Here is a 184,786-nt window from a genome sequence, read left to right as displayed (position 1 = left end):
CACGCCCGCAGTCACCGACCACAGCCCAGCACCATCAGGCTGCGAAGGGAATCCTCACAGTCAGTCCAGACGACGTCGGGCGCCGAGCGCGTGAGCTGGGAGGCCGAGCGGGCGAAGTGCCCGGTCAGCTGACGTCGTACGCGCGCGCCAACAACTCACCCCACGCAGCCGTCGAGAGCGGTGCGGAGGTCGTCCCAGAGGTCCTCCACGTCCTCGACGCCGACGGAGAGGCGGACCAGGCCGTCGGGGATGGTGGCGGCCTCGGCCTTCCATCGGCGTCGCCGCTCGAGGGTCGACTCCACGCCACCGAGCGAGGTGGCGTGCACCCAGAGGCGCGTCTTGCGGCTGAGCAGGTCGGCGGCCATCTCGCCCTGGGAGAGCACGATGCTGACGATGCCACCGAAACCCGGGTAGCGGACCTCCGACAGCGCGGGGTGCTCGGCAAGGCGGCGTACGAGCTCCTGCGCGTTGGCCTGGGCGCGCTCGACACGGAGGTGGAGGGTGCGCAGGCCGCGCAGCGTCAGCCAGGCCTCGAACGGACCGGGGATCGCGCCGACGAGGTCACGACGGCCCTTGAGCACGCCGTAGAGCTCGTCGTCGCGGGTGACGATCGCCCCCATCTGTACGTCGGAGTGGCCGGCGAGGTACTTCGTCGCGGAGTGCACGACGAGGTCGACCCCGTGCTCCAGCGGGCGTTGGAGCAGGGGAGTGGCGAAGGTGTTGTCGACGACGACGTAGGCCCCGGCCTCGTGCGCGGCGGCGGTGATCGCGGGGATGTCGGCGAGCTCGAGGGCAGGGTTGGTCGGCGACTCGATCCACACCAGCGCGGCGTCGGCGCACGCGGCGACGACCGCGGCGGTGTCGGTGATGTCCACGAGCTCGGCACGCAGCCGGCCGCGGGCCTCGAGGTCGGCGAGCTGCATGATCGTGCCGGTGTAGGCGTGCTTCGGCACGACGACGGTGCCGTCGGCGCCGACCAGGTCGAGGACCGTCGCAGCTGCAGCGAGCCCGGACGCGAACGTCAGGCAGCGGCCGCCCTCCAGCGCGCCCAGCGCGTCCTCGAGCGCGGTCCACGTCGGGTTGCCGTAGCGGCCGTACTCCACGTCGCCGCCCGCGACGTAGGTCGCGGCCATCGTGATCGGCTCGTTGAGCGGGGCGTCGGGCGTCTTGTCGGGCCGGCCGGCCGTGACGGCCAGTGTGGAGAGTGCCGGCGTCCCGGGCCTGAGCGGAGAGTCTGCAGCCATGCGCGCCAGCGTAGGTGGATAGGGTCGAGCTGATGAACCACACCTCCCCTGACAAGACCCCAGGCCCGACCGCGCGCAAGCCGCGCGTCGCCGTCGTCTTCGGCGGCCGCTCGTCCGAGCACGGCATCTCGTGCGTCACCGCGGGCAGCGTGCTGGCCGCGATCGACCGCGACGTCTACGACGTCGTGCCGGTCGGCATCGCCACCGACGGCCGGTGGGTGCTGGAGGCCGACGAGCCCGGCCGCCTGGCGATCAGGGGCAGCGAGCTCCCCGCCGTCGACGCCGAGAGGTCGCCAGTCGCCCTGATGGGCGCGACGACCGGCACCGACCTCGTGGTCACCGAGCCGGCGAGCGTGCCGTCGGTGATCGGCGAGGTCGACGTCGTCTTCCCGCTGCTGCACGGCCCGTGGGGCGAGGACGGCACCCTGCAGGGGATGCTCGAGATGGCCGGCGTCCGCTACGTCGGCTCGGGCGTGCTGGCCTCGGCCGTCGGCATGGACAAGGCCTACATGAAGGTCGTCCTGCAGTCGGCCGGACTCCCGGTGACCCCCGGCATCGTCGTCACCCGATCGGAGCTCGAGCACGACCCCGTCGGCGTCCGCGCACGGATCGAGGAGCTCGGCTTCCCGTCGTTCGCCAAGCCCGCGCGGGCCGGGTCGAGCATGGGCATCAGCAAGATCCACGACGTCTCGGAGGTGGAGGAGGCGCTGGAGGAGGCCTTCCGCCACGACCCGAAGGTCCTCGTCGAGCAGTCGATGGAGGGCGCGCGCGAGGTCGAGTGCGGCGTGCTCGGCACCCTGGAGGGCCCGCCCGAGACGTCCCGTCCCGGTGAGGTCCGCACGGGCGGCGACCACGAGTTCTACGACTTCGAGGCCAAGTACCTCGCCGACCAGCACACCGAGATCGACATCCCGGCCGACATCCCGGCCGAGACCGAGCAGCAGCTGCGGGCGATGGCGGTCCGCGCGTTCGAGGCGTTGTCGTGCGAGGGCCTGGCCCGCGTCGACTTCTTCGTGCTGCCCGACGGCTCGCTGGTGATCAACGAGCTCAACACGATGCCCGGGTTCACACCCACGTCGATGTACCCGCAGCTCTGGGCCGCCACCGGGATGGCCTACGCCGAGCTGGTCGACCGGCTCGTGCAGCTCGCCCTGCGGCGCGACACCGGCCTGCGCTGACCGATCAGAGGCAGGACAGGCCCTCCGCGAGGTGCTTCTTCAGCACCGGGGCCAGCTCGGCGAGCGCGCGGTCGATGCCCTCGGTGCGGTGCTCGCCGGGCACCAGCACCTCGACGTAGGGCGTACGGCTGAGGGCGATCGCCCTCGCCTCCTCGGACGGGTCCGAGAGCTGGTCGTCGGGGACGTACCAGCCGACGCCCTTGACGACGCTGCACTCGGCGGTCGGCTCGTAGTCGGAGGGAGCGGGGACCCCGCACGTGAGGACGTACGCCGGATCGCCCCAGGCCGCGCCGAGGGCGTCGTCCGGGTCGACCGAGCGGCGCGGCTCACCGGCGAGGGTGTCGGGCAGGTCGTCGACCAGTGCCTCGCAGGTCGCCCGGTCGGCGCTCGAGAGGTCGTGGTCCTCGATCGAGATGCGGCCGGGCGAACACCCTCCGAGCAGGCCGGCGAGCGCGAGAGCTCCGGCCAGGGCCGCGGGCACGACGACGCCCCGGCCCCGTGGGGGGCCGAGGCGTCGTCGCAGGTGCACGTGTCAGGTGTGGACGATCAGATCCGGAACAGCAGATCTGACGATCAGATGTGGACGACGGGGCAGGTCAGCGTGCGGGTGATGCCGTCGAGGTTCTGCACCTTCGACACCACGAGCTTGCCCAGCTCGTCGACGTTCTTGGCCTCGGCGCGCACGATCACGTCGTAGGGACCGGTGACGTCCTCGGCGAGCGTGACGCCGCTGACCTGGGCGATCTCTCGGGCAACTTCGGCAGCCTTGCCGACGTCGGTCTGGATCAGGATGTAGGCCTGGACGACCATCGTGGACTCCTCGGTCTCGTTCAGCGGGGTCGGACCGGGCCAACCTACCGCGCGACGCGGGCGACCCGACAGGGGCCGGGTGACTGTGGTCACCGGGTCGGTCTGGTGGGATGGACCCATGGCTCTCCCCCCGGACGCAACCCTCGGCGACGCTGGCGAGTTCGGCCTGATCTCGGAGCTCGTGGAGATCTTCGAGGGCGACGAGCACGTGCTCGTCGGACCGGGTGACGACGCTGCCGTGCTGCGGATCAAGCACGGCCACGTGGTCGTCTCCACCGACCTGATGGTCGAGGGCCGCCACTTCCGCCGTGACTGGGCCAGCGCGTCCGACGTGGGCCACCGTGCGGCCGCCCAGAACCTCTCCGACATCAACGCGATGGGCGGCACCGCCCGCCACCTCACCATCGGCCTGGCCGCTCCTGCCGACCTGCCGGTCGCATGGGCGCTCGACTTCGCCCGCGGCTTCGCCGAGGAGTGCGCGAGCGTCGGGGCGAGCGTGGTCGGCGGCGACGTCACGCGGGCCGACGAGGTGATGATCGCGGTGACCGTGCTCGGCCAGTGCTTCCAGTCACCGGTGCTGCGCTCGGGCGCGCGCCCCGGCGACGTGCTCGCGCTCACCGGTCGGCAGGGCTGGGCCGCCGGCGGGCTGGCCGTCCTCGGCCGCGGCTTCCGCTCGCCGCGGGTGCTCGTCGAGGCCTACCGCCGCCCCGAGCCGCCCTACGGCGCCGGCAAGGTGGCTGCCGAGGCCGGCGCCACGTCCCTGATCGACATCTCCGACGGCCTCCTCGCCGAGACCGCTCACCTCGCGGAGGCGAGCGGGGTCGCCATCGACGTACGCACGGGCGCCTTCGACGTGCCCGAGCCGCTGCAGGCCGTCGGTGCGGCGCTCGGGGCGGACCCGCTGCAGTTCATCCTCACCGGCGGTGACGACCACGCCCTGCTCGCCACCTTCCCCGACACCGCCTCGGTCCCGCCCGGCTGGCAGGTGGTCGGCGAGGTGCGTGAGGGGGAGGGCGTCACCGTCGACGGCAGCGCGTACGACGGCCCCACCGGTTGGACCCACTTCTGACGACTCCCGCCCGACCCGGCGTAGTCCCCTACGTTCTGGACGCCGAACCCGCGTAGTCCCCTACGTTCTGGACGTCAGGTGTAGCAGAACGTAGGGGACTACCCCCGCACGGGAAGCGACCCCGAGGACGACGAAGCCCCCGCCGCAGAGCGACGGGGGCTTCGATGAAGATCTGGTCAGGTCAGCGCGAGACCTTGCCGGCCTTGAGGCAGCCGGTGCAGACGTTCAGGCGCTTGGGCGTTCCGTTGACGGTCGCCCGGACGCGCTGGATGTTGGGGTTGAAACGACGCTTGGTGATCTTGCGCGACCAGGGACGGTTGTTTCCGAAGCCCGGCTTCTTGGCGCAGATGTCGCAGACGGCAGCCACCGTGCACTCCGATCCGTTCGAGGGTGATAGATGTTCGAGGTCCTGGCACCACCGGGGCGGCATCAGGCAACCGGGCAACAGTAGCCGAGGACCCGCGGCGAGATGAAATCGCAGTGGCGTCGGATCCGGGCACTACCCTGTGGCGCGCACCACAGTACGGGCGCGACACCCCTCATCCTGCCGCAGATCCCGCCCCGATCCACACCGCCAGCCACCCCCCAACTACCGGGAGCACACCGACTCGATGGAGCCAGTCACCCACGGCATCACCCTGGACGGGGTGGCCCGGTTCGTCGACATCGCGACCGACGCCCTGTCCTCGGCGCGTGAGGAGATCGACGCCCTCAACGTCTACCCGGTCCCCGACGGCGACACCGGCACCAACATGTTCCTCACCGTCTCCGCGGCCCGCGACGAGCTGCGCGCGGCACGAGCGGCCGACCCCGCGCTCGGGCTGGGGGAGGGCATGGCCGTCCTGGCCCGTGCGGCGCTGCTGGGGGCGCGTGGCAACTCCGGGGTGATCCTGAGCCAGATGTTCCGCGCCTACGTACGCCACCTCGCCGGCGCCGCGCTGCAGGACCAGCCGGCGCAGACGATCGCCGCTGCGATGGCCGAGGCCACCGACGCCAGCTACGCCGCGGTCGGCACGCCCGTCGAGGGCACCATCCTCACCGTCTCGCGGGCCGCGTCGGACGCCGCGCGCGTCGCGGCGCAGCAGCCCGGCGCCCGCACCCGCGACGTCTTCACCGCCGCCGCGGTGGCCGCCCGGGCGGCGCTCGCGAAGACCCCGGAGCAGCTGCCCGTGCTGGCCCAGGCCGGTGTCGTGGATGCGGGCGGCCGCGGGCTCTGCGTGGTCCTCGACGCGGTGGAGACCGCCTCGACCGGGCGCCGTCCGATGCCATGGACCCCACCGATCGGCACCCACCACATCCCCGTGGTGACCCATGGCGCCGCTCCCGGCCAGGACCTCACCGAGGACGGCCCGGCCTACGAGGTGATGTACCTCCTCGACGCAGACGACACCGCGGTCCACGAGCTCCGGCAGACCCTGGCCGGGCTCGGCGACAGCCTCGTGGTCGTCGGCGGCGACGGGCTGTGGAACGTCCACGTCCACGTCGACGACGTCGGAGCGGCGATCGAGGCCGGCATCACGGCCGGCCGCCCGCACCGCATCCGGGTCACCCACTTCGCCGAGCAGGTCGCCGCGGTCCGGCACCGGGGATCGACCCGCACCGGTCGCCGCGTCGTCGCGGTCGCCGCCGGTCCCGGGCTCGCCGAGCTCTTCGAGTCCGCCGGTGCGGTCGTCGTCGCTGGTGGTCCCGGCCAGCGACCCTCGACCGGCCAGCTGCTCGAGGCCGTCACCGCGTGCGGCGCTGCCGAGGTGGTGGTGCTGCCCAACGACGCCGACACCGTCCGAGCCGCCGAGATCGCCGCGCGGACCGCCGAGGCCGAGCTCGACGTCACGGTCGAGGTGATCCCGACCCAGGCACAGGTGCAGGGGCTGGCCGCGATCTCCGTCCACGAGCCCGGCCGCACCTTCGACGCCGACGTGCGCGAGATGACCGCGACCGCTCGCCACGTCCGCCACGGTGCGGTGACGATCGCCGCGCGCCAGGCCATCACCATGGCCGGGCCCTGCGAGCCCGGCGACGCCCTCGGCGTCATCGCCGGCGACTTCGCGGTGGTGGGCTCCGACCTCGAGGAGGTCGCCCGCGACGTCCTCGAGCGGCTGCTCGCCGGTGGTGGCGAGCTGGTCACCATCGTGTCCGGAGAGGGGGGCGTCGAGCTCGCCGACCGGGTCGCGGCCCACGTCGAGGAGCGCCACCCGACCGTTGACGTCTCGGTCCACGAGGGCGGCCAGCCGCGTTACCCGCTGCTGGTCAGCGTCGAGTGACCGGCAGGGATCGGCTAGGAATCAGTCATGGTCGCGATCACGCCGGACAGCCCGATCGGAGCGGTCTTCGGCAACCACCACAAGAAGCGCAAGCTCGCCGAGGAGGGCCTCGGCCTCACGACCGTCGGTGACCTGCTGCGCCACTTCCCGCGCCGCTACGTCGCCGCCACGGAGCTCTCCGAGGTGGCCACGCCGGTCGTCGGCGAGCAGCTGACGATCGTCGGCGAGGTCCGGTCCTGCGAGAGCGCGCCGTTCTTCGCCGGCAACCGCCGCCAGTTCCGTACGACGGTCCGGCTGCGCACCGACGGTCCCGACTTCTCCGTGACCCTGTTCAGCCCCTACCAGGGTCAGGCCGACCGCCACGAGGCCGAGTTCCGGCCGGGCAGCCGGGTGGTCTTCACCGGCAAGGCCAAGCAGTTCCGCGGCTCCTGGCAGCTCGACCAGCCCCACGGCTTCGCGATGGACGGCCCCGAGGGCGCGACGTTGAGCAAGCTCATGCCGGTCTACCCGCTCACCGCCAAGCTCTACACGTGGGACCTGCAGAAGGTCATCTCCACTGCGCTCGACCTCGTCACCGGCGTGCCCGACGTGTTCACCCCCGAGATGCGGGAGCGCTACGAGGTGCTGAGCGTCATGCAGGCGCTGCGCTGGATCCACGCGCCCGACGAGTGGAGCGAGCTCGGCGCCGCGCAGAAGCGCTTCCGTTTCGAGGAGGCCCTCGTCCTCCAGCTCGTGCTGGCCCGCCGCCGCGCCGCCCACCGCGCCCTCGGCGCCAGGTCCCGACCCGCGCGCACCGACGGGCTCCTCGCCGCCTTCGACGCCCGGCTGCCGTTCGAGCTCACCCAGGGACAGCGCGACATCGGCGACCTCGTCGCCGAGGAGCTCGCTCGCGACCACCCGATGAACCGCCTGCTGCAGGGCGAGGTCGGGTCCGGCAAGACGCTGGTCGCGCTGCGGGCGATGCTCCAGGTCGTCGACGCCGGGGGACAGGCGGCGCTGCTGGCCCCCACCGAGGTGCTGGCCCAGCAGCACCACCGCTCGATCAGCGCGATGCTCGGCGACCTCGCCCAGGGCGGGATGCTCGGTGGCGCCGCCGAGGCGACCACCGTGGTGCTGCTCACCGGGTCGATGGGGCGGGCGGCTCGCCAGGAGGCCATGCTCCGGATCGTCACCGGCGAGGCCGGCATCGTCATCGGCACGCACGCCCTCCTGGAGGACAAGGTCGAGTTCGCCGACCTCGGCCTGGTCGTGGTCGACGAGCAGCACCGCTTCGGCGTCGAGCAGCGCGCCGCACTCACCGGCAAGGCCGGTGCCCCTCCGCACGTGCTGGTCATGACCGCCACCCCCATCCCGCGCACGGTCGCGATGACGGTCTTCGGCGACCTGGAGACCTCGGTGCTCGCCGAGCTCCCCGCCGGCCGGGCACCGATCCAGACAAACGTCGTCCCGCTGGCCGAGCAGCCGGCCTGGATCGAGCGGGTCTGGCAGCGCGTGCGCGAGGAGGTGGAGAAGGGCCACCAGGTCTACGTCGTGTGTCCGCGCATCTCCGGCGACTCCGGCGAGGAGGGGGAGGCCGACCAGGTCGACCTCGATGACGAGGGTGCCGAGATCCCGCCGAAGCGGGCGCTGGCGGCCGTCGAGGAGGTCCACGCCGAGCTCGCGGCAGGCCCGCTCGCGGGACTGCGCACCGCGATCCTGCACGGCAGGCTCGCGCCGGACGAGAAGGACCGCACGATGCGCGCCTTCGCCGCCGGTGACGTCGACGTGCTCGTGTCCACGACGGTGATCGAGGTCGGTGTCGACGTCCACAACGCGACCACCATGGTCCTCCTCGACGCCGACCGGTTCGGTGTCTCCCAGCTGCACCAGCTGCGCGGTCGCGTCGGTCGCGGCGGCCTGCCGGGCCTGTGCCTGTTGGTCTCCCACGCCGAGGCCGGCTCCCCGGCCCGCGAGCGCCTCGATGCCGTCGCGGCGACGACCGACGGCTTCGAGCTCAGCCGCGTCGACCTCGAGCAGCGGCGTGAGGGCGACGTCCTGGGCGCCAACCAGTCCGGGTTCCGGTCCAGCCTTGTCTCACTTCGGGTATTGCGCGACGAGAAGACCATCGTCCGTGCCCGCGACGCCGCGGAGGCGCTACTCTCCGAGGACCCCGGGCTGACGCAGGCGCCCGACCTCGCCGCGGCGGTCGCCGAGGTCGAACGTTCTGCGGCCTCGGGATTCATGGAGAAGGGCTGAGCGCGACGACATGACTCGGATCATCGGGGGAACGGCGGGGGGTCGCCGCCTGGAGACGCCGCGCGGGCAGACCACGCGGCCCACCAGCGACCGGGTGCGCGAGGCGCTCTTCTCCGCGGTCGAGTCCCGCACCGGCTCCCTCGACGGACTGCGCTTCCTCGACCTCTACGCCGGCTCCGGCGCGGTCGGCCTCGAGGCGTGGTCGCGCGGTGCCGGCGTGGTCACGATGGTCGAGCAGGACCGGCGCACCGCGGCACTGATCTCCCGCAACGCAGTGACCCTGGGGTTCGCGCGGGCCAAGGTCGTCGCCGTACCCGTCTCCACGTTCCTCCAGGCGACACCCACGGCCCCCTACGACGTCGTCTTCTCCGACCCGCCCTACCCGATGTCCGATGCCGACGTCTCCGGCGACCTCGGCGCCCTCGTGGCCCACGGCTGGCTCGTCCCCGGCGCCCTCGTGGTCGTCGAGCGCGCCGCCAAGCGCAGCTCGGTCACCTGGCCGGAGGGGATCGAGGAGGACCGCACGAAGCGCTACGGCGAGACCGCCCTTTGGTACGGTCACGCCACCGCGGCACCCTGACCCAGCAGGCGCCCAGCCCCTCACCTCAGCACGAAGGGAGACCCGCGTGCGTCGCGCTGTCTGCCCCGGTTCGTTCGACCCGGTGACCAACGGCCACCTCGACATCGTCGGTCGCGCCGCCAAGCTCTTCGACGAGGTCGTGGTCGCGATCGGCGTCAACATGAGCAAGAACCGGCTCTTCACCCCCGACGAGCGCATCGCGATGCTCGAGGAGGCCACGGCCGACATCCCCAACGTGCGGGTGTCGGGCTTCGAGGGCCTCATCGTCGACTTCTGCCGCGAGATCGACGCCGTCGCGATCGTGAAGGGGCTGCGCGGGGCGGGCGACTACGAGTACGAGCTCCCGATGGCGCAGATGAACTCCCACCTCACCGACGTGGAGACGGTCTTCCTGCCCGGCGCGGTGGGCAACGCGTTCGTCTCCTCCAGCCTGATCAAGGAGGTCGCCGGCCTCGGTGGTGACGTCCGCGGGCTGGTGCCCGAGGCCGTCCGGGAGACGCTCGTACGCCGCCTCGCGGAGCGTCGGACGTGACCCACCCGTCACTCCGGACGCCACTCGTTTTGCCCCGCCGCCCAGCCGACGGATACGATTCCGAGGTTGTGTTGGTGTCCAGATGTGGGAGTTCGACGTGAGCAGCCTGGACCCGAGGGCGCCGCTCGTGCTTGACACGCGCGAGCTCGGGCGCCGCCCGGGGTCCCAGCGTTCGCTCGAGCTCTCAGTTCCGGCACCAGCAGAACTTGGTATCGAAGTCCTCACTGTCCCCGAAGGATCGCCGGTCGAGCTCGACCTGCGGCTGGAAGCGGTCATGGAGGGCGTGCTGCTCACGGGCACGGCCACGGCCGGGCTCGAGGGGGAGTGCGTACGGTGCCTGGAGCCGATCGAGGACGAGATCCACGCGACGCTGCAGGAGCTCTACGTCTACCCCGACCAGCACGACAGGGCCACGGAGCACGACGACCGTGACCTCGACGACGAGACCAGCCGCCTCGAGGACGACCTGATCGACCTCGAGCCCCTGCTGCGGGACGCGGTGGTGCTCGCACTGCCGTTCCAGCCGCTGTGCATGGACGATTGCCCGGGATTGTGCACCGAGTGTGGTGCGCGGCTCGCGGACGACCCGGACCACGCGCACGACGCACCGATCGACCCGCGCTGGGCAGGACTCGCAGAAATCCAGCAGGATCCCCAGGACTGACCGATTCACCGGGACAACCCCCGGCTGAAGCAAGCAACAGGAGACAACCATGGCTGTTCCGAAGCGGAAGATGTCGCGCAGCAACACGCGCCACCGCCGTTCGCAGTGGAAGGCCGTCGCGCCGACCCTCGTGACGTGCGCCAACCCCGCCTGCGGTGCCAAGCACCTCCCGCACCGTGCGTGCGGTCAGTGCGGCCAGTACGGCGCCCGGGCCGACCGTCGCCAGGTCCTCTGACCACCGACGAGCTCCGCGCAGCGCTCGGTGATCCGGTCCTGGATCCCGAGCTGCTGCAGCGTGCGCTGACCCACCGCTCGTTCGCCTACGAGAACGGGCAGATCCCGACCAACGAGCGCCTCGAGTTCCTCGGCGACTCGGTGCTCGGGGTCGTGGTGACCGAGACGCTCTACCGCACCCACCCGGACTTCTCGGAGGGGCGCCTGGCCAAGCTGCGCGCCGCGGTCGTCAACGCGCGTGCGCTGGCCGAGGTGGCGCGCACCATCGACCTCGGCCGGCACATCATGCTCGGCCGTGGTGAGGAGACCACCGGCGGTCGCGAGAAGGCATCGATCCTGTCCGACACCGTCGAGGCGGTCATCGGTGCCATCCACCTCAGCGGCGGCATGAGCGAGGCCGCCCAGGTGATCCACCGGCTCTTCGACCCGGTGATGGAGGCCGCGGCCTCCATGGGCGCGGGCCTCGACTGGAAGACCTCCCTCCAGGAGCTGTCGGCCGAGAAGGGCCTCGGTGTCCCCGAGTACCTCATCGAGGACGACGGTCCCGACCACATGAAGACCTTCGTCGCGCGCGTCCGCGTCGGTGAGCTGGTCCTCGGCAACGGCACCGGCCGCTCCAAGAAGGAGGCCGAGCAGGGCGCCGCCGAGACGGCCTACCGTGAGATCCGGGCCATGCAGGGCACGCCCGCCGAGGCCGTCGACCCGGCGGAGACTGCCGCACCCGTCGACGCCGACGCCTGAGCCGTGCCGGAGCTCCCCGAGGTCGAGGTCGTCCGCGCCGGCCTCGAGCGCCACGTGCTCGGCAGCACGATCGAGGCCGTCGAGGTGCTCCACCCCCGGCCCGTACGCCGCGACCACCGCGGCTCGACCGGCTTCGTCGCCGCCCTGGTCGGCCAGCGCATCGACGCCGTCCGTCGCCGGGGCAAGTACTTCTGGCTCGCGCTGGCCCCCGTCCCGGGCCACGACCGCGGCGACGCGCTGCTGGGTCACCTCGGCATGAGCGGCCAGATGCTGCTGCACGAGCCCGGCGCGCCCGACGAACGGCACCTGCGGGTCCGCTTCACGCTCGCGCGGCCCGACGCTCGCCCGCTCGAGATGCGCTTCGTGGACCAGCGGATGTTCGGCGGGCTCGCCGTCTCGGCCGGTGGCGCCGAGCTGCCGACCGAGATCGTGCACATCGCGCGCGACCCGATCGACCCGGAGTTCGACGACGCCGACTTCGTGCGCCGCGCCCGGCGCCGTACGTCCGCGGTCAAGCGTCTCCTGCTCGACCAGGGGCTGATCTCGGGCGTCGGCAACATCTACGCCGACGAGGCGCTGTGGCGCTCCCGGCTGCACGGCGAGCGGCCCGGCGACCGGCTGAGCGGCCCGGCGCTGCGCGGCCTCCTCGGCCACGTGCGCGAGGTGATGGGCGAGGCGCTGGCGCAGGGCGGCACCTCCTTCGACGCGCTCTACGTCAACGTCAACGGGGAGTCGGGCTACTTCGACCGCTCGCTCGACGCCTACGGGCGCGAGGGCGAGCCGTGCCGGCGCTGCGGCACGCCGATCCGGCGGGTGGCCTTCATGAACCGGTCGTCCTACTTCTGCCCGCGCTGCCAGCGCCCGCCGCGCACCCGCTGACCCCGTCCCCGGCCCCGTCGCCGGCATTGACCGGACCCGAGCAGGGTGCGACTCTTGGAGACGGCCGCCTCGCGGCCCCGAACCCCCTTTTGCGGAAAGGCACCCCATGGCCAAAGCGCTGATGGGTCACGTGAACCACGACGCACGAACGGCCTCGCTGGCCGTCGAGAACAGCCGGCTCCGGCGCCGGGTCGGCGACCTGGAGGCCCTCGTCCTCCGCCTGCAGGCCGAGAACGACCGGCTCGCCGCCGCGGCCCGCGACGAGCTCACGGTCGAGGACCTGCAGCTCGCCTGAAATCCCGGTGCGACCGGTGAGGTCGCACCGTAGGCTCACCTCCTTGTGAGCCCCTTGGTCGAGACCGTCTTCCCGAGGCGGCTCGGCACCGGCTTCCGCTGGCTCGTCGCCAGCTCGTGGGCCAGCAACCTCGGTGACGGCTTGATGATGGCCGCCGCGCCGCTCCTGGTGGCCTCCCAGACCCGCAACCCGGTCCTCGTCGCGACGGCCGCGATGGCCTCGCAGCTGCCCTGGCTGCTGTTCGGGCTGCTCGCGGGTGCGCTCGCCGACCGGCTGGACCGCCGCGTGGTCATCATGACGATGAACGTGGTGCGGGCGCTCGTCCTGGTCGTGCTCACCACGTTCGTGTGGACCGGCCACGTGAACATCTGGCTCGTGCTCGTCGCGCTCTTCGCGCTGGGCACGGCCGAGGTGTTCGCCGACACCACCTCGTCCACGCTGGTCCCGATGCTCGTGCCGAAGCCCGACCTCGGGATCGCCAACGCGCGCATCATGGCGGGCTTCCTCACCCTCAACCAGCTCGCCGGTCCCGCCCTCGGTGCGCTCCTGTTCGCGGTAGGCATGGCCGTGCCGTTCACCGTCCAGGCGGTCTGCATCGCCCTGAGCGTGCTGCTGGTGGCCCGGATCGGGACGCCGCGCGGTGCCGTGCGCGAGGACCTCGACTCCCACATCCGCCAGGACATCGCGGAGGGCATGCGCTGGCTGGTCGGCAACCGCGCGGTGCGCACCCTGGCCCTCGTCATCGTCACCTTCAACGTCACGTGGGCCGCCCCCTGGTCGGTCCTGGTGCTGTGGGCCCAGGAGCGCGTCGGCGTCGACGCGGCCGGCTTCGGGCTGCTCACCACCGCAAGCGCGGTCGGCGGCCTGGTCGCGACCGTGTCCTACGGCCGGTTGGAGAAGCGGGTCCCGCTCGCCTCGCTGATGCGCGCCGCGCTGCTGTGCGAGGTGCTGTTCCACCTGGCGATGGCCCTCACCACGACGTACGTCGTCGCGTTCGGGCTCATGGTCTTCTTCGGTGCGTACGCCTTCGTGTGGGGCACGCTGTCCAGCGCCGTGCGGCAGCGGGCCGTGCCGACCGAGCTGCAGGGCCGCGTCGCCTCGGTCTACATGATCTGCGTGATGGGCGGGATGCTGCTCGGCTCCTTCCTCGGCGGCCTGATCGCGCACCAGTGGGGGCTGACCGCGCCCTGGTGGTTCGCCTTCGCGGGCGCCGGCATCACCCTCGCCCTGGTGTGGCGCGAGCTCGGCCACATCGCCCACGCCGACGAGGCCGCGACCGTCGACGCCTGATCGCACCCGCCCGACGCGCCGTCTGGTTCGATGGGCGGATGGATGCCCTCGCCGAGCTCGTCGGGTCCCTGCCCGGCGGGGTCGTGTCCACCGACGCGGCCACTCTGGAGAACTACCGGTTCGACTGGTCCAGGGACACCGGTGCCGGCACACCCGTCGCGGTCGTCCGGGCCGAGGACGCCGGCCAGGTGCAGACCGCGGTCCGCTGGGCCGCGGCCCACGGCGTGCCCGTGGTCCCGCGGGGAGCCGGGTCCGGACTGTCCGGTGGGTCCAGCGCCGTGGACGGCGGCATCGTGCTGAGCCTCGAGCGGATGCGTGCGATCGAGGTCGACGGCGACTGCCAGGTGGCCGTCGTCGAGCCCGGCGCCTTCAACGCCGAGGTCAAGACCGCCGCCCGCGAGCACGGCCTCTGGTACCCGCCGGACCCGTCGTCGTACGAGATCTGCTCCATCGGCGGCAACGTGGCCACCAACGCCGGCGGCCTGTGCTGCGTGAAGTACGGCGTGACCACTGACTACGTCCTCGGCCTCGACGTGGTGCTCGCCGACGGCCGCTTGATCACCCTCGGCGGCAAGCGCATCAAGGACGTCGCCGGGCTGTCGCTGCTCAAGCTCTTCGTGGGCTCAGAGGGCACCCTCGGCATCGTGACGCGGGCGATCCTGCGGCTCGTCCCGCTGCCGCTCCCGCCGGCGACGCTGGTCGCCTCGTTCCCGAGCGTGGGTGCCGCGGCGCAGGCCGTCGTCGCCGTACGACGGACCATGCGGCCCTCGATGATGGAGCTGATGGACCAGGCTTCCATCAACGCGGTGGAGGACCACGCGCCACGGGGCCTCGACCGCTCCGCCGGCGCCCTCCTCGTCGTGCAGTCCGACGCGCCGGGGGAGGCGCGGGTCGCCGAGATCACCACCGTCCAGGCGGCCTGCGAGGCCGCCGGCGCGACCGAGGTCGTGGTCACGGACGACCCGGAGGAGGGGGAGATGTTCGTGTCGGCCCGCCGCGCGGCGTTCCCGGCGGTGGAGGCCCGCGGGTCCCTGCTGCTCGAGGACGTCGGCGCGCCGGTTCCGCTGCTGCCCGACCTGCTGGCCGCCGTCGCCGAGATCGGCCTGCGGCACGACGTCGAGATCCCGACCGTCGCCCACGCCGGCGACGGCAACACCCACCCGATCATCGTCTACGACGCGGCCGATCCCGCCTCCGAGGCGCGGGCTCGCGCCGCCTTCGACGACATCCTGCAGGCGGCGATCCGGCTCGGCGGCACCATCACCGGTGAGCACGGCGTGGGTCGTACGAAGAAGTCCGCGCTGCCCGACCAGCTCGGTGAGGACGTGATGGAGCTGTCGCGCCGGATCAAGGACGCCCTCGACCCCGCGGGGATCCTCAACCCGGGCGCCGTGCTCTGATCGCCCACGTTCGTTACGGTCAGGACATGATCCGCGAGCGCCACCTCTTCGGTCCCGGTCCGTCGAACCCCTACCCGGAGGCCACCCGCGCGCTGGCCGAGCCGCTGCTGGGCCACCTCGACCCGGAGTTCCTCCGGATCATGGACGAGACCTGCGAGATGCTGCGCACCGCGTGGGGCACCACCAACGCCCGCACGCTGCCGCTCAGCGCGACCGGATCGGCCGGCATGGAGGCAGCCTTCGTCAACACCGTCCACCCCGGCGACGTCGTCGTGGTCGCGGTGAACGGGCTGTTCGGCCAGCGGATGACCGACGTCGCCGCGCGCTGCGGCGCCGAGGTGGTCGCGGTCGAGCACGAGTGGGGCGAGCCGATCGACGTCGACCGCGTCCTCTCGGCCCACCCGAGCCCCGCCATCGTCGCCGCGGTCCACGCCGAGACCTCGACCGGCGTGCGCTCCGACATCGCCGCGCTCGGCGCCGCACTCCGCTCGCAGGGCGGAGACGCGCTGCTGCTCGTCGACGCGGTCACCTCGATCGCGGGGATCGAGCTGCGCGCCGACGACTGGGGCGTCGACCTCGGCTACGCCGGCACCCAGAAGTGCCTCGGCGTCGCACCAGGACTGGCGCCGTTCACCATCAACGACCGCGCGTTCGAGCGCCGTGTCGAGAAGCCGCGCTCCTGGTACCTCGACCTCGGCATGCTCGGCGGCTACGTCGGCGAGGCAGGGGTCAAGGACGGCGGCAAGGGCCAGCGGACCTACCACCACACCGCGCCGACCGCGATGGTCGCCAGCCTGCACGCCGGGCTGACCCGGATCCTCGAGGAGGGCCTCGAGGCCGTCTGGGCACGCCACCAGGCTGCCGGCGACGCGTTGCAGGCCGGGCTCCAGGACCTCGGGCTGGAGCTCTTCGCCGCCGAGGGCCACCGGCTGCCCGAGCTGACCACGGTCAAGGTCCCCGACGGCGTCGACTCGGCTGCGGTGCGCAAGCAGCTGCTGGAGCAGTACGACATCGAGATCGGCGCCGGCGCCGGACCGTACGCCGCCTCGGTGTGGCGCATCGGCCTGATGGGCCGCAACGCCCGCCCCGACGCCGTGCTGCTGGTCCTCTCCGCGCTGCGCGAGGTCCTCGGGCGCTGAGGGGCGCCGATCAGCCGAGGCGCTCCACGGCGAGGGCGCCCAGGGCCAGCAGGTCTGCCTTGGGTGGGCGGACCTCGGTGAAGCTCACGTCGAGCACGGAGACGGTGCGGCCGACGCGCGTGACGAGCACGCGCCGCCAGGTCGTGGCGCCACCCTGCACCCAGCCGATCAGCACCCCGGAGGACTCGTCGCCCACCCGGGGCGGGATCCAGGCGCGGTTCTTGAGCAGGACCTTGCCGCCCTCGCCGTCGTCGGTGTGCACGTCGCCCACGCAGCGCTTGGTGAAGAACCGGTAGCGCTGGACGAGGAGGCGCGCGGCCCGCTTGGAGGGGAAGCGGACGACGTTCTGGTCGATCAGCGCCACGGAGCGGCGGCGGCTCGCGGGGGAGACGCTGCCCAGGATGCGGCTGCTGCCGCGCACGACCTGCTCCTGGTCGTCGCACCCCCGTGGTGCGAAGAGGGGGGAGCGCATCACGATCCGGATCGGGTCGTCCATGTCGGGGTAGACCGTGGCGTAGTCGGCGAGCGTCAGCAGGTGCTCGCGGCCGACCGGCGCGGGAGCCGCCGCCGCCGGCCCTGCCGCCACGCCGAGCAGGACCACCACGAGCGTCACCAGCGAGATCGTCGTCCTGCGCATGCCGACCAGCATGGCGGCGAGGCACGCCGGTGTGCAACGGGTGCGGGCCACGCCGGTGTCGTAGGGTGAGCCGCGCTGAGCTTCCCCAGTTTTCAGTGCCCGATCCTGACGGCGAGGAGCCCGCGTTGTACCTGAAGAGCCTGACCCTCAAGGGGTTCAAGTCCTTCGCGTCCTCGACGACCATGCAGCTCGAGCCGGGCATCACCTGCATCGTCGGGCCCAACGGCTCCGGCAAGTCCAACGTCGTGGACGCCCTGGCATGGGTGATGGGCGAGCAGGGTGCCAAGAGCCTGCGCGGCGGCAAGATGGAGGACGTCATCTTCGCCGGCACGTCCGGGCGCCCGCCGCTGGGCCGCGCCGAGGTGCAGCTGACCATCGACAACTCCGACGGTGCGCTGCCGATCGACTACGCCGAGGTCACGATCAGCCGCACGATGTTCCGCAACGGCGGCTCGGAGTACGCCATCAACGGCAACGGCTGCCGCCTGCTCGACGTGCAGGAGCTGCTCAGCGACTCCGGCATCGGCCGCGAGATGCACGTGATCGTCGGGCAGGGCCAGCTCGACTCGATCCTGCACGCGACCCCCGAGGACCGCCGCGGCTTCATCGAGGAGGCCGCGGGCGTCCTCAAGCACCGCAAGCGCAAGGAGAAGGCGCTCCGCAAGCTCGACGCCACCGACGGCAACCTGACCCGGCTCGCGGACCTGCTCTCCGAGATCCGTCGCCAGCTCAAGCCCCTCGGTCGCCAGGCCGAGGTCGCCCGCCAGGCCCAGACCGTGCAGGCCGACGTGCGCGACGCCCGCGCGAGGCTGCTGGCCGACGACCTGGTCACCGCGCGCACCGCGCTGGACCAGGAGATGGCCGACGAGACGCTGCTCAAGGAGCGGCGCGAGCAGGTCGAGGCCGAGATCGCGGCGGGCCGCGAGAGGGAGGCGCGCCTCGAGGCGACGCTCCGCGACGACCTGCCCCGCCTCGCCGCCGCGCAGGAGACGTGGTTCGCGCTGTCCGGCCTCAAGGAGCGGCTGCGCGGCACCGCCTCGCTGGCCGACGAGCGCATCCGCAACGCCGCCGGCGCCGCCGAGGGCGACACCGTCGACTCCGGGCGCGACCCCGACGAGCTCGAGGCCCAGGCCGAGCGCGTCCGCCGGCAGGAGACCGAGATCGGGGAGCAGGTCGAGCAGCACCGCGCCGCGCTCGACGCCGCTGTGGTCGCCAAGCGCGCTGCGGAGGAGGCCGCCGCCGAGGAGGACAAGCGGATCGCGGGCCTCCAGCGCGCCGCCGCCGACCGCCGCGAGGGGCTGGCCCGCCTCACCGGCCAGGTCAACGCGTTGAAGTCCCGGGCGGAGGCCGCCGACGCCGAGATCCAGCGCCTGACCGACGCGCGCGAGGACGCCGCGGCACGTGCCGAGCGCGCCCAGCGCGACTTCACCGCCCTCGAGACCAAGGTCGCGGGGCTCGACGCGGGTGAGGAGGGCCTCGACTCCGAGCACGAGCAGGCCGTCGCGGCCCTCGACGAGGTCGAGGAGCAGCTGGCGCGCGCCCGCGAGGACGCCCAGCAGGCCGACCGCGACCGGGCCGGGCTGACCGCGCGCCGTGACGCGCTCGAGATCGGCCTCAACCGCAAGGACGGCGCCGGCGCGCTGCTCGCCGCGACCGACAAGGTCGACGGCCTGCTCGGCTCGGTCGCCGCCCTGCTCGACGTGGACCACGGCTACGAGGCCGCGGTCGCCGCGGCCCTCGGCACCGCCGCCGACGCCGTGGTGGTCGCCGACGCCCACGCCGCCCTGGCGGCCATCGGCCACCTCAAGGACGACGACCTCGGCCGGGCCGGACTGCTGCTCGGTGGCGCACCCCTCGACGACCGCGACTGGCCCGGCCTCCCCGACGGCGCGACCTACGCCGTCGACGTCGTGGCCGCCCCCGACGACGTACGCCCCGCGCTGGTGCGGCTGCTGCACAAGGTGGCTGTGGTCGAGGACCTCGCCGCGGCGCGCAGCCTGGTGGACGCCGTCCCCGACGTCGTCGCGGTGACCCGCGAGGGCGACCTCCTCGGCGCGCACTTCGCGGCCGGCGGCTCCGGCCGCCAGCCGAGCCTGATCGAGGTGCAGGCCGCGGTCGACGACGCCACCGCCAAGCTGGCCGAGGCCACCGCCACGGCCGAGCGCCTCGGTTTCGAGATCTCGCGCCTCGAGGCCACGCGCCACGACACCCTCAAGCGCGTCGACGTCGCGCTGGCCAAGCTGCACGAGTCCGACGCCACCCTCGCCGCGGTCGCCGAGGAGCTCGGCCAGTACGGCTCGCAGGCCCGCGCGGCCAAGGGTGAGGCCGAGCGGCTCGAGCGCGCCATCACCACGGCCCGTGAGGCCCGCGAGGCCGACCTCGCCGGGCTCGTCGAGCTCGAGGCCCGCCTGGCCGCCGCGCACGACGTCACCGACGAGGAGCCCGACACCTCCGAGCGCGAGAAGCTGGCGGAGGCCGCCCGTGAGGCCCGCCAGGGCGAGATGGATGCCCGGCTCGCGCTCCGCACCGCCGAGGAGCGTGCCCGCGCGCTGCACGGGCGCGCCGACTCGCTGCTCCGCGCCGCCCAGGCCGAGCGCGAGTCCCGCGCCCGCGCTGCCGAGCGCCGCGAGCGGCTGATCCGCGAGGGCCGGGCGGCGCAGGCGGTGTCCGTCGCCGTCCGCATCGTGCTCCACCAGCTGGAGCGCTCCGTGATGGACGCCGCGGACGAGCGCGCCGCCGTGGAGGAGTCGCGCCAGGGCAGCGAGCAGCAGCTGATGGCCGTCCGCACCCGGCTGCGCGACCTCGGCCGGGAGCACGACGAGCTGGTCAACTCCGTGCACCGCGACGAGATGGCCCGCACCCAGCAGAGGATGCGCATCGAGCAGCTCGAGGAGCGTGCGCTCGAGGAGCTCGGCCTCGACCCCGACGGACTCGTCAACGACTACGGACCCACCACGCTCGTCCCCTTCAGCGGCCAGGTGCCGGAGGGGGAGGAGCCGCCGGAGCCCACGCCGTTCGTCCGCGAGGAACAGGTCAAGCGGCTGCGCTCGGCCGAGCGCGCGCTGTCCATGCTGGGGCGGGTGAACCCGCTGGCGCTGGAGGAGTTCTCCGCCATGGAGGAGCGCCACAAGTTCCTCACCGAGCAGCTCGAGGACCTCAAGCGCACCCGCAAGGACCTCCTCGACATCGTCCGCGAGGTCGACGCCCGCGTGGAGCAGGTCTTCACCGAGGCCTACGCCGACGTGGAGAAGGCCTTCGACCAGACCTTCGCCCGGCTGTTCCCCGGTGGTGAGGGCCGGCTGGTGCTCACCAACCCGTCCGACATGCTCACCACCGGCGTCGAGGTCGAGGCCCGACCTCCGGGCAAGAAGGTCAAGCGGCTCTCCCTGCTCTCCGGCGGCGAGCGGTCGCTGGTGGCCGTGGCGTTCCTCGTCGCGCTGTTCAAGGCGCGTCCCTCGCCGTTCTACATCCTCGACGAGGTCGAGGCGGCGCTCGACGACACCAACCTCGGGCGCCTGCTGCAGATCTACGAGGAGCTGCGCGAGACCTCCCAGCTGCTCGTCATCACCCACCAGAAGCGGACCATGGAGGTCGGTGACGCGCTCTACGGCGTCACCATGCGCGGCGACGGCGTCTCCGCAGTGATCAGCCAGCGCCTCCGTGACGCGGAGAGCGCGTAGTGGAGCCCGCTGCGAAGAGCGACCGAACGGCGAGGCCGACCCGCGACGACTACGTCGCCTGGCGCACCGCGACGACCCGGTGGCGCGACGACGACGCCTACGGCCACCTCAACAACGCGACCTACTACGAGCTCTTCGACACCGCGGTCAACGCCTACCTCTACGACGCGACCGGCCTCGACGTGCGCTCGCTTCCGCAGATCGGTGTCGTCGCGGAGACCGGATGCCGCTACTTCCGCGAGATCGGCTTCCCCGAGCCGATCGAGATGGGCCTGGTCGTCGACAAGGTCGGCACGAGCTCGATCGTCTACCGGATCGGGCTCTTCCAGGGAGAGTCCGACGAGGCGGCGGCCGAGGGCCGCTTCGTGCACGTCTACGTCGACAACTCCCGCGGTGCGGGCGCCCGGCCGGTGACGCCGATGCCCGACGCCGTGCGCGAGGCCGTCGTACGCCTCATCCGCTGACCGGGCACTTCCTCCCCGTCCCGACACGGCGGTCGGAGATGCGGGGTGACGTCCGGCCCTGTGCGATGGTGGGGAGGAACCGACCGGACCACCTCGGAGGGATCCCCCGTGCTCGCGATCATCCTGATGATGACCCTCGGCGTGCTCGTCGCCGCTGCCGTCGGTGTCTACGTCGCCTACCCCCACCGCGGCGCGAAGATGCCCGTCGCGCCCCAGCTCGGCACCGCCATGCGCAAGGGCGTCGACGCGCTGCCCACGCTGGAGGACTCCGAGTCGCGGGTCTGACCGCCGCGGATCGCTGAAGGCCCGGCGCGGCGCTCCCCACCGCGCCCGGGGCGGACTAGCGTGCCGGACGTGAGCGGTGCACGCCGGGATGCAGCGAAGGGCTACTGCGCGGCCTGCGGGTCGACCGTGGGCCGGCCGTTCCGGCCCGGGCCCGACGGGCGGCCGGACGCCGTGTGCCCCCGGTGCGGGAGCCTCGAGCGACACCGCTTCCTGTCCCTGCTCCTCGGCGTCCTCGCGCCGGAGCTGCGTGACCTCGACACCGTCGTGGAGATCGCCCCGTCGCGCCAGTCGACGGCGCTGCTCGACCGTGTGGAGGCGCGCCGCCGGGTCACCCTCGACGCCGGCTACGACCACCGTGCGGTCGACGCCCTCGCCAGCGTGACCGCCCTGCCCCTGCGGGACGGCTCGGTCGACCTGCTCGTCTGCTACCACGTGCTCGAGCACGTGCCCGACGACTGCGCGGCGATGCGCGAGATCGCCCGCGTGCTCAGCCCACGGGGCATCGCCCTGCTGGAGGTGCCGATCAAGGGCGGCGTGGCCACCGAGGAGGACCCGTCCGCGACCCCGGAGGAGCGCGTGCGGCGGTTCGGGCAGAGGGACCACGTGCGGTGGTACGGCGACGACTTCGACTCACGGCTGTGCGACGCCGGACTGGCGTCGGTGCGGGTCACGCCGCCGGCCCTGGTCGGGGAGTCCGCGGTCCAGTGGTTCCGGCTGATGCCCCACGAGGTCGTCTGGGTCGTCCACCCCGGCCGCGAGGCGTCGTCGCCGATGCTGGCCGACGGCACGGGGTCCGGCCTCACCGCCGCCTTCGACGCCGTGCTCGGCGACCTCGCCCGTGCGCAGGAGCGGCTCGAGCGCAGCCGCGCGCGTGCCGACCGGCTGGCCGCCGAGCGCGACGCCCTGCGCGCCCGGCTCTCCGAGGCCTCCGCCCAGCAGCGGGCACGCGAGCGTGGGGTGCTCACCCGGCTTCGCCGCGTTGCGCGCCTCTGATTGGATTGGCCCATGGGTGACTGGCTGTATCTGATCATCGGCATCGCCGTCGTCGGCGTGCTCACGCTCGCCGGGCTGCTGACCTCCGGGCGCCGGCGCAAGGCCGTCCCACCGACGGGTGGCACCGACGTCATCGTCCCGCCCCCGACCGAGGGCGAGGCGGCCACCGCGGCCCCGCCGGAGCCGCCGCTCGTCACTGACGAGCCGCTCGCCCCGACGCTCGACAAGCCGGAGCGCTCCGGCACCCGCATGCAGCGGCTGCGCGAGCGCCTGTCGCGCTCGCAGGGCGGTCTGGGCAAGGGCCTCCTTGCCCTCCTGAGCCGTGACCGGCTCGACGAGGACACGTGGGAGGCGATCGAGGACACGCTGCTCACCGCCGACATCGGGGTCGCGCCGACGCAGGCGCTGGTCGAGCGGCTGCGCACGCGGCTGCGGGTCGAGGGCGGACAGGTCCCCGATGCCCGCACCGTCCTGCGCGAGGAGCTCATCGAGCTCCTCGGCACCGACCTGGACCGCCGGGTCCAGGTGAGCGGCGCCGACGGCACGCCCGGCGTGGTGCTCGTGGTCGGCGTCAACGGGGCCGGCAAGACCACCACGGTCGGCAAGATCGCCCGCATCCTGGTCGCGGAGGACCTCACCGTCACGCTCGGCGCGGCCGACACGTTCCGCGCCGCGGCCGTGGACCAGCTCGCCACCTGGGGCGAGCGCGTCGGCGTCGAGGTGGTCCGCGGGCCCGAGGGCGGCGACCCCGCCAGCGTGGCGTTCGAGGCCGTCAAGCACGGCATGGACAACGGCGTGGACACCGTGCTCGTCGACACCGCCGGCCGCCTGCAGAACAAGGCCGGCCTGATGGACGAGCTCGGCAAGGTCAAGCGCGTCATCGAGAAGCAGGCCCCGGTCACCGAGGTGCTGCTCGTCCTCGACGCCACCACCGGCCAGAACGGCCTGATCCAGGCCCGCGTCTTCAGCGAGATCGTCGACGTCACCGGCATCGTGCTGACCAAGCTCGACGGCTCCGCCAAGGGCGGCATCGTGGTGCAGGTCCAGCGCGAGCTCGGCGTCCCGGTCAAGCTCGTCGGTCTCGGGGAGGGCCCCGACGACATGGCGCCGTTCGACCCCGCCGCGTTCGTCGACGCGCTGCTCGGCTGACGTCTGCGCCGTTCAGCGAGAGCCTGACAAGTCCGGGTCGCTACCGGCGGTGATAGCGGGCTCTCAGCCGCGGGCGAGGATCCGGCGCACGGCGTCGTCGATCAACGTCTCGGCACGCTTGTCGAAGCTGTGCTCGGCGATGATCCGGGTGGCGATGCTGCGTCGGGTCTCGTCGTCCGGGAACGCGTCGTACGGCGGCGCGATGAGGCGGGCGAGCTCGTGCTCGTTGTCGAAGGGCAGCACCAGGCCGGAGAAGATCTCCTCCAGGCCGTCGATCCGGTCGCTGAGGATGCGGGCGCCGCAGGCGGCGGCGTCGAAGAGCCGGTTGGACGCGAAGCTGTCGCGCCGCATGTCGAGATGGTGGTCGTTGAGGACCACGCCGGCCGAGGCGTAGAGCGCGCCGACCTCCTCGTTGGCCACGCCGCCGGAGGCGATCTGTTCGCGGTCGACGAACTCGGTCCAGTCGTTGCCGTGCAGCGTCAGGTCGGCGCCGATCGCCAGCGCGCTGCGGACGGCGTAGCGGTAGACGCCGCGGGAGTTGCCGACGAACAGCACCGCCGGACCCGTGTCAGGCTCGGCGCGGTCGGGGTGGAACCAGCGCGTGTCGGTGCACTGCAGCAGCGGCTCGATGGGGGTGCCCCACTCGCGGGTCATCCGCGAGGACCAGCTCGTGCTGGCGGCGTAGACCAGGTCGTAGCCCGCGACCTCCTCGGGCGAGATCATGTCGGGGTGGCTGATGATCCACTCGACGTTGAGCAGGCCGGGGCGGGGGGTGACCCGGTCGAGCCCGCGCAGCACCAGGAGCACGTCGTCGTGGTCGCGCGAGTCGCGTTCGCGCGCGTCACGCCGGTCGATCGCCACGTGCTGGCCGCGCCGCTCGAGGGCGTCGGCCAGGGAGCGGGCGAAGTAGGTGTCGCCCCAGCGGTCGCCCCGGTTGGCGGCCGGGGCGGCGATGTCGATCGCCCAGCGCAGCCGCGGCGGCGACTCGTGGATGCCGCTCACCGGCCGGAGCACGAGCTCGGGGACCAGCACGGCGGGTGACTGGCGGTCGTCGGGGTCGGCGCAGACCCGCCGGTTGCGCCGGTCGGTCACCTCCAGGCCGGCCTCGCGCAGCAGCGCGGGCGCCACGTCGGGCGGGGGCGTGGCTCCGCTGACCCGCAGCGACGCCATCGCCCCGATGAGCTCCTCGGGGCGCGCGTAGTCGGTGCGGGAGGTGATCACGGCGTCCGGGACGACGACCGAGTCGCCGAGCCCCGCGTGCCGGGCCCGCAGCCCGAGGTCGGTCTCGGCGAGGACCGAGTGGAAGCGGCCGCTGAGGCCGCGCAGCGCCACCGCCGTGTCGGTCCGCAGCGCCACCAGCGGTGTGGCGGGCGCGGCCACCGTGCACTGCCCGATGCGGACCGCGTCGCTGGTCGGCAGGCCCGCCAGGAACAGCTCGGGGTTGGGGTTGTCGTCGTCGAACCGCGCGCCCGCGCTCAGCACGACGCCGTCGAGGTCGACGACCAGCGGCTGCGCGAGGGCGACGCCCGGCTGGCGTACGACGTCGGCCAGCTTCTCGGCGATCGGCTGGCGGGGCGGCATGGCCTCGGGTCGGATCAGCAGCAGGGTGCTGCCGTCGGCGTGGGCGATGCCGATGTTGGTCGCCGCCGAGGTGGAGAGCGCGGTCGGCACCGAGACGAACCGGGCGCCGGAGATGATCGAGGCGATCGAGGCTGCCAGCACGTGGTGGGCGCGACGCAGCCGCACGCCCACGAGGATCAGCTCGGAGCCCTCGCGCGGCAGGGAGCTGAGCCACTCGACGGTGCGGCGCGGCTCCGGACCCACGGGGAGGACGTGGCTGACGAGACCCTCCGACCGTGGGCGGGCGGCGACCTGGTCCCAGTCGACGAGCTGGCGCTCCAGCACCACGGAGTCCCAGTCGTCGCCGAAGCCGGCGGTGCCGACGTCGGGCCGCTTCAGGACGGGTACGTCGACCGGGACGGGCTCGTGGTCGCGCGTGAGCCGCAGGAGCAGGTCGTGCTCGGCCGAGCCCCCGAGCGACTCGTCGAAGCCGCCGACGTCCTTGATGGCCGTGCGCCGCAGCAGGGAGGTGGTGAGGTCGACCGGCCGACCGCCGACCAGCTCCAGGCGGGACCGCGCGACGGCGCCGGCGCCGGCCACCACGGCGGCGGCCCCGGACCCGTGGGCGTGGGCCAGCAGCTGGGCCAGCATCTCGGGCAGCCACTCGCGGCCCGGCGGCAGGAAGGCGACGTGCTCGGCGGTGCTGTGCTCGAGGGCGGTGTTGAGCGCCCGGGCGTGCCCGCAGCGCGACTCGCGGACCAGGGTGATCCGGTCGTCGAACGCGGCCATGCCCTGCAGCACCCAGGCGGTGTCGTCCAGCGATCCCCGGTCGACCGCGACCAGGTGCCAGTCGGCGAAGGTCTGGGCCTGCAGCGAGGCGACGGTCTCCCGCACGAGCGGACCGCAGTCCTGGGCGGCCATCACGACCGTGACGGCGGGTGACGTGGCCAGCCGCGCCGGCAGGTCGGGGGAGTGGCCCAACAGCTCGGGCCGCTCGAGGACGACCTCGTCGCGCCAGGCCGTCGCGGCCTCGATGGCGGCCGCGCGGTAGGTCCCCCAGGAGACCTTCTTGGGCAGGATCCGGGTCGGCAGCGCGGTGCCGGGCCCGGAGACCGAGAGCCAGTAGGAGAGCGCGCCGTAGGGATGGTGGCGGGCCTCGGGCATGGACGCGAAGATGATCCGCGGGTCGACCAGCGGGTGGGGGGCGATCCGGTTGCGGCGGCGGCGCTCGGAGACGTACCAGATCACCGGGTGCTGGCCCGAGCGCTGCCAGGACCGACGGCGACCGATCCACTGGGCCTCGAAGAGGGGGTGCGGCGACACCTCGCCGGCCTGCACGACCGCGCGAGCGGCGTCGTAGTGCGAGCCGAACCGGGTGCCGAGCTGCGCAGCGACGAAGTCGACGTCGACGAGGCCGGAGTCCACGAGGACCTCCGCCGGGTCGTCGAGCCTCACCTGGTGCTGCCGGCGCTCACCGCGCATCGGAGTACCTCACGCGCGGGAACAGCGGCTCCAGCGCGAGCGGGGTCGGCAGCAGCCGCTCGGTGTCGCGCAGCGGGTAGTACTGCGCGGTGTCGGCGAGGAACTGGCGTACGCCGTCGAAGCGCTGCGGGAAGCGGCGCTCGCACAGCTCGAGCAGCCGGTCGGCGTCGAGGTTGTAGGGGTCGTAGCGGAGGGTGTCGATCTTGACGTAGGGGAGCCGGGCGTTGTCGAGCACCCGGTCGGCGAGGCTGCGGGCCGGGTTCCAGGGCTCGTTGGCGCGCTCGCGCCACTCGCGCACTTCCGCGCGCGTGCGGGGGAAGGAGGAGCGGTGCGCCGCCCACCACCGCATCCGCTCCCGCGCGATCCTCCGGTCCTCCGGGGTCTCCACGAAGTAGGTGTCGGAGGAGAAGCCGGCCTCGTAGAGGCGGCGCGACATGCCGATCTCGTAGCGGCGGATGACCTGGCGGCGCTTGGAGATCGGCTCCATCTCCTCCCAGAACGCCGTGAAGGCGTGCGAGGCGACCACCCACGGCCGGAAGGCCACGAAGAACGACTGGATGTGCGGGGCGAGGCGCTCCGCGGCCGTCAGGCCCCAGAAGTCGCACGGCCGGGAGGCCATCTCCTCGAAGATCGGCGTGTAGGAGTCGAGCGCGAAGACATAGGTGTCGTTGCAGACCATCACCTCGTCGTAGGCCGTCAGGTCGCCCGCGGCGTCGAGACCGACCTTGTAGCTGAAGAAGTCGTAGCCGTAGTTGGCCCGCTCGACGACCTCGGCGCGCTCGTTGAGCCACGCCCGCGCGGAGTCCTGGAGGTGGGCGGTCGTGCAGACGAGCAGCTTGTCCACCGACGCGGCCAGCGCCTCGACCTGACCACGGACGTGCGGCCGAAGATCTCCGGCGACGTCGTAGTGCGCCATCACGGCCAGTCGGGACACGGCCGAACCCTAACAAGGCGGGTCCGGAGGCCGTCCCGTTCACGCACCTGTAACACGAGCGCGCATTCCGTTGCCTGCGCGCAACATGTGCCGCGACCAGCCGTCATGTCCTCCGCACAGGCTTCGGTCGAACGCGTGGACCCCTGCATGACACCGGCGTCATGACCCCGGCGGGCCACTCCCCATACGTTTCCTGCCCGATCCCTGGAGGTTCTGTGGACGGCTATTACGCCTTCATGCTGGTGGCGACCGCCTTCGTCCTGATGATGACGGTGCCCGCGCTGGCCCTGTTCTACGGCGGCATGTCCCGGTCGAAGTCCGTGCTCAACATGATGATGATGTCGTTCGTCGCGGCAGCGATCGTCGGCATCCTCTACGTCGCCGTCGGCTGGTCGATGGGCTTCGGTGGCGACGGCACGCTCTTCGCCAACCCGTTCGAGCTGCTGTGGCTCGACGGCGTCACCACCGACAACTACATCTACGTGATGTTCCAGATGACGTTCGCGATCATCACCGCCGCGCTCATCAGCGGCGCGGTCGCCGACCGGCTCAAGTTCTCGGCGTGGGTGGTCTTCCTGCCGCTGTGGGCGCTCATCGTCTACTTCCCGCTGGCCCACATGGTCTTCAGCTGCACCGACGACTCGCTGATCTGCGGCCGCATCGGCGCGCAGGACTACGCCGGTGGCACCGCGGTGCACATCAACGCCGGTGTCGCGGCCCTCGTCCTGGTGCTGCTGCTGGGCAAGCGGATCGGCTGGCCGCGTGAGCAGATGCGTCCGCACAACCTGACGCTGACGATGCTCGGCGCCGGCATGCTGTGGCTCGGCTGGTACGGCTTCAACGTCGGCTCGATCGTCTTCGGCACCACCTTCGACGAGGACCCGGACGCCTTCCTCTCGCAGTTCTACTCCGAGACCGGGCGCACCTTCGCCAACACCACCCTCGCGACCTTCGCCGCGATCCTCGGCTGGCTGCTGATCGAGCGCCTGCTGCACGGCAAGGCCACCTCCCTCGGTGCCGCGTCCGGCATCGTGGCCGGCCTCGTCGCCATCACCCCGGCCGCGGGTGCGGTCGACATCGGTGGAGCCGTCGCGATCGGCGCCGTGGCCGGCGCGGTCTGCGCCTGGGCCGTCGGCCTCAAGTACAAGCTGGGCTACGACGACTCGCTCGACGTGGTCGGCGTGCACCTCGTCGGTGGCATCATCGGCACGGTGCTGATCGGGGTGTTCTCCACCGCCGACGGCGCCGGTGGCGTCGACGGGCTGATCCACGGCGGCGGGTTCGGCTCGCTGGGCGACCAGACCCTCGGTGTCCTCGTCGCGGTCGTCTACTCCGGCGTCCTCACCACCGTCATCGCCCTCGCCATCAAGTACACGATCGGGCTGCGCCTCGACGAGGAGGACGAGGTCAACGGCATCGACCTCGCCGCCCACGGCGAGTCGGCGTACGACCTGCACAGCGGCACCAGCGGCGGCTCCTCGAGCGTCCTCGCCGCCAGCACCGCCACCCGCACGGAAGGAGTCAACGCATGAAGCTCGTGACCGCGGTCATCAAGCCGCACAAGTGGGAGGACGTCCGCGAGGCCCTCGAGACCTTCGGCGTCGCCGGGATGACGGTCTCCGAGGTCAGTGGCTACGGCCGCCAGAAGGGCCACACCGAGGTCTACCGCGGCGCGGAGTACGACATCGCGCTCGTGCCCAAGATCCGCCTCGAGATCGTCGTGGACGACGCGGACGCCGACGACATCGTGGGCATCATCGTCAAGACGGCGCAGACCGGTCGCATCGGCGACGGCAAGGTCTGGGTCAGCCCGGTCGAGACCGTCGTACGGGTCCGGACCGGCGAGCAGGACGCGTCCGCGCTCTGATGGTCGACGTCCTCTCGGGCCTCCTGACATGACCGCAGCACAACGCCAGACCAGGGCCACCTCGGCCGACGAGCTCTGCCGGCAGGCGTACGCCGCCTGCGACGGGCCCGTCGCCGGGGTGGCCCTGGTCGCGGTCGGGGGCTACGGGCGCGGCGAGCTCGCGCCCCACTCCGACCTCGACGTGGTGCTCGTCCACGACGACGGCACCGACCTGGGCGAGCTCGGCGGCTCGCTCTGGTACCCCCTCTGGGACTCGGGCAGGCGGCTCGACCACTCGGTCCGCTCGATGAGCCAGGTGCTCGAGGCAGCCGGCGACCTCCGGGTCGCGCTCGGCCTGCTCGACGCCCGCCACCTGGCCGGCGACCCGGGCCTCAGCCTGCGGCTGCGGACCACGATGCTCGCCGACTGGCGACGCCAGGCGCGCTCGCGGCTGCCGGAGCTCAAGGCGCTCACGCACAAGCGTCACGAGGTGACCGGCGAGCTGGCCCACGCCTCGGTGCCCGACGTCAAGGAGGCCGAGGGCGGGCTGCGCGACGCCGGCGTGCTCAAGGCCATCGAGGCCAGCTGGCTCGTCGACGCATCGACACCGGCGCTGGAGGCGGCCCGGCTGCTGCTCCTCGACGTGCGCGACGAGGTGCAGGACCTGGCGGGGCGACCCGTCGACCGGATCGCGCCTGAGATGTGGGCACCGCTCGCCGAGCGCCTCGACCTCCCCGATGCCGAGGCGGCGCAGCGCCACGTGCGCTCGCTAGGGCGCCGGATCACGCACCTGTCGCGCCTGGCCTGGCGGCGTACCGACGCGGTGCTGGCGCGGACGACGGGGGAGAAGGGCCGTCGCACCCCGGCCCTCGAGCGGATCGCGCCGGGCATCGCGCTGTCCCGTGGCGAGGTGGTGCTCGACGCGGGGACGAAGCCTGGGGACGACCCGACGCTGCTGCTGCGCGCGGCGGCCGAGGCGGCGAGCCGCGACGCCGTGCTCGCACCGACCACCGCCGCTCGCCTGGTCCGCGAGGGTGCCGAGCTGCCCACGCCGTGGCCGGCGTCGGCCCGTGACGCCCTCGTGCGCCTGCTCGCCAGCGGTCCCGGCCTGCTGCCTGTGTGGGAGACGCTGGACGAGGTCGACGGCATCGAGACGTTCCTGCCGGAGTGGGAGCAGATCCGGCTGCTGCCGCACGCCTCGGCCATCCACCGCTTCACCGTCGACCGGCACGTCGTGGAGACCTGCGCCGAGGCCGGCTCCCTCATCCGGGGCGTGCGGCGCCCCGACCTGCTGCTGGTGGCCGCCCTGCTGCACGACATCGGCAAGGGCTCGCTCCACGACCACGCGGTGGCCGGCGAGCCGCTGGCCCGCAAGATCGTCACGCGGATGGGCTTCACCGACCTCGACGCCGAGGTGGTGGCCTCGCTCGTGCGGTGGCACCTGCTGCTCGCCGGCCTCGGCACCACCCGCGACCCCGACGACCCCGCGACCACCGCCGAGCTGCTGACCCACGTCCCCGATGCGGCGAGCCTGGAGCTGCTGCGGGCGCTCACCGAGGCGGACGCGCGGGCCACCTCCTCGGCGGCCTGGACCTCGTGGCGCGAGTCGCTCATCGACCGGCTCGTCTCCCGCGCCGGCCAGGCGCTCGGTGCCGAGCTGGTGCCGTCCGCCCCCGTCGAGCCGCTGCCGGTCCCCGACGTCGTACGCCGTGACGCGGACGCGGTGTGGGTCGACGTCGCCCCGCACGAGGTCGGCGCCACCGTCACCGTCATCGCCGCTGACCGGGTGGGCCTGCTCGCCGACGTCGCGGGTGGGCTCGCGGCCCTGCGGGTGCCGGTGAAGGCGGCCCGTGCCTGGGCCCAGGTCGACACCGACGGCGAGTGGGGCGTGAGCGCGTGGGAGGTGCCGGACGCCTACCTCGACGCGACCGTGGTCCGCGAGCGGATCCGGCGCGTCGTCGAGGGCAGCCAGCGTCTGCCGGACCTGGCCGCCCGCCCGGAGGGCGAGCTGCCGCCGATCGTGGAGGTGCGTCCGGACGCCTCGCGCGCCTCGCTGGTGCTGGAGATCCGCACCTCCGACCGACCGGGCGTGGTGCACCGGGTGCTGACGACGCTCGCCGGGCTCGGCCTGACCGTCGCCTCGGCCCACGTGTCGACGCTCGGCCCGCAGGCGGTGGACGTGTTCTACGTCCAGGAGGTCGGCGGCGTACGTCCCACGGAGGAGCGGGCCGCGGCGGCGGCCCACGCCGTACGCACCGCGCTCGGCGGCTGATGGCCCGGAGTTCCCCGTCGAGGCGGGGCGGACGGGGTCGCCCGGCTAGGCTGGAGCGTCGTACCACCCCCTGATCCGCCCTGATCCACCACCGATGCGAGGGATTGACCCACACCGTGTTCGCCACACTCTCCGACCGCCTTGCCGACACCTTCAAGAACCTGCGTGGCAAGGGCCGGCTCTCCGAGGCCGACATCGACGCCACCGCGCGCGAGATCCGCATCGCGCTGCTCGAGGCCGACGTCGCGCTGCCGGTCGTCAAGGAGTTCGTCGGTGCCGTGAAGGAGCGCGCACGCGGCGAGGAGGTCAGCGGCGCCCTCAACCCGGCCCAGCAGATCATCAAGATCGTGCACGAGGAGCTCGTCACGATCCTCGGCGGCGAGACCCGCCGCCTTCGCTATGCGAAGAGCGGACCGACCGTCATCATGCTCGCCGGCCTGCAGGGCGCCGGCAAGACGACGCTGGCGGCCAAGCTCGCGCTGTGGCTCAAGGACCAGGACAAGACGCCCATGCTGGTCGCGGCGGACCTCCAGCGACCCAACGCGGTGCAGCAGCTGCAGGTCAACGGTGAGCGCGTCGGCGTGCCCGTCTTCGCCCCCGAGCCCGGCAACGGCACCGGCAACCCCGTCGACGTCGCGCGCGCCTCCATCGAGGAGGCGAAGCGCAAGCTGCACGACGTCGTCATCATCGACACCGCCGGTCGCCTCGGCGTCGACGAGACGCTGATGCAGCAGGCCGCCGACATCCGCGACGCCGTCCAGCCCGACGAGGTGCTCTTCGTCGTCGACGCGATGATCGGCCAGGACGCGGTGACGACCGCCCAGGCCTTCCTCGACGGTGTCGGCTACGACGGCGTCGTGCTCACCAAGCTCGACGGCGACGCCCGCGGTGGTGCGGCCCTCTCGATCCGCTCGATCACCGGCAAGCCGGTCATGTTCGCCTCCAGCGGCGAGAAGATGACCGACTTCGACCTGTTCCACCCCGACCGGATGGCTTCGCGCATCCTCGACATGGGCGACATGCTCACCCTCATCGAGCAGGCCGAGAAGGCCTTCGACTCCGAGCAGTCGATGAGGGCCGCCGAGAAGCTCGCCACCAAGGGCGGCTTCACGCTGGAGGACTTCCTCCAGCAGATGATGCAGATCCGCAAGCTGGGCTCGATGACCAAGATCATGGGCATGCTGCCCGGGATGGGTCAGTTCCGCGACCAGCTCGAGAACTTCGACGAGCGCGAGATCGACCGCATCCAGGCCATCATCCAGTCGATGACCCCCGCCGAGCGGGCCGACCCGAAGATCATCGACGGCTCGCGCCGCGCCCGGATCGCCAAGGGTTCGGGCCGCCAGGTCTCCGACGTCAACCAGCTCGTCGACCGCTTCTTCGAGGCGCGCAAGATGATGGAGCAGATGGCGCGCGGCGGCGGCATGCCCGGCATGCCCGGGATGCCCGGGATGCCCGGGATGGGCGGCGGCAAGCGCGCCGGTGCCCGCCAGCAGCCGCAGAAGGGCAAGAAGGGCAAGAAGCGCGTCTCCGGCAACCCCGCGAAGGCCGCGCAGCAGAAGGCCGCCGAGAAGGCCGCCGCGGCCGAGAAGGCCGGCAACCCCTTCGGCAACCCCGACGGCGCGGAGGTCGACTACGAGAAGGCCGCCGAGCAGCTCAACCTCCCCAAGGACTTCTCCCAGTTCCTGAAGTGAGACGAGCAGCCGGGATCGAGCGGAGCGAGATCCCGGCGTGGGCTCGGCCAGGTCGAGCGCGTCGAAACCCCTCGCGGAGGTATGGCTGTCGGTGGCCGTCGGGTGGTTGGGTGGTCAGCCACGCCACATCAAGGGGAGAGAATGACCGAGCCGTTCGACCACCTGCTCGAGAAGTACGCCCGTCTCGTCGTACGTGTGGGGGTGAACGTCCAGCCGGGGCAGGAGGTCGTGGTCAACGCACTGCCCGAGCAGGCCGACGCGGCCCGGGCCATCGCCGACGAGGCCTACCGGGTGGGCGCGTCGCGGGTGCGCATCGACTACGGCGACCCGCACGTCAAGCGTGCCGCGGTCGAGCTCGGCCCCGAGGACCAGCTCGGCGTCTCGCAGGAGCACGAGCTCGCCCAGGTACGGGCGTGGCACGACAGCAAGCCGGCGCTGATCAGCCTCACCGGCAACCCGCACCCGACCCTCATGGAGGGTCTGGACCCGGCGCGCCTGGCGAAGTCGACGCCGATCGACCTCATCCAGCAGGTCATGCCGCTGATCCTGTCCAACAAGGTCGCCTGGACCGTCATCGGCGCCCCGACGAAGGGCTGGGCGGACAGCGTCGGCGTCGCCGACCTCGCTCAGCTCTGGGACGCCGTTGCCGTGGCCATGCGCCTCGACCAGGCCGACCCGGTCGCCGCGTGGCAGGCCCACGTCGCGAAGCTGCGCACGCGGGCCGCGATCCTCAACGGCCACCGCTTCGACCGGATCCGCTACCGCGGTCCGGGCACGGACCTCACGCTCGGCATGGCCCCCGGCTCGACGTGGGTCGGCGGGGCGCTGGAGAACGAGGACGGCGTCGAGTTCGTGCCCAACATGCCGACCGAGGAGGTCTTCATCTCCCCGGACTGGCGCCGCGCGGAGGGGCACGTCCGGACGTCCGCACCGTTCTTCCTGGCGTCGATGGGGACGCTCGTGGAGGACCTCGCCCTCGAGATCAACGACGGCACCATCACCGGCGCCACGGCCGCCCACGGCGAGGACGAGGTCCGCGCACAGTTCGACCTGATCCCGCGCTCGAAGCACTTCGGCGAGGTGGCCATCGTCGACTCCGACTCGGCGGTCGCGGCCACCGGGCTCGTCTACAAGGACATGCTCTTCGACGAGAACGTCGGGTCCCACGTGGCGTGGGGCATGGGCTACACGACCGCCATGGACGGGACCCTCCCGCTCTCACCGGACCAGCGGGTCGACCAGGGCCTCAACCAGTCCGACACCCACGTCGACATCGTGATCGGCAGCCCGGAGGTGCAGGTCGACGGCATCCACGCCGACGGCACGGTCGTGCCGGTCACCCGCGGCGACGAGTTCGTGCTGCGCGACTGACACACTCACGGGGTGGGCTCTGTTCTCGTCGTCGACGGCGCCAACGTCGTCGGCTCGGTGCCCGACGGCTGGTGGAAGGACCGCGCGGGTGCGGCCCGCCGGCTCCACGAGCGGCTCCTCGTCGCCGACACGCCGTACGACGAGATCGTGCTGGTGCTCGAGGGCCAGGCCAAGTCGGGCGTCCGGGCAGGCCGCGACGGCCACGTGACGACCGTCCACGCCTCCCGCGACGGCGACAGCGAGATCCGCGCGCAGGCCCGTCGCGCCGCCGACGCCGGTGGCACCGTCCTCGTCGTGACCGCCGACCGGATGCTGGCCGCCAACGTCGCACCGGCGCAGGTGCTCAGCCCCTCCTGGCTGCTCGACCGCCTGTAACGTCGCCGCCATGCCCCACCAGAGTGCCCAGCGCTTCCGCGGCCCGGTTCTTCCCGACGGGGAGCCCCGCGACCTCTACGTCGTCGAGGGCCGGATCACCTTCGAGCCGCAGGCAGGTGCCGACACGGTCGCCGAGGGTTGGATCGTCCCCGGTCTCGTCGACGCGCACTGCCACCTCGGTCTCGACGACTTCGGGGCGACCGACGACGAGGCCACCGAGCAGCAGGCGATCGACGACCGCGACGGGGGCGCCCTGCTGATCCGTGACGCCGGGTCGGCCGCTGACACGCGATGGATCCACGACCGCGACGACCTGCCGCGGCTGATCCGCTGCGGGCGGCACATCGCCGCGACGAAGCGCTACATCCGCAACTACGCCCACGAGGTCGAGCCGTCCGAGCTCGCCGCCGTGGCCGCGCAGGAGGCGCGCAACGGCGACGGCTGGATCAAGCTGGTCGGCGACTGGATCTCGCGCGACGAGGGCGACCTGGCCCCATCGTTCCCGGCCGAGGCGTTCGCGGCCGCGATCGACGCAGCGCACGCCCACGGCGCGAAGGTGACGGCGCACTGCTTCGGCCACGGCGTGCTGCCGGGCCTGATCGACGCCGGCATCGACTGCATCGAGCACGGCACCGGCCTGACGGAGGACCTCATCGACGCGATGGTCGCCCACGGCACGCGGCTGGTGCCCACCGTCATGCAGCTCGACAAGTTCCCGGAGCACGCGGCTGCGGGGCAGGAGCGGTTCCCCGCCTACGCCGCGACGATGACCGACCTCTACGACCGCATGCCCGCCACGATCATGGCTGCCCACGAGGCCGGCGTGCCGATCTACGCCGGCTCCGACGGCGGCGGCATCAGCCGCCACGGCAACATCGCCGGGGAGATCGAGGCACTGGTGCGGATCGGGATGCCCGCGCACGACGCGCTCGGCGCTGCCAGCTGGCGCGCCCGCGAGTGGCTCGGCGTCGACGGCCTCACCGAGGGCGCGTCGGCCGACTTCGTGGTCTACGACCGCAACCCGGTCGAGGACCTCTCGGTCCTCCGCACGCCGTCCGCGGTCGTGCTGCGCGGGGCGCTGGTCAGCCCAGGTCGATGACCTGCACGTCCGGGCCGGGCTCGTAGACCACCAGGGCGCAGTTGCTCTTCACCAGCTCCTCGCCGACCTGGTCGCCGGTGCGCCGGTCGAGGACCCGTCGCCACACCTCGTTGCGCCGGAACACCTGGCCGCCGCGGCGCAGGAACTGCTCCCCGCGCGCCTCGACCCGGTAGGAGTGCGGAGGCCGCTCGTCGGCTCGCAGCTGGCCGTGCAGGTAGCGCTCGCCGACCCACGTCCGGAGCTGGAAGGTGTACGCCGTGTCGTTGCGCACGACGAGGTCGACGTAGTTGTAGACGATCGAGCAGCCCACGCCCCACGGCAGCACCCGCCCGCGGTCGGGGAACGGGTCGAAGGAGTGCTCTGAGCGCTCCACGACGGTCAGCGGCGAGTGCAGCACCATCCAGTGCACGAGGTTGGCGAGCTGGCAGATCCCGCCTCCGACGCCTGCCTCGGCCGTGCCGTTCGACAGCCTCATCCCCTCGACGTACCCCTTGCGGCGGGTGCAGTTGCCCACGACCCGGTTGAACGACACGCTCTCACCGGGCCGGATGACCAGGCCGTCCATCCGCTCGGTCGCGAGCCGCAGGTTGGTCACCTTGTTGTGCTGCAGGTGCATCTGGTCGGGGTCGAGCTCGCGCAGCAGCAGCGATCCGTGCTGCTTGAGCCGCACGGGCAGGTCGACGGCGTCGCGCGAGCGCGCCCACACGACCCGGCCCGACCACGCGTCCCGGACCCAGCGCGTACGACGCCGGGCGCGGTGCACGGCCATCGCCGCGGGCAGCAGCCAGGGGTGGCGCTGCGTCAGGCGCGGGGGAGCGGTCAGCCGCGCGGGGAGGTCGAGCGGCTCCGGCGGCTGCAGCCCGGCGTGCGCGGTGGTCATGCCAGGTAGACGCGGCGGCGGGCGAGGAGGTTGCCGGGGAACCGGTGTGTGGCCGCCGCGCTCGCTCGGGGAGGATCGACCCATGACGACCGCAGTCGACCTCTACCCGCCCTTCGGCCTGCGCGTGGCCGCCGGCCCGCTGGAGCTGCGCGGGCTCACCGACGAGCTCATCGTCGAGCTGTGCGTGCTCGCCGAGGGAGGGATCCACGACCCGGACGAGATGCCGTTCTACTTCCCGTGGACCGCCGCGCCCGCGGGGCAGCTCGGGCGCAACACCGCGGCGTACCACTGGGGCAAGCGCTCGACGTTCTCGCCCGACGACTTCTGTCTGGACCTCGCGGTGCTGCTCGACGGTCGCGTGATCGGCTGCCAGGGCGTCGCCGCCAAGCACTTCCCGGTCACCCGGACCGGTGAGACCGGGTCATGGCTGGGACGCGAGTTCCAGGGGCGCGGGCTCGGCACGGAGATGCGTCGCGCGATGTGCGCGCTGCTCTTCGACCACCTGGGCTTCGAGGAGATCACCTCCGCGGCGTTCCTCGACAACCCAGCCTCCCTCGCGGTGTCGCGGAAGGTCGGCTACCAGCCGACGGTCGTCAGCCGGATCAAGCGGCGCGAGGGCGAGCTGGCGCTCAACCAGGGGCTCGTCCTCACGCCGGACACGTTCGTGCGCGGCGACGTGCCGGTCGAGGTGAGCGGCGCGGAGGCGGTCCGGGCCTTCATCGGTCTCGACGCGCCGGCCCGGCCCGCGGGCTGAGCGGGGCCGGATTGGTCGCGCGCGGCGTACGTCTGGCAGAATCTTTCCTCGTGTCCTGTGCGTCCGGGCCCTCTCACCCGGGCGACGCAGCGCCCATCGAACGACCTGACCCGGTGCCCCCACCTGGAGAGGGTCGCTCACCCACGACAATTTCTGAGGAGACACCACAAACGTGGCCGTCAAGATTCGTTTGAAGCGCCTGGGCAAGATCCGGGTGCCGCAGTACCGCATCGTCGTCGTCGACTCCCGCAAGAAGCGCGACGGCCGGGTCCTCGAGGAGATCGGCAAGTACCACCCCAAGGAGGAGCCGTCGCTCATCGACGTCGTCTCCGACCGGGCGCAGTACTGGCTCGGCGTGGGCGCCCAGCCCTCCGAGGCCGTCGAGGCCCTGCTCAAGGTGACCGGTGACTGGCAGAAGTTCAAGGGTCTGCCCGGCACCGAGGGCACCCTGAAGGTCAAGGAGCCCAAGCGCGCCAAGATCGACATCTTCAACGAGGCCCTCAAGGAGGCCGCCTCCGAGCCCAAGGGCTCCGCGGTGACCACCAAGAAGAAGGCCGAGAAGGCGGAGAAGGTCGAGGAGCCGGCTGCTGCCGAGGCTCCCGCCGAGGTCCCCGCGTCGGAGACCCCCGAGGGTGCCGCTGACGCCAACGCCGACCTGGAGAACGTGTCGGCCGAGGACGCCGGCAAGAACACCTCCGGCGTCGACGCGGACAAGCAGGCCTGATCGTGCTGGCCGAGGCGCTCGAGCACCTGGTGCGTGGCATCGTCGACCACCCCGACGACGTCACCGTCCGCGACAAGCAGCTGCGTCGTGGCGCGGTCCTCGAGGTCCGGGTCCACCCCGACGACCTCGGCAAGGTGATCGGCCGCAACGGCCGCACCGCGACGGCCTTCCGCACCGTCGTCTCGGCCCTCGCCGGCCGCGGCGGTGCACGCGTCGACTTCGTCGACACGGACCGGCGTCGCTGACCGACCGCACAGCCAGCACGACGGGCGCCACCCCTTCCGGGGGTGGCGCCCGTCGCCGCATTTCCGGGCCACTGGGAGCTGAGTCGCTGGGAGACTCATCGGCCAGTCCCGGGCGTGTCGGGAGCTGAGTCGCTGGGAGACTCAACGCCGAGCCCCTCTAGTCTTGGCCGCGTGAGCACAGAGGAACCGGGCGACATCGAGGTCGTGGTCGGGCGCATCGGCAAGCCCCACGGCATCCGCGGCGAGGTCACCCTCGACGTACGCACCGACGAGCCCGAGCGGCGCTTCGCCCCCGGCAGCGTGCTGCGCGCCGAGGCACCCGCGGGGGCGGACCGGCGCCCGGCCGCGCTCACCGTCGCTCGTGCCCGGTGGCACCAGAGCACGCTGCTCGTGACGTTCGAGGAGCTGGCCGACCGCAACGCCGCCGAGGCTGCCCGCGGGACGGTCCTGCACGCGACCCTTGCCCACGACGAGGTCCCCGAGGACCCGGACGAGTACTACGACCACCAGCTGGAGGGTCTCGACGTCGTCGACCTCGACGGCGTCCACCTCGGCACCGTCGCGGGACTCGTGCACGGCTCCGCGCAGGACCTGCTGACCGTGCGGACCACCGACGGTCGCGACGCGCTCGTGCCCTTCGTCAGCGCCCTCGTGCCGGAGGTCGACCTGGCCGGCCGACGCGTGGTCGTGGCGGACCGCCCCGGCCTGGTCTCACCGTTCCCCGACGATCAGCCCCAGGACAAGGGCGTGGACGCGGGATGAGGATCGACGTCGTCACGATCTTCCCCGACTACCTCGCACCGCTGACGCTGAGCCTGCCCGGCAAGGCTCGCGACAAGGGGCTGCTCGACGTGCACGTCCACGACCTGCGCGACTGGACGAGCGACCGGCACCGCACCGTCGACGACACCCCCTACGGCGGCGGCGCCGGGATGGTGATGAAGCCCGAGCCGTGGGGCCGGGCGCTCGACGCCGTGGCGACCGGCGCCACCATCGTGTTCACCACGCCGAGCGGCGAGCCCTTCACGCAGCAGCTGGCCGAGGAGCTCAGCGGGCACGAGCACCTCGTCTTCGCCTGCGGCCGCTACGAAGGCATCGACCAACGCGTGACCGAGCATGCCGCGACGGTCGGCACGGTCCGCGAGATCAGCCTCGGCGACTACGTCCTCAACGGCGGCGAGGTGGCCGCGCTGGCGATCACCGAGGCCGTCGTCCGGCTGCTGCCCGGCTTCATGGGCAACGCCGAGTCGCTCGTCGAGGAGTCGCACGCCGACGGCCTGTTGGAGTACCCCGTCTACACCAAGCCCGCCACCTGGGAGGGCCGCGAGGTGCCCGAGGTGCTGCTCTCCGGCGACCACGCCCGGATCGCCGCATGGCGGCGCGAGCAGGCGCAGCGCCGCACCGCGGAGCGCCGGCCCGACCTGCTGCCCGCCACGGGAGCGGTGGGCGCGCTCGCCGACCTCGACGTACGCCCTGCCGTCCCGGCCGACGCCGGCGAGCTCTACACCCTCCAGCGCGCCTGCTGGCTCCAGGAGCTGGAGGCCAACCCCGGCGTGGAGATCCCGGCGCTGCGCGAGTCGCTCGACGACGTACGCCGTGGCCTGGGGGAGTGGACCGTCATGGTGGCACGCGAGCCGTCCTCGGGACGCCTGGTGGGGGCCGTACGAGGTCGCCTCGACCGGCACGGGGAGTGGGACATCGGCCGCATCATGGTCGCCCCGGACCTCCAGGGCAGAGGCCTGGGGCGCGCGCTGCTCGAGCTCGTCGAGGGCCTGGCGCCCGCTGAGGTCGAGACCTTCGTGCTGTTCACCGGCGCCGGGTCGAGCGACAACATCCGGATGTACAAGAAGGCCGGCTTCCGGCTCCGGCCGGACCGGACTGCGCCGCCGGGTGCCGTGGTGCTGACCAAGCGCCCGGGCAAGCGGGCCGGGCAGCGGATTTCACGCTGACGTCACGCTCTGGCAGACTGCTCCACTGGTCACTCGAGGCCAGGGTCGCCCGGACGCATCCACCCGATGCACCACCCCGGGGTCCCGCCGGTCCGCACCTGCCACAGGGGGCGCCCCGGCTCGGCCAGCTCGAGCACGACCGACACCATCAGCACCTTCTGATACCGCGGCTGACCTGTGGCACTCGCGAGGAGCATGATATGAGCAACGTGATCGCCGATCTCGGCAGCACCTTCAAGCGCGACGACGTCCCGGCCTTCCGCGCCGGCGACACCATCAAGGTCCACGTCAAGGTCATCGAGGGCAGCCGCTCGCGTGTCCAGGTCTTCCAGGGCGTCGTCATCCGCGTCCACGGCTCGGGCATCGGCCGCACCTTCACCGTCCGCAAGGTCTCCTTCGGCGTGGGCGTCGAGCGCACCTTCCCCCTGAACTCCCCGATCTTCGAGAAGATCGAGATCGTGACCCGCGGTGACGTGCGTCGCGCCAAGCTCTACTACCTGCGCAACCTGCGCGGCAAGGCCGCCAAGATCAAGGAGCGCCGCGAGGCGTGATCCCCCGAGCTGCGCGCCGCGAGGCGTGAGTTCGACCAGTCTCTGGTTAGTCTCTGCGCGTGACTTCTGACGACCGCGGTTCCACGTCCCTCTCGGCGGACGAGGAACCGCGGTCGTCGCGTTCCGGGGACGGTCGGCCGCACAAGTTCGGCAAGCCCCGGCGCAAGCAGCTGCCGCTGTGGCAGGAGACGATCCTGCTGCTCGGAGTGGCGCTCATCCTGGCCATCGTCATCAAGACGTTCTTCGTCCAGGCCTTCTACATCCCGTCCGAGTCGATGGAGCCGGGGCTGATCCTCAACGACCGGATCCTGGTCGAGAAGCCGTCCTACTGGGGCGACAACGGTCCCGAGCGCGGCGACGTCGTGGTGTTCAAGGACCCGGGCGGCTGGCTGCCGCCGACGGAGGCCGCAGGCCCGACCAGCCCCGTCGCCAAGGCGATGGCCAAGATCGGGCTCTACCCGACCGGCGGCCACCTCGTGAAGCGGGTCATCGGGGTCGCCGGCGACACCATCACGTGCTGCGACGACAAGGGGCGCCTGCAGGTCAACGGCCACCCCCTCGACGAGGGCGACTACGTCAAGCGCAGCGGCGCCACGTGCAACGGACCGATGCCCACCAAGTGCGCCTCCGAGTGGCAGGTCGGCCCCATCCCCGAGGGCCACGTCTTCGTCATGGGCGACAACCGTGCCCGCTCCGCGGACTCGTCCTTCCACATGTGCCAGTCCGACGAGACCGAGTGCGTGCCGGGCGACGAGTTCGTCCCGGTCGACCTGGTCGTCGGCAAGGTCTTCGTGCTGCTCTGGCCGGCCGACCGGTTCCGCTGGAACCACCGCCCGGACAGCTTCGAGGACGTGCCCGACCCGACCTCGTGAGGTCCGCGGTGAGCCAGCCCTCCCACCTGTCCGTCCCCGTCCCGGCGCCGTCGTCGGGATCCATGACCGTGCGGCGTGACGCCGGCATCTACGGCTACGAGCGCGCCCTGCGGCGAGCCGGCCTCGAGCCGATCGCCGGCGTCGACGAGGCCGGCCGCGGCGCCTGCGCCGGCCCGCTCGTCGCCGGCGCCGTCGTGCTGCCGCCGGGCAAGGCCGGGATCGTGCCCGGCCTCGCCGACTCCAAGCTGCTGACCGAGGCCGCCCGCGAGCGGGTCTACGCCCAGCTCGTGCGCCGGGCGCTGGCGTGGTCGGTCGTGGTCATCGACTCCGAGGAGTGCGACCGCCTGGGCATGCACGTGGCCAACGTCGAGGCGCTGCGCCGGGCGGTGGCCCGCCTGGGGACCCGGCCCTCCTACGTCCTCACCGACGGCTTCCCGGTCGACGGTCTGGGCGTGCCTGGGCTGGCGGTGTGGAAGGGCGACCGGGTCGCCGCGTGCATCGCCGCTGCCTCGGTGATCGCCAAGGTCACCCGCGACCGGCTGATGGTCGACCTCGACGGGGAGTGGCCGTCGTACGACTTCAAGACGCACAAGGGCTACTGCACGTCCGAGCACGACGCCGCGCTCATGGAGCACGGGCCGTCGCCGGTGCACCGGATGCGCTTCGTCAACGTCCGGCGCGCCGCCGGACTCGAGCCGATCCCCGGACCCGACGTGGATCCGGCGACTAGTGTCGGTCCGGACGGGCTGGGGCGGTGGCGGACCGCCGCGCCGGAGCCCGGGCCCGTCCCGACGGAGGAGGATCGATGAGCGCCGAGGATCTCGAGAAGTACGAGACCGAGATGGAGCTCACCCTCTATCGCGAGTACCGCGACGTGGTGGGCATCTTCAAGTACGTCGTGGAGACCGACCGTCGCTTCTACCTCTGCAACCAGGTCGACGTGAAGGCCCGCTCGGAGAGCGGCGACGTGTTCTTCGAGGTCTCGATGAGCGACGCGTGGGTCTGGGACATGTACCGCCCCGCCCGCTTCGCGAAGAACGTCAAGGTGCTGACCTTCAAGGACGTCAACGTCGAGGAGCTCGCACCCCAGGAGATCGACCCGCCCAAGGACTGACCTCCTCCGGGGCCACCAACCGTCCACAGCCCCACCCGCAGGCGCCTCCTCCACAGGTGTCCGGCCGCACCCGCCGGCACCGTCGGTACGTCGCGGTGTGCTGGTTCCTCCGAACTGGCCCACCCCGGAAGGCACCCCGATGGCCCGACCTGCTGCCGCCTCACCCTTCGCGCCCGATCCTCTTGCCGAGCACAACAGGCTCCTCGGCGAGCGCGGCGAGACCATCGCGGCGCGTCACCTCGCCGGGCTGGGCATGGTCCTGCTCGACCGCAACTGGCGGTGCGACGCGGGCGAGATCGACCTGGTGCTGCTCGACGGCACCGTCCTGGTGATCTGCGAGGTGAAGACGCGCACCTCGACCGACTACGGCGACCCCCTCGAGGCGATCGACCAGCGCAAGGCCGACCGCCTCAGGCGGCTGGGGGCGCGGTGGCTGCGCGTCCACGACTGCCACCCAGACGACGTCCGGATCGACATGGTGGGTGTCCTGGTGCCGCCCGGACGTCCGGTCGAGGTCGAGCACGTCGAGGGGATCGGCTGATGGCCTTCGCAACGGCCCGTTCGCTCGCCCTGAAGGGGGCCGACGGACATGTGATCGACGTGCAGGTCGACGTCTCCCCGGGCCTGGTCAACACCACGATCGTGGGTCGCGTCGACAAGAGCCTGTCCGAGGCGCGCGACCGGGTGCGGATGGCGATCAACAACGACTGCGGACGCTGGCCGGCCACCAAGAGGGTCACGATCCTGCTCGCACCCGCGGACCTCCCCAAGAGCGGCACCCACTACGACCTCGCCATCGCGATCGCAGTGATGGCAGCCGACAAGAAGCACGAGGAGCTGAGCCCCGAGCAGCTCGACGGCTGGGCGTTCATCGGGGAGCTCTCCGTCTCGGGCGCGCTGCGGCCCGTGCCGGGGGTGCTGCCCATGGTGATCGCGGCCGCCTCCCACGGCATCACCCGGGTCTTCGTGCCGGAGCCGCAGGCGGCCGAGGCGGCGCTGGTGCCCGGGATGACCGTGTTCGGGGTGCGTTCGCTCGCGCAGGTGTCGGCGGTGCTGCGCGACGCTGAGGTCCCCGAGGCGGATCCGGTGGTCGGCCCGTCGGCCAGTCCTCTCGCGACGTGGCGCGGCGACGACCGGCTGGCCGACCTCGACCTGCTCGACCTCGACGGCCTCGAGGACGTCCGCTACGCCGTCGAGGTCGCGGCGGCGGGTGGCCATCCGATGATGCTGATCGGCCCGCGCGGCACGGGGAAGACCTCGATCGCCGAGCGGATCCCCAGCATCCTTCCCGACCTCACCACCGAGCAGGCGTTGGAGGTGACGGCGCTCCACTCCGTCGCCGGCACCCTGCCGGAGGGGAGCGGCCTGCTGCGCCGCCCGCCCTGGTTCGCGCCGCACCACTCGGCGACGGCGGCCAGCGTGCTGGGCGGCGGCACCGGGCGGGTCCGGCCGGGCCAGGTGAGCCTGGCGCACCACGGGGTCCTGTTCCTCGACGAGTTCCCGCACTTCCGCGCCGACGTGATCGAGGCGATGCGCCAGCCGCTCGAGTCGGGAGAGGTGACGATCGCGCGGGGCGAGGAGGCGGCCACCTATCCGGCGCGGTCGCTGGTCGTGCTCGCGGCCAACCCGTGCCCGTGCGGCAACTTCCACGGCCTCTCCGGCGGGTCCTGCGACTGCACCGAGGTGCAGCGCACCCACTACCGCCGCAAGCTCACCGGGCCGATCCTCGACCGCGTCGACATCTGGATGGAGGTGCGTCCCCAGGGCCGGAGGGCAGGGTCGTGGGGCGCGGCCCCGGAGTCGTCGGCGGACGTGCGTGCCCGGGTCACCGAGGCGCGCCAGCGCCAGGCCCGCCGCTTCCGCGACCGTTCGTGGCAGCTCAACGCTTCGTGCCCCGGGCCCGCGCTGACCGAGCACTGGCCGCTCGAGCCCGAGGGGCAGCGCCTCATCGACCAGGAGCTGTCCGCGGGACGGCTCACCCGACGCGGCCTCACCCGCGTCCAGCGGCTCGCGTGGAGCGTCGCGGACTGCGCAGGCGTGGGCCGCCCGGGCGAGCGGGAGGCGGAGATCGCGCTGGCGCTGCGGTCGGACGATCCCGCACGGAGCCTTCCTGCGCGCGCCGTCCGGGTGGCGTCGTGAACCCCGCGCAGCTTCGTGCGGAGCCCACGGAGACGCCATCGTCGGTTCCTCGCCGCGCTGTTCCGGCGCCGGTCAAGCCGGTCCCCGAGGCCGACCGCCTGGCCCGGGTGACGCTGAGCTGCGGGGTGGAGCCCGGCGACGGCGCGACCTCCTCGCTCGTGCGGCAGATGGGTGCCGTGCGCGCCCTCGAGCAGTCCCTCACGTCGACGAGCGACACGGGAGTCGCCGAGCGACTGGCCGAGCGACTGGCCGGGGTCGACCCGCTTCGCCAGCTCGACCAGGCCGACAGGTGCGGCATCCGGTTCGTGGTCCCGGGCGACCCCGAGTGGCCACCAGGCCTCGACCAGCTCGACCACGTCCTCGCCGAGGAGAGCTTCGGCGGCACTCCGCCCGGCCTGTGGGTCAGGGGGCCGATGCCACTCACCGAGATCGCGACGTCGGTGGCCGTGGTCGGCTCGCGGGCCGCCTCGGTCTACGGCGTCGAGATGACGCGAGCCATCTGCGACCACCTGGCACTGGCGGGGGTGCCCGTGGTGTCCGGCGGCGCCCTGGGGATCGACTTCGAGGCCCACGACGCCACGCTGGTCTCCGGCGGCGCTACGGCGGCGATCCTGGCCTGCGGGGTCGACCGCGTCTATCCCGCCGCCAACAGGCGCCTCCTGCAGCACCTCGCCGCCGAGTTCGCCGTGGTCTCCGAGCAGCCGCCCGGGTCGGCTCCGACGCGTCCGCGGTTCCTGGCCCGCAACCGGCTCATCGCCGCCGTCACGACCGGCACCGTCGTCGTCGAGGCGGCGCTGCGCAGCGGGGCGCTCAACACGGCCGGCTGGGCCGAGCAGATGAACCGGCACGTGATGTGCGTGCCGGGGCCGGTCACCAGCTACACCTCCCAGGGCGTCAACAACTTCCTCCGTGAAGGGCGCGGCACCGTCGTCACCCGCGGGGCCGAGGTCTTGGAGCTCCTCGGCTCGGCGGGGGAGCACCTGGTCGACGCACCGCGCGGCGAGGAGCGCGCCCGCGACAGGCTCACTCCCATCGAGCGGCGGGTGGCGGAGTGGGTGCCGGTGAGCGAGCCCGCCGAGGTCGACTCGATCTCGCGGTTGTGCGGTCTCCACATCCGCACCACCGAGGGTGCCCTGCGCCGCCTCGAGTCCAAGGGCTTCGTCCGGCTCACCGACAGCGGCTGGCGGCTCGCGCCTGACGCATGAGGGCGCCCCGCACGCCTAGGCTCGAGACGTGAGCGAGGTGGAGGTGACCGGCGAGACGGACGGTCGCGCCGCTCGACAGGCCGGGGAGGGTGCAGCCGACGAGCCCGGACTGCCCGAGACGATGGTGCGCCTGCTCGGCGACTACGAGCGCCACCTCGTCTCCGAGCGCGACCTGACGCCGCACACCGTCCGCGCCTACCTCGGCGACGTGTCCAGCCTGCTCGACCACTGCCTGCGCCTCGGTCTCGACGACGTGGCCGAGCTCGACCTGCGCGCGCTGCGCAGCTGGCTGGCCCGGCTCCAGACCACCGGCCGCAGCCGGACGACGATCGCCCGCCGAGCCACCGCGGCCCGGGTCTTCACCGCCTGGCTGCACCGCACCGGCCGGCTGCCCACCGACCCGGGCGCCGCACTCGGGTCACCGAAGAAGCACAAGACCCTTCCCCCCGTCCTGCGCGCCGACGAGGCCGAGGCGCTGATCCGCTCCGCCGCCGAGCTCGCCGACGACGGCACCCCGGTCGGGGTCCGCGACGTGGCGATGCTGGAGCTCCTCTACGCGACCGCGGTCCGGGTGGGTGAGCTCGTCGGCCTCGACATCGACGACGTCGACGACGAGCGCCGCGTGGTGCGGGTCCTGGGCAAGGGGCGCAAGGAGCGCTCGGTGCCCTACGGCACCCCCGCTGCCCGTGCGCTCGACCGCTGGCTCTCCGTCGGCCGACCCGCGCTGCGCGTGGAGGGCTCCGGTCCGGCCCTGTTCCTCGGTGTGCGCGGCAGGCGGATCGACCAGCGAGCGGTCCGCGAGCTGGTGCACCGTCGGATCGCCGACGTGCCCGGAGCTCCCGACATCGGCCCGCACGGCCTGCGGCACACCGCGGCCACCCACCTCCTCGAGGGCGGCGCCGACCTGCGCTCGGTCCAGGAGCTGCTCGGCCACGCGTCCCTCGCGACGACCCAGCTCTACACCCACGTCACCACCGACCGGCTGCGTCGCGCCTACCAGCAGGCACACCCGCGCGCCTGAGCCCCCGCTCCCGCAAGATCCGTCATCCCGAGCCGAACGGATGGGCTCGGGTTCGTATGACGGACCGACCCGCACCGGCCGGGCGGCGGGTTGGGAAGGCGGGCTCAGGCGAGCCAGTCCACCGGGCGGCGCCAGCGCTCCAGTGGGGGAGTCCACGGCACCCGTCGGGTCGCCGGCTCGTCGCGCCACAGCGGCAGCAGCCGCACCGGACCCGACCCGACGAGGGTGAGCGGGTCGAGGTACTCCTGGCCGTCGCCGGTGCCGCGGATGAGCCCCCAGTGCAGGCAGGCCGCGGGGAAGCAGTGGCTGTCGGTCGCGGTGAGCCGCCCGAGCACGTCGCCTGCCGCCACCGTCCGCCCGCGGACGACCGACGCCACGACCGGCTCGTACGTCGTGCGCCGACCGCCGTGCAGCACCGTGACCACCGGCTTGCCGCCGATCGAGCCGACGAAGCCGACCGTGCCGGGCAGGGCCGCGCGCACCGCCTGTCCGGGGCGCCCCGCCATGTCCACGCCGCGATGCCCCGCCGCCCACGGGCCGGGCGGTGGCTCGAACCCCCGAACGACCTCCGGCTCGGGGTCCAGTGGCCACGCCCCGACGGGCTCCACCCGGGCTCCGTGCGCGGGCCCGGGCAGCCCGACCAGCAGCACGAGGACGACGACTCCGAGGACGGCTCTCATCCCTCGATGCTGCGCGGGACCGCGTCGTCGTACGACCGGGCCGGGAGCCCCCTGTGGACCGTCGCCCGGCCGGAGGCGCTGGGGACGGTTCCCGGCCCGCGACCAGCACCTGTGACCCGCCCGATCCACGCCCATCCGGAGCGTGCGCAGCGATTCGCGCCGGGGGGATCGCTGGCCTACGATGTGCGGAGCAGTCCTCACGGACTGACTTCGCACGCTCGCAGACCGCGGCGGAATGCTCCTCGGTTCCGCACCACCCGTGGGCGTCGGCCCTCAGTTCCCACCAGCTCCAGGTCCATCGGAGTTGGGTGCGGATCGGACCGGCGTGTGGGCGTCAGGGCTCCCGGCACCCGTCGGGCGCAACAACTGAGAACAACAGGAGTCACGCTCCCGGCACGGCCTGGTTCAAGGTCGGGCACAGCGGTGAGCGCCTCCGCGACAACAGGAGAACCCATGGCAGTCGTCACCATGCGCCAGCTGCTCGAGAGCGGCGTCCACTTCGGTCACCAGACCCGTCGTTGGAACCCCAAGATGAAGCGCTTCATCATGACCGAGCGCAACGGCATCTACATCATCGACCTGCAGCAGTCGCTCGCCTACATCGACCGCTCCTACGCCTTCGTCAAGGAGACCGTCGCCAAGGGCGGCGTCATCATGTTCGTCGGCACGAAGAAGCAGGCCCAGGAGGCGATCGCCGAGCAGGCGACCCGCGTCGGCATGCCCTACGTCAACCAGCGCTGGCTGGGCGGCATGCTCACCAACTTCCAGACGGTGCACCAGCGGATCAACCGCCTCAAGGAGCTCGACGAGATCGACTTCGACGACGTCGCGGGCTCCAACCGCACGAAGAAGGAGCTGCTCCAGATGCGCCGCGAGCGCACCAAGCTCGACAAGACCCTCGGCGGCATCCGCGACATGACCAAGGTCCCGTCGGCCGTGTGGATCGTCGACACCAACAAGGAGCACCTCGCCGTCGAGGAGGCCCGCAAGCTGCGGATCCCGATCATCGGCATCCTCGACTCCAACTGCGACCCCGACGTCGTCGACTTCCCGATCCCGGGCAACGACGACGCCATCCGCGCCGTCGGCCTGCTGACCCGCGTGGTCGCCGACGCCGTCGCCGAGGGCCTCATCGCCCGCTCGGGTGCCAAGGCCGGCGATGCTGGCGAGGCCGTGGGCGCCGAGGAGCCCCTGGCCGAGTGGGAGCGTGAGCTCCTGCAGGGTGACGCCGACAAGGCTGCCGCTGCCGCCACCGGCGACGCCGCCGCCGAGACCCCGGCCTCCGAGGCCACCGGTGCCGCGTCCGAGGCGCCGCAGGCCGAGGCCGCCGCCGACGCTGCGACCGACGCCCCCGCCGCGGAGGCCCCCGCCGCCGAGGCGGACGCGCCCGCCGAGGCCCCCGCTGCCGAGGCCCCCGCTGCTGAGGCCGACGCCCCGGCCGCCGACGCGGACGCCCCGGCCGAGGCCGAGCAGAAGCAGGACTGATCGCCTACGCCGGTCGCCCGCCACGGCGGGCGACCGGCGCACGCGTCACGTCCACCCCCACCCTGGCTCAGCCGAGCCAGCCCCCTGAGTCAAGGAAGAAGGACCATGGCCAACTTCACCGCCGCCGACGTCAAGAAGCTCCGTGAGCTCACCCAGGCCGGGATGATGGACTGCAAGAAGGCGCTGACCGAGACGGACGGCGACTTCGACAAGGCCGTCGAGCTGCTCCGCGTCAAGGGTGCCGCCAAGGCCGCCGCCCGCGGCGCCGAGCGCGAGACCGCCGCTGGCCTCGTCGCCACCGCCGGCAACGCGCTGGTCGAGCTGAAGAGCGAGACCGACTTCGTCGCCAAGAACGAGGACTTCATCGCCAAGGCGCAGCAGATCGCCGAGGTCGCCAACTCCGTCAAGGCCGCCGACACCGCCGCCCTCAAGGCCGCCGAGCTCGATGGCAAGACCGTCGGCGAGGTCGTCGAGGACCTCGCCATCACCATCGGCGAGAAGATCGAGCTGGGCGATGTCGCCTACTTCGAGGGCACCACCGTCACCTACATGCACAAGCGTGCCGCCGACCTGCCGCCCGCCGTGGGCGTGCTCGTCGAGTTCGAGGGTGACGAGGCCGCTGCCCGTGCCGCAGCGATGCAGATCGCCGCGATGAAGGCGCAGTACCTCACCCGCGAGGAGGTCCCGGCCGACCTGGTCGAGTCCGAGCGCTCCATCGCGGAGCAGAAGACGCGCGAGGAGGGCAAGCCCGAGCAGGCGATCGCGAAGATCGTCGAGGGTCGCCTCGGCGGCTTCTACAAGGAGATCGTCCTGCTCGAGCAGGAGTCGGTCACCGAGTCCAAGAAGTCGGTCAAGGCCGTCCTGGACGCGGCCGGCACCACCGTGAAGCGGTTCGCCCGCTTCGAGGTCGGCGCCTGAGCCACGCTCCACCCGAGCACCCGGACGGGGCCCGTACGCACTGGCGTACGGGCCCCGTCCGCTTGTCCGGACGTCCGCCGGTCCGCGAGCGTCTCGGCGGGTTCGTCGCGACCGGCTCGTTCCGGTAGGTTTCTCGGGACCCACCAAGCCGTGTGAAGGGATCCCAGTGACGGCCTACAACCGTGTCCTGCTCAAGCTCTCGGGTGAAGTGTTCGGTGGGGGTGAGGTCGGGCTGGACCTCGACGTCATCAACGGGCTGGCCGGCGAGGTCGCCGAGGTCGCGAAGTCGGGCGTGCAGATCGCCATCGTGGTCGGTGGCGGCAACTTCTTCCGCGGCGCCGAGCTGCAGCAGCGCGGCATGGAGCGCGCCCGCGCCGACTACATGGGCATGCTCGGCACGGTGATGAACTGCCTGGCGCTCCAGGACCTCATCGAGAAGCACGGGGTCGAGACGCGCGTGCAGACCGCGATCACCATGGGCCAGGTCGCCGAGCCCTACATCCCGCGCCGCGCGATCCGGCACATGGAGAAGGGCCGCGTCGTGATCTTCGGCGCCGGCGCCGGCATGCCGTTCTTCTCCACCGACACCGTCGCGGCCCAGCGCGCGCTGGAGACCCGCTGTGAGGTCATCCTGATGGGCAAGCAGGGTGTGGACGGGGTCTACGACTCCGACCCCAAGACCAACCCCGACGCGGTGAAGTTCGACCACCTCACCTACGACGAGTACCTCGCCCGCGACCTCAAGGTGGCCGACGCCACCGGCATCGCGATGGCGCGCGACAACCGCATGGACATGGTCTTCTTCAACCTCTCGACCCCGGGCACGATCGGCCGCGCCGTGCGGGGTGAGAGGATTGGCACGCTGGTGAGCAGCTCGGCCTGATCGGCCCGTCCGATCGCCCGGCGACCACCACACCCCGACGTACGACGAGAGAGAGCAACCGTGATCAACGACGTCATGAACGATGCCGACGCCAAGATGAGCAAGTCCGTCGAGGCGACCCGCGAGGACTTCGCCACGATCCGGGCAGGCCGTGCCAACCCGGCCATGTTCGCCAAGATCACGGCCGACTACTACGGCACCCAGACCCCGCTGCAGCAGCTGGCGAGCTTCACCTCGCAGGACGCGCGCACCATCCTCATCCAGCCGTTCGACATCGGCGCGATGGGCAACATCGAGCGGGCCATCCGCGACTCCGACCTCGGCGTGAACCCGGCCAACGACGGCAAGGTGCTGCGCTGCGTGTTCCCCGAGCTGACCGAGGAGCGTCGCAAGGAGTACATCAAGCTCGCCAAGGCCAAGGCCGAGGACGGCCGGGTCTCGGTGCGCAACGTGCGCCGTGCGGCCAAGCAGGCCCTCGAGAAGCTCGAGAAGGACGGTGAGGTCGGCAAGGACGACGTCACCGGTGCCGAGAAGCGCCTCGACGCGGTCACCAAGACCCACACCGACAAGATCGACGAGCTGCTCAAGCACAAGGAAGCCGAGCTGCTCGAGGTCTGAGCGCCCCTTCCATGACGACCCCTGACAGTTCGGCGGCTCCCCAGCCGGTGCCGAAGGACCACGGCCGCGCCGGCCGTGACCTCCCTGCGGCGATCACTTCGGCCGTGGTCCTCGTCGCGGCGATCCTGCTGTCGCTGTTCTTCTGGAAGACCGCGTTCATGGGGATCGTCGCCGTCGCTGTCGCGGTCGCGGTGTGGGAGCTGCACCGCGGGCTGTCGGCCAAGGACATCGACATCCCGGAGCAGCCGCTGATGCTGGGCGGCGTCGTCATGGTCGTCGTCGCCTACTTCTGGGGCGCACCGGCGCTGGTCACCGCCACCGCCGTCACCGCACTCGTGATCATGCTGTGGCTGCTGCGCCGCGGGGTGGCCGGCTACGTCAAGAACGCCACCGCGTCGGTCTTCACGCTCGTCTACGTCCCGTTCCTCGCCTCATTCGTCGCCCTCCTGCTGGGCGAGGGTGGCACCACCCCGGCGTTCGGCCTCGACCTCGACGACCACGGCGTACGGGGCGTCATCACGTTCATCGCCATCACGGTTGCCTCCGACACCGGTGGCTACATCGCGGGCGTGCTCTTCGGCAAGCACCCGATGGCGCCGGTGATCTCGCCCAAGAAGTCGTGGGAGGGCTTCGCCGGGTCCGTGGTCGCCACCACGGCGGTCGGGGTGTGGCTGGTCACCTCCTTCCTCGGCGGCGACTGGTGGGTGGGTGCCGTCCTCGGCGTCATCACGGCCGTCATGGCCACCCTGGGTGACCTGTGCGAGTCGGTCATCAAGCGCGACCTCGGCATCAAGGACATGAGCCAGGTCATCCCCGGCCACGGCGGCCTGATGGACCGGCTCGACTCGCTCCTCGCCACGGTCGCGCCGATCTGGCTGGTCCTCTACTACCTCGTCTTCTGATGCGGCTGCTCGTCACGGGTGGCCGCACCGGCTACCTCGGCCGGCACGTGGTGGCGGCGGCCACCGGGCACGACGTGGTCGCGGTCGGCTCGGCCGACTGCGACGTCCGCGACCGGGTCGCCGTCGAGGCGCTGCTGACGGCGCACCGGCCCGACGCCGTCGTCCACACGGCCTACGTCCAGTCCGACTGGGACGTCACCGCCACCGGTACGGCACACGTGGCGATCGCGGCGCGCGCGCACGGCGCCCGACTGGTGCTGGTGTCCAGCGACGTCGTCTTCTCCGGCGCCGACATCCACTACGACGAGACCGCTCGGCCCGACCCGATCACCGCCTACGGCGCGGCCAAGGCGGCTGCGGAGACGACCGCGCTCTCGGTCTGCGACGACGTGGTCGTGGCGCGCACCTCGCTCATCCTCGGTGACGGGTCCTCCCAGCACGAACGCCTCGTGCACGCCCTCGCCGCGGGGGCGGAGGGTGCGCTGTTCGACGACGAGGGGCGGTGCCCGGTGCATGTCGGCGACCTCGCCGCGGCGCTGGTCGAGCTCGCCACCGGCACGCACCAGGGCGTGCTGCACGTCGCCGGCGCCGACGCGGTGAGCCGGCTCGAGCTCGGCCGCCTCATCGCGCGCCGCGACGGCCTGGAGCCCGACGTGCTGCGTGGCACCAGTCGCGCCTCGTTGCCCGGCCCGGTCGACGTACGCCTGGACTCCTCGCGGGCGGCGCGTCTGCTCACCACCCGTCTCCGCGGGGCGCGGGAGTTCCTCGCCCCATGACCCTCCACCTCGTGCGGCACGGGCGCCCGCTGGTCGTGGTCGGCGCCCCGGCCGCCACCTGGGACCTCGACCCGGCGACGTACGACGACGTGTGGGCGCTGCGCTCCCGCCTGCCCGCGCGGGCGACGTGGTTCACCTCGCCGGAGCCCAAGGCCGTGCAGACCGCGCAGCTGCTGACCGACGGCGACGTCGGTGTCGTCGACGACCTGCGCGAGCACCAGCGCTCGGGGGAGTGGGCCGAGGACTTCGCGGGAGCGGTGCGGCGCGCCTTCGAGCGTCCGGACCTGCCTGCCGTGGAGGGCTGGGAGCCGCTCCGGGACTGCCGGGAGCGGGTGGTCGCCGCGGTGCGGCGGGTGCGGGAGGTGCACGCCGGGGAGGACGTCGTGCTGGTGGGGCACGGCACCGCCTGGACCCTGGTGGTGGCCGACCTGACCGGTCAGCCGCCCGACCTCGCGAGGTGGGCCGCGCTCGGGATGCCCGACCTCATCACCGTCGACTGACCGCGATCCCCGTGTACCGTGGGCGGAAATGCCGGCGACAGCGTGCCCACCGCCAGGTCGTCGGTCCGACCGCCTAGGCTGGGAACGTGGAGACGGGACAGGTCGACGAGGTCGAGGACCGGAGCGGCGAGTCGCTCGGGTGGTGGCACCACAGCCACCCGACGTTCGCGGGGATCACCGGCTTCTTCGCCGGCATGCTCTACGTCACCGCCGTGCCCGGCGCCTTCGTGGGCATCCTGCGGCTGCTCTTCAGCTACGAGACGGCCGAGAAGCTCTTCCCGTTCGTCCTGCTCGCCCTGGTGCTCCCGATCGCGCTGCTGGTCAAGCGCAAGACCCGGCGCTTCGCCCAGTTCATGTTCGTCGGGATGATCGTCACCGCGATGGTCGTCCTCGGGGTGGCGTCGCTGGTGCTCTACTTCATGGTCGACGCCTGATCCGCTGAATCGCCCTGCGACCGCGGGGGTGGGACAATCGTCAGCGATGTCCGAGACCGTTGAGCCCATCAAGACCCTGCCCCTCGTCTTCAACGAGCCGCGCGGGCGCAAGAAGCCGCCGCGCCACCTCGCCGACCTCGACGAGCCCGGCCGCAAGGCGCTGCTCGAGGAGATGGGGCTGCCCGGCTTCCGTGCCAAGCAGCTCTCCACCCACTACTTCTCCCGCCTGGTTGACGACCCGACGGAGATGACCGACCTGCCTGCCGGCCAGCGCGACGAGCTGGTCTCCGCGCTGCTGCCCGACCTGATGACCCCGCTGCGGACCATGGAGGCCGACAAGGGCACCACCCGCAAGACGCTGTGGAAGCTCTTCGACGGCGCGTTGGTCGAGTCGGTGCTGATGCGCTACCCCGACCGCGCCACGATGTGCGTCTCGAGCCAAGCCGGCTGCGGCATGGCCTGCCCGTTCTGCGCGACCGGCATGGGAGGCCTCCAGCGCAACATGTCGACCGCCGAGATCGTCGAGCAGGTCGTCGCAGGCGCCCGCTCGCTCGCCCGTGGCGAGGTCCCCGGGGGACCGGGCCGCGTCTCCAACGTGGTCTTCATGGGGATGGGTGAGCCCCTGGCCAACTACAAGGCCGTCCTGGGCGCCGTACGCCGCCTCACCGACCCGTCGCCGGCCGGCCTCGGGATGAGCGCGCGCGGCATCACCGTCTCCACCGTCGGCCTCGTCCCGCGGATCAACCAGCTCGCCGACGAGGGCATCCCGGTGACCCTGGCCCTGAGCCTGCACGCGCCGGACGACGAGCTGCGCAACGAGCTGGTGCCGATCAACACCCGCTTCTCGGTCGCCGAGACCGTCGAGGCCGCGTGGAACTACGCGGCGAAGACCAAGCGCCGCGTCTCGATCGAGTACGCCATGATGCGCGGCATCAACGACCAGGCGCACCGCGCCGACCTGCTCGGCGACGTGCTCAACTCCTACGGCGACTGGGGCTGGGTCCACGTCAACCTGATCCCGCTGAACCCGGTCGAGGGCTCGAAGTGGACCGCCTCCGACCCCGCCGACGAGCGCGAGTTCGTCCGGCGGCTCGAGGCCAAGGGCATCCCCACCACCGTGCGCGACACCCGCGGCCGCGAGATCGACGGCGCCTGCGGCCAGCTCGCCGCCAAGGAGTAGCCCAGCGCGCAGCCCGGGTGCGAGGCACCCGCGCACCCGAGCGTCGAGGAGCGTTCACGTGACGTCCCCCCGGGGCGGGGCGTGCGTTGCGGAGCGCTTCCTAGCGTCCGGGGCATGGACCTGCTCGAGAGGCGGCGTCGCAGCCGCACCGTTCCGGCAACAGTCGTCACCCTCCCCGTCGTCCCCTCCGCGCGCGGCCTGCGCGTGCTGGTCGTCAGCGAGTCGTTCCTGCCCCAGGTCAACGGGGTGACCAACTCCGTGCGGCGCGTGCTCGAGCACCTGGCCGCCGAGGGGCACCAGGCCGAGCTCGTCGCACCGACCGGGCCGGCGTCGTACGCCGGCTTCCCGGTCACGCTCGCCCGCGGTGCGAGCCTGCCGTTCTACTCCGAGTTCCGCATCGGCCTGGAGACCCGGCGCCGGCTGCGCGCCACGATGGAGCGCTTCCGCCCCGACGTGGTCCACATCGCCTCACCCGCCACCCTCGGCTACCAGGCCGCGCGGGCGGCCCGGTCGCTCGGCATCCCGACGGTCGCGATCTACCAGACCGACCTCGTCGGATTCGCCGACCGCTACGGCGTGCCGGGCGGGGCGCGCGCCATGGAGTCGCTGACCCGCCGGATCCACCTCGGCGTGGACCGGACGCTGGCGCCGTCGAGCGCGAGCATCGACCAGCTCGGCCGTCTCGGGATCACCGACGTCGCCCGCTGGCCCAGGGGAGTGGACCAGGTCCTCTTCGACCCCGCGAAGCGCGACGAGACCCTCCACGCGATGCTCGCCCCCCGCGGCGAGCTCCTCGTCGGGTACGTCGGCCGCCTCGCGCCGGAGAAGGAGCTCGAGCTCCTGGTCCACGTCCACCGGCTGCCCGGCGTGCGCGTGGTGCTGGTGGGTGGGGGACCGGAGGAGGCGCGGCTCAGGGCCCTGCTGCCGGACGCGGCGTTCCTGGGCGTGCTGCACGGCGAGGAGCTCGCGCGTGCCTACGCGACCCTGGACGTCTTCGTGCACACCGGCCGCCACGAGACCTACTGCCAGTCGGCCCAGGAGGCGCTGGCCAGCGGCGTTCCCGTGGTCGCGCCCCGTGCCGGCGGCCCGATCGACGTCGTGGACGACACGGTCGCCGGCTACCTCTACGAGCCCGGCGACGGCGCCGAGCTGGTGTCCCACGTGGAGCGGCTGGCCACGCAACCGGTGCTGCGACGCCGGATGGCGTACGCCGCCCGGCCCAGCGTGCGGACCCGGACCTGGCAGGCCGTCAACGACGTCCTGGTCGGTCACTACCTCGACGTGAGCGCGCCGGCAGTCAGTCGGCGGCGCGCCGGCTGACCACCTCCCTCTCGACCTCGAGCACCACGTCCACGGCCTCGTCGATGCTGTCGACGAGGTGCACGTGGGGCTCCATCGGGCGCTCGCGGGCCAGTGCTTCGAGCAGCGGCCAGGCCGGCAGCTCCTCGGTCCAGTACGTCCGGCCCACGAGCACCATCGGCGCGACCGCGGTCTCGTCGGCGTAGTAGTTCTCGCAGGCGTCCTGGAAGACCTCCTGCACGGTGCCGCCGGCACCGGGCAGGAAGACGATGCCCGCGTCGCACACCTCGAGCAGCACCGCCTCGCGGGGCGCGTTGCGGAAGAATTTGGCGATCGCGGTGGCGAAGACGTTGGGCGGCTCGTGCCCGTAGTGCCAGGTCGGGATGCCGAGCGACTCGCGGCCCGCGCGGACGCTGTCGACGACCTCGAACCCGGCGCTCGCCCAGGCGCCGACGTCGGGGCGGAATGACGGCACCTGCGCGACCATCGCCAGCGCAGCATCCAGGTCGTCGGGGACGAAGGCGCCGAGGTTGGCCGCCTCCATCGCGCCGGGCCCGCCGCCCGTCGCGACGGTGACGCGGGCGCCCAGGGCGTGGCCGAGCCGGGCCGCGTCGGCGTACGCCTCGGTGCCCCGCTCGAGGGCGTGCCCGCCCATCACTCCGACGATCGCGCGGCCCGAGACCCACGCCTCCAGCGCCTCGTCGACGTGGTGGTCGTGCAGCGCCTGGGCGAGGGCGTCCTCGTGGTCGGTGCCGCGGCGCGACCAGGCGTACGCCCGCGCGTCGAGGCTGTCGGCGTAGCCCGGGGTGTCGTAGAGGTCGCGAGGCGAGTAGAGCGTCGAGCGGTAGGGGTCGACCGGGATGCCCGGGATCTCGTGCAGCACGACGCCGCCGGCGCGGCGCACGGCATCGTCGTCACCGTCGTCGAACTCGCAGCCCAGGAACAGCGATCCCGCCAGGGAGCGCTCGAGCAACGCCGGACCGCGCGCGGACAGGTCGAGCCCGAGGACCCGCCAGCCCGCGAGAGAACGGGCGCCCGCCGCGAGCCTGCGATCGAGGTCGGCCAGCGTGGTGATGTCGAGGACGCGTCCGCGGGAGTGCTTCACACGGCCAACCTAGAGGGCCCGAAGAGGTCGCCGAACGTCCGCAACCGTTCCTAGGCTGCGGGCATGAGCCACATCATCGACGGCCACGAGGTCGTGCCGCTCACCCCGGAGACGTGGCACCTCTTCGAGGAGCTGGCCGGGCACAAGGGTCTCTTCGGAAGCTGCTGGTGCGTCCACTTCCACTGCCACCCCGACCCGCCGGAGCGGGAGGCGATGGGCAACCAGGCGTTCAAGCAGAAGCTGGTGGAGGACGGGGTGGCACACGCCGCCCTGGTGCTCGAGGACGGACACGCGGTCGCCTGGGCGGAGTACGGCACCGTGGCGGAGCTGCCGAACATCCACCACCGCAAGCAGTGGGAGGCCGAGACCGTGCAGCCGCCGGACCACCGGATCACCTGCCTGTTCGTGGAGAAGGGGCACCGCCGCAGCGGGTTGGCCGAGGTCGCCGTCAAGGGCGCGCTCGCACTGATCGCCGACGCCGGCGGGGGCCGTGTGGAGTCCTACCCGCACGACCTCCCGCCGGAGAAGAAGACGTCCTCCTCGTTCCTCTACAACGCCACGCGGACGATGTACGAGCGGATCGGCTTCACCTACGTCCGTCCCAAGGGGCAGGGCAACTGCGTGATGGTGCTGGACGTGCCGCCCGCCTAGAACGCGTGGGCCATCAGGTCACCGAACAGCTCCTGCTCGTCGACCTCCAGCCCGCGCGAGCGGAACCAGGCGCACATGTTGGCGCAGTCGCGCAGGAGGAAGTCCATCCCCTGCGGGTTGCCCACCAGGTCGACCATCTGCGGCAGGTCGATGATCACCAGCCGCTCACCGGCCGCGAGGGTGTTGTAGGGCGACAGGTCGCCGTGCACCAGGCCGGCCTGGACGAGCGTGGTCAGCGCGTCGCGGAGCTGCTCGTAGAAGCCCTCGACGACGGCCCGTTCGGGCCGGACCTGGGCCACGCGCGGCGCGGTCTCGGTCTCCCCGTCGACGGACACCGTGATCCACTCCATCATGATCTCGGTCTCGTCGATCTGGACCGGGTAGGGGACCGGCAGGCCGAGCTCGAAGCAGCGGCGCAGCGCGTTCCACTCCGAGACCGCCCACTCGCCGGCGGCGACCTGGCGACCCCAGGTCGACTTCCGCTTGAGGGCACGCTCGTCGCGCGAGCGCTTCATCGAGCGGCCCTCGGTGTAGGCGGCCGCCCGGTGGAAGGTGCGGTGGTCGGTGTCGCGGTAGCGCTTGGCGGCCATCACGACGGCGGTCTCGGGCCGGTGCGGGTCCTCGCGCTCGACGAGGAAGACGTCGGCCTCCTTGCCGGTCTTGAGGACGCCGAGCTCGGTGTCGACGGCGCCACTGGACGTGACGACCCAGTCAGGCCGCGGCTCGGGCCCCCGCATGAGGGCCTCGAGGTCCTCCCAGCGGGACCATCGTTGACCCGCGCCGAGCTCGTCGGCGTAGGTGTCGTAGGTGAAGACGAACGACTCGTCGATCCCGTCGAGGGGTGAACGGTCGTCAGGCCGGAGGAAGTCCTCCGGGAAGGTGTGCGTCAAGGTCGGTGCTCCGTGTGTGCGAAAGGTGGTCGGCGGGCAGGCCGAGGACAGCGATGGACATGTCACGGCTCCTTTCGGACGGGGCACCACGGTGCGGGCAGCACGTGGTCGGGCGGAACGCCGCGACCATCGTCGGGCACGGCACGTGCCGGCCGCAACGGAATAAGCCGGCCCGGACGCGCTAGGTTCGGACGGTGACCACGCGTGCCGTCTCCCACCCCCTCCTCTCCGCCGCCGTCTGCGCGTCCCTGGCCGTCGCGCTGACCAGCGCCACGGCGATGGGACCGGCGACCGGAACGGCGACTGCCGAGGTGGCTGTGGCCGCTGGCGACGGCGCCGCCGGCATCGGAGACGTCTACTGGCCGCTCGACGGCAACGGCGGGATCGACGTGGCCCGCTACGAGATCGCCAACCGCTACGACTTCGACTCCAAGCGCCTCGCAGGGCGCACCGCGGTCGTGCTGACCGCCACGACCGACCTGACCAGCTTCTCCCTCGACTTCCTGCTCGACGTCGACAAGGTCACCGTCGACGGCGCCAGGGCGGGGTTCACGAAGTCCGACGGCGACCACGAGCTGCGGATCACGCCGTCCGCACCGCTCGCCGCGGGCAGCAGGCACACCGTCGTGGTGACGTACGCCGACAAGCCCGGGAAGCACGCCTACGCCGGCGAGCGCAACTGGCTCGCCGACTCCCACGAGGTCGTCACCATGAACGAGCCGCACATGGCGCCGTGGTGGTTCCCCGCCAACGACCACCCCCTCGACAAGGCCGTCGTCGACGTCCGGGTGACGGTGCCCAACGGGCGCGAGGTGATCTCCAACGGCAAGCTGCGCGGACGCAAGGTCGGCACGAGCGCCACCACGTGGCACTGGCGTGCCGACGAGCCCATGGCGCCCTACCTCGCGTTCTTCGCCGCGGGCGACTTCGACATCGCCCGGGGCAAGCACCGCGGCCTGCCCTGGCTGGTTGCGGTGTCCCAGCGGCTCGGCGGCAACGACCGCGAGGCGAGCATGCGGCTGATGAAGCGGACGCCCGACGTGATCGCGGGTCTCGAGAAGGACCTCGGGGACTACCCGTTCTCCGTCGTCGGCGGACTGACGACCTCCCTCGACCCGGGCTTCGCGCTGGAGAACCAGACCCGCCCCACCTATCCCGCGGTCGGCGGCACCTACACCAGCCTCGTCGTCCACGAGCTCGCCCACCAGTGGTTCGGCGATGACATCGCTGTGCAGCAGTGGCGCGACATCTGGCTCAACGAGGGCTTCGCGAGCTTCATGGAGTGGCGCTGGAACGAGACGCACGGCAAGCGCACGGCCAAGGCCACGCTGACGTCCTACTACGACTCCATGGCGGCGCAGTCGGAGTTCTGGAAGGTGACCGTGGCCGACCCCGGCGCCGACAAGGTGTTCGACGGTGCGGTCTACGGACGTGGTGCCATGACGCTGCAGGCCCTGCGCAACCGGGTCGGCGACGCGGTGTTCTGGCAGGTCCTGCGCACCTGGATCGACGAGCAGCGCGGCGGCAACGGCGCGAGCGAGGAGTTCGAGGAGGTCGCGGCCCGCGTCAGCGGCCAGGACCTCGGCGCGTTCTTCACCGCCTGGCTGCGGACACCGTCCAAGCCCGCCGCGACGGCGGACAACGGCCTGGCCTGATGGTGCGGCCCTGATGTCTGACATCACCTGGTTCCGGGCGCCGAGCGGCGACGACCCGGGCACCCTCAACGCCTGCTACAACGCCCTCGACATCCAGGTGATCCGTGGGCGGGCCGACGACCACGCGGTCGCGGTCGGGGGCACCGCGCGCTCCTACGCCTGGTTGCTGACCGAGGTGGCGGCGTGCGCGGGCGTGCTCCGGGCGTTCGGGGTCGGCGTGGGGGACCGCGTGGTCCTCGGGTCGCTCCCGGCCGAGGCGGGTGTCATCGCGGTGCTCGCGGTGGCCCGCATCGGTGCCGTGGCGGCGTACGACGACTCGGCCGGCGCGGACGGCCCCGTGCAGGTCCGCGGCGTCGACGGCGCGGTCGTGTTCACCGCCGACGGTGAGGACCTCCCGTGGGACGTCGCGATGCGTGCCGGGCGCACCGACCCGGCGCCGACCGCCGACGTGCCGGGTGACGCGATCCTGTCCCGCCACCGCGACGACGAGCTGCCGGTGCTGGCCGCCCTCGGCGCGTCGGACGACCAGAAGCTCCCGGTGCCCGAGGGCGCGAGCGTGGTCGAGGTCGGTGGCGTGCGGTTGTGGTCGTTCGACACGCCGTAGGGCCCGACCCGGCACCTGACACACTGGCGCCGTGACTGCGCGCGACATCGTCATCCTCGGCTCGACCGGCTCCATCGGCACCCAGGCCCTCGACCTCGTCCGCGCCAACCCCGACCGGTTCCGGGTGGTCGCCCTCACCGCCGGCGGCTCGAACCCCGAGCTCTTCGAGGCGCAGGTCGCCGAGCTCGCGCCGGCGTACTCGGGGCTGGGCGAGGAGGCCTCGACCGAGGCGGCGGGCCTCGACTGCGACGTCGTGCTCAACGGCATCACCGGCGCGGTCGGGCTCCGGCCCACCCTGGCCGCCCTCGACGCCGGCAACACGCTCGCGCTGGCCAACAAGGAGTCGCTGATCATCGGCGGGCCGCTGGTCAAGGAGCGCGCGCAGCCGGGTCAGATCGTGCCGGTCGACTCCGAGCACAGCGCCATCGCGCAGAGCCTGCGCGCCGGCTCCGCCGGTGAGGTACGCCGGCTCGTGCTGACCGCGTCGGGCGGCCCGTTCCGCGGGCGGAGCGCGGTGGAGCTGGCCGGCGTCACCCCCGAGCAGGCCCTGGCCCACCCGAACTTCGCGATGGGCCGCGTCATCACCACGAACTCCGCGACCCTGGTCAACAAGGGCCTCGAGGTGATCGAGGCGCACCTGCTCTTCGACATCCCCTTCGACCGCATCGACGTCGTCGTGCACCCCCAGCAGCTGATCCACTCGATGGTGGAGTTCGTCGACGGCGCCGTCGTCGCCCAGCTCGGCCTGCCGACCATGCTGGTGCCGATCGCGCTGGGCATGGGCTGGCCGGACCGGGTGCCCGATGCCGAGACCCCGATCGACTGGACCAGGGCCGCCGACTGGCGCTTCGAGCCGCTGGACGACGAGGTCTTCCCCGCCGTCACCCTCGCCCGGGCCGCGGGGGAGCGGGGCGGCACGGCCCCGGCGGTCTACAACGCGGCCAACGAGGTCGCGGTCGACGCCTTCCACGACGGCCGGCTGGGATTCCCCGACATCGTGACCACGATCTCCCGGGTCCTGGACCTCCACGACGTACCATCGAGGGAGCACTTCACCGTGGACGACGTCCTCGCAGCCGACGCCTGGGCGCGCGCGGAGGCGTCGGCCCTCATCTGACGCCCCACCCGAGAAGGATCCCCCTGCATGACCGCCCTGCTCTACACCCTGGGCGTCGTCACGTTCGTCGTGGCGATCCTGGCGTCGATCGGCCTCCACGAGTTCGGCCACCTCATCCCGGCCAAGAAGTTCGGGGCCAAGGTGCCGCAGTGGTTCATCGGCTTCGGCCCCACGGTCTGGAGCAGGCAGATCGGCGACACCGAGTACGGCATCAAGGCGATCCCGCTCGGCGGCTACGTCAAGATCGTCGGCATGCTGCCCCCGGGCGCCGAGGACCTCGTCGAGGAGACGACCTACGACGAGGACGGCGAGCCGGTCCACCGGGTCCGCCGCTCCAACACGGGCATGTTCACGCAGCTGATCTCGGACGCTCGCGCCGCCGAGTGGGAGTACGTCAAGCAGCACGACACCGACCGGCTCTTCTACCGCCTTGCGTGGTGGAAGAAGGTGATCGTGATGGCCGGTGGCCCGATGGTCAACATCGCCATCGCGTTCTCCCTGTTCGTGATCCTGTTCGCCACCTACGGCAACCCGCGCGACGAGGTCGTCGAGCCGACGGTCGCCGCGGTGCCCGAGTGCGTGATCCCGGTCGCCGAGGAGCGCACCGCCTGCAAGGCGACCGACCCCGAGACCCCGGCGCTGAAGGCCGGGATCCAGCCGGGCGACGAGATCGTCAGCTTCAACGGCACGCCGTTCCGGGACTGGGAGTCCTTCCAGACCCTCATCCGGGGCAACGCCGACGGCGACGCCGTCATCGAGGTGCGGCGCGACGGCGAGCTGCTGACGCTGGAGACCAACACCACGGTCACGCTGCGACAGACCTCGCTCGAGGACCAGACCCTCACCGAGGTCGGCTTCCTCGGCGTGCAGCCGGAGACCCACCTCGCGACCGGCGGCCCGATCTACACCGTGACCCAGATGGGGACGATGACCGTCGAGACGGTCAAGGCGCTCGGCCAGCTGCCGCTCAAGGTCTACGAGGTCGGCCGCGCGATCGTCGGCCTCCAGGAGCGCGACCCCGAGAGCCCGGTGTCCATCGTCGGCGGCGGGCGCTTCGCGGGCGAGGCCGCGTCCTCTCCCGACTTCCCGCTCGCCGACAAGCTCGTCACGTTGCTCTTCCTGATCGCGAGCTTCAACTTCTTCATCGGCATGTTCAACTTCGTGCCGCTGCTCCCGCTCGACGGCGGCCACATCGCCGGCGCGCTCTACGAGGGCCTCAAGCGCGGCATCGCCCGCCTGCGCGGCCGCCCGGACCCCGGTCACGTCGACGTCGCCAAGCTGCTCCCGGTGGCCTACGTCGTGGGGCTGGCGATGCTGGTGATGGGTGTCGTGCTGATCGTGGCCGACCTCGTCGTGCCGCTGCACATCAGCTGAGGACCAGCTGAGGCCGGGCTCACGTCCGTCGACTCGGGTCGGCGGGGTCCGGCCTCCTAGACTGTGGCCATGACTTCTGTCGGCCTGGGCATGCCCGCGCTCCCGCCCCCCGTCCTGGCGCCCCGCCGCACGACCCGCCAGATCAAGGTCGGCTCGGTCGGGGTCGGCAGCGACTCCCCGATCTCGGTCCAGTCGATGACCACCACCCTGACCTCCGACGTCAACGCCACGCTCCAGCAGATCGCCGAGCTCACCGCCACCGGCTGCGACATCGTCCGCGTCGCGTGCCCGAGCCAGGACGACGCCGACGCGCTGCCCGAGATCGCGCAGCACTCGCAGATCCCGGTCATCGCCGACATCCACTTCCAGCCGAAGTACGTCTTCGCCGCCATCGACGCCGGCTGCGCGGCCGTCCGGGTCAACCCCGGCAACATCCGCAAGTTCGACGACCAGGTCAAGGAGATCGCCAAGGCCGCCAAGGACCGCGGCACCTCGATCCGGATCGGCGTCAACGCCGGGTCGCTCGACAAGCGGATCATGGACAAGTACGGCAAGGCCACGCCCGAGGCGCTCGTCGAGTCCGCCGTGTGGGAGGCGAGCCTCTTCGAGGAGCACGACTTCCACGACTTCAAGATCTCTGTCAAGCACAACGACCCGGTCGTGATGGTCCGCGCCTACGAGCTCCTCGCGGAAGCCGGCGACTGGCCGCTGCACCTCGGCGTCACCGAGGCCGGCCCCGCCTTCCAGGGCACGATCAAGTCCTCGGTCGCCTTCGGTGCGCTCCTGTCGAAGGGCATCGGCGACACCATCCGCGTCTCGCTCTCCGCGCCGCCGGTCGAGGAGGTCAAGGTCGGCCTGCAGATCCTCGAGTCGCTCAACCTGCGCCCGCGCCGCCTCGAGATCGTCTCGTGCCCGTCCTGCGGCCGCGCCCAGGTCGACGTCTACAAGCTCGCCGAGGAGGTCACCGCCGGCCTCGACGGGCTCGAGGTGCCGCTGCGCGTCGCCGTCATGGGCTGTGTCGTCAACGGCCCCGGCGAGGCCCGCGAGGCCGACCTCGGTGTCGCCTCCGGCAACGGCAAGGGCCAGATCTTCGTCAAGGGCGAGGTCGTCAAGACCGTCCCGGAGTCGCAGATCGTGGAGACCCTCATCGAGGAGGCCATGCGGATCGCGGAAGGTATGGAGGCCGTCGAGGGCTCGGAGGCGACCGTCTCGGTCTCCTGACGTCCTGTCCGACGCGCCGCGGCCCCGGCGCCGACGTGGGTAGGCTCCCCTCGTGCTGAGGACTCGCGAGCAGGTGCGCGTGCTGGGCCCGGCCGACCGGGACCGGTTCATCGCGCTCGCCGAGCAGGACCCCGTCGTCAACGTCTTCGCCGACTACCGGGCACGCCTCACCAACCTCGACGAGCGCTGGCTCGGAGGACAGGTGTGGGGCCGCTTCGTGGGCGAGGAGCTCGTCGCCGGCTGCCACCTCGGCGCCAACCTCGTGCCCGTGCAGTGCACGCCCGGCGACGTGGCCGCCTTCGCCGACGTCGCGCTGCGCCGCCGCAGCACCGTCGGCACCATCGTCGGGCCCCACGACGTCGTCGCATCGCTGTGGGAGGCCATCGAGCCATCGTGGCAGCGACCGCGGGAGTTCCGCGCGCGGCAGCCGCACCTGCAGACGGACCGGATCCCCGATGTGCCCGGCGACCCCGACGTACGCGTCACCACCCAGCAGGACCTCGAGCGGCTCTACCCGGCCTGCGTGGCGATGTACACCGAGGAGGTCGGCGTCTCGCCCGAGAGCGACGCGGGCGGCGGCGACCTCTACCGCGCGCGGGTCCAGCAGCTCATCGGGCGGGGCTGGTCGATGGCGAGCTTCGACGAAGCGGGCGTGGTGTTCAAGGCCGAGGTCGCCTGCCTGACGCCGTACGCCGCCCAGGTGCAGGGCGTGTGGGTCCGACCGGACCGCAGGGGTCGGGGCCTCGCCGCCGCCGGGATGGCAGCCGTGGTCTCCCACGTGATCGGCTCGGGGATGGCGCCCGTGGTCTCGCTCTACGTCAACGAGTGGAACGCGCCGGCCCGCGCGACGTACGCCCGGGTGGGCTTCGAGCAGACCGCCACCTTCGCGACGTTGATGTTCTGACGCTGCGCGAAAGCGCGAAAAAGATTTCGCGCCGGACGTATCAGCATGGCGCTCGCTCCTACCTGAGAGGACATGGGGACAATGGTCACCATGTCGGATCACCGAAGAGCTGAGGGGGAGCTCGAACAGTCACCGTGGGAAACAGCCAGTGGGGCGTTCACGGCGTGGCGGGCAGGGGACGCCGCAGCCGTGGATGATCTGGTCACCGCGATGACGCCGGTGCTCTGGCACGTGGTGAGGGCCTACGGGCACGACCGTCAGTCGGCGGAGGACGTCGTCGCGACGACGTGGCTCGGCTTCGTGCGTCTGCACCACACCATCCAGGACCCCAGGGCCGTCGCGGCCTGGCTGATCACCTCAGCCAGGCGCGGCGCCGCCGAACACGCCAGGAAGGCACGCCGTGCCTCCCCGGTGGAGGACGAGAAGCTCGCCGCAGTGCTCCCCGACGAGGAGTCGGCGGAGGCCCTCGCCGTGCTCGACGACGACGCCGCCCGGTTGTGGCGGGCCGTCGCCAGCGTGGACGAGAGGTGCCGCAAGCTGCTGCGTGTCATCGCCTTCATGGAACGACCCGACTACCAGTCGCTGAGCCAGGAGCTCGACATGCCCGTGGGCAGCATCGGACCCACCCGGGCCCGCTGCCTGGCCAAGGTGAGGACCGCACTGACGAACGAAGGAGGGGGACGATGAAGGACGACAGCCTGCTCGACGACCTGCGCGAGATGTGGCTCCTGGCCGACCCGCCTCCTCCGGGACTGGCGGCCGGCATGATCGCGACCGTCGCCGCCGCCGACCTCGACAGCGAGTGGGAGCTCCTCGTCCTGGTCCGCGACTCCGCCGACGAGCCAGCCGCGCAGGTGCGCGGCCTCGCCTCGGCCCGCATCCTCTACTTCACCGCCGCCGAGGGCTGGTCCCTCGACGCCGAGATCGACGGCGACCAGGTGCGGGGTCAGCTGCTGGACTTCGACGGGGACATGGGGTCCGTCGAGGTCGCGGTGGAGGCCCGCGACGGTGAGAGCGTGACGTCCGGCCTCGACGAGGTCGGCTTCTTCGCGATCACCGCCGAGGTGAGTGGCGAGATCCGCTTCACCGTCAGCAACGGCACCGGGAGCGCCAGCAGCCGCTGGATCGAGGTCTGAGCCTCACGCGTGCGGGTGCCGCAGCTCCATGTGGGGGCCGACGGTGGGGTCGGAGTCGTAGACCGCGCGGGCGAGCACGTGGTCCCGCGCGTCGGCTGCGGGGATCCCGTGCTCGGCGATCTCCCGGGCGATCAGACCGGCCACGATCGGTGCGGCGAACGACGTACCGCTCCAACGGGCCATGCCGGTGCGGAACTCCCGGATGTCGCCCTTGTCGGGTGTCTCCCGGCACTTGTAGCTGCCGTCGGGGAACGCGTTCACGTGGTTGCGGCCGAGGGCGTAGACGTCGGCCGACACCCCGTAGTTGGAGAAGTCCGAGATCCGGCCGTTGCGGTCGAGGGACCCGACACCGACGGCCCAGTCGAAGGCGGCCGGCCAGAACGGCGCTGCGGTTGAGTCGTTCCCGGCGGCGGCCACGAGCACGCAGTCCCTGCCCTCGAGGTGCTCGTCGTAGAAGGTCTGGAAGGCAACGGACGGGTAGTCCATGCGGGTGCGGCAGCCCGCCGAGAGGTTGATGACCTGGGGGTCGCGCTTCATCGCCTCCTCGAGCTGGTCGACCATGTCGGACTCGAGGATGCCTCCCCCTCCGACGCCGCCGATGCAGAAGCCGTCGACGTGGACCGTGGCGTGGGGGACGAGGCACCGGATGACGCCGGCGATGAACGTCCCGTGGCCGGCGTACCTGCGCAGCCTGGCGCCGTTCTGCTCGTCGTCGCCGGTGACACCGTCGAGCCAGGGGGTGCGGCCGTCCGTCGCCGAGGTCGGGTTCCACCCGGTGTCGACGACCACGACGCGGACGTCGTGGCGCTTGTCGGTGGTGTCCGGGGCTTGGGGCGGCCACGGCTCCTTGAGCCCCGTCTCCTGCGGCTCGATCGCGGGGCAGAGGCTGCCACCCGGTCCGCCGGGGGACACGTGCACCCAGTGGTCGGGTGTCGCGCGGCCGCGGGTGAGTCCCGCCGCCTCGAGCTGGTCGAGCACCTCGGGCACCGACTCGCCGCTGGTTCGCTCCGGTAGCAGGTAACGCACGAGCGCGCCGCCGAGGAGGGTCGTCTCGTCGCGCTGCGGCTGACCCTTCAGCAGGCGGTCCCCGACCTGGCGGGCGGTCTCCTCGAACTCGTCGACGTCCGCACGGCGGACCAGCACCCGATCGGGGTGGTACAGGTAGGTGAAGTCGGCCGGTGCCTCGGTGTTCCAGGCGACCTGCTCCGGGTTGGCCCTCCGGAACGCGCGGAGCTGGTCGGTGGTGCGTCGCCGCCGGTCGTCGCCGATCATCCAGTCGCTCATGGTCCGACGCTAGTGCCGCCAAGACGACCCTGACGAGAGTTTTCGTGACATCTTGACCCGCCGATCCGCGAGGATGGCCGGACCATGATGACCAGGGGCGAGGCCGAGGAGCTGCTGCGCACGCTCTTCGGCGACCTCGATCTGGCGCGCAAGCGCGCGGAGGACGAGCTCATCCACGACCCCGACCCCGCCCTGGCCTCGATCGGGCACCAGATCATCGGGATCGCACTGCGCGAGCTCGGGCAGACCGATGCCGCGCTGGCGGAGCTGCGTACGGCGCTACGCCTGGCCCGCCGGTCGGGCGACGACGAGCGACGCGGTGACGCGCTCGCGACCCTGGGCTCCACACTGTGCATCGCCGGCTGGCTGCCGGAGGGCATGCGACGGCTGGACCAGGCGGCGGCCCTGCTGACCGGCGTACCCCTCGGGCGCGCGCTGGTGCGCCGTGCGTACGTGACCGGACACCTGCTCGCGCTGTTCGAGGAGAGCGCGGCCGACCTCAAGGAGGCCAGACGGCTCTTCGCCGGCGCCGGCGACCACGTCTGGGAGCGTCGTGCGCTCAACCTCGAGGGCCTGGCCGACGTCGGGCTGGGGGACCTCGACGCGGCTGCCACGGCGTTCGCCTCCTACCGCGACCTCGCCGCCGCGCAGGGCGACGAGTTCGAGGTCGGGCTCGCCCAGCACAACACCGGCTGGCTCGGCTACGTGCGCGGCGACCTGCCACTGGCCCTGAGGCTCTACGCCGATGCGAACGCGCGCTACGACGCGATGAACCTAACCAACGTGGACCTCGTCTACGACCGGTGCCTGGCCTACCTCGCCGCTGGTCTGGCGACCGATGCGCTCGAGGTCGTGGAGCGAGCACTGGTCGTGCGGCCGCTGCTCCCGCGCGAAGAGGCCGACCTTCTGCTGGCCGTCGCCGAGGCAGCGCTCGCGGCAGGGGACTGGGCGCGCGCCACGACCGCGGCGGACGATGCCAGCCGACTGCTGCGGCGCCAGTCGCGGCACATCCCGCGTCTGCAGGCCGACCTCCTGGCGCTCACCGCCCGCACCGAGGCCGGCCTGCCGGCGGCGCCACTGCTGAGGCGGACCGAGCGCCTCGTCGCCCGCACCTGCGAGGTGCAGGCCACGGAGCTCCCGCAGGCCCTGTTGCTCGGGGCGCGCCTGGCGGGGGAGGTCCGCTCACCCCGCGCCGCCGCGCTCCAGGCCGCCTGGCTCGACGAGGCGGCCACCTTCCGCAGGGCCACCAACGGACGGATCCGCGTGCTGGGCTGGCTCGCGCTCGCGCAGCGCCGGGCACTCGAGGACGACCTCCGCGGCGTCCTGCGCGCCTGCGACGCTGGCCTGAAGGCGCTCGACGAGCACCGCGCCACCCTGGGCAGCCAGGAGCTGCGTGCCGTCTCGTCCGGCCATGGCGCACGGCTCGCCGAGCTCGGGACCCGCACCGCCCTCGAGTCGGGGGACCCGCGCCAGCTGCTGCGCTGGTCCGAGCGGTGGCGTGCCAACTCGCTGACGATCCCGCCGGCCTACGACCAGCGCGACCCGGAGACCACCGCCGACCTGGCCGCGCTGCGCGCCCAGCACCGGCGCATCGCCGACGCCCGCGCCGAGGGGGCTCCGACCGACCGGCTCCAGGCGCGCGCCGCCCGGCTCGAGCAGTCCGTCCGTCAGCGGATGTTCCACCTGCGCGGCTCCGGGGTCGCGCCGCAGTCGCTCGACGTGGCCGCGCTGCTGGACGCCCTCGCCGAGGACGGGACCGTGCTCGTCGAGCTCACCGAGATCGACCGCCACCTCCACGCCCTCGTGGTGGGGCACGGCCGCGTACGACGCCTCGACGTCGGGGCGGCGGACGCTGCTTCAGCTGCAGTGGACTTTGCACTCTTCGCCCTGCGCGGGGCGGCGCGCGGGCGCCGGTCCCAGCTCGGCCTGGCCGGCGACCGGCTCCAGCGGGCGCTGCTCGGGTCCGCGCTCGACCACGTGGGGGAGTCCCGCGTGGTCGTGTCGGGGACCAGCGCGCTCCAGGGTGTCCCGTGGGGCCTCGTCCCCGGGCTCGCCGGCCGTCCCGTCACCAGCGTCCCGTCCGCGCGGCTGTGGCTCCGGGCGCGGCAGGCGTCCGCCGCCGAGCCCGACCGGCGGGTCATGCTCGTCGGCCCCGGGCTCGACAGCGGCGGTGCCGAGGTGCCGGCCGTCGTGGCCCACGACCCGTCCGCCGTGGTGCTCGACGGGGACGACGCGACCGTCGATGCCTCGCTGGCCGCGCTGGACGGCGCCGCCCTCGCGCACGTCGCGGCCCACGGCCACTTCCGCGAGGACAGCCCGCTCTTCTCCTCGCTCGTGATGGCCGACGGGCCGCTGCTCGTGCACGACCTCCAGCAGCTCACGCGGCCGCCGCACCGCGTCGTGCTGTCGGCGTGCGAGTCGGGGGGCCTCGCCCCGGTCGGGGCCCAGGAGCTGCTCGGCCTCTCCGCCGCCCTCCTGTCGATGGGCACCGCCGGCATCGTCTCCAGCCTCGGCGAGGTCGACGACGCCGCGACGGTCCAGGTGATGGTCGCCCTCCACGCCGCCCTGCGCCGCGGGCACGGGCTCGGCGAGGCCATGCTCGCCGCCCGTGAGGTGGCCGCCGGCGACCAGGTCCTCGCGGCCACCGCGGCGTCGTTCACCGTGCTGGGGATATGACCGTCGCCGTGTTGTTGGCGCTCGCTCCTCAGTCCAGACGACGTCGGGCGCCGAGCGCGGTGGCTGAGGGAGATGGGGCGATCTGAGCCTCAGGGAGTCGCGGCCCTCACCGGGTCGGTGGCGTTCTCGCAGGCGTCGAGCGTGCAGCGGACAGTGGACGACTTGACGGTGCCGTTGACGTCGAGCAGCAGCGTGCCCGGCGACTCCCAGCCCCAGCCGCTGAACCAGCTGGTCCGGTAGGTCGCGAGCCTCGTGCCGTCGAGGGTGCGGAGGCGGATGTCGCCCGGGCCGACGCCGTCGGTGAGCTTGTGGAAGGTGAGCACCTGGGTCCCGTCGGGGGAGACCGCGGCCACGCGGTCGCGGCACGACGTCCAGTGCTTCATCCGGGGTGCGCTCAGCCGGACCAGCTTCGTGCAGCCGCCGCGGTAGGGGCCCTTGGTCCAGATGGTCAGCAGGTCGTGCTCGATGTCCGCCATCCCGCCGTGCTTCCGCACGATCGTCCTGGTGCGACCGCTGCGGATCCGCCACTGGAGGACGCGGCTGTCGTTGCTCAGCACCACCCGGTCGGCGTCCACGTCGAGCAGGTCGACGTACCGGCCCGGCCCCCTGCTGCCGAGCAGCGTGCCGTCGGTCGCCGAGGCGGCGTACGTCGTGACCTTGCGTCCGCGGCCGGTGAAGCCCTGCCACGCGAGCGTGCTGCCGTCGGCGCTGAGGACCACCGTGGAGGGGTCGATGTTGCGCAGCACGTCGACGACCTCCCGGTCCGCCTCGACGCGTACGACGCGCCGGTTGCGCTTGACGTCGATGTTGTTGGTGCCGACCAGCCACGCGTCGCCGGACCGACCGATGACCCGCGCGACCGTGCCGGGCAGCTCGACCCGGCGCGCGCCGTCGACGAAGTCGCCGTCCTCGATGTGGGGGACCGCGACGTCGGCGCCGCGGGCCAGGCGCTGCGGCTGGAGCTCGACGATCTGTGCGGCCGCCTGCGCCGGTGCCGCGAGCGTGAGCGCGGTGGTGATGGTGGCCAGCACGAGGCCGGCAGTGCGTGCGTGACGCATCGTGTTCCCCCTGGAGTGTGCGGTGTCGTCAGGGAGACGTCGTGGGGCGTGGCGAGGTTGCCTGCGACCGGCGGGCAATCTGGTTCGCGGTGGCCGAAGGCCCGCACCTATCCTTGCGCCCATGACTGGCCGCCTCCTCCGCATGTCGACCCTGTTCGTGCGCACCTTGCGCGACGACCCCAACGACGCCGAGGTGCCGAGCCACAGGCTCCTGGTCCGTGCGGGCTACATCCGCCGCAACGCGCCGGGCATCTACACCTGGCTGCCCCTCGGCCTGAAGGTGCTCCGCAAGATCGAGGCCATCATCCGCGAGGAGATGGACGACATCGGCGCGCAGGAGCTGGTGTTCCCGGCGCTGCTGCCCAAGGAGCCCTACGAGGCGACCCACCGGTGGACCGACTACGGCGACAACATCTTCCGGCTCCAGGACCGCAAGGGCGCCGACTACCTGCTCGGCCCCACCCACGAGGAGATGTTCACCCTCGTGGTGAAGGACCTCTACTCCTCCTACAAGGACCTGCCGCTCTCGATCTACCAGATCCAGAACAAGTACCGCGACGAGGCGCGCCCGCGTGCCGGCCTCCTGCGCGGTCGTGAGTTCGTCATGAAGGACTCCTACTCCTTCGACATCGACGACGCCGGGCTCGCGGAGTCCTACCAGAAGCACCGCGACGCCTATATCCGGATCTTCGACCGGCTCGGCTTCGAGTACGTCATCGTCAAGGCCACCTCCGGCGCGATGGGCGGCTCGGCCAGCGAGGAGTTCCTCGCCAAGGCCTCGGTCGGTGAGGACACCTACGTCCGCTGCACCCACTGCGACTACGCCGCCAACGTCGAGGCCGTCGCCGTCCGTGCGCCTGCCCCCGTGTCGTACGACGGCGTGCCCGCCGCGCACGCCGAGGACACCCCCGACACGCCGACCATCGACACCCTGGTCGACCACCTCAACGCGACCTTCCCCCGTGACGACCGTCCCTGGGCGGCCGGTGACACGCTCAAGAACGTGCTCGTCGTGCTGAAGCACCCCGACGGCACCCGCGAGCCCCTCGCCATCGGCGTCCCCGGCGACCGCGAGGTCGACCAGAAGCGGCTCGAGGGCCAGCTCGAGCCGATCGAGGTCGAGCCCATGGACGAGGCCGAGATGGCCAAGCACCCCGCGCTCGTGAAGGGCTACATCGGCCCGGAGGTCCTGGGGGAGGAGTCGAAGTCCGGGATCCGGTTCGTCGTCGACCCCCGCATCTCCGAGGGCACGCGCTGGGTGACCGGTGCCAACGTGCACGGCTCCCACGTCGTCGACATGGTCGTCGGACGCGACTTCACGCCCGACGGCACGATCGAGGCCGCCGACGTGCGCGACGGCGATGCCTGCCCCAACTGCGAGGAGGGCAGCCTCGAGTCCGCCCGCGGCATCGAGATGGGTCACATCTTCCAGCTCGGCCGCAGCTATGCCGAGGCGCTCGGGCTGCAGGTGCTCGACGAGAACGGCAAGCTGGTCACCGTCACGATGGGCTCCTACGGCATCGGTCCGTCGCGCGCCGTGGCGGCCATCGCCGAAGGCACCCTCGACGAGATCGGGCTCTGCTGGCCGCGCAACGTCGCGCCCGCCGACGTCCACGTGGTCGCGGCCGGCAAGGACGAGGCGATCCTGGCCGCAGCAGAGCAGCTCTCCCGCGACCTCAAGGAGGCCGGCCTCGAGGTGCTCCTCGACGACCGCGTCGGCAAGGTGAGCCCCGGAGTGAAGTTCAAGGACGCCGAGCTCATCGGTGTGCCGACGATCGTGACCGTCGGCCGCGGCCTGGTCGACGGCACGGTCGAGGTCCGTGACCGCAGGTCCGGGGAGCGCGAGGAGGTCGCGGTCGAGCGCGCCGCCACGCACATCGTCGACATCGTCCGCAGCTGATCGACCCGGTCAGCAGCTGATCGTGGAGCCGCCGAGCCACTGGGTGGCTCGGGGGCTCCACGCTGTCGCGCCGATAGGTTCGCGCCCATGAGCATCGAGGCAGTGATCTTCGACTGGGGCGGCACCCTGACCCGCTGGCACGACATCGACTTCCACGCCGAGTCGCTGGCGCTCGCCGAGGCCGTACGTCGTACGCCGACCCCCGAGGACGACCACCACGCGCACGCCGCGCGCCTCCACCGCGCCGGTGACGTGATCTGGGGTCGTAGCCGCGACCGCCAGCAGAGCGCCACGATCGCCGACCTGTTCGCCGAGGCCGGTCTGGACCACGACCCCGACCTGCTTCAGGCCTACTACGACTTCTGGGAGCCCCACACCCTCACCGACCCCGAGGTGCGGCCGATGTTCGAGGAGCTGCGTGCCGCCGGGCTGAAGGTGGGTGTCCTGTCCAACACCATCTGGCCTCGCGCCTGGCATGTCGGGTTCTTCGAGCGCGACGGCGTGCACGACCTCATCGACGGCGACGTCTACTCCAGCGAGATCCCGTGGACGAAGCCGTCCGAGCGTGCGTTCGCCGCCGCGATGGAGGCGGTCGGCGTCGCGGACCCCGCTGCGTGCGTCTACGTGGGGGACCGCCTGTTCGACGACGTCTGGGGCGCCCGCAACGCCGGTCTCCACGCGATCCACGTCCCCCACAGCAACATCCCTCCGTCGCAGGTGGGGCACACCGAGGGTGAGCCCGACGCGACGGTCCGCTCCCTGGCGGAGGTCCCCGCCGCGGTGCGCGCGCTCGACGCCCGCTGAAGGCTGCCGCGCGGCCGCCGCCCGGGTTTCCCCGGTTGTGGCCCGGGTGTGGATCACCTGCAACTTTGTGCGTTGCACGAACATGCAACGGCCTTATCGTTTCACTCCACCCCGATCGAATGCATGATTGTGCATGTGGTTCCACCACCCCCACAGGAGGGGCCACAACGGGTGATGCTGACCAACCCCACAAGGCGGTCCGCGTCCTCGGCCATTGGGAAGGATCTCGGGACTTTCCCAATGGTTGAGGCCGCGGGCCGTTCTTTTTGCGCTCGCTCCGCTCGCGCGTGCTCGGCGCCCCTGAAGACGTCGTCTTCCCTCCTCGCTCCCGAGCTGCGCTCGTCGCACTCGCTCGCTCGACGCTCCTATGGATCGTCAAGCCGTCGTGTGTTGGTGTTCGAGTAGCCGGAAGAGGTCTCGGGCGATGTACCGCTTGAGGCAGCGTTTGATCTCGCGGGTGGTTTTGCCTTCGGTGGTTCTGCGGGCCACATAGGTCTGGGTGGCTTGGTCGTAGCGGATCCGTGACAGCACGATGGTGTGCAGGGCGCGGTTGAGTTGGCGGTCGCCGTAGCGATTCAGTCGATGGCGGTTGGTCACTTGGCCGCTGCTGGCCGGGATCGGTGCGGCACCGGCGAGCATCGCGAATGCTGCCTCGGAGTGGACCCGGCCCGGGTGGGACCACGCGCACAGCACCGTGGCGGCCACGATCGGCCCGATGCCGGGTTGGGCGAGGAGGTCAGGTCGCCAGGCCCGCACGATGACCCGTATGGCCTTCTCGTGCTGGGCTGCTTCCTCAGCGAGCATGCGGGCACGGCGGGCGAGGGAACGCAGCACTACGACGGTCGTGGTGGTTTCGGTGTCCCACGCCGAGTTCAGGCGCATGCTCGCGGCGGTGCGGATCATCACGGGGAGCTTCTGACCGCGGAACCGCTCACGGATCGGCTCTGGTGCGGCGATGACGAGACTGAACACCTGTCGCTGAGCGTCGGTCGAGGCGTTGACGGCCGAACGGCGCGCTGCGAGCAGCACTGACAGTGCTTGTCGGTCACCACTGCCTCGCGGGCTGCCGAACTTCGCGCGGGACAGGGCCTCGCGTGCAGCACGGATCGCGTCGAGTGGGTCGGACTTGGCGCCGTTGCGCCGCCTGGGCCGCTGGGGACGGTCGAGCTCCACGACGACCTCCTCGCGGCGTGCCAGGTGCCGGGTCAGGCCGGCGCCGTGACCGCCGGTGCCCTCAATCGCCCATGCCCGCAGCGCTGCGTGCTCGTTGGCGAACTCCACCAGCCGGGCGTAGCCATCGGCGCTTGCTTCGACGGTGATCTCGTCGAGCACACCGCCAGTGCGTGCGTCGACCGCAGCGGCGGAGTGGGTGTGGACGTGGGTGTCGACGCCGATGACCACATCGACCACCTCGCGTAGATCGGTCACACTTGTCATGCGTTCTCTCCTTGCCTGGGAGCGGATGTGGTTCCGGTCCGGGCGGAGAATCGGCAGGACTGTGATGGGACACGGCCGGTGCGCTAACACCGGTCGGTCAAGCTCCTGATCAGGCCAGCTGCTCCGGCCGGGCCGGGCCAGCAACCACGAGTGGACAAGTCGAGCGAAAGGCACGAAGCCAGTCAGTCCAAGGGTCACGCCCGCAGTCACTGGTCACAGCCCAGCACCATCAGGCTGCGAAGGGAATCCTCACAGTCAGTCCAGACGACGTCGGGCGCCGAGCGCGGTGGCTGAGGCGGCCGCGCAGCTCGACCCGCGTTGGTTGAGGAGGTCGCGCAGCTCGACCCCCGTTGGTCGAGGAGGTCGCGCAGCTCGACCGCCGTTGGTCGAGGAGGTCGCGCAGCGACCGTCACGAACCCTTCAGTACAGCTCGGGTGCTCCCGGCCAGGTCTCCGGCTCGCCGCCGAGCTCGAGCTGCCAGGTGGCCGACCAGACCACCTCGGTGAGCGCCCACGCGCGCACGCTGCCCGACGACTGCGCCACCAGCGCGGTGAGCGTCTCCGTGCCGTCGACCTCGAGCGCCAGGGCGGCTGTGCGGATCCGGTCGTCGCCCTGCACGGGCAGCTCGACGTCGTACGCCGCCGCCGCCGCGACCGGCTGCCCGCCCGCCTCGGCCACCATGGTCCGGAGCTGGTCGCGCCGTGACCGGTGCCGGCGGTAGGCCGTGGTCAGGGCGTCGTAGAGCAGCGGCGCGGACGCCTGGGAGGTGCGCGCACCCAGCACGCCGTAGGCGTAGAGCGCGGCGTGCTCGTCGGCGAGCGTCGTCTGGAGGGCGTCGAGGACGGTCATGCCGCGCCCCCGGCGCCGAGGCGTGCGTTGTGCTGGGACGTGGACGCGGCCATGCTCGCCAGCACCCGGGCCAGGTCGCCGCTCGCGGCGCCCAGGCAGCCGTCGCGCAGGACGCGCAGCAGCTGCTGCTCCGAGCGGCGGACCGCACGCAGGGCCGGCTCGGCCCGGGCCGGGACTGTAGCGGGCGTGGCGGTCGGCAGCCCGGCGTCCGGCACCGCGCCCGCGAGGAGCTCCTGGTGAGCGGTGTGGGCGGCGACCAGCGGCTCGAGCTGGGCGTCGAGCGCGGGCACCGCTGCGGTCGCGGCGGCCAGCACCGCGCCCGCGTCGACGAGCGCTGCGACGACCGTGGCCACGAGCTCGGAGTCCTCGGGCGGAGCCGGTGCCGACGCGGGGGAGCCGGTCTTGTCGGAGGGCGGATCGATGTCGCAGGCGGCCAGGACGAGCGGGGCGGCGAGCGCCGAGCCCAGCGTCGTACGACGGGAGAGCGGGCGTCCGGGCACGCCCGAACCCTACCCATCGGCGTCGCCGGTACGGACCGGTCGGCGCTGGCGCACGGGGTCGCTAGGCGGCCCGGTAGGGTGTTCCTTCGACAACAGCACAAGGAGGTCGCATCCTCATGAGTACCCCCCACCAGGACGCCACCCGGGACCGCATCGAAGCGGAGCTGGTCGACCCCTTGAGCGCGATGGGCCTCGACGTCGAGGCCGTCGAGGTCACCCCCGCCGGCAAGCGGCGCGTGCTGCGCGTCGCGGTCGACAAGGACGGCGGCGTGACGCTCGACGACGTGGCCGACGCGACGCGCGAGGTCTCCCGCGTGCTCGACGAGTCGGACGTGATGGGCGAGATGCCCTACACGCTCGAAGTGACCTCCCGTGGCGTCGACCGGCCGCTGACCCTCCCGCGCCACTGGCGCCGCAACGAGGACCGTCTCGTCAAGGCCACGCTGGCCGACGGGTCCGCCGTCACCGGCCGCGTCCTCGCCTCGACCGAGGAGTCGGTCACCCTCGACGTCGACGGCACGCAGCGTGAGGTCGCCTACGCCGACGTGGCGAAGGCCCTCGTGCAGATCGAGTTCAACCGCAAGAGCGACAAGCACGAGAAGAAGGACGACTGATGGACATCGATCTGAGCATCCTGCGGATGCTGGAGCGCGAGAAGGAGATCTCCTTCGAGGTGCTGGCCGAGGCCATCGAGCAGGCCCTGCTGACGGCCTACCAGCGGGCCACCGAGTCGCACCACCGCCCCGCGCGTGTCGAGCTCGACCGCAAGACCGGCCACGTGACCGTGTGGGCCCGCGAGGTCGAGGAGGACGGCTCCGCCGGCCCGGAGTACGACGACACCCCCGAGGGCTTCGGCCGCATCGCCGCCACCACCGCCAAGCAGGTCATGCTGCAGCGGCTGCGCGACGCCGAGGACGAGAAGACGTTCGGTGAGTTCTCCGGCAAGGAGGGCGACATCATCTCGGGCATCATCCAGCAGGGCCGCAACCCCGACGACGTGATGGTCGACCTCGGCAAGCTCGAGGCGATCCTGCCGATCAGCGAGCGGGTGCCGGGGGAGAAGTACGTCCACGGCGAGCGCATCAAGTGCCTGGTGACCTCGGTCCGCAAGGGCATGCGCGGTCCGCAGATCACCCTGTCGCGCTCGCATCCCACGCTGGTCAAGAAGCTCTTCGCGCTCGAGGTCCCCGAGATCGCCGACGGCACCGTCGAGGTGGCCGCGATCGCCCGCGAGGCCGGTCACCGCACCAAGGTCGCCGTGCACTCCACCGTGCCCGGCGTCAACGCCAAGGGCGCCTGCATCGGCCCGCTCGGCCAGCGCGTGCGCAACGTGATGAGCGAGCTGCACGGCGAGAAGATCGACATCGTCGACTGGGCCGAGGACCCCGCCGAGCTCGTCGCCCACGCCCTCTCGCCGGCCCGGGTCACCTCCGTGGAGATCGTCGACCTCGCCACGCGGTCGTGCCGCGTCGTCGTGCCCGACTTCCAGCTCTCCCTGGCGATCGGCAAGGAGGGCCAGAACGCCCGCCTCGCCGCCCGGCTCACCGGGTGGCGGATCGACATCCGCTCCGACGAGGCGCCGGCGCCCGAGGACTGACCGTCGACGGGCTCTCTCGAGCGGACCTACGGCCGCTCGACGCCCAGCATGCCGTGCGTCCAGCGTCCATGGCGGTCGACCGGTCCCGTGCCGCCGACCGGCCTAGGTCCGGTCGACGCCGTCGACGGCCCGGGCGATCGCGTCCCACGTCTCGTCCGCAGCGATGACGTCCGCGTGGTCGCGCTCGGGAAGATCCACGACCCGGGCGCCCGGCGGGAGCAGCCGCACCAGCCGGTCGGTCGACGCCGGCGGGACGACCACGTCACGCCCGGCGCGCACGACCGTCACCGGGGCGGTGACCGCGCCGACGTGGAGGTCGGAGCGGAAGTGGTCGCCGAGGAGCACGTCCAAGGGCAGCCCGCGGGCGTGGTGCCGCACGATGCTCCGCACGGAGTCGAACGGCGTCACCAGGACCAGGGCGTCGACCAGGTCGCGCGTGGCCGGGTCGCCGCTGAGCCGGCTCGCGACCTGCACGGCCACGCCGCTGCCGAGGCTCCGGCCGACGACCGCCACCCGGGGGTGCCTCGTGGCCACCTCGCGGACCAGGGCCAGGCCGTCGGCGACCAGTGCGCGCTCGGACGGGAGGCCGTCGGAGGCGCCGTACCCGCGGTAGGCCACGAGGTAGGACGTCCGGCCTGGGAGCGTCGACGCCAGCCGTTCCGCCCGGGCGCCCACGTCCTCGGCGTTGCCGCCGAACCAGACCAGCGCGTCGGGGCCGGATCCCGCGGTCCGACCGCGGAGCGTCACCGCGCCCCGGCGCAGGGCGTACGTCGTCGATGCGGACGAGTGCCGCGTCGCGGCACCGGGGTAGTAGAGACGCCGGGTGAGCGGGGCGAGCAGGTGCACAGGCGCAGGGTGCCCCCTGCGCCGGTTCGCAAACCACTGGCCCCACGCAGTAGAGTGGTGAGCAGTGGCCATCACGTCTGACACCCCTGCGCCCGGACCTGTCCGGACCTGTGTGGGTTGCCGGACCAGGGCCGCTGCGAGCGAGCTGCTCCGGGTGGTTGCAGGCTCGGACGCCTTGGGCCGACCGGCCCTGGTGCCCGATCCGGACCGCCGGGCACCCGGCCGTGGGGCGCACGTCCACCCCACGCTGGAGTGTTGGCAGCTCGCCGTGCGACGCCGAGCGTTTCCCCGGGCCCTCCGCTCGGGCGACACCCTCAGCGGCGCGGCGGTGGAGGAACACCTCGCCGCGCACCAGTCCGATTCACAGCAGCACCGACCAGAAACTGGAGCACGCAGCTCATGAGCACTCGATGAGTAACTCGTAATGAGTGTGCACACCCACTAGCTGTTCCGTTTCCCCTCCTTCTGGGGTCACGGACCAGAAGGAGAAGTAACCAACCGTGGCAAAGACCCGAGTCCACGAACTCGCCAAGGAGTTCGGAGTCGAGAGCAAGTTCGTTCTCGAGAAGCTCAAGGAGATGGGGGAGTTCGTCAAGTCGGCATCGTCGACTGTCGAGCCTCCCGTCGAGATGCGCTTCAAGAAGCAGTACGGCGACGAGCTGAAGGCCGCTGCGGCCGCCGCTCCCGCCGCCGAGGCGCCGGCCGAGAAGCCGGCCGCCAAGAAGGCCGGCCCCAAGCCCGGCCCCAAGCCCGCGCCCGTCGCCGAGGTCCCGGCCGAGACGCCGACCGAGGCGCCCGTCGAGGCTCCCGCCCAGGCAGCCGTCGAGGCAGCCGCTGAGGCTCCGGCCGCAGCGCCCGCCGAGGCTGCTCCGGCCGCCCGCCCCGGCCCCAGGCCGGGTCCGAAGGCCCCTGCCGCCGAGCCCGAGGCACCGGCAGCCGAGCCCGAGGCGCCGGCCGCCCCGGCGGCCAAGTCCGCGGCGCCCGCGCCGCGTCCCGTGGGTCGTCCCGGCGCACCGCGCCCCGGCAACAACCCGTTCGCGCCGAGCCAGGGCATGGGCCAGCGCCCGGCGCCCCGCACGCCCGGCGACGACACCCGTCCGCCGCGCCCGCCCGCCGGCGGCGGCGACGCCCGTCCCGGCATGCCGCGCCCGAACCCGGCGATGATGCCGAAGTCCCCGGCCGCGTTCGGCGCCGGTCCCGGCGGCCGTCCGGCCCGCGGTGGTCCCGGTGGCGGTCCCGGTCGTCCGGGTGCCCCCGGCCGCGGCGGTGCTCCGGGTCGTCCCGGCGCCGGTGCCGGTGCTCCGGGCGGTGCCCCGGGTCGTCCCGGAGGCTTCGGACCGTCCGGTGGCGGTCGCCCCGGTGGCGGTCGTCCCGGCCAGCGCGGCCAGACCCAAGGTGCCTTCGGTCGCCCCGGTGGTCCGTCGCGTCGTGGACGCAAGAGCAAGCGCGCCCGTCGCCAGGAGTTCGAGGCCATGGATGCCCCGACCCTGGGTGGCGTGCGCGTCCGCAAGGGCAACGGCGAGACCGTCCGTCTCCCGCGTGGCGCCTCGCTGACCGACTTCGCCGAGCGCATCAACGTGGACGCAGCTGCCCTCGTGCAGATGCTGTTCTCGCTCGGCGAGATGGTCACCTCGACCCAGTCCGTGGGTGACGAGACGTTCGAGCTGCTCGCCGAGGAGCTCAACTACGTCGTGCAGATCGTCTCTCCCGAGGACGAGGACCGCGAGCTGCTCGAGACGTTCGACCTCGAGTTCGGTGCCGACGAGGGCGACGAGTCCGACCTCGTCATCCGCCCGCCGGTCGTGACCGTCATGGGTCACGTCGACCACGGAAAGACCAAGCTCCTCGACGCGCTGCGTGACGCGAACGTTGTCGACAAGGAGGCCGGTGGCATCACCCAGCACATCGGTGCCTACCAGGTCCACACCGAGGTCGACGGCGACGACCGTCGCATCACCCTCATCGACACCCCGGGTCACGAGGCGTTCACCGCCATGCGTGCCCGTGGTGCCCAGGCCACCGACATCGCGATCCTGGTCGTCGCGGCCGACGACGGTGTCATGCCGCAGACGGTCGAGGCGCTCAACCACGCCAAGGCGGCCAACGTGCCGATCGTGGTCGCGGTCAACAAGATCGACAAGCCGGAGGCCGACTCCACCAAGGTCCGCGGCCAGCTCACCGAGTACGGCCTGATCCCCGAGGAGTACGGCGGCGACGCGATGTTCGTCGACGTCTCGGCCAAGGCCGGGCTCAACCTCGACAAGCTGCTCGAGGCCGTCGTCCTCACCGCCGACGCCTCGCTCGACCTGCGGGCCAACCCCGACCAGGACGCCCAGGGCCTCGTGGTCGAGGCGCACCTCGACCGCGGTCGCGGTCCGGTCGCCACGGTGCTGGTCCAGCGCGGCACGCTCCGCGTGGGCGACTCGATCGTCGCCGGTCCGGCCCACGGCCGTGTCCGCGCGATGCTCGACGAGCACGGCAACGAGATCGCCGAGGCCGACCCGTCGCGTCCGGCGATGGTGCTGGGTCTCTCGGCGGTGCCGGGTGCGGGCCAGAACTTCATCGTGGTCGAGGACGACCGCATGGCCCGTCAGATCGCCGAGAAGCGCGAGGCGCGCGAGCGGGCGGCCATGCAGGCCAAGCGCCGCGTGCGCCGCAGCCTCGAGGACTTCATGGCCTCCATGGAGAAGGGCGAGAGCCAGGAGCTCAACCTCATCCTCAAGGGCGACGTGTCCGGTTCGGTCGAGGCGCTCGAGGACGCCCTGTCGCAGATCGATGTCGGCGACGAGGTCTCCCTCCGCGTGATCGACCGCGGTGTCGGTGCCATCACCGAGACCAACGTCGACCTCGCGGCCGCCTCCGACGCCATCATCATCGGCTTCAACGTCCGCCCGCAGGGCAAGGCGAGCCAGATGGCCGACAAGGAAGGTGTCGAGATCCGCTACTACTCGGTCATCTACCAGGCGATCGAGGAGATCGAGGCGGCGCTCAAGGGCATGCTCAAGCCCGTCTACGAGGAGTCGACCCTCGGCCAGGCGGAGATCCGCGAGATCTTCCGCTCGTCCAAGGCCGGCAACATCGCGGGCTGCATGGTCACCTCGGGCCTGCTCCGCCGCAACGCCAAGGTGCGGGTCCTGCGCGACGGAGCGGTGGTGGCCGACAACCTCGACCTCGCCTCGCTGCGCCGCGAGAAGGACGACGCCTCCGAGGTCCGCGAGGGCTTCGAGTGCGGTCTGGTGCTCCGCAACTTCCAGGACATCAAGATCGGCGATGTCGTGGAGGCCTTCGAGATGCGCGAGATCCCGCGCAGCTGACGCACCACCCGTCGCAGGTTCGGCTCCGTTCAGTGATCCCCGGTCAGCCGGGGATCACTGAACATGTCGGGCGCTGCACAGCCTGACAACTTCAGCGATCCCCGGTCAGCCGGGGATCGCTGAAGACGCTTCTGAGAGAGTGAGCCACATGAGCAACCCACGCGTCCGCAAGATCGCCGACCGCATCCAGGTGATCGTCGCCGAGATGCTCGAGCGGCGGATCAAGGACCCCCGCCTCGGCTTCGTGACGGTCACCGACGTCCGCGTGACCGGCGACTCGCAGCAGGCCTCGGTCTTCTACACCGTCCTCGGCACCGAGGAGGAGCTGGCCAGCACGGCCGCGGCGCTCGAGTCGGCCAAGGGCGTGATCCGCTCCGAGGTCGCCAAGCAGCTCGGGATGCGCATCGTGCCGTCGCTGACGTTCATCCCCGACGCGCTGCCCGAGAACGCCCGCGCCCTCGACGAGGTGCTCGAGCGGGCCCGTCAGCTCGACGAGGAGGTCGCCGCACGCCGTGTGGAGGCCTACGCCGGCGAGGCCGACCCCTACAAGAAGCCGCGCGTGGCCGAGGTCGACCTGGACGACGCCCTCGGTGAGCAGGACACGCTCGGCGACGGCTCCGACCTCGCCCTGGATGAGGACCACCGCGACGAGGACGACCGCGCCTGATGGTCGACCCCGGTCTGGTCGTCGTCGACAAGGCCCCGGGCATGACCTCGCACGACGTCGTGGCCCGGGTCCGGCGCCTCGCCGGCACCCGCAAGGTCGGGCACGCCGGCACGCTGGACCCGATGGCCACAGGCGTCCTGGTCCTCGGCGTCGACCGTGCGACCCGGCTGCTCGGCCACCTGATGCTGACCGAGAAGGCCTACGACGCCACCATCCGGCTCGGGGTGGCGACGACCACCGACGACGCCGAGGGTCAGGTCGTGGAGACCCACCCGGTCGTGGGCGTGACGGAGGACGACGTACGCCGTGAGCTGGCGCGGTTCGTCGGCGACATCGAGCAGGTGCCGACCGCCGTCTCGGCCATCAAGGTCGACGGCCAGCGCGCGTATGCGCGGGTGCGCGCGGGGGAGCAGGTCGAGCTGAAGGCGCGGCCGGTGACGATCCACGAGCTCGTCGTGCACGACGTGGCGCTGCCCGACGTGCGCCTCTCGGTCCGGTGCTCCTCAGGCACCTACATCCGCGCGATCGCACGCGACCTCGGCCGCGCGCTCGGCGTCGGTGGCCACCTGACGGCACTGCGGCGGACGGCCGTCGGCGCCTTCGACCTCTCCGTGGCCCGCACGCTCGAGACGCTGTCCGAGGACTTCGCGGTGCTGCCGATCGCCGACGCCGCGCGGTCGACCTTCCCCGCGATCGACCTCGACGAGGAGCAGGCAGCGGACGTGCGGTTCGGGCGCGCCCTCGACCTGGCACTGCCCGGCGACGGGCCGCACGCCGTCTTCGCACCCGACGGCACGTTCCTCGCCCTCTACGAGCGGCGCGGCGAGCAGGCCCGCCCGGTCGCGGTCTTCGTCTAGCGCAAGCAAGCGCCCGGTGCGAGCACGGGGGGAGGTCGGCGGGACGGGCAGGCCGCGCCAGTAGGCTGCCGCCGTGCAGATCTGGCGAGACGTCGACGATGTGCCGGCCGACCTCGGCCGCACGGTCGTGAGCATCGGCAACTTCGACGGCGTGCACCTCGGCCACGCCCACGTGCTGCGCGAGGCGCGCCAGACCGGGCACCGGCTCGGCATCGACACGGTCGTCGCAGTCACCTTCGACCCGCACCCGATGGCGGTGCTGCGGCCCGAGCACGCTCCGCCCACGCTGACCTCCATCGCGACCCGGGCGCGGCTCCTCGACGCGGCCGGCGTCGACGCGATCCTCGTGGTCGGCTTCGACCGCGAGATCGCCGGCTGGTCGCCGGAGGAGTTCATCGACCGGGTCCTCGTCGACACGCTCCACGCAGGCGCCGTCGTGGTGGGCTCGAACTTCCGCTTCGGTGCCAAGGCGGCCGGGGAGGTGGCCACGCTCGTCGAGGTCGGCTCCTCGCGCGGCTTCGAGACCGTCGGGGTGCCGCTCGACGGCGGTCCGCAGGTGTGGAGCTCCACCTACGTCCGGCAGTGCCTGGCCACCGGTGACGTCGCCGGTGCCGCCGAGGCGCTCGGCCGGCCCTTCACCGTGCGCGGCACGGTCGTCGAGGGCGACAAGCGGGGCCGCGAGCTCGGCTACCCGACCGCCAACGTGCCGATCCCGCCGGTCGACGCGGCACCGGCCGACGGCGTCTACGCCGGCTGGCTGACCCGCCTCGACACCGACGAGCGCTATCCCGCGGCGATCTCCGTCGGCACCAACCCGACGTTCGACGGCGAGCGCGACCGCCGCGTCGAGTCCTACGTCCTCGACCGCGACGACCTCGAGCTCTACGGCGTCGAGGTCGAGGTGGCCTTCGTCGACCGCCTGCGCGGCATGGTGAAGTTCGAGGGCATCGAGGCGCTCATCGAGACCATGAGCGACGACGTACGCCGGGCGCGCGAGCTGCTGGCGTGACCGCCCCCCGGGCGGACGTCGAGACCTGGTTCCTCGACCACGGGCTGCCGTACTTCGTCCCCGAGGAGCGTGACGCCGCCCGCGCCGGGCTGCGTGCCCGCCGGCTGGCCGTGCTCGTCCTCGCACTGCTCGTGGTCGCTGCCGGCGCCGGCCTGCTGGCGTGGTTCTCCGAGCAGTACGCCGCGGGACCGGCGTTGTGGCTGTCGATCACGTTCCTGGGCCTGCTCGCCTACGGCGCGACGGTGCTGCGGGGGCGGCCGATCCTCGCCTTCGCCCTCTCCCGGACGCTGGGCAGCGTGCGCTACCTGGTGCCGATGGCCTCGCGGGCGCTGCCGCTGCTGCTGGTGTTCGTGACGTTCCTCTTCGTCAACGCCGAGGCGTGGCAGATGACGAGCAACCTGCCGTTCGGGGTGCTGTGGTTCACCGCGCTGCTGATGCTCGGCCTGGCCGTGCTGTTCCTGCTGGTGCGGTTGCCGGAGGAGGTGGACCGGGTCGACGACGCCGTCGACGACGCGTTCATCGTCCGGGCCTGCGCGGGCACCCCGCTCGAGGCGGCTGCGCGGGAGGTGGCCGACGACCCGGCGGTGGACCCGCAGGACTTCGCCCAGGTGGCCGGGTTCGAGAAGTGGAACCTGATCCTGGTGCTGGTGGTGATCCAGACCATCCAGGTGCTGCTGCTCTCGCTCACGGTCTTCGTGTTCTTCATGCTGTTCGGCTCGCTGGTCATGGAGGCCGAGACCCAGCTGGCCTGGACCCAGCTCGACACGCTCCAGAACGTCCCGCACCTCTCGCACGTGACCTTCTCGCTGCTCAAGGTCTCGCTGTTCCTGGCGTCCTTCAGCGGCTTCTACTTCACCGTGTCCGCCGTCACCGACGAGACCTACCGCCGCCAGTTCTTCTCGGTGGTCGAGAGCCAGCTCGAGCGGGCCGTCGGCATGCGGGCGGTCTACCTCGCCCTGAAGGCACGCTGACCCGCCAGGACGTGCCTGGCGGGCCGGCGTGGTCGGGGTGGGAGTGACCTCAGGCGTCGAGGTCCTGCTCGACCAGGGCGGCGATCGTGTCGACAGCAGCCTGGTCGTCGCCGGCCACCTCGACCGTGTCGCCGTTGCCGGCGCCGAGGGTCATGATCATCAGCGAGGAGCTGGCGTCGACACCGTTGATGGTGACCTCCGAGCCGAGCTCGGCGGCCTTCTCGGCGATGATCGCGGCGGGACGGGCGTGGAGGCCGACGGCGGAGCCGACGACGACGGACTTGCTGGGCATGGTTCTCCTTGGGTCGGGAATCTGGTGGTGGGTCTGGGTGGGTGGATCAGACGGTGGCGACGTCGGCGTCCGACTTGCCGAAGCTCTTCAGCAGGACGACGAGGGCAGCGCCCACGAGGACGCCCGCCGCCAGCGCGATGAAGTAGCCGAGCTTCCCGTCGACGGCGAACAGGACGAAGATCCCGCCGTGCGGCGCGCGCACCGCGACGTCCATGGCCATCGAGAGGCCTCCGGTCACCGCGCTGCCCGCCATGATGGCCGGGATGACGCGGATCGGGTCGGCCGCCGCGAAGGGGATCGCTCCCTCGGTGATGAACGAGGCCCCCAGCAGCCAACCGGCCTTGCCGTTCTCCCGCTCGGGTGCGTTGAACAGCCCGGGCCGCACCACGGTGGCCAGGGCCAGGGCGATGGGCGGCACCATGCCGGCGAGCATGACCGCGGCCATGATCCGCAGCTCCGGGGCGTCCGAGGCCAGGGCCGCGCCACCGACGCCGACCGCGGCGAAGCTGTAGGCGACCTTGTTGAGCGGGCCGCCCATGTCGAAGGCCATCATCAGGCCGAGGATGACGCCGAGGATGACCGCACTGCTGCCCGTCATCGAGTTGAGGCCGTCGGTGAGCTGGGTCATCAGCCAGTTGATCGGCTTGCCGAGGACGATGATCATGATGAGCCCGGCGACGATCGAGGTCACCAGCGGGATCACCAGCACGGGCATCAGCCCGCGGGCCCAGGCGGGCACCTTGCGCTGCGCCAGCCAGTGCGCGATCAGGCCGGCGAGCACGCCGCCGACGATGGCGCCCAGGAATCCCGTCGCCGGGAAGTCGATGGGGCTGTCGCCCGAGGTCTTCACGCCGAACAGGTTGGCGGCGAGGCCGCCCAGGACGAATCCCGGGGCGATGCCCGGGCGGTCGGCGATCGCGTAGGCGATGTAGCCGGCGAACGCCGGGATGAACAGCGCGAACGCCGTTTTGCCGATGATGAAGAACAGGGCGCCGACGTAGGCCAGGAAGCCCGAGCCGAGCAGTGCGTGGTCGAGGCCGTACGCGGCCGGGTCGGGCAGGTCGAAGATCGTGTGCGACACGGCGATGTCGCCGTAGGGGCCGACGATCTCGTAGCCGCCGAGGAGGAAGCTCAGGGCGATCAGCAGACCGCCCGCGGCGACGAACGGGATCATGTAGGAGACACCGGTCATGAGCACGCGGCGCGCGCGTCCACCCCAGGTCTCCTGGCCGGTGACGCCCGCGTCCGCGGCGCCTGCCTCGCCCTCGACCCTCGGGGAGCCGGCCGGGTCGGCGGCGTAGCGCAGCGCCTCGGCGATCATCGCGTCGGCGTCGTCGATGGGGCGCTTCACCCCGGAGGTGACCATCGGCTTGCCCGCGAAGCGGGACCGGTCGCGCACGCCCACGTCGACGGCGAAGATCACCGCGCCGGCACGCGCGATCGTGTCGGGGGGCAGGGGCGTCGACCCTGCAGATCCCTGGGTCTCGACCTGCAGCTCGACGCCGGCGCGCTCGGCGGCGGCCTCCAGGGCCTCCGCGGCCATGTAGGTGTGCGCGATGCCGGTCGGGCAGGCGGTGACGGCGACGAGCGAGGGCTTGCCGCCGGCGGCAGCGGTCGCGGTCGGTGCCGCCGCGTCGGCCCCTTCCGGCACCGTGGTCGGGCCGCCGCTCGGGGTGGCCGCACCGGAGGGGGCGCCCGAGGCGGGCGCGGGCTTGGCGGCCGCAGGCTCGCCGAGCTCGTGGGCGACCAGGTCGACGACCTCCTCGACGGACTCCGCCGAGCGCAGCGCATCGGTGAAGGCGGGCTTCACCAGCGCGCGGGCGAGCTTGGTGAGGATGGTGAGGTGGTCGGCGTCGCCGCCGGCAGGTGCGGCGATGAGGAACGCGATGTCGGCCGGGCCGTCCTTGGCCCCGAAGTCGACAGGCGGGTCGAGACGGGCGAAGGCGAGGGTCGGCTCGTCGACCCCGGTGGTCCGGCAGTGGGGTATCGCGATGCCGCCGGGCAGCCCGGTGGCCGAGGTCGCCTCACGGGCGAACGCGTCCTCGATGAGCTGGTCCTTGCTGCTCGCGCGCCCGGCGTCGTCGACGACGGCGGCCAGGGCGCGGATCACGTCCTGCTTGTCGGCGCCCCAGTCGGCGCCGAGCCGCACGAGGTCGGTGGTGATCAGGTCGGTCATGCGGTGCCTCCCAGGGCGGTGACGCCCACGAGCTCCGTACGGAGGTGCGAGGGCTGGGGGATGGTGGTGCCGGGAAGGCCTGCGGCGGCGCTGCCGTAGGCGACTGCGAGGGCCAGGCGCTCGGGGGCGGGCAGCCCCCGGATGTCGCCGAGCAGGTAGCCGAAGAGACTGGAGTCACCCGCCCCGACCGTGCTGACCACAGTGGTGGGGGGTGGGGTGGCGTGCCAGGCACCCTCGCTGGTGACGAGGACCGCGCCGTTGCCGCCGAGGGTGGCGAGGACAGCCCCGACGCCACGGTCGATGAGCTGTCGAGCCGCTGCGGCGGTGGCCGCGGGGTCCGCCTCGAGCTCCTCGGCGTCGCCCCCGGTGAAGGAGGCCAGCTCCTCGCCGTTGGGCTTCATCAGGTCGGGTGCCGCCTCGGGAAGGGCCTCGACGAGGGCCTGGAGCGGAGCCTCGCTGGTGTCGACCGCGACGTGGCCGCCCACCTCGCGGAGTCGTCGTACGAGGTCGGCGTAGAACCCGGCGTGGGCGCCCACAGGAAGTGAGCCTGCCAGCACGGTCCAGTCCGCGCCAGAGGCCCGGACGAGGACCGCCTGGGCCATCAGCTCGAGGTGCAGCGGCAGCACGTCGGCGCCCGGCGAGTTGAGCTTGGTGGTCGTGCCGTCGGGCTCGGTGATCGTGAGGTTGACGCGCACGTCGCCGGCGGGCGTGACGGGGCGGCAGTCGATGCCCGCGCCGAGCAGCTCGAGGACGAACGGGTCCTCCTTGGCAGCTGGTACGACGGCGATGCTGGGGATGCCGGCGCTGACGGCGGCGCGCGAGATGTTCACACCCTTGCCGCCGGCCTGCGAGGTCACCGAGGCGACCCGGTGGACCTGGCCGCGCACCAGCTCGCCGTCGAGCGACACCGTGCGGTCGATGCTCGGGTTGGGGGTCAGGGTCAGGATCATGCGATCACCACCTCGATTCCGGCTTGTTCCAGCGCCCGGCGATCGGCGGGCTCGATGCCGTCGTCGGTCACGAGCGCGTCGATGCTGTCGAGCGTCGCGAACCTGACGGCAGTCTCCACCCCGAGCTTGGTGGAGTCCGCGAGCACCACGGTGCGTCGTGCGCAGGCGATGACCGCGCGCTTGGTCGAGGCCTCGTCCGCGTCGGGCGTGGTGAGGCCGTGCCCGACGGTGAGGCCGTTGGTCGCGACGAAGGCGACGTCGGCGCGCAGCTCGGCCAGCGCGGCGACGGTCTCGGCGCCGACCGCGGCGTGCGTGGTCGGCCGCACGCGTCCGGGGAGCAGGTGCAGCTCGATCTGGGGGAGCCCGGCGAGCCGGGTGGCCACCGGGACGGCGTGGGTGATGACGGTGAGCCGGTGGTCGCGGGGCAGGGCCGCGGCGAACCGCGCCGTCGTGGTGCCTGCGTCGATCACGACCACGGAGTCCGGCGGCGGCAGGAGGGCGACGGCCGCCGCCGCGATGGCCTCCTTGGCCTGCGTGTTGGACTGGTCGCGCTCGCCGATGCCTGATTCGATGACGGTGAGCGAGCCAGCCGGCACGGCGCCGCCGTGGACCCGTCGGACCAGCCCCATCCGGTCCAGCGTGGACAGGTCCCTGCGGACCGTCTCGGTGGTGACCTCGAACTCCTCGGCGAGGCGCACCACGGAGAGGCGACCGCGGCGGCTGATCAGCTGGGCCATCGCCTGCTGGCGCTCTTCGGCGTACATCGGTGGTCCCTTCGGCCGTGATCTGTGTATGTGTTGTTTTAGTCCCGAATGTGTTGCTTGTCAACCATGGCGTGTTCTACGGTGTGTCCATGACCACACCCGACACCCTGAGCGGGACCCCGGTCGTTCCGGGGGTCGCCGCCGGCCCCGTCCTCCACGTGCGCGGGGAGGTCTCGCCCGAGGCCATCGCCCGCTTCGGCGAGGGCGACTTCGCCGATGCCGACGCCGCCCTCGCGGCGTACGACGACGCGGCCGCCGCGGTCGCCGCCACCTTCTCCGACAAGGCCGCCTCGGCGCAGGGCGCGGCCGCGGAGGTCCTCACCGCCAGCGCCGGCCTCGCGCGGGACAAGGGCCTGCGCTCCGGTGTGGCCAAGAACCTCCAGGCCGGGCAGGGCCCGGTCGCGGCGGTGCAGGGTGCGGTCGAGCAGTTCGTCACCATCTTCACGAACATGGGCGGCCTGATGGCCGAGCGGGTGACCGACCTGCGCGACATCGAGCGACGCGTCGTCGCCCACCTCGTGGGGGAGCCGGCGCCGGGTGTGCCGACGCCGAGCGTGCCCTCGATCCTCGTGGCCGAGGACCTCGCGCCCAGCGACACCTCCGGCCTCGACCCCGCGCTGGTGACCGCCCTGGTGACCGAGCGCGGTGGCGCGACCAGCCACACCGCGATCATCGCGCGCCAGCTCGGCATCCCGTGCGTGGTCGGCGCCGCCGGCATCACCAGCCTGGCCGAGGGCACCTTCGTGGTGGTCGACGGCGAGACGGGCACCATCGAGCAGGGCGCGGACCCCGACGAGGCGCAGGCGCGCGTCGAGGAGAGCCGGCGGCTGCGCGAGGAGCTGTCCTCCTGGACCGGTCCGGCCGCCACCGCCGACGGGATGCCCCTCAAGCTGCTCGCCAACGTCGCCGACGGCCCGTCCGCGGCGAGCGCGAGCACCGAGCCGGTCCAGGGCGTCGGTCTGTTCCGCACCGAGCTGTGCTTCCTCAACCGCAAGGACGAGCCCAGCGTGGAGGAGCAGACCGACATCTACTCCGACGTGCTCGCTCCCTACGCCGACGGCCGCTACGTCGTCGTGCGCACCCTCGATGCAGGCTCCGACAAGCCGATCGCCTTCGCGACCCAGGAGGGGGAGGAGAACCCCGCCCTCGGCGTGCGCGGCCTCCGGCTCAGCTTCGGCAACCCCGGCCTGATGGACCGCCAGCTCGACGCGATCGCCGCTGCGGCGGAGCGCACCGGCACCGAGACCTGGGTGATGGCACCGATGGTGGCCACCGTCGCCGAGGCCGCCGAGTTCTCCGAGAAGGTGCGCTCACGTGGCCTGAGGTCGGGCGTGATGGTGGAGATCCCGAGCGCCGCGCTGCTCGCGCACCGGATGCTCGAGGTCGTCGACTTCCTCTCCATCGGCACCAACGACCTCACCCAGTACGCCATGGCCGCGGACCGGATGGCCACCGACCTGGCCCACCTCACCGACCCCTGGCAGCCGGCCGTGCTCCAGCTGATCGCCATCACCGCGCACGCCGGCGCCGAGGCCGGCAAGCCCGTGGGCGTCTGCGGCGAGGCCGCGGCCGACCCGCTCCTGGCGACCGCCCTCATCGGCATGGGCATCTCGTCGCTGTCGATGGCCGCCCGTGCCGTCCGGCCCGTGGGTGCCCAGCTCGCGCGGGTCACGTCCGAGACCTGCGAGGCCGCGGCCGAGGCCGCCCTCGGCGCGCCCGACCCCATGGCCGCACGCGCCGCCGTGCGCGCGCTGCTCGGCCACTGACACCCCATCCATCTCACCACGGAGGAAACATGACATCTGCCTATGACCGCTACCGTGCCGCCGACCTCGACCTCGACCTCCCGGACCAGGCCTGGGCGTGGAACCTGCACGGTGCGGGCGAGGAGAACATGGGCAAGGACGGCGCGCCCGAGCTGGTCGCCGTCCCCGAGCCCGACGCCGACCACATGCTGGTGCGCATCGACAGCGTGGGACTCTGCTTCTCCGACGTGAAGATCATGCGCCAGGGCGGCAGCCACCCGAAGCTCTACAACCGCGACCTGGCCAAGGAGCCCACGCGGCTGGGGCACGAGGTGAGCCTCACCGTCATCGAGGTCGGGGACAACCTCAAGGACCGCTACCACGCAGGCCAGCGACTGGCCGTGCAGCCCGACATCTACCAGGACGGCAAGAGCACCGCCTACGGCTACACCATCCCCGGCGGCCTGATCCAGTACCACCTGATGGGCGCGGAGATGCTCGACACCGACGACGGTGCCTGCCTGCTACCCCTCCCCGACACGATGGGGTACGCCGAGGCCTCCACGCTGGAGCCCTGGGGCTGCGTGATGGCCGCCTACACCCAGCGTCGCCGCCTCGAGCCGAAGCCCGGCGGGACCATGTGGATCGTCGGCCGGCCCGGGGACGAGCGCGACTACCTCTTCTCGTCCGGCCTGGACGCTCCCGCCACCATCGTGATGACCGACGTGCCCGCGTCGGTGGCGCAGCTGGTGGAGGGCGCGTCCGCCACCACGGTCGTGCGCGACGGCCTCGGCCCCGACGACTACCAGGCGCTCGTCGACGAGCTGACCGACGGTGCCGGCTTCGACGACATCGTCGTGCTCGACCCGCGGTCCGCGGCGACGGTGGGTGCCGTGGCCAGGCACATCGCCCGGCGAGGCACGCTCAACCTGGTCGGCGAGACCGAGCTGGACGGCCTGGTGGACACCGACGTGGGCCGCCTCCACTACGACTACACGGCCTACATCGGCGGTCGGGGGCCGGACATCGCCGCCTCCTACGGCGAGGCGCGCAACCGCTGCGACCTGCGCTCGGAGGGCACCACCGTCTTCGTGGGCGCCGGTGGGCCCATGGGGCTGATGCACGTCCAGCGGGCCATCCAGCAGCCCGGGGGACCCCGGACGATCGTCGCCACCGAGGTGAGCGACGAGCGCCTGAAGGCCCTCGAGGACCGGTTGGCCCACCTGGCGGAGAGCAACGGCTGCGAGCTGGTCACGTTCAACTCCCAGACCGCCGAGCAGTCCCTCCACGACTTCGTCATGGGGCTCACCGACGGCCGCGGGGCCGACGACGTGGTGGTCAGCGTCCCCATCGGCGCCGTGATGGCCGAGGCCGACACCCTGATGCGTTCCGACGGCATGCTGGTCTTCTTCGCCGGTGTCCCCAACGGCACCATGGCGCCGATGAACCTGAGCGCGGTCTACCTGGACAACGCGCAGTACACAGGGACGTCGGGACTGACCATCCACGACCAGCAGCAGGTGGTCGACCTCGCCATCCAGGGCGCGCTGTCCCCGGGATCCATCGTGGGTGCCGTCGGCGGCATGAGCGCGGCCAAGGACGGCCTCCAGGCCCTCGTGGACGCGACGTACTCCGGCAAGGTCCTCGTCTTCCCCCAGATCCACGCCTTCCCCCTCACCGGGCTCGACGAGCTGGCGGACACGCTGCCCGACGTCGCCGCGAAGCTGGGGCCGGGCAACACGTGGAACAGCGAGGCGGAGAAGGCGTTCTTCGACAGCCAGCTGGGCGGCTGACCCTGCTTGCCGGGTAAAGCCACACAGTCGGGCACGAATTCATGCCCGAATGCTTGGCAACATGCCCGTTCGTGAGGTTTAATTCCAGCATCATGTGATCGGGGTCACCCCCCGAACGTCTTCTGGAGGACATCGGCATGGCCACAACCACCACCACTCCCGCGACCGGCACCGGTGCACGGGTCCGCGTGCAGAAGTTCGGCACGTTCCTGTCCAACATGGTGATGCCCAACATCGGCGCGTTCATCGCGTGGGGATTCATCACCGCCCTCTTCATCGAGGTCGGCTGGCTGCCGAAGCTCGGGATCGGCGACGCGGCCGACAGCTGGGTCGCCCACATCGGCGGCTGGGGCGACTACGCGGGCGGCGGCATCGTCGGCCCGATGATCACCTACCTGCTGCCCATCCTCATCGGCTACACCGGCGGCTACAACATCTACAAGACCCGCGGCGGCGTGGTCGGCGCGATCGCGACGATGGGTGCCATCGCCGGCGGCGGCGTGCCGATGTTCATGGGCGCCATGGTCATGGGCCCGCTCGGCGGCTGGTCGATGAAGAAGATCGACGCCCTGTGGGACGGCAAGATCAAGCCCGGCTTCGAGATGCTGGTCAACAACTTCTCCGCCGGCATCTGGGGCCTCCTCCTGGCCGTCTTCGGCTTCTTCGTGATGGCCAACCTGGTCGAGCGCGTCGCCGGCTGGCTGGGCGACGGGGTCGACTTCCTGGTCAGCAACAACGTGCTCCCGCTGACCTCGGTCATCATCGAGCCGGCCAAGGTGCTGTTCCTCAACAACGCCCTCAACCACGGCGTGCTCACGCCGCTGGGCCTCGACGAGGCCGCCTCGTCCGGCAAGTCGGTGCTGTTCCTGCTCGAGGCCAACCCCGCGGCCGGGCTCGGCCTGCTGCTGGCCTACATGTTCTTCGGCAAGGGCATGGCCAAGGCCTCGGCCCCCGGCGCGGCGATCATCCACTTCTTCGGTGGCATCCACGAGATCTACTTCCCCTACGTCCTCATGAAGCCGATCCTGATCATCGCCATGATCGGTGGCGGCATGACGCAGATCTTCGTGAACGTCATCTTCGACGCCGGCCTCCGTGCGCCGGCCGCCCCCGGATCGATCCTTGCGGTGTACGCCAACACCGCGAGCGGCTCCTACCTCGGCGTCACGGTGTCGGTCATCGCCGGGGCTGCGGTCACCTTCGCGATCGCCGCGGTGCTGCTCAAGCTCGACAAGTCCGAGGAGGACGGCGACCTGGTCGCCGCCACCGCGCAGATGGAGGCCACCAAGGGCAAGAAGTCGTCGGTCGCCAGCACCCTGACCGGTGGCGCCGCCACGGCGGCGGGCACCGCGACCGCCACGGTCACCCGCGAGATCCGCAACATCGTGTTCGCCTGCGACGCCGGCATGGGGTCCTCGGCCATGGGCGCCTCGGTGCTGCGCAAGAAGATCCACGACGCCGGCCACCCGGAGGTGACGGTGGTCAACAAGGCGATCGCCAACCTCGAGGACGACGTGGACCTGGTGGTCACCCACCAGGACCTGACCGACAGGGCCCGGCAGAAGAGTCCGTCGGCCGTCCACGTCTCGGTCGACAACTTCATGGCGAGCCCTCGCTACGACGAGATCGTGAGCATGGTCGACGAGAACAACGGGGCCTGAGCACCCGCTCGGGCGGCTCCGCGAGCCCCGGGCCGGCTCTCCATCCCCGAGGAGAGCCGGCCCTGCCGCACCACCTCCACTCACCCTCCACCGTGTGGTCTGATGGCCGCACGGCACCACGCAGGACACCCACCCAACGGAATGAGGCGCTGATGAGCGACGTACTGAGCCGGGATGCGATCGTGCTGGGCGGCCAGGCCCGCGACCGCGACGCGGCCATCACCGAGGCCGGACAGCTGCTGGTGGCGTCGGGGGCCGTGGACCAGGCCTACGTCGACGCGATGCACGAGCGCGAGACCTCGGTCTCCACCTTCATGGGCAACGGTCTGGCCATCCCGCACGGCACCAACGAGGCCAAGGCGCTGATCCGCCACACGGCCATCTCGTTCATCCGCTACGACGAGCCCATCGACTGGAAGGGCAGCCCGGCGTCCTACGTCGTCGGCATCGCCGGCGCCGGCGACGACCACCTCGCGGTGCTGCAGGCGCTCGCGGGTGCGTTCACCGACGACGCCCAGATCGCCGCCCTCGACGCGGCCCAGACCCCTGACGACGTGCTCGCCGTCCTGGGGGACGTCAGCGTCTGAGCCCCCAGCCCCCGCACGCGCCAGGTGCCCCCGCCGGACTCCGGCGGGGGCACCTGTGCGTCGGACCCGCCCCGGCCTCGGCGGCCGACACGCGAGTCTCTCGTGTCGCACGCTACTGCGGAGTGCGTAGTAGTCTGCGATGCATGGATCAGACCCAGCTCCTCAAGGGAGTGCTCGACCTCGCGGTCCTCGCGGTGGTGCGGGGTGAGGACGGCTACGGCTACGACATCGTGCGACGCCTCCGCGACGGCGGCCTCGCCGAGGTGGGCGACGCCTCGGTCTACGGCACGCTGCGCCGGCTCTACGCGGCCGGTGCGCTGACGTCGTACGTCGTGCCGTCGGAGAGCGGGCCGCACCGCAAGTACTACGGGATCACGCCGATCGGTCGCGACCAGCTCAAGCGGCAGCGCGACGACTGGCACGCCTTCGCCACCACGCTCGACGGGCTCCTCGACGGACCCGCATCCCGCGCCACGTCCCAGGGGGTCAACGCATGAACACCACCGAGCTGCCGCTGCGACCCGACGTCGCCGCCTTCGTCGCCCGCGTCCGCGAGTGCCTGGCCGACCTCTCCGAGGAGGACCGGCTCGAGCTGACCGAGGGCCTCGAGGCCGACCTCACCGACCAGGTCGCCGAGCACGGCGGGGAGGTGCTCGGCGACCCGGAGGCCTACGCCCGCGAGCTCCGCGTGGCCGCGGGTTTCGAGCCGACCGCGCGGCGCCGGCCGCGACTGCGCTCGGACGCGAGCGTCGCGGAGCGGGTCGAGGAGCTCCAGCAGCGGTGGGAGACCTTGCTCGCCCACCCGCGGGTGGCCCCGGCGTGGACCGTCGTCGCAGCGCTGCGGCCGGCGTGGTGGGCGGTGCGCGCGTGGGCGGCTGCGGTCGTGGTCGCCCGGCTGGTGCCGGGTTGGTACGACTACGGGCTCACCTGGCTGCCCGGCGTCCCCGTGGCCCTCGGCCTCGCCCTCCTCGCCGTCTGCCTCGTCGGCAGCACGCTGGTCGGGATCGGCAGGCTGTGGCCAGGGGGTCGCTCCGCGCCCGTCGCGCGCGGTGCGCTGCTGCTGCTCAACGTCGCCGCGGTGGTGGCCGTGCCCGTGATCAACGGTCAGCTCGACCAGCAGTCGTGGAACCGCTACAGCCAGGGCTACGCCGAGGCCCAGCGGGGCGACGACCAGCAGGGTGTGGTCAACCGCGGCAACCAGGTCTGCAACATCTCGGCGTACGACGCTGCCGGCCAGCCGTTGCAGGGCGTCCAGCTCTTCGACCAGGACGGGCGCCCGCTCGACGTGCGGTGCTACGGCCAGGCGAGCCGCACGGTGCCGTGGGTGCTCGGCGACGTCACCCGCTGGAACGTCTTCCCCATCGGCGTACGCGACCACCCGGCCCGCAGGGCGGTCGATCGCGAGGACCTGTCGGGCGCGGCGTTCCCGACTCCGGACCGGGCCACCGCGCCGGAGGTGACCAACCCCCTCGCCCCCGAGCCGGCCGAGCCCGAGAAGGCCCCGGCCGGCGACCGGGACAAGAAGGACGGCACGAAGGCCGGGACCGACGACGGCAGCCGGGACGGGCGCGGGGTCAGCAGGCGCTGACCGAGACCGGTACGCCGTTGAGCGCGGCGTTGCCCGACACGTCGAGCAGCTCCGGGTCGGTGAGGTCGTTGATCGAGACGCCCGGCACGTCACGGCTGCGGCTCATCAGGACGCCGTCCTTCGCGTGGCCGTAGCCGTGGGGGAGCGACACCACGCCGGGCATCAGGTCGGCGGAGGCGGCGACCTCGACCTCGACCGTGCCGACCCGCGAGGTCACCCGCACCCGCGCCCCGTCGGTGATCGCGCGGGCGTCGAGGTCCTCGGGGTTCATCAGCAGCTGGTGCCGTGGGCGGCCGCGGGTGAGCCGCTCGGAGTTGTGCATCCACGAGTTGCAGTCCTGCTTGTGGCGGCGGCCGATGAGCAGCAGCTCGTCACCGACGGGTCGTGGCACGGCGGCCAGGCGGGCGACGTCCTCGACGACGACGGCCGGTGCCAGGTCGATCCGCTTGTTCTTCGACGGCAGCCGGTCGGGCAGCTGGCGGGCCCGGAGCGGGCCGAGGTCGATGCCCGCGGGGCGCGCGCGCAGCTTGGACAGGGTCACGCCGCTGTCGCCGCGCCGCAGCAGCTGGCCGATCAGGAAGGTGGGGCTGGCGGTGAGCCGCGCCCGCTGGACCAGCCGCTTCTTCAACGGCACCTTCCGGCTGAGCCGGGCGGCCGTGCGCAGCGTGATCTCCCGGAAGATCTGCCAGTCGTGGCGCTGGTCGGCCTCCTTGTCGAACACCGCCGGGGTGAAGCGCGCCGTGTTGCGCACCGCCAGCAGGTGGAAGACGAGGTCGTAGTGGTCGCGCTCGAGCGCGGTCGTCGGGGGGAGGATCACGTCGGCGTGCCGGGTCGTCTCGTTGACGTAGATGTCGACGGCGGCCATGAAGTCGAGGTCGCGCAGCGCCGTGTCGAGCCGCGCGCCGTCGGGGGTGGACAGCACGGGGTTGCCCGCCACGGTGAGCAGGGCGCGCACCTGGCCCTCGCCCGGCGTCTCGATCTCCTCGCGCAGCGCGGAGACGGGCAGCTCACCGGCGGTCTCCGGCAGGCCGCGCACGCGCGAGCGCCACGCGTCGAAGTGACCGCGCCCGATCAGACCGGTGCCCACGGCGTCGATGGCCGGCGTGGTGAACAGGGCGCCGCCCACGCGGTCGAGGTTGCCGCTGAGGATGTTGAGGCAGTTGACCGCCCACTGGCACACCGTGCCCCACGGGCCTGCCGAGACGCCGATCCGGCTGTAGACGACGCCGCCGTCGGCCGTGACCAGCTCCCCGGCCAGCCGCCGGATCTCCTCCGCCGGCAGTCCGCTCATCTCCTCGGCCCGCTCGGGCGTGAACCCGGCGACCAGCTCGACGACCGTGTCCAGCCCGTCGACGTACGACGCCACGGTGGGCGTCGACCGGGTGGTGAGCTCGTGCAGCATCGCGAGCAGCACCCACGCGTCGGTCCCCGGCCGGACGAAGTGGTGCTCGTCGGCGACCTTGGCGGTCTCGGTGCGACGTGGGTCGAGCACGACCATGCGGCCGCCGCGCGCCTTCAGGTCGCGCACCCGCTGCGGGAAGTCGGGGACCGTCATCAGCGAGCCGTTGGACGCCATCGGGTTGGCGCCGATGACCAGGAACCACGACGTGCGGTCGATGTCGGGGATCGGCAGGAACAGCTGGTGGCCGAACATCAGGTGCGCGACCAGCTGGTGGGGGAGCTGGTCGACCGAGGTGGCGGAGTAGCGGTTCTTCGTCCGGAACGACTTGAACATCGCCGTGCCGTGCGTCATCGAGCCGAGGCTGTGCGCATTGGGGTTGCCGAGGTAGACGCCCAGGGCGTCGTCACCGTGCTGCTCGATGACCCGGGCGAGGTTGTCGGCGACGAGGTCGAACGCCTCGTCCCAGCCGATCTCCTGCCACGTCGCGTCGGCACCTTCGCCCAGCCTCCGGACCGGACGCCGCAGCCGGTCGGGGTCGACGTAGACGTCGGCGATGGCCACGCCCTTGGGGCAGATGTGGCCGCGCGAGAGCGGGTCGGCGCGGTTGCCGCGCACGGACAGCACGTCGCGCCCCTCGACGGTGAGCTCGAGGCCGCAGATCGCCTCGCAGAGGTTGCACACGCCGATGCGGGTCTCGCTCATGGCTGCGTCCTGGTCATCCAGAACCCGCCGCCGTCCAGCGCCGAGCGGGTCGGCGGGAGGAACGGGGCCAGCTCCTGGAGGAGGTGGGGCGAGGTGGCGACGTGGTGCGTGCCGAGCAGGACCTCGTCACCCGCGGCACCGCCGGCGAGGTAGGCCATCAGGAGGTACTGCTCGGCGTAGAACCGGTCGTTCCAGTCGGCGGGGTAGTCGTCGGGGACGAACGTGTCGTGGAGCCCGTAGACCACCCCGGGGCGCAGGTAGGGGAGCGACTCGGTGAAGAACACCGTCACGTCGGAGTTGGTGAAGGCGCGGTGGCTGTTGTCGACGAAGAGCATGTCGCCGGGGCCGAGCCGGTCGAGCAGGTCGAGGTCGATGTCCTCGTAGGGCGAGCGCACGACCTCGTCGCACAGCGCGTCGACCTCCGCGCGCGGCTGCGGGTCGATCGAGACGATCTTCGTATCCAGCCCGTGGTCGCGGATCGCGAGCCGGACGAACTTCGTCGAGAAGCCCGACCCCACCTCCATGTAGAGGGAGGGGCGTCGGGTGGCGACGAGGCCGTAGAGGGTCGCGCCGTCGAGGGTCGGCAACCACGGGTTCGACCAGTACGGCAGCGTCGGGTCGGTCTCGTCCTCCGGCACGGCTGCGAGGGGCGCGAGGGACGGGCCGATGTCGCGCAGCAGCGCCGCGACGCGCTCGTCGCTGGCCCGCATCAGGTCGCCGAAGAAGTCCTTGCCCGGGCGCGCGAAGGTCCGGGGGCGCGGGGTCACGGGGTAGTCGAACAGCGCAGCGCGGCCCTCGGCGACCCGGGCCGTGGTGTCCCGGTCGAGCTGCATGTAGTGCTCGAGCGTCAGGTGGGTGTTGCCCAGGTCGGTCTCGAGCCGGGCGATCCTGGCCTCCGCGCGGGCCAGGTCGGCGCGGGACGTACGTGCCTCGGTGCGGGCCGCGGCCGCAGCGGCCCGCGACTTCTCGAGCCGCCCGGTGAGCCGCGCGACGCGCTCCTGGCTCCTGCCGAGCCGCCGGCGCACCCGCGCCAGCTCCCGTCCGAGGTCCCCGGCCCGCTGACGAGCGCGCCTGCCCGGCAGGATCCGGCCGGCCAGCTTCCTCACCCGATGTGCCACGGACCGATCCAACCACGTCGGGCCGCCGGGCACGGGGCACCCGGACGGGGGTTTTGGAACCGGCGCGGGTCGGGCACACTCTGGGCGCCCGGTCAGCACCGGGCATCACCGACAGAATGGAGCACGTCATGGGTTTCGGAGGGCCGATCGGCCTCATCGTGGTGGGTCTGATCCTGTCGTTGGCGTTCAACGAGCGTCAGGTGGGACCCCTCGAGGTGACCACCTTGGGCTGGATCCTCGTCCTGGCCGGTGCGCTCTGGCTGGTGCTCACGCTGGTCCAGCAGAACACCCGGCGCCGCCACAGCACCACGGCGACGACGACCGACGCCGCCGGGCGTCAGGCGACCACGCAGCGCACCACCGAGTCTGACCCGCCGCCGCCGCCGGCCGTCTGACGACACGCACGACAGCAGGAGCCCCCGCCGGTCCGGTGGGGGCTCCGGTGCGTCGTACGGGGATTGGGCCGGCGCCCCGCGCCTCGATATGCTTTCCCGGTTGTCCGGACGGACGACACGCCGTGCACACGGCCGCGGAACCAGAGTGCCCCGGTGAACAGGCCCGGGCGCGCCGCGCAACGAGAGAACCGAAGGAGCCCCCATGTCGATCGGTACCGACGCGGAGACCAAGAAGAAGATCATCGCCGAGTACGCCCTGACCGAGGGCGACACCGGTTCCCCCGAGGTCCAGATCGCGCTGCTCAGCCACCGCATCTCGCACCTCACCGAGCACCTCAAGACGCACAAGCACGACCACCACAGCCGTCGTGGCCTGCTGCTTCTCGTCGGCCAGCGCCGTCGTCTTCTCAACTACCTGCAGAAGACCGAGATCGAGCGCTACCGCTCGATCGTCGAGCGCCTCGGCCTGCGACGCTGATCGCGACAGGAGCGGTTCCCCACCTCGGGGAGCCGCTCCTCTCACATCCGGGACCCCGTTCCCGGCCCGGGCCGCGCTAGTGTCGACCCGGCACAACTGAACAACATCAGATCCAGGAGCGACCCGCGCACCCGGCTCGGTCCTCGGTAGTGGCCTTCAGGTGCCCACCCACTCGGGTACGACACCTGCGGGCCTCGATCGAAGACCGGCACCTCATGCGGCGTCGCGGATCGCTCCGCGAAGAGAAAGCAGATCCTGCTTCCATGAGTGAACCCATCATCTCCGCTGTCGAGACCGTCCTCGACAACGGTCCCTTCGGCCAGCGCACCGTCAAGTTCGAGACCGGCCTGCTGGCCCGTCAGGCCGCCGGCTCCGTGACGGCCTACCTCGACGACGAGACCATGCTCCTGTCGGCGACCACCGCGGGCAAGACGCCCAAGGACCACTTCGACTTCTTCCCCCTCACGATCGACGTCGAGGAGCGGATGTACGCCGTGGGCCAGATCCCCGGCTCCTTCTTCCGGTCCGAGGGCCGCCCGGGCGAGGACGCGATCCTCACCTGCCGCCTCATCGACCGCCCGCTGCGCCCGACCTTCAAGAAGGGCCTGCGCAACGAGGTCCAGGTCGTCATCACCGTGATGGCCCTCGACCCCAACATGCCCTACGACGTGCTGGCCATCAACGCCGCGTCGCTGTCCACCCAGCTCTCCGGCCTGCCGTTCTCCGGCCCCGTCGGCGGCGTCCGCGTCGCCCTCATCGAGGGCCGCTGGGTCGCCTTCCCGACCCACTCGCAGCTCGAGTCGGCCGTCTTCGACATGGTCGTCGCCGGTCGCGTCACCGAGACCGGTGACGTCGCGATCATGATGGTCGAGGCGGAGGCCCCCGAGGACACCATCGCGCTCGTCGAGGGTGGCGCCCAGGCGCCCACCGAGGAGGTCGTGGCCGGTGGCCTCGACGCCGCCAAGCCCTTCATCAAGCAGCTCGTCGAGGCCCAGGCCCAGCTCGCGGCCGAGGCCGCCAAGCCGGTCCAGGACTTCCCGGTCTTCCTCGACTACGAGGACGACGTCTACGCCGCGGTCGAGGCCGCTGCGAAGGACGAGACCGCCGCCGCGATGACCATCGGCGACAAGCAGGAGCGCGAGCTCAAGGTCGACGAGATCAAGGCCGGCCTGCTCGAGGAGCTCTCCGGCCAGTTCGAGGGCCGCGAGAAGGAGATCGGCGCGGCGTTCCGCTCGCTCACCAAGTCGCTGGTGCGCCAGCGCGTGCTGCGCGACAAGATCCGCATCGACGGCCGCGGCCTGGCCGACATCCGTCCGCTGCACGCCGAGACCGACGTGATCCCGCGGGTGCACGGCTCGGCGCTGTTCGAGCGTGGCGAGACCCAGATCCTGGGCGTCACCACCCTCGACATGCTCAAGATGGAGCAGCAGCTCGACACGCTCTCCCCGGAGAAGCACCGTCGCTACATGCACAAGTACGTCTTCCCGCCGTTCTCCACCGGCGAGACCGGCCGCGTGGGCTCGCCCAAGCGCCGCGAGGTCGGCCACGGCGCCCTGGCGCGTCGCGCCCTCCTGCCCGTGCTGCCGTCGCGCGAGGAGTTCCCCTACGCGATCCGCCAGCTCTCCGAGGCCATGGGCTCCAACGGCTCCACCTCGATGGGCTCGGTCTGCGCCTCGACCCTGTCGCTGCTGCAGGCCGGTGTGCCGCTCAAGGCCTCCGTCGCCGGCATCGCGATGGGCCTCATCTCCGACGAGGTCGACGGCGAGACCCAGTACGTCGCGCTGACCGACATCCTCGGCGCCGAGGACGCCTTCGGCGACATGGACTTCAAGGTCGCCGGCACGCGGGAGTTCGTCACCGCGCTGCAGCTCGACACCAAGCTCGACGGCATCCCCGCCGAGGTCCTGGCTGCCGCGCTGACCCAGGCCCGCGACGCGCGCCTGGCGATCCTCGACGTGATGGCCGAGGCCATCGACGCCCCCGAGGAGATGTCGGTCCACGCGCCGCGCATCATCACCGTCCGGGTCCCGGTCGACAAGATCGGCGAGGTGATCGGTCCCAAGGGCAAGGTCATCAACCAGATCCAGGACGACACGGGCGCGACGCTGTCCATCGAGGACGACGGCACGGTCTACATCGGTGCGACCAACGGCGAGGCCGCCGAGGCGGCCAAGGCCGCGGTCAACGCGATCGCCAACCCGACGATGCCCGAGGTCGGCGAGCGCTACCTCGGCACCGTGGTGAAGACGACGAACTTCGGTGCGTTCGTCTCGCTGATGCCGGGCAAGGACGGGCTGCTGCACATCAGCAAGCTCCGCGCCCTGGCCGGTGGCAAGCGCGTCGAGGCCGTCGAGGACGTCCTGTCGGTGGGCCAGAAGGTCCAGGTCTCGATCGCCGAGATCGACGACCGCGGCAAGCTCTCGCTGGTCCCCGTCGTCGACGAGGCCGAGGGCGGCTCCGAGGAGTCGTCCGAGGCCCCCGAGGGCACCGACGCCGAGTGATCTGCTCCGCGTGACCAGCACCTGATGCTCCACCCGCGACCGGTCGGCCGTCTGGCCGACCGGTCGCGGTGCTTCACCCCCCAGCAGAAGAAGGACCCCTTGCAGAAGAACGGCACCACCCGCACCCTCCACACCGTCAAGGACGCCGACGGGGCCGTGACCTCGCGCGTACGACGCACGGTCCTGCCGAGCGGCCTGCGGATCGTCACCGAGCAGATGGCCGGCTCCCGCTCGGCCAGCATCGGCGTGTGGGTCGACGTCGGCTCGCGCGACGAGACCCCGGCGCTCCACGGCTGCTCGCACTTCCTCGAGCACCTGCTCTTCAAGGGCACCGCCGAGCGCTCGGCGATGGACATCTCGATCGCGCTCGACGCGGTGGGCGGCGAGTTCAACGCCTTCACCACCAAGGAGTACACCGTCTTCCACGCCCGGGTCCTCGACGAGGACCTCGGCACGGCCGTGGACGTCCTCGGCGACATGGTCACCGCCTCGACCATCACCGAGCTCGACGTCGAGGCCGAGCGCGACGTGATCCTCGACGAGATCGCCATGCACGACGACGACCCCGACGACGTGGTGCACAACCTCTTCGCCCACCAGGCGTGGGGCGACAGCCCCCTCGGCCGCCCGATCGCCGGCACCGAGGAGTCGATCACCGCGATGACGCGCGGGCAGATCCACCGGTTCTACCGTCGCCACTACCGCCCCGAGAACATGGTCGTCTCGGTCGCCGGCAACGTCGACCACGCCGCCGTCGTGCGGCAGGTGCGCGCGGCCTTCGGCCGAGAGGGCTTCCTCGAGGGCGAGGCCACCCCGCTGACGCCGCAGCAGACCGAGAAGGCACGCCGGGTCCAGCCCGGCGAGGCCCGCACCGTGCGCCAGCAGGAGCAGGTCAACCTGGTCCTCGGCGTCAAGGGCCTGACCCGCACCGATCCCCGCCGCTACGCCCTCGGGGTGCTCAACACGGCCCTCGGAGGCGGCACCTCGTCGCGGCTGTTCCAAGAGGTGCGCGAGGTGCGCGGCCTGGCCTACTCCGTCTACTCCTTCGCCAGCCACCACGCCGACGCCGGCGTCGTCGGGGTGTCCGTGGGCTGCCTGCCCGGCAAGTACGACGCCGTGCTGGAGACCGTCCGTGCCGAGCTCGCGAAGGTCGCCGAGAGCGGCATCACCGCCGAGGAGCTCGAACGCGGCAAGGGCCAGCTCAAGGGCGGTCTCGTGCTCGGCCTCGAGGACTCGGGCTCACGCATGTCGCGCATCGGCAAGGCCGAGCTGGTCTACGACGAGCTGCTCACCATCGACGAGGTGGTCCGCCGCATCGAGGCCGTCACGCTCGAGGACGTCTCCCTCCTGGCCGCCGAGCTGTTCAGCCAGCCCGAGCTGCTTGCGGTCGTGGGTCCGACGCGCTGAGCGGTGCCGGGGGCCGCGCCGGCCTGGTCGCGACCAGGACGCCGGCGACGACCAGCACCGCCCCCGCGGACTCGCCGGCGCTGACGGTCTCGCCGAGCACGAGCCAGGCCGCGCTCATCCCGACGACCGGCACCAACATGGAGAACGGCGCCACCGTCCCCGCGCGGTGCCGGGCCATCAGCCACGTCCAGATGCCCGACCCCAGCACGGTCCCGACCAGGACCGTGTAGGCCAGGCCGAGGACGGCGGGCCACGCGTCGGGGGAGTCCCACCGGGTCAGCGAGTCGGCGATCCGGTCCGGGCCCTCCACCAGGAGGGACAGCGCCAGCATCGGCAGGGGCGGCACGACCGACATCCAGAGCGTGAGGTGGAGCGGCTCGGGCGCCCGCGCCTGCGCCGTGCACAGGTTGCCGAGGGCCCACGAGAGCGCTCCGGCCAGCACCAGGACGAAGGGCCAGAACCCGGCCGGCCCGTCGAGGCGCTGCCAGCCGACCACGGCGAGGCCGGCCACGGCGACGAGCACGCCCAGGGCGGCACGCGGGGTGAGCGGGTTGCGCAGGAGGGCGGCCGCGAGCAGCACCGTGAACGGTGCCGAGGCCTGGAGCACCAGCGACGACAACCCTGCGGGCATGCCGGCTGCCATGCCCCAGTAGAGGAACAGGAACTGGAACGTCCCGAACCCGAGGCCGTAGCCGACCAGCCAGCGCACGGGCACCCGCGGGAACGGCACCAGCAGCACGGTCGGGACCGCGATCAGCGCGAAGCGCAGGGCGACGAGGAAGAACGGCGGGAAGTGCTGGAGCGAGGCGTCGATCGCCAGGAAGTTCAGCCCCCAGCAGACCGCGACGATCGCTGCGAGGAGGCGGTGGCGGGTCGGCACCCTCCCAGCCTCGTGCCGCGGACAATGTAGCACAAGTGAAACGGTCTGCAACTGATCTGTAGGCTGGCTACATGGACGTCCGGCACCTCGACCTCTTGCGCGAGCTGGAGGACCGCGGCAGCGTGACGGCGGTCGCAGCGGCCACCCACCGCACCCCGTCCGCGGTGTCGCAGCAGCTGCGCAGCGCCGAGCGCGCGTTCGGCGCGACGCTCGTCGAGGCGCACGGGCGCGGGGTCCGGCTGACCGACGCCGGCCGGGCGCTCGCCGCCTCCGCGCGGGACGTCGCGGTCGCGCTGGCAGCGGCCGAGGCCCGGTGGCACGAGTTCCGGGGCAGCGCGGCGGGGGTGGTGACGATCGCGGCGCTGCCCAGCGCGGCGACGTTCCTGCTGCCCGGCGTGCTCCGGGACCTCGCCGACGATCCGATCGAGGTGGTGTGCACCGACCTCGACATCGCCGAGGCGGCGTACGCCGGCCAGGTCGTGGACCACGACATCGTGATCGCGCACAGTGCGCACCGCATCCCGCCGCATGCCGAGGGCCTGCTGGTGCGGGAGCTCGCGCGCGAGCCGCTCGACATCGCCATGGCCGCCGACCACCCGCTCGCCGCCCGAGGGTCGGTGACGCCGCAGGACCTGGTGGCGTGGCCGTGGATCGGCGTGCCGCTGGGCTACCCGTTCGACAGCGTGCGGCTGGCCGTCGAGGAGGCGACGGGCACGCGCGTCGACGTACGGCAGCGGGTGCGCGACAACCGGCTGGCCGAGGCGCTGGTGGGGGCAGGCGAGTGCGTGGCCGTGCTGCCGCGGTTCACCGCGCCGGCGGGCGACGAGGTGGTGCTGCGGCCGCTGGCCACGATCGAGTCGGGACGGCACGTCGTCGCGATCCTGCGGCCCGACCGGGCCGAGCGCCGGGCCGTGCGACGGGTGCTGTCCTCGCTCACCACCGTGGCGAGCGGCTTCGACCCGCGGCGCGGGTGACGCCGGCGAGGGTCAGCGCCGGCCGATCAGGCCGATGACCGGGGGAGCCTTCTGCTCGACCACGCTGACGCGGAAGCCGCCGCGCTGGAGGTTCTCGGACGCCTTCTTGACGATGTTGGGCACCAGCTCGGGGCGGCTCGCCTCGTAGAAGAGGTAGACGGCTCCGCCGGGCACGACCCGCTCGTGGAGCAGGGCCACCTCGTCGTCGCACTCACGCACCCAGAACAGGTTCACGTTGAACGCGAAGACCTTGTTGAGCCGCTTGACCGGGACGCGCAGCGTGGCGAGGTCGATCTGGCGCACGACGAGCCGGCCGGCGTCGACGTACTTCTGGTTGCGGCGCTTGGTGCGGTCGACGCCCGACTCCGAGCGGTCGATCGCGAACAGCTTGCCGGTCTCGAGCCTGGCGCAGATCGCCTCGGCTCCAGCGCCGGGGCCGCAGCCGATCTCCAGGACCTGGTCGCCCGGCTGGACGTCCATGAGGTCGACGGCCCACTTGATGCGCGGCGGGATGGTCGAAGTCGGCATGGCCCACAGCCTGCCAGACGAGCGTTCACGAGTCAGCCACCGCCACCCGCAGGGCGTCCGACTCGCTAGGTTGGGCGCGTGAGCACACCACATCCAGCCTCCGGCACCGCCCCCGTCCGCGTCGGCGTCCTGGGTGCGCGCGGCAAGGTGGGCACGGAGGTGTGCCGGGCCGTGGGGTCCGCACCCGACACCGAGCTGGTGGCCGAGGTCGACGCCGGAGACGACCTGGAGGCGCTGGTCGGTGCCGGCGCCCAGGTGGTCGTGGACTTCACCCATCCCGACGTCGTGATGGACAACCTGCGCTTCTGCATCGAGCACGGCATCCACGCCGTGGTCGGCACGACCGGCTTCGACCAGGAGCGCCTCGACCAGCTGGAGGCCTGGCTGGCCGACGCGCCGGAGGTGGGCGTGCTGATCGCGCCCAACTTCTCGATCGGCGCGATCTTGATGATGCGCTTCGCGGCGCAGGCCGCGCCGTTCTTCGAGTCGGTCGAGGTGGTCGAGCTGCACCACCCCGACAAGGCCGACGCGCCGTCCGGAACGGCCCGCCGTACGGCGGAGATGATCGCTGCCGCCCGGCGTGAGGCGGGCAGCGACCCGATGCCCGACGCCACCTCCACGGGACTCGACGGTGCCCGCGGTGCCGACGTCGAGGGCGTGCGGGTGCACGGCCTGCGGGTGCGTGGGCTCGTCGCACACCAGGAGGTCATCCTCGGGACGGCGGGGGAGACCCTCACCATCCGGCACGACTCCCTGGACCGGGTCTCCTTCACCCCGGGCGTGCTCACCGGCGTGCGGGCGATCGGCGAGCACCCCGGGCTCACCGTGGGCCTCGACGCCTTCCTCGACATCGGCTGACGACGCCCACGGATAACCCCGGCGGACCGTCCTCGTTGGAGGGTCAGCTGCCGCGGTCCACTCGGGGACCCCGGCACCCCACCGGGAAGGCTCCACCATGCGCAGAACCGCAGGACTCGCCGCGCTCGCCGTCGTCGCCGCCACCGCAGCGCTGCCGCTCACCACGGCCACGAGCGCCCAGGGCGCGCCCGGCTCGTCGCCGACCGCAGCGCGCGCCGACAGCGTCGCCGCGGCGCTCGCCGCCCTCGGCGCCCACCCCCGCGCGGCTCGTGCGAGCGACGGCCAGGCCTTCGTCGCCCGGTCGTCCGTGGTCGACGCCGACGGCACCAGCCACGTCCGCTTCGACCGCACCCTCGACGGCCTGCGGGTCCTCGGTGGCGACATGGTGGTCCACCAGGACGCCTCGAGCGGCTGGGAGGGCGTCAGCCAGACCCTGCGCGAGCCGCTCACGCTGGCCACCGAGGCCACGGTCGCCCGCTCGGCGGCCAAGCGCACCGTGCTGGCGCGCAACGCCCGCACGGCTGCCGTGCGCGGCGACGCGAAGGCCGAGGCGAGCGAGCTCGTCGTCGACGCCACCGGTGCCGCCCCGCGCCTGGCGTGGGAGGTCGTCACCGGCGGCACCCAGGCCGACGGCACCCCCTCGCGCCTCGCGACCTACGTCGACGCCCGCACCGGCATGGTGATCCGCAGCGTGCAGCAGATCGTCAACGTCGACGGCCAGGGCCAGACGCTCTACAGCGGCACGGTCCCGCTGCAGGTCAGTGGCTCGGGGTCGTCGTACACGCTCAAGGACGCCACGCGCGGCGGCACCTACACCACCGACATGGGCAACGCCGAGGACTCCTTCTTCTGCCAGATCTTCGGCAGCGGCTGCAAGACGGGCACCACGTTCGCGTCGACGACGACCACCTTCGGCAACGGCTCGACCAGCAGTCGCGCCTCGGCCGGGGCCGACGCCCAGTACGGCTCCAACGTCACGTGGGACTACTTCAAGTCCGCGCACGGGCGCAACGGCATCTGGAACGACGGCCGCGGCTCCTACAACCGCACCCACTACGGCAACGGCTACGTCAACGCCTTCTGGGACGGCACCAAGATGACCTACGGCGACGGCGACGGGGCCGACTTCGGCCCGCTCGTCTCGCTCGACGTGGCCGGTCACGAGATGTCGCACGGGGTCACCGAGAACTCCGCCGGCCTGACCTACTCCGGTGAGTCCGGCGGCCTCAACGAGGCGACGTCCGACATCTTCGGCACGATGGTGGAGTTCCACGCCGCCAACGCCAACGACCCGGCGGACTACCTCATCGGCGAGGAGTTCGACCTGAAGAATCACCTGGGCTTCCGCCGCATGGACCGTCCGTCCTCCGACGGCAGCTCGCTCGACTGCTGGAGCTCAGGTGCCAAGAACGTCGACGTCCACTACTCCTCGGGCATCGGCAACCACTTCTTCTACCTGCTGGCCGAGGGCAGCGGCGCCAAGACCATCGGCGGCGTCGCGCACAGCTCGACGACCTGCAACGGCTCGACGGTCACCGGCATCGGCCGCGACGCCGCAGCGAAGATCTGGTACCGCGCGCTGACGGTCTACATGACCTCCGGCACGACGTACGCCGGTGCGCGCACCGCCACGCTCAACGCCGCAAAGGACCTCTACGGCCAGGGCAGCACGCAGTACGCCGCCGTGGCCGCCGCGTGGAGCGCGGTGTCCGTCGGCTGACCACCCGCTCCCACACCGTCCCGACCCGGCGCACCTGCACCCGCTGTGCAGGTGCGCCGGGGCGTCAGACGAGACGGGCCAGGGCCGCGACGACCGCCGCCCCCACCACCACGACGAGGAACGGCATCCTCAGCAGCAGCGCGACGACCGCGAAGGCGAGCCCCAGGACCCGGGCGTCGAGGGTGAGCGACGTGCCGTCCGCGACGACCTGCACCGCGACGAGGGCCGCCAGCAACGCGACCGGGATCAGGTCGGCGACGCGCTCCACCGTCGGGTGGCTCAGCACCCGCTCGGGCAGCGACAGCCCGGCCAGCTTGAGCAGGTAGCAGCCGATCCCGGCCAGCAGCACCGCGGCCCACATCAGCGGTGACCTCCCACGTCGCCCGGGCCGGGGATCTCGGTCGGGTCCTCGCCGCGGGCCAGCACCCCGACCAGCAGGGCGACACCGCCGGCGGCGAGCACCGGCACGCCGGGCGCAGTGATCGGCACCATGGAGAGCGCCACCAGGGCGGCGAGCACGCCGACGAGCACGTTGCGTCGGTCCTTGAGCCGTGGCCACAGCAGGGCGAGGAACGCGGCCCCGACGGCGGCGTCGAGGCCGAACGTGCGCGGGTCCCCGACGGCCTCGCCGGCGAAGGCTCCGACCGCCGTGGCGAGGTTCCAGAGCACGAACACCGATCCGCCGGTGGTCAGGAACCCCAACCGGGCTGCGGCGGTCGACTCCCGGTTGACCGACATCGCCGTCGACTCGTCGATGAGCACGTGGGCGGCCGCCGCCCGGCGCCACCCGCGCCACCGGAGCAGCGGGGCCATCCGGAGGCCGTAGAGCGTGTTGCGCGTGCCCAGCAGCAGCGCCGTCGCCGCTCCGGACATCGGTGCACCGCCGGCGGCGACGACTCCCGCGAGCGCGAACTGGCTCGCGCCCGTGAACATCAGCAGCGAGAGCACGCAGGTCTGGGCGACGCTGAGCCCGGAGGCGACGGAGACCGCGCCGAAGCCGATGCCGTAGGCGCCGGTGGCGACGCCGACCGCGAGACCGTCACGCACGATCCCCGAGCGCTCGCTCGGGGTGAGGGCGGGCTCGGTCACGCCCCGAGGCTAGTGCGGCTCCTCAGTGCGTACGACGGCGGACCCGCGCCGGGCGGGCCTGTCCCTGGTGCAGTCCCTGGTGGAAGTCGTGGACCAGGACGAACGCGGCGGCCACGCCCGCGCCGACGCCCGCGAGCACGCCCGCGCGCAGGTTGAGCGGGATCTCGGGCATGGCGCCCAGCCAGAACCCGATGCCGACGCAGACGAGCAGGGCGCCGAGGACCAGGGCGAACCGGTGGAGTGTGGGAAGCGGACCGAGCATGTCGAACCCCCGTGCTGGGCCGGCGGAGTAGCCGGCTCCTCCATGGTGACGCGCGCCACCCGAAAAACAAGATCCGAAGGGGTGGACTTCAGCCGGCCCGGAGGGGTCAGCCGATGGCGGTGTGCAGGCGGACCTGCTTCACCGTCGTGGCGCCCGTCCCGTCGAGGTCGAGCTCGCGGTGCGCCGTGTCGGGCGCCCAGCCGGCGTCGGTCAGGAAGGTCCGCAGGGCGTCGTCAGGGGCGTTGACCCAGGTCACCGCGCGGCTGAAACGGTCGGCAGCAAGCGTGTCCACGGCTGCCTGCAGCAGCCGCGAGCCGTGCCCCTTGCCGCGCTCCTGCGGGTCGAGGGTCACCTCCGCCAGCTCGCCGTCGGCGACGGGGTCGCAGTCGGGGTCGGTGGCCGGCGACGTCAGTGCGAAACCCACGACGCGGTTGCGCTCGAGGGCGACCAGCACGCGGTGGCGGGCGTCCGCCGGGCGCGCCAGGGCCTGGCGCCACTGGGCGGCGACCGCCTCGACGTCGCTCGGCAGGACCTCGGCGGGCAGCAGCCCGGCGTAGAGCGCGGGCCACGCGCGGACCTGCACGCCGGCGATCGCGTCGGCGTCGTCGGCCCATGCCACGCGCACGGAGACGTCGGCGGTCGGGCCGCCGGAGTGCGAGTGGCTCATCGATAGGTCTCGGGGAGCTTCTCGCCGATCTTCACCTGGGCCTTGGGCAGGCGCAGGAACTTCATCTGCAGCGAGCGCATGGCGGCGTACATCGTCGTGCCCTTGGTGGACTCGCCCGGGAACCGGTGAGCGAGCTCGCGTCGCAGGCGGACACGCAGCATCACGATGTCGAAGACGATCACCAGGATCGTGGTGAACAGCACCGTGTTGCCGAGGTTCTGTGCGGTCGTGCTGCCGGAGTAGCCCAGCACCATCGAGACGATCAGCAGCGGCACCATCAGCTCGATGAAGCTGAAGCGGGAGTCGACGAAGTCACGGATGAACCGGCGGACGGGTCCGCGGTCACGGCTGGGGAGGTAGCGGTCGTCGCCGGTCTTCATCGCCTGGCGCATCTTGGAGGCGGTGTCGCCTCGCGCGGAGCGCTGGGCGGCCATCTGCTCCTTGCGGGTCCGCGGCACCTTGGCGCGTGCCCGCGCGGCGGCCTCCGCCTCCTTGCGGGTCGGCGTTGGTCGCCCCTTGCCGCCCACCTTGTCGGTGGTGGCCGGGACGTCGGGCTCGGGGGTGGAACGTCGGAACAACGCGTGCTGCCTTCACCTGGTGCGGATGCTGGGGGCCAGCCTATCGCCGTCCGGGACGCGGGCCGCCTGCCGCCGTCCCGGGCGCCCGCGCTGGCGGCAATGCCCTACCTCCTGTTGGGGTTTGGTCCTAGGGTGAGGGCAACGTTTCTGCCCCACGGACGAGCCATGACCAAGCCATGACCAAGAGAGGGTCTGTACCCCGATGAGTCTCATGAAGCGCATCAGCCTGATCTTCCGCTCCAAGGCGAACAAGGCCCTGGACAGGGCGGAGGACCCCCGGGAGACCCTCGACTACAGCTACCAGCGGCAGCTCGAGCTCCTCTCGAAGGTACGCCGCGGCGTCGCCGACGTCGCCACGAGCCGCAAGCGCGTCGAGCTGCAGGTCAACCAGCTCGAGCAGCAGTCGGCCAAGCTCCAGGGCCAGGCCGAGAAGGCCATCGGCGCGGGTCGTGAGGACCTCGCCCGCGAGGCCCTCACCCGCAAGTCCGGACTCACCTCGCAGATCGCCAGCCTCAAGGAGCAGCAGGCGACGCTGCAGGGCGAGGAGGAGAAGCTCGTCCTCGCGCAGCAGCGGCTGCAGGCCAAGGTCGAGGCCTTCCGCACCCGCAAGGAGACGATCAAGGCCACCTACACCGCTGCGGAGGCGCAGACCCGCATCGGCGAGGCCATGTCCGGCATCGGCGAGGAGATGGGCGACGTCGGCCTGGCCATCCAGCGCGCGGAGGACAAGACCGCCCAGATGCAGGCCCGGGGCCAGGCCATCGACGAGCTGATCGCCTCCGGCGCGCTCGACGACGCCTCCCAGATCAACGCCGGCGACGACATCTCCCGCGAGCTCGACGCGCTCTCGTCCACCTCCGACGTCGAGGCCGAGCTGGCCCGCCTCAAGGCCGGCAGCGCCCCGCAGGCCATCGAGGCCGGCGACGGCGACATCCTCGACGCCGAGCCCGAGGGCCAGACCGCGCAGCGCCAGGCCAACGAGGGCGGCCAGGCATGATCGTCCGCATCCTCGGCGAGGGGCAGTACGACCTCGAGGACCACGCGCTCGACGCCCTCAACGGCCTCGACACCCAGATCGAGCAGGCCGTCGAGTCCGGCGACGAGGCGATGTTCCGCACCGCCCTGCACGGGCTGCTGTCGGCCGTGCGCGCCAACGGGACGCACCACGAGATGGACTCGCTCGACGAGTCCGACCTGATCCTGCCGCCGCCGGACGCCACGATCGACGAGGTCCGCGAGCTGCTGGGCGACGACGGCCTCATCCCGGGCTGAGACGGGCCCACACCTTCGGCCATGGCCTCCTCACGCTTCATCAAGGACAGCGGGCTCACCGCCCGGATGACCCTGACCATGTTCCTGCTCGGCGGGCTCTTCGTCGGCCTCGTCGTCGTGCTCATCCAGGTGGTCGGGTCCGGCTACGCGCCGATCGTGGCCGTGATCGCCATCGGCATGGCGTTCTGGCAGTGGTGGAGCTCCGACAAGGTCGCGATGCGCGCGATGCGCGCCCGTGAGGTCTCCCCCGAGGAGGCGCCGGAGCTGCACGGAATGATCGACCGGCTGTGCGCGCTGGCCGACATGCCCAAGCCGCGGGTGGGGATCGCCGACATGGCGGTCGCCAACGCGTTCGCCACCGGGCGGTCGCCGGACCGGGCCGTGGTCTGCGTGACCACCGGCATCCTGCAGACGCTCGACGCCGAGGAGCTCGAGGCGGTCCTGGCCCACGAGCTGAGCCACGTGGCCCACCGCGACGTGCTGGTCATGACCGTCGCCTCCTCGGCCGGCATCGCGGCGGGGCTGCTGATGCGCTTCGCGCAGTTCGGCGGGATGGGACGTCGCAACAACAACAGCGCCCTGCCGGCCGTGCTGGTCGCGCTCCTGGTCAGCCTCGTGGTCTACGCCGTCAGCTTCCTGCTGCTGCGCCTGCTGTCGCGCTACCGCGAGCTCTGCGCCGACCGGTCGGGCGCCTACCTGACGATGAAGCCGGCCGCGCTGGCCTCGGCGCTGCAGAAGATCAGCGGCGAGGTGGCCGCCACCCCGCAGCGCGACCTCCGCGCGAACGCCGCCAGCGCGCTGTGCATCGTGCCGGCGCTGCGCGGCGGCGTGGGCGGGCTGATGGCGACCCACCCGCCCCTCCAGCAGCGGCTCGAGCAGCTGGCCCGCATCCAGGCCGAGCTCAGCAGGCCGACGGGCTGAGGGGACGATCGATGGGCCTCTGGGAGGCGGTGCGCGCGCGGACGCAGCCCAAGCGCAACAACCTCGACGCACTGTTCCACGTCCCCAGCGCGGCCGTCACGCTGCAGACGGCCCTGGGCTTCGAGCCGACCGGCTCCGGCTCGGTCTGCTACCGCTCTGCCGCGGGTGCCGCCTTCGCCCAGACCCAGGAGGACGTGGTGGCCCTCATCCGTGACGACGACGAGGCTCCTGAGGTCAGCGTCACCCAGGACGACTTCGGGTTCACCTGGCTGGTGGTCGCGGGCGACAAGGACGACATGTCGGGCCTGTGCACCGACCTGCACGCGGTCAACACCACGCTCGAGCTCAACGGCTTCGAGGCCGGGCTGCTCTGCTCCATGGTGCCCTTCCGCAGCGCCGCCGGGCAGACCTTCGGCCTGACCTACCTCTACAAGCAGGGCACCTTCTACCCCTTCGCGCCCACGGGCGAGCAGTCCCGCGACACGCTCCTCGAGCTGTCCGTGCGCGACCTCTTGGACAAGGAGCTGCCGATGGAGCCCGACACCCAACGATGGCTGGCCGTCTGGAAGGCTCCCGGGCTGTGAGCACAGGTGTGGAGCGCGACCGGGCGCTGGCGGCGTACGACATCCTCGACGGGCCGCCGCGCCGCGAGCTCGACGCGCTCGTGGACCTCGCCGCGCAGCTCGCCGGCGTGCCGTTCGCCACGGTCAACCTGCTGAGCAGCCGGCACCAGCACCAGGTGGCCACGACGGGATTCGAGGGGGCGACGACGCCCTGTGACGACTCCATGTGCCGCCAGGTCGTGGAGTCGGGACAGCCCATCCTCCTCGACGACGCCAGTCAGGACCCGCGCTTCGGGGACAACCCCTGGACGACCGGCGAGGTCGCGGACGTGAAGTACTACGGCTCCCAGCCCCTGCGCACGCCCGACGGCGTCGTCATCGGCACGCTGTGCGTCTTCGACACGGTGGCCCATCCGGTGACCCCGGAGGCCGCCAAGGGCCTGGCGCTCCTCGCCGACCGGGTGGTCGACGTGCTCGAGCTGGAGCTGGCATCGCGGCGGCTCAGCGAGGTCAATGCCCGGCTGAGCACCTCCAACGACCGGCTGGCCAACTTCGCAGGTCAGGTCAGCCACGACCTGAAGAACCCGTTGACCTCGATCTCGCTCTCCCTCGAGGCGCTCGAGATGGAGGTGACCGACCCCTACCAGGTCGACACGGTCGCGCGCGCCCGTCGCGGCGTCGACCGGATGAACGACATGATCGGCAACCTGCTCGACTTCGCCTCGCAGGGCGACGCGCCCGGTGACGCGCGGGTCGACCTGTCGATCGAGCTCGACGCCGCGCTCGACGACCTCGCCGGTCGGATCGACCGGCCCCTGGTCCGGGCCGACCCCCTCCCCGTGGTGCGTGGCGACGCCTCACAGCTGCGCTCGGTGCTGATGAACCTCATCGACAACGCCGCGAAGTTCACGCTCGTGGGTGAGCAGCCCGACGTCGAGGTGGGCAGCCGGCGGCTCGACGGCCGGCACCGGGTCGAGGTGCGCGACCGGGGCCGCGGTGTCCCCGACGACAAGCGCGAGCGCGTCTTCGCCCCGCTGGCGCGCCTCGACAAGACCGTCGAGGGCTCGGGGATCGGCCTGGCGACCTGCCGCCGGATCATCGAGGCGCACGGCGGCACCATGGGCGTCGACGACCGCGAGGACGGTGGCTCGGTCTTCTGGTTCGCGCTCCCCGCCGTCGACGACGAGCCCTAGGGCAGCTTCGCCTGCCTCATCTGCCGCGAGGCGTAGACGCTGCCGATCACGGTGCCGTCGAGCCAGTGGGTGAGCCGTCGCGCCTCCTGCTCCAGCGCGTCACGGCCAGCCGGCTCGACGTCCTCGAGCAGGGACAGACGTACGACGCCCTCGTCGTCCTGCACCCAGCAGCCGACGACCCGGCCGTCCCACCAGGCAGTGGTGCCGGCGTTGCCGTTGGTGTCGAACAGGTAGGGGACGTGTGCCGGGTCGAGGTAGAACCCGCGCTGCTTCCACCCCATGACGGTCGGGTCGAGGGTCGGCAGCAGCGCGGCCCAGGGCTCGACCGGACCGGTGTCCTCGGCGTCCTCCCGCAGCACCCACCCGACGGAGCCGTCGTCGAGGGTGACCTGCACGGCGCCGACGTCCGCCAGCGCGCGGGTCACCGCGGTCTTCGTGGAGCCCAACCACCACTGGATGTCGGCGGCCGTGCCGGGCCCGAACGTGGTCAGCCAGGAGCGGACGAGAGTGGAGTACCCCTCCGCCTCGCTCAGGGGGTCAGGCACGACGCCCAACCAGTCCTCGGCGGTGGTCCACGTCGGCTTGTTGAGGCGCCAGTGCCCGGCGTTGCGGCCTCGCAGCGTCTTTCCCTCGAGCCCGAGGTGGGTGAGCACCCACGGCGCCACCGGGACGGGGCGGTCCCACCGTTTGTCGGTGTCGCCGCCGACCGTGCCGGCGAGCTCCGGCACCTCGGCCCGCAGCTGCGCCGTGGTGGCGGGGCCCGCGGCGAGGCGGGCGAGGGTCGCCTCGCGGGCGGCGTCGAGCCAGGCCTCGCCGTCGGGCGCGATGCCGGCGCCGGCGATCGCCTTCGCGATCCGCTTCCGCTCGGAGGTCGCCACCCTGGCGGCGGCGCTGCCCCACGCGGCCGGCAGCATCTCGCGCGGGAAGACGAAGAGCGTGCGTCGCATGGCCAGCTGCTTGACGACCTGGCGCGCGTCGTAGAGCTCGACGTCGATGGCCTCGGGCGTCAGGCCCTCCGTGCGTGCCGCGAGGGCGAGGTGGACCGTCGCCGCCTCCGTCGCGTGGAGCACGGTCATCGCGTGGGTGACGACCGTGACGTGCTCCTTGCGGTGTGCGGGAGCCAGGCAGTGGCGTACGGCGATGCGGCTGCGCCGCTCCGAGTCGGTGACGTGCCGCAAGGTCATCGTGGTGGGGTGCGCGTCAGTCGCGGTGCGACTTGCCGGGCAGGTCGAGCATCCGCTGCAGCGCCAGGAGCGCGTCGGCCTCGGTCTCGGGGTCGACCGCGATGCGGTTGACCACCTCGCCCGCCACCAGGTTCTCCAGCGCCCAGACCAGGTGCGGCAGGTCGATGCGGTTCATCGTCGAGCAGTAGCAGACGTTGCGGTCGAGGAAGACGATCGTCTTGTCGGGGTGGGCGTCGGCGAGGCGCTTGACGAGGTTGAGCTCGGTGCCGATCGCCCAGACGGTGCCGGGCTCGGCCGCCTCGATCGTCTTGATGATGAACTCGGTCGAGCCGACCAGGTCGGCCTTGAGCACGACCTCGTGCTTGCACTCGGGGTGGACGAGCACGTTGATGCCGGGGTGCGCGGCGCGCAGCTCGTCGACGACGTCCTCGGAGAAGCGGCCGTGCACCGAGCAGTGGCCCTTCCACAGGATCATCCGGGCCCTCTGCATTTCCTCGGCGGTGAGGCCGCCGCCGGGCTGCAGCGGGTCCCACACGACGCACTCGTCGAGCGCGATGCCCATCTGGAGCACCGCGGTGTTGCGGCCGAGGTGCTGGTCGGGCAGGAAGAGGACCTTGGCGTCGCCGTCGACGTGGGCCTTCTGCTGGAACGCCCAGTCGAGGGCCACGTCGGCGTTGGAGGAGGTGCACACCACGCCGCCGTTGCGGCCGCAGAAGGCCTTGATGTCGGCGCTGGAGTTCATGTAGGTCACCGGGACGACGAGGTCCTGGATGCCGGCGTCGGCCATCGCGTCCCACGCGTCCTCGACCTGGCGCAGGCGCGCCATGTCGGCCATCGAGCAGCCGGCCGCCAGGTCGGGCAGCACGACCTGCTGCGCGGGAGAGGTGAGGATGTCGGCCGACTCGGCCATGAAGTGCACGCCGCAGAAGACGATGAACTCCGCTGCGGGACGCGCGGCCGCGTCGCGCGCGAGCTTGAAGGAGTCGCCGGTGACGTCGGCGAACTGGATGACCTCGTCGCGCTGGTAGTGGTGGCCGAGCACGAAGACCCGCTCGCCGAGGGCGTCCTTGGCCGCGCGTGCCCGGGCGACCAGCGTGGGGTCGGACGCCGCCGGGAGATCACCGGGGCACTCCACGCCGCGCTCGGCGTCGAGGTCGCGGCCCTTGCCGAGCGGGAGGAGCGGCAGGTCGACGAGGCTCATGTGCTCATCCTAGGAGGGGAGGGCGACATCACCGCCGCCGTGGCACCCTGTGCGGCATGCCACGACGCGGTGAGGTCCTTGCCCTGGTACAGGCGGGCGGTCAGGGCTCCCGCATGGACGTGCTGACGCGGGAGCGGGCCAAGCCGGCCCTGCCCTACGGCGGTGTCCACCGCCTGATCGACTTCGCCCTGTCCGGGCTGGTGCACGCCGACCTCTCGGACGTGTGGGTGTCGCTGGAGTACCAGGTCACCTCGATCGACGAGTACCTCTCCGGCGGCCGCCCGTGGAGCCTGGACCGCAACCGCGGCGGCTTCCGGCGCATCGTGCCGCAGACCGGCACCGGCCCGGCGACCGAGAGCGGCTTCGCGCACGGCAACGGCGACCTGCTGCTGCGGATGTCGGCCGACCTCGAGGCGTTCGGTGCGCGTACGCTGGTGGTCTGCAGCGCCGACCACGTCTTCAACATGGACCTCGCGCCCGTGATCGAGGAGCACGTCGCCGCGGGACGGTCGGCGACGGTGCTGACCAGCGTGGTGAGCAAGAAGGACGCCTCCGACAACGTCGTGGTGCTCGCCCGGGGCGACGGCACGGTGACGGGCATCGAGCACAAGCCTTCCCGGCCCTCTGCAGGCACCGTGGCGACCGAGGTCTTCGTCTACGACACCGCCGTGCTGGTCCAGACGCTGCACGACCTGCGTGCCCAGCTCGCGGGGAAGCAGGACGTGGAGGACGCCGAGCAGGGCGACAGCGGGATCGGCGACTTCGGCGAGCACCTGCTCCCGCGGCTCGTGGAGGGCGGGAAGGTCGTCGCCGTGCCCCTCGCCGGCTACTGGCGCGACGTCGGGCAGCCCGGGCTCTACCTGCAGTCCCACCGCGACCTGCTGGCTGGCCGGGTCGACGTCTTCGACCACCCGGGTCGTCCCGTCATCTCGCACTGGCCCGACCGCCCCGCGGCTCGCGTGCGCGCAGCGGGGGAGTGCCGTGACTCGTTGCTCTCCCCGGGGGCCGACGTGAGCGGCCTCGTGGTCGGCAGCGTCCTCGGACCGGGCGTGGTCGTCGAGAAGGGCGCCGAGGTCCACGACAGCATCGTGATGGAGGACTGCGTGATCCGGGCCGGCTCGGTGGTGCGCACGACGGTCCTCGACGAGCGCTGCGAGGTCGGGCAGCGGACGCGGGTGGGTGAGGAGCCCTCCGGCCGGCTCGCGCGGGACGAGGACGTCGTACTGGTCGGCCGGGAATCCCGGGTCACCGCCGACGTGGCGTCCGGCGCACGCCTCGAGCCGGGGTCCGACGCCTGACCCGACACCTCGCTACAGCAGCGAGCCGTGGTGGAGGTAGGGCGCGGGCGGCTTCATCTGCCGCAGGCAGAGGTAGCCGCTCTGGTGGACCGACATCCGGGCCGCCAGCCCGACGTCGAGCGCCCACGCGTTGGCGGCGGTGACGTGGTGCACGGAGACCTGCTCGCCCGGCGCTGAGGAGGCCAGCGCCTCCCACAGGAGTGCGGCAGCCGTACGCCGGTTGGTGGCCGCGACGAGCGGGGGCGACCCGTCGCGGTCGACGTAGGCGTAGCCGGAGCCCGTGCTGTGGTCGACCACGAGCAGCCGGAACTGGTCGAGCAGCAGCTCGTGGTCGGAGAGGTGGGCGGCGCCGCGGGTCTGGCGGTCGACCGAGTTCATCAGGTCGACGTCACCTGCGGTGCCCTCGCGGACGCGCTCGACGACGGGGATCGCACTGCGGTCGACGACGCCGGTGAGCATCATCTGCGGGTGCAGGTCGAAGCCGGCGAGCCGGTAGCGACGGACGGCGGCCGGGTCGGCGCTGGAGGCGAACATCCCGCGCAGGCAGCCGCGGCCGTGGTGCAGCGCCGACGCCATCAGCTGCGTGCCGATGCCCTTCCCCTGGTGCTCGGGAAGCACGGCGAAGGACGCGAGGATCCACATGAGCTCGCGCACGCGCGAGACAGCACCGCCGACCACCTGCCCGTCGACCTCGGCGGCCCAGCACCCGCCCGGATCGGTGGTCAGTGCCGCGCGGGTGCGGGCGATCCAGGCGCCGTTGCGGGCGGGAGGGCGGCGCACGGGATCGGGCCAGGCACGCTGGTAGGTCCGGGCGTCGACCTCGTAGTAGCTGGTGGCCGTGATGTCGGCCAGCGCCGTCAGGTCGTCCTCACGCAGCGGCCGGACGAGGGCGTCGCTCACGCGACGTGGGTGGCGTACCGGGCGAGCAGGTCGTCCCAGTGGGTGAACTTCGCCCGGACCTCCTCGGTGCCGGGCATCCAGCCGCTGTGCACCAGGCGTACGTGGCTGCCGCCGCCCTCGGCCTCGGTGAAGCGCACGTCGAGCACGGTCGCCTCGTCCTCGGGGTGGCCGAGCCAGAACTCCTGCGTGTAGCGCCCGATCGGATCCCACTCCATGACGCGGCCCCAGACGTACTCCTCCTCGCCGTGCACCATCGCCACCGGACCGTTGGGGTCGATGGCGATGTTGGAGAAGGAGGGCGGGTCGGGGGTGAGCATGGGGTCCCACCACTCGCCCATCTGGGCGGTGAAGCCGACGAAGGCCTCCGTGGGGGTCACCGGGACGGTCACCTCGGCGACGATGGGAGCGAGCCCCGCGTCGGGGTCGGGAGCGGGGGGCATGCGCCCAGCATGCCTGATGGTGCCGCTGCAAGGATGGCCGCCATGCGCGTGCTGATCGCCCCGGACAAGTTCGCCGGGACCCTGACGGCCGTCGAGGCCGCCGACGCCATTGCCGCCGGGTGGCGGCGACGGGCCCCTGACGACGAGCTCGACCTCGCCCCGATGGCCGACGGCGGCCCGGGCTTCGTGGACGTGCTCCACGCGGCGCTGGGAGGCGAGCTCTCGGCCGTGACGGTCAGCGGGCCGCACGGCGCCCCGGTGCCGGCCGTCGTGCTGCGCGTGGGGGAGACGGCGTACGTCGAGAGCGCGCAGGCCGCCGGCCTCGACCTCGTCGACGGCGACCCGGAGACCGCCTCGAGCCGCGGGGTGGGTGAGCTCGTCCTGGCGGCGGTCGCCGGCGGCGCGACGACCGTGGTCGTCGGACTGGGTGGCAGCGGGACGAACGACGGCGGCGCCGGCGTGCTCGCCGCGCTGGGCGTCACCTCCGACGGCGTGCTCGACGGAGGGGCCCGAGCGCTCGCGTCCGTGACCACCGTCGACCTGGCGGAGGCCCGGTCCCGGCTCGCCGGTGTCACCCTCGTGGCCGCCAGCGACGTCGACAACCCGCTCACCGGGCTGTTCGGTGCGACCAAGACCTACGGTCCGCAGAAGGGCATCGGTGAGGACCGGATCGCTGAGGTCGACGGCTGGCTCGAGCGGTTCGCCGCGGCCACCGACCGGCGTACGTCGCTGGAGAAGGGCGCCGGCGCCGCCGGAGGCATCGGCTACGCGCTGCTCGTCCTCGGTGCGATCCGCGAGCCCGGCATCGAGCTGGTCACCTCGGCGGTCTCGCTGGCGTCGCGGGCCCGGGCCGCCGACCTGGTGGTGACGGGGGAGGGGGCCTTCGACTTCTCCAGCCGGGCCGGCAAGGTGCCCTACGGCGTCGCCGGGGTCGCCGCCGAGGCCCTGCGCCCCTGCATCGCGCTCGCGGGCCAGGTGCTCGTCGGGTCACGGGAGATGCGCGCCCTCGGCATCGAGTCGGCGTACTCCCTCGTCGAGCTGGTGGGCGAGGACCGCGCCCTCGGGGCCCCCGCCGAGGCCCTCGCCGACCTCGCCGCCCGCGTGGCCCGCACCTGGTCCCGCTGAGCGCCCCCGCGTCCCGTACGCCCACACCGGGCGCTGGTGACGCGGATCCGGGCGGGGCGCCGGGGAATAACCCCCGGTGTGCGACCATTGGAGACAGCAGTACCCCGAGACTTTTCTGGAGTGATGAGATGACCGAGCAGGTCGAGACCACCGAGCGCCGCACCGACCAGATCAACCTGTCCGCCGTCGCCGCGGGCAAGATCAAGAGCCTCCTCGAGCAGGAGGGCCGTGACGACCTGGCCCTGCGCATCTCCGTCCAGCCGGGTGGCTGCTCGGGCCTGCGCTACCAGCTCTTCTTCGACGAGCGCACGCTCGACGGCGACGTGACCACCGACTTCGACGGCGTGACCGTCGTGGTCGACCGGATGAGCGTCCCCTACCTCAACGGTGCCGAGATCGACTTCGTCGACACGATCGAGAAGCAGGGCTTCACGATCGACAACCCCAACGCGACCGGCTCCTGCGCCTGCGGCGACTCGTTCCACTGATGTGACAGCGGCCAGGTTGAGCGAGGCCCGCGACTGAGGAACGAAGTCGCGACGGCCGCGTCGAAACCGGGCAGCCGACACGACAGCAGCACCACGAAGGGCCCCAGCCGATGCGGCTGGGGCCCTTCGTCGTACGTCTCGTCGTACGTGGGTCAGTCGAGGTGCAGGTGTAGCGAGCCGGCCAGCCGGGCGGCAGCCTCGGAGATCCGGATCTCCCGCTTGCCGATCTCGGCCGGGTAGTCCTCGAAGCGGATGCTGGGCGGGCCGGCCACGGCGGCCCGGGCGGCGCGCTCGAGGTGCGCCTCCAGCCGGAGGTTGCGGCCGGTCTCCCGGCAGTCGGCGGCCATCTCGGCGGGGGTCCCGAGCTCGTCGTGGACCAGGTGCGCGGGTCGGGCGAGGCCCTCGTGCGAAGTCGTCATGTCCACGACGTTATTGGCTACTGGGAGGTATCCAGAGCTGTACCGGAAGGTAGTGTTCCGCGTCGTGTCCCTCCTTGTTGCCGGATCCATCGCGACCGACCACCTGATGTCCTTCCCGGGCAGGTTCGCCGACAGCCTGGTCGTGGACCAGCTCGACAAGCTCTCGGTGTCCTTCCTCGTCGAGGACCTGGAGGTACGACGCGGGGGGTGCGCGGCCAATATCTGCTTCGGACTGGGCAACCTGGGCCTGCGCCCGGTGCTCGTCGGGGCGGTCGGTGAGGACTTCGCCGAGTACCGCTCCTGGCTCGAGCGCCACAACGTCGATTGCGACTCGGTGCACGTCTCCGAGACCCGGCACACCGCCCGCTTCGTGTGCACCAACGACGACGCGCACGCCCAGATCGCGAGCTTCTACGCCGGCGCGATGAGCGAGTCGCGTGAGATCGAGCTGAAGCCGATCGTGGACCGCGTCGGCGAGCCCGACTACGTCATCATCGGCCCCGACGACCCGCAGGGGATGCTGCGCCACACCGAGGAGTGCCGCCAGCGCGGCTACCGCTTCCTCGCCGACCCGTCCCAGCAGCTCGCCTTCGGCGACGGCGACCTGATCCGCCCGCTCATCGACGGCGCGGAGATCCTCTTCTCCAACGAGTACGAGGCCAGCCTGATCACCCAGAAGACCGGATGGAGCGCCGAGGAGGTCCTCTCGCGGGTCGGCACCTGGGTCGTCACCCTCGGCCCCGCGGGCGTGCGCATCGACCGCTTGGGCGAGGAGTCCGTGGTCGTCCCGGCCGTCCCCGAGATCGAGAAGGTCGAGCCGACCGGTGTCGGCGACGCCTTCCGGGCCGGCTTCATGGCCGCGCTCAGCTGGGGGCTCGACCACGTGCGCGCCGCGCAGCTCGGCTGCCTCCTCGCCGTCTACGTCGTGGAGAAGGTCGGCACCCAGGAGTACGAGATCTCGCGCAGCGCGTTCCTCGCCCGCTGCGAGGCCACCTACGGCGCCGAGGCCGTCGCCGACCTCGAGCCGCACCTCAAGACGATTCGCCCCTGATCGAGGACGCGCCAGCGGACTCGATCGTCGGTGGTCGAGCAGCGACGGAGCGTGGCGAAGCCCACCCGCCACCGGGGTAGTCCCCTACGTTCTGAACGCCCGCACCGGCGTGTCGGGTGCAGAACGTAGGGGACTACCGCTCCGGCAGGTCAGGAGAGGCGGCGTACGACGTGGCGCGGGGCGCCGTCGGCGGCCGTGTCCGCGCCGACGTAGTCCTGGCCCTTCATCCGGCACCAGGCGGGCACGTCGACCGCGGCCGCGGGGTCGTGCGCGACGACCGCGAGCAACCGGCCCACCTCGACGTCGCCCAGGTGGCGGGCCAGCTCGATGACCGGCATCGGGCAGGGCAGGTCGCGACAGTCGAGCTCGAGGGCGACGTCGTACGCCGTCACAGGCCGACCCGTGCCCTGATCTCGGCGACCAGCCCGGGCAGGGCGTCGCAGAAGGCGTCGACGTCGGCACGGGTGGTGTCGCGCTGGACGGAGAGCCGGACGTTGCCGTGGGTCAGCACGCCCATCGCTTCCAGCACGTGGCTGGGCGTGAGCGTCGAGGCGGTGCACGCCGACCCGCTGGCGATGCCGAAGCCGCGGCGGTCGAGCTCGGTGACGAGGGCCTCGCCGTCGACGTAGAGGCACGAGAAGGTCACCAGGTGGGGGAGCCGCCGGTCCGGGTCGCCGACGACCTCGACGTCGGGGACCTCCTTGGCCACCCGGCGGCGTACGACGTCGACGAGCGCGTGCTGGCGCGCGTTGACCTCCTCGCGCTCGGCCACCACCGCCTGCAGCGCGGCCGCCGCCGCGAGGACGGACGGGACGTTCTCGAAGCCGGTGGAGCGCTCGTCGACCCGGTCGTCGGCGGGGAAGGGGCTGCGCCACCGGGCACGCTTGCGGACCAGCAGCACGCCCACCCCGGCGGGACCGCCCCACTTGTGCGCCGAGCCCGCGGCGGCGGCCCAGCCGTCGGGCAGCGGGAGCCGGCCCATGGACGCGCAGGCATCGGTGAACAGGGGCACGTCGTCGGGGAGGTCGAGCCCGCCGACGTCCTGGACCGTGCCGACCTCGTGGTTGGCCGTCTGGAGGGCGACGACACCCACCTCGGGCGCGATGGCGCCCTGCTCGAGCTCGCCCAGGGGCACGCGGCCCTCGCCCGTCACTCCCACCTCGGCGCCACGGGCTCCCCACGCGACGGCATGGCGCACGGCGGAGTGCTCCACCGCGGAGTGGACCACCACGTCGCCCCGGCGCGAGCCGCGCACCAGCCCGAGCAGGCCGAGGTGCACGGCGTGGGTGCCGCTGGGCGTGAACGTCACCTCGTCCGGCCGTACGCCGAGGGCGTCGGCCGTGGCCTCGCGGGCGTTGTCGAGCAGGAGCCGCGCCTCCCGCCCCGGGCGGTGCAACCGGCGCGGGTCGGCGTACCCGCGGTCGAGGGCGGCGAGCAGCACGTCGCGGGCCGCCGGGTGCAGGGGAGCGGACGACGCGCTGTCGAGGTCGCCCTCGCGCGCCACGGGACCGGTCACAGGGGCAACTTATGCCACGCAGGCCACGGTCCACGCCGGACGGGCGGCGCTCACCGCGCCAGATCCGCCGACACCCGACCCTGCCCCGCACGGCACGGCCGGATGGGGATAGTCTCTGTACGTCGAAAACGGACCGAGAGAGAGGCTCGTCAGTGGGTCTGCAAGTCCCCAAGCTTTCAGGCGCGCCGGCCCGGCGCATCCTGAGGGTCGCGCTGCTGGGCGTGACGATGCTGGTGCTGGCCGGGTGTTCCGAGGCCGACAAGCACCAGATCCGCAACCTCGCGATGCCCGACCGTGCGAGTGAACAGGGTCCCTACACCTACGAGCTGTGGAAGTGGGCCTGGGTGGCCGCCATGGTCACCGGCGTCATCGTCTGGGGCCTGATCTTCTACGCCGTGGTCCGGTTCCGCCGTCGCAGCGACGACGAGGTCCCGCGCCAGACGCGCTACAACCTGCCGCTCGAGGTCTTCTACACGATCGCGCCGGTCCTGATGTGCGTCGTGTTCTTCTTCCACACCGTCCGCGTGCAGGACGAGGTGGTCAAGCTCGAGGACAACCCCGACCTGACCGTCGAGGTGATGGGCCAGCAGTGGTCGTGGACGTTCAACTACGGCGTCGGCGACCAGGACACGAGCGCGACCGGTGAGGACGACGACTTCGCCTACGGCGAGTACGTCTACACCTCCGGCGACGGCAACGAGATCCCCACGCTGGTGCTCCCCGTCGACCGGCGGATCCAGTTCAACCTCCACTCGCCCGACGTGATCCACGACTTCGGCGTCCCGTCGTTCCTCGTCAAGATGGACGTCATCCCCGGCCGCGTGAACAAGCTGCAGGTCACGCCCACGGTGGAGGGCGAGTACCCCGGCAAGTGCTTCGAGCTCTGCGGCGTCTACCACTCCCGGATGCTGTTCAACGTCAAGGTCGTCAGCCAGTCCGAGTACGACGCCTACCTCGCCGACCTGGCGCAGGCCGGGCAGACGGCCGACGCACCCGTCCTCGGTGGCTCCAACGCCACGACTCAGACGGGCCTGGCCGAAGACCAGTCCCAGGAAGGGAGCCAGGAGTGAGTGCCGCATCCGCTGCAGTCCCGCAGCGCAAGGCCCTGGGCCAGCAGCTCGTCCGCCTGCTGACCACGACCGACCACAAGCTGATCGGCAAGATGTACCTCGGCACCTCGTTCGCGTGGTTCCTCATCGGCGGCCTGATGGCCATGCTGATCCGCTCGGAGCTCGCCTACCCCGGCCAGCAGGTCGTCAACGAGCAGCTCTACAACCAGCTCTTCACGATGCACGGCACGATCATGCTGCTGCTGTTCGCGACGCCGCTGTTCTTCGGCTTCGCCAACGTGATCATGCCGCTGCAGATCGGCGCCCCCGACGTCGCCTTCCCGCGCCTCAACATGTTCAGCTACTGGCTGTTCCTGTTCGGCGGCCTCATCGCCGCGTCCGGCTTCCTGACGCCTCAGGGCGCCGCGGACTTCGGGTGGTTCGCCTACACGCCGCTCTCCGACGCCGTCCGCAGCCCGGGCGTCGGCGGTGACCTCTGGATCATGGGCCTCTGGATGGCCGGCCTCGGCACGATCCTCGGTGGCGTCAACTTCATCACCACGATCATCTGCATGCGTGCCCCCGGCATGACCATGTTCCGGATGCCGATCTTCGTCTGGAACACCCTGATCACCTCGATGCTCGTGATCATGGTCTTCCCGATCCTGGCCGGTGCGCTGCTGTCGCTGGAGGCCGACCGGATCCTCGGTGCCCACGTGTTCGACCCGTCGCACGGCGGACCGATCCTGTGGCAGCACCTGTTCTGGTTCTTCGGGCACCCCGAGGTCTACATCATCGCCCTGCCGTTCTTCGGCATCATCTCCGAGATCCTCCCGGTCTTCAGCCGCAAGCCGATCTTCGGCTACGTCGGCCTGGTGGCCGCGACGCTCGGCATCGCGATGCTCTCGGTCGCGGTGTGGGCCCACCACATGTTCGTCACCGGCGCGGTCGACCTGCCGTTCTTCTCCGGCATGACGTTCCTGATCGCGGTGCCGACGGGAGTGAAGTTCTTCAACTGGATCGGCACGATGTGGGGCGGAAGCCTGTCCTTCGACACCCCGATGCTGTGGTCGATCGGCTTCTTGACGACCTTCCTGTTCGGTGGTCTCACCGGTGTCATCCTGGCCAGCCCGCCGCTGGACTTCCACGTGTCGGACTCCTACTTCGTGGTGGCGCACTTCCACTACGTCGTGTTCGGCACCGTGGTGTTCGCGATGTTCGCCGGCTTCTACTACTGGTGGCCGAAGATGACCGGCCGGATGCTCGACGAGCGGCTGGGCAAGGTCCACTTCTGGCTCCTGTTCATCGGCTTCCACACCACGTTCCTGGTGCAGCACTGGCTGGGCGTCGAGGGCATGCCGCGTCGCTACGCCGACTACCTGCCGGCCGACGGGNTCCTGTTCATCGGCTTCCACACCACGTTCCTGGTGCAGCACTGGCTGGGCGTCGAGGGCATGCCGCGTCGCTACGCCGACTACCTGCCGGCCGACGGGTTCACCACGCTCAACCAGATCTCGACCGTGGGTGCGTTCCTGCTGGGTGCCTCGACACTGCCGTTCCTCTACAACGTCTACGTCTCGGCGAAGGGTCCGCTGGTCGAGGTCGACGACCCGTGGGGCTGGGGCCGCTCGCTCGAGTGGGCGACCAGCAGCCCGCCGCCGCGCCACAACTTCCACACCCTGCCGCGGATCCGTTCCGAGTCGCCTGCCTTCGACCTGCACCACCCCGAGGTGGCGCTGCGCGAGCTGTCCGAGCACCCTGCGGAGCGCAACGGTGAGGTCGCCGACGCGCCCGAGGTCTCGGGCCGCGAGGAGATGCTGCGCGACCGTGCCGACTCGACCACGCCGACCGAGGAGGAGAACCGATGAAGGCCGAAGCCTGGATCTTTGGCCTCACCACCGTGTTCTTCACGGCGGTGGCCCCTACCTACTGGTTCTTCGCCGGGGACCCGACGGGCACCTCCGCCCTGGTGATGACCGCCCTGTTGACCGGCATGATCACCCTCTACCTCGGCTTCCACGCCGCTCGCATGGACGCGCGGCCCGAAGACCGCAAGGAGGGCGAGATCGCCGACGGCGCCGGCGAGCTGGGCTTCTTCCCGCCCTACTCGTGGTGGCCGCTGTGGTGCGCGCTGGCCCTGGGGGTGATCGTCTACGGCACCGCGCTCGCTGCGTGGTGGATGGTGATCATCGGTTTCACCCTCGGTGCCGTGGTGCTCTGCGGCTTCGTGTTCGAGTACTACCGGGGTGAGCACGCTCACTGAGCGCTCGCGTCGAATTCGGTAGAACCCCTCCCCGACGTACGCTGGAGGGGTTCTTCCGTCCCGTCATGCTGTCCCAGGGGGTCTCGCCGCATGCACTCTCGTGCGTCCCGTCCTGTGTCCACGCGCCACCGGACCCATCGTCGTACGGCGCTCGCCGCGGCAGTCCTCGTGAGCGTCGGCCTCGCCGGCTGCAGCTCCGCCGGGGGCGACACGTCGTCGTCCGACGAGCCCGCTGCCGAGGGGGCGTCGGAGTCGGCCAGGCCCGACCCCGTGCGCCTGACCACGAGCTTCCAGGACGCCCGCAAGGTGCCCGTCGACGCGCCTGTGAGGGTCGGCGCCACCGGAGGCACCCTGGACGCGGTCCGGGTGACCTCGCCCGCCGGTGACCTCCCCGGCAAGGTCCAGGACGGCTCCTGGACGTCGTCGGCGTTCCTCGAACCCGGCACGGACTACACGATCACCGCGAGTGCCGAGCGCTCCGACGGCAGCAGCGTGGAGCGGACCCGCAGCTTCCACACCGTCGACCTGACCCTCGACGAGCAGACCTACGCCGCCGTCGCCCCGCTCGACGGCGAGACGGTGGGCGTCGGCATGCCGGTGGTCGTCACCTTCGACCTGCCGGTGACCGACAAGGCCGCGTTCGAGAAGCACATGCACGTCACGAGCACGCCTGCCCAGAAGGGCTCCTGGTACTGGCTCAGCGACCGCGAGGCCCACTTCCGGCCCGCGCGCTACTGGCAGGCCGGGACGGACGTCTCGGTCGACCTCGACATCAACAGCCTGCCGGCCGGCAACGGCATCTACGGCCAGGAGGATCGTCAGGTCGCCTTCCATGTCGGCGACGCCCATGTCTACAAGGTCAACGCCCAGACGCACCAGATGCAGGTGTTCTCCAACGGTGAGCTGCTGCGCACCATCCCGATCACCACCGGCAAGCCCGGCTTCACCACGCGCTCGGGCACCAAGGTGATCATCGAGAAGTTCGACGTCAAGCGGATGAACTCCGAGACGGTGGGCATCAACCGCAACAGCCCCGAGGCCTACGACATCGACGACGTGCAGTGGGCGATGCGGCTCACCTACTCCGGCGAGTTCCTCCACGCAGCGCCCTGGTCGGTCGGGTCCCAGGGCCATGCCAACGTCTCCCACGGCTGCACCGGCCTGTCGACCGCCGACGCCGGCTGGCTCTACGCGATGAGCCGCCGAGGCGACGTCGTCGAGTACACCGGCACTGACCGCCAGATGACCCTCGAGAACGGCTACGGCGACTGGAACCTGTCGACGGCCGCCTGGAAGCAGGGCTCCGCCCTCTCCTGACCGGGTGTGTGTCGCCCCCGGGGCGGGTGAGGGCCGTGAGGCCGCGGGAGGCCCGACGCTCGAGCTCGGCGAGCCGTCAGTGGTTCACTCTCACCACGACCGATGACGCTGGACGACAGGCGGACTGGGGACGACGCGAGGCCGACCTCCAGCGCCGTGAGGCCGATGTGACGGCTCGCGAGGCCGCCCTCGCCAAGCGCATGGAAGAAGCCCAGGCGATCCTGGCTGCCGCCGACAGAGATGCTGCTGCCGACGAGCGCGAGCGCGATCTGGACCGAGCGAAGATGGTGGCCCCGCCGGATGCGGGTGACTACGGCCACGACTGGCCAGAACGCCGTTGCGCCGCTGCGGATCGCGAGCACTCCAAGGATGACCGGGCGGCGTCCCACGACGACCGGATTCACCTGACGGAGGGCTCCGACCCGGACGACGCCTGACCGGTCTGCTCGGTGCGGCACGGTGCGGTGACCCAGGGTGGCCCACGCCGACAGCCTGGTCGACGTCACGGCCCGACGGAGGGCGTACGCCGACCGCCGCACCCGCGACGACGAGGGCCCGCCGGGATCATCCCGGCGGGCCCTCGTGCGTCGTGCGGTGTGCTCAGTGGTCGCGCAGCGGGACGTCGTCGGTGTCCCGCAGGCGGTGGTCGTCGAACTGGTGACCGTCGACCGGGTGGTCGAGACCCGCGGTGAGCTCGGCCTCGTGCTCGGCGTGGTGGTGCGCCTCCTCGAGCTCGGCCGCCGTGGGCTTCTGCACGTTGTGCGAGTACATCCACCGCGACAGCCGGGCCCGCAGCCGCTCCGAGCGGCTGTTGGGGGCGGCCACCCCGGCGGCGTCGGTGTCGCCGGCGCCGGTGAAGACCTCGTCCCGGTCACGGGCGGTGAGGGTGTAGGCCGCCTTGGGGTTGATCGGCAGGTGCCGCTCGGCGTACTGGCCCTCGGGGGAGCGGGTGATGATGCCCGTCTCGTAGCCGTGGAGGAGCTTCTCGTTGTCGTGGCGCTGCAGCGAGATGCACCAGCGCCGCGTGATCCAGAACGCCAGGAGCGGGCCGAGGAAGATCGCGACGCGCATGAAGTAGGTGATCTGGTTGATGCTGGCGTGCAGCTTGATGGCGATGATGTCGTTGCCACCGGCGGCCCAGGCGAGACCGTAGAAGGTCATCAGGGCGACCATCACCGCGGTGCGCGTCGGCGCGTTGCGCGGACGCTGGAGCAGGTGGTGGTCACGCTTGTCGCCGGTGACCCAGCCCTCGAGGAAGGGCAGGAGGATCAGGACCGTCAGCATCAGCGGCGGCACCAGCAGGATCGGGATCAGCACGTTCCACGAGATCGTGTAGCCGAACAGGACCGTCTCCATGTGGCTGGGCATGATGCGCAGCAGGCCGTCGGGCCAGCCCATGTACCAGTCGGGCTGCGAGCCGGCCGTCACCTTGGTCGGGTCGTAGGGACCGAACTTCCACACCGGGTTGATCGACATCAGGCCGCCCATGAGGGCGATGACGCCGAAGACCATGAAGAAGAAGCCACCGGCCTTGGCGGCGTACACGGGCAGCATCGGGTAGCCGACGACGTTCTGCTCGGTGCGGCCGGGGCCGGGCCACTGCGTGTGCTTGTGGTAGACGAGCAGCAGCATGTGCGCCGCGATGAGCGCGAGCAGGATGCCCGGGATCAGCAGCACGTGGACGATGTAGAGCCGGGGGATGATCGACTCGCCCGGGAACTCGCCGCCGAAGAGCAGGAACGACATGTACGTGCCGGCGACGGGGGTGGCCTTCAGGAAGCCGTCCGCCGCGCGGACGCCGGTGCCCGAGAGCAGGTCGTCGGGGAGCGAGTAGCCGGTGAAGCCCTCGAGGGTGCCCAGGAGGAGCAGGATGCAGCCGATGACCCAGTTCAGCTCACGCGGCTTGCGGTAGGCGCCGGTGAAGGCCACGCGCAGCAGGTGGACCATCATCGAGGCGATGAAGATCATCGCGGCCCAGTGGTGCATCTGGCGCATGAGCAGGCCGCCGCGCACGTCGAAGGAGATGTTCAGCGTGGAGGCCATGGACTCCGACATGCCGATGCCGCGGAGCTGGTCGTAGGAGCCTTCGTAGGTGACGTGCCCCATCGACGGGTTGAACCACAGCGTGAGGAACACGCCGGTGAGGAGCAGCACGACGAAGCTCCACAGGGCGATCTCGCCGAGCATGAACGACCAGTGGTCGGGGAAGACCTTGCGGAGGTTCTTCTTCATCGCCGTGGCGAGGCCGAGACGGTCGTCGGCCCACGTGGCCAGCGAGGCGCCCGGGCCGGGCTTGGAGGCGGTCGCGGCGTCCGTGCGGTTGCTCGTCGCGACCTTGCTGGTGTCGAGCCTGGAGTCCGTGCTCACTGCTTCTCACGCTCCCAGTAGCTTGCCCCGATGGGCTCGGTGAAGTCGCTCTGCGCGACGAGGTAGCCCTCATCGTCAACTGCCAGTGGCAGCTGCGGAAGGGGCCGGGCAGCCGGACCGAAGACGACCTTGGCGTGGTCGGCGAGGTCGAAGGTCGACTGGTGGCACGGGCACAGCACGTGGTGGGTGGTGCGCTCGTAGAGGGAGATCGGGCAACCCACGTGGGTGCAGATCTTGGAGTAGCAGATGATGCCGTCGACGGTCCACTTCTCCCGGCCCTTGGCGGGGACGATGTCGTCGGGGTTCATCCGCACGATGATGATCGCGCCCTTGGCCTTGTCGACCTGCAGCTGCGCGCCGTGGAGCTCCTCGTAGCCGTTCTCCTCCGTGGGGAACAGCGCCTCGGGGGCGGCGTTGATCAGGTCACCCATCTCGACCTCGCTGGCGAGGATCGGGGTGCCGACCACGTCGCGGACCAGGCGCATGCCCGGCTCCCAGATGGTGTGGGCGAGCTTGTCGATGTCGAGCTCGTCTCCGGGGGCGAGGTCGCGCAGCAGCACGACAGCCGGGAGGCCGAGCACGCCGACCGCGCCGAGCATGGTGTTGCGGACCAGCGGGCGACGGCCGATGCCGGCCTCGTCGAGGCCGTCGTTGAGCGCCTGGACGGTCGCTTCACGGTCCTCGGGGGGCGAGGCAGCGGCGTGGCGCATCTCCACGATCTCCACGTCGGCCATCAGCTTGCGGGCCAGGTGGATGATGCCGATGCCGATCAGCAGGAGGCTGACGCCCAGGGTGACGCCGAGCGCCATCGTGGAGGCGCCCATGCCGGCGAAGGTGTCCCAGTTGTCGCCCACCTCGAGGGTGAAGTACGCGACGACGAACAGGACCGCGCTGATCATCGCGGCGACGAACATCGCCGCGACCTGGCGCTCGGCGCGCTTCTCGGCCAACGGGTCGATGTCGGTCGGGCGCCAGGTGTGCTCCGGCAGGCCCGGGTCGGCGATGGGCTCGGCCTGGCGGTGCGCCGGCACGTGGGAGTCGGGGGACCCCGCCTCCGAGGGCTCGTTCTGGCCGTGCGGCAGCGGCGTGCCATCGGGCGCGTTCATCGGGCGGTTGTCGTCGTTCACGCGCTCACCTTGCTCTTCTTGCTCCGAGTCGTGTGCGAGGCGATCCACACCGCAGCGCCCACGAGCCCACCGATGCCGAGGACCCAGGCGAACAGACCCTCGGACACCGGTCCGAGGCCGCCGAGGCTGAAGCCGGCGTACTCGGGGGTGTCCTGGATGCTGCCGAGGTAGGCGATCACGTCGCGCTTCTCGTCGGGGGAGAGGTTTCCGTTGCTGAAGTTGGGCATGTTCTGCGGGCCGGTCAGCAGGGCCTCGAAGATGTACTTGCCCTCGACCCCGTGCAGGCTCGGGGCGTAGCCACCGCGGGGCATGGCCCCGCCGTTGCCGTTGAAGTTGTGGCACGCGGTGCAGTTGGTCAGGAAGATCTGGCCGCCGCGGGAGATCGCCTCTTCGCGCTCGGTCTCCGACAGGCCCTCGATCGAGTAGTCGGACTCGTTGGGCACGGCGGGGCCGGGGCCCAGCGAGGCGACGTAGGCCGCGAGGGCGTCGATCTCCTCCTGGCTGAACACCACGGGCTTGCGGGGCGCCTGGGCGCCCGGGCTGGCCATCGGCATGCGGCCGGTGCCGACCTGGAAGTCGACCGCGGCGGCGCCGACGCCCACCAGGGACGGGCCGATCTGGTAGCCCTCGCGCACGGTGGGCATGCCCTCGCCGTTCTTGCCGTGGCAGAACGCGCAGCTGGCGAGGAAGAGCTCCTTGCCCTGCGCGACCTGCTCGGTCTCGCTGGCCTGGCTGTCAGCCTGGGCCGGGGCCAGGGCCGTGTAGAGGGAGCCGCTGATCAGCAGTCCCAGCAGGAGCACGACGAGACCCGCAAGAGGTCCCCGACGGTGCCGGGACAGGCGACCTGCGGTTCGGTTGAGCACACGCACGATGAGTCCTTGCCGGTTGCGACGGTATGGGAATTCTTGGGGTTGCTTACTGGATGACGTAGATCGTGAAGAACAGGCCGATCCACACCACGTCGACGAAGTGCCAGTAGTAGGACACGACGATCGCGGTGACGGCCTGCTCGTGGGTGAAGCGCCTGGCCAGGTAGGTGCGTCCCAGCACGAAGAGGAAGGCGATGAGTCCGCCGGTCACGTGGAGGCCGTGGAAGCCGGTGGTGAGGTAGAACATCGTGCCGTAGGCGGAGCTCGGGATGGTCACGCCCTCGTGGATCAGCTCGGCGTACTCGAGGGCCTGGCCGCCGATGAAGACCGCGCCCATGACGTAGGTCAGGGCGAACCACTCGCGCAGGCCCCACTTGGTGAAGTTGAGGACGCCACCGGTGCGGCCGACCTGGCCGCGCTCGGCCGCGAACACGCCCCACTGGCAGGCGAAGGACGACGCCACCAGGATCGCGGTGTTGGCCGTGGAGAACGGCACGTTGAGCTTCTCGGTCTCCTGCGCCCACAGGTCGGGGCTGACCGCGCGGATCGTGAAGTAGGCCGCGAACAGCGCGGCAAAGAACATCAGCTCGCTCGAGAGCCAGATGATCGTGCCCACGCTGACCATGCTCGGTCGGTCGTGGTGCCCGTGGAGTCGGGATGCCGGAATCGCTGTTGCAGTCGCCACGAGGGCCATTATGGCTGCTGTTCTGCCCGGAGGGCACCCCGGCCCCCTGTGTTGCGACGTCATAAAGTTCACAGGGTGCTGATCGCCCTGCCGCTGCTCTCCGGAGACGCCTCCGAGATCCTTCCCCGATTCACCCTCGGGCGCGTCCTCACCGACTGGGGGATCGACCCGATCCCGTTCGTGGTGACGGTGTGGGCGGTCGGGCTCTATGTCCTCGCGGTGGCCACGCTGCGCCGGCGCGGTGACCGCTGGCCGGTCGGTCGCACCCTGTCCTTCGTGCTGCTCGGGATGGGGTCGTTCTTCGTCGCCACGTCGTCCGGACTGGGCCGCTACGACACGACGCTGCTGAGCGTGCACATGGTCCAGCACATGGTCCTGTCGATGGTGGTTCCGCTCGCCCTGGCGCTCGGGGCGCCGATCACCCTCGCGCTGCGGACCCTGCCGGCGGCGCCGCGCCGCTGGTTGCTGGCGGTGCTGCACTCGCCGGTGGCCAAGGTGCTCGCCTTCCCGCCGCTGGCGTTCGTCCTCTACGTCGCCTCGCCGTGGGCGCTCTACTTCAGCCCCTGGTACGACGCCAGCCTCGACTCGGCGTTCGTCCACCAGATGATGCACGTGCACCTGGTCCTCGTCGGCACGCTCTTCTTCTGGCCCCTGATGGGGATCGACCCGCTGCCGGGCCGCGTCGGCTACCCGTTCCGCGTGCTGCTCACGATCATGACGCTGCCGTTCCACGCCTTCCTCGGTGTCACGATCATGGGTCAGACGACCCTGATCGGGGCGGAGCACTACCTCGCCCTGCGCGAGGGACCGATGGGCGCCTGGCTGCCGCCCGCGCTCGAGGACCAGCACCTCGCCGGCGGGATCCTCTGGGCCAGCGGCGACCTGATCGGCGTGCTGTTCTTCGCCGTGCTGTTCACCCAGTGGGTGCGGCAGTCGATGCGGGAGGCGTCGCGGGAGGACCGCCGGCTGGACCTGGCCGAACGGCGCGCCGGCCGCCCCTGAGGCGGCGCAGGACGTTGCCGTACACGTCACGCTCCCTTGCGAGCCACGGCGAAGGCGCTGAGACCGAACGGCAGGCGTATTCCGCGACCGATGATGGCAGCCTCAGCCCTGAGCTCCGCTAGGAAGAGGCCGTCGACACGGGCAGGAACTGCCGCCGACTGCTTGCGCCCGGCGTCGTTGGAGCCAGCTCCTCGACGCCTGGACTTGAAGACACGTCGCGACGAGCTCGCCAGTCGCATCACGACGGCTATGGGAAAGAGAAGGGTGACGAAGTAGCCGGCCTGTCGCACCTCTAGCTCGGGTGGCATCGCTGACACCAGACGACGGCGGGTGTAGCGCCGGTAGTGGTCAAGGGCGCGGTCGTGGTCGCCAAAGAGCCACTGATAGGCCGGCACAGTTGCGACGAACACCCCGCCGGCGCTCAGCAGCGACGCCACCCACGCTGCAGCAGCATGGTCGTCGGCGAGGTGCTCGAGAACGTCGAGCGCGATCACGACGTCGTAAGGCCCTTGGAGCGGAGCGGGTATCGCGTGGTCGAAGACGTGACGCACGCCCTCAAGCTTTCGCAGCGCTGTCAGACCCAGCGGGTTGATCTCAAGGACGTCGACCTCGCCGAACTCCTGCAGGATCGGGACGTTCTGGCCCACCCCTGCACCGATCTCGAGGATCTGAAGACCGCCGCGGTCGTTGGCGTGTTCTGTGAGGAGGGTGCGAAGGAGGTGACCGCGCCCAACCTTGAGCCAGTTGTCGGCCTCGGCGCTCATCTGTTCGTACGACTCGTCCCGCATGCTGATCTACCCCTTCCGGCTCGCCCCGCCAGACCCTACTGGCCCTGACGCGGCGCGGGGGTGGGGACAGATACGATGGTTGAGTGAGTGACACCACGAAGCCGTTGAAGGTGCTGGTCTACAGCGACGACGTCAACACCCGTCAGCAGGTCATCCTCGCTCTGGGTCGGCGACCGCACCCCGACCTGCCCGAGCTGGAGTACGTCGAGGTGGCCACCGAGCCCGTCGTCCTGCAGAACATGGACTCCGGCGCGATCGCCCTCGCGATCCTCGACGGCGAGGCCGTCCCCGCCGGGGGAATGGGCATCGCCAAGCAGCTCAAGGACGAGATCTACCAGTGCCCGCCGGTGCTGGTGCTGACGGGCCGTCCGCAGGACGCGTGGCTCGCCACGTGGTCGCGCGCCGAGGCGGCCGTGCCCCACCCGATCGACCCGATCCAGCTCGCCGAGGCCGTCATCGGCCTGCTGCGCCCCTCGGTTCCGGCCACGTCCTGAGCCGGACCGGCCCCCGCCGTGCAGGGGCCACTAACCTGAGCGCATGTCCCACACCTGGCCAGACGTCCTCTCCACGCTGGTCGCCGGGAGCGACCTGACGACCGAGCAGGCGCGATGGGCCATGGACGAGGTGTTCGCGGGCGCTGCCACGGACGTCCAGCTGGCCGGCCTCGTGGTCGCCCTGCGAGCCAAGGGCGAGACGGTCGAGGAGGTCTCGGGCATCGCCGCGGCGATGCTGGCGGCGGCCAGGCCGATCTCGGTGCCCGGCCGCCTGCTCGACATCGTCGGCACCGGCGGTGACCGATCGATGTCGGTCAACATCTCGACGATGGCGGCGATCGTCGCAGCGGGGGCCGGCGCCCGGGTCGTCAAGCACGGCAACCGCTCCGCGTCGTCGAAGTCCGGGTCGGCCGACGTGCTCGAGGCGCTCGGCATTCGCCTGGACCTCAGCCCGGCGCGGGTCGCGGAGGTCGCCGAGGAGGCGGGGATCACCTTCTGCTTCTCCGCCGCCTTCCACCCGGCGATGCGGTACGCCGCGGTGCCGCGGCGTGAGCTCGGCATCGCCACGACGTTCAACATCCTCGGACCGCTGACCAACCCGGCGCGCCCGCAGGCGCAGGCCATCGGGTGCGCCGACGCGCGCATGGCACCCGTGATGGCGGGCGTGCTCGCCGAGCGCGGCGTCGACGCCTGGGTGTTCCGCGGTGACGACGGCCTCGACGAGCTGACGACGACCACCACGTCGACGGTGTGGCGGGTCCGGGACGGTGCCGTCACCCAGGCGGTGGTCGACCCGGCGGCGCTGGGCCTGGCTCCGGCCACCACCGACGACCTGCGGGGCGGCGACGCCTCCCACAACGCCGACGTCGTACGCCGCGTGCTGGCGGGGGAGGCCGGCCCGGTGCGCGACGCGGTGCTGCTCAACGCAGGGGCCGCGCTGGCGGTGCACGGCACACCCGAGCAGGAGGTGGAGCAGGCGCTGCCCGCGGGTGTCGCTCGGGCGGCCGAGGCCATCGACTCCGGGGCCGCCGGCGAAGCGCTCGAACGCTGGGTGGCTGCCACCGCCCGAGGGCCTCAGGACTGAGCGGTCGGCTCCAGCAACGCGTAGGCGTCGTCGGCCTCGACGATGCGCCAGCCGGGGTCGTCCATCAGGGCGTAGCCGAGCGGCGTGTCCGGGTCGACCAGGGCGACGTCGACGTCGAGCTCGTCGAGGTCCTCGCGCCAGCCCGGCTGCTGCAGCATGAGACCGGCGTTGCGGGCGAGCTCCGCGTCGGTGAAGACGTCGCCGTAGCCGTGCGCCACGACCTGCAGGTCGGGGTGACGCCAGAGCAGGTAGGGCCCGAAGTCCCACTCGTCGAGCACGGCGCTGCCGCCAGGCATCGCGTCGAGGCGCTGGTCGACCCAGGCGGGCACGACCCGGGCCTCGTCGCGCTGGGCGGCCACGGGCACGAGGACGGCGGAGGCCACGGCCGCGGCGCCCAGCACCACCACCACCTCGCGGCGCGAGGGGCCGGCGTCCGCGGGCACGAGCCGCTGGACGGACCGCGCGACCATCGGTGCGAGCATGATCGCCGCGACGGGCGCCGTCCGCACCGAGTAGAGCGCCCAGGCGATCGCCAGGCCGAGCCACAGCGCCTCGGGCCAGTCGACGGTGGAGCGGCGCAGCCCGTCGAGGACCACCACCGCGGCCATCACCAGTAGCGGCAGCGCGGCCACCGAGCTGAACGACGGCGAGGCCCACTCGGTGAAGTACGCGGAGCGCGACCCTACTGCGCCGAGCGAGCGGAAGACGTCGAGGCCGAGGGGGGTGCAGGCTGATGCCACGAGGGAGAGAAGCGGGACCAGTGCGACCCAGCGCAGGGTGGGGGCGCTCCACCGGCGCTGGAGAGCCATCCCGGCGACGGCGACGGCGCCCAGCAGCACGCCCACCGGCCACATGCCGTGCAGCATCGGCCAGAGCCACGCCAGCGCGACCAGCCACCACCGCGGCCGTCCGTCCTCCACCGTCTTCAGCCAGGCAGCGCAGCACACCGCGATCAGGACGTAGCTCAGCAGCTGGGGTCGCGGGCCGAGGCCGGGCGCGGCCACGACGTAGGTGAGTCCGGTCGCCATGGCGGCCGGGAGGGGAGCCGCCTCGCGCCGGCAGGTGAGGTAGACCAGGCAGACCAGGGCCAGCACGAGCGTGCCCACGACCCAGAGCACGGCAGCCAGCCCGCCCGCGTCGACCAGCCGGGCGAGCCCCATCTGGGGCAGCCACTGCGTCGCCACCCAGTCCGCGCTGTCGAAGGAGCTCAGGTGGCCCGGCGCGGAGATGTCCCAGTCGCCGAGGAGCTCGCGACCGAAGCGCAGGTGGAACCAGAGGTCGTTGTCCGCTCCGGGGACCACCTGCTGGCGCACGGCGGACCCCATGAGCACGCAGAGGCCCAGCACCGGCAGCACCCGGCGAATGAACGCGGTGATCACTCGTCGATCTCCAGCACCCACGACTCGTGCTCGCGGCGGAACCCGAGCCGGTCGTAGTAGGCGCCGACCATGGACGGAGGGGTGACGACGCGACGGATGCCGTGCTCGGCCAGCAGCCCGCTGCGACGCCAGACGAACTCGCCGGGGGAGAAGTCGCGATAGCGGGGTGTCACGTAGTCGAGCAGCACGTGGCCCGTCCCGTCCTCCTCCCGGAGGAGCACGACGCCGACGGTCTCGTCGCCCTTCTGGACGAGGAACGCGTCGTGGTCGTCCCCGGGGTCGTGGATGAAGTCCGGATTGAACCGGAGGATGTCCTTGCCGTGCACGCGCAGGACGTGTCGCAGGTACTCGTCGTCCGGGCGCACCTGGAGCACCTCGAACGCTGTCTCGTCGTGGCGCTGGCGGAGCATGGTGACGATGAACCAGACGTTGATCGCCACCAGCACGGCGTTCATCCCGACCATCGGCCAGACCTCGAGCACCCCGTTGAACACGATCAGGATCACGCACGCGATGGCGTTGAGGACACGCAGTCGAAGCACGCTGGCCTGCAGGAGCGAGTAGACGAGCAGGACGCTGCCGCCCCACCCCAACAGGTCCAGCCAGTGGTCAGCGAGCCAGGTCACGGCGGGAGCCTACTTCCCGCCGTGACCGGGTTGGGGGGACGAATCACTTCACCACGTAGAGGATGATCTTCTTCGACTTCGAGCCGAAGACCTGGGCGTTGCCGAGGTAGACGACCTGCAGCTTGTGCTTGCCCTTCTTCAGCTTCTTGATCTTGAGGCTGAGCTTGCCCTTGTGCACCGGAGCCATGGTCTTCTGGGCGACCTTCTTGCCCTTGTCGAGCACCTGGACGACACCGGTCGGGGTCGTCAGGCCGGGGACGGTGACCGTGACCCCCAGCTTGGCGGCCTTCTTGAGCTTGATCCGGCTCGACTTCAGGGCCCCGGCGACCGTGGACTTCATCCGGCCGACGGCGACCGCCGCCGTCGTCGTGGCACCCTCGTTGAAGCCGGGGTAGGAGGCGAAGACCGTGACCGAAACGTCCCTGCCTGCGTCGTCGGCTGTCACCTTGTAGCTCGCCGAGGTGGCCCCGCTGATCGGGGACCCCTGCCGCAGCCACTGGTAGCGGTACTTGTTCGCAGCCGGGCTCCAGATCCCGTTGGAGACGGACAGCGTGCCACCCGGGGCGGCCGACCCGGAGATGGTCGGCGCGCCGACGTTCTGGAGCGCGCCGCCAGCGGTGATGGCCACCTCGTTGCTGACCGAGTCGCCGTCGGTGTAGGACGGCTTGCTGCCGGTGACGCGGAGCGAGATCGTCTTGGTGTAGTCGGCCGTCGTCAGCGTGTACGTCGTCGCGACCGCATCGCGGATCGCCGACCCGTTACGGAGCCACTGGTAGCTCATCTGGACGTCGGGCTGGTTCCACACCGGCGGCGTGCTGGTCAGCGTCTGGCCGACCGCCGACCCGTTCGGTGCCATGACCTGCGTCGGCGTCAGGGCCCGGATCGCGGTGTCGACGGTGAAGGTGCGTGCCGTGCTGACGCCGATCTCCTTGCCGGCCACGTCGAGCGCCTTGACGCGCCACGTGTAGGTGCCGTCGGACAGGCTCGCCGGGTAGGTCCAGCCCGTGGCAGAGGTGGTGACAGCGCCGGGGTTGGTCGCACCGGCCGAGGTCGGGTCCACGTCGACGGTGTACTTCGCCGCCTGTGCGCCAGCGGGGGCGTACGGCGTCCACGCGAACGACGCGTTGGTGGGCGCGAGGGACGCCTGGTCGTAGGGACTCACCACGGAGACCGGGAGCGGGTCCACCCAGAAGCGACCCAGGTCCGACCAGCGGCCGACCTCCCCGCCGACGTCGGTGCGCCGCACCCGCCAGCGGTAGGGCTCGGAGGACGGCGGCAGCGGGGCAGCCGGCACGAACGCCGCCTGCTTGGTCACCGTGCGGAACACCTGGTTGCCCGTCGAGGGGACGGTGTCGTCGTTCCGGTAGACCTCGAGCTCCCACGTGGCGTCGAAGTTCTCGGCCGTCCACTGGAAGACCGTGCTGCCGGCCGACTGGTGGCTGTTGAAGGCCGGACGGGCGGCCGGGTCGACCACGGCACGCTCGGGTGTCGACGTCGTGCCGGGGTCGAGGTTGGTCGCCGGGGTGGCCTTGACCAGCTTGCGGGTCTCCGACCAGGCCAGGCGCGCGTTGAGCTTGTTGTTGGAGTCGATGGCCTGCACGCGCCACCAGAGGTCGCCCTCCGGATACGTCTTGGTGAACGCCGTGTAGGTGGCCTGGTCGACGATGACGTCGTCGATGGCGTTCGCGTCCGTGATGGTCGCCGACTGCGCGACCTGCAGGCGGTAGCTCATCGCTGTCTGGTACGGCGCACGGGTGCCGCCGTAGACGGGCGCAGTGGCCTGGTTGGTGAGGTGGTAGTCCGTCCACCGGAAGGTGACTTCGTCACCGATCGTGGTGCTTGCCGCCGGTGCCTCCAGCACGACGCGCGGGGAGACCTTCCGGAATGCGCTCGCACCCGAGTCCGTCTGGCCCGAGGGGTCCGGGCCGCAGTTCCGGGTCGGCATGACGTGCACGCAGGCGCGGACGTACCAGTAGTAGGCCGGTCCGGACTCGTTGTCAGGCAGCATGTTCGGCCGTTGGGTGTCCGACGGCGTCCACCGGGAGTTGGTCGTCTCGATTCCGCCGACGTAGATCAGCTGGGTGAAGTCGGGGTCCTCGGCGATGTAGACCTGGTAGCCGCCAGCGCCGGGCACGGGCGCCCAGTCCAGGACGGGGGTGGCCGACATGCCGGCGCAGACGGTGCGCTCGTCGGTGACCCCATTGGTCACCACGAGGCGCTTGCGGCACGCGTTGCCCGCGTCGAGCGCGGCACCGTCGAGTGCCGCCTGGTAGCCGGTCACGAGCCCCGGTGGCTCGATGGTGAACGTTGACGTCGGACCGACGCCGAGGCTGTTGTTGTTCGTCGCATCGAAGGCCGCCACCCGCCACGTGAACGGTTCGCCGGGACGGCTCAGGAAGTAGAGTCCCGGGTCGCTGACCGCCGGGTAGTAGAGCTTCTCCCTGAGGATAGGCGTCTCGTCTTCGCGAAGCCATGACCCTGCGGCCAACACCTGGAGCTTGTAGTAGACGGGCCGCTCCTCCGTGGACGCCAAGGGCTGCCACGAGAGCGAGGGGAAGCGCGAGGTGGGCTGGTCGGTAGGCACCGGGTTGGGAGTCAACGGCGCCGCACCGGCAGTCATGGGCAGCTCCCGGACGTACACGACTCCTTGGTAGAAGGACAGGGTCGGGCGGCCGGTCGCGTCGAGGCCGGCGACCCGCCACACGTAGCGGTCCGGTTCGCGCGTCGGGTCCTCCTCGTCGGTGTCGGTCTCGAGCAGGTCGCTGGTTGGGGTCCACGACAGTGCCGAGGTCGTCTCTGTGTAGGTCCGTCCCGGCCCCTCGAGCGTGATCTCGTACTGGTTGACGTCGGGACTCGGGTTCCAACGGAACGTCGGCACCGTCACCGTGCTGCCGCTCGCCGGCGAAATCGGCGTGATAGGCGCGGTGGCGCCGCTGTCGTAGACGAAGCGACCGGTCGTGGAGAACACGCCGTTGACGGCCGGCTTCCGCGGCCCGTCGAGCGACCGCACCTTCCAGTAGAAGGTCCTTCCTTCCGGCGGGGTGCACCGGTCCTGGAAGAAGTCGGGCGTGTAGGTCGTCGAGGACGTGTAGCACTTCTTGGTCGTGGGGTCGCCCTCGGTGAAGTTGATGTTCTGGCTCACCACGAGCTCGTACCGCGAGGCGTGGCGCACCGGGGTCCACTGGTAGTAGACGTCGTCGCCGATTCGGGGGGTGGTGGTCGTCCCCGCCGGCGGGTAGACCAAGGACGGCTTGAACGGCCAGCGGCGGTCGAAGACGTTGGGCGTAGCCGGCCATGGGGTCGGCTCGCCCGCCGCGTTGTAGGCGCGGACCTTCCAGTAGTACGAGTTGTTGTCGTAGGTCGTGGTCGGGGAGTAGCGGGTCGAGTAGACCTTCCGCTTCTCGATCTGGGTGTTGAAGTCGGGGTCCAGCGCGACCCAGATCTCGTACTCCTTCGCACCCTTGACCGGGTCCCAGTCGAAGACGACGTCCTGCACCTCGAGGCGTGGACGCACCCCGGTGGTGGGCGACGGCGCACAGACGAGCTTTGCGCCGCAGCTGGTGGACGTCACCGGCGGCAGCTGAGCGACGTCGTACTTCGTGTAGGTGGTCCAGTCGCTCTGCAGGCTGTTCTCGAACTTCGCCCGCACGCGGACGAAGTAGTCCTCGGTGCCGGACTTCTCGCCGACACCCTGGGGGTCGGGCCAGACGTAGGAGGTCGTCTTGACGTCCTTGACGACTCCGCCCACCCCGTCGCCCTCGGCGTCCATCTCGACGTCGTACGACGTCGCACCGGCGACCGGCTGCCACGAGATCACGGGCGGCGAGACCGGCGGCAGGATGCGCTGGCCGGGGGAGACCCGGACGTTCGCCGGGACCGTCAGCGGCGCGATCGTGGTCGTCGCCGTGGTCCACGGACTGTTCCCGCTGGCGTCAACGGCCTGCACCTGCCAGTAGAGGGTGCCCGACCGGAGCACGCGGGTGGGCGTGTAGGACGTGGCCGTCGTCTCCTGGTTGAAGACGACGGGCGAGAACGAGGAGTTCTCCGAGCCCTGCACGCGGTACTTCGTCGCACCCGCCTGGCTGTTCCAGGTCAGGGTCGGGATCGGCGAACCGCTGGCCGACAGGCCGGACGGCGCCGCTGGCGCCGCCTCCGCCGTGGCCATGGGGGCGATCGTCACCCCCAGGCACAGTGCCGCGACCGCGGCTGCGCGTGCGAATGACCCGAAGAACGTGCGTGGCATGCCTGAAATCCCCTCGTGGGCACGGTTGACCTCGCCACGCTAGGTGTCGCCCCGAGGCGCTGACCTGCAAACAGGCACGCCCTAGTCACAAATGACTAGTCGATGTGACCGATCGGGTGGCGCCGGTCGTGCTGGGCCCCGGAGATCCGTCGGCGATACGGTGGCCACATGATCACCGCCATCGTCTTCGTCAAGGCCGACGTCGCTCGCATCCCCGAGGTCGCCGAGGCGATCGCCGCGCTCGACGGCGTGAGCGAGGTCTACTCGGTGACCGGTCAGGTCGACCTGATCGCCCTGGTGCGGGTGCGCGAGCACGAGGACGTCGCGTCCGTCGTCGCCGACCGCCTCAACAAGGTCGAGGGGGTCACCGAGACCGAGACGCACATCGCCTTCCGGACCTACTCGCGCCACGACCTCGAGTCGGCCTTCAGCATCGGGCTCGACTGAGCTCTCCCACCGACGCCGGATCAGCGCACCGGGCGGTGCACCGGCGAGGGCTGCTCGTCGAACGGCGTCAGCGACAGCCGTGACTGGGTGACCGCGTCGTAGACCGCGAGGTGACGAGCGGCCCCGGCGACCGGGCACACCCAGTCACCCTCGACGTCGACGAGCCGGACCCCCGGCGACTCCAGCCAGCGGAGGATGCGCTCGGTCTCCTCCGCCGTGGCGGCAGGCACCGGACCGGGCGCGCCCTGCACGGTCTCCGCGCTGGCGCGGAGCTCACGCACGAACTGGTGTGCGTCGGCGCCGCGCGGGATGACACCGGCCCCGGCGAGCCGACCGTGCCGGACGACGTGCACGGCCCAGCGCCCGTCGTCCTCACGCCGGGCCGCGACGACCTCGGGGCACCGGGTCAACGCCGAGAGCCGTTGGGTGCGGGCCGCGGCCCGCACGAAGGTCGAGAGGCGGTCGCGGTGCAGGCCGGCCTCCTCGAACCGCTCGAGCTCGGCAAGCGCCTGCATCCGTGCGTTGATCGCCTCGACCACCTGGTCCGGGCGACGCAGCAGCGTGTCGCGGAGCTCCCGCACCACCGCGGCGTAGGCCGTGGCGTCGACGGTGCCGTCGCAGGGGGAGAGGCAACGACCCATCTCCGCCAGGGCGCAGGGCGACCCGGACGGGACCGCAGGCAGCCGGCCGCTGCACTGGCGGACAGGGAACGTCTCGTGCAGCGCGGCGAGGCACTTCTCGGCCGTCTTCCGCGACGAGAACGGGCCGAGGTAGTCGGCGTCGTCGTCGAGGACGCGGCGCACGAGTGACAGTCGGGGCCAGGCCTCTCGGGTGAGCTTGACGAAGTGCACCTTCTCCGGGAAGCGCGAGCGCCGGTTGTAGCGCGGCTTGTGCTCGGCGATCAGGCGGAGCTCGCGGACCTCAGCCTCCAGCGGTGTCGCGCACTCGATGCCCGTGACCGACTCGGCGAGGCCGACCATCTCGCCCATCCGGCTGCGCGTCTCCGAGGCGGTGAAGTAGGTGCGGACGCGGGTGCGCAGATCGCGCGAGGTGCCAACGTAGAGGACGCGCGAACGCTCGTCGCGGAAGAGGTAGACGCCGGGGGCGTGGGGCAGGCCCTCGGCGAGGTGGCGCTTGCGGCGCTGGGCGGTGGAGACGCGGGCGGAGAAGGTCTGCAGCCCCTCGAGCGTGTGCACGCCCAGGCCGCCGAGCCGCTCCATCAGGCCGTGCAGCACGTCGACGGTGGCGCGCGCATCGGACAGCGCGCGGTGGTTGGGGGTGGTCCCCGAGCCGAACACCTTGGCCAGGGAGGACAGCTTGCAGTTGGGGGACTCGTCGCGGGTGATCACCCGCCGCGCCAGCTTGGCCGTGTCGAGCACCTCGAACCGTGGCCAGGTGCGGCCCTGCTGGGCGGCGAAGTGCTGGAGGAACCCGACGTCGAACGGCGCGTTGTGCGCGACCAGGACGCAGCCCTCGGCGAACTCGAGGAACGCCGGAAGGGCGGACTCGATCGCGGGTGCGTCGTGCACCATCGAGTTGCTGATGCCGGTCAGCACCGCGATGAACGCGGGGATCTCCGTGTGCGGGTTGACCAGCGTCTGGAACTCGCCGAGCACCTCGCCACCGCGGACCTTCACCGCACCGATCTCGGTGATCATCGACCCTGCGGCCGCCGAACCGCCGGTGGTCTCGAGGTCGACCACGCAGAACGTCAGGTCTCGCAGGGGCCGCCCCAGCTCGTCGAAGGTGCGTTGCGCCTCCCACCGGGATGTCGCGGACCGCATGGTGGTCGTGCCCATGTCTCGACGGTAGACACGACGTCCGACATTCCGCCGTGGGACGCGCCCGACTACTGGCACACTGACGCCCGGCGGGGCGAGAGCCGACGTGCAACTGGCGGATGCATCTGGTGGATGCACTTGGTGGAAGGGTGAGACCTGTGATCTCGGTGGTCATCCCGGCCCTGAACGAGGCGGACAACCTGGCGGTGCTGCTGCCGCGCATCAGGACGGTGCTGGAGGACACAGGCCGCGACTGGCAGATCATCGTGGTCGACGACGGCTCCTCCGACGACACCGCAGGCGTGGTGGGCAAGCTGGCGGTCGAGGACGACAGGTTCGAGCTCCTGCAGCACCGGCGCAACCTCGGCAAGGCGGCGGCGCTCGACGACGGCTTCACGGCCGTCCTCGCCGCCGGCGCGGAGATCGTGGTGATGATGGACGCGGACGGCCAGGACGACCCGGCCGAGCTGCCGCGCCTGCTCGAGGCCCTCGACACGGCTGACCTGGTGACCGGTGCCCGTCGCAAGCGCCAGGACCGGTTCATCAAGCGCAACACCTCCAAGCTCTACAACTGGACGACCGGCAAGCTGTCCGGCGCACCCGGCCGCGACTTCAACTCCGGCTACAAGGTGATGCGCGCCGAGGTGGCCCGCGACGTCACCCCGATGCTCTACGGAGAGATGCACCGCTACCTGACGGTGATCGCGCACCAGGCCGGCTACCGCGTCGCCGAGGTCACGGTGCAGCACCACGCCCGCATGAGCGGCACGAGCAAGTACGGCCCCGCCCGCTTCTGGCGCGGCTTCTCCGACCTGCTCACGGTCCGCTTCCTCATGTCCTACGAGAACCGGCCGTCGCACCTCTTCGGTGGCCTCGGCGCCGTGTGCTTCCTGGTGGGCGTCGCGGTCCTGACCTACCTGACGGGGGTGAAGCTCACCGGCGAGGCCATCGGCGGGCGTCCGCTCCTCCTCGCCGGAGTCCTCCTCACGGTCGTCGGTCTCCAGCTTGCACTCTTCGGCCTGCTCGCCGAGCTCGTCGTGCACGCGCGCAACAAGGCGCGACGGAGCGGGCCGGCATGAGGGGGTGGCCGCCACCGCCGCGGTGGCTGGTGTGGCTGAGCGGCGCCCTTGTGCTGGTCGCGGCCGCCGTCTGCGTGCTGGGTGCGATCCGCATCGGAGTGACGGTCGACGAGACCTTCCACGTGGTCCGGCTGCAGAACTTCTTCGATCACGGCTGGTACCTCCTCGACGACGACCTCTCCGCAGGTGCCGTTGGCTCGTGGGTCGGGGACGCCTACGTGTACGCGCCGGTGACCACGTTGTTCCTGCACGGGGCCAACGTCGTCCTGGGCAATGAGACATGGGGGACGGTCGCGACGAGCTCTGACGCATATCTGGTGCGCCATCTCGGGGTCGTCCTCATCGGTGCGGTCGGCGTGGCAGCGACGGCTGCTACTGCTGCGCGGATCTCGGGTTCGTGGCGGTGGGCTCTGGTTGCAGCCGGGATGTTGTCGGCCATGCCCATGTGGTGGGGCCATGCGATGTTCAACGTCAAGGACATCCCCGTCGGGACCGGCTATGCGCTGGTGACGCTCGGGTGCATGCTCGCGCTGGGGGCGCCCTCGGTAGCGACGGATGCGTTCCGCGGTCGGCACGGCAGGCTGAGTGCGGTGGCTGTCGCCGCCGGTGTGTTGCTCACGATCGGTACCCGCCCGGCAATGTGGGTCGCCCTCGGCACGGTGCTTGCCTGGACCGCTTTGGCGATGGTCATGACGGGGGCTCCCGACAGCGCTATTCCGAAATGGCGGCGGGTCGCCATGTTGGTGGCTTCCGCGCTGGCGCCACTAGCGCTCCTCGCAGCCATCTACCCAAGCGTTTTTGCGCGTCCGGACCTTTGGCTGTGGGAGTCGGTGTTCGACTCGAGTTCCAATGGAATGGTCAGTTCACGCGGCCACCTGCCGTTCGCCGTCGCGGGGACTGTTCCGATCGTCTTGCTGGTAGTCGGGCTGCTCGGCTCGTACGGCCGGTTCGCCGCGTGGCGATCTGATCCGCGTCTTTTCTCTGGCCGAGCACCGCTGATGGTTCTCCTCCTCCTGCAGGCACTCCTGCTGCCAGTCCTGCTCGTCGCGTCCGGCGCACCATTGTCCGGTGGTCTGCGCCATGTCCTCTTCGCTGCGCCAGCCGTCGCGGTGTTGATGGCGGCAGGACTAGCCCAGCTCTTCGATGACGCGGGCGCCCGCGGTCGCCAAGCTGTGGCCGCCATCGCGGGAGTCGGGATGGTCCTACCTGTTGTGACGTCCGTCCAGCTCTTCCCGTACTCCTACGGCTACGTCAACGAAGTGGCCGCCGCTCTTGGAGTCAACTCGCAGGCCGACTTCTGGCAGGCGAGTTTCCGCGAGTACGCCGACAAGCTCGACGCGGGCGACTTCGTCGTGTGCGGAGCCACCACCGACGAGGAGGGACGCCCACTTCGACAGATGCCGAACGGCGGCCAGTCATGGCTTGACCTCAGCCTGCCGTGCACTGGGCAGAAACTAGGTGTGCTCGCGCCCTACGCTCAAGATCTTCCAGCGAGCGAGGTGAAAGCCGAGTTCGTGGCCTTGCGTGTCCGATTGGAACCTCCGTCGAAAGGATGCCGCGAGATCGCTCGGGTGACTCGGCCGCGGCTCTTCGACACAGTGGTGCTCAGTACGGCAGAGGCGTGCCCGTTGGTGTTGATTCCTTATGGCGGTCCGATCACGCTGGACGGGGCCGGAAGGGGGGCCGGCTACCTGTTGGGCGGATGGTCCGGTAATCCCGGTGACCCCACGATAAGCGTGGAAGACCGGGCCAGCCTCGGTTTTGAATTGCAGGACGGGCTCGACGAACTCCGGGTGTTAGGCGACGCGACCGGAAGCGTCGAGTTTCTTATCAACAACCGTCCCGCTGTCTCACTCAGGACAGGCACCGGGTGGCTCGTCTCGCCCGGTGGTGTGATTGAAGAGCTGGGGTCGTCGCGCAATGTGGTCCTGACCATCGTGGCCAGAGGTGGAGACGCGGAAGTGTCGGGTGTCGAGGTCGTTGGAGCGGACTCGTGAAGCGCGCTGCCGCGATGCTCCTCGCAACCTTGAACTGCCAGTTGTTCTTGGTCGTTCGACGCCGGTCGCCCGCTCGTTTCTCTCATGCAGGTGTCGCGATCCGTATGACTTTCTCGTGGGCAACCGAGTGATGACACCGCGGTGACTAATCGTCTCTGGAACTCCCTCAGAGGACTCTTCCTCGTTGCGGTGGTCGCGGGAGTGTGGTGGTCGTGGCGCAGCTCCGGGGACAGGCTCAGCAATGCGCTGGGGCAGGTGGGATCGGATCAGGTGTTCCTGGCGGGGGTCCTTGTCCTCACAGGACTGTTGGCGACGGGTGTTGTCTGGCTTCTTGCACTTGATGCATTCGGGGTCAGTGGCACCGTGCGCGAGCTGGTCCCGCCCTTCTTCGTTGCTCAGCTCGGCAAGTACATCCCTGGGTCAGTCTGGTCCTTCGCTGCCCAGAGCGCGCTCGGCGCCCGGCGTGGCCTGCCGCCGCGGGTTCCTGCTGCAGCTGGTGTGCTGCTGGTAGGCGCGCATGTCGCCAGCGGCCTGCTTCTGGCTGGGATCCTCGGGTGGTGGACCGCGCTCCCGACCTGGGTCGTCATGGTGTCGCTGCTCGTCGGCGTTGTGGGCATGCTGCCCGCTGTCCACCGACAGGTTGGCAAGCGCATCGCGGGGACGACGTGCGACTGGCGCGTCTGGCACAGCGTGCGCAGCGCGGTGCTGATGGTCCCGGTGTGGACGTGCTACGCCCTGGCCCTGGCCGCCCTCGCCCCCGAGGCGGACGCGCGGCTCGTGCTCACGCTCGGGTGCGCGTTCGCGGTCGCCCACGCCGCGGGTGTGGCAGTTCCCGTCGCCCCCGCCGGCCTGGGAGCGCGCGACGGCGTGCTGGTCGTGCTCCTCGTCCCGGTGCTCGGCACAGGTCCGGCCGGGATGGTCGCGCTGGTCGCCCGCCTGCTGCACGCCGTGGCGGACTTCGTCGTCGCAGCCGCCGCGTGGTGGATGATGCGGACGTCCGACGCCCGGCAACCGTCAGGTCGGCGCCCCGGCGGCCACTAGGCTGACGACGCACCGGGCCGCGCCCGATCCGTCCCACCGCCCACACCTGCCAGGAGTGCACCGTGACCGACCAGAACGCCGGCCTTCGTGTCCCCGCCGAGGGCGAGAGGTGGCGCTGTGGGGGCTGCGGCAACCTGACCCGGTTCGACGTGACCCGGACCCGACGCACCACCGAGTACTGGCACTTCGACCTCGCCGGGGACCACCAGGTGGAGGAGGAGACCGTCCGGTCCGAGGCCGTGGAGGCTGTCTCGTGCCGCTGGTGCGGACGCTCCGACGCCATCGAGGTGGTCGACCGCGCCGCCGCCGACACCTCGGCCGACCCGGCCGCCGGCTGAGCCTGCCCCTGACGACCGTGCCCGACGCAGACCGGCTGCCCGAGCGACTCCGCCTGCGGGTGGTGGCGCTGGTCTCGGCCGTGCTGCCGTCGGTCACGCCCGTGCCGCCCACGCTGCGCAAGGTCGCCGGGTTCGCGCCCGCCCGCCGCGCCCGCCTCGGGGGGCAGGCCATCTGGGACGCTCTCGCCGACGACGAGTTCCGTGGGCACGCGGCCGTGCAGGTCGCGGCGGTCCCGGTCCAGGCCGACGACCCGTACGACGCCGCGGCCCGCGCGTGGCTGGCCCGCGAGGAGGGCTGGACCTCGCTCGTCGCCGACGTCGTCGCCGACCTCGAGCAGGCCGAGGCCCACGACGAGCGTGCCCACGGCGAGGTGGCACGGCTGACCGCCCAGGTCGCCGCGCTGCAGGCCGAGCTGGCCACCGTCCGTGTCGACCACCGCGAGGAGCTGGAGGCGATGCGCGCCGAGCACAAGGTCCTGCGCCAGCGCCTCGGCCAGGCTCGCACCGCCCTGCGCGAGGCCGAGGGCCAGCGCGTCGAGGCCCTCGCCGTGCGGGACGCCGTCACCGCGTCCGCGGGTGCCGCCGTGGCGGCCGCGGAGGCCGACGTACGCCGGCTGCGCGCCCAGGTCGAGCAGGCCGAGGGCGAGCTCACCGCCACCCGTCGCGAGGGGCGCAGCCAGCGTGACCAGGCCACGATCCGCGCTCGCTACCTGCTCGAGACGGTGGTCGAGGCGGCCACCGGCCTGCGGCGCGAGCTCGGCCTGCCCGCGGTCGAGGGCACACCCGGCGAGCTGGTCGAGTCGTCGCTGGACGCGCCTCGCTCCGCGCCGGCGTCCAGTGGCCCCGGTACGCCAACCCAGCTCGAGCAGACGCTCGCCCTGCCGCGCGCACGGCTCCTCGTCGACGGCTACAACGTCACCAAGCAGGCCTGGCCGAGCGCCAGCCTCGAGGCGCAGCGCAGCCGGCTGGTGACCGCGCTGGGGCCGTTGGTGGCCCGCTCCGGGGCCGAGACGACGGTGGTCTTCGACGCCGCCTCCGCAGCGACCCGCACCGTGATGCCGGCCCCCCGCGGGGTGAAGGTGGTCTTCAGCCCGTCCGGCGTCATCGCCGACGACGTGATCCGTCAGCTCGTCGCTGCCGAGCCCCGCGGGCGGGTGGTCGTCGCGGTCACCGACGACCAGGCGCTGGCGAAGGACCTGGCGCGGGCAGGTGCCCGGGTGCTGCCGGCGGCAGCCCTGATCGGCCTCCTGACGTGACCCGGGCGGTCCTCGCCCGGCTCGACGAGTGGCGCTGGTGCCTGGGTGCCTGCGTCGTCGCCCTGGCCGTGCTGGCGGAGTTCGTCCGCATCGGCGGGGACTGGGACTGGCTGGTCGCGATGGGCGACCACGTCGTGTCCACCGGCTCCGTGCCGGACTCGGTGCCGTTCGCCGCGGCCGACACCTCGGGCTGGCGCAACGTTCCTGTGCTGGCCGAGCTGCTGGCGGCCGGCCTCCACGCGCTCGGGGAACGGACCGTCGTGCTGGTGCACCTGGTGCTCGTCGGCGCGACGCTGGGCGTGCTGGCCGTCGCCGCGCGCGGCCGGGGTGCACGTGACGCCTACGTCGGCGGCGCGCTCGCCGCCCTCGTCGGGGGCAGCCTCACCACCCTCGGCGTGGTCCGGGCCCAGACGCTGTCGCTGCTGCCGTTCGCACTGCTGCTCGCGCTGGTGGCACGCCAGGCGCGCCGGCCCGACCGCGGCATCTGGTGGGCGGTGCCGCTCGTCGTCGTCTGGGGCAACCTCCACGGCGCCGCGCTGCTCGGCACCTGCGTCCTGGGCGCGTACCTCCTCCTGCACCGGCTGCCGCGCCGCCCGCTCGAGACGGTCGGGGTCGGGGTGGCCGCGCTCGTCGGGCTCTGCGTGACCCCACAGGGCTGGCACACTCCCCAGTACTACGCCGAGGTGTTCGACAACGTGTCCGCCCAGCGGGCGGAGGGCCTGTGGGCCCGCCCCGCGCTCGACGCGCCGTTCGACGTCCTCATGCTGCTCGCCGCGATCGGCCTGGGAGTGCTGGCCCTGCGCAACCGCCGCGACCTGTGGGAGTACGTCGCCGTCGCCGGGCTCGCCGTGGCCACGGCGAGCGCGGCCCGCCACGGGGTGTGGTTGCTCCTCCTGCTGGTGCTGATGGCCGCCGGCCGCCGCGAGGGGCGTGACGGCGCGGGCGAGCCGGGAGAGGACGTCCGCGGTGCGGCGCTGCGGGGAGCGGTCTCGGTGGTCTGCGTCGCCGGCGTGGCGTGCTCGGTGGCCGTCCCCCTGGCGCTGCTGCGCGGGCAGGCCGTCCTGGGGGCGCGGCCCGCGGTGGTGGAGACGGTGGCCGAGGTCGCGGGCGACCGTGTGGTGCTGGCGCCGGCGCCGCTCTCGGAGGCCCTCGCGGTCGCCGGGGTGCGGCTCTGGGTGTCCAACCCCCTCGACGCCTTCGGCCACGACGACCAGGCCGCCTACCTCGACTTCCTCGACGGCCGCCCCGGCGGCCGCGCAGCACTGGCGCAGGTCGACCTCGTCGTGGTCAGCGAGGCGTCGGCGCCGCAGGCGCTCGTCGCGGACGACCCCGCCTTCATCCGGCAGCCGTGCGGGGAGCGCTGGACCTGCTACGTCCGGCGGTGAGGACGGACCGCGACACGCGCGGGACGCCGTTGTCGGTGGGCCCTGCCACGGTGTGAGCCATGACGACACGGATCGATTGCGACACCTGCGTGGTGCGGGGTCTGCACTGCCACGACTGCGTGGTGAGCGTGCTGCTGGGACCGCCGCCGGAGCTGACCATCGACGAGGAGGAGATGGCCGCGCTCGACGTGCTGGCCTCGGGGGGACTCGTGCCGCCGCTGCGGCTCGTCGACCCGGTTGCAGGGCCGGTCATCGAGTCGGCCTGACACGCGCGAGGACGAAGTGTGGCGAAGATTGGCGGGGCCCCCGTTCCCGGTCTAGGGTGTCCCTGGCGCTCGTGGAAGTGGATCACCCGGATCCGCGCGGGCGTCGCGCCGAGTTGCAGCCCACGTCCCCCGCACCACCCGTGGTCTGTGAGCCGGGGAACCACACTTCCCCCTGGGGTGAATCCCCTGTGAGGCGCACTGCGCGAGCGGTGCGTGGAGCAGGGGTAGGACACGTCGTGCCGAACCCGTCAGCTCACCCGGTAGGCGTACGACACCCCGAGGAGTTCCCCCGCTCGTGGCTCAGACCCGCAAGCGAGCTGGCGCGACCGTGCTTGGTCTCTCCGCGATCGCTGCCATTGCTCTCGTGCCCGCCACCCCGGCGCAGGCCGACCCCGACATCAAGGACGTCAAGGCCACGGTCGACCGTCTCTACCACGAGGCGGAGGCGGCCCAGGAGCGCCTTCACGACGCGAAGCTCGACCTCGCCGACCTGAGGAGCGACCTCGCCGGCCTCAAGTCCGACCAGTCGCGTCAGGACGAGCGGCTCGCCTCCGTCCGCGACCAGGTCTCCGACGCCGTCGTGCGCCAGCTCGAGGGAGAGGGCATCTCGACCGTCGGCCAGATCGTCGTGTCGGAGGACCCCAGCTCCTTCCTCGACAGCCTGTCCACGATGTCGTCCTTCAACGACCTCCAGTCCTCGCTCCTGTCCGACTACGACACCGAGCTCGAGGCCCTCGAGATCCGCCGCGAGGCCACCGACGCCCGCACCACGGAGATCTCCGAGCTCACCGAGCAGCTGAGCGCGGAGAAGGAGACCGTCGATGACAAGCTGGCCGAGGCCAAGAGCCTGCTGGCCGACCTCGAGGCCGACGAGCGTGAGCGGCTCCTCGCCTCCCGCGGCGGCGTCAGCCGCATGCCCGCCTCCGTCCCGGCCTCGGGCCGCGCGGCGGCTGCCGTCCAGTACGCCCTCGCGCAGGTCGGCGACGCCTACGTCTACGGCGCGGCCGGCGAGAGCGCCTTCGACTGCAGCGGCCTGACGATGCGCGCCTGGGCCCAGGCCGGCGTGTCGCTCCCGCACTCCTCGAGCGCCCAGTACGGCTCCGGCCCGCACATCGCCGCGAGCGACCTGCAGCCCGGCGACCTGGTGTTCTACTACAGCCCGATCAGCCACGTCGGCATGTACATCGGCAACGGCATGATCGTCCACGCGGCCAACCCCGGCACCGGCGTCGCCGTCTCGGGCCTCTACTCGATGCCCTACGTCGGCGCGGTCCGCCCTGGCTGACCTGCAGCCCTCGAAGGCCGGTCGTCCACTGCTGTGGGCGGCCGGCCTTTCGCTGTGCCTGGCGCTCGCGCTGGTGGCGCTGCTGCTGCTGCTGCGCGACCCGCGGCACGACGCCGACCCCGGCGCCGTCGACGTACGCCGGGCGAGCCCGGCTGCGGCCACGACCGCGCTGACGGACTTCGTCGCCGCGGTGGACGCGGGCGACTCCCGTTCGTTGGCCGCGCTCGCGCCCGACGGTGACGAGGACGCCGCAGACCTGCTCGCGGGGATCGGCGACAACGTCGCGGCCCTCGACCTGCGCGGGGTCACCGCGCGCTACGTCGACCAGACGGGCACGGTCGCAGCAGACGGGTCGTGGAGCGGTGTCGTCGAGCTCACCTGGCGGCTCGGGGCCTACGACGCCGGCCGGTCGCGCGCCGACCTGCGCGTCGACTTCGCCCCGTCCGGCGACGGGTTCGGGATCGCCGGATTCGGTGGAGGTGCCGGGGGCGGACCCGGGCGGGTGCCGCTCTGGCTGCAGGGGGAGCTGTCGGTGTCCCGCTCGCCGGACGTGCTGGTGCTGGCGGACGGGGCGCGGCCCGACGCGGAGGCAGTGGCGGCGCGCGTCGAGCGTGGCATCCGCGTCGTGCGCCGCGTGCTGCCCGACTGGTCCGCGCCGGTGGTCGTCGAGGTGCCGGCCAGCGCCGCCGCCCTCGACGAGACGCTGGGCGTCGACCCCGGGACGTACGCCGGGATCGCTGCGGTGACGACGACGGCGGGCACTGCGGCAGACGACGCCCCCGTCCACGTCTTCGTCAATCCCGAGGTGATCGCCGGCCTGCGCCCGACTGGCGCCCAGGTGGTGATGAGCCACGAGCTCGTCCACGTGGCCACCGGCGCGGCGTCCGCGCCCGGTGAGCCGTGGCTGGTGGAGGGCTTCGCCGACTACGTCGCGCTGCGCGACGTCGACCTGCCCGAGACGACCACCCTCGGTCGGGCGATCGACCTCGCCCGCCGCGACGGCGTGCCGCAGGCCTTGCCGTCCGCCGCCGACTTCGACACCCGTGCCGTAGATCTCCAGGCGCGCTACGAGCAGGCGTGGCTGGCGTGCCGGGTCGTCGCCGAGCGTCTGGGGGAGCAGGGGTTGGTGGACGTCTACGGCGCCACGGCCGACGGCGCTCCTGTGGGTCGGGTGCTGGCCCGGGCGGGGCTCCCGCTGCGGCAGCTCACCCGGACGTGGCGGACCCGCCTGCAAGACTTGGCCGGGTGAGCCGCCCCCCCTCCCGCGCCCGCGATCGCAGCCCGGCCTGGGGCGTGGTCCTCCTCACCGGCGTGGCCTTCGTGGTGGCGGCCTTCTGGCTGGTGCCCTGGAGCCCCGTGCCCGGCGGGACGCCCGAGCCGGTGGCCGCCGGATCGGTGTTCACGCCGGCGGAGATCGCGCTGGGGGAGCACTACGCGGCCTGGTCCCGGTTGTGGAGCTGGTCCGGCCTCGTGGTGCAGCTGGCTGCGGTCAGCGTCCTCGCCTCCACCCGGGTGCGGGAGCGGATCACCGGCCGCCCGCCCGGTCGCTGGTGGGTCCAGGTGCCGATGGCCGTCGTGGTGGTGACGCTGGTCCTGCGGCTGCTCGCGCTCCCGTTCGGCATCGCCCTCCAGCAGCACCGCCTCGACCACGGTCTGTCCACCCAGTCGTGGTGGGGCTACACGCGCGACGTCGGCACGGGCGCCGCGGTCAGCATCGTGGTGACCTCGCTCGGCCTGCTCGTGCTGGTCGGGCTCGCCCGCCGCTGGCGGCGTGCCTGGGTCGTCGCCGGTGCCGCCCTCGCAGCCGGTCTGGTGCTGGTCGGCTCGCTGGTCTACCCGCTCGTGGTCGAGCCGCTCTACAACTCGTTCACGTCGCTGCCCGACGGCCGCCTCCGCACCGCGGTGCTCGCCGTGGCGGACCAGGAAGGGGTGCCTGTCGACGACGTGCTCGTGGCCGATGCGTCACGGCGTACGACCACGCTGAACGCCTACGTGTCGGGCTTCTCGGGCACCCGCCGGGTCGTCCTCTACGACACGCTCGTCGAATCGTTGCCGGAGGACCAGGTGCTCTCGGTCGTGGCCCACGAGCTGGCCCACGCCCGGCACGACGACGTGCTCACCGGGACGGTGCTCGGGGCGCTGGGCGCGGCCTTCGGCGTCGGCCTGCTCGGCCTCGTCGTGGGGGGCGAGCGGATGCGGAGGGCGTCCGTCGTGCCCGTGGTGATCGCGCTGCTGGCCGTCGGTTCCCAGCTCGCGAGCCCCGCGGAGAACGGCATCAGCCGCCGGATCGAGACCCGGGCCGACGTGGACGCACTGAAGGCGACCGGTGACCCGGTCGCCTTCAGGGAGATGCAGGTGATGCTGGCGCGGCGATCGCTGGCCGATCCGACGCCACCGGCCTGGTCGCAGTGGTGGTGGGGGTCGCACCCCACGGTGCTGCAGCGGCTTGCGTTGGCAGAGAGCTGATCAAGGACCGAAGACGCCGGCCGGGATCTCGAACAGGTCGCTCACCGCGAAGCCGAAGGCCGCGACGGCGCCGACGATCACGATGGCGATCATCGCCACCATGAGGCCGTACTCGACGGCCGTGGCACCCTCTTCGTCACGCTCAGGGGTCTGGGGCAGCGGCATGTGTGCCTCCTTGGTGGAGCTGGCAGAAGCAGTGCGGGCCGACGCCGTGGACGTCCCACGGCGCCGGCCCGGCAAAGATCCGAGGATCAGTCTCAGATGTCGCCCGCGATGTCGGCGAACAGCGCGCTCAGGTTGTTGCCCAGCAGGGTGACGGCGCCGATGATGACGATGGCGATGAGGGCGACCATCAGGCCGTACTCGACGGCGGTCGCGCCCTTCTCCTCGTCCTTGCGGCCGACGAGCATGAGGGTGATGAACTTCTCGAGCATGGGATTCCCCTTGATGTCTGGTTGATGAGTCCGGTCCGAGCCCACGAGGACCCGTCGAGGGATACTCTGCTCGACCTCGACGGCCGGCGAATCGGGTGAACGGCCGTTGCTGGGTAGTCCGATGTGACTATCTTGCGACCACCCTCGACGCCACCCCGGATGGCACGTCCGACGTCAGCGGAGCGGGTTGCCCGCGGACAGGTGGTCGAGCAGGCCCATGCGCATCGCGGTGACGAGCGCCTGGGCGCGGTTGGCGGCGCCCAGCTTCTGGTAGATGTGCGTGATGTGGGTCTTGGCCGTGGACTCGCTGAGGTACAACCGTCCGGCGATGTCACTGGTGCCCAGGCCCTCGGCCAGGAGGACCAGGACCTCCTCCTCGCGGCCGGAGAGGCGGGGCGCCGCCGGCGTCGTGGCGCGACGCATCATGGCCGCACTGAGGCCGGCGCAGAGGAACGTGCGGGGCGCGACGGCGGCGTGCTTGGCCGCGCTGACGACCTCGGACGCCTTGCTGTCCTTGCCCACGAAGGCCGAGGCGCCGGCTTCCATCGCGGCGAAGATCTGGTCGTCCCCGGCGTGCATGGTGAGCACGACGAGACCCACGGTGTCGCTCTCGCTGCGCACCGCGCGCACGATCTCCAGACCCAGCCCGTCGGGGAGCTGGAGGTCGGTGACGACCACGTCCGGCGACACGTCGCGGAAGACCGAGAGCCCCTCGTTGACGCTGCCTGCCTGGCCCACGACGTGCATGTCGTCGTCGCGCTCGAAGGCGCGGGCGAGGCCCTGGCGGATCAGCTCGTGGTCGTCGACCAGCATGACGGTGGTGCTCATGGGCGAGCACTCCTCTCTCGGAGCCTGGTGGCGTGGTCTGTGTGGAGGTGGACGAGGGTGCCGCCGCCCGGGCGCTCGCACACCTGCAGGGACGCGCCGATCCCCTTGGCGCGCTCGGACATGGTCTGCAGCCCCCAGTGGCGGTCCTTCGGCCCGGCGTTGCCGATGCCGTCGTCCTGGATCCGCAGGTCGAGCGTGACGCCGTCGGTGACGAAGTCCACCCAGAGGTTGCGGGCCCTGGAGTGGCGGCGCACGTTGCCGATCGCCTCCTGGGCGATCCGCAGCAGCTCGCTCTCGGTCCGTGAGGACAGGGCGTCCCCGGACTCGTCGAAGGTGAGGTGGACCCGTAGGTCCGTGCCCGCGCTGAGGTCGCGCACGTACTCGGCGAGCGCGCCCGACAGCCGCCGGTCGGAGACTTGGTGGCGCAGGTCGAAGATGGAGTAGCGCAGCTCGCTCACGACGCGGCTGATCTCCTCGCGCAGCGATCCGGCCAGCTCCCGGGTCTGGGGCTCGTCGGAGACCGACTCGATCTCGTCCACGACGTAGCCGAGGGCGACGATCTCCTGCGCCACGCCGTCGTGCATCTCGCGGGCCAGGCGGTTGCGCTCCTCGGACGTCGCCATCTGCCGGACCTCGTCGAACAGCACGGCGGTGTCCATGCGCAGGGCGAAGTCGTCGATCACTTCGGCGGCCTTCTCGGCGATGTCGTCCGTCCAGCGCAGCACTCCGTCGAGCACCAGGTGACCGAGCGTCCCGTCGGTCCCGTGGATCGTCAGGACGCGGACACCGGGGGAGCGAGCCTCGGGGGCGCGGTCGACCTCCGCCTCGAGCGTCGCGACCTCTCCGTAGCCGGAGAGCAGCACCAGCCCGTGCTCCGCCGAGCAGGTGAAGACCGCCGAGCCCGCAGCGCCCGTTCGGCGGCGGAGGTCGGCCTCCAGCTCAGCTGCGAGCTGGGCGCTGTCCAGGCCGACCTCACCTCGGCGCGCCAGCCCGTGGAGCTGCGCCATCACCTGGTGCGCGGCCTGGTACGGCGCCCGGCGCGCGTCCTGGTGCCGCAGCGAGCGGGACTGCCAGCTGGTCAGCAGCCCGGCACCCAACCCGCTGAGCACCCAGGGGCCCGCCGCGACGAGGTCGGGGCGAGGGTCGCCTCCCGCCGCAGCGGCGACCGCCGCGAGCACGCCCAGTGCACCGACGGCGGCGACGTTGACCGTCGTCACGAGTCCGTGGCGCAGCCCGGTCACGACCGGCGGCGCCGCGAGGTAGGCGTACAGGCCGGCGGAGGCGTCGGCGCTGGCCAGCATCAGGGCAGCCAGCAGCATCTCGGCAGCGGCCGTCCAGGACGTACGGGTGAGCTCGGGCTCCCAGTCCAGGACCGCTCCGGCCCCTGCGATCACGACGAGGGCCGCCAGGAGGGGCCCCGAGACACCGGCCCTGTCGTCGGAGAGCACCACGCCGGTGGCCAGCGCCAGCGCGAAGACGCGGATGGCCGTGGTGACCCGCCAGGTGTACGGGAGGCCACCCAGCGTGCCCGCCCGCTCCACCCGATTGGTCAGGCGCATCGGCTCACTGGTTCCCGAACGTCTCGGCCATCTGGATGCCTGCCGGACCCATGATCACCAAGAAGAGGCACGGCAGGATGAACAGCACCAGAGGGATCATCATCCGCACGGGCACCTGCTGGGCCTTCTCCTCGGCGCGCTGGCGACGCTTGGTGCGCATCTCGCCGCTCTGGATGCGCAGCACCCGACCGATGGGGATGCCCAGGCTGTCGGCCTGCACCATCGCCAGGCAGAACGACTTGAGGTCGTCGAGCGAGGTGCGGTCGGCCATGGCACGCATCGCGTCGGTGCGTCCCACGCCGATGTTCATCTCCTGGAGAAGACGGGCGAACTCGCTGGCCAGTGGCCCGTCGGTGTTGCGGGCGACCCGGTCCACCGCGGCGTCGAACCCGAGACCCGCCTCGACCGAGACGGTGAGCAGGTCGAGCGCGTCGGGAAGCGCGTTGCGCATCAGCTTCTCGCGCTTCTGCCCGGCGTTGAACAGCAGGACGTTGGGCAGGATGTAGCCGAACGCAGCGACCAGCGCCGTGCCGAGCACGACGCGGATGAACGGCAGGTCCATCCCGGCGATGTAGAGGAAGCCGATGCCGCCGAACACCGCCATGCCGAGCACCTTGAGGCCGATGAGCCGGTTGGCGTCCCAGCCGGGCGGGTTGCCGGCCACGTTCAGGCGGTACTCGAGCCTGTGGGCGGTGTCGGCGCGCACGAGCTTGCGCCCGGTGCCGACCAGCTGGTCGCCCAGCGGGCCGAGAACCCGCTCGGCGAACGGGCGCTCGAGCTCGGTCTTGAGCATGTCGGGCGTGCTCTGGCTCATCGCCTGGATGGCGGCCATCGAGCGGGCGACGCCGCGGCGCTCCTTGCTGACCACGCCGAAGATGGAGATGGCCATGACGATGGCCAGGAAGATGCAGCCGGCACCGATCCACAGGATCATCTCAGACCTCCACCGTTGCGAGCTTCGCCATGGCGAACGATCCCAGGGCGAGAAGGAACCCTGCCAGGGCCAGGATGATGTAGCCGGGCAGCGTGGTGTACAGCAAGCGTACGTAGTCGGGATTGGCGAACGTCATGTAGAAGAAGATCAGCGGCGGGAGCCCGGTCAGGATGTAGCCGGAGAGCCGGCCCTCGGCGCTGAGCGCCTTCACCTGGCGGCGGAGGTACTCGCGTTCCCGCAGGGTCTCGGCCACGGTGTGCAGGATCTCGGCCAGGTTGCCGCCGACCTCGCGCTGGATGCGGATCGCCATGACGACCCAGGCGAAGTCGGCGCTCTCCATCCGCTCGCCGACGCCGTCGAGCGCGTCGGTGATGTCGACGCCCAGCCGCTGCTCGACGAGCGCGCGCCGCAGCTCGCCGGCCATCGGCTCGTGACCCTCCTTGACCACCGTGTCGACCGCCTGGGGCAGCGACAGGCCGGCCTGGAGACCGCCTGCCATCAGGCCCAGCGTCTGGGCGAGCTGCGCGTTGAAGGCGCTGAGGCGACGGCTGTGGCGGAACTTCAGGTAGACCCAGGGCAGCACGATGCCCAGGAGAAGTCCCAGGATGCTCATCGGGATGCCGCCCATGATGAGGCCGAAGAGGCCCGCTCCGAAGGCGATGCCGAGGTGGACCAGCACCCACTCCGACGCGGTCAGCGCCGAGCCGGCTCCCGACAGGCGCTGCGAGATCTTGGTCTCCAGGTCGGCGCTGACGAACCGGTTGGCGATCGAGACGGCGGAGCCCTTGAGGTCCGCCGGCGTGGCCTGGCGCTTCTTCCTCGTCGTGGAGGTGGAGCCGGGGGTGCCGTTGAAGTAGGCCTCGAGCTGCTTCACCGACTGCGACCGGTTGTCGCCCGCGCTGATCATCACGGTGGCGAGGAGGCCGAAGAGCCCGATGGCGAGGGCACCGGCGCCCAGGAGCATGCCGGTGTTGCCGATGAGCGCCTTGCCGGAGTCGACGACGTCCGGCACGGCGAAGCCGGGACCGAGCGTCGCGAAGGCCGTGTCGTGGTATTGGGTGCCGGCGCTCTCGACGACGACGTCGATGTTGGCGTCCTCGCCGCTGGCGTAGGGCGCCTCGAAGGTGACCAGCAGCTGCTGGGACAGCGCCGCGGCCCTCTCGTTGAACACCGTGGTGAGCACCGCGGGATCGGCCGGGATGACCGAGCCGTTGGTGGCGGTCGAGACCGTGGCGAGCTCGTCGGACTTTGCGCCCTGCACGAGGGAGACGACGTCGACGACGACATTGGCCTCCTGGGCGTCGGCGGTGGCCACCTCGAGGGTCATGTCGCTGCCGGTGTCGGCTCCGTCAGACAGCACGAGGAGGTTGCGCGAACCGTCACCGTCAAGCAGCCTCACCCCTTCGACGATGCCGTCGTACACGCTGGTGCCCTTGGCCAGGGTGATCCCGGCAAGCGCCTGTCGCACGTCGTCGTGGTCGATGGTGGGCGACACAGTCGTGGTGACGTCGCCAGCGAACGCCACGAGGCCGATCGCGACGTCATCCGGCGCACTGTCGAGGAAGGCGTTGATCGCGGTGGTGGCCGCGGCGAACTTGCCCTTCCCCTTCATGCTGTTGCTGGCGTCGAGGACGATCACGGTGGAGCGGTCGATGTCGCCTGCGTCGACGAGCTTGGCTGACGACTCGACGGCGGACCCGTTGAGCTCGATGAAGACCTGCGCGGGGTCGACCTCCGTGCCCTCGGGCAGCCCGTCGGTGGACAACAGCAGGTTGACCGTGCCGCGGTCGGTGTCGACATGGTCGATGGTGATCTCGCCCTCGGCGAACGCCGGCGCGCCCACGGACAACGCCAGCGCGGACGTCACGAGCGCGCCGGCGAGCCAGCGCGCGGCCGACCTCATCGGGCGCCGCCCACGGTGAACACGGCGGGGTTGAGGTGCACACCGTGGTCGGCCAACCGCTCCAGGAAGCGCGGACGCAGGCCGGTCGACTCGAGGCCGCCCTTGAACTTGCCCTGCTCGTTCATCCCAGCGGCGTAGTCGAAGAGGAACACGTCCTGCGTCGTGATGATGTCGCCCTCCATGCCCACGATCTCGGTGATCGCGGTGATGCGGCGCGTGCCGTCCTTGAGACGGGTCTGCTGGATGATCAGGTCGACGGCGCTGGCCACCTGCTCACGGATGGCGCGCACCGGCAGGTCCATGCCGGCCATGAGCACCATCGTCTCGAGACGCGAGAGGGCGTCACGCGGTGTGTTGGCGTGGAGGGTCGAGATCGAGCCGTCGTGACCGGTGTTCATCGCCTGCAGCATGTCGAGGGCCGCGGCGTCACGGATCTCACCGACGACCACGCGGTCGGGACGCATGCGGAGGGAGTTCTTCACCAGGTCGCGGATCGTGACCGCACCCTTGCCCTCGATGTTGGCCGGTCGCGACTCGAGCCGCAGCACGTGGTCCTGCACGAGCCGGAGCTCGGCCGCGTCCTCGATGGTGACGATGCGCTCGTCGTCGGGGATGAAGGAGGACAGCACGTTGAGGGTCGTCGTCTTGCCGGCGCCGGTACCACCGGAGACCAGGATGTTGAGGCGGCCGCGGACGCAGGCCTCGAGCAGGTCGGCCGAGGCGCGGCTCAGCGTGCCGAACCCGATGAGGTCCTCGACGGTGTAGGGATCCTCGGAGAACTTGCGGATGGTGAGCTTGGACCCGTCGAGGGCCAGCGGCGGGATGATCGCGTTGACACGGCTGCCGTCGGGGAGACGGGCGTCCACCATCGGGCTCGTCTCGTCGACGCGTCGTCCGATCTTGCTGACGATCTTGTCGATGGTGCGCCGCAGGTGCGCCTCGTCGGCGAACGTGGCGTCCACCTTCGTCAGCTTGCCGCTGCGCTCGACGTAGATGTCCTCGAACGTGTTGACCATGACCTCGGAGAGGTCCGGGTCGCGCAGCAGCGGCTCGAGCGGTCCGTAGCCGAGGATGTCGTCGGCGATCTCCTGGGAGATGCGCGACTTGTCCGCCGACGACATCGGCATGTCGACCTCGGCGAGCGTGGTCTGCAGGGCGAGGCGGACCTGCTGCTCGAGGTCGGACTGCGTCAGGTGGGCGTCGTACAGCGTGGGACCGAGCGTGCTGACCAGGCGCGCGTGAACGACGCGCTTGAGGTCCTTGTAGGGGTCGTGGCCGGAGCGTGCGACCGCGGCACGGCGGCGTCCGGCTGCGATGGACTCCGGCTTGGCCGGAGGGTTGGCTGTCGTCGCTCCATCGCTGGCGGGCGGCGCGGCAGGGTCGGCGGGGCGCGTGCGCGATGCGGCAGCGAGACGGTCGGTGAGACTCATGTCAGCCCTTCCTCATGCGAAGACGACTGGCCTTGCGGCCAGGTGTGGCGACCGGGTCGCCCGGAGCGGAAGCGTGTGCCTGCGCCAGGGTGGACGCAAAGGTGGTGAGCGCCTTGCTGTTGGGGTTGGACGGGAAGGCGCTGACGAGTGCCTCGCCGCGGTTGACCGCGGCGAGGACCTCGCGGCTCGAGACCAGGGTCGCGTCGGCCTTCAGGCCCAGGGTCGACTCGAACTCGCCCTGCGTGAGGCCGACCTTGGCGTCGACCCGGTTGAGCACGAAGCTCCAGGACTCCCGGGGGAAGTTCAGCAGGTCCAACGTGCTGGTCGCGAGCTTCACGCCCTTGAGTGCCGGGATGTCCAGCGTCCCCACCAGGATGATCGAGTCGGACCGGTCGAGCGCGGCGAGGGCCTGGTCGTCGAAGACGCCCGAGGTGTCGACCACGACGTAGTCGAACATCGCCTTGAGTCCCTCGAGCAGCTGACCGATGTCCTCGGCCGTGGCCTGGTCGGGGGAGTCCAGGTGCACGGGCGCCGCCACGACGGACAGGCGCTCGGAGTGGGTGGTGAGGAGGGACTCGATGGCGCCCTCGTCGATGCCTCCGCGGAAGCTCACCAGGTCGTTGACGTTCCGGTTGGGGGAGAGCTGCAGCATGATCGCGACGTCGCCGCTGTTGACGTCGAGGTCCACCAGGCAGACCCGGTGCTTCTGCGCCAGCGCCACGGCGGTGTTGACCGCGACGAGGCTCTTGCCCACGCCGCCCTTGGTCGAGAACACCGTGAACAGCTTGCCCTGCGGAGCCTCGTCGGCGACCCGCTGGGCCTCGGCCTCGGCGACGAGCCTGGCCTTGGCCTGCTCGGCGGCCGCCTGGACCTCACCGAGCATCGTCTGCCCGATCGCGCTCGCCACGGAGCGGGCCCGCTGCACGGCGGTGGTGATCCCGGCGAGGTCCTTGCTCTGGACCACCTCGCGCATGCCGCTGCGGAGCGCGAGCGAGAGCGCGTTCGCGTCGACCGTGTCACGCAGCAGGATGACACCGAGGTCGGGACGGTTCACGCGGGCCCACTGGGCGAACGCGGTGGCGTCCTCCGTGGTGATGCTGGGACCGATGACCACCGCGAACTCGTGCGGGTGGTCCTGGATGTTCGACGCCAGGTCCTCCACGTCGCCCACCCCGGTGGAGCCGTGGAGCATCGCCTGGAGCAGTGCGCGCTGGCCGGCGTCGGCCTCGAGGATGACAGTCATGATCAGGCCGTCGGGATCGAAGGAGCGTCGGGGACGACCATCTTGCGGTCGGTGCCCTTCTCGTCGCGAGTCTTGGTCTTGTCCGACAGGAGGCCGACGTTGAGCTCACCGAAGCGATCCGCCCAGATCAGCTTCTCGGACTCCTTCTGGGTCAGCGCGAGGGTGAGGATGGTCTTGGGGACCTCCTCGATCGTCTGCGTGCCCTGCTCGTCCGTGGTGGTCCGGGAGGTGGTGGACGTCTGGCCCACGCCGATGACGGTCGCGCGGTTCAGGATGATGCGGGTGTACGACGAGTCGGCGACCGTGACGAAGACGGCGACCTCCGAACCCGGGTTGACGAAGCCGGCGACGCGCTCGGGGTCGGTCAGCTCGACGGAGACGGCGAGCTTGTCGTCGGGGATGACGAGCGTCTGGGTGTCCCCGACGTTGCCGAACTTGTCCGCGATCAGCTGCTCGCCAGGGTAGATGTTGCCGGTGGCCACGAGGCCGGTGACGCTCGTGGAGGAGGAGAGGGCACCCGGGACGAGGTCGTCGCGGCGGATCTCCCTCTTCTCGAACTTCCCTGCCTCTTCGGCGGCCGAGACGGACTCGCCGGCGTTGACGATGTCCTTGGCCACCAGGACCTCGACCAGCTCCTGGCCCTCGGTGGCCCGGTTGTCGATGCCCTGGACGTACATGACGATCAGCAGGGTGCCGACGAGGGCCGTCACGATGGCCAGGGCGAGGAGTACGGAACGACGCGCCATCAGGCATTCCTTCGGTGTCAGGAGCGGGGGTTCGCTCAGCAACGTGCCGGGAGGTCAACCGACCGTTGAAGGTGCCTGTGCCACCGTCTCCAGTCCACGAGTGGCCCCGACGTCCTCTCGTGCATCGAAGAACTTAGGGGTGGTGCGGGCGCTGTCGGGGGCTAAGCCTGACAAACCACCCGATGGTGGCCTGTGGGTAGTCCGAAGTGACTAGTCCGTCGTAGTCATGGTCTAGCCCGCAGGCTCAGGAGAGGTACAGCGCGTCGATCTCCGCGCGCGCCTCACGCACCACGACGTTGCGCTTGAGCTTGAGGCTGGGGGTCAGCTGACCGCCCTCCTCGCTCCACTCGCCGGGCAGGATCGTGAACTTGCGGATCGACTCGGCCTTGGAGACCGCCTTGTTGGCGTCGTCCACGGCCTCCTGCACGACCGCCACGAGGTCGGGGTCGTCGACGAGGTCAGCCACGTCGCCGGTCTTCTCGTGCTGGGCCGCCCACGCGGGGAAGGTCTCGCGGTCGATCGTGACCAGGGCCCCGATGAAGGGCTGGCCGTCGCCGACGACGAGGCACTGGTCGACCAGCGCGTGGGCACGGAGCCGGTCCTCGAGGACCGCGGGCGCGACGTTCTTGCCGCCGGCCGTCACCAGGATCTCCTTCTTGCGCCCGGTGATCCGGACGAAGCCCTCCTCGTCGACCTCGCCGACGTCGCCGGTGTGGAACCAGCCCTCGCCGCCGAGCGCCTCCTGGGTCGCAGCCTCGTTGCCCCAGTAGCCGGTGAAGACCTGGCCCCCCTTGAACAGCAGCTCGCCGTCGTCGGCGACCCGCACGCTGGTGCCGGGCAGCGGTCGTCCGACGGTGCCGATCTTCGTGGCGTCGGGGAGGTTCGCCGAGAGGGCGGCCGTGGTCTCGGTGAGCCCGTAGCCCTCGAGGACGACCAGGCCGATGCCGCGGTAGAAGTGGCCGAGGCGGTCGCCCAGGGGTGCCCCGCCGGAGATGGCGTACGTGCAGCAGCCGCCGAGCGCCTGGCGCAGCTTGCCGTAGACGAGCTTGTCGAACAGGGCGTGCTGGGCGCGCAGGCGCAGTGGCACCTTGGGGCCGTCGAGCGCGCGGGAGTAGGCGATGGCCACGTCGGCGGCACGGTCGAACACCTTGCCGCGACCGTCGGCGGTGGCGCGCTGCGAAGCGGTGTTGAAGACCTTCTCGAAGACGCGGGGCACGGCGAGGATGAACGTCGGCTGGAACTCGCCGAGGTCGGCGACGAGGTTCTTGATGTCGGCGCTGTGGCCCATCCGGGCACGGCTCTTCACGCAGCCGACCTGGATGATCCGGGCGAACACGTGGGCCAACGGCAAGAAGAGCAGCGTCGAGGCGCCCTCCTTGTCGAAGAGCTCGTGCAGCTCGTCGACCGCGACACCGAGCTCGAACATGAAGTTGCCGTGGGTGAGCATGCAGCCCTTGGGCTTGCCGGTGGTGCCGCTGGTGTAGATCAGGGTGGCGAGGTCGCTCGGCGTGGCGGTCGTACGCCGCTGCTCGAGGACCTCGTCGGAGATGTCCGAGCCGAGGCGACCGAGCACGTCGACGGCGTTGTCCGCGATCGACCAGACGTGCTGGAGCTCGGCGAGGTCGCCGGTCTGTCGTGCCTCGCGCACCCGGGCGAGGTGGTCCGCGCCCTCTGCGACGACGGCGCGCGTGCCGGAGTCGGCGAGGATCCAGCCGATCTGCTCGGCGGACGAGGTCTCGTAGATCGGCACCGTCACCGCTCCGGCGAACCAGATCGCGTAGTCGAAGAGGGTCCACTCGTAGCGGGTCTTGGAGAGCAGCGCGACGCGGTCGCCGGCCTCCACGCCTGCCGCGATGAGCCCCTTGGCCACCGCGCGCACCTCGTCGTGGAACTCCGCGGCGGTGACGTCGGCCCAGCCGTCGCCGGTGTCGCGGCTGAAGACGGCGGCGTCGCCGGCCTCCCGGGCGTTGGTGACCACGTCGTCGGTGAGGTTCCCCGTCGTGGGGATGACGGTGGAGAGGGGCGTGGAGAACTCACGCACGAGGAAACCTCCTGAGAAGTGGTCAGTGCGTGCGCAGGCTATCTCCTGAGGAATCTCACCCGGCTTGCCGGGCGAGATTCCGAGCCTCGCAGCCGCTTGCGGCAAGAGGGCCTGAGCGGCGGGTGGGCTACGCTCCCGCCATGGCCGAACAGACCTCCTCGTCGATCACCGTCGACGCCCCGCCGGCCAATGTCATGGCCGTCATCGCCGACTTCGAGTCCTACCCGGAGTGGGCGAAGGGCGTGCAGACCGCCGAGGTCCGCGTGGAGGGCGCCGGCGACCGCGCGGAGCAGGTCTACTTCGCTCTCGACGTCTCACCGATCAAGGACCAGTACACGCTGGCCTACGACTGGAAGGGTGACCGTGAGGTCACCTGGACCCTCGTCGAGGGCATCATGCTCAAGGCGCTCGACGGCGCCTACACGCTCGTCGACCTCGGCGACGGCCGCACCGAGGTGACCTACCGACTGGCGCTCGACGTGAGCATCCCGTTGATCGGGATGCTCAAGCGCAAGGGCGAGAAGATCCTCATCGACACCGCGCTGAAGGGTCTCAAGAAGCGCGTCGAGTCGCTCTGACGCCCGGGTCCGGGATGCGGATCCTCCTCTTCACCGGCAAGGGCGGCGTGGGCAAGTCGACCCTGGCTGCCGCGACGGCGTGCGCGAGCGCCGCGGCGGGGCACCGGACGCTGGTGCTCTCGACGGACGCCGCGCACTCCCTGGCCGACGCGCTCGACGTGGCGCCGAGCGCCGAGCCCAGCGAGGTCGAGGAGAACCTGTGGCTCCAGCACGTCGACGCCCAGGACCGGTTCGAGCGCTCGTGGCGTGACATCCAGGGCTACCTCCTGAGCGTGCTCGACGTCGCCGGCGTGGACCCGGTGGCGGCCGAGGAGCTCACCGTGATCCCCGGCGCCGAGGAGGTCCTCGCCCTGCTCGAGGTGCGCGCCCAGGCGCGGTCGGGGGCGTGGGACGTGCTCGTCGTCGACTGTGCGCCCACCGCCGAGACCCTCCGCCTCCTCGCGTTGCCGGAGGCGCTGGGCTGGTACATGACCCGCGTCCTCCCGGTCGAGCGGCGGGTGGTCAAGGCGCTCAAGCCGGTGCTGACCCGTGCGGCCGGCGTGCCGATGCCGGGGGACTCGGTGTTCGACGCGATCGAGCGGCTGCACGCCGAGCTCGACGACGTACGCGCCGTGCTGACCGGGCCGGAGACGTCGGTGCGCCTGGTGCTGACCCCCGAGTCGGTGGTGCTCGCGGAGGCGCGCCGGGCCTACACCTTCCTCACCCTCTTCGGCTACACCGTCGACGCGGCGGTGGTGAACCGCGTGTTCCCCGACGACGGCGCCGACGCCTGGCGCACCGCATGGGTCGAGTCGCAGCGCCGGGTGCTCGCCGACGCCGCCGACTCCTTCGCCGGGCTCGACCTGCGGACCTCGGTCTACCGCGACTCCGAGCCGGTCGGCCGCGACGAGCTGCTCGACCTCGCCCGCACCGTGTACGACGGCAGCGACCCGCTCGCCGCGCCGGGGGACCGGACCGGGCTGCGGGTGCGCCCGTTCCCGGGCGGGCGCGTCCTGTCCTTCCCGCTGCCGCTCGCCGCGCAGGACGAGGTGCGTCTCGCACGCAAGGGCGACGAGCTGGTCGTCTCGGTCGCGTCGTATCGTCGTCTCCTGACGCTGCCCTCGGGACTGGCACGCCATCGCGTGACGGGTGCCCGGGTGCGCGACGGGGAGATCCAGGTCAGGTTCGCCGACCCCACCTCCGCTGACCAGCCCGATGCCGGCACGACCCGACAGGAGACCACGTGAGCGACGCGGGGGACGCCCACGAGGTCGGCTCGCTGGCCGACGAGGCAGCCAAGCTCCTCGGTGCGCTATCCGGGTGGGCGCGCGACCAGGCGGGCGAGGCCGGCGAGGGCCTGTCGGGCCTGGCCGCGCACGCCGCGGCGTCCGCCCACGACCTCAACGAGCACCTCGCGACCGGCGCGACCGAGTGCACCGTGTGCCCGGTCTGCCGCGCCGTGCACGCCGTGCGGCAGCTGAGCCCCGAGGTCACGACCCACCTCGCCGCCGCCGCAGCCTCACTGGCCCAGGCAGCCGCCGCCGTGATGGCCACGCCCGACCGCGCCACCGGCTCGGAGGAGCCGGACGGCGTGGAGCACATCGACCTCGCCGACGACTGGCCCGAGGACGAGTGAGCCACGCGTGAGCGAGGTCGCGGCCGGGGACCCCGGAGTCGTGGTCGGCGTCGACATCGGCGGCACCAAGGTGCTGGCCGGGGTCGTCGCGGCCGACGGGACGGTCGGCCGGACGGCCCTGCGCACGACGCCGGGCCGCCGCGTGGTGACCAGCCACGTCGAGGACGCGCTGGTCGAGGCGATCCTGGAGGCTGCTGGGGACCGCTCGCTGACCGCAGTGGGCGTGGCCGCGGCCGGTTTCGTGGACTCGGCGGGGGAGCGGGTGCGGTTCGCACCCCACCTGCCGTGGCAGGGCGAACCACTGCGGGACCTGCTCCAGGCGCGCCTGGGCTGTCCCGTGGCCCTCGACAACGACGCGAACTGCGCCGCGCGCGCCGAGGCGCACCACGGCGCCGCCCGGGGCGCGACGTCCGCGCTGATGATCACGATGGGCACGGGCATCGGAGGTGCCGTGCTGCTCGACGGCGTCGTCCTCCGGGGCGCCAACGGCATGGCCGGGGAGTTCGGCCACATGCAGGTGGTGCCCGACGGCCGCGCGTGCGAGTGCGGACGGAGCGGGTGCTGGGAGCAGTACTCCTCCGGCAACGCGCTCGTCCGCACCGCCCGCGCCCTGATGGCCGAGCAGCCCTCGGTCCTGCAGGAGATGAGCGACGGCAACGTCGACCGGATCACCGGACCGATGGTCACCGCGGCCGCGGAGGAGGGTGACCTGGTCGCCCGTCGCGCCTTCGCGTCCGTCGGGGACTGGCTCGGAGTGGGCGTGGCCAACCTGGTTGCGGCCCTGGATCCCGAGCTGGTGGTGGTCGGCGGCGGCGTGTCCGCTGCCGGCGACCGCCTGCTCGAGCCCGCCCGGGCGGCCCTGCAGCGCAGCCTGGTCGGGGCTGCCCACCGTGTCGTGCCGGACCTCGTCGCGGGTCGGCTCGGCCCCGGGTCGGGGATGGTCGGCGCGGCCCTGCTCGCCGCCCGGTCAGCTCTGTGAGCAGAACGGCCTGTCGTCTGTGGTCACGGGCCTGAGCAGGAACAACTTGTGCTGCCACCACGACAGCGGCTGGAGCCTGACCTGACCGGGACCTGGCCCGAATCTCACGTTCCTGCCGTGCAGGAGCCCGGTGACCTCGAGGTCGCGGTCGTCCGTGGCCATGCGGCGCAGCGTCACGACAGGGACAGCGAGCCGGTTCTCCGCGCCCGTGCGGAGCTGTGGGTCGTTCGATCCTGTCACAGTGACCATCTCGTCCTGCCAGTCAGTGAGCCTGAACGAGGGCATGAACAGGTGGTTTGGCGCGGGGGACTCGGTGCGCAGGTTGGAGAACATCGTGAAGGACCCGGTCGTCCGTAGTCCCAGGTAGGGGTTGAGCGCCCAGAGCACCGCCATCGCCACCACCGGTAGGTGGACGAGGCGGATCCTTCCGAGCGGCGAAGCGGCGCGCTGCTCGCGCACGGACAGCGCCGTCGCGATCAGTAGCCCGATGAAGTAGAGCTGCTCGAACACGTACATCCCGGCCATCGTGACCGCCATGGCCAGGTAGCCTCCGAACCCCAGCACGACGAACGCGATGGCCGCGGTGGCCAGGGGGTGACGCCGGGCATCTCGGGCGATCGCCGAGCGGGCGGCCCACGACGAGGTCCGGTCGAGGACCCGGCTGGCGAGCTCCGGGCTCAGGAACAGCACGAAGAGGGCAAAGACCGTCGAGGTGAAGTCACCGACCACGAGGGTCGGGCTCGAGCTCAGGGTGAAGTGGAAGGTCATCCCGAGCAGGACGCCCCAGCAACGCGTGCGGGGCACCGTGAGCAGGAGGAACACCATTGCCTCGGTGATCGCGGCCCCGTAGCTCAGGGTGTGGCTCTCCGACACGGGCCCGATCAGTCCGTGGCTGACGACGTCGGCGAGGGCGTTGGCGCAGCTGGTCAGTGGGTCCAGGAACGAGGTGTTCCACTTCGACACGGCAGCGGCGCCGTACGCGACGAGCAGGATCAGACGCGCTGCGGGCAAAGCCTTGGTCACGCTCTCCAGCGCCGTAGACCTGGTGACGAGCATGGTCAGAAGGAGGGCGATGTTGACAAACGACACGAGCGCCCAGTGGTCAGGGCTCAGTGGCATCTCGGCGACGTACTCGATGAGCTGGAGAACTGCCAGCGTGGCCAGCAACCGGCCCGCCCCCGGGTGGAGGAGCAGGATGATCGCGGTGGCCACCACGGCGATGTTCCACGGGGTGTCGAGCGCGTTGCGGTCGGCAATGAGGAGGTGAAGCACGTGCGCGACCGCCCACATCCGCACGAACAGTCGGGTCGCCCGTGCCTGGACATCGGTCCGCGTCCCCGCAGACGCGATCTCGGCGTTGGTCTCCATCGGTGTCCCCAGCGTCACGGCGGGCGAGCCGGGATGGCTGCACCGTGGCGAGGGTAGGCCAACCGGCGTGTCCCGCGTGGTGTTTTGCGCTCAGCCCCGGCGGTAGTCCGGCACCAGCTCGAGGGCCAGCTGCTCCAGGAACAGGCCCACGTCGGTGACGATGCCCCGCCCGCGGTTGGACCCGCGGTCGGCGAGCTTGGTCACGGTCGAGGGGTTGAGGTCCACGCACACGAGCGGCACCGTCGCAGGCAGGATGTTGGCGGTGGCCACCGAGTGCAGCTGCGTGGCCATCATCAGGCAGTAGCCGACGTCGGCGATCTCGGCGCGCATGGCGCGCTGCCCCTCGATGACGTCGGTGTGGACGTCGGGCAGCGGTCCGTCGTCGCGCACGGAGCCGACGAGGACGTAGCGCTTCTGATGCGTCACCAGGGCGTGCAGGATCCCGCTGGTGACCACGCCGTCGGCGACGGCCTGCGCGATCGACCCGGCCTTGCGGACGGTGTTGAGGGCGCGGACGTGGTGCTCGTGCCCGTGCTCGACACCCTGCGTGACGGACAGGTCGACGCCGAGGCTGGTGCCGTAGAGGGAGGACTCGATGTCGTGCGTCGCCAGGGCGTTGCCGGCGAACAGGGTGTCGACGAAGCCGCCACGGATGAGCGCGACCAGGGCCGGCACCGCGCCGGTGTGCACGACTCCCGGCCCGGCGACCCAGAGCAGCCGGCGGCCCTCGGCACGGGTGCTGCGCATCTCGTCGGCGACCTGGCGCACCAGGACCGCCTGCGGCTTGTCGTACGGCGTCTCGCCGACGAGCTGGCTCGAGGCGCCCGTCGCGGTGTCGGGGCGGGGCACGGAGACCTGGATGCCGGTGGCGCCGACCACGATCCGCATGCCGGCCGCGACGTCGGACATCGGCACCGTGCGCACCCGGACACCACTGGCGGAGTCGATCACCACGAGGCCGCAGTCCATCTCGGGGTTCTCGACGTCGTACCAGGTGCCCTCGAGGCGGATCCGGGTCTCGAGGTTGGTGGTGGAGTAGAAGCCGTCCGGCAGCACGCCGTCGCGCTCGGCCACGCCGACGACGGCCTCGCCGGGGTCGAGCTGGTTGACGCCGCGGGTCTGCAGGCGCATCAAGAGTCGCTGGAGCGAGTCCTCGTCCTCGGCCTCGACCGTGATCCGCGCGCTGCTCGGGTCGGCGGCCTCGTGGCCCACGTCGAAGTGGTCGATGACGTAGTCGCCGCCGTAGTCGCGGATGTCGTCGAGGATCCGCGACAGGATGCCGCTGTCCATCAGGTGGCCGGTGACCTCGACCGTCTCGCTGGATCCCACACCGCGACCCTATCCGTCGGGACCTGCTCAGATGCGTGAGCCGTCGTCCCAGGGATCGCGGGACCGGGGCATCTCGCGCACGAGGTAGAGGAACCCGCCGACGAACCAGGCCACCAGCGCCCAGCCGAACAAGGGCGGCAGCCAGAGGGAGGAGAGCCCGATGACGAGCGCGAGCACCGGCGCCACGAACAGGCCGGCCCACGCGAGCCCGCGCTGCCAGGTGCGGGGACGGGGGAAGGGCGGAGCAGCCGGCGGGTGGAAGCGCTCGGCCTCGGGGACGTCGTCGTGCGCGTCACGCTCGTCCACGTCCTCGACGTCGTGGTGGGCGGCGTGGTGGGCGGCGGCGGCCAGCGGGACGTCGAGCCCCTCGTCGAGCCCGTCGGTCGTGTCGAGCTTGTCGGGGTGGGCGGTGGGCGCGGCGTCGACCGGGCCGGTCCCGGCCTCGTCCCCGGCCTCGCGGGCGGTGGTGTCGTCGGGGAGCACCGCGCGCTCGCCGTAGTGCTCCACGATCTCGCGCCAGGCCAGCTCGGTGCGGCTCTCGTCGCCTGGAGTCGTCACGCGATCACGGTACCCGCGCGGAGGTTGCATGCGGCAGACTGACCGCCGTGAAGATCCCCTTCCGCGGCGCCCCGGCCGCGCCCGTCGACCCCGCCCTCGTCGCCCCGATGTCCACGGCTGCGAAGCCGGAGCTCACCGGCGGACGCCGCATCGGCGTGCTCGTCCAGCACGGCTTCACCGGCAGCCCGGCCTCCATGCGGCCGTGGGCCGAGGACCTCGCCGCACGTGGGTACGCGGTGGAGATGCCGTTGCTGCCGGGCCACGGCACCCGCTGGCAGGACATGAACCGCGTGACGTGGGCCGACTGGGTGGCGACCGTCGAGGGCGCCTTCGACAAGCTGGCGGCCGAGAACGACGCCGTCGTGGCGGTGGGCCTGTCCATGGGCGCTGCGCTCTCGTTGCGGCTCGCAGCCGACCGGGGTGACCAGCTGGCGGGCATCGTCATCGTCAACGCGGCCGTCGACACGCTGCGCAAGGACGCCGTCCTGCTGCCGGTGCTCAAGCGCTTCGTGCCCGCGTTCCCCGGCATCCGCAACGACATCAAGAAGCCCGGCATGGACGAGGTCGCCTATCCCGTCATGCCGCTGAAGGCGGCCTACGAGATGTCGGTCGGGTGGGCGCAGCTGCGGCGCGACCTGCCACGGATCACCATCCCGGTGCTGTCGTTCCGGTCCGCGGAGGACCACGTGGCGGACATCTCGACCTCGCGCGCGCTCCACGCCGGGCTGTCGTCGAAGGACTTCGAGGAGCGCGTGCTCGAGGACAGCTACCACGTGGCCACCCTCGACAACGACGCACCGCGCATCTTCGCCGAGTCGGCGGAGTTCATCGAACGGGTCACCCGCGAGCAGCAGGGATAGGCTCGGCAGCGTGCTGTATTGGTTCCTGAAGTGGATCGCCCTCGGGCCCGTGCTGCGACTCGTCTTCCGGCCCAAGGCCTACGGCGTGGACCACGTGCCGGAGGAGGGCCCCGCGATCCTGGCGAGCAACCACCTCTCGTACGCCGACTGGCTGTTCATGCCGCTGACGCTGACCCGGCGGGTCACCTTCGTGGCCAAGGCCGAGTACTTCACCTCGCCCGGCATCAAGGGCTGGTTCCAGAAGAAGTTCTTCACCGGTGCCGGTCAGGTGCCGATCGATCGCTCGGGCGCCAACGCCGCCGAGGGTGCGATGAAGTCGGCGATGAAGATCCTCGCCGAGGGTGACCTGTTCGGCATCTACCCCGAGGGCACCCGGTCCCACGACGGCCGTCTCTACCGCGGCAAGACCGGGGTCGCCAGGCTCGCCCTGGAGACCGGCGCGCCGGTGATCCCGTGCGCCGTCGTCGGCACCGATGTCGTCGCCCCGACCGGCAAGGTCTACGGCACGTGGACGCGTCCGGTCGTGCGCTTCGGCAAGCCGCTCGACTTCTCCCGCTACGCCGGGATGGAGAACGACCGCTACATCCTGCGCTCCATCACCGACGAGATCATGTACGAGATCATGCGCCTCTCCGGTCAGGAGTACGTCGACCTCTACGCCAGCAAGGCCAAGGAGCTCGACAAGGAGGCGGCCAGGGAGGAGGCGCGGGAGAAGGCCCGGCAGGCCGCCGCTGAGCAGGCGGCCCAGGACGAGGCCGGCGACGGGCCGGAGCAGAAGGCGTCCTGAGCGCCCTGCCGGCGTCGCGGACGCCGACCCCGCGCGCCGACTCGGCGCTGGCCGTGGAGGACCGGCTCTACTCGGCCCTGGCGATCGTCCGGGTCGTGGTGACGATCAACATGGTGGCGCTCAACGCCTACCGCCGCGACAACTTCGACCACCCGACCGCGGGCCTGACGATCGTCGTGGCCCTCGCCCTCTGGACCGTCCTCGCCATCTGGCTCTACCAGGACCGCGCACGGCGTACGCCCCTCCTGCTCGTCGCCGACCTCGCCATCACCCTCGCGGCGATGGCCGCGACGCCGTGGGTGAAGTCCGAGGGATTCAACGCCACCGTCCCGGGGTTCTGGGTGATGGGCGCCCTGCTGGCATGGGCGATCGCCTGGCACTGGCGCGGCGGTCTGGCCGCGGCCGTCGCGATCGCGCTCGTCGACCTGGTGCCGCGCTCGGAGGTCGACCAGGGCAACTACGGCAACGTCTTCCTCGTCCTCATCGGCGGTCCGGTCGTCGGCTACATGTGCGCCTCGCTGCAGCGGATGGCGCGTGAGCGGGACGCGGCCGAGCGTGCGGCGGCAGCCGCCGAGGAGCGCACCCGACTGGCCCGCGCCGTGCACGACGGCGTGCTGCAGGTGCTCGCCATGACCCAGCGCCGCGGTGCCGCGGCCGGTGGCGAGTGGGCGGAGCTCGCCCGGCTGGCGGGGGAGCAGGAGCGGAGCCTGCGCTCCCTCATCCGTCAGCAGGACACCGTGCCCACCGTCGCGGGCGGTCGCGTCGACCTGGCCGGCGCCCTGGAGGCCATGGCGACTGCGCACCCGGTGCGGGTCGAGGTCGCCACCCCCGGCACCGCCGTGCCGGTGGACGCCCACGTCGCGACCGAGACCGTTGCCGCCGTGCGCGCCTGCCTCGACAACGTGCTCGCCCACGTGGGGCCCGACGCCAGCGCCTGGATCCTCGCCCAGGCCGCACCCGACGGCGTCACCGTCTCGGTGCGCGACGACGGTCCGGGCATCGCGCCCGGCCGCCTGGAGCAGGCGGAGGACGAGGGCCGGCTGGGCGTCGTCTCCTCGATCCGCGGCCGCGTCGAGGAGCTCGGCGGGACCGCTCGGGTCGAGAGCGGCACCTGGGGCACCGAGTGGGAGCTCGTCGTCCCGCTAGCGTGAGCTCGTGACGATCCACACCTCCCACCCGTTCCTCGACCCGGAGGGCGACCGCGACCCCGTACGACGGCTCCGCGGCCGGCAGGGTGCCACGGTCTCGCTGTGGACGGCCGGCGACGACGGCGACCGGTCCGGGCTGACGGTGTCGTCGTGGATGGTGGCGGGCGGGGAGCCCGGACGGGTGCTCGCGCTCCTCGACCCCGACGCCGACCTCACCGAGGCGCTGCTCGAGACCGGGCGCGGCGTCGTCCAGCTCCTGGCGTGGCCGGACCGCGGGCTGGCGGAGGCGTTCGCCGGGACCGCGCCGGCACCGGGCGGCCCCTTCCGGATGGCGGAGTGGGTCGACACCGCGTACGGGCCGCGGCTGGACCACGCGACGACGTGGGCCCTCGTCTCGCTGGAGTCGGACGCGCCTGTGGGCTGGTCGACGCTCGTCACCTGCACGCTCGACGAGGTGGTGGTCGGCGAGGACCACGACCCGCTGGTGCACCGTCGCGGCCGGTTCAGCCCCCCGAGCGCGTAGCCGGTCTACGATGCCCCCATCTCAGGGACGGGGGAACGACATTGGTGACCGTGATGGTGGTCGACGACCACCCGATGTGGCGCGACGCCGTGGAGCGCGACCTGCGCGCCGCCGGGCACGACGTGGTGGCCGTCGCCGCCAACGGCCGCGAGGCGATGGCGCGCTTCCCGGCCGCCGCGCCCCAGGTCGTCGTCCTCGACCTGCAGCTGCCCGACAACAGCGGCGTCCAGGTCACCAGCATGATGCTGGAGCACGACCCGGCCGCCCGGGTGCTGATCCTCTCGGCGAGCGGCGAGCAGGCCGACGTCCTCGAGGCGATCAAGGCCGGTGCGACCGGCTACCTCGTGAAGTCCGCGTCCAGCGCCGAGCTCATCGACGCCGTGCAGCGCGTGGCCGAGGGCGACACCGTCTTCACCCCGGGGCTCGCGGGCCTGGTGCTAGGGGAGTTCCGGCGGATCGCCGACGGGCCGGCCGACGACCCGCGCGACCAGCTGACCGAGCGGGAGACCGAGATCCTCAAGATGGTCGCGACCGGCATGAGCTACAAGCAGATCGCCGCCCGGCTGGTGCTCTCGCACCGCACGGTCCAGAACCACGTCCAGAACACGCTGCGCAAGCTGCAGATGAACAACCGGGTCCAGCTGACCCGCTGGGCGATCGAGCACGGCCTCGACGAGGCGGACGACCCCGTCTGACCGGGCCGGGCACCGGGCGTCCGGGTACGGTCTCGGGGCCGGGAACCGTCCCGGCAGGGGAGGAAGGACGCCAGTGGGCGGCAGCGCGACACAGGTCGAGGACTACCTCGCCCGGCTCGGGATCGCTGACCGGCCGCCGGCCACCCTGGACGGACTGCGGCAGGTGCACCGCGCCCACGTCGCCCGGATCCCCTACGACAACCTGTCGGTCATGCTCGGTCGCCCCGACCCCGTGGATCCCGCGGACGGCGTCGCGCGGGCCGCCTCCGGCGGACGGCTCGGCTACTGCTTCCAGCAGAACGGCGCCTTCGGCTGGCTGCTGGACTCCCTCGGGTTCGCGGTGAGCCGGCGGCACGGGCACGTCTGGACCCGGCCCGAGGACCAGTTCGGCACCGACCTCAACCACCTGGTGCTCGTCGTGTCGGGGCTGCCGACCGGCGACAACCCCGGCGGCCACTGGTGGCCCGACGCGGGGCTCGGCGAGGGCTTCGCAGAGCCCCTTCCGCTGGTGCGCGGCGACCACGACGTCGACGGCTGGAGCTTCGGCATCGGTGCCGGCTTCGGCGCGCAGGCAGCGGGCCGGCCCACCGGGCCCGCGGCGTGGACCTACCGCCACCTCCCGGGTGGCGTGCTGCGCGGGATGGTCGTCACCTCACGCGACCACTCCACCGATGCCGTCGCCGCGTCGCACGAGGTGCTGGCCCGCGGCGAGGACTCGCCCTTCCGCCGCGTCCTGGTCGCGCAGCGCATCGACGGGCCCGAGCAGCGGACCGTGCGTGGGCTGGTGCACCAGGTCCTCACCCCGACCTCGCGCGACCAGCGCGACCTGGCGTCGTACGACGAGTGGCGCGCCGCGCTGGTCGACGACCTCCTGCTGCCGGTGGACGACGTCAGCGATGACGAATGGTCCGGGCTGTGGGAGCGAACCGTCGCCTCCCACCGCGCCTGGGACGACGCGGGGCGGCCGTGACTGCTCCCCACGCATGGCGCCGGGCCACGTCCGACGACGTCGTCGCCCTGCGCGACCTGGAACGGATCGCCAGCCAGACCGGCCTCGCCCACGTCTTCGGCGACCTGCCCTACCCCGACGACGACGTCCTCGCCCGCTGGACGCTCCTGCTCGACGACCCCGAGGTCGTGGTGGACGTCGTGGAGGACGAGGAGGGCCTGGTGGCGCTCGCCGCCCACGAGGGCTCGACGCTGCGCCACCTCGCGGTGCGCCCCGACCACTGGAACGCCGGCCTCGGGCGCGAGGGCTTCATGCGTGCGGAGGCCGCCGGAGCCCGCCGGCTCTGGGTGCTCGACGACAACCGCCGGGCCCGCCGCCTCTACGAGTCCTTCGGCTGGGCCGCCACCGGCGTGACCCAGGAGTGCCCCTGGCCGCCGTACCCGACGGAGGTCGAGTACGCCGCCGCGGACTCGCCCCACCCAAGCGCGTAGGGGCCCCGACGCGCTGGTCGAGGGGATCCCGCTGGTCGAGGAGGGACGAAGTCCCGTCACGAGACCCCCCGCCCTCGGTGGTCGAGGTGCGAGCGCCAGCGAGCCTCGAAACCACGCCCGCCCCCTGGTCAAACCCTCGGTGGTTGAGGTGCGAGCGCCAGCGAGCCTCGAAACCACGCCCACCCTCCTCGGTGGCTGAGGTGCGAGCGCCAGCGAGCCTCGAAACCACGCCCGCCCCCGTCGGTGGTTCAGGTGCGAGCGCCAGCGAGCCTCGAACCCACTCCCGCCCCCATGGTCGAGGAGGGACGAAGTCCCGTCACGAGACCCCCAGCCACGGGTGGTCAGGACAGTCGAAAGGGGCGGACCGTCCAACGTCCGCGCCGGCCCAGTGTCGGTGGTCTCGCCTACAATCGAACACATGACCTGCATCTCTGCTTGAGTGCAGTTGAGGCTCATGAGCCCCCGATGAGGTCTTTAAGCGGGTGGGGGTCTGTGTCGACGGCCTGCTGGAGCAGTCGGTA

At 71.8% G+C, this 184,786-nt stretch carries 180 protein-coding genes, 1 pseudogene and 1 riboswitch; of the genes and pseudogenes, 122 read left to right on the top strand and 59 right to left on the bottom strand.

Going from position 1 to position 184,786, the window contains the following annotated elements; genetic code table 11:
* Window positions 1-155 precede the first annotated feature (155 nt).
* Window positions 156-1,244 carry a trans-sulfuration enzyme family protein gene (locus ASC64_RS05685; RefSeq protein ID WP_056906564.1) on the bottom strand — a complete coding sequence of 363 codons (1,089 nt, stop codon included), beginning with the start codon at window positions 1,242-1,244 and terminating at the stop codon, window positions 156-158.
* Between the two features lie 32 nt (window positions 1,245-1,276).
* On the opposite strand from ASC64_RS05685, the gene ASC64_RS05680 reads away from it, so the two are divergent.
* Complete coding sequence (locus tag ASC64_RS05680) at window positions 1,277-2,422, top strand: D-alanine--D-alanine ligase family protein (protein ID WP_056906563.1); 1,146 nt, start codon at window positions 1,277-1,279, stop codon at window positions 2,420-2,422.
* 4 nt (window positions 2,423-2,426) lie between these two features.
* Here the strand turns inward: ASC64_RS05680 and ASC64_RS05675 are convergent, their stop codons facing one another.
* Both ASC64_RS05675 and ASC64_RS05670 read right to left on the bottom strand, forming a co-directional pair.
* Window positions 2,427-2,951, bottom strand: coding sequence for a DUF3515 domain-containing protein (locus tag ASC64_RS05675; RefSeq protein ID WP_082550234.1), 525 nt, complete (start codon window positions 2,949-2,951; stop codon window positions 2,427-2,429).
* Window positions 2,952-2,995: 44 nt separating this feature from the next.
* Complete coding sequence (locus ASC64_RS05670; RefSeq protein ID WP_248809707.1) at window positions 2,996-3,325, bottom strand: Lrp/AsnC ligand binding domain-containing protein; 330 nt, start codon at window positions 3,323-3,325, stop codon at window positions 2,996-2,998.
* A 25-nt stretch (window positions 3,326-3,350) separates the two neighbouring features.
* On the opposite strand from ASC64_RS05670, the gene ASC64_RS05665 reads away from it, so the two are divergent.
* On the top strand, window positions 3,351-4,301 hold the full coding sequence (locus ASC64_RS05665) for a thiamine-phosphate kinase (protein WP_056906561.1): 951 nt from the start codon (window positions 3,351-3,353) through the stop codon (window positions 4,299-4,301).
* 181 nt (window positions 4,302-4,482) lie between these two features.
* Here the strand turns inward: ASC64_RS05665 and rpmB are convergent, their stop codons facing one another.
* On the bottom strand, window positions 4,483-4,668 hold the full coding sequence (rpmB, locus tag ASC64_RS05660; protein ID WP_056602600.1) for a 50S ribosomal protein L28: 186 nt from the start codon (window positions 4,666-4,668) through the stop codon (window positions 4,483-4,485).
* 244 nt (window positions 4,669-4,912) lie between these two features.
* Here rpmB and ASC64_RS05655 point away from each other — a divergent pair, with 244 nt between their 5' ends.
* The 12 genes from ASC64_RS05655 (at window position 4,913) to ASC64_RS05600 (ending at window position 16,551) form a co-directional block, all read left to right on the top strand.
* The gene (locus ASC64_RS05655) at window positions 4,913-6,562 is read left to right on the top strand and encodes a DAK2 domain-containing protein (protein ID WP_056906560.1); all 1,650 of its coding nucleotides are present in this window, start codon (window positions 4,913-4,915) and stop codon (window positions 6,560-6,562) included.
* A gap of 27 nt (window positions 6,563-6,589) precedes the next feature.
* A complete protein-coding gene (locus ASC64_RS05650; RefSeq protein WP_056906559.1) occupies window positions 6,590-8,797 on the top strand; it encodes an ATP-dependent DNA helicase RecG in 2,208 nt (735 codons plus the stop codon).
* Window positions 8,798-8,807: 10 nt separating this feature from the next.
* Window positions 8,808-9,377 (top strand): 16S rRNA (guanine(966)-N(2))-methyltransferase RsmD, encoded by a 570-nt coding sequence (gene rsmD / locus ASC64_RS05645; RefSeq protein ID WP_056906558.1) that lies wholly within the window; start codon window positions 8,808-8,810, stop codon window positions 9,375-9,377.
* Window positions 9,378-9,423: 46 nt separating this feature from the next.
* Entirely contained in the window at window positions 9,424-9,909 is a 486-nt protein-coding gene (gene coaD, locus ASC64_RS05640; RefSeq protein WP_056906557.1) for a pantetheine-phosphate adenylyltransferase, read from the top strand.
* A gap of 274 nt (window positions 9,910-10,183) precedes the next feature.
* Window positions 10,184-10,573: a DUF177 domain-containing protein gene (locus tag ASC64_RS05635; protein WP_306666222.1), complete on the top strand. Its 390-nt coding sequence runs from the start codon at window positions 10,184-10,186 to the stop codon at window positions 10,571-10,573.
* Between the two features lie 49 nt (window positions 10,574-10,622).
* Window positions 10,623-10,808 (top strand): 50S ribosomal protein L32, encoded by a 186-nt coding sequence (rpmF, locus tag ASC64_RS05630; RefSeq protein ID WP_056906555.1) that lies wholly within the window; start codon window positions 10,623-10,625, stop codon window positions 10,806-10,808.
* Window positions 10,763-11,548 carry a ribonuclease III gene (rnc, locus tag ASC64_RS05625; protein WP_056906554.1) on the top strand — a complete coding sequence of 262 codons (786 nt, stop codon included), beginning with the start codon at window positions 10,763-10,765 and terminating at the stop codon, window positions 11,546-11,548. The genes rpmF and rnc overlap by 46 nt, the downstream gene beginning before the upstream one ends.
* Before the next feature lie 3 nt (window positions 11,549-11,551).
* Window positions 11,552-12,427 carry a bifunctional DNA-formamidopyrimidine glycosylase/DNA-(apurinic or apyrimidinic site) lyase gene (mutM, locus tag ASC64_RS05620; RefSeq protein WP_056906553.1) on the top strand — a complete coding sequence of 292 codons (876 nt, stop codon included), beginning with the start codon at window positions 11,552-11,554 and terminating at the stop codon, window positions 12,425-12,427.
* A 106-nt stretch (window positions 12,428-12,533) separates the two neighbouring features.
* Window positions 12,534-12,722, top strand: a complete 189-nt coding sequence (locus tag ASC64_RS05615) for a hypothetical protein (RefSeq protein ID WP_056906552.1) — start codon at window positions 12,534-12,536, stop codon at window positions 12,720-12,722.
* Window positions 12,723-12,767: 45 nt separating this feature from the next.
* Complete coding sequence (locus ASC64_RS05610) at window positions 12,768-14,012, top strand: MFS transporter (protein WP_056906551.1); 1,245 nt, start codon at window positions 12,768-12,770, stop codon at window positions 14,010-14,012.
* A gap of 38 nt (window positions 14,013-14,050) precedes the next feature.
* Complete coding sequence (locus ASC64_RS05605; RefSeq protein WP_056906550.1) at window positions 14,051-15,412, top strand: FAD-binding oxidoreductase; 1,362 nt, start codon at window positions 14,051-14,053, stop codon at window positions 15,410-15,412.
* Window positions 15,413-15,438: 26 nt separating this feature from the next.
* Complete coding sequence (locus ASC64_RS05600) at window positions 15,439-16,551, top strand: pyridoxal-phosphate-dependent aminotransferase family protein (RefSeq protein ID WP_056906549.1); 1,113 nt, start codon at window positions 15,439-15,441, stop codon at window positions 16,549-16,551.
* Between the two features lie 10 nt (window positions 16,552-16,561).
* On the opposite strand, the gene ASC64_RS05595 is transcribed toward ASC64_RS05600, so the two are convergent.
* Window positions 16,562-17,239: a sensor domain-containing protein gene (locus tag ASC64_RS05595; RefSeq protein ID WP_156385039.1), complete on the bottom strand. Its 678-nt coding sequence runs from the start codon at window positions 17,237-17,239 to the stop codon at window positions 16,562-16,564.
* 74 nt (window positions 17,240-17,313) lie between these two features.
* Here ASC64_RS05595 and smc point away from each other — a divergent pair, with 74 nt between their 5' ends.
* The 5 genes from smc (at window position 17,314) to ftsY (ending at window position 23,759) form a co-directional block, all read left to right on the top strand.
* Window positions 17,314-20,868 carry a chromosome segregation protein SMC gene (gene smc / locus ASC64_RS05590; RefSeq protein ID WP_056906547.1) on the top strand — a complete coding sequence of 1,185 codons (3,555 nt, stop codon included), beginning with the start codon at window positions 17,314-17,316 and terminating at the stop codon, window positions 20,866-20,868.
* Window positions 20,868-21,332: an acyl-CoA thioesterase gene (locus tag ASC64_RS05585; RefSeq protein ID WP_056906546.1), complete on the top strand. Its 465-nt coding sequence runs from the start codon at window positions 20,868-20,870 to the stop codon at window positions 21,330-21,332. Before smc ends, ASC64_RS05585 begins: the two co-directional genes overlap by 1 nt.
* 108 nt (window positions 21,333-21,440) lie before the next feature.
* Complete coding sequence (locus tag ASC64_RS21935; RefSeq protein ID WP_156385038.1) at window positions 21,441-21,617, top strand: hypothetical protein; 177 nt, start codon at window positions 21,441-21,443, stop codon at window positions 21,615-21,617.
* A gap of 69 nt (window positions 21,618-21,686) precedes the next feature.
* The gene (locus ASC64_RS05580) at window positions 21,687-22,610 is read left to right on the top strand and encodes a methyltransferase domain-containing protein (RefSeq protein ID WP_162245771.1); all 924 of its coding nucleotides are present in this window, start codon (window positions 21,687-21,689) and stop codon (window positions 22,608-22,610) included.
* Window positions 22,611-22,622: 12 nt separating this feature from the next.
* Window positions 22,623-23,759, top strand: a complete 1,137-nt coding sequence (ftsY, locus tag ASC64_RS05575; RefSeq protein WP_056906544.1) for a signal recognition particle-docking protein FtsY — start codon at window positions 22,623-22,625, stop codon at window positions 23,757-23,759.
* 63 nt (window positions 23,760-23,822) lie between these two features.
* On the opposite strand, the gene ASC64_RS05570 is transcribed toward ftsY, so the two are convergent.
* Both ASC64_RS05570 and ASC64_RS05565 read right to left on the bottom strand, forming a co-directional pair.
* Complete coding sequence (locus ASC64_RS05570; RefSeq protein WP_056906543.1) at window positions 23,823-26,801, bottom strand: glycosyltransferase family protein; 2,979 nt, start codon at window positions 26,799-26,801, stop codon at window positions 23,823-23,825.
* Window positions 26,791-27,735, bottom strand: a complete 945-nt coding sequence (locus tag ASC64_RS05565) for a rhamnan synthesis F family protein (protein ID WP_056906542.1) — start codon at window positions 27,733-27,735, stop codon at window positions 26,791-26,793. The genes ASC64_RS05570 and ASC64_RS05565 overlap by 11 nt, the downstream gene beginning before the upstream one ends.
* Window positions 27,736-27,950: 215 nt before the next feature.
* On the opposite strand from ASC64_RS05565, the gene ASC64_RS05560 reads away from it, so the two are divergent.
* The 7 genes from ASC64_RS05560 (at window position 27,951) to ASC64_RS05530 (ending at window position 36,392) form a co-directional block, all read left to right on the top strand.
* A complete protein-coding gene (locus tag ASC64_RS05560) occupies window positions 27,951-29,267 on the top strand; it encodes an ammonium transporter (RefSeq protein WP_056906541.1) in 1,317 nt (438 codons plus the stop codon).
* Complete coding sequence (locus ASC64_RS05555) at window positions 29,264-29,602, top strand: P-II family nitrogen regulator (RefSeq protein WP_056906540.1); 339 nt, start codon at window positions 29,264-29,266, stop codon at window positions 29,600-29,602. Before ASC64_RS05560 ends, ASC64_RS05555 begins: the two co-directional genes overlap by 4 nt.
* A 28-nt stretch (window positions 29,603-29,630) precedes the next feature.
* Window positions 29,631-31,853 (top strand): [protein-PII] uridylyltransferase, encoded by a 2,223-nt coding sequence (locus ASC64_RS05550; protein ID WP_056906539.1) that lies wholly within the window; start codon window positions 29,631-29,633, stop codon window positions 31,851-31,853.
* A gap of 116 nt (window positions 31,854-31,969) precedes the next feature.
* Complete coding sequence (gene ffh, locus ASC64_RS05545) at window positions 31,970-33,547, top strand: signal recognition particle protein (RefSeq protein ID WP_056906538.1); 1,578 nt, start codon at window positions 31,970-31,972, stop codon at window positions 33,545-33,547.
* 141 nt (window positions 33,548-33,688) lie between these two features.
* Window positions 33,689-34,918, top strand: coding sequence for an aminopeptidase (locus tag ASC64_RS05540; RefSeq protein ID WP_056906537.1), 1,230 nt, complete (start codon window positions 33,689-33,691; stop codon window positions 34,916-34,918).
* 12 nt (window positions 34,919-34,930) lie between these two features.
* Window positions 34,931-35,293: a hypothetical protein gene (locus ASC64_RS05535; protein WP_056906536.1), complete on the top strand. Its 363-nt coding sequence runs from the start codon at window positions 34,931-34,933 to the stop codon at window positions 35,291-35,293.
* A 10-nt stretch (window positions 35,294-35,303) separates the two neighbouring features.
* The gene (locus ASC64_RS05530; protein ID WP_056906535.1) at window positions 35,304-36,392 is read left to right on the top strand and encodes an amidohydrolase family protein; all 1,089 of its coding nucleotides are present in this window, start codon (window positions 35,304-35,306) and stop codon (window positions 36,390-36,392) included.
* On the opposite strand, the gene ASC64_RS05525 is transcribed toward ASC64_RS05530, so the two are convergent.
* The gene (locus ASC64_RS05525) at window positions 36,376-37,272 is read right to left on the bottom strand and encodes a VanW family protein (protein WP_082550232.1); all 897 of its coding nucleotides are present in this window, start codon (window positions 37,270-37,272) and stop codon (window positions 36,376-36,378) included. The two genes, ASC64_RS05530 and ASC64_RS05525, sit on opposite strands and share 17 nt — an antisense overlap.
* Before the next feature lie 82 nt (window positions 37,273-37,354).
* On the opposite strand from ASC64_RS05525, the gene ASC64_RS05520 reads away from it, so the two are divergent.
* From ASC64_RS05520 to ASC64_RS05460, 13 genes are all read left to right on the top strand, one after another.
* Window positions 37,355-38,026 (top strand): GNAT family N-acetyltransferase, encoded by a 672-nt coding sequence (locus ASC64_RS05520; RefSeq protein WP_056906534.1) that lies wholly within the window; start codon window positions 37,355-37,357, stop codon window positions 38,024-38,026.
* 172 nt (window positions 38,027-38,198) lie between these two features.
* The gene (gene rpsP / locus ASC64_RS05515; protein ID WP_082550231.1) at window positions 38,199-38,750 is read left to right on the top strand and encodes a 30S ribosomal protein S16; all 552 of its coding nucleotides are present in this window, start codon (window positions 38,199-38,201) and stop codon (window positions 38,748-38,750) included.
* Window positions 38,751-38,752: 2 nt separating this feature from the next.
* Window positions 38,753-38,995, top strand: coding sequence for an RNA-binding protein (locus ASC64_RS05510; RefSeq protein WP_056906533.1), 243 nt, complete (start codon window positions 38,753-38,755; stop codon window positions 38,993-38,995).
* A 171-nt stretch (window positions 38,996-39,166) separates the two neighbouring features.
* The gene (gene rimM, locus ASC64_RS05505) at window positions 39,167-39,757 is read left to right on the top strand and encodes a ribosome maturation factor RimM (RefSeq protein WP_235563542.1); all 591 of its coding nucleotides are present in this window, start codon (window positions 39,167-39,169) and stop codon (window positions 39,755-39,757) included.
* Window positions 39,754-40,944, top strand: a complete 1,191-nt coding sequence (gene trmD, locus ASC64_RS05500; RefSeq protein ID WP_056906532.1) for a tRNA (guanosine(37)-N1)-methyltransferase TrmD — start codon at window positions 39,754-39,756, stop codon at window positions 40,942-40,944. The genes rimM and trmD overlap by 4 nt, the downstream gene beginning before the upstream one ends.
* 200 nt (window positions 40,945-41,144) lie before the next feature.
* Window positions 41,145-41,495 (top strand): 50S ribosomal protein L19, encoded by a 351-nt coding sequence (rplS, locus tag ASC64_RS05495; protein WP_056906531.1) that lies wholly within the window; start codon window positions 41,145-41,147, stop codon window positions 41,493-41,495.
* A 59-nt stretch (window positions 41,496-41,554) separates the two neighbouring features.
* Window positions 41,555-42,367 (top strand): signal peptidase I, encoded by an 813-nt coding sequence (lepB, locus tag ASC64_RS05490; RefSeq protein WP_056906530.1) that lies wholly within the window; start codon window positions 41,555-41,557, stop codon window positions 42,365-42,367.
* A 62-nt stretch (window positions 42,368-42,429) separates the two neighbouring features.
* Entirely contained in the window at window positions 42,430-43,176 is a 747-nt protein-coding gene (locus ASC64_RS05485; protein ID WP_056906581.1) for a ribonuclease HII, read from the top strand.
* Window positions 43,173-43,481 carry a DUF2469 domain-containing protein gene (locus ASC64_RS05480; protein ID WP_056906529.1) on the top strand — a complete coding sequence of 103 codons (309 nt, stop codon included), beginning with the start codon at window positions 43,173-43,175 and terminating at the stop codon, window positions 43,479-43,481. The genes ASC64_RS05485 and ASC64_RS05480 overlap by 4 nt, the downstream gene beginning before the upstream one ends.
* 139 nt (window positions 43,482-43,620) lie before the next feature.
* A complete protein-coding gene (locus tag ASC64_RS05475; protein ID WP_082550230.1) occupies window positions 43,621-44,022 on the top strand; it encodes a YraN family protein in 402 nt (133 codons plus the stop codon).
* Entirely contained in the window at window positions 44,022-45,620 is a 1,599-nt protein-coding gene (locus ASC64_RS05470; protein WP_056906528.1) for a YifB family Mg chelatase-like AAA ATPase, read from the top strand. Before ASC64_RS05475 ends, ASC64_RS05470 begins: the two co-directional genes overlap by 1 nt.
* Before the next feature lie 107 nt (window positions 45,621-45,727).
* The gene (gene dprA, locus ASC64_RS05465; protein WP_156385035.1) at window positions 45,728-46,825 is read left to right on the top strand and encodes a DNA-processing protein DprA; all 1,098 of its coding nucleotides are present in this window, start codon (window positions 45,728-45,730) and stop codon (window positions 46,823-46,825) included.
* Window positions 46,826-46,946: 121 nt separating this feature from the next.
* The gene (locus ASC64_RS05460; RefSeq protein ID WP_056906579.1) at window positions 46,947-47,846 is read left to right on the top strand and encodes a tyrosine recombinase XerC; all 900 of its coding nucleotides are present in this window, start codon (window positions 46,947-46,949) and stop codon (window positions 47,844-47,846) included.
* 104 nt (window positions 47,847-47,950) lie between these two features.
* On the opposite strand, the gene ASC64_RS05455 is transcribed toward ASC64_RS05460, so the two are convergent.
* Complete coding sequence (locus ASC64_RS05455; RefSeq protein ID WP_056906526.1) at window positions 47,951-48,526, bottom strand: M23 family metallopeptidase; 576 nt, start codon at window positions 48,524-48,526, stop codon at window positions 47,951-47,953.
* Window positions 48,527-48,979: 453 nt separating this feature from the next.
* On the opposite strand from ASC64_RS05455, the gene rpsB reads away from it, so the two are divergent.
* From rpsB to ASC64_RS05405, 10 genes are all read left to right on the top strand, one after another.
* Window positions 48,980-50,011: a 30S ribosomal protein S2 gene (gene rpsB, locus ASC64_RS05450; protein ID WP_056906525.1), complete on the top strand. Its 1,032-nt coding sequence runs from the start codon at window positions 48,980-48,982 to the stop codon at window positions 50,009-50,011.
* A 105-nt stretch (window positions 50,012-50,116) separates the two neighbouring features.
* Window positions 50,117-50,929, top strand: coding sequence for a translation elongation factor Ts (tsf, locus tag ASC64_RS05445; RefSeq protein ID WP_056906524.1), 813 nt, complete (start codon window positions 50,117-50,119; stop codon window positions 50,927-50,929).
* 166 nt (window positions 50,930-51,095) lie between these two features.
* The gene (pyrH, locus tag ASC64_RS05440) at window positions 51,096-51,812 is read left to right on the top strand and encodes a UMP kinase (protein ID WP_200937472.1); all 717 of its coding nucleotides are present in this window, start codon (window positions 51,096-51,098) and stop codon (window positions 51,810-51,812) included.
* A 63-nt stretch (window positions 51,813-51,875) separates the two neighbouring features.
* Window positions 51,876-52,430: a ribosome recycling factor gene (frr, locus tag ASC64_RS05435; RefSeq protein WP_200937478.1), complete on the top strand. Its 555-nt coding sequence runs from the start codon at window positions 51,876-51,878 to the stop codon at window positions 52,428-52,430.
* Between the two features lie 11 nt (window positions 52,431-52,441).
* A complete protein-coding gene (locus tag ASC64_RS05430) occupies window positions 52,442-53,332 on the top strand; it encodes a phosphatidate cytidylyltransferase (RefSeq protein ID WP_056906521.1) in 891 nt (296 codons plus the stop codon).
* Window positions 53,332-54,108 (top strand): SDR family oxidoreductase, encoded by a 777-nt coding sequence (locus ASC64_RS05425; RefSeq protein WP_056906520.1) that lies wholly within the window; start codon window positions 53,332-53,334, stop codon window positions 54,106-54,108. Before ASC64_RS05430 ends, ASC64_RS05425 begins: the two co-directional genes overlap by 1 nt.
* The gene (locus ASC64_RS05420; RefSeq protein WP_056906519.1) at window positions 54,105-54,608 is read left to right on the top strand and encodes a histidine phosphatase family protein; all 504 of its coding nucleotides are present in this window, start codon (window positions 54,105-54,107) and stop codon (window positions 54,606-54,608) included. Before ASC64_RS05425 ends, ASC64_RS05420 begins: the two co-directional genes overlap by 4 nt.
* 86 nt (window positions 54,609-54,694) lie before the next feature.
* The gene (locus tag ASC64_RS05415; protein WP_056906518.1) at window positions 54,695-55,042 is read left to right on the top strand and encodes a hypothetical protein; all 348 of its coding nucleotides are present in this window, start codon (window positions 54,695-54,697) and stop codon (window positions 55,040-55,042) included.
* Between the two features lie 46 nt (window positions 55,043-55,088).
* Window positions 55,089-56,222 carry a 23S rRNA (adenine(2503)-C(2))-methyltransferase RlmN gene (gene rlmN / locus ASC64_RS05410; protein ID WP_056906517.1) on the top strand — a complete coding sequence of 378 codons (1,134 nt, stop codon included), beginning with the start codon at window positions 55,089-55,091 and terminating at the stop codon, window positions 56,220-56,222.
* 114 nt (window positions 56,223-56,336) lie between these two features.
* Window positions 56,337-57,542 carry a glycosyltransferase family 4 protein gene (locus ASC64_RS05405; protein WP_056906516.1) on the top strand — a complete coding sequence of 402 codons (1,206 nt, stop codon included), beginning with the start codon at window positions 56,337-56,339 and terminating at the stop codon, window positions 57,540-57,542.
* Here the strand turns inward: ASC64_RS05405 and ASC64_RS05400 are convergent.
* Window positions 57,520-58,626, bottom strand: coding sequence for an LOG family protein (locus ASC64_RS05400; RefSeq protein ID WP_056906515.1), 1,107 nt, complete (start codon window positions 58,624-58,626; stop codon window positions 57,520-57,522). The genes ASC64_RS05405 and ASC64_RS05400 overlap by 23 nt on opposite strands.
* Window positions 58,627-58,689: 63 nt before the next feature.
* Between ASC64_RS05400 and ASC64_RS05395 the strand changes: the two genes are divergently transcribed.
* On the top strand, window positions 58,690-59,277 hold the full coding sequence (locus ASC64_RS05395) for a hypothetical protein (RefSeq protein ID WP_056906514.1): 588 nt from the start codon (window positions 58,690-58,692) through the stop codon (window positions 59,275-59,277).
* Here ASC64_RS05395 and ASC64_RS05390 read toward each other — a convergent pair.
* Complete coding sequence (locus tag ASC64_RS05390) at window positions 59,274-60,167, bottom strand: serine protein kinase RIO (protein WP_056906513.1); 894 nt, start codon at window positions 60,165-60,167, stop codon at window positions 59,274-59,276. The two genes, ASC64_RS05395 and ASC64_RS05390, sit on opposite strands and share 4 nt — an antisense overlap.
* A gap of 194 nt (window positions 60,168-60,361) precedes the next feature.
* Here ASC64_RS05390 and ASC64_RS05385 point away from each other — a divergent pair, with 194 nt between their 5' ends.
* From ASC64_RS05385 to ASC64_RS05350, 8 genes are all read left to right on the top strand, one after another.
* Entirely contained in the window at window positions 60,362-61,822 is a 1,461-nt protein-coding gene (locus ASC64_RS05385; protein ID WP_056906512.1) for a M1 family metallopeptidase, read from the top strand.
* 13 nt (window positions 61,823-61,835) lie between these two features.
* Window positions 61,836-62,426, top strand: a complete 591-nt coding sequence (locus ASC64_RS05380) for an AMP-binding protein (protein ID WP_056906511.1) — start codon at window positions 61,836-61,838, stop codon at window positions 62,424-62,426.
* Between the two features lie 31 nt (window positions 62,427-62,457).
* Window positions 62,458-63,543 carry a 1-deoxy-D-xylulose-5-phosphate reductoisomerase gene (dxr, locus tag ASC64_RS05375; RefSeq protein ID WP_056906510.1) on the top strand — a complete coding sequence of 362 codons (1,086 nt, stop codon included), beginning with the start codon at window positions 62,458-62,460 and terminating at the stop codon, window positions 63,541-63,543.
* A 27-nt stretch (window positions 63,544-63,570) separates the two neighbouring features.
* Entirely contained in the window at window positions 63,571-64,917 is a 1,347-nt protein-coding gene (locus ASC64_RS05370; RefSeq protein ID WP_056906509.1) for a M50 family metallopeptidase, read from the top strand.
* Between the two features lie 69 nt (window positions 64,918-64,986).
* Entirely contained in the window at window positions 64,987-66,138 is a 1,152-nt protein-coding gene (gene ispG / locus ASC64_RS05365; protein ID WP_056906578.1) for a flavodoxin-dependent (E)-4-hydroxy-3-methylbut-2-enyl-diphosphate synthase, read from the top strand.
* A 52-nt stretch (window positions 66,139-66,190) separates the two neighbouring features.
* Entirely contained in the window at window positions 66,191-67,042 is an 852-nt protein-coding gene (locus ASC64_RS05360; protein ID WP_056906508.1) for a GNAT family N-acetyltransferase, read from the top strand.
* Window positions 67,043-67,231: 189 nt separating this feature from the next.
* Entirely contained in the window at window positions 67,232-67,729 is a 498-nt protein-coding gene (locus ASC64_RS05355) for an RNA polymerase sigma factor (protein WP_235563540.1), read from the top strand.
* The gene (locus ASC64_RS05350) at window positions 67,726-68,178 is read left to right on the top strand and encodes a hypothetical protein (RefSeq protein WP_056906506.1); all 453 of its coding nucleotides are present in this window, start codon (window positions 67,726-67,728) and stop codon (window positions 68,176-68,178) included. The genes ASC64_RS05355 and ASC64_RS05350 overlap by 4 nt, the downstream gene beginning before the upstream one ends.
* Before the next feature lie 3 nt (window positions 68,179-68,181).
* Here the strand turns inward: ASC64_RS05350 and ASC64_RS05345 are convergent, their stop codons facing one another.
* Window positions 68,182-69,462, bottom strand: a complete 1,281-nt coding sequence (locus tag ASC64_RS05345; protein WP_056906505.1) for a S8 family peptidase — start codon at window positions 69,460-69,462, stop codon at window positions 68,182-68,184.
* 84 nt (window positions 69,463-69,546) lie between these two features.
* Here ASC64_RS05345 and ASC64_RS05340 point away from each other — a divergent pair, with 84 nt between their 5' ends.
* Window positions 69,547-72,138: a CHAT domain-containing protein gene (locus tag ASC64_RS05340; protein ID WP_056906504.1), complete on the top strand. Its 2,592-nt coding sequence runs from the start codon at window positions 69,547-69,549 to the stop codon at window positions 72,136-72,138.
* Between the two features lie 89 nt (window positions 72,139-72,227).
* Here the strand turns inward: ASC64_RS05340 and ASC64_RS05335 are convergent, their stop codons facing one another.
* Complete coding sequence (locus ASC64_RS05335) at window positions 72,228-73,196, bottom strand: hypothetical protein (protein WP_056906503.1); 969 nt, start codon at window positions 73,194-73,196, stop codon at window positions 72,228-72,230.
* 121 nt (window positions 73,197-73,317) lie between these two features.
* On the opposite strand from ASC64_RS05335, the gene ASC64_RS05330 reads away from it, so the two are divergent.
* Together ASC64_RS05330 and ASC64_RS05325 are read left to right on the top strand one after the other, a co-directional pair.
* Window positions 73,318-75,096, top strand: coding sequence for a proline--tRNA ligase (locus tag ASC64_RS05330; RefSeq protein WP_235563538.1), 1,779 nt, complete (start codon window positions 73,318-73,320; stop codon window positions 75,094-75,096).
* 87 nt (window positions 75,097-75,183) lie between these two features.
* Window positions 75,184-75,900, top strand: coding sequence for an HAD family hydrolase (locus tag ASC64_RS05325; RefSeq protein ID WP_056906501.1), 717 nt, complete (start codon window positions 75,184-75,186; stop codon window positions 75,898-75,900).
* Window positions 75,901-76,275: 375 nt separating this feature from the next.
* On the opposite strand, the gene ASC64_RS05320 is transcribed toward ASC64_RS05325, so the two are convergent.
* The 3 genes from ASC64_RS05320 to ASC64_RS05310 form a co-directional block, all read right to left on the bottom strand.
* Window positions 76,276-77,337 (bottom strand): IS110 family transposase, encoded by a 1,062-nt coding sequence (locus tag ASC64_RS05320; RefSeq protein WP_056906500.1) that lies wholly within the window; start codon window positions 77,335-77,337, stop codon window positions 76,276-76,278.
* Between the two features lie 420 nt (window positions 77,338-77,757).
* Window positions 77,758-78,186, bottom strand: coding sequence for a ferritin-like domain-containing protein (locus tag ASC64_RS05315; RefSeq protein WP_056906499.1), 429 nt, complete (start codon window positions 78,184-78,186; stop codon window positions 77,758-77,760).
* Complete coding sequence (locus tag ASC64_RS05310) at window positions 78,183-78,686, bottom strand: hypothetical protein (protein WP_056906498.1); 504 nt, start codon at window positions 78,684-78,686, stop codon at window positions 78,183-78,185. Before ASC64_RS05310 ends, ASC64_RS05315 begins: the two co-directional genes overlap by 4 nt.
* Window positions 78,687-78,802: 116 nt before the next feature.
* On the opposite strand from ASC64_RS05310, the gene rimP reads away from it, so the two are divergent.
* Together rimP and nusA are read left to right on the top strand one after the other, a co-directional pair.
* On the top strand, window positions 78,803-79,300 hold the full coding sequence (gene rimP, locus ASC64_RS05305) for a ribosome maturation factor RimP (protein ID WP_056906497.1): 498 nt from the start codon (window positions 78,803-78,805) through the stop codon (window positions 79,298-79,300).
* Window positions 79,300-80,283, top strand: coding sequence for a transcription termination factor NusA (gene nusA, locus ASC64_RS05300; RefSeq protein WP_056906496.1), 984 nt, complete (start codon window positions 79,300-79,302; stop codon window positions 80,281-80,283). The genes rimP and nusA overlap by 1 nt, the downstream gene beginning before the upstream one ends.
* 102 nt (window positions 80,284-80,385) lie before the next feature.
* Here the strand turns inward: nusA and ASC64_RS05295 are convergent, their stop codons facing one another.
* Window positions 80,386-81,129: an alpha/beta hydrolase gene (locus ASC64_RS05295; protein WP_056906495.1), complete on the bottom strand. Its 744-nt coding sequence runs from the start codon at window positions 81,127-81,129 to the stop codon at window positions 80,386-80,388.
* A 64-nt stretch (window positions 81,130-81,193) separates the two neighbouring features.
* Between ASC64_RS05295 and ASC64_RS21555 the strand changes: the two genes are divergently transcribed.
* From ASC64_RS21555 to ASC64_RS05270, 6 genes are all read left to right on the top strand, one after another.
* Complete coding sequence (locus tag ASC64_RS21555) at window positions 81,194-81,532, top strand: YlxR family protein (protein WP_308195211.1); 339 nt, start codon at window positions 81,194-81,196, stop codon at window positions 81,530-81,532.
* A 97-nt stretch (window positions 81,533-81,629) separates the two neighbouring features.
* Entirely contained in the window at window positions 81,630-84,443 is a 2,814-nt protein-coding gene (gene infB, locus ASC64_RS05290) for a translation initiation factor IF-2 (protein ID WP_056906494.1), read from the top strand.
* A 148-nt stretch (window positions 84,444-84,591) separates the two neighbouring features.
* Window positions 84,592-85,110 (top strand): 30S ribosome-binding factor RbfA, encoded by a 519-nt coding sequence (gene rbfA / locus ASC64_RS05285; protein ID WP_056906493.1) that lies wholly within the window; start codon window positions 84,592-84,594, stop codon window positions 85,108-85,110.
* The gene (gene truB, locus ASC64_RS05280) at window positions 85,110-85,967 is read left to right on the top strand and encodes a tRNA pseudouridine(55) synthase TruB (protein WP_056906492.1); all 858 of its coding nucleotides are present in this window, start codon (window positions 85,110-85,112) and stop codon (window positions 85,965-85,967) included. Before rbfA ends, truB begins: the two co-directional genes overlap by 1 nt.
* 73 nt (window positions 85,968-86,040) lie before the next feature.
* Window positions 86,041-86,976, top strand: coding sequence for a bifunctional riboflavin kinase/FAD synthetase (locus tag ASC64_RS05275; protein WP_056906491.1), 936 nt, complete (start codon window positions 86,041-86,043; stop codon window positions 86,974-86,976).
* A complete protein-coding gene (locus ASC64_RS05270; RefSeq protein WP_056906490.1) occupies window positions 86,973-87,947 on the top strand; it encodes a hypothetical protein in 975 nt (324 codons plus the stop codon). The genes ASC64_RS05275 and ASC64_RS05270 overlap by 4 nt, the downstream gene beginning before the upstream one ends.
* 49 nt (window positions 87,948-87,996) lie before the next feature.
* On the opposite strand, the gene ASC64_RS05265 is transcribed toward ASC64_RS05270, so the two are convergent.
* Genes ASC64_RS05265 through ASC64_RS05250 form a run of 4 tightly spaced genes read right to left on the bottom strand, consistent with a single transcriptional unit; the run spans window position 87,997 to window position 92,129 of the window.
* Complete coding sequence (locus tag ASC64_RS05265; protein WP_056906489.1) at window positions 87,997-88,239, bottom strand: HPr family phosphocarrier protein; 243 nt, start codon at window positions 88,237-88,239, stop codon at window positions 87,997-87,999.
* A gap of 46 nt (window positions 88,240-88,285) precedes the next feature.
* Complete coding sequence (locus ASC64_RS05260) at window positions 88,286-90,415, bottom strand: PTS fructose transporter subunit IIABC (RefSeq protein ID WP_056906488.1); 2,130 nt, start codon at window positions 90,413-90,415, stop codon at window positions 88,286-88,288.
* Window positions 90,412-91,365: a 1-phosphofructokinase family hexose kinase gene (locus ASC64_RS05255; RefSeq protein WP_056906487.1), complete on the bottom strand. Its 954-nt coding sequence runs from the start codon at window positions 91,363-91,365 to the stop codon at window positions 90,412-90,414. The genes ASC64_RS05260 and ASC64_RS05255 overlap by 4 nt, the downstream gene beginning before the upstream one ends.
* Window positions 91,362-92,129, bottom strand: coding sequence for a DeoR/GlpR family DNA-binding transcription regulator (locus ASC64_RS05250; RefSeq protein WP_056906486.1), 768 nt, complete (start codon window positions 92,127-92,129; stop codon window positions 91,362-91,364). Before ASC64_RS05250 ends, ASC64_RS05255 begins: the two co-directional genes overlap by 4 nt.
* Window positions 92,130-92,218: 89 nt before the next feature.
* Here ASC64_RS05250 and ptsP point away from each other — a divergent pair, with 89 nt between their 5' ends.
* From ptsP to ASC64_RS05225, 6 genes are all read left to right on the top strand, one after another.
* On the top strand, window positions 92,219-93,895 hold the full coding sequence (ptsP, locus tag ASC64_RS05245; protein WP_056906577.1) for a phosphoenolpyruvate--protein phosphotransferase: 1,677 nt from the start codon (window positions 92,219-92,221) through the stop codon (window positions 93,893-93,895).
* A gap of 29 nt (window positions 93,896-93,924) precedes the next feature.
* On the top strand, window positions 93,925-95,667 hold the full coding sequence (locus tag ASC64_RS05240) for a zinc-binding dehydrogenase (protein ID WP_056906485.1): 1,743 nt from the start codon (window positions 93,925-93,927) through the stop codon (window positions 95,665-95,667).
* A 137-nt stretch (window positions 95,668-95,804) separates the two neighbouring features.
* Window positions 95,805-97,328 (top strand): PTS mannitol transporter subunit IICB, encoded by a 1,524-nt coding sequence (locus ASC64_RS05235; RefSeq protein WP_082550228.1) that lies wholly within the window; start codon window positions 95,805-95,807, stop codon window positions 97,326-97,328.
* A 152-nt stretch (window positions 97,329-97,480) separates the two neighbouring features.
* Window positions 97,481-97,915 (top strand): PTS sugar transporter subunit IIA, encoded by a 435-nt coding sequence (locus ASC64_RS21550; RefSeq protein ID WP_082550227.1) that lies wholly within the window; start codon window positions 97,481-97,483, stop codon window positions 97,913-97,915.
* Window positions 97,916-98,058: 143 nt separating this feature from the next.
* Window positions 98,059-98,412, top strand: coding sequence for a PadR family transcriptional regulator (locus ASC64_RS05230; protein ID WP_056906484.1), 354 nt, complete (start codon window positions 98,059-98,061; stop codon window positions 98,410-98,412).
* Window positions 98,409-99,503: a hypothetical protein gene (locus tag ASC64_RS05225; protein ID WP_056906483.1), complete on the top strand. Its 1,095-nt coding sequence runs from the start codon at window positions 98,409-98,411 to the stop codon at window positions 99,501-99,503. The genes ASC64_RS05230 and ASC64_RS05225 overlap by 4 nt, the downstream gene beginning before the upstream one ends.
* On the opposite strand, the gene ASC64_RS05220 is transcribed toward ASC64_RS05225, so the two are convergent.
* Together ASC64_RS05220 and ASC64_RS05215 are read right to left on the bottom strand one after the other, a co-directional pair.
* A complete protein-coding gene (locus ASC64_RS05220) occupies window positions 99,490-101,607 on the bottom strand; it encodes a molybdopterin-dependent oxidoreductase (protein ID WP_056906482.1) in 2,118 nt (705 codons plus the stop codon). The genes ASC64_RS05225 and ASC64_RS05220 overlap by 14 nt on opposite strands.
* On the bottom strand, window positions 101,604-102,725 hold the full coding sequence (locus ASC64_RS05215; protein ID WP_156385034.1) for a class I SAM-dependent methyltransferase: 1,122 nt from the start codon (window positions 102,723-102,725) through the stop codon (window positions 101,604-101,606). The genes ASC64_RS05220 and ASC64_RS05215 overlap by 4 nt, the downstream gene beginning before the upstream one ends.
* A gap of 128 nt (window positions 102,726-102,853) precedes the next feature.
* Between ASC64_RS05215 and ASC64_RS05210 the strand changes: the two genes are divergently transcribed.
* The 4 genes from ASC64_RS05210 to ASC64_RS05195 all read left to right on the top strand — a co-directional run bounded on the left by ASC64_RS05210 (window position 102,854) and on the right by ASC64_RS05195 (window position 107,506).
* Window positions 102,854-103,120 (top strand): DUF6458 family protein, encoded by a 267-nt coding sequence (locus tag ASC64_RS05210; protein ID WP_156385033.1) that lies wholly within the window; start codon window positions 102,854-102,856, stop codon window positions 103,118-103,120.
* A 202-nt stretch (window positions 103,121-103,322) separates the two neighbouring features.
* Window positions 103,323-103,598, top strand: a complete 276-nt coding sequence (gene rpsO, locus ASC64_RS05205; protein ID WP_056906479.1) for a 30S ribosomal protein S15 — start codon at window positions 103,323-103,325, stop codon at window positions 103,596-103,598.
* A 263-nt stretch (window positions 103,599-103,861) separates the two neighbouring features.
* Complete coding sequence (locus tag ASC64_RS05200; protein WP_056906478.1) at window positions 103,862-106,099, top strand: polyribonucleotide nucleotidyltransferase; 2,238 nt, start codon at window positions 103,862-103,864, stop codon at window positions 106,097-106,099.
* A 24-nt stretch (window positions 106,100-106,123) separates the two neighbouring features.
* Window positions 106,124-107,506 (top strand): M16 family metallopeptidase, encoded by a 1,383-nt coding sequence (locus ASC64_RS05195; protein ID WP_156385032.1) that lies wholly within the window; start codon window positions 106,124-106,126, stop codon window positions 107,504-107,506.
* Here the strand turns inward: ASC64_RS05195 and ASC64_RS05190 are convergent.
* Window positions 107,463-108,386: an EamA family transporter gene (locus ASC64_RS05190; protein WP_056906477.1), complete on the bottom strand. Its 924-nt coding sequence runs from the start codon at window positions 108,384-108,386 to the stop codon at window positions 107,463-107,465. The genes ASC64_RS05195 and ASC64_RS05190 overlap by 44 nt on opposite strands.
* Window positions 108,387-108,457: 71 nt before the next feature.
* Here ASC64_RS05190 and ASC64_RS05185 point away from each other — a divergent pair, with 71 nt between their 5' ends.
* Window positions 108,458-109,360 carry a LysR family transcriptional regulator gene (locus ASC64_RS05185; RefSeq protein WP_056906476.1) on the top strand — a complete coding sequence of 301 codons (903 nt, stop codon included), beginning with the start codon at window positions 108,458-108,460 and terminating at the stop codon, window positions 109,358-109,360.
* 12 nt (window positions 109,361-109,372) lie between these two features.
* Here the strand turns inward: ASC64_RS05185 and ASC64_RS05180 are convergent, their stop codons facing one another.
* Window positions 109,373-109,888 (bottom strand): class I SAM-dependent methyltransferase, encoded by a 516-nt coding sequence (locus ASC64_RS05180; protein WP_056906475.1) that lies wholly within the window; start codon window positions 109,886-109,888, stop codon window positions 109,373-109,375.
* Window positions 109,889-109,966: 78 nt separating this feature from the next.
* Here ASC64_RS05180 and dapB point away from each other — a divergent pair, with 78 nt between their 5' ends.
* Both dapB and ASC64_RS05170 read left to right on the top strand, forming a co-directional pair.
* Window positions 109,967-110,746 (top strand): 4-hydroxy-tetrahydrodipicolinate reductase, encoded by a 780-nt coding sequence (gene dapB / locus ASC64_RS05175; RefSeq protein ID WP_056906474.1) that lies wholly within the window; start codon window positions 109,967-109,969, stop codon window positions 110,744-110,746.
* 97 nt (window positions 110,747-110,843) lie between these two features.
* Entirely contained in the window at window positions 110,844-112,466 is a 1,623-nt protein-coding gene (locus ASC64_RS05170) for a M4 family metallopeptidase (protein WP_056906473.1), read from the top strand.
* Window positions 112,467-112,530: 64 nt separating this feature from the next.
* Here the strand turns inward: ASC64_RS05170 and ASC64_RS05165 are convergent, their stop codons facing one another.
* The 5 genes from ASC64_RS05165 to ASC64_RS05145 form a co-directional block, all read right to left on the bottom strand.
* Window positions 112,531-112,827, bottom strand: a complete 297-nt coding sequence (locus ASC64_RS05165; protein WP_056906472.1) for an AzlD domain-containing protein — start codon at window positions 112,825-112,827, stop codon at window positions 112,531-112,533.
* On the bottom strand, window positions 112,827-113,555 hold the full coding sequence (locus ASC64_RS05160; RefSeq protein WP_056906471.1) for an AzlC family ABC transporter permease: 729 nt from the start codon (window positions 113,553-113,555) through the stop codon (window positions 112,827-112,829). The genes ASC64_RS05165 and ASC64_RS05160 overlap by 1 nt, the downstream gene beginning before the upstream one ends.
* Window positions 113,556-113,577: 22 nt before the next feature.
* On the bottom strand, window positions 113,578-113,817 hold the full coding sequence (locus ASC64_RS05155; RefSeq protein ID WP_056906470.1) for a hypothetical protein: 240 nt from the start codon (window positions 113,815-113,817) through the stop codon (window positions 113,578-113,580).
* Between the two features lie 106 nt (window positions 113,818-113,923).
* Window positions 113,924-114,484, bottom strand: coding sequence for a GNAT family N-acetyltransferase (locus ASC64_RS05150; RefSeq protein WP_056906469.1), 561 nt, complete (start codon window positions 114,482-114,484; stop codon window positions 113,924-113,926).
* Window positions 114,481-115,062 (bottom strand): DUF3043 domain-containing protein, encoded by a 582-nt coding sequence (locus ASC64_RS05145; RefSeq protein ID WP_056906468.1) that lies wholly within the window; start codon window positions 115,060-115,062, stop codon window positions 114,481-114,483. Before ASC64_RS05145 ends, ASC64_RS05150 begins: the two co-directional genes overlap by 4 nt.
* Window positions 115,063-115,264: 202 nt before the next feature.
* On the opposite strand from ASC64_RS05145, the gene ASC64_RS05140 reads away from it, so the two are divergent.
* Genes ASC64_RS05140 through ASC64_RS05120 form a run of 5 tightly spaced genes read left to right on the top strand, consistent with a single transcriptional unit; the run spans window position 115,265 to window position 119,011 of the window.
* Window positions 115,265-116,059, top strand: coding sequence for a PspA/IM30 family protein (locus ASC64_RS05140; protein ID WP_056906467.1), 795 nt, complete (start codon window positions 115,265-115,267; stop codon window positions 116,057-116,059).
* The gene (pspAA, locus tag ASC64_RS05135; RefSeq protein WP_056906466.1) at window positions 116,056-116,334 is read left to right on the top strand and encodes a PspA-associated protein PspAA; all 279 of its coding nucleotides are present in this window, start codon (window positions 116,056-116,058) and stop codon (window positions 116,332-116,334) included. Before ASC64_RS05140 ends, pspAA begins: the two co-directional genes overlap by 4 nt.
* A 21-nt stretch (window positions 116,335-116,355) precedes the next feature.
* On the top strand, window positions 116,356-117,255 hold the full coding sequence (gene htpX / locus ASC64_RS05130; RefSeq protein WP_056906465.1) for a zinc metalloprotease HtpX: 900 nt from the start codon (window positions 116,356-116,358) through the stop codon (window positions 117,253-117,255).
* Window positions 117,256-117,266: 11 nt separating this feature from the next.
* Window positions 117,267-117,839, top strand: a complete 573-nt coding sequence (gene pspAB, locus ASC64_RS05125) for a PspA-associated protein PspAB (protein ID WP_056906464.1) — start codon at window positions 117,267-117,269, stop codon at window positions 117,837-117,839.
* Entirely contained in the window at window positions 117,836-119,011 is a 1,176-nt protein-coding gene (locus tag ASC64_RS05120) for a GAF domain-containing sensor histidine kinase (RefSeq protein ID WP_162245770.1), read from the top strand. The genes pspAB and ASC64_RS05120 overlap by 4 nt, the downstream gene beginning before the upstream one ends.
* On the opposite strand, the gene ASC64_RS05115 is transcribed toward ASC64_RS05120, so the two are convergent.
* Both ASC64_RS05115 and nadA read right to left on the bottom strand, forming a co-directional pair.
* On the bottom strand, window positions 119,008-120,195 hold the full coding sequence (locus tag ASC64_RS05115) for a winged helix DNA-binding domain-containing protein (RefSeq protein WP_235563536.1): 1,188 nt from the start codon (window positions 120,193-120,195) through the stop codon (window positions 119,008-119,010). The genes ASC64_RS05120 and ASC64_RS05115 overlap by 4 nt on opposite strands.
* Before the next feature lie 16 nt (window positions 120,196-120,211).
* A complete protein-coding gene (nadA, locus tag ASC64_RS05110) occupies window positions 120,212-121,396 on the bottom strand; it encodes a quinolinate synthase NadA (RefSeq protein ID WP_056906462.1) in 1,185 nt (394 codons plus the stop codon).
* Window positions 121,397-121,452: 56 nt separating this feature from the next.
* Here nadA and ASC64_RS05105 point away from each other — a divergent pair, with 56 nt between their 5' ends.
* Entirely contained in the window at window positions 121,453-122,694 is a 1,242-nt protein-coding gene (locus ASC64_RS05105; RefSeq protein ID WP_082550224.1) for a glucose-1-phosphate adenylyltransferase family protein, read from the top strand.
* A 12-nt stretch (window positions 122,695-122,706) separates the two neighbouring features.
* Here the strand turns inward: ASC64_RS05105 and ASC64_RS05100 are convergent, their stop codons facing one another.
* Both ASC64_RS05100 and ASC64_RS05095 read right to left on the bottom strand, forming a co-directional pair.
* Window positions 122,707-123,594 (bottom strand): GNAT family N-acetyltransferase, encoded by an 888-nt coding sequence (locus ASC64_RS05100; RefSeq protein WP_056906460.1) that lies wholly within the window; start codon window positions 123,592-123,594, stop codon window positions 122,707-122,709.
* The gene (locus ASC64_RS05095) at window positions 123,591-124,034 is read right to left on the bottom strand and encodes a hypothetical protein (RefSeq protein WP_056906459.1); all 444 of its coding nucleotides are present in this window, start codon (window positions 124,032-124,034) and stop codon (window positions 123,591-123,593) included. Before ASC64_RS05095 ends, ASC64_RS05100 begins: the two co-directional genes overlap by 4 nt.
* A gap of 42 nt (window positions 124,035-124,076) precedes the next feature.
* On the opposite strand from ASC64_RS05095, the gene ASC64_RS05090 reads away from it, so the two are divergent.
* Window positions 124,077-125,159 carry a glycerate kinase family protein gene (locus tag ASC64_RS05090; protein ID WP_056906574.1) on the top strand — a complete coding sequence of 361 codons (1,083 nt, stop codon included), beginning with the start codon at window positions 124,077-124,079 and terminating at the stop codon, window positions 125,157-125,159.
* A 128-nt stretch (window positions 125,160-125,287) separates the two neighbouring features.
* Window positions 125,288-125,647: an iron-sulfur cluster insertion protein ErpA gene (gene erpA / locus ASC64_RS05085; RefSeq protein WP_056602403.1), complete on the top strand. Its 360-nt coding sequence runs from the start codon at window positions 125,288-125,290 to the stop codon at window positions 125,645-125,647.
* 152 nt (window positions 125,648-125,799) lie between these two features.
* On the opposite strand, the gene ASC64_RS05080 is transcribed toward erpA, so the two are convergent.
* The gene (locus tag ASC64_RS05080) at window positions 125,800-126,066 is read right to left on the bottom strand and encodes a hypothetical protein (RefSeq protein ID WP_056906458.1); all 267 of its coding nucleotides are present in this window, start codon (window positions 126,064-126,066) and stop codon (window positions 125,800-125,802) included.
* Window positions 126,067-126,130: 64 nt separating this feature from the next.
* Between ASC64_RS05080 and ASC64_RS05075 the strand changes: the two genes are divergently transcribed.
* Window positions 126,131-127,117 (top strand): carbohydrate kinase family protein, encoded by a 987-nt coding sequence (locus ASC64_RS05075; protein WP_056906573.1) that lies wholly within the window; start codon window positions 126,131-126,133, stop codon window positions 127,115-127,117.
* Window positions 127,118-127,266: 149 nt separating this feature from the next.
* Here the strand turns inward: ASC64_RS05075 and ASC64_RS05070 are convergent, their stop codons facing one another.
* Window positions 127,267-127,509, bottom strand: a complete 243-nt coding sequence (locus tag ASC64_RS05070) for a sulfurtransferase TusA family protein (protein ID WP_056906457.1) — start codon at window positions 127,507-127,509, stop codon at window positions 127,267-127,269.
* Window positions 127,506-128,633, bottom strand: coding sequence for a cysteine desulfurase family protein (locus ASC64_RS05065; RefSeq protein WP_235563535.1), 1,128 nt, complete (start codon window positions 128,631-128,633; stop codon window positions 127,506-127,508). Before ASC64_RS05065 ends, ASC64_RS05070 begins: the two co-directional genes overlap by 4 nt.
* 152 nt (window positions 128,634-128,785) lie before the next feature.
* Between ASC64_RS05065 and ctaC the strand changes: the two genes are divergently transcribed.
* The 6 genes and pseudogenes from ctaC to ASC64_RS05040 all read left to right on the top strand — a co-directional run bounded on the left by ctaC (window position 128,786) and on the right by ASC64_RS05040 (window position 133,699).
* Complete coding sequence (gene ctaC, locus ASC64_RS05060; RefSeq protein ID WP_056906456.1) at window positions 128,786-129,703, top strand: aa3-type cytochrome oxidase subunit II; 918 nt, start codon at window positions 128,786-128,788, stop codon at window positions 129,701-129,703.
* Window positions 129,700-131,076: pseudogene (locus ASC64_RS05055) on the top strand (cbb3-type cytochrome c oxidase subunit I); the annotation flags it as partial. The gene ctaC and the pseudogene ASC64_RS05055, both read left to right, overlap by 4 nt.
* A gap of 1 nt (window position 131,077) precedes the next feature.
* Window positions 131,078-131,550: cbb3-type cytochrome c oxidase subunit I (locus tag ASC64_RS22675; protein WP_327152645.1), on the top strand; the 473-nt coding region annotated here is incomplete at its 5' end.
* Window positions 131,547-131,945: a cytochrome c oxidase subunit 4 gene (locus ASC64_RS05050; RefSeq protein ID WP_056906454.1), complete on the top strand. Its 399-nt coding sequence runs from the start codon at window positions 131,547-131,549 to the stop codon at window positions 131,943-131,945. The genes ASC64_RS22675 and ASC64_RS05050, both read left to right, overlap by 4 nt.
* Window positions 131,946-132,035: 90 nt before the next feature.
* A complete protein-coding gene (locus tag ASC64_RS05045; RefSeq protein WP_056906453.1) occupies window positions 132,036-133,262 on the top strand; it encodes a L,D-transpeptidase in 1,227 nt (408 codons plus the stop codon).
* 35 nt (window positions 133,263-133,297) lie between these two features.
* Window positions 133,298-133,699 (top strand): hypothetical protein, encoded by a 402-nt coding sequence (locus ASC64_RS05040; protein WP_156385030.1) that lies wholly within the window; start codon window positions 133,298-133,300, stop codon window positions 133,697-133,699.
* Between the two features lie 163 nt (window positions 133,700-133,862).
* Here ASC64_RS05040 and qcrB read toward each other — a convergent pair whose 3' ends face one another.
* Genes qcrB through ctaE form a run of 4 tightly spaced genes read right to left on the bottom strand, consistent with a single transcriptional unit; the run spans window position 133,863 to window position 138,319 of the window.
* A complete protein-coding gene (gene qcrB / locus ASC64_RS05035; RefSeq protein WP_056906451.1) occupies window positions 133,863-135,629 on the bottom strand; it encodes a cytochrome bc1 complex cytochrome b subunit in 1,767 nt (588 codons plus the stop codon).
* Window positions 135,626-136,756 carry a cytochrome bc1 complex Rieske iron-sulfur subunit gene (gene qcrA / locus ASC64_RS05030; RefSeq protein WP_235563534.1) on the bottom strand — a complete coding sequence of 377 codons (1,131 nt, stop codon included), beginning with the start codon at window positions 136,754-136,756 and terminating at the stop codon, window positions 135,626-135,628. Before qcrA ends, qcrB begins: the two co-directional genes overlap by 4 nt.
* The gene (gene qcrC / locus ASC64_RS05025; protein WP_056906450.1) at window positions 136,753-137,625 is read right to left on the bottom strand and encodes a cytochrome bc1 complex diheme cytochrome c subunit; all 873 of its coding nucleotides are present in this window, start codon (window positions 137,623-137,625) and stop codon (window positions 136,753-136,755) included. The genes qcrA and qcrC overlap by 4 nt, the downstream gene beginning before the upstream one ends.
* Before the next feature lie 46 nt (window positions 137,626-137,671).
* Window positions 137,672-138,319 carry an aa3-type cytochrome oxidase subunit III gene (ctaE, locus tag ASC64_RS05020; RefSeq protein ID WP_156385029.1) on the bottom strand — a complete coding sequence of 216 codons (648 nt, stop codon included), beginning with the start codon at window positions 138,317-138,319 and terminating at the stop codon, window positions 137,672-137,674.
* A 66-nt stretch (window positions 138,320-138,385) separates the two neighbouring features.
* On the opposite strand from ctaE, the gene ASC64_RS05015 reads away from it, so the two are divergent.
* The gene (locus ASC64_RS05015) at window positions 138,386-139,312 is read left to right on the top strand and encodes a cytochrome c oxidase assembly protein (protein ID WP_235563532.1); all 927 of its coding nucleotides are present in this window, start codon (window positions 138,386-138,388) and stop codon (window positions 139,310-139,312) included.
* A 26-nt stretch (window positions 139,313-139,338) separates the two neighbouring features.
* On the opposite strand, the gene ASC64_RS05010 is transcribed toward ASC64_RS05015, so the two are convergent.
* The gene (locus tag ASC64_RS05010; RefSeq protein ID WP_056906449.1) at window positions 139,339-140,100 is read right to left on the bottom strand and encodes a class I SAM-dependent methyltransferase; all 762 of its coding nucleotides are present in this window, start codon (window positions 140,098-140,100) and stop codon (window positions 139,339-139,341) included.
* Window positions 140,101-140,183: 83 nt separating this feature from the next.
* Between ASC64_RS05010 and ASC64_RS05005 the strand changes: the two genes are divergently transcribed.
* On the top strand, window positions 140,184-140,594 hold the full coding sequence (locus tag ASC64_RS05005; RefSeq protein WP_056906448.1) for an Rv3143 family two-component system response regulator: 411 nt from the start codon (window positions 140,184-140,186) through the stop codon (window positions 140,592-140,594).
* 43 nt (window positions 140,595-140,637) lie between these two features.
* On the top strand, window positions 140,638-141,678 hold the full coding sequence (gene trpD / locus ASC64_RS05000; protein WP_056906447.1) for an anthranilate phosphoribosyltransferase: 1,041 nt from the start codon (window positions 140,638-140,640) through the stop codon (window positions 141,676-141,678).
* Here the strand turns inward: trpD and ASC64_RS04995 are convergent.
* The 3 genes from ASC64_RS04995 to ASC64_RS04985 are packed head-to-tail and all read right to left on the bottom strand — an operon-like array spanning window position 141,669 to window position 147,926.
* Window positions 141,669-143,057 carry a hypothetical protein gene (locus ASC64_RS04995; protein WP_056906446.1) on the bottom strand — a complete coding sequence of 463 codons (1,389 nt, stop codon included), beginning with the start codon at window positions 143,055-143,057 and terminating at the stop codon, window positions 141,669-141,671. The two genes, trpD and ASC64_RS04995, sit on opposite strands and share 10 nt — an antisense overlap.
* Window positions 143,054-143,683: a hypothetical protein gene (locus ASC64_RS04990; protein WP_056906445.1), complete on the bottom strand. Its 630-nt coding sequence runs from the start codon at window positions 143,681-143,683 to the stop codon at window positions 143,054-143,056. The genes ASC64_RS04995 and ASC64_RS04990 overlap by 4 nt, the downstream gene beginning before the upstream one ends.
* A 43-nt stretch (window positions 143,684-143,726) precedes the next feature.
* Window positions 143,727-147,926, bottom strand: a complete 4,200-nt coding sequence (locus ASC64_RS04985) for an Ig-like domain-containing protein (protein WP_056906444.1) — start codon at window positions 147,924-147,926, stop codon at window positions 143,727-143,729.
* 168 nt (window positions 147,927-148,094) lie between these two features.
* On the opposite strand from ASC64_RS04985, the gene ASC64_RS04980 reads away from it, so the two are divergent.
* The gene (locus ASC64_RS04980) at window positions 148,095-148,373 is read left to right on the top strand and encodes an Lrp/AsnC family transcriptional regulator (protein ID WP_056906443.1); all 279 of its coding nucleotides are present in this window, start codon (window positions 148,095-148,097) and stop codon (window positions 148,371-148,373) included.
* A gap of 20 nt (window positions 148,374-148,393) precedes the next feature.
* Here ASC64_RS04980 and ASC64_RS04975 read toward each other — a convergent pair whose 3' ends face one another.
* Window positions 148,394-150,172 carry a DEDD exonuclease domain-containing protein gene (locus tag ASC64_RS04975; RefSeq protein ID WP_056906442.1) on the bottom strand — a complete coding sequence of 593 codons (1,779 nt, stop codon included), beginning with the start codon at window positions 150,170-150,172 and terminating at the stop codon, window positions 148,394-148,396.
* A gap of 140 nt (window positions 150,173-150,312) precedes the next feature.
* On the opposite strand from ASC64_RS04975, the gene ASC64_RS04970 reads away from it, so the two are divergent.
* The 10 genes from ASC64_RS04970 (at window position 150,313) to ASC64_RS04925 (ending at window position 161,267) form a co-directional block, all read left to right on the top strand.
* Entirely contained in the window at window positions 150,313-151,233 is a 921-nt protein-coding gene (locus tag ASC64_RS04970; protein WP_056906441.1) for a glycosyltransferase family 2 protein, read from the top strand.
* 50 nt (window positions 151,234-151,283) lie between these two features.
* Entirely contained in the window at window positions 151,284-153,230 is a 1,947-nt protein-coding gene (locus ASC64_RS04965) for a hypothetical protein (protein ID WP_156385028.1), read from the top strand.
* Window positions 153,231-153,593: 363 nt separating this feature from the next.
* A complete protein-coding gene (locus ASC64_RS04960; RefSeq protein WP_156385027.1) occupies window positions 153,594-154,271 on the top strand; it encodes a hypothetical protein in 678 nt (225 codons plus the stop codon).
* A gap of 62 nt (window positions 154,272-154,333) precedes the next feature.
* A complete protein-coding gene (locus ASC64_RS04955; RefSeq protein WP_056906438.1) occupies window positions 154,334-154,609 on the top strand; it encodes a hypothetical protein in 276 nt (91 codons plus the stop codon).
* Window positions 154,610-154,626: 17 nt separating this feature from the next.
* Window positions 154,627-155,865, top strand: a complete 1,239-nt coding sequence (locus ASC64_RS04950; protein WP_056906437.1) for an NYN domain-containing protein — start codon at window positions 154,627-154,629, stop codon at window positions 155,863-155,865.
* On the top strand, window positions 155,862-157,250 hold the full coding sequence (locus tag ASC64_RS04945) for a hypothetical protein (protein ID WP_056906436.1): 1,389 nt from the start codon (window positions 155,862-155,864) through the stop codon (window positions 157,248-157,250). The genes ASC64_RS04950 and ASC64_RS04945 overlap by 4 nt, the downstream gene beginning before the upstream one ends.
* Window positions 157,251-157,309: 59 nt before the next feature.
* Complete coding sequence (locus tag ASC64_RS04940) at window positions 157,310-157,516, top strand: hypothetical protein (RefSeq protein WP_056906435.1); 207 nt, start codon at window positions 157,310-157,312, stop codon at window positions 157,514-157,516.
* Between the two features lie 129 nt (window positions 157,517-157,645).
* Window positions 157,646-157,781: riboswitch (cyclic di-AMP (ydaO/yuaA leader) on the top strand.
* 30 nt (window positions 157,782-157,811) lie between these two features.
* Complete coding sequence (locus ASC64_RS04935) at window positions 157,812-158,801, top strand: C40 family peptidase (protein ID WP_056906434.1); 990 nt, start codon at window positions 157,812-157,814, stop codon at window positions 158,799-158,801.
* Window positions 158,802-158,874: 73 nt separating this feature from the next.
* Window positions 158,875-160,050, top strand: coding sequence for a hypothetical protein (locus ASC64_RS04930; protein ID WP_056906433.1), 1,176 nt, complete (start codon window positions 158,875-158,877; stop codon window positions 160,048-160,050).
* Window positions 160,047-161,267: a M48 family metalloprotease gene (locus tag ASC64_RS04925; RefSeq protein ID WP_056906432.1), complete on the top strand. Its 1,221-nt coding sequence runs from the start codon at window positions 160,047-160,049 to the stop codon at window positions 161,265-161,267. The genes ASC64_RS04930 and ASC64_RS04925 overlap by 4 nt, the downstream gene beginning before the upstream one ends.
* On the opposite strand, the gene ASC64_RS21545 is transcribed toward ASC64_RS04925, so the two are convergent.
* The 10 genes from ASC64_RS21545 to ASC64_RS04880 all read right to left on the bottom strand — a co-directional run bounded on the left by ASC64_RS21545 (window position 161,268) and on the right by ASC64_RS04880 (window position 172,385).
* Entirely contained in the window at window positions 161,268-161,432 is a 165-nt protein-coding gene (locus ASC64_RS21545; RefSeq protein WP_082550221.1) for a Flp family type IVb pilin, read from the bottom strand.
* A 92-nt stretch (window positions 161,433-161,524) separates the two neighbouring features.
* On the bottom strand, window positions 161,525-161,701 hold the full coding sequence (locus tag ASC64_RS04920; RefSeq protein ID WP_056906431.1) for a Flp family type IVb pilin: 177 nt from the start codon (window positions 161,699-161,701) through the stop codon (window positions 161,525-161,527).
* A 174-nt stretch (window positions 161,702-161,875) separates the two neighbouring features.
* Complete coding sequence (locus ASC64_RS04915) at window positions 161,876-162,529, bottom strand: response regulator transcription factor (RefSeq protein ID WP_056906430.1); 654 nt, start codon at window positions 162,527-162,529, stop codon at window positions 161,876-161,878.
* Window positions 162,526-164,088, bottom strand: a complete 1,563-nt coding sequence (locus tag ASC64_RS04910; protein WP_056906429.1) for a sensor histidine kinase — start codon at window positions 164,086-164,088, stop codon at window positions 162,526-162,528. The genes ASC64_RS04915 and ASC64_RS04910 overlap by 4 nt, the downstream gene beginning before the upstream one ends.
* A gap of 4 nt (window positions 164,089-164,092) precedes the next feature.
* Window positions 164,093-165,022 (bottom strand): type II secretion system F family protein, encoded by a 930-nt coding sequence (locus ASC64_RS04905; RefSeq protein WP_056906428.1) that lies wholly within the window; start codon window positions 165,020-165,022, stop codon window positions 164,093-164,095.
* Window position 165,023: 1 nt separating this feature from the next.
* Window positions 165,024-166,925: a type II secretion system F family protein gene (locus ASC64_RS04900; RefSeq protein ID WP_056906427.1), complete on the bottom strand. Its 1,902-nt coding sequence runs from the start codon at window positions 166,923-166,925 to the stop codon at window positions 165,024-165,026.
* Window positions 166,922-168,355 carry a CpaF family protein gene (locus ASC64_RS04895; RefSeq protein ID WP_056906426.1) on the bottom strand — a complete coding sequence of 478 codons (1,434 nt, stop codon included), beginning with the start codon at window positions 168,353-168,355 and terminating at the stop codon, window positions 166,922-166,924. Before ASC64_RS04895 ends, ASC64_RS04900 begins: the two co-directional genes overlap by 4 nt.
* Window position 168,356: 1 nt before the next feature.
* On the bottom strand, window positions 168,357-169,598 hold the full coding sequence (locus tag ASC64_RS04890; RefSeq protein ID WP_056906425.1) for an AAA family ATPase: 1,242 nt from the start codon (window positions 169,596-169,598) through the stop codon (window positions 168,357-168,359).
* 2 nt (window positions 169,599-169,600) lie between these two features.
* Window positions 169,601-170,344: a Flp pilus assembly protein CpaB gene (gene cpaB, locus ASC64_RS04885; RefSeq protein WP_056906424.1), complete on the bottom strand. Its 744-nt coding sequence runs from the start codon at window positions 170,342-170,344 to the stop codon at window positions 169,601-169,603.
* A gap of 244 nt (window positions 170,345-170,588) precedes the next feature.
* Complete coding sequence (locus tag ASC64_RS04880) at window positions 170,589-172,385, bottom strand: AMP-dependent synthetase/ligase (RefSeq protein ID WP_056906423.1); 1,797 nt, start codon at window positions 172,383-172,385, stop codon at window positions 170,589-170,591.
* A gap of 140 nt (window positions 172,386-172,525) precedes the next feature.
* Between ASC64_RS04880 and ASC64_RS04875 the strand changes: the two genes are divergently transcribed.
* Genes ASC64_RS04875 through ASC64_RS04860 form a run of 4 tightly spaced genes read left to right on the top strand, consistent with a single transcriptional unit; the run spans window position 172,526 to window position 175,557 of the window.
* Entirely contained in the window at window positions 172,526-172,963 is a 438-nt protein-coding gene (locus ASC64_RS04875; RefSeq protein ID WP_056906568.1) for an SRPBCC family protein, read from the top strand.
* 14 nt (window positions 172,964-172,977) lie between these two features.
* On the top strand, window positions 172,978-174,189 hold the full coding sequence (locus ASC64_RS04870) for an ArsA family ATPase (protein ID WP_056906422.1): 1,212 nt from the start codon (window positions 172,978-172,980) through the stop codon (window positions 174,187-174,189).
* Complete coding sequence (locus tag ASC64_RS04865; protein WP_056906421.1) at window positions 174,186-174,578, top strand: hypothetical protein; 393 nt, start codon at window positions 174,186-174,188, stop codon at window positions 174,576-174,578. Before ASC64_RS04870 ends, ASC64_RS04865 begins: the two co-directional genes overlap by 4 nt.
* Before the next feature lie 7 nt (window positions 174,579-174,585).
* On the top strand, window positions 174,586-175,557 hold the full coding sequence (locus ASC64_RS04860) for an ROK family protein (protein ID WP_056906420.1): 972 nt from the start codon (window positions 174,586-174,588) through the stop codon (window positions 175,555-175,557).
* On the opposite strand, the gene ASC64_RS04855 is transcribed toward ASC64_RS04860, so the two are convergent.
* The 3 genes from ASC64_RS04855 to ASC64_RS04845 all read right to left on the bottom strand — a co-directional run bounded on the left by ASC64_RS04855 (window position 175,546) and on the right by ASC64_RS04845 (window position 178,812).
* On the bottom strand, window positions 175,546-176,925 hold the full coding sequence (locus ASC64_RS04855; RefSeq protein ID WP_056906419.1) for an HTTM domain-containing protein: 1,380 nt from the start codon (window positions 176,923-176,925) through the stop codon (window positions 175,546-175,548). The genes ASC64_RS04860 and ASC64_RS04855 overlap by 12 nt on opposite strands.
* Window positions 176,926-177,015: 90 nt before the next feature.
* On the bottom strand, window positions 177,016-178,254 hold the full coding sequence (locus ASC64_RS04850; RefSeq protein ID WP_156385026.1) for an ornithine cyclodeaminase: 1,239 nt from the start codon (window positions 178,252-178,254) through the stop codon (window positions 177,016-177,018).
* Between the two features lie 27 nt (window positions 178,255-178,281).
* Window positions 178,282-178,812: a hypothetical protein gene (locus ASC64_RS04845; protein ID WP_056906418.1), complete on the bottom strand. Its 531-nt coding sequence runs from the start codon at window positions 178,810-178,812 to the stop codon at window positions 178,282-178,284.
* A 47-nt stretch (window positions 178,813-178,859) separates the two neighbouring features.
* Between ASC64_RS04845 and ASC64_RS04840 the strand changes: the two genes are divergently transcribed.
* The 7 genes from ASC64_RS04840 to ASC64_RS04810 all read left to right on the top strand — a co-directional run bounded on the left by ASC64_RS04840 (window position 178,860) and on the right by ASC64_RS04810 (window position 184,265).
* Window positions 178,860-179,672 (top strand): alpha/beta hydrolase, encoded by an 813-nt coding sequence (locus tag ASC64_RS04840; RefSeq protein WP_235563531.1) that lies wholly within the window; start codon window positions 178,860-178,862, stop codon window positions 179,670-179,672.
* Window positions 179,673-179,682: 10 nt separating this feature from the next.
* Window positions 179,683-180,459 carry a lysophospholipid acyltransferase family protein gene (locus tag ASC64_RS04835; RefSeq protein ID WP_056906417.1) on the top strand — a complete coding sequence of 259 codons (777 nt, stop codon included), beginning with the start codon at window positions 179,683-179,685 and terminating at the stop codon, window positions 180,457-180,459.
* A 53-nt stretch (window positions 180,460-180,512) separates the two neighbouring features.
* On the top strand, window positions 180,513-181,610 hold the full coding sequence (macS, locus tag ASC64_RS04830) for a MacS family sensor histidine kinase (RefSeq protein WP_235563530.1): 1,098 nt from the start codon (window positions 180,513-180,515) through the stop codon (window positions 181,608-181,610).
* A 4-nt stretch (window positions 181,611-181,614) separates the two neighbouring features.
* Complete coding sequence (locus ASC64_RS04825; RefSeq protein WP_056906415.1) at window positions 181,615-182,130, top strand: flavin reductase family protein; 516 nt, start codon at window positions 181,615-181,617, stop codon at window positions 182,128-182,130.
* Between the two features lie 53 nt (window positions 182,131-182,183).
* On the top strand, window positions 182,184-182,825 hold the full coding sequence (locus ASC64_RS04820) for a response regulator (protein WP_056906565.1): 642 nt from the start codon (window positions 182,184-182,186) through the stop codon (window positions 182,823-182,825).
* A 73-nt stretch (window positions 182,826-182,898) separates the two neighbouring features.
* Window positions 182,899-183,795: an arylamine N-acetyltransferase family protein gene (locus ASC64_RS04815; RefSeq protein WP_056906414.1), complete on the top strand. Its 897-nt coding sequence runs from the start codon at window positions 182,899-182,901 to the stop codon at window positions 183,793-183,795.
* The gene (locus ASC64_RS04810) at window positions 183,792-184,265 is read left to right on the top strand and encodes a GNAT family N-acetyltransferase (RefSeq protein WP_056906413.1); all 474 of its coding nucleotides are present in this window, start codon (window positions 183,792-183,794) and stop codon (window positions 184,263-184,265) included. Before ASC64_RS04815 ends, ASC64_RS04810 begins: the two co-directional genes overlap by 4 nt.
* Window positions 184,266-184,786 lie beyond the last annotated feature (521 nt).

Source organism: Nocardioides sp. Root122 (assembly GCF_001425025.1).
Classification (GTDB): domain Bacteria; phylum Actinomycetota; class Actinomycetes; order Propionibacteriales; family Nocardioidaceae; genus Nocardioides.
The sequence above is the reverse complement of the archived record's forward strand: the minus strand, read 5'-3'. Positions and strand labels throughout refer to the sequence as shown.

Coding starts and splice junctions, on each gene's coding strand:
- ASC64_RS05200 (WP_056906478.1), top strand. CDS start 103,862: ATGAGTGAACCCATCATCTCCGCTGTCGAGACCGTCCTCGACAACGGT.
- ASC64_RS05420 (WP_056906519.1), top strand. CDS start 54,105: ATGACCCTCCACCTCGTGCGGCACGGGCGCCCGCTGGTCGTGGTCGGC.
- ASC64_RS05315 (WP_056906499.1), bottom strand. CDS start 78,186: ATGACCGTCCTCGACGCCCTCCAGACGACGCTCGCCGACGAGCACGCC.
- ASC64_RS05680 (WP_056906563.1), top strand. CDS start 1,277: ATGAACCACACCTCCCCTGACAAGACCCCAGGCCCGACCGCGCGCAAG.
- ASC64_RS05095 (WP_056906459.1), bottom strand. CDS start 124,034: ATGCCCCCCGCTCCCGACCCCGACGCGGGGCTCGCTCCCATCGTCGCC.
- ASC64_RS05350 (WP_056906506.1), top strand. CDS start 67,726: ATGAAGGACGACAGCCTGCTCGACGACCTGCGCGAGATGTGGCTCCTG.
- ASC64_RS05240 (WP_056906485.1), top strand. CDS start 93,925: ATGACATCTGCCTATGACCGCTACCGTGCCGCCGACCTCGACCTCGAC.
- ASC64_RS05255 (WP_056906487.1), bottom strand. CDS start 91,365: ATGATCCTGACCCTGACCCCCAACCCGAGCATCGACCGCACGGTGTCG.
- ASC64_RS05340 (WP_056906504.1), top strand. CDS start 69,547: ATGATGACCAGGGGCGAGGCCGAGGAGCTGCTGCGCACGCTCTTCGGC.
- ASC64_RS04915 (WP_056906430.1), bottom strand. CDS start 162,529: ATGAGCACCACCGTCATGCTGGTCGACGACCACGAGCTGATCCGCCAG.
- ASC64_RS04890 (WP_056906425.1), bottom strand. CDS start 169,598: ATGACTGTCATCCTCGAGGCCGACGCCGGCCAGCGCGCACTGCTCCAG.
- ASC64_RS05105 (WP_082550224.1), top strand. CDS start 121,453: ATGCCACGACGCGGTGAGGTCCTTGCCCTGGTACAGGCGGGCGGTCAG.
- ASC64_RS05225 (WP_056906483.1), top strand. CDS start 98,409: ATGAACACCACCGAGCTGCCGCTGCGACCCGACGTCGCCGCCTTCGTC.
- ASC64_RS04900 (WP_056906427.1), bottom strand. CDS start 166,925: ATGAGGTCGGCCGCGCGCTGGCTCGCCGGCGCGCTCGTGACGTCCGCG.
- ASC64_RS05430 (WP_056906521.1), top strand. CDS start 52,442: ATGACGACCCCTGACAGTTCGGCGGCTCCCCAGCCGGTGCCGAAGGAC.
- ASC64_RS05335 (WP_056906503.1), bottom strand. CDS start 73,196: ATGCGTCACGCACGCACTGCCGGCCTCGTGCTGGCCACCATCACCACC.
- tsf (WP_056906524.1), top strand. CDS start 50,117: ATGGCCAACTTCACCGCCGCCGACGTCAAGAAGCTCCGTGAGCTCACC.
- rplS (WP_056906531.1), top strand. CDS start 41,145: ATGAGCAACGTGATCGCCGATCTCGGCAGCACCTTCAAGCGCGACGAC.
- ASC64_RS05320 (WP_056906500.1), bottom strand. CDS start 77,337: ATGACAAGTGTGACCGATCTACGCGAGGTGGTCGATGTGGTCATCGGC.
- ASC64_RS05600 (WP_056906549.1), top strand. CDS start 15,439: ATGATCCGCGAGCGCCACCTCTTCGGTCCCGGTCCGTCGAACCCCTAC.
- ftsY (WP_056906544.1), top strand. CDS start 22,623: ATGGGTGACTGGCTGTATCTGATCATCGGCATCGCCGTCGTCGGCGTG.
- ASC64_RS05050 (WP_056906454.1), top strand. CDS start 131,547: ATGAAGGCCGAAGCCTGGATCTTTGGCCTCACCACCGTGTTCTTCACG.
- truB (WP_056906492.1), top strand. CDS start 85,110: ATGGTCGACCCCGGTCTGGTCGTCGTCGACAAGGCCCCGGGCATGACC.
- ASC64_RS05370 (WP_056906509.1), top strand. CDS start 63,571: ATGACCGCCCTGCTCTACACCCTGGGCGTCGTCACGTTCGTCGTGGCG.
- ASC64_RS05525 (WP_082550232.1), bottom strand. CDS start 37,272: ATGACCACCGCGCACGCCGGGCTGCAGCCGCCGGAGCCGCTCGACCTC.
- ASC64_RS05685 (WP_056906564.1), bottom strand. CDS start 1,244: ATGGCTGCAGACTCTCCGCTCAGGCCCGGGACGCCGGCACTCTCCACA.
- htpX (WP_056906465.1), top strand. CDS start 116,356: ATGGCCTCCTCACGCTTCATCAAGGACAGCGGGCTCACCGCCCGGATG.
- ASC64_RS05195 (WP_156385032.1), top strand. CDS start 106,124: ATGCTCCACCCGCGACCGGTCGGCCGTCTGGCCGACCGGTCGCGGTGC.
- ASC64_RS05460 (WP_056906579.1), top strand. CDS start 46,947: ATGGTGCGCCTGCTCGGCGACTACGAGCGCCACCTCGTCTCCGAGCGC.
- ASC64_RS05540 (WP_056906537.1), top strand. CDS start 33,689: ATGACCGAGCCGTTCGACCACCTGCTCGAGAAGTACGCCCGTCTCGTC.
- ASC64_RS05140 (WP_056906467.1), top strand. CDS start 115,265: ATGAGTCTCATGAAGCGCATCAGCCTGATCTTCCGCTCCAAGGCGAAC.
- ASC64_RS05045 (WP_056906453.1), top strand. CDS start 132,036: ATGCACTCTCGTGCGTCCCGTCCTGTGTCCACGCGCCACCGGACCCAT.
- erpA (WP_056602403.1), top strand. CDS start 125,288: ATGACCGAGCAGGTCGAGACCACCGAGCGCCGCACCGACCAGATCAAC.
- ASC64_RS05345 (WP_056906505.1), bottom strand. CDS start 69,462: ATGAGCGACTGGATGATCGGCGACGACCGGCGGCGACGCACCACCGAC.
- cpaB (WP_056906424.1), bottom strand. CDS start 170,344: ATGGCGCGTCGTTCCGTACTCCTCGCCCTGGCCATCGTGACGGCCCTC.
- ASC64_RS05605 (WP_056906550.1), top strand. CDS start 14,051: ATGGATGCCCTCGCCGAGCTCGTCGGGTCCCTGCCCGGCGGGGTCGTG.
- ASC64_RS05405 (WP_056906516.1), top strand. CDS start 56,337: ATGGACCTGCTCGAGAGGCGGCGTCGCAGCCGCACCGTTCCGGCAACA.
- ASC64_RS05165 (WP_056906472.1), bottom strand. CDS start 112,827: ATGTGGGCCGCGGTGCTGCTGGCCGGGATCGGCTGCTACCTGCTCAAG.
- rimP (WP_056906497.1), top strand. CDS start 78,803: ATGAGTACCCCCCACCAGGACGCCACCCGGGACCGCATCGAAGCGGAG.
- ASC64_RS05185 (WP_056906476.1), top strand. CDS start 108,458: ATGGACGTCCGGCACCTCGACCTCTTGCGCGAGCTGGAGGACCGCGGC.
- ASC64_RS05480 (WP_056906529.1), top strand. CDS start 43,173: ATGAGCGCCGAGGATCTCGAGAAGTACGAGACCGAGATGGAGCTCACC.
- ASC64_RS04875 (WP_056906568.1), top strand. CDS start 172,526: ATGGCCGAACAGACCTCCTCGTCGATCACCGTCGACGCCCCGCCGGCC.
- ASC64_RS05455 (WP_056906526.1), bottom strand. CDS start 48,526: ATGAGAGCCGTCCTCGGAGTCGTCGTCCTCGTGCTGCTGGTCGGGCTG.
- ASC64_RS05475 (WP_082550230.1), top strand. CDS start 43,621: ATGGCCCGACCTGCTGCCGCCTCACCCTTCGCGCCCGATCCTCTTGCC.
- ASC64_RS05220 (WP_056906482.1), bottom strand. CDS start 101,607: ATGAGCGAGACCCGCATCGGCGTGTGCAACCTCTGCGAGGCGATCTGC.
- rbfA (WP_056906493.1), top strand. CDS start 84,592: ATGAGCAACCCACGCGTCCGCAAGATCGCCGACCGCATCCAGGTGATC.
- trmD (WP_056906532.1), top strand. CDS start 39,754: ATGAGGATCGACGTCGTCACGATCTTCCCCGACTACCTCGCACCGCTG.
- ASC64_RS05615 (WP_056906552.1), top strand. CDS start 12,534: ATGGCCAAAGCGCTGATGGGTCACGTGAACCACGACGCACGAACGGCC.
- ASC64_RS05325 (WP_056906501.1), top strand. CDS start 75,184: ATGAGCATCGAGGCAGTGATCTTCGACTGGGGCGGCACCCTGACCCGC.
- ASC64_RS04905 (WP_056906428.1), bottom strand. CDS start 165,022: ATGATCCTGTGGATCGGTGCCGGCTGCATCTTCCTGGCCATCGTCATG.
- ASC64_RS05250 (WP_056906486.1), bottom strand. CDS start 92,129: ATGTACGCCGAAGAGCGCCAGCAGGCGATGGCCCAGCTGATCAGCCGC.
- ASC64_RS05330 (WP_235563538.1), top strand. CDS start 73,318: ATGACTGGCCGCCTCCTCCGCATGTCGACCCTGTTCGTGCGCACCTTG.
- rlmN (WP_056906517.1), top strand. CDS start 55,089: ATGTCCGAGACCGTTGAGCCCATCAAGACCCTGCCCCTCGTCTTCAAC.
- ASC64_RS05265 (WP_056906489.1), bottom strand. CDS start 88,239: ATGCCCAGCAAGTCCGTCGTCGTCGGCTCCGCCGTCGGCCTCCACGCC.
- ctaE (WP_156385029.1), bottom strand. CDS start 138,319: ATGGCCCTCGTGGCGACTGCAACAGCGATTCCGGCATCCCGACTCCAC.
- ASC64_RS04985 (WP_056906444.1), bottom strand. CDS start 147,926: ATGCCACGCACGTTCTTCGGGTCATTCGCACGCGCAGCCGCGGTCGCG.
- trpD (WP_056906447.1), top strand. CDS start 140,638: ATGTCCCACACCTGGCCAGACGTCCTCTCCACGCTGGTCGCCGGGAGC.
- rpsB (WP_056906525.1), top strand. CDS start 48,980: ATGGCAGTCGTCACCATGCGCCAGCTGCTCGAGAGCGGCGTCCACTTC.
- ASC64_RS05635 (WP_306666222.1), top strand. CDS start 10,184: ATGGAGGGCGTGCTGCTCACGGGCACGGCCACGGCCGGGCTCGAGGGG.
- ASC64_RS05520 (WP_056906534.1), top strand. CDS start 37,355: ATGACGACCGCAGTCGACCTCTACCCGCCCTTCGGCCTGCGCGTGGCC.
- ASC64_RS04940 (WP_056906435.1), top strand. CDS start 157,310: ATGACGACACGGATCGATTGCGACACCTGCGTGGTGCGGGGTCTGCAC.
- ASC64_RS04975 (WP_056906442.1), bottom strand. CDS start 150,172: ATGGGCACGACCACCATGCGGTCCGCGACATCCCGGTGGGAGGCGCAA.
- ASC64_RS05230 (WP_056906484.1), top strand. CDS start 98,059: ATGGATCAGACCCAGCTCCTCAAGGGAGTGCTCGACCTCGCGGTCCTC.
- ASC64_RS05655 (WP_056906560.1), top strand. CDS start 4,913: ATGGAGCCAGTCACCCACGGCATCACCCTGGACGGGGTGGCCCGGTTC.
- ASC64_RS05150 (WP_056906469.1), bottom strand. CDS start 114,484: ATGAGCCACTCGCACTCCGGCGGCCCGACCGCCGACGTCTCCGTGCGC.
- ASC64_RS05235 (WP_082550228.1), top strand. CDS start 95,805: ATGGCCACAACCACCACCACTCCCGCGACCGGCACCGGTGCACGGGTC.
- pspAA (WP_056906466.1), top strand. CDS start 116,056: ATGATCGTCCGCATCCTCGGCGAGGGGCAGTACGACCTCGAGGACCAC.
- ptsP (WP_056906577.1), top strand. CDS start 92,219: ATGACCACACCCGACACCCTGAGCGGGACCCCGGTCGTTCCGGGGGTC.
- ASC64_RS05180 (WP_056906475.1), bottom strand. CDS start 109,888: ATGCCGACTTCGACCATCCCGCCGCGCATCAAGTGGGCCGTCGACCTC.
- ispG (WP_056906578.1), top strand. CDS start 64,987: ATGACTTCTGTCGGCCTGGGCATGCCCGCGCTCCCGCCCCCCGTCCTG.
- ASC64_RS05650 (WP_056906559.1), top strand. CDS start 6,590: ATGGTCGCGATCACGCCGGACAGCCCGATCGGAGCGGTCTTCGGCAAC.
- ASC64_RS05425 (WP_056906520.1), top strand. CDS start 53,332: ATGCGGCTGCTCGTCACGGGTGGCCGCACCGGCTACCTCGGCCGGCAC.
- ASC64_RS05665 (WP_056906561.1), top strand. CDS start 3,351: ATGGCTCTCCCCCCGGACGCAACCCTCGGCGACGCTGGCGAGTTCGGC.
- ASC64_RS05380 (WP_056906511.1), top strand. CDS start 61,836: ATGTCTGACATCACCTGGTTCCGGGCGCCGAGCGGCGACGACCCGGGC.
- pspAB (WP_056906464.1), top strand. CDS start 117,267: ATGGGCCTCTGGGAGGCGGTGCGCGCGCGGACGCAGCCCAAGCGCAAC.
- ASC64_RS04980 (WP_056906443.1), top strand. CDS start 148,095: ATGATCACCGCCATCGTCTTCGTCAAGGCCGACGTCGCTCGCATCCCC.
- ASC64_RS05530 (WP_056906535.1), top strand. CDS start 35,304: ATGCCCCACCAGAGTGCCCAGCGCTTCCGCGGCCCGGTTCTTCCCGAC.
- ASC64_RS05090 (WP_056906574.1), top strand. CDS start 124,077: ATGCGCGTGCTGATCGCCCCGGACAAGTTCGCCGGGACCCTGACGGCC.
- ASC64_RS05210 (WP_156385033.1), top strand. CDS start 102,854: ATGGGTTTCGGAGGGCCGATCGGCCTCATCGTGGTGGGTCTGATCCTG.
- rpsO (WP_056906479.1), top strand. CDS start 103,323: ATGTCGATCGGTACCGACGCGGAGACCAAGAAGAAGATCATCGCCGAG.
- ASC64_RS05080 (WP_056906458.1), bottom strand. CDS start 126,066: ATGACGACTTCGCACGAGGGCCTCGCCCGACCCGCGCACCTGGTCCAC.
- rsmD (WP_056906558.1), top strand. CDS start 8,808: ATGACTCGGATCATCGGGGGAACGGCGGGGGGTCGCCGCCTGGAGACG.
- ASC64_RS05115 (WP_235563536.1), bottom strand. CDS start 120,195: ATGACCTTGCGGCACGTCACCGACTCGGAGCGGCGCAGCCGCATCGCC.
- ASC64_RS04920 (WP_056906431.1), bottom strand. CDS start 161,701: ATGCTCGAGAAGTTCATCACCCTCATGCTCGTCGGCCGCAAGGACGAG.
- rpmF (WP_056906555.1), top strand. CDS start 10,623: ATGGCTGTTCCGAAGCGGAAGATGTCGCGCAGCAACACGCGCCACCGC.
- nadA (WP_056906462.1), bottom strand. CDS start 121,396: ATGAGCCTCGTCGACCTGCCGCTCCTCCCGCTCGGCAAGGGCCGCGAC.
- ASC64_RS05550 (WP_056906539.1), top strand. CDS start 29,631: ATGACCGCAGCACAACGCCAGACCAGGGCCACCTCGGCCGACGAGCTC.
- ASC64_RS05010 (WP_056906449.1), bottom strand. CDS start 140,100: ATGCGGGACGAGTCGTACGAACAGATGAGCGCCGAGGCCGACAACTGG.
- ASC64_RS21550 (WP_082550227.1), top strand. CDS start 97,481: ATGAGCGACGTACTGAGCCGGGATGCGATCGTGCTGGGCGGCCAGGCC.
- ASC64_RS04895 (WP_056906426.1), bottom strand. CDS start 168,355: ATGAGTCTCACCGACCGTCTCGCTGCCGCATCGCGCACGCGCCCCGCC.
- ASC64_RS04820 (WP_056906565.1), top strand. CDS start 182,184: ATGGTGGTCGACGACCACCCGATGTGGCGCGACGCCGTGGAGCGCGAC.
- ASC64_RS05570 (WP_056906543.1), bottom strand. CDS start 26,801: ATGCGCGGTGAGCGCCGGCAGCACCAGGTGAGGCTCGACGACCCGGCG.
- ASC64_RS04870 (WP_056906422.1), top strand. CDS start 172,978: ATGCGGATCCTCCTCTTCACCGGCAAGGGCGGCGTGGGCAAGTCGACC.
- ASC64_RS04910 (WP_056906429.1), bottom strand. CDS start 164,088: ATGCGCCTGACCAATCGGGTGGAGCGGGCGGGCACGCTGGGTGGCCTC.
- ASC64_RS04855 (WP_056906419.1), bottom strand. CDS start 176,925: ATGGAGACCAACGCCGAGATCGCGTCTGCGGGGACGCGGACCGATGTC.
- ASC64_RS21545 (WP_082550221.1), bottom strand. CDS start 161,432: ATGCCGCTGCCCCAGACCCCTGAGCGTGACGAAGAGGGTGCCACGGCC.
- ASC64_RS05470 (WP_056906528.1), top strand. CDS start 44,022: ATGGCCTTCGCAACGGCCCGTTCGCTCGCCCTGAAGGGGGCCGACGGA.
- ASC64_RS05555 (WP_056906540.1), top strand. CDS start 29,264: ATGAAGCTCGTGACCGCGGTCATCAAGCCGCACAAGTGGGAGGACGTC.
- ASC64_RS05485 (WP_056906581.1), top strand. CDS start 42,430: ATGACCGTGCGGCGTGACGCCGGCATCTACGGCTACGAGCGCGCCCTG.
- nusA (WP_056906496.1), top strand. CDS start 79,300: ATGGACATCGATCTGAGCATCCTGCGGATGCTGGAGCGCGAGAAGGAG.
- ASC64_RS05170 (WP_056906473.1), top strand. CDS start 110,844: ATGCGCAGAACCGCAGGACTCGCCGCGCTCGCCGTCGTCGCCGCCACC.
- ASC64_RS05155 (WP_056906470.1), bottom strand. CDS start 113,817: ATGCTCGGTCCGCTTCCCACACTCCACCGGTTCGCCCTGGTCCTCGGC.
- ASC64_RS05260 (WP_056906488.1), bottom strand. CDS start 90,415: ATGACCGACCTGATCACCACCGACCTCGTGCGGCTCGGCGCCGACTGG.
- ASC64_RS05395 (WP_056906514.1), top strand. CDS start 58,690: ATGAGCCACATCATCGACGGCCACGAGGTCGTGCCGCTCACCCCGGAG.